The following is a 228,110-nucleotide window of genomic DNA, read 5'->3' on the forward strand; positions in this document are numbered from 1 at the left end:
CCGTCGCCCAGCGCCTTCAGGTGGTCCTGGTAGGAGCCGAGGTTGTGGCTCAGCATGCCGATGGTGCCGCTGTCCCACTGCGCGACCATCTTGGTGAAGTCGTTGTTGACGTCGGCGGACGGGGTGGCCTTCTTGTAGAGGGCGACGTACTTCTCCAGGGCCGCCACGTTCTTCGGGTCGTTGACGGTGGTCCTGTCGCCGTCCCAGAACGAGGTGATGCCGGTCTGGCCGTACGCCGCGTCCAGCGCCGGGGCGATGGATCCCTCGCCGCCGCGGATGGTGAAGCCGAACTCGTTCTTCCCCTTGTCCGTGAGCTTCGCCGCGGCGTCGTAGAACTTCGACCAGGACGTCGGCGCGTCCAGGCCCGCCGCCTCGAACAGGTCGGTGCGGTACCAGAGCGTGCCGTTGTTGGCGGAGGTCGGCACCTGGTACAGCGCCTCGCCGCCGCCCGCGGCCCGGCTGACGTCGAGCAGGTTCCGGCTCAGCTTCCCGTTCAGCGAGCTCTTCTCGATCCGGCTGTCCAGCGGCTCCAGCGCCCCCTGGACGGCGACCTCGGCGAGCATCGCGGTGCCCACGCCTCCGACGTCGGGCAGTCCGCCGCCCTGGATGGCGGTGTCGTACTTGGACTGGGCGCTGGCCGCCGGGACACCGACGTACTTGACCTCGATGTCCGGGTACTTCTTCTCGAAGTCGGCGATGATCTGCTTCCAGATGTCGGTGCGGACACCGCCGTTGTTGTCCCAGAAGGTGATCTCGCCCTTGCCGGACCCCTCGGTCCCCTTGTCCCCCGCGCCGCCGCTGCCGTCGTCACCGCAGGCGGTGGCGGTCAGCGCGAGCACGGAACCGAGGGCGACGGCCACGGCGGCGCGCCGGGCCCGGGGGACGCCGGGCCTTCTCGGGCCGGTTCCCGGCGGGGTGTCCAGCGGGTTGTTCTCGAAGGGGCTGTTCTCGCGTCTGCTGATCTTCATCGACCGGCTCTCTTCTTCGGGGTCCAACGGGGCGGCGGGGTCGGTGCGGTGTTCTCGGAGATCGGCGTCCGGCTGCTTCCGGAAGGGACGTGCCCTTCCCTCCACATCCGGCAAGCGCTTGCTACGGGGGTGTGGCATCGCGGCTCCCAACGGGCGGGCGGACGGCTGACGAACGGCGGGCGGCTGACGAACGGCGGGCGGTGCCCCTCGGGGGGCGCTGTGACCCTCAGGGGGTCGGGGTGATCCGGAAACGCGTGAAGGCGGCGGTCCCCGCGTGCCCCGCGCCCGTCGGCGCGAGCGCGAACAGGCCCAGCAGCGCGCCGACCCAGCCCCGGCCGGTCGCGGCGAAGACCTGCCCCGAGGGCCGCCGGCCGCCGCCGGTGTCGTAGGAGAAGCGGCAGCGGGCCCCCGCGCCGATCTCCACCCACAGCCGGGCCCTGCCCCCGGGCGCCGGGCGGGCGGGGGCGGCGTCGCGCTCGCGCCCGCTCCCGCACCGCCCGGAGCGCGTGACGGGTGCCGCCGGGGCGACCGGCTCGGCGAACCGGTGCACGAGCCGTACCGATCCTCCCGGCTCACGCTCCAGGCCGATCCAGCCGAACGCGTCCCCGAGCACGACGAGTCCGGCCCGCGCGCCCGGCTCCTCGCCGTCGAGGCACAGGTCGACCTGGACGGTGGCGGCCGTGCCCGGCATCCGCTGGGTCAGGACGTGGGGCACCGCGCGCAGGTCGTGCGCGGACGCCGTACGGACGCAGCTCAGCCGGAGTCCGTCGCCGGAGTGCTGGGTGGCCCAGCCGTCCTGGGGATCGGCGGTCCACTGCCACTGGCGCCCGAAGCGGCCGCCGGGGAAGTCGTCGTCGGTGGCGGGCGTGGACGGCGGCTGGGCCGGCAGGTCCGGCTTGCGGTGCACGGACACCGGGGCGCCCCGGTCGCCGATCACCGGCCAGCCTCCCCCACTCTCGGCTTCTCCCCCACTCTCGGCTTCGCTCGAACGGGGGGACCCCCATGAGCGGGAGGTGCCCCCACCGCCCCAGCGCATCGGCTGGAGGTGGACCACCCGTCCGTAGGGCCCGCGCTGCTGGAAGTGCACGAACCAGTCCTCGCCCGCCGCCGTGCGCACCCAGCCGCCCTGGTGGGGGCCGTTGACGGGGGTGTTCCCCTGTTCCAGCACCACCCGCTCCTCGTAGGGTCCGAAGAAACCGCGCGAGCGGAAGGCGCCCTGCCAGCCGGTCCCGACTCCCCCGGCGGGCGCGAGGATCCAGAACCAGCCGTCGTGCCGGTAGGCCTTGGGCCCTTCGAGGGTGAACCAGCCGGGGATCAGATCGGCGTCGACGATCACCTTCCCCTCGTCGAGCAGCCCGGTGCCGTCGGGACGCATCCGGTGTCCGGTGAGCCGGTTCTTCACTCCCGAACGGGACCTGGCCCAGGCGTGCACGAGGTACGCCTCACCGGTCTCCTCGTCCCACAGCGGGCAGGGGTCGATGAGCCCCTTGCCCTCCTTCACCAGGTGCGGCCGGGTCCAAGGGCCTCTGATCCCCGGCGCGTTGACCTGGAAGACGCCGTGGTCGGGGTCGCCCCAGAAGATCCAGAAACGGTCGTCGTGGTGGCGCAGCGCGGGCGCCCACACACCGCCGTCGGGCCGGGGGGTCCTGAACGCGCTTGCCGGTTCCAGGCGTTGGAGCGCGTGTCCGACGAGCGTCCAGTTCACCAGGTCCCGGGAGTGCAGCAGCGGCAGGCCGGGGACGCGGCCGAAGCTGGAGGCGGTGAGGTAGAAGTCGTCGCCGACGCACAGCGGATCGGGGTCGGACCAGTCGGCGTCGAGGACGGGATTGCGGTAGGTGCCGTCACCCAGGTCGGCGGAGGGCAGGGCCATCAGGGGCTCACCGCCTTGCGGACCAGCGCGGCGGCCCCGCTCCGGTCGAGGGTGCCGTCGGCGACGACGGTGACGACCCGGCGGACGAGCGTGCCGCCCGCCTCGACGGTGAGGCGCTCGTCGTGGGCGAGGGAGGAACCGACGCCCGGGTACTCGGCGGCGCGCACGAACCAGGGGTCGCGGCGGGTCGCTCCGGTCGCCCCGGCGAGGACGAGCGTCCAGCCGGCGCCCGCGAGGGCGAGCCAGTCGGCGGGACGCGCGTGCACCGCCTCCTCCCCCTCGGCGTCGGCGGTGAACACGCCCGGGGCGTCCTGTTCCTTGGGGGCCCGCCAGAAGAAGCCGCCGTAGGCCGCGCCCGGCCGTCCGTTGGTGGCCGGACTGCCGATCGACAGACCGCGTGCGGTGACGTTCGTGAGGGAGAAGGTGAGGTCCAGCGCCCAGGCGGTGCCGGTGAGCGGTACGGCGGCGACCGTACGGCGTTCCCGCAGCAGTTCGGTGCCCGCGGCCGTCCAGCGCAGTTCCTCCACGAAGCCGTCGGGGTCCCGCAGCCGGAAGCCGACGTGCCGCTGGGCCCCGTGGTTGTCGAGCTCGGTCGGCCCCCGGTCGCGGACGTAGGTGCGCCCGCCCCAGAAGTTGTGCCCCTCGACGTCGGGTACGGCCACACCGACGCCGAGGTGGTGCGGGTGGTCGGCCGGGCCGAGCTCGGTGACGGCCGTGCCGCCCAGGGTGGTGACGGGGTGCAGGTACGGGCGCGGCGAGAGCCGGTCGGGCAGTGCGGGCCGGGTGACGTAGCGGGCGACGGGACGGCCGCCGATCCGCAGGACCGTCGGGTCGTCGTTCATCGGGTGCTCACCTCTTTCGGGAGCGCCCAGGAGGCGCCCAGCTCGGAGTAGAGGGCGAGGGTGTCGGCGGCCGCCGCGACGAACCCGTCGACGCCGGGCACGACGCGGCGCCGTTCCCCGGGGAGCGTCCTCCAGGCGTCCGGGGGCAGCGCGACCGGGTCGGGCGCCTGCCGGACGGCCTCGACGACCTTCATGAAGGCGCCCGTCGACTCGGGCGGGACCAGCAGTGCGGCGCCGCCGCTCAGATGCCCGGCCAGGTTCTCCAGCAGGTCGGTGCGGCCGTACCGGATCTCCTCGGGGCCGTGTCCGGACCGCTGCAGGAGCACTCGGTCCTGCTTGTACCAGAAGGTGATCCGGCCGCCCGTGCCGTGCACCAGGACGTACGGTTCGCCGGGGCGTTCGGCGCAGAGTGTCGCGGCGACCGTGATCCGGCCCCCGGTGGTCGTCACCCGGACGCACGAGGTGTCGTCGGACTCGATGGCGTTGGCGCGCAGCAGCTCGGTCTCGACGCCGGTGACGTCCTCGGCGCGGGTCGAGCCGTCCAGCGCGAGGGCGGTGGCGACGGCGTGGGCCAGCGGGTTGGTCAGGACCCCGTCGACCACGTCCACGCCGTCGAGCTTCCGCCTGCCCGCCCAGGGCGCGCGCCGGAAGTACGCCTCGTCGCGCGCCCAGGCACCCGCCCCGCCGATGCCGGTCACCCGGCCGATCGCGCCCTCGGTGATCAGTTTCCTGATGGCGGGCACGGCGTGCGAGCCGAGCGACTGGAAGCCGATCTGGCAGACGGCTCCCGCCGCCGCGACCCCGTCGGCCATGCGCCGGAACTCGGCGTGGGAGGGCGCGGGCGGCTTCTCCAGGAGCAGGTGGACGCCCCTCGCCGCGGCGGTCAGCGCGAGGTCGGTGTGCGTGGGGATGGGGGTGCAGATCACCGCGACGGCGGCGCCGGTGGAGTCGAGGAGTGCCCCGAGGTCGGTGGACTGCTCGACACGCCGCCCGCCCAGTTCCTCCTCGGTGAGCGGGTTCAGTTCGCAGACCCCGGCGAGGCGTACCAGGCCCTTGTCCTGGAGGCGGCGGATGTTGTCCAGGTGCCGGCGTCCGTGGCCGCGGGCGCCGGCGAGGACGACGGGCAGCGGGAGACGGAGCGTGCCGGCGGGCGCGGGCCGGTGGCCGGCCGCGCTTCGGTCGCGGCCCTGGTGCGGGGCGGCCGTCATCCCTTCACCGCCCCGGCGCTGAATCCGGTGATCAGCCACTTCTGGATGAAGGCGAAGACGACGACCACGGGGACGGCGGCGACGATGCCGCCGGCGGCGAGCGCGCCCAGGTCGACGCTGTCGGAGCTCATCAGGGTGCTGAGGCCGACCGGGACGGTCTGCTTGCTCTGGTCGCTGAGGAACATGAGGGCGAACAGGAAGTGGTTCCAGGCGTGCACGAAGGCGAAGGAGCCTACGGCGATCAGCCCGGGCCGCAGCAGTGGGAGGACGACGATCCGGAAGGCGTCGAAGCGGTTGCAGCCGTCCACCCAGGCGGCCTCCTCCAGCGTGTACGGCACGTTCCTGATGAAGCCGCTGATGAGGATCATCGACAGCGGCAGCTGGAAGACCGTCTCGGCGACGACCACGCCGGCCAGCGAGTTGATCATCCGGAGTTCGGCGAAGATCTGGAAGAGCGGGACCAGGAGCAGCGCGCCCGGCACGAACTGCGAGCAGAGCAGCGCGAGCATGAAGGCGCGTTTGATCCTGAAGTCGAAGCGGGCGAGCGCGTAGCCGCCGGCGAGGGCGACGAGCGTCGTCATCACCAGGGTGGAGACCGCGATGATCACGCTGTTCTGGAAGTAGGTCCCGAAGCCGCGCTCGGTCCACACCTTGTCGAAGTGGTCCAGCGTCATGGGCCAGGGCACGAGCGAGGTGGACCCGGCGGGGCGCAGCGCGAAGAGCAGGATCCAGTAGAAGGGGACCAGGGTGAAGAGGAGGTAGCCGCCCAGGGGGACGTAGATCTGCCAGCGCGGGACCTCGTCCCAGGCGCGCCGCTTCCTCCCCGCGCGCGGGCGGGGTTCCTCGACGGGCGGGGCGGGGGCGGCCGGGGCGACCGCCTCGGCGTCCTTGGTGATCACTTGTCCCCTCCTCCGAACCTGCTCAGCCGCAGATAGACGATCGAGCAGAACAGCAGGATCACGAACGCGACGGTGGTGAGGGCCGAGGCGTAGCCGAAGTCGTGGGCGTCGACGCTGGTGTTGGCGACGTAGAGCGGGAGGGTCGTCGTCTCGCCCGCGGGTCCGCCGCCGGTCAGGGTGTAGAGCAGGTCGACGTTGTTGAACTCCCACACGGCGCGCAGCAGCGTGGAGAGGACGATCGCGTCCTTGAGGTGCGGCAGCGTGATGTGCAGGAACTGGCGGACGCGGCTCGCTCCGTCGACCTCGGCCGCCTCGTACAGGTCCTTGGAGACGGACTGGAGGTCGGCGAGGATCAGGATCGCGAAGAAGGGGACGCCGCGCCACAGGTCGGCGACCACCGCCGCCGGGAAGACGGTGGAGGTGTCCGAGAGCCAGCTGGTGCCGTACGAGCCGATGCCGGCGTCGGCGAGGTAACGGGTGACGCCCGTCTGGGAGTTGTAGAGCAGTACCCAGATCGCCGAGGTCAGCACTCCGGAGACGGCCCAGGGCGAGAAGACCAGCGCGCGTCCCACCGCCCGGCCGACGAAGGTCTGGTTGACGATCAGCGCGAGCGCCAGGCCGAACAGCAGCTGGAGGCCCACCTCCACGGCGACCCACTTCGCGCTGAAGGCCAGGGTGTCCCAGAACTGGGGGTCGTCGGTGAAGGCGTGCGTGAAGTTGTCGAGGCCCGCGTAGCCGTTGCGCCACGGTTTGGTCGGGTTGTAGTTCTGCAGGCTGTAGTAGAAGACGCTGATGACGGGGTAGGCGATGAAGCCCAGCATCAGCAGCGCCGCCGGGGCGATCAGCAGGTACGGAAGCCCCCGCGGGGTCGTGGAGGCACGGCGCCGCCGGGGTGGCGCGGGCGGTTTCGCCACGGCTGCGGCTTGGGCCATGACTGTTCTCCGTTCGCAGTGGGGCGGGTACGGCGGGTGCAGGAAGCGCTTGCTACGACCGCATGGGTCGAGCCCTTCCACGTGCGGGTGCCGGGGGTCTCAGCCCGCGTACGGGTCCGGCACCTTGCCCGGACGGGCCAGGAACGCGAAGTCGCAGCCGGTGTCGGCCTGGGTGATCTGGTCGTCGTAGAGCGCGCCGTAGCCGCGTTCGTACCGGACGGGCGGCGGGGTCCACGCGGCCCGCCTGCGCTCCAGCTCCGCGTCGTCCACGTGGAGGTGGAGCGACCTCGCCCCGACGTCGAGGGTGATCCGGTCCCCGCTGCGCACGAGGGCGAGCGGGCCGCCGACGTGCGACTCGGGCGCCACGTGCAGCACGCACGCGCCGTAGCTCGTGCCGCTCATCCGGGCGTCGGAGATCCGCACCATGTCCCGGACGCCCTGCTTCAGCAGATGGCCGGGGATGGGCAGCATCCCGTACTCGGGCATGCCCGGTCCGCCCCTGGGGCCGGAGCCCCGCAGCACGAGGACGCTGTCCGCGGTGATGCCGAGCGACGGGTCGTCGATGGTGCGCTGCATCGTGCGGTAGTCGTCGAAGACGACCGCGGGACCGGTGTGCTTGAGCAGGCGCGGCTCGGCGGCGATGTGCTTGATGACGGCGCCGTCGGGGCAGAGGTTGCCGCGCAGGACGGCGACCCCGCCCTCGGCCGCGACCGGGTCGTCCCGGGTGCGGATGACGTCGTCGTCGTGCACCCGGGCGCCCGCGAGCTGCTCGCGCAGGCTGTCGTGGGAGACCGTGGGCCGGTCCAGGTGCAGCAGGTCGGTGATCCGCGACAGGAACCCGGGCAGACCGCCGGCGAAGTGGAAGTCCTCCATGAGGTACGTCCGTCCGCCGGGCCGGACGTTCGCGAGCACCGGGACGGTCCGGGCGATCCGGTCGAAGTCGTCCAGCGTGAGGGTGACACCGGCCCGTCCGGCCATGGCGATCAGATGGATCACGGCGTTCGTCGAACCGCCGATGCCGAGCACCGTCGTGACCGCGTCCGTGAAGGCGTCGGCGGTGAGGATGTCGGACAGCTTCCGGTCCCTGTGGACGAGTTCGACGATCCTGAGCCCCGCCGCGGCCGCCATCCGGTCGTGCCCGGAGTCGACGGCGGGGATGCTGGAGGCGCCGGGGACGGTGACGCCGAGCGCCTCCGCGGCGGCGGTCAGCGTGGACGCGGTGCCCATCGTCATGCAGTGCCCCGGCGACCGGGCGAGCCCGCTCTCCAGCTCGGTCATCTCGCAGTCCCCGATGAGGCCCGCGCGCCGGTCGTCCCAGTACTTCCACATGTCGGTGCCGGAGCCGAGGACCTCGGCGCGCCAGTGCCCCGGGAGCATGGGACCGGCGGGCACGAAGACGGTGGGCAGGTCGACCGAGGCGGCCCCCATGAGCAGCGCGGGCGTGGTCTTGTCGCAGCCGCCCATCAGCACGGCCCCGTCCACCGGGTACGACCGCAGCAGTTCCTCGGTCTCCATCGCGAGGAGGTTGCGGTAGAGCATCGGGGTCGGCTTCTGGAAGGTCTCGCTCAGCGTGGACACCGGGAATTCGAGCGGGAACCCTCCGGCCTGCCACACGCCCCGCTTGACGGCCTGGGCGCGGTCGCGCAGGTGTACGTGGCACGGGTTGATGTCCGACCAGGTGTTGAGGACCGCGACGACCGGCTTGCCCAGGTGTTCCTCGGGGAGGTACCCGAGCTGCCGGGTCCTGGCCCGGTGGCTGAACGAACGCAGCCCCTCGGTCCCGTACCACTGGTGGCTCCTGAGGTCCTCGGGCCGCTTCACAGGGACCATCCGGCGGCTATGGCGGCGACCTCGGACCGCTCGTCGGCGGTCAGCGGCCGGCTCGGCGGGCGCACGTCACGGCGGCACAGTCCGAGCGAGGACAGGGCTTCCTTGACGACGGTGACGTTGTTGGCGGAGGCGTCCGCGGCGCGCAGTTCCTCGAAGCGGCGGATGCGCTCCCAGACCTTCATCGCGGCCGGGTAGTCACCGCAGCGGAGCGCCTCGATCATGTCCAGCGAGACGGCCGGGGCGACGTTCACCAGGCCCGAGGTGAATCCGGTGGCGCCGGCCGAGAAGTACGAGGGGGCGTACGGCTCGGCGAGTCCGGCCACCCACACGAACCGCTCGAGGCCCGCGTCCCGCGCGAAGGACGCGAAGCGCGCCGCGTCGGGCACGGCGTACTTCACGCCGATGACGTTCGGGCAGGCGTCCGCGAGTTCGGCGAGCCGCGAGCCCGCGAGCAGCGGATTGCGGATGTACGGCACGACGCCCAGCTCCGGCACGGCCTCGGCGATCGCCCGGTGGTAGTCGACCCAGCCGCCCTCCGAGACGTACGGGTGCACCGGCTGATGGACCATCACCATCGGTGCGCCGAGGGCACGGGCGTGCCGCGCGGAGGCGACGGCGGTGGGCACGTCGTGCCCGACGCCGACCAGGACGGCGGCGCGGTCGCCGGCCTCCTCGACGGTCGACTCCGTGACGGTGCGGCGCTCTTCGGGGGTGAGCGCGTAGAACTCACCGGTGTTGCCGTTGGGGGTGAGGGTGCGGACGCCGCCGTCGACCAGCCGGCGCAGCAGGGCCCGGTGGGCGTCCCGGTCGATCGTGCCGTCCTCGGCGAACGGGGTCACCGGGATCGCCACGACCTCGGCGAGTGCCGCCCGCTGGGTCTCGAACGTCGCTGTCATTCCTGTCCGCCCTCCTCCTGGCCCCGCGGGAAGGCCCGTCGCACGAACGAGGCGATGTGCGCGTGCAGCGCTCCGGCCGCTCCCTCGGCGTCACCGTCGAGGGCGAGACGCAGGATCTCCCGGTGCTCGCCGGCCTCCCGCTCCCAGGAGGGCTCGGCGGCCCAGGCGACCGCCGAGACGAGGGCGGCCTGGTCGCGCACCTCGTCGAGCATCCGGCCGAGCAGCGGATTTCCGCAGGGCGCGTACAGGGCGCGGTGGAACTCCCGGTTGGCCAGCGACCGTTCGGCGGTGTCGGCGGCGGCGTCGGCCCGGGTGAGCGCGTCCCGGGCGGCGTCGAGGGAGGCTCCCCGGCGCACCACCCGCCGCAGCGCCTCGGGTTCGAGGAGCAGCCGTACGTCGTACACCTCGCGCGCCATGTCCGCGTCCACCATGCGCACCGTGACGCCCTTGTACTGGTTCATCACGACGAGCCCGGTGCCGGCCAGGGTCTTGAGCGCCTCGCGCACCGGGGTCTTCGACACCCCGAACTGCGCGGCGAGGTCGGTCTCGACCAGGGCCTGTCCCGGGGGCAACTGCCCGGTGAGGATGCGGTGTTTGATCCCCTCCAGCACGAACTGCGTGCGGGACGGGATCGGGGTGGGCACAGAGGTCATGCGCGCCTCTCTGGTCTCACGTCTCGGATCACGGGAGCCGGGCACCGGTCACGGACACCGGTCTCGCATATCGCGTCTCATATATGACGTACGAAGTACGACGCGTCGAAGGTAGGAGCGTGACCGTGTTTCGTCAACGCTTCCGACAGAGGCAGTTCCAGAGGGAGTCGAGGGCGAGTCGAAGGGACACGGGTACGGAGCGGGGCACCCGCGGGCCCGGTCCCGCCCGGGGCGGGATGCGTCAGCCGTTCGCTCCCGCGACGCCGGACCGGGGAACGCGTGCGGGCCGCCCGCTCGGCGGGCGGCCCGCGACTCCCCTCGCAACGCCTGCGGTTCAGCAGGTGGACCGGCACGGCGGCCCCTCGGGGGAGGCCGGGCGTCCCGGCCTCCCCCGGACGTCGTGCGACACGTGTGCTTCCGCGACGCGGCCGTGCCGGACCGGGGCCCGCCGCCGGCCGCTCCCCGCTACGGCTTCCAGCCGGGGTCGCGGCCGCTGAGGCCGATCACCCGGTCGAGGAGCGGCGCGCCGTCGGGCACCGGGACGACGGGGCCGAAGATGCCCCCGAGTCGGGTCGGGTCGTCGGCCACGCCGGCGAGGAACCCGCGCGTCACCTCCAGGAGGACGGCGTCGGGGGCGTACTCCTGGCCGGTGGCGCGCGCGAGGTCCCAGCCGTGCACCACCAGTTCGTCGGCGGCGACGGCCGCCGCGGCCCCGGCGGGCAGGGTCACCCCGCCCGCCCTGGTCGTTCCGGTCCAGGCGGCCGGGTCCCGCCAGGCGTCGGCGAGTCCGTCGAGCGCCTTCGGCAGGGCCTCGCGCCAGTCCGGCCCGATGCCGGGCAGGGAAGCGGTCGGGCTGGTGTCGGTCGTGGGGCCCAGGTCCTTGCGCCCGGCGTCACGGAAGGCGACGGCCAGTCCGGTCAGGTGCCCGAGCAGGTTGCGTACCGCGTACTCGGGACAGGGCGTGACCCCGTCGAGCTGCGCGTCCGTGACACCCTCCGCGAGGCGCGCCACGACGAGGGCCTGCGGCCCGAAGTCGAAGGTCTGGCCGGTCATCCGATTCTCCTCAGAACGCGTGTCCATGTCGTATCCACCTCAGGGGGAGACCCGTGCGGCACGGGACTCCCGCGGGGCGGGCCCGCGAGGGCGCTCCCATGGGGTGGACCCCGCCCGCACGGGAAACTCATCGGTTCCCCGGTCCGGCGGTCCCGCACCAGGACGGCCGGAGGACCCGGCCCCGGCGGCCCGCTCCTCCGGATGCAGCAGCGAGGCGGGCGGACCGATCACCCGGGACCGAAGCTGGGCGTGCCCAGGCCCTGCCCCTCAGGAGACCCCCATGCCACTGCCCCGCCGCACCCGGCTGCGTCCGGCCCTCGGCGCCCTGCTGGCCGCCGCCTGCCTGACCGGCGCCGTGACCGGACCGGCCGACGCCGGATCCGGCTCCGCGGACCGCGATCACGACCGCACCCTGCAGAAGCAGCTCGAAGCGCTGGTGCGCAGCCCCGGCGGACCGCCCGGAGTCATCGCCGTCCTGCGCCGCGAGGGGACCTCCCGCGTCGTGCGCGCCGGAGTCGCCGACCTCGACAGCGGACGGCCGATCGAAACGGACGACCACACGCGGATCGCGAGCACGGCCAAGGCGTTCAGCGGAGCCGTGGCGCTGCGCCTGGTGGACCGGCACGCGCTCTCCCTCGACGACACCATCGGCCGCCGGCTGCCGTCCCTGCCCCGGCAGTGGAGCGCCGTGACACTGCGCCAGCTGCTGAACCACACCAGCGGACTGCCCGACTACTCGCGGAGCCCGGGGTTCGTCGAGATCCTCACCGCCGATCCGCGCCACCACTTCGACTCGCGCCGGCTGCTCGACTTCGTGGCCGACCAACCGCTGCTGTTCCCGCCGGGATCGCGGTACCAGTACTCGAACTCGGACAACATCGCGATCGCGCTGATGGCCGAGGCGGCGACCGGCGTGCGCTACGAGCGGCTGCTGCGGGAGCTCGTCCACCGGCCGCTCGGCCTGCGCGACACGAGCCTCCCGCAGGGCTACGAGATGCCCGAGCCGTACATGCACGGTTACGACGTCACCCCGCCGGATCCGCCGGAGGACGTCAGCGAGGTGCTCAGCGCGTCGGGCGTGTGGGCGTCGGGCGGGATCATCTCGACCCCGGCGGACCTGACCCGCTTCATCCGCGGGTACGCGGGCGGGGCCCTGGTCTCCAATGCCACCCTGCGCGAGCAGCGGCGCTGGATCGACGGGGCCTCGGAGCCGGCGGGACCCGGCGCGAACAAGGCGGGACTGGCGATCTTCCGCTACTCCACCCGCTGCGGCGTGGTCCTCGGGCACACGGGCAACTTCCCCGGCTACACACAGCTGATCGCCGCCACGCCGGACGGCCGGCGGTCACTGACCTTCTCGCTCACCACCCAGGTGAACCAGGCGACCAAGCCCGAGCTGCTGAAGCAGCTGCGCGAGGTCGAGGAGGATTTCGTCTGCGCGCTGCTGAAGAACTGAGGGGATCCCGGCGGGGCACCCGGAACGGTCCGGGCGCCCCGCATAGCGTTCACCTTCATTTCATTGCAACGAATTCAATGAAGAACGTTGCATTAGACTCAGCATCATTGCAACAAATTCTCGCCATCCATCTGCAATAACAGCACAGTTGAGCAAGAAGCATGTTGCCCGATCCATGAATGCAACGTAGCGTTTCCACTATCAGAAACCAGCAGGGAACGCACATGACGCAGTCGAAGGAGAGCATCATGCAGAAGTTCGACACCCCCGCCCCCGTCTCCGCGATCATCGACATCCCCGCGGGACGCATCCGGTTCATCGCCGCCGACCGCGCCGACACCACGGTCGAGGTCCTGCCCGCGGACGCCTCCAAGGGCCGCGACGTGAAGGCGGTGGAACAGACCGAGGTCTCCTACGGCGACGGGGTCCTGCGCGTCGGGATACCGGGGGCGCGGAACCGGGTCCTCGGCTCGTCCGGGTCGGTCGAGGTGACCGTGCAGCTGCCGGCCGGCTCCCGCGTCGAGGCGAAGGCGGCCGCCGCCGAGCTGCGGGGCGTGGGACGGCTCGGTGACGTCGTCCTCGAGGGCGGCCACCGCTCGGTGGAGCTCGACGAGGCCGACAGCGTCCGCGTGACCGGCCTCGACGCCGACGTCACGGTCGGCCGTCTGAACGGCTCCGCCGAGATCAGCACGCAGAAGGGTGACCTGGACATCACCCAGGCCGCGCCCGGAACCCTCACCCTGAGCACCCAGGCGGGCGACATCACCGTCGGCCGGGCCGCGCCCGGAACCCTCACGCTCAGCACCCAAAAGGGCGACATCACCGTCGACGCGGCCCCCGGCGTCTCCGCCACGCTGGACGCCGGCACCGCCCTGGGCCGGATCAGCAACACGCTCAAGAACGCCGGTGACACCCCCGCCCTGACCATCCGCGCCACCACCGCCCACGGTGACATCGTCGCGGGCAGCCTGTGACGGGCTGACGCCGTACCCCGCCCTCGCCCCCTCCGCCCCCGTCCCGGGCGGAGGGGGCGAGGGCGGGTCAGCCCCCGGACGGGCCCGAACCCCTCCGGTCCAGCCCCGCCAGCACCCCCCGCACGGCCTCCAGATCGGCGTCCGAGGCCAGCCCCGCGTGGTACAGCCGCAGTTCCGTCGCGCCGAGCGAGGCGGCGCGGGCCACGTCGGCCGCCAGGCCGTCCGGACGGCCCCCCATCCCGGACACCACGGTGAAGTTGGCGGCCAGGACCTTCCCCCGCGCACCCGCCCGCACCGCCTCCGCGAACGGCGTCAGCAAGCCCGCTCCTCCGGTGCACGGCACGACCACACCGTCGGCCACGGACAGGACGTGCCCGGGATCCACCCCGGCGTTGGCGCCGCAGTGAAAGGAGACGGGGTCGGCGTGCAGCAGCACCTGGAAACCGGCCGGCGCGGCGGAACGGACCGCCGAGACCGTCTCCTCCTGGAGCGAGCGGGCCACCTGGTCGCGCCAGAGGCGGGTGGCCGCCGCGGTCCCCGCCCCGAGCAGCTTCTCCACCCCGGCCCAGCCCCCGCCGGACGGCTCCCCCCGCCACACCGGCTCCAGCGCACCGCGCACGGAGGACGCCAGCTCCTCGGCGTCGAGGCCCTGTCCGCCGTATCCGTCCGCGCACACGGCACAGAAGCAGAGGGACATCAGGTACTGCCCGGCGTCGCCGAGCGGCACCCCGCCGGTCTTGTCGTGGGCGTGCAGATGGGCGAGCCCGTACCAGCCGAGCGACTCCAGTTCCGTCCCCGCCGCACCGGGCCGGACCGCGGCCTCCGCCGCGAGGCCGGCCAGATAGGCGCGAGTGGCGGGCTGGGCGACACAGGGGGCCCAGGGATAGCGGTCCCCGTGGGCGTTGACGACCGAGGTGGCCGGATGCTCCTCCCCCATGCGGGAGTTGTGCGCGAGCACGACCCAGGTGTGGACGTCGAGCCCCGCCCCGGCGAGCGCGGCGGCGGCCTCGCCGTAAGCGTCACCGGGCGCCCAGTCCCCGGCCGGGTACGGGCGGAGGGTCCGGCCCCGCCACCGCGCCTCGTCCACCGGATACAGCACGGCGGCGTGCGGGGCCGTGACGATCCGGTGCCGGGGATGGCGGGGCGTCAGCGCGCGCGTGGAGTGGTAGGCGGACGCGAGCGTCACCTGGCGGACGCCGAGACCGGCGGTCCTGGCGGGGGCCTCCGGGTCCCCGTTGACGTCCCAGGGGTAGAGGAACGCGGACGCCCTCACCGTTCCTCCCCGATGAGCGCGTACCCGCGGTCGATCAGCTGCGCGAGCTGCTTGACGTGGTCCTCGGCCGGTTCGTGCAGCGGGGGCCGGACCTCGCCGACGTCCGGTCCGCGCAGTCGGACACCGGCTTTGACGAGGGCTACCGCGTAGCCGCGCCCCCGCGCCCGCAGGTCGGCGAAGGGCCGGTAGAAGCCGTCCAGCAGCCGGTTCACCGTCGTGTCGTCCCCGGCGTTCAGGGCGCGGTGGAAGGCCAGCGCGACCTCGGGGGCGAAGCAGAAGACCGCCGAGGAGTAGAGCGTGATCCCCAGCCCCCGGTAGGCGAGCCCGGTCAGTTCGGCCGTCGGCAGACCGTTGAAGTAGAGGAATTCGCCGGGCGCTTCACTCCGTACGGCGCTGACGATCCGCTGCATCAGGTCCAGGTCGCCGAGCCCGTCCTTGAAGCCGACGACCCCCTCGGTGCGGGCGAGTTCGACCACGCTCGCGGGGGTGAAGACGGCGTTGTCGCGCTGGTAGACGATGACGTCCAGGGAGGTGGCCGCGGCGATCTCCCGGTAGTGCCGCAGCAGCCCCTCCTGCCCGGCCGTCACGAGGTACGGCGGCATGGCGAGCAGTCCGTCGGCCCCGGCGTCCTCCGCGAGGCGCGCGTAGCGCACGGCGAGGGCGGTCCCGTACCCGGTGCCCGCGACCACCGGGACGCGCCCCCCGGCCGCCTCCACCGCCGCCCGTGCCAGCACCTCGAACTCCTCGGGCACGAGCGCGTGGAACTCGCCGGTGCCGCAGCACGCGAAGACCGCCGCCGCTCCGGCCTCGACACCGCGCCGCACGTGCTCCCGGTAGACACCGGGATCGACGCTGCCGTCGGGGCCGTACGCGGTGACGGGGAAGAAGAGCGGACCGCTGGGGATGCCCAGCCGAGCGGCAAGAGGGGCTGACGTCACGGACTCTCCCTGTAAAAGATGTCCACCGAGTGCACGTTTCTGATCCACGTCCATATCCCTGAACGCGCCCACGCTAAGCCGCCGTCTCGGGACCGGTCAAGCACGCAAACCCGCAACACGAAGGCAAATTTCCCGCCCCCGCGCGACACTTGACGCGACACGGCACCGATCCTTAGCGTGTCCACAGATGTGAACCTCATACACGAATACGACCACCCAGAGACCCGTCACCGCCCACCCCGGCACACCGGCCCGCACGAAGGAGATCCCGCATGCCGGCTCCCCGCACCGTCCTGCTCACCGGCGCCGCCGGCGGACTCGGCACCCTGATGCGAGGGCTGCTGCCGGAGTACGGCTACGAGCTGCGCCTGTTCGACGTGCTCCCGGTCGAGGGCGAACCGGGGGCGGTCACCGCGGACCTCGCCGACCGGGCGGCGCTGCGCGAGGCGGTGCGGGGCGTCGACGCGATCGTCCACCTCGCGGGCATCTCCCTGGAAGCCTCCTTCGACAAGATCCTCAAGGCGAACATCGAGGGGACGTACAACCTGTACGAGGCGGCGCGCGAGGAGGGCGTACGGCGCCTCGTCTTCGCCTCCTCCAACCACGCGGTGGGCTTCACCCCGCGCCCGCGGGGGGACGACCCCCTGATCCCCGTCGACACCCCGCGCCGCCCCGACACCTTCTACGGCCTCTCCAAGTCGTTCGGCGAGGACCTGGCGCAGTTCTACTGGGACAAGCACGGCCTGGAGACCGTCTCGGTGCGCATCGGCTCCTGCTTCGCCGAACCCACCAGCGTGCGCATGCTCTCCGTGTGGATGAGCCCCGAGGACGGCGCCCGCCTCTTCCACGCGGCCCTGACCGCCGAGGGCGTGGGGCACTCGGTCGTCTACGGCTCGTCCGCCAACACCCGCCTGTGGTGGGACCTCTCGACGGCACGGGCCCTCGGCTACGAACCGCGCGACGACTCCGAGCCGTACGCCGAGAAGCTCATCGCCGAACAGGGGGAGCTCGACCCCGGCAACCCGGACCACGCCCACCTCGGCGGGCACTTCACGACCCACCCGCCGATCTGGCCGCACTGACGGGGCGAAGGGACACCGGCCACCGCCGCCACATCTCACCCTTGGGTAAGGGAACGGTAAAGCGCCCCCGCTCGTTACCCCAGTCATGACAGCTATGACCCCCGGCTCGAACATCCCTCTCCCCGTCTCCCGCGTGACGGTGGACGTCACCGCCCCGGTGCGGCTCGACGTGTCGAGCCTGCTGCTCACCGCCGACGGCAAGGTGCGCTCCGACGCCGACTTCGTCTTCTACAACCAGCCCACCGGCCCCGGCGTGACCTACCGCTCGGGCGGCGGCACGGCCCCCGACGCGATCACGGTGGACACGGCCGCGGTGCCCCCGGGCATCGAGAAGATCGTCGTCACGGCGAGCCCCGACGCGGCCGGCCAGTCGTTCCAGGGCATCGAGCCCACGGCCACGATCCGCAACGCGGACGACAACACGGTCCTGGCCACCTTCACCCCGCCCCGGCTGGGCCCGGAGACGGCCCTGGTGATCGTCGAGGTCTACCTCCGCAACGGCGCCTGGAAGGCCCGCGCCGTCGGCCAGGGCTACGCGAACGGCCTGGCGGGCATCGCCACCGACTTCGGCGTGAGCGTGGAGGAACCCGCCCAGCCGGCCCCCGTGGCACAGCCCCCGGCCGCGGACCCCCGCCTCGCCGCCCCGCAGCCCCCGGCCGCTCCCCCGATGCCGCCCATGCCCCCCGCGCCCCCCGCCGCCACCGGCAAGATCAACCTGGACAAGGGCCGGGTCAGCCTCCAGAAGAACCAGACGGTGTCCCTGGTCAAGGGTGGCGCCCCGCTCCTGTCCAAGGTCCAGATGGGCCTCGGCTGGGAGCCCGCCTTCCGCGGCAAGGACATCGACCTGGACGCCTCGGTCATCGCGTACGGCCCGCAGCGCAACCACATCGACAGCTGCTACTTCGGCAAGCTCTCCATCGTGAACGGCGCGATCAAGCACTCCGGCGACAACCTCACGGGCGAGGGCGGCGGGGACGACGAGGTGATCACCGTCGACCTCGGCCGCCTCCCCCAGGAGGTCACCGGCCTCGTCTTCACGGTCAACTCCTTCTCCGGCCAGAAGTTCACCGAGGTGGCCAAGGCCTACTGCCGCCTCATCGACGCCGCCAGCGGCGAGGAACTCGTCCGCTTCGACCTCACCAGCGCCGAGGCCCAGACGGGCGTCATGATGGCCAAGCTGATCAAGCAGTTCTCCGGCGAGTGGGAGATGACGGCCATGGGCGCCTTCATCAAGTCCCGCACGGTCCGGGGCATGGTGAAACCAGCAGCAGAGGCCCTCTGAGCCACCAGGAGTCCCCCCACCCGGGGGCGAGGACCCACCCCCCGACCGTTCCTTCGCCCCCTCCGCCCCAGACCCCGCTCCTCAAACGCCGGAGGGGCTGAAATTCACGCCGATGAGGGGCTGCGCCCCAACCACATCGCACCCGCGGCCGGGATCCGGCGGAAGGGGCCGTGCCGGTACATCGATGCCCGTCGCCACCGACGCCCACTCCTCACCCGACAGCGACGGGCTGATGCACCGGCACGGCCCCGACCCACCACCGAACCGGCACCGCACCCGCGACGGCACCAGCACCGGCACCGGCACCGGCACCGGCACCGGCACCGGCACCGAACCTGGTGACCCCCCGGAGGGCTACGCCCGCAACCCCTCCGTCATCAACGCCAGATACCGCCGGATGTGCGCCCCGTCCCCACCGCCCAGCTCCGACGCCGAAGCCACCCCGTGCGCCAGCCGCAGCACCTCGATCGGCTCCAGATCACCGCGCAGGGTCCCCTCCCGCTGAGCCGCCCCGACCAGCCGCTCCGCCGCCGCCTTCACGGAGGAACCGCACCGGGCCAGCACCTCGGAGCTCCCGTCCGCCACGGCCGACCCGAGCAGCGCCTTCAGCCCACGGACCTGGATCATCCCCGCGGCGAGCTCGTTCAGCCATTCCACGAGGGCCTCGCCCGGCGGCAGCTCCGCCGCGAGTTCGTCCGCGCGCACGGCGATCGCCTCGATGGCGTCCACGTAGACGGCCTCCAGCAGCGCCTGCCGGGTGGGGAAGTGCCGGTACAGCGTCCCGGACCCCACACCGGCCCGCTTGGCGATGTCGTCCAGGGACGCGCCTTCCCCGTGTTCGGCGAACGCGACCGCCGCCTCCGCAAGGAGCCGCTCGTAGTTCCGCCGCGCATCCGCCCGCATCGGCTTGACCTGGGCCATTCAGATACTCCTTGCGAACCGGGGACCCTCTCCGTATCTTGGCGAGAGCCAAACGGAGACAGTCCCCGCTTATCTCGGCGGGCAGTCCGCGCTGCCCACCCGCACCGTACCGGGGACGCCAGACCAGGAGCACTCCATGCCCACGCCGTCCACCGGCACATCGTCAACCACCTTACGTCCGGCCCGACTTGACGCGGCCGGCCCGACCACGGCCGCCACCCTGCTCGTCATCGTGACCGCCTACCTGATGGTGGGAGTCGACTCCACCGTCGTCAACGTCGCGCTGCCCGACATCCAGCGCGACCTCGGCTTCACCCCCACCGGCCTGTCCTGGGTCCTCAACACGTACACGCTCGCGTTCGGCGGCCTGCTCCTGCTCGGCGGCCGGATCGGCGACATCGCGGGCCGCCGTCGCACCCTGACCGCGGGAGCCCTCCTCTTCGCCGCCGCCTCCCTGCTCGGCGGCCTCGCCGCCGAGGGCTCCTGGCTGCTCGCGGCCCGCGCGCTCCAGGGCGTGGGCGCCGCGCTCATCGCCCCCAGCACCCTCGCCCTCATCACCACCAGCTTCCCCGAGGGCCCCCGCCGCCACCACGCCCTCGGCGTCTACTCCTCGATGGCCGGGATCGGCGCGTCGGTCGGTCTGGTCCTCGGCGGCATGCTCACGTCGTGGGCGTCCTGGCGCTGGTCCCTGCTGATCAACGTGCCGATCGGCGTCGTGGTCGCCGCCGCCCTCCCCCGCTTCGTCACCGAGACCCCGCGCCACGCGGGCCGTTTCGACGCGACCGGCGCCCTCACCGGCACAGCGGGCACGTCCTCACTGGTCTACGCGTTCATCCGGGTCTCGGAGGAGGGCTGGAGCGACACCCGGGCGATGACGGCCTTCGGCGCGGCCGCCGCCCTGCTCACCGGCTTCGTCCTGGTGGAGGCGCGCGCGGAGCAGCCCGTCATGCCGCTGCGCCTCTTCGCGAGCCGCGACCGGGCGGGGGGCTACGCCGGTGTCCTGCTGCTGCCCGCGGGCATGTTCGGCGTGTTCTACTTCCTCACTCTGGTCGGCCAGCAGGCCCTGGGATACAGCCCGTTGCGCGCCGGTCTCGCCTTCCTCCCGATGACCCTGCTGATGTTCACGACCGTGCGCTTCGTGCCACGGCTGCTCCGGCGGTTCGGCACCAAGCCCGTGCTGCTCACCGGAATGTCCCTGATCACCGTCGCGGGCGGCTGGCTGTGGCGGCTGGAGCCCGGCGACGGCTATCTCTCCGGCCTGCTCGGCCCGCTGCTGGTGATGGGGCTGGGCGTGGGCCTGAGCTTCATGCCGCTGAACGCCACCATCCTCGCGGGTATCGAACCGCGTGAGGCGGGATCCGCCTCCGGACTCCTCCAGACCCTCCAGTGGCTCGGCGGCACCCTCGGGCTCTCCGTCCTGGTCACCGTCTTCGGCACGGCGACCCGGCACGCCCACGGCTCACCCACGGAGATCCTCACCGAGGGCTCGGCCCGCGCGTTCGGCGCCGGCTCCCTGATCGCCCTGTCCGCGCTGGTGCTGTCGGCGTTCGTGATCACGGGCACCGCACGTGACCGCGACGCCTGAAAAGACCTCTCGCCACCCCGGTACACGAAGCGGCGCGGCCCGTACCGAAGTACGGACCGCGCCCAAGCCCTCAACCCTCAACCCTCAACCCTCAACCAGCCTGCGCCCACGGCCAGTCCGCGTCCCGCGCGTTCTCCAGGAGCGGCACCATCCGGAAAGCCGCGTCCGAGAGCCCGCCGAACGTGTGGCGGTTCCCCTTGCCCGACGGGCCGTGGCCCACGCTGTGGCCGGCGAGGTTCCACGTGTAGACCGGGACGTGCGCCGGCACCTGCTCGGTCGGGTCGCCGTACTGGCTGTACGCGGCCTGCTCGTCGGTGACGATGAGGACCCGGTCGTGCTTCCTGTAGTGCTTGCGGACCGCCTCGGTCGTGTTGGTGCCGCCCAGGTCGCCGAACCGTCCGATGACCTTGAGCACGGACTCGCCCGCGCTGAACTCCACCCGCTTGCTGGTGGTGCCGAACTCGACGAGGTCCGCGTCCGCCGCCCGCAGCGCGAGCGCCGTACCGAAGATCGCCGCCGCGTCGGCCCGGTTGAGCTCGGAGCGCTCCGACAGCCGCGAGTAGAACATCGAGCCCGAACGGTCCACGAGCACCAGGGTCCGGCCGGGCAGCGCGGGCACGTTGGCCAGCGAGTGGCCGAGCGCCTGCTCCAGCGGGTACGACCAGCGCAGCGACGGCGCGTGCTGGTAGGCCGCGAGGTAGCGGAACGGGAACTGCCGCGAGCGCGCGACCTCCACCGGGTCGCTGATCTTCGCCGCGACCTGTGCCGCCACCTCGTCGCTGACGCCCGCCTTGTCGAAGTTGCGCAGGTTGCGGACGAGCGCCATGGCTCCCATGGACGGAATGACGGCCTCCCAGGCCTCCTTGTCCATCGGTCCCTGCAGCCAGCCCGCCAGCGTCTCCCAGGTCATCCCCGCGTCCGCCAGGCGCTGCGCGCCCTGCGCCCCGGTCACGACCTTGCGCCGCTTGGCGGGCCGCAGGGCCATCAGGTCGCGGTGGGCGACGAGCACGGGCAGCGACTTGGGCACGACGGCCGTGTCCGGGTTGTGGCGCCGGTCCAGCGCGTACTGGAACAGGTCGCCCTGCCAGGGCTTGTCCGGGTCCGGCGCCGCGTGCACCAGGTTGAGGATGTCGCCGAAGCGGTATCCCTTGGACGCGGTGTCGTACTTCAGCAGCGACTTGCCGTTGTAGAGGCGCCGTACGGCGTCGGCGACGCCCCGCTTGACGGGCTTGGGCAGGGTGCGGCCGTACCGGGAGGTCCAGTAGGCGAGCAGCTCGCCCGGCTCGTCCGGACGGCGCAGCACGGAGGCGATGACCTGCCGGTTGGCCGGACCGTCGGTGGCGCCCGCGTCCAGGCGTGCCTTCACGTACTCGGCGGCGCCCACGAGCGAGGCCGTGCGCAGGTTGCCCTCGCCGCGCAGCCAGCCCAGCAGGCCGGCGGTCCAGACCGGGTCGGTGACGGCGAGTTCGCGCACGAGCGCGGCGAACCGGTCGTCGCGGGCCTCGCCGGACTCGTAGAAGGTCTGCTGCGAGACGAAGTTGGCGACCGCGAGCAGGAAGAGCTCGGAGCGGGCGTCGCGCTCGCGGCCCAGGCCGCCCTGGTGCGTGCGCAGCACACGGCCGGTGGACGTCACGCGGGAGGTGGGCTGTGCCTTCGCCGCCTTGTTGTTGAAGCGCGCCATGGTGAATTCCCCCGAATTCGGATGGGTTTCGGAGGGAGGCACAGCAAATGGAGGGTGCCCGAGATCAGGGGTCGGCTACGGTCGCTTATAAACTGGCGCGTCTTCCGTTTCCGCCACACCGACCCGAGGTCGATGACGGGATTCGAACCCGCACGAGGTCGTGACCCCACCAGTTCCCGAAGTATCCGCTGCCTGCGCACCGGGCACCCACCATGAGCTGCGCCTCCCGAGATCAGTTCGGCTGCGGCGTGGATTCTTTGGGAGAGAAGTAGCCGCGGCCCGCGCACCGGGAGGTGCATGAAGTTGTGGTGTCCAGAGATCGAGATCGGCGGAACCGACGTAGGTGCTCTATCCCCTGAGCTACACCGGCGCGTTGTACCGGTGGCGGGACTCGAACCCGCGACCGCCCCATTAACAGTGGAAGTAGGTCCTGCCTTCGCACCTGGACGTGCACCACTGTAGGAGGGCGGCCGCGAACCCGGCGAGCGATTTAATTCCCGGGGAAGCGGCGGGGATTCCCGGGGAGGCGGCGGGGATTCAGCCGCGCTTCTGCCGCTTCCAGGGGCCGGTGATGGCGAGCATGATGCCCGGGTCCTGGATGTTGGCGAAGAGGGTCCGGCCGTCGGGCGAGAAGGTGACGCCGGTGAACTCGCTGTACTCCGGCGCCTCGGCGGTGCCGATGTTGAGCTCGTTGCGGGCGATCGGGTACGTGCGACCGCTCTCGGTGGCGCCGAACAGGTGCTGGACGCCCTCGCCGTCCTCGGCGATGACGAGGCCGCCGTACGGGGAGACGGTGATGTTGTCCGGCCCGTCGAAGGCGCCGTCGACGGACGGGTCGGGGTTCACGCCGATGAGGACCTTCAGCGTCAGGGTGCGGCGCTTGGGGTCGTAGAACCAGACCGCTCCGTCGTGGGCCTGGCCGGGGCTCTCGGCGCGGGCGTAGGAGGAGACGATGTAGACGCCGCCGTCGCCCCACCACATGCCTTCGAGCTTGCGGGCACGGGTGACCTGGCCGTCGGTGAACTGCTTGCGGACGGAGACGCTCTTGGCGTCGCGGTCGGGGACGTCGACCCAGTCCACGCCGTACACCGTGCCGATCCTGGTGGCCCGGGAGAGGTCGTCGACGAACTTGCCGCCGGAGTCGAAGCACTTGAAGGCCTGGAGCGCTCCGGCGTCGTCGGCCAGGGTGGCGAGCCGTCCGTGGCCGTGCTCGAAGCCCTGCGGGGGCGTCCAGCGGTACAGCAGGCCGTTGGGGCCCGAGGCGTCCTCGGTGAGGTAGAGCCGGCCCCGCTTGGGGTCGACGACGACGGCCTCGTGGGCGTAACGGCCCAGTGCCTTGACGGGCTTGGGGTTCTTGTTGCGGCGGCGGTCCTGGGGGTCGACCTCGAAGACGTAGCCGTGGTCCTTGGTCATGCCGTTCTGGCCGGCCTTGTCCTCGGTCTCCTCGCAGGTGAGCCAGGTGCCCCAAGGAGTTTTGCCGCCCGCGCAGTTGGTGGAGGTGCCGGCGATGCCGACCCACTCGGCGACCTTGTCGCGGCGCACTTCGACGACCGTGCAGCCGCCGGACGCGGCCGGGTCGTAGACGAGTCCCTCGGTGAGCGGCACGGGGTGGGCCCAGCCGGAGCGGGGGCCCTTGAGCTCGTGGTTGTTGACCAGGAGGGTGGCACCGCGCGGGCCCTCGAACGTGGAGGTGCCGTCGTGGTTGGACGGTGTGAACTCGCCCGATTCCAGCTTGGTGCGGCCGCTGTAGGTGATGACGCGGTAGGAGAACCCGGCGGGCAGCGAGAGGAGGCCCTTCGGGTCGGTGACGAGCGGACCGTAGCCGACGCCACCGTGCCGGGCCTCGGCCGACTCCCCGGCCGCGCCCTCGACCTCCGTCTCCGTGGCGGCGAGCGCGTTGGGCGCGGTGGCGAGGGCGCCCACGCTGCCGACGAGGACCACGCCCGCGCCGGTGATCGCGGACTGCCGGGCGAAGTCCCTGCGAGAGAGCGACATGTGTTGTCTCCTGTGACGGTGGACTCGGAGTGCCGTAAGGGGCGGGGGGGGCGGCCTCGGTTTGCGGCCACACCGTCCCGCCCTCTCTTGAACACCAGTTGAACGCGCGCCGTCTTCCGGGGTCCAGCTTGCGTGAATCCACTCGACCGGCCCAGGGGAACGATCCGCTCCGCAAAACAGCCCACCCGACGACCACGACCGGGGCCCCGGCACCCGGGCGGAACACCGGGCCCCCGGGTCACGGCACCTGGGGCACACGGGGCACGAGCGTCACGGAACTCGGGTCACGACGACCCGCGCCGCGAGGCCCAGGTGTCACTGCACCCGGGGCACGGGGACCCGGAACCCGGATCACGGCCGTCCCGGCACCCCCGCACCGGGGCGGGACACCCCCTGGCGTCCCGCCCGGGACCACCGCACCGGACGCGTCACCCGGCGCCCGGGAAACCGCACCGGCCCGGCGCGTTCACACCCCCTGCTGCGACCGGGCCTTGAACGCCGCCTTGCGGGCCTCCTTGGCGACCTTCTTGTCGGGGTGCAGGCGCCCCATGGCCTCCAGGACGTCCGGAGTGGCGGGGTGCCCGACCCGCCAGGCGGTGTCGAAGAAGCCGCTGTGCTGCCGGGCCAGGCCCTCGACCAGGGCCTGGAGCTCCGCGGAGTTCCCTTCGGCGGCGAGCTGCGCCGCCACCGTGTCGATGGTCAGCCAGAAGACCATCGCCTCGGACGGCGGGGGCACGTCGGGCACGTCGTGCTCGGAGAGCCAGACCCGGGCGAGACCGCCCAGCTCGGCGTCGTCGAGCACCTCGCGCAGTGCGGGCTCGGCCTCCGCGCCGACCAGCGCGAGAGCCTGCTGGCAGTGCAGGCGGCGCAGCGGGGCGCCCGCGTCCGCGCCGCGCGCCGCGGAGAGCAACTCCTGCGCCGCGGACAGCGGTTCACGCCGGGCGAGCCACTGTTCGATCTCGGCCTGCGCGGCGGTCGGGGGGAAGCCGGCCGTGCCGTCCAGCAGCGTGTCCGCGCCCTTGTCGGTCAGCTCGCCCACCGCGGGGGCGGAGAAGCCCGCCTCGATCAGCCGGGCGCGCAGTCCGTACAGACCGAGGGGCGTCAGGCGCACCACGCCGTACTTCGACACGTCCATGTCGTCGGCGGGGGCGGGTTCCTCCACCGCGTCCGCCATCAGGGCCTCGTCGACCGGCTGGAAGGCGACGAGGCCGATGGGCTCCAGCAGCCGGAACTGGTCGTCGAGCCGCATCATGGCGTCCGAGACCTGCTCCAGGACGTCGTTGGTGGGCTCTCCCATGCCGTCGGGCAGGATCATCGAGGCGGCGAGCGCGGGCAGCGGCACCGACACCTCGCCGAGCGCGTCCTCGCCGACGGTCAGCAGGTACAGGTTGCCGAGCACCCCGTCGAGGAACTCGGCCTCGGCCTCCGGGTCCCAGTCCAGCGAGGAGAGGTCGATCTCGCCTTCCTCGCCCATGGCGCCGACGAGGTCGCCGAGGTCGGGCGCGCTCGCGTCGGCCAGGACGACGTCGAGCGCGCCGAGCCAGACGCCGAGGACGTCCTGCGGGGCTCCGGAGGTGAGCAGGGCGAGATCCTCGCCCGTGGTGACGGTGCCCTTCTCCTCGTCCACGACCTCGACGAGACCGGTGTCGACGGCCACCCGCCAGGCCTCGTCGGCGAGGGCGGCCGCGTCGTCGCCGGACAGGCCGAGGACGCCGGCCGCCTCGGAAAGCTGTTCCTCGACGAGCTCGCCCCCGGCTCCGACACGGGTGGCGGGGCCTGCCCAGCGGGCCAGCCGTGCGGCGCGGGAGAGCAGTGGCGCGGTGAGCGCGTCCCTCGCCAGCTGCGCCTCGGGGTGCAGCCGCACGGGCGGCAGGGAAGAGCTGTCTGACATCGGCTGGGTTCTCCTCCGGACGACCACGATGAGCGGGACGGGCAGGACGGGCGGGCAAACGGTTCGAACGGCCCGGGCGATCCCTACGACCCGAGTGATCCGTACGGTCCGAACGGTCCGAACGTCTCAAGCGGTTCGAGCGGGACTTCCGCCCGGAGTCGCGCCGGACGGTGACGCGCACCGCCGGTCGCGGCGGGCACCGGAGCCCGCCGGACGCCGACGGGCCCGCGAACCCGGAGGCGGCCCGGGAGATCCGTGCCAACTGCTCAGCCTAGACGGATTTCCACCCATGCCGCCCGGTTCACGTATCCGACAGGTCTCGTACACCGTCGAAACCTTGACAACTCCCCCCGTCACACACGAGATTGACGCGCGTAGAAGTTCAACGGCCGCACGGCCCACACCTTCTACGCGCGTCACTGGCCCGCAAGCAGGTCGCGCTCCCCCCACCAGTCCACCCTCGTCCCGACGCTCACGAACGTCCCCGGAGGGATTCCCTTGCCGAGCAAGAGAACCGCGCGCATCGGCGCGCTGACCGTCGCCGCGGTCTGTTCCACCGTCTCCGCCGTCGTACTGACCACACCGGCCCAGGCGGACACCGTCCACATCCACGACATCCAGGGCACCACCCGGACCTCCCCCCTCGCGGGCACGAAGGTCACCGACGTGCCCGGCATCGTCACCGGCGTGCGGACGTACGGTTCGTCCAAGGGCTTCTGGTACCAGGACCCCACCCCGGACGCCGACCCCGCCACCAGTGAGGGCGTCTTCGTCTTCACCAGCTCCGCCCCCAAGGCCGCCGTCGGCGACTCGGTCACGGTGACGGGCACGGTCTCGGAGTACGTCCCGGGCGGCACCTCCACCGGCAACCAGTCGGTCACCGAGGTCACCAAGCCGACGGTCACCGTCGTCTCCAGCGGCAACCCCGTCCCGGCCGCGACGGTCGTCGACGCCAAGTCCGTGCCGGACGACTACGCCCCGGCCGGCGACACCGCCGCGGGCGGTTCGGTCAACGCCCTCACCCTGCAGCCGGCGCAGTACGCCCTGGACCACTACGAGTCCCTCGAGGGCATGAACGTCCAGGTCGCCGACACCCGCGTGGTCACCGCCACCGACCCCTACACCGAGCTGTGGGTCACGGTGAAGCCGCACGAGAACGCCACCCGCCGCGGCGGCACGGTGTACGGCTCGTACACCTCGCAGAACACGGGACGCATACAGATCCAGTCCCTCGGCGCGACCGCCGACTTCCCGACCGCGAACGTCGGCGACAAGCTCACCGGTGTCACGGCGGGGCCGCTCGACTACAACCAGTTCGGCGGCTACACCCTGGTCGCGAACCAGCTCGGCACCCTCCAGAAGGGCGGCCTGGAGCGCGAGACCACGCGCAAGCAGGCGCGCGGCGAGCTGGCCGTGGCGACGTACAACGTCGAGAACCTGGACCCGGGCGACGCCACGTTCGCCGCGCACGCGTCCGCGATCGTGAACAACCTGAGCTCGCCCGACATCGTGTCCCTGGAGGAGATCCAGGACAACAACGGTGCGACGGACGACGGCACGGTCGCCGCCGACCAGACGGTGAACAAGCTGATCGACGCGATCGTCGCGGCGGGCGGCCCGAAGTACGACTGGCGCTCCATCGACCCGGTCAACGACCAGGACGGCGGCGAGCCCGGCGGCAACATCCGCCAGGTCTTCCTCTTCAACCCCGCGCGGGTCTCGTTCACCGACCGCGCGGGCGGCGACTCGACGACCGCCGTCGGTGTCACGAAGGTGCGCGGCAAGGCGCAGCTCACCGCCTCCCCCGGCCGCATCGACCCGGCGAACACGGCCTGGAAGAGCAGCCGCAAGCCGCTCGCGGGCGAGTTCGTCTTCCGCGGCCACACGGTCTTCGTGATCGCCAACCACCTCAACTCCAAGGGCGGTGACCAGGGGCTGACCTCGCAGTACCAGCCGCCGACGCGCAGCTCCGAGGTCCAGCGGCACGCCCAGGCGACCGTGGTGAACGCGTTCGTCGACGAGATCCTGAAGACGCAGAAGAACGCCGACGTCATCGCGCTCGGCGACATGAACGACTTCGAGTTCTCCGAGACCGCCAAGATCCTGGAGGGCGACGGCGAGCTCTGGTCGGCGATCAAGTCGCTTCCCAAGAGCCAGCGTTACACGTACGACTACCAGGGCAACGCCCAGGTCCTCGACCAGATCCTGGTCAGCCCCTCGATCCGCAAGGGCTGTGACCTGGAGTACGACAGCGTGCACATCAACTCGGAGTTCTCCGACCAGATCAGCGACCACGACCCGCAGGTGCTGCGGTTCCGTCCGTAGTCGCCGCGGTGCGCGAGAGCCCGGCCCCGTCGTCCGGGGGGCCGGGCTCTCCGCCTGCCCGGGAGTCCGCAGCCGCTCGCGGTGCGCGGCTTCCCGGCCGTGTTCGGCTCAGCCCGCGAAGACCTCGTCGAGCCAGTCCTTCCAGGCGGTCTCGTTGCCCTTGGCGTCCGCGCCGGGCGCGAAGTCGTGGACGCTCATGCCGACCGGCGCGCCCCAGCGGCCGCGCCCGAAGAAGCGGATGAGCGCGCTGTCGGTGCGCAGCCCGATGAAGTACGGGTCGCGGTAGTCGAGCACCGCGTCGAAGTGCTCGCCGCCGGGCCCCTCGGCCTTCACCCGTGCCCCCTCGGCGGTGTCGTCCGCGAGGCCGAGGGCCGGTCCGACGGCCGCGAAGGCGTCGGAGGACGCGGACGCGCCGGGCCCGTCGAAGGTGGCGAAGGCCACCGGGCGGCCCGCGAAGTGGGTCACGTACTCGCGCAGGGTGTGCAGATAGAAGTCGGTGTGCTTGTCGGCTCCGTCGTACTGGTTGTCCCAGTCGTCGGTGAAGATGCCGCTGTGCACGTAGCGGACCCAGGAGCCGCGGCCGCCGTCACGCGGCTCGATGGTGTGGTCGATCTGATTGAGGCTCTGCGTCGGGAACCCGACGTCCTCGGTGCGCACGGTCAGCCGGTGCGGCGGGTCCCAGGTGGTGATGACGCTGCCGAAGGGGCCGGCCCCGCCCTCGCGGGGCTCGTACTCCATGGGCCACAGCCAGCCGCCGCTGCCGCTGGTGATCGCGTCCCACACCTGGCCGGGCGGGACGGCGACCTCGTACTCGCGGGCGACCTCGAACTCCTTGGACATGATGGCGACTCCTGGATGATCAGTGGGTGGCTTCGGGGTCCGTGGGAGCTTCCACGGCTTCGGGGTCCGTGGGGACTTCCACGGCTTCGGATCCGGCGTCGGATCTGACCTCGGGGTGGACGGCGACGACGATCCGGTGCGGGCGCCCGCCCTCCGCCTCCCCGTCGTGGTACTTGCGGATGAGCGCGCTCACCCCGGCCGTCAGCTCCTCGACGAACGCGGCCCGGTCGGCCGCCGACGCGAAGGTCACCTCGCCGTCGAGCGCGTACGTCGCCAGCCGCTTGCGGGCCTTCGCGGCCCCGGTGAGGAGGGAGCCGACGTCCCTGACGAGCCGGGCGCCGAGCGCGAGGAGCCAGCGGGCGGACAGCTGGTCCCGGAAGCGGTCGGGATCGGGCTGCACGGCGGCCAGCGCCTGTGGCGAGATGACGTACGACGCCGCGGTCGCGCGCATCAGCCGCTCGGTGACGTTGCCCTTGCGGCGCTCGCCCGCCAGCTCGACCAGGCCGTGCCGCTCCAGCGTCTTGAGGTGGTAGTTCACCTTCTGCCGGGGCAGGCCGACCTTGCCGGCCAGCATGGCGGCCGACGCGGGTCCGGCGGCCAGTTCGGCGAGCAGCCGGGCCCGTACGGGGTCCAGCGACACGGCGGCGGCTTCGGCGTCCTCGATCACGGTCACGTCCAGCATGGCTCCAGCCTCTCACCGAAAACTTTTCTTGTCCAGACGATTCCAGTCTTCGGTGAGTCGCGCGGGCCGGCCGCTCCGGGCGGCCGGGACTCCACCGGGCGGGCGTCCCTGAACGGTCCCGGAGCGGCCCCGGAGCTGTCCCGGAGCGGTCCCGGAGCGGTCCCGGGGCTCCCGACGGGCTTCAGCGGCGCGATCCGGGCAACACGGCGGTCATGGACGAGAAGCGACCGGAATCGAAGCCACGGGCTCTTCCGGACACGGACGCGGGCACGAGCGGCCACGACGGCACCGGGGCAGGGGCGGACGCGGGCGCGACGACGGCGGGGACGGCCGGGGAGGACGGCCCCGTCGGACTGTCCGCGCGAGCGTGGGCGGCCGTGGCCTGGCGCACGGCCAAGGAGTTCCGCGACGACGAACTCGCCGACCGGGCGGCGGCGTTGACCTACTACGGCGTGCTGTCGCTGTTCCCCGCCCTGCTGGTGGTGGTCTCCCTGCTGGGCGTCATGGGGCAGCGCGTCACGAACAGGCTCCTCGACAACGTGGGGGACCTGGCGCCGGGTCCGGCGCGCGACATCCTGCGTGACGCGGTGACGCAACTGGGGCACAGCGGCGGCACGGGCGGGGTGCTGGCGGTCGTCGGACTGTTCGCGGCGCTGTGGTCCGCGTCCGGGTACGTCGGCGCGTTCATCCGGGCGTCCAACGCGGTGTTCGACCTGCCGGAGGGCCGTCCGGTCTGGAAGGTCACACCGCTGAGGCTGACGCTCACCGTGACGCTGATGCTGCTCCTCACCGGCAGCGCGATCATCGTGGTGTTCACCGGGCCGCTGGCCGAACGCGCGGGCACCGCGATCGGGGTGGCCGACGCCGCGATCACGGCGTGGTCGGTCGTCAAGTGGCCCGTCCTGCTGGTGTTCGTCGAGCTGATGATCGCGCTGCTGTACTGGGCGGCCCCCAACGTCTCCGGCCGCGGCTTCCGCTGGTTCAGTCCGGGCAGCGTCGTCGCCACCCTGATCTGGCTGGCCGCGTCCGCGGGATTCGCCGTCTACGTCGCCGGCTACGGCTCGTACAACAAGACGTACGGCACGCTCGCGGGCGTCGTCGTCTTCCTCGTGTGGCTCTGGCTCACCAACCTGGCCATCCTGCTGGGCCTCGAGTTCGACGCGGAGCTGGCCCGCCAGCGCGCCATCGCCCACGGCCGGCTCCCGACCGAGGAGCCCTACGTCGAACCGCGCGACACCCGCAAGTGGCCCCCGCGCCTGCGGGCGTTGCGCGCGGCGCGGGCGAAGGTGGAGGCGGGGATCGCGCCGGCCGGCGGGAGCGCCCGCCGGGACGGCGCCGGGCGGGCGTGACACGAGGGCCGGGACGCCCTGGGCCGGGGTGTCCGGACCACGGCCGCTCCCGGCCCCCTCGCCCACGCGGGCGCGTGCACCCGGGCCGGGCCGCGCTATCCCTGCGCCCCCCGGTCCCGCAACCGGGCCAACTGGCTCTGGAACCAGTCGAGCCGGGCCTGGAGCAGGGCCGCCTCCGCGGCCAGTTCGGGCACCCCGAGACCGTTCGCGGCGAGCACGGGGCCGCTCGCGGCGGCCGCGGACCCGCCGGAGGCCCGGACCCGCAGGCCCTCACCGGCCAGCCGCGCGAAGGAGGCGAGCGAGAGCGACGTACGACCGCGTACGCATTCCGCGCAGGCGGCCGTCAGGGCGCGCCAGCCCGGACGCCCCCAGCCCGCGTCGGCCAGCGCCGCGGCCGCGGTGCCGCAACCGCAGGGGCCGACGGTGGCGACACGCACCCGCTGGCAGGCGTGGCGGAAACCCCGTTCGAAGCGGATGTAGGCGCCGAGGACGGAGACTTCGAGGAGGACGGCGGCCCGGTGTTCGGCGGTGCACAGCATCGCCTCGGCGACGGCCCGCTCGTGCACGCAGTGGAAGCCGCAGTCGCAGCGGCGGTGCGGGGCACGGTGCCGCCGCCCGTAGACACAACGCGCATCGTCCAGCACTCCGTACGGCAGCGCGCCGCCCAGCGATACACCGGTGAACCCGGCCCGGGTGCCGTCCTGGGACAGCACCGGGTGGGCGATCTTGTATCCGGTCGGCGGCTCCGTCGGGCGTTCCTCGGGGAGCCTCAGCCTCATCGGCCGGCCGGAACCTCTTCGGGCACGGACACCTCCGGCTCCTCGATCGTCTCGGGGAGTTCGAGCGTGTCCTCGGGCGCGTGAGCCTGTTCCTCCGCGACTCCGGTGGCGAGTGCCTTGCCGAGCCTCATGACGCCTCCCATGACCTGCGGTCGGTGACCTTCCGTCCCATGGTGACCCATGAGGGGCCGAACGGGACATAGGGCCTCGGACCGATGCCCCGGCAACACGTCTCAGTAACGCTTATCGATATCCCGTAGAAGATTTAAGTGGAGCTGTACGGTCATCGCGTCGAAACTGCTCGTATGACGAACTCCGACCGGTCTCCGGCACCCTTCGGCCGGGCGCTCTGCGCGATGATCACCCCGTTCACCGAGGCCGGCGCGCTCGACCTCGACGGTGCCCTGCGCCTGGCCGGACGCCTGGTGCGCGAGGGCTGCGACGGCCTGGTGCTGAACGGCACCACGGGCGAGTCGCCGACCACCTCGGACGCCGAGAAGTCCGCGCTGGTCCGCGCGGTCCGCGAGGCGGTCGGCGACCGGGTCCACCTGGTCACGGGCGTCGGCTCGTCCGACACCCGGCACACGGTCGACCTCGCCCTGGCGGCCGGGGAGGCGGGCGCGGACGGCGTGCTCGTCGTCACCCCGTACTACTCGAAGCCGCCGCAGGACGCGCTGGAGGCGCACTTCACCGAGGTCGCGGACGCCTCCGGACTGCCGGTCATGCTCTACGACATCCCCGGCCGCACCGGCACCCGCATCGAGCCGGAGACGATGATCCGGCTCGCCGCGCACCCCCGGGTCGTGGCCGTGAAGGACTGCTCCTACGACTTCCTCGGCGCCCAGAAGGTACTGGCGCTGACGGATCTGGCGTACTACGCGGGCTGCGACGAGCACGCGCTCGCCCTGTACGCGGTGGGGGCCGCCGGATACGTCAGCACGGTGGCGAACGTCGTGCCGGGACCGATGCGGGCCGTGCTCGACGCGTTCGACGCGAGCGACACGGCGGGGGCGGCCCTGCTGATGCGACGAACCGTGCCGCTGATCGAGGCGATGATGGCGGCGGGCCTGCCCGGCACGGTCACCGCGAAGGCGCTGCTGACCGCGCTCGGGCTGCCGTCGGGCCCGGTCCGGGCACCGCTGCGGCCCGCCGGCCGGGAGGCGGCCGACGGGCTGCGGGCGGTGCTCGCGCGGGTCACGGACGAATTCGCCGTGGCCTAGCGGACCACCGCGCGGGGGTTCAGCGCTCGGCGAAGACGGGCTCCCAGCGCCCCACCGTGCCGTCGGTGCCCTTGAGGAAGCCGCTGAGCGGCACCTCCTTGTCGCTGCCGACGGTGACCAGCACCAGCCGGTTGTGGAACTCGTTCTTGTCGCCCTCGGCGATGTCCCAGGCGATCAGGGACCTGTCGTCGGCCCAGGCGAGGAGCATCTGGCCACGGACCTCGGCCACGTGCTTGCCGGTACGCCGGTCGAGGACCCACGAGGAGGTGTGCCACTTCTCGCCCGCGAACTCCCCGGCGAACCGGGTGCCGTCCGGCGAAAGGCCGGCCGCGACGCCCCAGGGGCGGTACCGCTCCGCGGCGGGCACGCTCACCTCCCGGCCGGACACGTCGTAGAAGCGATCGCCGGGCGTGATCGGCTGCCGGCCCGTGACGGTCCTCCCGTCGCGGCAGAACTCGAAGTCCTGGCGTGCGTTGATGCTGTTGCCCTGGTCGTCCCGGAGCAGCCCCACGTCGGCCCAGGAGCCCTTGCCCGAGGCCACGTCGAAGACGTAGAAGCCGGTACGGGAGGACTCCACCGACACGGGAATCCGGTCGATGTCGTCCATCTTGATCCGCTTGTCGGGATTCTCGCTGTACGTCGTCGCCACGAGTTTCGTGCCGTCGTGCGAGAACGCCAGCCCGCCCACCGGGTGGTCGACCGGGATCCACCGCTCGACCTTGCCGCTCGCGAGGTCGAGCAGCCCGATCCGGCGCGCGGGCAGGTGCCGCTCCAGTACGGCGGCGGTCCGCAGTCCGGGGGCCACGGCGACCCACGACCATCGGGGGTCCTTCTTGTAGTGGCCGGACTTCGGGTCGAGCAGCCAGTACGTGCGCACCCTGATGCCCCGGTGGACGCCGTCGTGGACGCTCTGCCAGTCGGTCTTGCTGGTGTAGTAGGCGGCCATCGCCGTTCTCCCGGCCGCGACCAGCGAGTGCACCGGTGACTGTGCCGGGTGCGCCGAGGGCGCCGGGTGCGTGGCGGTCGGCTCGTGGTCCACCCCGCCCGAGGGTTGCACATCGTGCCCGCCGGAGTCCAGGCTCGGCACCGCGATCGCGGCGGTGAGCACCGCGGCCACGGCGACCGCCGCGGACGTGATGCGCCGGGTCCACCGGCGCCGGCGGACGGCGAGCACACGGTCGGCGAACCCCGACGGGGTGTGCGGGCCGTCCTCGGCCTGCTCCCGGAGGGTGTCGCGCAGGAGTTCTTCGACGTTCACCGGTGTACCTCCACGGGCGAGAAGTCACGGGACGGCGGCCGCGTCTCGTGACCCGGGCCGAGCGCGGCCAGTTCGGGGGCGAGTGCCCGCAGCCGGGCGAGCGAGCGATGGGCCGTGGAGCGCACGGTTCCGACGGAGCAGCCGAGGAGCCGGGCCACCTCGGCCTCGGGCAGGTCCTCGAAGTAGCGCAGCACGAGCACGGTGCGCTGCCTCGCGGTGAGCCGGGCCAGCGCGCCCCGCATGACGACCCGCAGTTCGGCGGCCGCCGAGGAGTCCGTGCCGGGGACCGCGGGGCCGGACGCCTCGGGCGGTTCGGCGACGCTCAGTTCCCGACGGCGCCACTTCAGCCTCCAGCGGCTCACCTGCTGCCGGTACAGGATCCGACGTACGTACGCCTCGGGTTCGTCGATCCTGTTCCAGCGGCCCGCCGCCCTGACCAACGCGTTCTGCAGCAGGTCCTCGGCGGCGTGCCGGTCTCCCCCGCTGAGCAGCACCGCCGTCCTCAGCAGCGCGGACGACCTGTTCGCCACGAAGTCCCGGAAGGTCTCCTGTGCTTCGGCATCCATCGTCACCTTCTCGTCCCCGGCGGCCCCTTGCGACCCACCCCTGTGCCCCTGGTGACGCGCGCCGCCGCGCCCCGCTATGCCTCCCGGTACGAACCGGGCCGAAAATATTCGCCCGCCCCCGCCACGGGCGTCCTCTACGGTGACCCGATGAGCCGACCGCTGCTGTTCCTCGACGTCGACGGCCCGCTGAATCCGTACGCGGCCCAGAGGGAGCGCCGGCCCGCGGGGTACACCACGATCCGGGTGGCCCTGGAGCCCGGCCGGCCGCTGCGCGTCTGGCTCCACCCCGGCCACGGCCGCGCCCTCCTCGCCCTCGGCTACGACCTGTGCTGGGCCACCACCTGGATGGACTCCGCCAATCGCTGGATCGCGCCCGTGATCGGCCTGCCCGAACTGCCCTGGGTCGACTTCACCGGCGCCTTCTTCGCCGAGCGCCCCGACGGTGTCCACTGGAAGACGGAGCGCATCGTGGCCCACGCCGGCGGCCGCCCGTTCGCCTGGGTGGACGACGAACAGAGCCCGGCCGACGAGGTGTTCGTCGCCGCCCGCCATCCGGCGCCCGCGCTGCTGCGGCACGTCGACCCCCGCCTCGGCCTGCGCGAGCCCGACTTCGAGGCCCTGGCGGAGTTCGCGGCGGACCTGGACGCCTAGCCTAGAGGCGAGGCCGGCCGGTTCCGGCCTCGCGGAGCGTCCGGGCCAGCAGCAGGGCGCCTCCGGCCGCCGCCCCCACCGCTCCCGCGGCCAGGAAGCCGTCGGAGGAACGCCAGGACAGCACCGACCACCGGGACTGCGCGGAGAACAGCGATCCCGTGCTCAGCCACGACCCGGTCGAGATCAGCGACAGGGCGGAACCGATCGAACCGACCGACAGGGCACTTCCGATCGAGCCGACGGACAAGGCCGAACCGACGGACCCCACGGACAGCACCGATCCCACCGAGCCGATCGACAGCACGGAGTCCTGCGACCACAACGACAGCACTGAACCGGAGGAGACACGACGGACCGGCCGCGCGGGCAGTTTTGTCATGAGGCCATCCTGCCCGCGAACGCGCTGTCCCGTGGGGTTGTCGACGGACGACGCGGGTTCCGGGTGAGGACCTTCCGGCACCTGGCTCACCGCACGGCGGAGCGTAGTCGCCCCCTCGGCCAGGGGTGGCCCCGGGAGCACCGCGCTCTTCCACGGCTCCGGGACGGTCCGGAAACACGCGAGCGCCCTCCCGGGCCGTCCTGGGACCGTGGAAGGGCGCTCGGCACCGACCGGCGCCGGAACCTGCCGCCGGTTCGGCGGCAGGTCGAGGCGTCGATCGGGCGGACGGCCGCGATGCACGGCCGCCGGAGGTCAGTTGTGGCTGTGCAGGATCTCGTTCAGGCCGCCCCAGACCGCGTTGTTCGGGCGGGCCTCGACGGTTCCGGTGACCGAGTTGCGGCGGAAGAGGATGTTCGAGGCCCCGGACAGCTCGCGGGCCTTGACGATGTCGCCGTCGGGCATCGTCACGCGCGTGCCCGCGGTGACGTACAGCCCGGCCTCGACCACGCACTCGTCGCCGAGGGCGATGCCGACGCCCGCCTCCGCGCCGACGAGGCAGCGCTCGCCGATGGTGATGCGGACGTTGCCGCCGCCCGAGAGGGTGCCCATGGTGGACGCGCCGCCGCCGATGTCGGAACCGTCGCCGACGACGACACCGGCGGAGATGCGGCCCTCGACCATGGAGGTGCCGAGCGTGCCCGCGTTGAAGTTCACGAAGCCCTCGTGCATGACGGTCGTGCCCTCGGCGAGGTGCGCGCCGAGGCGGACCCGGTCGGCGTCGGCGATGCGGACGCCCTTGGGCGCGACGTAGTCCGTCATGCGCGGGAACTTGTCGACGGAGGTCACCTGGAGGTGCAGGCCGGCGGCGCGCGCGTTCAGCCGGACCTTCTCGACGTCGTCGACGGCGACCGGGCCGAGCGAGGTCCAGGCGACATTGGTGAGCAGCCCGAACAGGCCGTCCAGGTTCTGGCCGTGTGGCTTGACCAGGCGGTGCGAGAGGAGGTGGAGGCGCAGGTACGCGTCGTGCGCGTCGAGCGGCTTGTCGTCCAGCGACGCGATGACCGTACGGACCGCGACCACCTCGACGCCCCGGCGGGCGTCCGGGCCGATGGCCTGCGCGGCTCCCTCGCCGAGCAGTTCGACGGCCCGCTCGGCGGACAGCCGCTCGGTGCCGGACGGGCCGGGGCCCTCGGCGGTCGCGACGGACAGTTCGGGCGCGGGGAACCAGGTGTCGAGAACGGTGCCGTCGGCGGTGAGGGTGGCGAGCCCGGCGGCGACGGCGCCGGTGGTACGAGAAGCAGTCGTGTCGGTCATGGGTGCAACCTAACTTGACGGGGGCCGCGCGGGCGAACCGGTGCGCGGTCCGTCTCGGTGACCGGGCGTCCGGCCGACGGACCGTCTCCCCTCGCCCCGCCGGACCGCCCCGCCGCCTCCGTCTCCGTCTCCGTCTCCGGTCAGCCCGCCGGACCGTCTCCCGTCCTCCCGCCGCACCGGAGGACCCGGTCCAACACCTCCCGCGCGTACCCCTCGTCGTACGACGTCCCCGTCAGCAGCACCTGGAGACAGATCCCGTCCAGCAGGGCGACGAGCGCCCGCGCGGTGACCGGATCCGTGCGGCGGGTCAGCGGCTCGACGAGGCTGTCGATCCACTCCGCGGCCACCGGGCGCAGCGCGGGCCTGCGCAGGGCGGCGAGGTAGAGCTCGTACTCCAGCTCCACGCCCGTACGGTCGCCGGCCATCCATTCGCCCATCAGTCCGGCGAGTTCGGCGGCCAGGTCCGCGCGCGCGTCCTCCAGGGTTCCGCGCGCGGCGAGCACCTCGGCGAAGCCCTCGTTCGTCTGGCGCAGGGCCGCGACCATCAGGTCGTCGAGGGTCTTGAAGTGGTACGTGGTGGAGCCGAGCGGCACATCGGCCTCGGCCGCGACGGAGCGATGGCTGAGCCCGGCGATGCCCTTGGCGCCGACGACGCGGATCGCCGCGTCGATGATCCGCTGCCGCCGCCCGGGGTCGTACCGCCGCGCCATCACGGTCCGCCGTCCGCGGCGCCGGGCCCGGACATCAGTGCGCCCCGCCCAGGTTCAGCAGGACGACCCCGCCGATGATCAGCAGGATCCCGGCGGCCTTCGCCGGCGTGAGTCCCTCCCCGAGGAACAGCGTGCCGATCACGGCGATGGCGGCGGTGCCGACGCCGGCCCAGATCGCGTAGGCCGTGCCGACCGAGACGGTCTTCAGGGTCTGCGCCAGCAGCGCGAAGGCGACGACGTATCCGAGGACGGTCACCAGGGACGGCCAGGGCCTGCTGAAGCCCTCGGTGTACTTCATCGCGGTCGTCGCCCCGACCTCCGCCGCTATGGCGCCGGCGAGCAGCACGTATCCCATGCGTACGACTGTACACATGGAACCCACCGGATGCGTACGGGCGTACGCATCCGGTGTCCGCGGAGTTACGTGCATGGATCCCGTATATGCCGTGGGCATCGTCCGCCCCTGCGGATATCGTTCGCGATCACAAGGGGACGGAATCGAACAGACCCCCGACGACACAGGAGCGCGAGAGGCATGTCGGACAGTTCTGGGTGGGGACCATCGGGGCCGTCGGGACCGTACTGGGGTGCCCCGGGCGGCTGGGGCTGGACGCCGCCGCCCCCGCCCAAGCCGGGCGTGATCCCGCTGGCCCCGCTCGGCGTGGACCACATCCTCGGCGGCGCCTTCGGCACGATGCGCCGTTACGCGAAACCGCTGTTCGGGGTCGCCCTCGCGGGCGTCCTGGCCCTGGCGGCCCTGACGCTCGGTCTGGAAGTACTCGCCTACCTCGCGACGAAGGACCGGTTGCAGCGCATGACCGCGGCGCCCCGGTCCGTCGACGGGGCCGATCTGCGCGCGGTCCTGATCGCGTTCGGCTCCGCGTGGGCCGTGGGCATGCTGGTGGCGCTGGTGGCGGGCTCCTTCATCCAGGCCTCGTCCGCGGCCACCCTGCACGACGCCGTCCTCGGCCGCCGGACGCACTTCGGCGCCGTCTGGAGGCGTGCCTGGTCGCGCACCCCGTCCGTCCTCGGGGTGACCCTGCTGCTGGGCCTGTTCATCGCGGTTCCGATGGCACTGTTCATCTTGATGATCTTCGCGGCGATGCTGGCCCTGGTGCTGAACGGCGAACCCTTCATACCGGCCGCCATCGCCTTCCTGCTCCTGCTGCTCTCGGTGCCGCCGGCGCTCTGGCTTCTCGTCCGCTTCAGCTTCGCCCCGGCCGCCGCGGTGCTGGAGGGAGCGTCCCCCCTGACGGCCCTTCGCCGGTCGGCGCGGCTGGTGCGCGGCGCGTGGTGGCGCACGTTCGGCATCACACTGCTGGGAGGCCTGATCGCGTTCATCGTCTCCCTCGTGACGAACCTGCCGTTCCGGCTGGCCATGCCGACCCCTCAGCCGTACAGCCCCTCGACCGGAACGTCCGTGAGCGTGTCGGAGGCCTACGTCCAGATGCTGCCCCACATGGGACCGACCCTGGTGCTCTCGGTGATCGCCAGTGCCGTCGCCCAGCTCTTCTTCATGGTGTTCATGCCGCTGGTGACCAGCCTCCTCTACATCGACCAGCGCATCCGCCGGGAGGGCCTCGCGGACGTGCTGTTCCGCGCGTCCGCCGTCGGGGGGACGCCCGGTCCGGTCGCGTAGCGGCTCAGTCGAGCAGCGACTTCTTCGGCCGCAGCACGCAGAACTCGTTGCCCTCGGGATCGGCGAGGACGGTCCAGGTGACGTCCTCGCCCTGTCCCACGTCGGCCCGGCGCGCCCCGAGGGCGAGGATCCGCTCGACCTCGGCGGCCTGGTCGTCCGGCGTGAGGTCGATGTGGAGGCGGTTCTTGGCGGTCTTGCGCTCACCCACGGGCACGAAGCAGATTCCGGGCAGTGCGTGCGCGTCCGAGCCGATGACGATCTCGTTCTCGTCCTCGAACAGCACCCGCCAGTCGAGGACCCGGCACCAGAAGCGGGCGAGCGCCGACAGGTCGTGGGCGTCGATGGTCAGTTGATAGAAGGAGACGGCCATGAACGGCAGTCTCCCCCGGCGACAAAGGCTCCGCCAACAGGCACACCGGTACGCGCGCACCGGCGGCGGAAGCACCTCACCCGGGCACACGGGTGCGCGCATCCGGCAGGCGCATCCCTGACGACGGAAGCACCGCCCTCGGGCACACCTGTGCGCCCACACCCCGGCAAGCACGCCCCCCGGGCGACGGAAGCGCCGCTCCCAAGCACACCGGTACGCGCCCCCGTCGACGGAAGCGCCGCTCCCAGACACACCAGCACGCGCGCACCGGCGGCGGAAGCGCGTGCCGCCGGGCGCACAGATCCGCACACCCCTCGTGGGGCCCTCACCCCCGGTCGCCCGCCACCCCTCGCCCGGCCGGGTCTCCACCCCGCCCAACTCCCCCGTCTCTGTGGGCGATTGTCCAAAAAGCGCCGCACGTAAATACCTGCATCGGTGCGGTGAACGACTGCTCAGTAGTCACCGTTTCCACTACTGTTTCACCAGCCGCGCACCGGGCCTCCATGACCGCCCCGCTCCGCGTGCCGCGCACACCCTCCGCTCTCGCTTCACCCCCTCACGCGCTCGACCGTCCCCCGTTTAGGAACGCGCATGCCAGAAGTGACGCCCGGATCCGGTCCCGACGGGTCCATCCCCTCCAGGGAGATCGCGCCCTGGCACCCCACCCCGCACGGCGCGCCCTACCCGGTGTCGACCGACCTCGTTCCGACGTCCCGGCCCTGGGAGCCGATCGGGGCCGACGACGAGGGCAGACTGCCGGGAACGCGACGCCTCTGGCTGGCCGGCGGACTCGCGATCGCCGTCACCGTGGCCGTCGCAGCCGTGCTCTCCGTACAGACGAGCCGTTCTGACGCGTTGTCACGCGAGGCGGGCAACAGGACCGTCTCCGACACGGCGAACCCCTTCCTCCTCGGCGGCCCCGCCGCTCCCGCGGGAACGACCACGGCCCCGGCGGGCAAGAACGCCCTCTCCTCCCCGGGGAGTTCGCTCTCGGCCTCACCGGACGCCACGTCACGGGAGTCCGTGTCACCGGGTCCGTCCGACAAGGCCTCCGAGGGCCCCACCGCCCCCGGGAAGCCGACGCCCACCCCGTCCGCGTCCCGGGAGGCCTCGGGGCTGAAGTCGGTCCAGGCGGTCAACTACCCGGACCGCTACTGGCATGTGAGCGGCGGTCAGGTCCGGCTCGACCCGGTCGGCTCGTCCAGCTCGGCCACGACCCGGCGGGCCGCCAGCTTCAAGGTGGTTCCGGGACTGGCGAAGTCCTCCTGCTACTCCTTCACCACCGTCGACGGCTCCTACCTGCGCCACCGCGACTTCGTGCTGCGCGCCGACCGCGACGACGGCTCCGCCCTCTTCCGGGAGGACGCCACCTTCTGCCCCCGGACCTCCCCCCGCTCGGGCGCCGTCATGCTGGAGGCGGTCAACTACCCCGGCCGCTTCCTGCGCCACCGCAACTTCCAGCTCGTCCTCGGGCGTTACGAGCGCGACAGGCTCTACGGGGAGGACTCGGCGTTCCGCCTGGTGCGGGGCTGGGCCTGAGCCCAGGACGTCCCCAGGGACGACACGACGGGGCGGCACCCGAAGGTGCCGCCCCGTCGTGTCGTCCGGAAGCCGGAGCTCCGGGAATCAGACGTTGAACCCGAGCGCCCGGAGCTGCTCACGGCCGTCGTCCGTGATCTTGTCCGGGCCCCACGGCGGCATCCAGACCCAGTTGATGCGCAGTTCGTTGACGAGGCCGTCCGTGGCGGACTTGGCCTGGTCCTCGATGACGTCGGTGAGCGGACAGGCCGCGGACGTCAGGGTCATGTCGATCGTCGCGATGTTCGCGTCGTCGATGTGGATGCCGTAGATGAGGCCGAGGTTGACGACGTCGATGCCCAGCTCGGGGTCCACGACGTCGTAGAGCGCCTCGCGGACCTCTTCCTCCGAGGCCGGCTTCGACGTCAGGCCCTCGCCCGCCGCGGCGGTGCCGGCCGCCGCGACCACGGACTCGTCCGACGTCACGGCGGTCTCGTCCGATGTCACAGTGTTCTCGCTCATGCCGTCTTCCTCTCGGCGCTCTCGCCCAGAGCCTGGGCCGTCGCGTCCTTCCACGCCATCCAGCTCAGGAGGGCGCACTTGACCCGGGCCGGGTACTTGGAGACACCGGCGAACGCGACCGCGTCCTCCAGCACCTCCTCCATCGCGTCGTCGGGCTCGATCCGGCCCTTGGACTGCATCAGTTCCAGGAAGGTCTCCTGGATCTTCTGCGCGTCGGACACGTCCTTGCCGACCAGGAGGTCGTTCAGTACGGAGGCGGAGGCCTGGCTGATCGAGCAGCCCTGGCCCTCGTACGAGATGTCCTCGATCCGCTCGCCGTCGTACTTCACGCGCAGGGTGATCTCGTCACCGCACGTGGGATTGACGTGGTGCACCTCGGCGTCGCCGTCCCTCAGACCGCGCCCGTGCGGGTGCTTGTAGTGGTCCAGGATGACTTCCTGGTACATCGAATCCAGCTTCACGTTCCCAGCCAGCCCCTCAGCCGAAGAAGTTCCGTACGTGCTCCAGGCCGTCGACCAGAGCGTCGATCTCGGACGGCGTGGAGTACAGGTAGAACGACGCTCGCGTGGTCGCAGGAATTCCGTAGCGGAGGCAGACGGGCCGCGCGCAGTGGTGGCCGACGCGGACCGCGATGCCCTGCTCGTCGAGGACCTGGCCCACGTCGTGCGGGTGGATGTCGCCCAGCGTGAACGAGATCGCCGCGCCGCGGTCCTCGGCCGTGGTGGGGCCGATGATCCTCAGGTCGGGGACCTCCGCGAGCCGCTTCACCGCGTACTCGGTGAGCGCGTGCTCGTGGGCGAGGATCTTGTCCATGCCGATCGAGGACAGGTAGTCGATCGCCGCGCCAAGACCGACCGCCTGCGCGATCGGGGGCGTGCCCGCCTCGAACTTGTGCGGCGCCGGGGCGTAGGTCGACGAGTGCATCGACACGGTCTCGATCATCTCGCCGCCGCCGAGGAACGGCGGGAGGTCCTCCAGGAGTTCCTGGCGGCCCCACAGGACGCCGATGCCCGTCGGGCCGCACATCTTGTGGCCGGTGAAGGCCACGAAGTCGGCCTGGAGGGCCTGCACGTCGAGCGGCATGTGCGGCGCGGCCTGGGACGCGTCGATCAGAACCAGGGCGCCGACCTCCTGGGCGCGGCGCACTATCGCCTCGACCGGGTTCACGGTGCCCAGGATGTTCGACACCAGCACGAAGGAGACGATCTTCGTCTTCTCCGTGATGATCTCGTCGATGTTCGACAGGTCGAGACGGCCGTCGTCGGTGAGGCCGAACCACTTCAGCTTCGCGCCGGTGCGCTGCGAGAGCAGCTGCCACGGAACGATGTTGGAGTGGTGCTCCATCTCGGTGATGACGATCTCGGTCTCGTGGTCGACCCGGTAGGGCTCCTCGGCCCAGCCGAGCATGTTGGCCACGAGGTTGAGCGACTCGGAGGCGTTCTTGGTGAAGATCACCTCGTCGCGGCTCGGAGCGTTGATGAACGCGGCGATCTTGTCACGCGCGCCCTCGTACAGTGCCGTGGCCTCCTCGGCGAGCACATGCACACCGCGGTGGACGTTGGCGTTGTAGCGCTCGTAGTACTCGCTCAGGGCGTCCAGCACCTGGCGCGGCTTCTGCGAGGTCGCCGCGTTGTCCAGGTACACGATCTTCTTGCCGTCGTGGACCTGGCGGTCCAGGATGGGGAAGTCCTTGCGGATCGCCTCGGTGTCGAGGAGGCCCGGCAGCTGCGTCACGCGGATACGCCACCCTTCGTGTAAGCCTCGTAGCCCTCGTTCTCCAGCTTGTCGGCGAGCTCGGCGCCACCGGACTCGACGATGCGGCCGCCCGAGAAGACGTGGACGAAGTCGGGCTTGATGTAGCGCAGGATGCGCGTGTAGTGGGTGATGAGCAGGGTGCCCACCTCACCGGTCTCGCGGACGCGGTTGACACCCTCGGAGACGATGCGCAGGGCGTCGACGTCCAGGCCGGAGTCGGTCTCGTCGAGAATCGCCATCTTCGGCTTGAGCAGCTCCAGCTGGAGGATCTCGTGGCGCTTCTTCTCACCGCCGGAGAAGCCCTCGTTGACGTTGCGCTCGGCGAAGGAGGGGTCCATGGAGAGGCGCTCCATGGTCTCCTTGACCTCCTTCACCCAGGTGCGCAGCTTGGGGGCCTCGCCGCGGACGGCGGTGGCGGAGGTGCGCAGGAAGTTGGAGACCGAGACGCCGGGGATCTCGACCGGGTACTGCATCGCGAGGAACAGGCCCGCGCGGGCGCGCTCGTCGACGGACATCTCCAGGACGTCCTCGCCGTCGAGGGTGACGGTGCCGCCGGTGACCGTGTACTTCGGGTGGCCCGCGAGCGAGTAGGCGAGGGTCGACTTGCCGGAGCCGTTGGGGCCCATGATGGCGTGCGTCTCGCCCTGCTTCACGGTCAGGTCGACGCCCTTGAGGATCTCCTTCGTGGCGTTGTCGGCCTCGACGGTGACGTGCAGGTCGTGGATTTCAAGCGTTGCCATGGGTGCCTCAGGACTCCTGGTTGAGGGAGACGAGCACGTCGTCCCCTTCGATCTGAACGGGGTATACGGGGACGGGGCGCGTCGCGGGAAGACCGGACGGCTTGCCGGTGCGGAGGTCGAACGCGGAGCCGTGCAGCCAGCATTCGATCTGGCAGTCCTCCACCTCGCCCTCGGAGAGCGAGACGTTCGCGTGCGAGCAGATGTCGTTGATCGCGAACACCTCCCCCTCGGTCATCACGACCGAGACCGGCGTGCCGTCGAGTTCCACCCGCTTCGGGGTGTTCTCCTCCAGCTCGCTCAGCCCACAGACGCGCACGAAGGTGCCGGGGGTGTCGGGCATCAGAGCGACGCCTCCAGCTCCTCGTCGATCTTCACGAGAAGGCGCTCTTCGATGTCGTCGACACCGATCTGCTGCACCAGCTCGGCGAAGAAGCCGCGGACCACCAGACGGCGGGCCTCGTCGGCCGGGATGCCGCGGGCCATCAGGTAGAAGAGCTGCTCGTCGTCGAAGCGGCCGGTCGCGGAGGCGTGGCCGGCGCCGACGATCTCGCCGGTCTCGATCTCCAGGTTCGGCACGGAGTCGACGCGGGCGCCGTCGGTCAGAACCAGGTTGCGGTTCATCTCGTAGGTGTCCGTGCCCTCGGCCTTGGCCTCGATGAGGACGTCACCGATCCAGACGGCGTGCGCCCCCTCGCCCTGCAGCGCGCCCTTGTACATGACGTTGGACTTGCAGTGCGGGGTGTTGTGGTCGACCAGGAGACGGTGCTCCTGGTGCTGGCCGGCGTCCGTGAAGTACAGGCCGAACAGCTCGGCCTCGCCGCCGGTGCCCGCGTACGCGACGCGGGGGTGCAGGCGTACGACGTCGCCGCCGAAGGTGACGACGAACGACTTGAAGGTGGCGTCGCGGCCGATCAGGGCGTTGTGCTGGCCGACGTGGACGGCCGTGTCGTCCCAGTCCTGGACGGAGACGACGGTCAGCTTGGCGCCGTCGCCGAGGACGTAGTCGACGTTGGCTGCGAGGACCGCGTCACCGGTGTGGTCGATGACGACGACGGCCTCGGCGAAGGCTCCCAGCTCGATGACCTGGTGGCCGTAGGCGACCCCGCCCTCGCCGTGCACGGCGATCCGGATGGGCTCGGTGAGCACCGCCTCCTTGGGGACGGTGACGACGCCAGCCTTCTCGAACGCCGAGTAGGCCTGGGCGGCGACACGGTCCACCGGCGTGCCGGCCCGGCCGATCCGCGCGTCGTCGCGGGCGACGGTCTCGACGGTGACGCCCTCGGGGGCCTGCACCTCGACCCGCACGCCTCCGCCGGTCGCGACGGCGGTGCCGTCGTGCAGCCCGCGCAGGCGCTCCAGCGGGGTGAACCGCCACTCCTCCTCGCGGCCGTGGGGGACGGGGAAGTCCGCCACGTCGAAGGACGGGGGCGCGCTCATGCGCGTGGCGACGGTCGACTCGGCGGCCACCGCGATCTGGCCGGCGGTCGTGCTGCCCACCGGGATGTTCTGAGCCTCAGCCATGGCTGTCGGTCTGCTCGCTTTCTTGCGTGAGTGGCTTGACGGGGACTGGGGCTCGGGACTAACCGACCGCGCCCTCCATCTGGAGCTCGATCAGCCGGTTGAGCTCGAGGGCGTACTCCATGGGCAGTTCCTTGGCGATCGGCTCGACGAAGCCGCGCACGATCATGGCCATCGCCTCGAACTCGGTCAGACCGCGGCTCATCAGGTAGAAGAGCTGGTCCTCGGAGACCTTGGAGACGGTCGCCTCGTGACCCATGGACACGTCGTCCTCGCGGACGTCCACGTACGGGTACGTGTCCGAGCGGGAGATGGTGTCGACGAGCAGCGCGTCGCACAGGACGTTCGACTTGGAGCCGTGGGCGCCCTCGCCGATCTCGACGAGACCGCGGTAGGACGTGCGGCCGCCGCCGCGCGCCACGGACTTCGACACGATGTTCGAGGAGGTGTTCGGCGCCATGTGGACCATCTTGGAGCCGGCGTCCTGGTGCTGCCCCTCGCCCGCGAAGGCGATGGACAGGGTCTCGCCCTTGGCGTGCTCGCCCATCAGGTAGACGGCCGGGTACTTCATGGTGACCTTGGAGCCGATGTTGCCGTCGATCCACTCCATGGTCGCGCCCTCGTACGCCACGGCGCGCTTGGTGACCAGGTTGTAGACGTTGTTCGACCAGTTCTGGATGGTCGTGTAACGGCAGCGGGCGCCCTTCTTCACGATGATCTCGACGACCGCGGAGTGCAGGGAGTCCGACTTGTAGATCGGGGCGGTGCAGCCCTCGACGTAGTGGACGTAGGCGTCCTCGTCGACGATGATCAGCGTCCGCTCGAACTGGCCCATGTTCTCCGTGTTGATGCGGAAGTAGGCCTGGAGCGGGATCTCGACGTGCACGCCCTTCGGCACGTAGATGAAGGAGCCGCCGGACCACACCGCGGTGTTCAGCGACGCGAACTTGTTGTCGCCGACCGGGATGACCGTGCCGAAGTACTCCTTGAAGAGCTCCGGGTGCTCCTTGAGGGCGGTGTCGGTGTCCAGGAAGATGACGCCCTGCTCCTCCAGGTCCTCACGGATCTGGTGGTAGACGACCTCGGACTCGTACTGGGCCGCGACACCGGCGACGAGGCGCTGCTTCTCCGCCTCGGGGATGCCGAGCTTGTCGTACGTGTTCTTGATGTCCTCGGGCAGGTCCTCCCAGGACTCCGCCTGCTTCTCCGTGGAGCGCACGAAGTACTTGATGTTGTCGAAGTCGATGCCCGACAGGTCGGAACCCCAGTTGGGCATGGGCTTCTTCTCGAAGAGGCGCAGGCCCTTGAGGCGGAGCTTGGTCATCCACTCCGGCTCGCTCTTCTTCGCGGAGATGTCGCGGACGACGTCCTCGTTGATACCGCGCTTCGCAGAGGCGCCGGCGGTGTCGGAGTCGGCCCAGCCGTATTCGTACTTGCCCAGACCCTCGAGTTCGGGGTGGGCAGTCTCCGTGGGGAGCGTCATGCGGGGTTCCTCCCGGCCGTGCTTGCGGATGCGTTGTGAGTGTCGTGAGAAATCTTGGGGATGAACGTCGTGCACACCCCGTCGCCGTGGGCGATGGTGGCCAGTCGCTGGACGTGCGTGCCGAGCAGCTGGGAGAAGAACTCCGTCTCCGCCTCGCAGAGCTGCGGGAACCGCTCGGCGACATGTGCGACCGGGCAGTGGTGCTGGCAGAGCTGCTCGCCGACCGGTGCGCTGCGCGCCGTGGCAGCGTACCCGTCCGCGCTGAGGGCCTTCGCCAGGGCTTCCGTGCGTTCCTCGGGGGTCGCGGCCTCGACGGCCTCGCGGTACGCCCCGGCCTGCTCGGCGATGCGGGCGCGGGCGAAGGACAGGATCGCCTCGTCCCCGCCCTCGCGCTCGGCGATCCAGCGCAGGGCGTCCTCGGCGAGCTTGTCGTACGACTGGTCGAAGGCGTCCCGGCCGCAGTCGGTCAGGGCGAACACCTTGGCGGGACGGCCGCGCGTACGCGCTCCGTAGACCCGCTGCTCACGGGCTTCCACGACGTCGTCGGCGACCAGCGCGTCCAGATGACGGCGCACGGCGGCGTGGGTCAGGCCCAGTCGGCCCGCCAGGTCGGCGACGGTCGACGGGCCGTGGTCCAGGATCGACCGCGCGACCCGGTTGCGCGTCGAACGCTCACCGGTCGCGAGTTCCTCCTGCGGGGTCCCCGCGGGGGTCACCCGAGCCTCGCCGACGTTTTTCACAACACCATTGTTGCGTAATTCCTCAGAGCCTGACAAGCCGCGCCCTCCGGGGCGGTCGGTGTGCTGTGTCACTTAGGCATACCTAAGATGACCTGGGCAAACGATCTTTGATCGATCAATTCGGTGGCGTGCGGACCGCCTCTCGGGAAGACTCCCGGACCATGCCGACACCCCCTCCGACCGGCCCTCTCGTCACCCGGGACGCCCTCGCCGCGGACCTGCGCACGCTCGGCGTACGAGCGGGGGAGACGCTTCTCGTGCACTCCTCGCTCAGCGCACTCGGCTGGGTCAACGGCGGCCCCGTGGCCGTCGTGCAGGCACTGCTCGACGCGCTCGGCCCGGACGGCACGCTGGTGGTCCCGACGCAGTCCGGCGACCTCTCCGACCCCGCGCTGTGGCGCAACCCTCCGGTCCCCGAGGAGTGGTGGCCGGTCATCCGGGCGACCATGCCCGCCTACGACCCCCGGGTGACGCCCTCCCTCGGGGTCGGCGTGATACCCGAGACGGTCCGCACCTGGCCCGGCGCCCTGCGCAGCGCTCACCCGGAGACCTCGTTCGCGGCGGTGGGCCCGGACGCCGCGGCGGTCGTCGGCGGGCACGCGGCCGACTGCCGGCTCGGGGAGCGGAGCCCGCTGGCCCGGCTGGAGGCCGGCGGCGCCCGCGTCCTGCTGCTCGGCGCGGGCTACGACACCTGCACCAGCTTCCACCTGGCCGAGTACCGCGTCCCCTCGCCCGTCGTGGAGGTCGGACGGCCCTCCCCCACGGGCTGGGAGACGGTGCGGGAGGTGTCGATCACCTCCGACATGTTCGAGGAGCTGGGCTCCGACTTCGAACGGGACCGTCCCGTCGTACGGGGCACCGTGGGCGCGGCCCGGGCCCGGCTCTTCCCGGTGGCGGACGCGGTGGCGTACGCCGAGCGGTGGCTGCCGGTGCACCGCCCGCGGGACCTGGACGTCGAGACCGCCGCCGCCCCCGGGGGTCAGGGACCGCGACGGCGTCCCTAGACTTGCTGCCCATGCGAAGCGAGCCCGTGGTCCAGGTCCAGGCCCTGGTGAAGCGGTACGGCACGAAGACCGCGGTGGACGGCCTCGACCTGGTGGCCTCGGCGGGCATCACCGCCGTACTCGGACCCAACGGCGCGGGCAAGACGACCACGGTCGAGACCTGCGAGGGATACCGGAAGCCGGACTCCGGCACGGTGCGCGTCCTGGGCCTCGACCCGGCGAGACAGTCCGGTGAGCTGCACACCCGGATCGGCGTGATGCTCCAGTCCGGCGGCGTCTACTCGGGCGCCCGCGCGGACGAGATGCTCCGCCACGTCGCGAGACTGCACGCCCACCCCCTGGACGTGGACGCGCTCGTCGAGCGGCTCGGCCTGGAGAGCTGCGGCCGCACCACGTACCGGCGGCTGTCGGGCGGCCAGCAGCAGCGCCTCGCGCTCGCCATGGCGGTCGTCGGCCGTCCCGAGCTGGTCTTCCTGGACGAGCCGACCGCCGGCCTCGACCCGCAGGCCCGCCGCGCCACCTGGGACCTGGTCCGCGACCTGCGTTCCGACGGCGTCTCCGTGATCCTCACCACGCACCACATGGACGAGGCCGAGCAGCTCGCCGACGACATCGCGATCATCGACGCGGGCCGGGTCGTCGCCCAGGGCTCCCCCGAGGAACTGTGCCGCGGCGGCGCCGAGAACACCCTCCGCTTCACCGGCCGCCCCGGACTCGACGTGGCCTCGCTGCTGAAGGCCCTGCCCGCGGACTGCACGGCGGCCGAGCTGACGCCCGGGGCCTACCGGGTCGGCGGCAAGGTCGATCCGCAGCTGCTGGCGACCGTGACGTCCTGGTGCGCCCAGCACGGTGTGATGCCGGAGAAGATCTCGGTCGAACGCCACACCCTCGAAGACGTCTTCTTGGAAATGACCGGCAAGGAGCTGCGCTCATGAACCAGGCACAGCTCGGAACCGACCGGCAAGGAGCCGCGTCCGTGACCACCACCGGCACGTACACCCCGAAGCCGGGCGCCGCCCCGCTGTCCCGCATGATCCGCGCGCAGGCCGCGCTGGAGACCAGGATGCTGCTGCGCAACGGCGAGCAGCTGCTGCTGACGGTCGTGATCCCGACGCTGCTGCTGGTCCTGTTCAGCTCGGCCGACATCATCGACACGGGTCCGGGCGAGGCGGTCGACTTCCTGGCACCGGGCATCCTGGCGCTGGCCGTGATGTCGACGGCGTTCACCGGCCAGGCCATCGCCACCGGCTTCGAGCGCCGCTACGGCGTCCTGAAGCGGCTGGCGGCATCACCGCTCCCGCGCTGGGCCCTGATGACCGCGAAGACGGCCTCGGTCCTGGTCACCGAGGTCCTCCAGGTGATCCTGCTCACCGCGATCGCCTTCGCGCTGGGCTGGTCCCCGCACGGCAACCCGCTGGCCGTCCTGCTCCTGCTGCTCCTCGGCACGGCGGCCTTCTCCGGGCTCGGCCTGCTCATGGCGGGCACCCTCAAGGCGGAGGCGACGCTGGCCGCCGCCAACCTCGTCTTCCTGCTGCTCCTGGTCGGCGGCGGGGTGATCGTGCCGATGGACAAGTTCCCCGCGGGCGCCCAGGACGTGCTCGGCCTGCTGCCCATCTCGGCGCTCTCGGACGGACTGCGTGACGTGCTCCAGCACGGCGCCCAGATGCCCTGGGGCGACCTGGGGATCCTCGCGGTCTGGGCGGTCCTCGGTCTCGGCGCGGCCGGCCGGTTCTTCCGCTGGGAGTGACGGAATCGTCCCCTCCAGGGGCCGACCCTCGTGAAAGCGTGCACAAGCGGGCCCCTACGATGGGGCGCGTGCAGAACCTGACCCGAGCCGACGCCCTCAGCGCGGTGCGCAACCCGCTCGCCTTCATCGCCGAACGCTGGACCCCGACCTCCCGGACGGTGCAGCGCGCGGCCCTCGCCGCGCTCGTCATGGCGGTCGTGATCGTGGTCACCGGCGGTGCCGTGCGGCTCACCGGCTCCGGCCTCGGCTGCCCGACCTGGCCCAAGTGCACCGACGACTCGCTCACGGCGACGAGCGCGATGGGCTTCCACGGCGCCATCGAGTTCGGCAACCGCATGCTGACGTACGTGCTGTGCGCCGCCGTCGGCTGGGCGATCGTCGCGGCGCGCTCGCAGAAGCCGTGGCGGCGGGGCCTCACCCGGCTCGGCTGGGCCCAGTTCTGGATCGTCATGAGCAACGCGGTCCTCGGCGGGATCGTCGTCCTGGTCGGCCTCAACCCGTACACGGTCGCCGCCCACTTCCTGCTCTCCACCGCGCTCATCACCGTCGCCGCGCTCATGTGGCAGCGCACCCGCGAGGGCGACGCGGCGCCGCGTCCGCTCGTCGGCAAGTCGGTGCAGCAGCTCGTGTGGTTCCTGGTCGCCGCCTCGGTCCTGCTGATCGCGGTCGGCACGGTCGTCACCGGTGCCGGACCGCACGCGGGTGACTCCAGCGAGGTCGACCGCATCCCCGTGAGCTGGGAGAACGTCGCCAAGCTGCACGCCGTGCTGGCCTGGATCGTCGTCACGCTGACCTTCGCCCTCTGGTTCGTCCTGAAGGCGGTGGACGCCCCCCGGGGTCCCCTGCGGTGCACCCGCGACCTGTTCCTGATCCTGCTGTCCCAGGGCGTCCTCGGCTACGTCCAGTACTTCACCGACCTGCCCGAGGCCCTGGTCGCCCTCCACATGCTCGGCTCCTGCCTGGTGTGGGTCGGGGTGCTGCGGGTCCTGCTGGCCCTGCGCGAGCGCCCGGAGGAGAGCCCGGCGGACCTGCCGGGTCCCGCGACGTCGGCCCTCACGCGCGCGTAGACCCCTCGTACGCGGCCACCAGGCCGTCGATGGCGGGGCCCAGGAAATCCCTCGTCAGTCCGGCCCGGAGCCGCGTCCACCCGGGAGCGGTCGGGGTGCCCTGTCCGTAGCGCCTGCGCCTGATGTCGTCGACGACCTCCGCCGGAGCCCCGAGCCCGGGGAGCAGGTCGAGGGCCTCCCTCTTGGAGATCAGCCGCCCGTCCCGCAGCGTCACCGTCGCGCGGGCGAAGGTGACCGTTCCCAGGTCGACCCAGACGTCCCGCTTCCAGAGCCGGGGCCTGTCCACCGCGGGGCGCCAGAACTCCTTCTGGTCCCGGACGACGAAGGCGCGCAGCTCCCTCTCCGGGACGGCCGGCAGCAGGTCCGCCGGGGGCACGCCGTGCAGAACGCGCCCGAAGGCGTGCAGCTCACGGCGGGTGACCGGGGTGACCGGCCGTCGCATCGGGCCGTCGTGGGCCCAGGTGACGTACGACCGCCCGGCGTCCGCCGCCGTCCTGGGTGTCAGGTAGCTGCAGTGCAGCCGCGCGGCCAGGGGCTCCCCGGCACGCAGCCGCCGGTGCAGCCGGACCAGTTCGCGTACGGCGCCGAGCCGGAGGGGGTCCTTCAGCACCGCGACCAGGTCGAGGTCGCTGCGCCCCTCCTGGTAGTCGCCGCCGGCCAGAGACCCGTGCGCCCACAGCGCGACCGGGGCGAGGGGGCGCAGACCGGCGAGGAAGCGGTCGAGCAGGCGTGCGGTGGCTTCGTCGGGCACCGGGACAGTCTGGTGCCGCCCGGCGCTCCGGTGAAGACGTGCGACGGCGTTCGGCGCGCTCGGTGCCACGCTCGGCAGCGGCGCTCTCACTCCAGGCCGTACACCCGCCGGGCGTTTCCCGCCGCGATCAGGGTGGCGACCCGTTGGGCGTCGGCCGGTGACCAGGCCCCTTCGGCGACCCAGTCGCCGAGCACCCGTGCGAGCGCCTCGCGGAAGAGGCTCGCTCCGATCACGTGGAGTTCGGGAAGGCCCCGCGCTCCGCTGGAGAAGAGGAGCTTGCCGAAGGGGGCCAGCTCCAGCGTCTCAGCGAGGACGGCGGCCGACCGCGCGCCGGTGCGCACCAGGGCGGCGCCCAGATCCGCGTAGACGTGCGGGAAGACCCCGGCGAGGTGGGCCGCGTGCCGCTGGTAGGGGTAACCGTGCAGCAGGACCAGGTCGGTGCCGAGGCCGGCCGTGGCACGGACGAAGTCGGTGAGCAGCACGGGGTCGGTGCGGTCGACGCGCTGCCCTGGTTCACCGAGGCCCGCGTGCAGCTGCAGGGGCAGGCCCGAGGCGACCGCGATCCACAGCAGATGGCGGAGCAGGACGGGGTCGGTGAGCGCTCCGCCGACCCGGCGGCCGGCCAGCCAGCGGCCCGCCGCGCCCCGTACCTCCCCGGGCCCGGGCGGTTCGGGCGCGAGGGCCAGACCGTGCCGCACGCCCGCCACGGAGGTGAAGGCCACGGCGTCCGCGGCGGCTCCGTGGACGGACTCGGCGAGATTGGCGAGAAAGCACTCGACGGTTCCCGAGGTGTCGGCGACCTGTTCGGCGAGCAGCTCCAGACGGACGATCTCGTGTGCCCCGGCGGCTCCCGCGGAGGCCATCTCGCCCGGCCCGGTCAGATCGCCGGGCAGACCGGTGTCGACGAGGTACGTGGTGATGCCGCTGCCGCGCAGCAGCCTCCGGCCCGATTCCAGGACGCCCAGTTCGCGGCGCCGGGCCAGGTAGCGGGCGGGCGTGCAGTGCGGTTCGAGCCCGAGCAGGGGCGGGCACCAGCGCCGTACGGCGAATCCGGTCTGGGTGTCGAAGAAGGTGGTGCCCGCGGCCGGTGGCCCCTCGGTCCTGGCGAGGTGGGCCTCGAACGTGCCGAGGCCCAGCTCCGTCCGCAGTACGCCGTGGCAGTACTGGTCCACCAGGGACGGCGTTTCGATCATCCGGACTCCCCGCGGACGGACCGTTGCTTCTCAGGTCCTAACGGCTGAGCCGGGTGTCAGGTGTTGGTCGCGCACACCCCGTGCGAACGGCCGACGATTGTCGGCCGTCCGTGCGACGGGTGACGGTCCGGCCGTCGCGGGGGCGGCCGCGCCGTCAGCCGTTGGAGGGACCGCCGACCTGGATGCCGGCCATGCGCTTCCACTCGTACGGGCCGGTCTTCACCTTGGCCGCGAACTCGCCGTCGAACGCCTCGTGGACGGTGATCCCGGCCTTCTTCACGGCGCTCTCGGCGATCTCGTGGCTCGTCGCCACGAGGTCGCCCCAGCCGCCGTCCTCGCCGACGAGGACGATGCGGGCGCCGCGCTCCCCGATGTACGCGACCTGGGCCTCGGCCCCGCCGTGCGCCTTGGAGAAGGCGGTGATCCGCCGCGCGAGCTTGGCGGCGGCGCGTTCGGCCTTGGAGTCCTGGGCGGCGCCGGGGGTCTCGTCGATCTGCTGGGTGTCTGCCATGGCCAGGATGCTACCGACGGGTAGATCCAACGGCGACGGGAGGGGTGCGTGGCCTTGGCCACGCACCCTCCCGTCGGTGTTCGCGGGGCGGTCTAGCGGAGGAAGGGGTCCACCGCGACGGCCACGAAGAGGATCGACACGTAGGTGATCGACCAGTGGAACAGCCGCATCTCCTTGAGCTTGGCGCCCGTCACCTCGGCCTTGGCCCGGTTCTGCAGGCCGTGCGCCTCCCACAGCCAGAAGCCGCCCGCGCCGAGCGCGACCGCGGTGTAGAACCAGCCCGTGTAGCCGAGCGGGGTGAGCAGCAGCGAGACCGCGACCATCACCCAGCTGTAGAGGACGATCTGCCGGGCGACCACCTTGTTGCTCGCGACGACCGGCAGCATCGGCACGCCCACGCGCGCGTAGTCGTCCTTCACCTTCATGGACAGCGGCCAGTAGTGCGGCGGCGTCCAGAAGAACATGACGAGGAAGAGGATGACCGGCGCCCACGACATGGAGTTCGTGACCGACGACCAGCCGATGAGCACGGGCAGACAGCCGGCGATGCCGCCCCAGACGATGTTCTGCGAGGTACGCCGTTTGAGGATCATCGTGTAGACGACGACGTAGAAGAGGAGCGCTCCGAGCGACAGCCAGGCGGACAGCCAGTTGACCGTGAGACCGAACAGCAAGGTGGACACGACCGCCAGCGTGATGCCGAAGGCCAGGCACTCACGGGGGCTGACCATGCCGGTGACGAGCGGACGCTGCGAGGTGCGCTCCATGAGGGCGTCGATGTCGCGGTCGATGTACATGTTCAGCGCGTTGGCGCCGCCCGCGGACAGATAACCGCCGAGGCAGGTGAGGAGCACCAGCTTCAGATCGGGCACGCCCTGCTGCGCCAGGAACATCACCGGAACGGTGGTGATCAGCAGCAGCTCGATGATCCGCGGCTTGGTCAGCGCCACGAACGCCTTGAGACGGGCCCCGAACGGCCGCTGGCCCCGGCTGCTGCTCGTCCCGAGCACACCGGCTGGACGGGATTCGACGGCCGTCACGCACACCCCTGACAGAGACATCCCAGCAAGCCCCGGGATGAACTCCCCGTGAAGGCCCGCGCGTACCACGCCACTCTAGACGTTGCCCAGACCCCGGCATTCGCGGGGGTGCGTCCGTGTTGGGGAGTGCGTCCGGAAGAGCTGATCGAGACTCGATTGAGCACTCGGACGAGCGGCTCCGTATTCATGTGCCGAACAGGGAACGACCTAGTCGGGAGGCGGATCCCGATGAGTCCCGGCAGTCTGGAATGAGTCGAAAAAACGCGCGTACTCACGGGGGTAGGCTCGACAACGGCCGGGGCGCCCAGTGCACCGGCATTTCGACATGTGTGACATGTGGAGAGGAGCCCTGACCCAGGGTGAGCACCAAGCCGACCACCACAGACCTCGAGTGGACCGAGCTGGACCAGCGGGCCGTGGACACTGCCCGCGTCCTGGCCGCCGATGCCGTACAGAAGGTCGGCAACGGCCATCCCGGTACGGCCATGAGCCTGGCTCCCGCCGCCTACACCCTCTTCCAGAAGGTGATGCGGCACGACCCGGCGGACACCGACTGGGTCGGGCGTGACCGCTTCGTGCTGTCCGCCGGCCATTCGTCCCTGACCCTCTACACCCAGCTCTACCTGGCCGGCTTCGGCCTGGAGCTGGACGACCTGGAGTCCTTCCGGACCTGGGGCAGCAAGACCCCCGGACACCCCGAGTACGGGCACACCGCGGGCGTGGAGACCACGACCGGTCCCCTCGGCCAGGGTGTCGCCAACGCGGTGGGCATGGCGATGGCCGCCCGCTACGAGCGCGGCCTGTTCGACCCGGACGCGCCGCAGGGCGAGTCCCCGTTCGACCACTTCATCTACGCGATCGCCGGTGACGGCTGCCTCCAGGAGGGCATCTCCGCGGAGGCCTCCTCCATGGCCGGGCACCAGAAGCTCGGCAACCTGATCCTGCTGTGGGACGACAACCACATCTCGATCGAGGGCGACACCGAGACCGCGGTCTCCGAGGACACCGTCAAGCGCTACGAGGCGTACGGCTGGCACGTGCAGCGGATCGCCCCGAAGCCGGACGGCGACCTCGACCCGCACGCCATCTACAACGCGATCGAGGCCGCGAAGAAGGTGACGGACAAGCCGTCGTTCATCGCGATGCGCTCGATCATCGCCTGGCCGGCCCCGAACGCGCAGAACACCGAGGCCGCGCACGGCTCGGCGCTCGGCGACGACGAGGTCGCGGCCACCAAGCGCGTCCTCGGCTTCGACCCGGAGAAGTCCTTCGACGTCGCCGCCGAGGTGCTGGCCCACACCCGCCGGGCGCTCGACCGGGGTGCCCAGGCCAAGGCCGAGTGGGAGAAGGGCTACGCCGCCTGGCGGACCGCCAACCCGGAGCGCGCCGCGGAGTACGACCGCATCGCCGCGACCGAGCTGCCGGCCGGCTGGGAGGAGAAGCTCCCCGTCTTCGAGGCGGGCACGGGTGTGGCCACCCGCGCCGCGTCCGGCAAGGTGCTGCAGGCCCTCGGCGCGGTCATCCCCGAGCTGTGGGGCGGCTCCGCCGACCTCGCCGGCTCGAACAACACCACGATCGACAAGACCAGCTCGTTCCTCCCGGCGGACAACCCGCTGCCGGAGGCGAACCCCTACGGGCGCACGATCCACTTCGGTATCCGCGAGCACTCCATGGCCGCGGAGATGAACGGCATCGCGCTGCACGGCAACACGCGCATCTACGGCGGCACCTTCCTGGTGTTCTCCGACTACATGCGCAACTCGGTCCGTCTGTCGGCGCTGATGCACCTGCCGGTGACGTACGTGTGGACGCACGACTCGATCGGCCTCGGCGAGGACGGCCCCACCCACCAGCCGGTCGAGCACCTCGCCTCGCTGCGCGCCATCCCCGGCCTCAACGTCGTCCGTCCCGCGGACGCCAACGAGACGGCCATCGCCTGGCGCGAGATCCTCAAGCGCTACACCAAGGTGTTCGGCAAGGGCGCCCCGCACGGTCTGGCGCTGACCCGTCAGGGCGTGCCGACGTACGAGGCGAACGAGGACGCCGCCAAGGGCGGTTACGTGCTGTTCGAGGCCGAGGGCGGCTCGCCCGAGGTCATCCTGATCGGCACCGGCTCCGAGGTGCACGTGGCCGTCGAGGCGCGCGAGCGGCTCCAGGCCGCGGGCATCCCCACGCGGGTCGTGTCCATGCCGTGCGTCGAGTGGTTCGACGAGCAGGACCAGGGGTACCGGGACAGCGTCCTGCCGCCGTCGGTCAGGGCCCGCGTCTCGGTCGAGGCCGGGATCGGTCTCACCTGGCACCGGTTCGTCGGGGACGCCGGACGCATTGTTTCGCTGGAGCACTTCGGTGCTTCGGCCGACGGCAAGGTGCTCTTCCGCGAATTCGGTTTCACTGCCGAGAACGTCGCGGAAGCCGCCCGGGAATCGATCGCCGCAGCCCAGCGCTGACGCTGACAAACGACACGTAGGAGATGCAATTTCCATGACAGACGCACTCAAGCGCCTCTCCGAGGAAGGCGTCGCGATCTGGCTGGACGACCTGTCGCGCAAGCGGATCACGTCCGGCAACCTTGCCGAGCTGATCGACCAGCAGCACGTCGTGGGCGTCACCACCAACCCGTCGATCTTCCAGAAGGCGATCAGCAGCGGAGACGGCTACGAGCAGCAGCTCACCGAGCTGGCCGCCCGCAAGGTCACCGTCGAGGAAGCCATCCGCATGATCACCACGGCGGACGTCCGCGACGCCGCCGACATCCTGCGCCCCGTCTTCGACGCGACCGAGGGCCAGGACGGCCGGGTGTCGATCGAGGTCGACCCGCGTCTGGCGCACGACACCCTCGCGACCGTCGCCGAGGCCAAGCAGCTGGCCTGGCTGGTGGACCGCCCGAACACCCTCATCAAGATCCCGGCCACCAGGGCGGGTCTGCCGGCGATCACCGAGGTCATCGGCCTCGGCATCAGCGTCAACGTCACGCTGATCTTCTCGCTGGAGCGCTACCGCGAGGTCATGGACGCCTACCTCGCCGGTCTGGAGAAGGCCAACGAGCGCGGGCTCGACCTCTCGAAGATCCACTCCGTGGCGTCCTTCTTCGTGTCCCGCGTGGACACCGAGATCGACAAGCGGCTCGACGCCCTCGGCACCCCCGAGGCCAAGGCCGCCCGCGGCAAGGCGGGCCTCGCCAACGCCCGGCTCGCCTACCAGGCGTACGAGGAGGTCTTCTCCACCGACCGCTGGGCCGCCCTGGACCGGGCGCAGGCCAACAAGCAGCGCCCGCTGTGGGCCTCGACCGGCGTCAAGGACCCCGCGTACAAGGACACCCTGTACGTCGACGAGCTGGTCGCGCCGAACACCGTGAACACCATGCCGGAGGCCACCCTGGAGGCCACCGAGGACCACGGCTCGATCACCGGCAACACCATCGCCGGCACGTACGAGCAGTCCCGTGCCGAGCTCGACGCGGTCGAGAAGCTCGGGATCTCGTACGACGACGTCGTCCAGCTGCTCGAGGACGAGGGCGTCGAGAAGTTCGAGTCCGCCTGGAACGACCTGCTCAAGTCGACCGAGGCGGAGCTCCAGCGCCTCGCCCCCTCGGAGGGCTGAAATCTTGTCGAGCAGCAATCCGCTGCGTGACCCCGCCGACCGACGGCTCCCGCGTATCGCGGGGCCGTCGGGCCTGGTCATCTTCGGCGTCACGGGCGATTTGTCACGTAAAAAGCTGATGCCCGCGGTGTACGACCTCGCCAACCGCGGCCTGCTCCCGCCGGGCTTCTCGCTCGTCGGCTTCGCCCGCCGTGAGTGGGCCCACGAGGACTTCGCCCAGGAGGTCCACGACGCGGTCAAGGAGCACGCCCGTACGCCCTTCCGCGAGGAGGTCTGGCAGCAGCTGGTCCAGGGCATGCGCTTCGTCCAGGGCACCTTCGACGACGACGACGCCTTCGACCGGCTGCGCTCCACCATCGAGGAACTGGACAAGGCGCAGGGCACGGGCGGCAACTTCGCCTTCTACCTGTCCGTGCCGCCGTCCGCGTTCCCGGTGGTGATCCAGCAGCTCAAGAAGCACAAGCTGGCGGACCAGTCGGGCGGCTCCTGGCGCCGCGCGGTCATCGAGAAGCCCTTCGGCCACGACCTGAAGTCGGCCGAGGAGCTCAACGCGATCGTGCACGAGGTCTTCGCCCCGGACCAGGTCTTCCGCATCGACCACTACCTGGGCAAGGAGACCGTCCAGAACATCCTGGCGCTGCGCTTCGCCAACACGATGTTCGAGCCGATCTGGAACCGGTCGTTCGTCGACCACGTGCAGATCACGATGGCCGAGGACATCGGCATCGGCGGCCGGGCCGGCTACTACGACGGCATCGGCGCCGCCCGTGACGTCATCCAGAACCACCTGCTGCAGCTGATGGCGCTGACCGCCATGGAGGAGCCCTCCTCCTTCGACGCGGACGCGCTCGCCGCGGAGAAGGTCAAGGTGCTGGCCGCGACCAGGCTGCCGAAGGACCTGGGCAAGAGCACGGTCCGCGGCCAGTACGCGGAGGGGTGGCAGGGCGGCGCGAAGGTCGTCGGCTACCTCCAGGAGGAGGGCATCGACCCCAAGTCGAAGACCGACACCTTCGCCGCGATCAAGGTGGAGGTGGACAACCGCCGCTGGGCGGGAGTCCCGTTCTACCTGCGCACCGGAAAGCGCCTGGGCCGCCGCGTCACCGAGATCGCGGTCGTCTTCCAGCGCGCCCCGCACTCCCCCTTCGACCACACGGCGACGGAGGAGCTGGGCCAGAACGCGATCGTCTTCCGCGTCCAGCCCGACGAGGGCGTCACGGTCCGCTTCGGCTCCAAGGTGCCCGGCACCTCCATGGAGATCCGGGACGTCTCGATGGACTTCGCGTACGGCGAGTCCTTCACGGAGTCGAGCCCGGAGGCGTACGAGCGTCTGATCCTCGACGTGCTGCTCGGCGACTCGAACCTCTTCCCGCGCACCGAGGAGGTCGAGCTGTCCTGGAAGATCCTCGACCCGATCGAGCGGTACTGGGACCAGCACGGCAAGCCCGCGCAGTACCCCTCGGGCACCTGGGGACCCGCCGAGGCGGACGAGATGCTGGAGCGAGACGGACGGAGCTGGCGTCGCCCATGAAGACCGATCTCACGGACACCACTGCCAGCAAGATCAACAAGGCGCTCGTCCAGGGCCGCCGCGCCATCGGCACGCCCGCCGTCGGCATGGTGCTCACCCTCGTCATCGTCACCGACGAGGAGAACGCCTACGACGCCCTGAAGGCCGCCACCGAGGCCTCGCGCGAGCACCCCTCGCGCACCCTCGTGGTCATCAAGCGCGTCTCCCGCTCGCCCCGCGACCGCACGACGTCGCGGCTCGACGCCGAGGTACGGCTCGGGGCGGAGGCGGGCACCGGGGAGACGGTGGTGCTGCGCCTGTACGGCGAAGTGATCGACCACGCCCAGTCGGTCGTCCTGCCGCTGCTGCTTCCGGACGCGCCCGTCGTCGTCTGGTGGCCGGTGAACGCCCCGCTCGACCCGGCGAACGACCCGCTCGGCTCGCTCGCGCAGCGCCGGGTGACCGACACCTACTCCGCCGAGGCGCCGGTGCGGGAGCTCAACGCCCGCGCCGAGGCCTACACCCCGGGCGACACGGACCTGTCGTGGACCCGCATCACGCCCTGGCGCTCGATGCTGGCCGCGGCCCTGGACCAGGTCACCTGCGACGTGGACGCGGTCGAGGTGGAGGGCGAGGAGTTCAACCCGAGCTGCGAGCTGCTCGCGATGTGGCTCGCGGACCGGCTGGAGGTCCCCGTCAAGCGGTCGCTGTCCTCGGGGCCCGGCCTCACCGCGGTGCGGCTGGACACGAGCTGCGGCCCGATCGTCCTGGACCGCGCCGACGGCACCCTCGCGACGCTGTCGATCCAGGGGCAGCCCGACCGCGCGGTGGCGCTCAAGCGCCGCGACACGGCCGAGCTGATGGCGGAGGAGCTGCGCCGCCTCGACCCGGACGACACCTACGCCTCGGCGCTGCGCTTCGGGGTGAACCGGCTGAACGCGGTGGCGGACACCGCGGGTGCCGGGTCCCCGGGCGGGACCGCGACCGCCACGAAGGCGGCCCCGGTCGCCAAGGACTCCCCCGCGGGCGTGGCCGAGACGCTCGCCAAGAAGGCGGCGGACAGGGCGGCCGCCGAGTGAACACCCCCCAGCTCGTCGTCCACCGCGACAAGGAACTGATGGCCCAGGCCGCGGCGGCACGGCTGATCACGAAGATCGTGGACGCGCAGGCCTCGCGCGGCTACGCCTCGATCGTGCTCACCGGCGGGCGCAACGGCAACGGGCTCCTCGCGGCGCTCGCGGCCGCGCCCGCCCGGGACGCGGTCGACTGGACGCGCCTCGACCTGTGGTGGGGCGACGAGCGGTACCTCCCCGAGGGCGACCCCGACCGCAACGACACGCAGGCCCGCGCGGCCCTGCTCGACGCGGTGCCGCTGGACCCGGCGCGGGTGCATCCGATGCCCGCGTCCGACGGTCCGCACGGCGCCGACGTGGAGGCGGCGGCGGAGTCGTACGCGGCGGAGCTCGCGAAGGCGGCCGGACCGGAGAACCACGGTCCGGTCCCGGCCTTCGACGTCCTGATGCTGGGCGTCGGCCCGGACACCCACGTGGCCTCGCTCTTCCCGGAGCTGCCCGCGGTGCGGGAGACGGAGCGGACGGTGGTCGGCGTGCACGGCGCGCCCAAGCCGCCGCCGACCCGGATCTCGCTGACCCTGCCCGCGATCCGCTCCGCCCGTGAGGTGTGGCTGCTCGCGGCGGGCGAGGACAAGGCGCAGGCGGCGGCGATCGCGCTGTCCGGGGCGGGCGAGATCCAGGCCCCGGCCGCGGGCGCGTACGGCCGCTCGCGCACGCTGTGGCTCCTGGACGCGGCGGCGGCGTCACAGCTGCCGCGGTCGCTGTATCCGCCGGCGTCCGCCTGAGCGGACCCGCACCCCGGACGCCCGAGGAGCCGAGTTCCGGCTCCTCGGGCGTTCGGGGTCGGACCGGCGCCGGGAGTCAGGGCCCGGCGCCGGGCCACGGGAGACGACCAGGCACGAGGCGGCGGGACCGCGAGGCCCGCCGTCACTTCACCGATCCCGCCATCACCCCCTGGACGAAGTGCCGCTGGAAGGCGAAGAAGACCGCCACCGGGACCACCAGGGACAGGAACGCCCCCGGAGCCAGCACATCAATGTTGCTTCCGAACTGCCGTATCTGTGACTGGAGTTCGACCGTCAGCGGCTGGGCGGAACTGTCGGCGAAGAGCAGGGCGACCAGCATGTCGTTCCAGACCCAGAGGAACTGGAAGATGGCGAGGCTGGCGATGGCCGGCCGGCCCACCGGGAGGACCAGCCGGGTGAAGATGCGCCACTCGCTCCCCCCGTCCATGCGCGCGGCCTCCAGCATCTCCTTCGGCATCTCCGCGAAATAGTTGCGCAGCAGGAAGATCGCGAACGGCAGACCGTACGAGACGTGGAAGAGGACGACGCCGGGGATCGTGCCGAACAGCCCCAGCTGCCCGAAGAGTTTGGCCACCGGCAGCAGGCCGATCTGCACCGGCACCACCAACAGCGCGACGACCAGCAGGAAGATCGCGTCGCGCCCCGGGAAGTCCAGCCAGGCGAAGGCGTATCCGGCGAGCGCGGCGATGACGACGACGAGGACGGTCGCCGGGACCGAGATCAGAACGGTGTTCCAGAACGCCTGGGTCATCCCCGCGTTGCCCAGCAGGGCGGAGTAGTTGTCGAAGGACAGCTGCCCGGGGCTCTTCAGCGCGGTCCACCAGCCGCCCTTCGCGGTGTCCTGGGCCGACCGCAGCGAGGACAGGAACAGGCCCGCGAGCGGGGTGAGCCACACCAGGCCGACGACGACGAGAAACGCCTGCACCAGGCTGCTGCCGAGTCCTCGCCTGAGCGCGTTCATCGTTGACTCCCTCGGAAACGGCGGACGTTGAAGACCATGGCGGGGATCACCAGGAGCAGCAGCAGGACTCCGAGCGCGCTGCCGAGGCCCTGGTTGTTGCCGCCGCCGAACGACACCAGCCACATCTGGGTGGCCAGTACGGTGGCGTCCTCCTGCACCGGGCCCGGCGCGATGATGTAGACGAGGTCGAAGACCTTCATCACGTTGATGACGAGGGTCACGAAGACGACGGTCAGTACCGGTGCGAGCAGCGGCACCGTGATCCGGCGGAAGATCTGCCACTCGTTCGCCCCGTCCATCCGGGCCGCCTCCAGCGCGTCACGCGGCAGCGCGGCGAGCCCGGCACCGATGAGCACCATGGCGAAGCCGGTCCAGATCCACAGGTAGGCGCCGATGACGGCCGGCGTGACGAGCGCGGGTCCCAGCCAGGAGACGCCCTCGTACGGCGGGGCGAAGTTCGACGCGGGCAGCCGCACGGTGTACGAGCCGGGGCCGAGGTCCTGGAAGCGGAAGGAGCCGTCGGCCGCGGTGGTGGCGCTCGCGACCGTGTGGCCGTCCCGCAGCGCCTCGACCGTCATCTCGGGCAGTCCGCTCTCGTTCCGGTCGGTCCTGCCCTGCTCCCCTCCCCCGCCGCGGGTGAAGTCCAGGTAGACGACACCGCGCAGTTCGTCGGACGCCGCCGTGCGCCGGGCGGCGGCGTACGCGGGCCGCGCGCCCTGCGGCAGGTCCTCGGGGAGTACGCCGACCAGTCCGAGGCCGACGGTGTGGCCCGGCGTCGTGGGAGCCGTCGTCCCGTACGAACCGTCGGCTCCCTCGGTGAGGCCCTGGCCGTCGCGGGCGCGGGCGGTCGGGTACGTCGAGGTTCCCGTGAAGGCGTCGTGCACGGAGACGACGGCGGCGTTCAGCACGCCCTTGTCGGGGTCCTCGTCGTAGGCGAGCCGGAAGATGATGCCCGCGGCGAGGAAGGAGACCGCCATCGGCATGAACAGCAGCAGCTTGAACGCCGTTGCCCAGCGCACCTTTTCGACGAGGACGGCGAGGACGAGGCCGAGGCCGGTGAGCAGGGTCGGTGCGACGACGACCCAGATCGCCGTGTTGCGGACGGCCTTGATCGTGGCCGGGTCGCGGAACATCTCGGTGTAGTTGTCACCGCCCACGAACCGTGTGCCGGAGGCGTCGAAGAAGCTGCGGCCCACGGAGAACAGCACGGGATAGACGACGAGCGCGCCGAGCAGGAGCAGGGCGGGGAGGACGAAGGCGAGGGCGACGATCCGGCCCCGGCGCCGGGCCCGCCGTCTGCGGTCGGCCAGGGTGGCCGGAGGCGGGCTCGCCTCTTTCAGGAGCGTGGCGGTCATGCGCGATCAGCCCTTGTACGCCTTGGCCGCCGCGCTCTCCAGCTCGGCCGCGGTCCCCTCGGGGTCGGACGGGTCGCGCAGGAAGTCCTGGAGGATCTTCCATTCACCGGCGCCCTTGGTGCCGCCGAACGCGGCCGGGGCCTGGTCGGACATGTCGAAGCGGACGGAATCTCCGGCCGCGACCAGGGACTTGGCGGTCTCACGGGTGACGTCGTCGCCGTAGGAGGCGAGGTCGAGCTTCTTGTTCGGGGACAGGAAGCCGCCCGCCCCGGCCCAGACCGCGGACGCCTCGGGGGTCGTCAGGTACTCCAGGAACCGCATGGCGGCCTTCCGGTTCTTGCCGTCCTTGAGGACGACGGCCGCGTCGCCGCCGCTGACCACGGGAGCCTTGCCGCCGTCGACCGCCGGGAAGGGGAAGAAGTTCGCGTCCTCGCCGATCTTCCTGCCGAACTGGTCCTTGGCGACCCCGGCCACGAAGTCGCCCTCGTAGACCATGCCGGCCTCGGGCTCGGGCCCGAACACCTTCTCGACGGAGCCCGGGAAGTCCGTGTTCAGGGCCCCCTTCTGGCCCCCGGCCATCAGCTGCTTGTCCTTGAAGAGCTTGCCGAGGGTGGTGAGGGCCTCGACCACCGTCGGGTCCGTCCACTTGATCCTGTGGGTGGCCAGGGCGTCGTACTTCTCGGGCCCGGCCTGGGAGAGGTAGATGTTCTCGAACCAGTCGGTGAGCGTCCAGCCGTCCTGTCCGGCGACGGAGAAGGCGGCGAGACCCGAGTCGGAGACTGTGTGGCCGGCCTTCAGCAGCGCGTCGTAGGTCGTCGGCGGCTCGACGCCCGCCTGGTCGAGAGCGTCGGGGCTGTACCAGACCGTGGACTTGTGGGCGGCCTTGAAGTAGAGCCCGTACAGCGTGCCGTCGACGCTGCCGTAGTTCTTCCACACGCTCGCGTAGTTGGCGTCGACCGCCGCTCCGGCGGTCTTGGACAGCGGCGCGAGCCAGCCCTGCTTCGCGAACTGCTGGAGCACACCGACCTGCGGGACCATCACCACGTCGGGGGCCTTGCCGCCCTCGATCTTGCTGCCGATGACGGTGGAGACGTTGTCACCGGTGGAGACGAACTGTGTCTTGGCGCCGGTCTTCTCGGTGAAGGCGTCCAGCACCTTCTGGAAGTTCTTCTGCTCGCTGCCGGACCAGACACCGGCCACGGTGATCGTCTGGCCGTCGAGCGACTTGTCGCCGCCGCCCGCGGAGACGGGGCCGCCTCCGCAGGCGGTCGCGCCGAGTGCCAGGGCGAGGGCGGTGCAGCTCGCGAGCAGGTTCGTGCGTCGTCGCATCATCGTTGATGTCCCTTCGGGGAATGGGAATTGACGGATCGTCAAGGACTAGTGAGCGGAGAGTGGGGTTCGGGGGAGGGAAGGCCGTGGAGCGAGCTCGGCCGGAGGGCTCAGGGATTGGCCGAGTCGCTGATCCACCAGGCGGCCGTCGAACCGGGCAGGACGCCGGGCGTGCAGGGGCCGCTGGAGAGCAGCGGGGTTCCGGAGACCGGCGCGGGCGTCGGCGCGGAACCGAAGTTGACGGCGCACACCAGGCCGTCGCCGCGGACGAAGCCGAGGACGCCGGGCCGGGTGTCCAGCCAGCGCAGCTCGCCGTCACCCAACTGGGGCAGTCCGGAGCGCAGTTGGAGTCCGTCGCGGTAGAGGTGCCAGAAGGAGCGGGTGTCGGCCAGGGCGCGGTCGGTCGCGTACTCGGCGAAGTAGGCGGGCTGCGGCAGCCACGGCTTGGCGCTCTCCGCACCCGAGGTGAAGCCGAACGGCGACGCGTGCCCCGACCAGGGCAGCGGCACCCGGCAGCCGTCACGGATGCGCGCGCGGCTCCCGGTGCGGCGGAATATCGGATCGGTGAGCACGTCGTCGGGAAGGTCGACGACCTCGGGCAGCCCGAGTTCCTCGCCCTGGTAGATGTACGCGGCTCCGGGCAGCGCCAGCATCAGCAGCGCGGCGGCCCGGGCCCGGGCGGCGCCCAGACCGCTGCCCTCGGTGCCCAGTTCGCCGTAGCGGGTGACGGTGCGGACCTGGTCGTGGTTGTTGAGCACCCAGGTGACCGTGGAGCCGGTGCCGGCGATGTCCTGCATGGCCTCGGAGATGACCTTGCGGAAGGCGTCGGCGTTCCAGGGCGCGCTCAGCAGGTCGAAGAAGAAGGCCTGGTGCAGCTCGTCCTGGCGTACGTACCGGGCGTGCTCGCGCGCGGTCGGCACGGAGACCTCGCCGACGAGCAGCCGTTCCCGGCCGTCCTCGGCGGTGTACTCCTCGCACACCGATCGCCAGTGGCGCCAGACACCGTGCACCTCCGGCTGGTTCCAGGCGAGCGGGTTGACCGAGTCGCGGGTGCGGGCGTCGGCCTCGGGGTCGGGCGAGTCCGGCAGGCCGGGGTGCTTGTAGAGCCCGGCGGCCACGTCGATGCGGAAGCCGTCGACGCCCCGGTCGAGCCAGAAGCGCAGTACGTGGTCGAAGTGATCCCCGACCTCGGGGTTGCGCCAGTTCAGGTCGGGCTGCTCCGGCGTGAACATGTGCAGGTACCACTGACCGGGGGTGCCGTCCCGCTCCGTGACCCTGCTCCAGGAGGGGCCGCCGAACATCGCGTGCCAGTTGTTGGGCGGTTCGGCGCCGTCCGGTCCCCGGCCGTCGGCGAAGTGGAAACGGGCGCGGGCGGCGCTGCCGGGCGCCGAGTCCAGCGCCTCACGGAACCACGGGTGCTCGCTGGAGCAGTGGTTGGGGACGATGTCCAGGAGCACCCGGACGCCGAGGCGCCGGGCGTCCGTCATCAGCAGGTCGAACTCGGCGAGGTCGCCGAAGAGCGGGTCCACGTCGCAGTAGTCGGCCACGTCGTAGCCGTGGTCCTGCTGCGGCGAGGGGTAGAAGGGGCTCAGCCAGATGCCGTCGACCCCGAGCTTCTTCAGATACGGCAGTCCGGCCCGGACGCCGGCGAGATCACCGATGCCGTCCCCGGTGCTGTCCAGAAAGCTCCGGACGTACACCTGGTAGATCACTGCGTCGCGCCACCAGCGGTGCGTGTTGAGCGTCACCCGTTGACCTGTCTGTGCGTGCCTTCGGTTATGCATGCATGTTAGGTAGGCGTGTCGCGGAGATGTCAACGAGTAGACGGCAGTTATCGAGAGGCCGACCCTTTAAATGGGCATTTTTGGGCCCGCTCCGCACGAGATGAGACGGTGGCGTTACCTAACATGTAACTAGGAAGAGGTCGCTGAATGCGACGGAGAAGGGGTGAAGAAGGGGTTCAGCCCCGGCGCGAGACGTCGGCCAGCTCGCGCGCCAGCCGGCGCACGGCGGCCTCGGGCGTCTGGCGCCCGGTCATCGCGTCGTGCACGACGGCCTGCACGACGAGGCTCACCTGGTCGTAGCGGGGACTCTTGGGGCGCGGCGCCGCGGCGCGCACACCGGCACGCAGCGTCGGCAGGTACGGGAACTCGCGGACCAGCTCCGGATCCTCGTAGAGGTCCGCCCGTACGGGCGGCAGCGCGCCCTTGGTGAGGACCTGCCGCTGCACCCGTTCACTCGTGAGGTACGCGATCAGACGCGCGGCGGAATCGGGGTGCCTGGCCAGCGCGTTGACCGCGAGGTTCGAGCCGCCGAGCACGCTCGTCCCCGGTCCGTCGGGCCCGGGCAGCGGAACCGCGCCCACCTTTCCCGCGACGGCCGATCCCGGGGCGGAGGCACTGACGTAGGCGTAGGGCCAGTTGCGCAGGAAGAGGAGACGGCCGTCTTGGAAGGCCTGTTTGGACTCCTGCTCCTTGTACGTCAGCGCCTTCTTCGGTATCCAGCCGTCGCGGACGCCGTCGGCGAGGAAGCCGATGCCCTCACGGGCAGCCGCGGAATCCACCGTGACGCGCTCGCCCTCGTCGCCGAGGATCGTGCCGCCCGCCGAGTAGACCGCCTCGGCGGCGTTCACGGTGAGTCCCTCGTAGGGCAGGAACTGACCCGCGTATCCGTCGAGCCCGTACTTCGGCGCGATGGTCCTCGCCTGTTTCTCCAGCTCCGCCCAGGTACGCGGCGGCGCGACGCCTTCCTTGGCCAGGATGTCCTTGCGGTAGAGGAGCAGTCCGGCGTTGGTGACGTACGGGACGGCGTACAGCCTCCCGTCGTACCTCGCCGTCTCGACCACCGGAGGCAGGAAGCCGTCGAGCCGGAAGCGGTCGCGGGGCAATGGGGAGATCCAGCCGGCGGCGGCGAACTCCGAGGTCCACGCGACGTCGATGTTGAGGACGTCGAAGCGGCTCCGGTCACCGCCGCGCAGGTCGGTGGTCATCTGCGCGTGGGTCTCGTCCGCGGAGTCGGGGAGTTCGACGAGGGTGACCTTCTCGCCGGGGTGCGCGCGGTTCCAGCCGTCGAGCAGCGGCCCGAGATAGTTGGTGAGATCACCGGCGGTGGCCAACGTCAGCGGACCGCGCCCGCCCTCGCGCGCGCCGTCGGCGGGCGAGCCCGAGGCGACGTAACCGGACAGGACCACCGCGGCGATCAGGAGGCCCCTACCGGCGGCACGTATCCACCGCATAGGTTCCTCCCTGTACACCAGCACCGGACACCTTCGCCCGGGGTCAGAGGCCATGTATACCTGTTAGGTATGGGCGATACTAGGGCCTGCGGCACATTGGCCTCCGGCTCATGAGTGTTCGGCACATGGGCCCGCGACACTCGACGAGCATGCCGTAAGCGGCCGGGACGCCCCGAGGGCGAACGAGAAGAAGAGAGAGAAGAGGGGGGAGGAGAGCACGAGTGCGGCTGCCCCTCCTGGCGCTGCTGGCGCGCGGCCCGGCCCATGGCTACGAGCTCAAGCAGGACCTTGAGCAACTGCTGGGCTCCGCGTACCCTCAGCCGAACGTCGGCCAGATCTACGTGACGCTCGGCCGCCTCGAGAAGTCGGGACTGATCGAGGGCGAAGAAGTCGAGCAGTCGAGCCGGCCCAACAAGAAGATCTACCACCTCACCGACGCCGGGCGTGAGGCGCTGCGCGCCTGGTACGAGGAGACGGCGGACGAACCGCGGGTACGGGACGAGTTCTTCATGAAGCTCGCCCTCGCACCGCAGACCGGTCTCGCCGACCAGATCGCCCTGATCAACAAGCAGCGGCGCCGGTATCTGAACACCATGCGCGAATTGTCGAAGCTCGCCACGACCGAGAACCGGGACAACCGCATATCCCAGCTGCTCATCGAGGGCGCCATGCTGCATCTGCAGGCCGATCTCGACTGGCTGGAACGCTGCCAGGAGGAGTTGGAGGAGCAATGAGCCGCACCCCTCCCGCGTCGCACGCCGAGAACCCGTCGACGCGGCCCGAGAGCCCTTCGCCGTGTGCCGGGGAGGCCGCCGTGCTGCGCGCGGAGAACCTGGTCAAGACCCACTACGGCGAAGGGGCTCCCGCACGTGCTGTGCGCGGCGTCGACCTCTCCGTACGGCGGGGCGAGTTCGTGGCCGTCACCGGCCCTTCCGGCGCCGGGAAGTCGACCCTGCTGCATCTGCTCGGCGGGCTCCAGCGGCCGGATTCCGGCAGCATCTGGCTGGACGGCGTCCGCACGGACGGATACGGCGAGGCCCGCTGGGCGGTCGAGCGCCGACGCCGCATCGGCATCGTGTTCCAGTTCTTCAACCTGGTGTCGAACCTGTCGGTCGCCGACAACGTCGAGCTGCCCGCCCTGCTCGCCGGGGTCTCCCCCAAGCAGGCGCGCGCCGAGCGCGAACAGCTCCTCGCCGAGCTGGGCCTCCAGGGCAAGGAGCGCAGCATGCCGGGCGAGCTGTCCGGAGGTGAGCAACAGCGCGTCGCGCTGGCCAGGGCACTGGTCAACCACCCGCCCCTGCTGCTCGCCGACGAGCCCGCGGGCAGCCTGGACAGCAAGGGCACCCGCGAGGTGACCCGGCTGCTGTCCCGCTTCCACCAGCGCGGTCAGACGATCGTGCTGGTCACCCACGACGCGCGGCTCGCGAGCGCCGCGGACCGGGTGATCAGCTTCTTCGACGGCCGGATCGCCGACGACGCGGAACTCGACGGCACGCCCTCACGGAGCCTGGGGATATCCGGCGTGCTGGAACTGAAGGACTGAAGCGACATGCGCCCCCTCTCGACGACCCCCGTCGCCACCTTCACCTCCCCCGCACCCGCACCCCCCGTCGCCCGCACCTCCCCCGCACCCGCGACCTCCGGCGTCCCTTCCCACGGGCCTTCGACGTCCGTGGGCCGTGTCGGTTCCCTCGCGCCCTCGGCCTCCATCGTCCTCTCCGCCCCCTTCGCTGCCATCGCCGCCCGCGAGCCGAGGGGCTGAGCGGGGATGCGTGCCACGTTGCGCTGGGCGCACGCCGATCTGCGCACCCACCGGGGTGAGGCGCTGTTCATCGTGCTCGCCACCGCCGGGATCGTCACCTCGTTGCTGCTGGCCGCCGCGCTCTTCGGCTACGCGACCAACCCCTGGCAGCGGGTCTTCACCCAGTCGCACGGCGCACACGTATGGATCCATACCGGACCGTCCTCGGACGCGCACAGACTCACCGACGTGGACGGCGTGGACTCCGTCGCGGGCCCCTACCCGACTGCCGCGACCGCCGTCGAATCACGGGGGACCCGTGCCGTGGTCGAGCTGCGCGGCACCACCGAGCAGCCCGTCACGGGGCGCCCGCTGCTCGCCTCCGGACGCTGGCTCGACCCCACCCGGGCGGACGGCGTGGTGCTGGAGAGCAGCCTCGCCCGGGCACTGTGGGCCGAACCGGGCGACACCCTCACCGTGCCCGGCACCACCCGGAAGCTGACCGTGTTGGGCGTGGCCGACAGCGCCGAGCCCCGTTACAGCCCGGGAGAGCGGCCGGGCCTGGTGTGGACGCTCCCTTCGGCGGTTCGCGGCACCGCCGGACGCGCCGGGCAGGTGATCGGGCTGCGGCTGGCCGATGCCGGCGACACGGACTACGCGGTCCAGCGGGCCGTCACCCTCCTCGGCGCCGGCGCGGTCACCGAGGTCTCCTCCTGGCAGCAGGCGCGGGCCGAGGCGCAGGGCGACAACCGGCTGCTCGGGCAGGTTCTCGGTCTGTTCGGCCTCGGCGCGCTGGTCGCCGCCGGGCTCGCCGTGCACGGTGCGATCGGCACGCGTATCCGCGGGCATCTGCGGGACATCTCGGTGCTGAAGGCGATCGGTTTCACGCCGGGCCAGGTGGTACGGATCTTCCTGCTGCAGCACGTGGCGTTCGCGCTGCTGGGCGCCGTGCTCGCCGGCGCGCTCACGCAGGCGCTGGGCGGCCGGGTCCCGGGGCGCCTCGGGGACGCGGTCGGTGTGTGGCAGGGACTGCCGGGACACACCGCGGCGCTCTTCTCGGTGCCCGCGGCCGCGGTGCTGTTCATCGCCGCGACGACCGGGCTCGGCGCGTGGCGGGCCGGACGGGTGTCCCCGGTTCCGGGGCTGCGCGCCGCGGCACCGCCCGGTGGCGGGCTGCCGCGTCCGGCACGCGGAGCGCTGGGGCTGCGGCTGCCGTCCGCGTTGGTCCTGGGCTGGCACAAGGCGTTCACCCGTCGGTCGCGCTCGTCGGCCACGGTCGCCCGTCTCGCACTGCCCCTGCTGCTGATCGTGGTGGCCATGAGCGCCTGGACGACCATCGAGCGCTTCCACAGCAGGCCCGAGCAGTTCGGTCTCGCGGCCGCGCTCACCGTCCGGCCGGACGGGAGTCTGAGCGATTCCGGCGTGCGGGCCCTGCTCGACCGGAACCCACGGGTCACCGGTGTCCACCCGGGCATCCAGGTGCCCGCCCTGGTCCCCGGCCAGACCGGCACGATCGCGCTGCGCGGCCTCGGCACGCACCAGGACCCCTACCCGTTCTCGCTGGCCGAGGGCCGTCCCGCGCGCGGAGCCGACGAGGCGGTGGCGGGTCAGGGCCTGCTCGACCTGCTGGACGTGCGGGTCGGCGACTGGGTGCGCGTGACCGTGGGCGCCCAGCCGCAGATCCTGCACATCGTGGGGCGGAGCATCGAGCCGGAGAACGGCGGCCGGGTCATCTCCACCTCGCTCGACACCCTCCGGGAGAACGACCCGGAACTCCGGCCCACCCTCTACCAGCTCCAGCTGCGCCCCGGCGCGGACCCGCATCAGGTGGCCACGGAGCTGGCCACGGCCGCGCGCGGAGCCTTCGACGTGCACGCCGTGACCAACCCGGCCGACGGGCTCTCGCCGCTCCGCGGAGTCGTCGTGGGACTGATCGCCGTACTGGCCCTGATCGGGCTCATCGAACTGCTCACCGCGATCGGCGGCACCGTCCGGGAGGGCGAGCGGGATCTGCTGGCGCTGAAGGCGATCGGACTGACGCCGCGACAGATCACCGCGATCACCGTGACGGCCACGGGGTGCACGGCCTTCGCGGCGGTCCTCGTCGCCACGGCTGTGGGGCTGCCCCTCGCGCACTGGCTGATCGATGCCCAGGGCAGGTCGAGCGGCATCGGCGCGGGCGTCGCACGGGGACCGTCCGCCGTGCTCCTGCTGCTGTTCGGCGGCGCCGCCGTGCTGGGCGCGGCCGCGCTCGCCGCCCTGCCCGCCGCCCGAGCGGCCCGCCGCCGGCCGGCGGACACCCTGAGCGCGGCGGCCTGACCCCGGTCAGGTTCCGTACGGCCCTGACCCGTACCGGTGCTGCCGCGTACCCGGCGCGGGCGGGTTCCCCTGGGGATGGGGGAGGTACGGACCGCCCTGCGGATACGGTCCCGGCGGGCTGCCGTGGAGACGGGGGGCGTACGGGTTCCCGGGCGGGGCCGTGGGGCGCGGTGTCGGCAGGGTCGCGGGGTGTGCGCGCAGCCGGATGCCGTAGTGGCGGCGGAGCCGGTTCATCTCCAGGACGGCGATGGCGGTGACGGTCACCGGTGCGCCCAGGATGAAGACGATGCCCATTCTGAGGCTGAGCCCGTGCAGGTCACCGGTGACCAGGTCGGGGATGGCCATGAGCCAGGTCGTCACCGAGGCCAGCAGCGGCGGCAGACAGCGGTGCACGGCCGCGGAACCGAAGTAGTTCCCGGACAGCTGCACCGCGCCGTAGGCCACGACGGCGATCAGATAGAGCGCCACGAACCCCAGCGGAACCAGCGCGGCACCTCCGACGGCGGTCGCCAGCTGCATGAGGAGCACGGCGACCACGGCCATGCCGATGAACAGCAGCAGCAGTTTGAGCGAGCCGAGGAGCGGACGCCGCAGCTGCCGGACGGTGCCGGTGCGCCGCCACACGCAGAGCATCGCGCCCACGGTCAGCGGTGTGACGAACAGCAGGACGAGGGCCGCCGTCAGGACGTTGCCCAGGATCTCGTCGGTGTCGAACTTGTGCTGCACGAAGGTGTACACGCCGAACGCCGCGACCGCTCCGGCGACGACCCGCACGCGCTTGAGCCGCTCCACCGACGGATCGACGGGCTCCGGGATCCACACCGGGTGGAACAGCGCCCTCGCCATCCGCCTCGGCTGCAGGAAGGTCCGGACCGTCAGTCCGTCCCTCGTCCATCTCTCCCGTGTCCCGGCCAACTCCCGCTCCCCCGAACGATCGTCATCGTGATCGCCAGGGATGTTACGGGAAGCGGGCGGACTCCCGCCGCCCGCTTCCCCTCATTCGGGCTCAACGGCCTCGCAGCGTCCGGTACTTGGCGACCAGGGCCTTGGTCGACCCGTCCAGTCCGGGTACGTCGGCGCCTTCGGTCAGGGCGGGTTCGACGCGCTTGGCGAGTACCTTGCCGAGTTCGACGCCCCACTGGTCGAAGGAGTCGATGTTCCAGATCGCGCCCTGGACGAACACCTTGTGCTCGTAGAGGGCGATGAGCTGGCCGAGGACCGAGGGGGTCAGCTCGGCGGCGAGGATCGTGGTCGTGGGGTGGTTGCCCTCGAACGTCTTGTGCGGCACCAGTTCCTCGGGCACGCCCTCGGCACGGACCTCCTCGGGGGTCTTGCCGAAGGCCAGCGCCTGCGTCTGCGCGAAGAAGTTCGCCATCAGCAGGTCGTGCTGGGCCGCGAGCCGGTCGCTCAGTTCACCGACCGGGTTGACGAAGCCGATGAAGTCGGCGGGGATGAGCTTGGTGCCCTGGTGGATGAGCTGGTAGTAGGCGTGCTGGCCGTTGGTGCCGGGCGTGCCCCACACCACCGGGCCGGTCTGCCACTGGACCGGGTCGCCGTCGCGGTCCACGGACTTGCCGTTGGACTCCATGTCCAGCTGCTGGAGGTAGGCGGTGAACTTCGACAGGTAGTGCGAGTACGGCAGCACCGCGTGCGACTGCGCGTCGTGGAAGTTGTTGTACCAGACACCCAGCAGCCCAAGCAGCAGGGGCGCGTTGGCCTCCGCGGGGGCGGTGCGGAAGTGCTCGTCGACCAAGTGGAACCCGTCGAGCATCTCCCGGAACCGCTCCGGGCCGATCGCGATCATCAGCGCCAGGCCGATCGCCGAGTCGTAGGAGTAGCGCCCGCCGACCCAGTCCCAGAACTCGAACATGTTCGCCGTGTCGATGCCGAAGTCCGACACCTTCTGCGCGTTCGTCGACAGGGCCACGAAGTGCTTGGCGACCGCCTCCTGACCGGCCTTCAGACCGGTCAGCAGCCACTCGCGCGCCGAGGTGGCGTTGGTGATGGTCTCGATGGTGGTGAACGTCTTGGAGGCGATGACGAACAGCGTCTCCGCCGGGTCCAGGTCCCGTACCGCCTCGTGCAGGTCCGCGCCGTCCACGTTCGAGACGAACCGCACGCTCAGCGAGCGGTCGGTGAAGGAACGCAGCACCTCATAAGCCATCGCCGGGCCCAGGTCCGAGCCGCCGATGCCGACGTTGACGACGTTCTTGATGCGCCTGCCGGTGTGCCCGGTCCACTCACCCGAACGGACCCGTCCGGCGAAGTCCGCCATCTTGTCCAGGACCGCGTGCACGGCCGGCACCACGTTCTGCCCGTCGACCTCGACCACCGCCTCCCGCGGCGCCCGCAGCGCGGTGTGCAGCACCGCCCGGTCCTCGGTCACATTGATCTTCTCGCCCCGGAACATCGCGTCCCGCAACCCGAACACATCCGTGGCGACGGCCAGCTCGCGCAGCAGTCGCAGCGTCTCGTCGGTGACCAGGTGCTTGGAGTAGTCGACGTGCAGATCGCCGACCTGGAGCGAGTAGCCGGAGCCGCGCCCGGGGTCGGCCGCGAACAGCTCGCGCAGACGGGTGCCGGCGAGTTCCTCGCGATGCTTGGCCAGAGCGGTCCACTCGGGCGTCTGGTTGAGCCTGGTACGGCTTTCTGCGTTCATCTCGGACTTCCGCCTTCTTTCCTGCCTGTGCTGCTGCGTACCTTGCCCCGCTGCCGGTCCCAACCTAATTGATCAGGGCTGGACACGAGCTGTCGTAGTGCGTCCACCGGCTCAACAACAGATACGTCAGGCCGGCCTCCAGGTGTCAGCCCGGTGACGGCGGGAGGGGCCGGGCGGGGGCGGGAAGGCGCGCGGGGCAGCGGGCCGGCGCGTCCGGTACGCGTTCCGGCCCGCACTGCTGCATCGGTGTGACCCGGCCGCCGTTCCCCGTCCGGGCACGACGAACGAGCCTGTCCGCGACGTGGGCGTCCGGCGGTCGGCGCGCGGTGCGGGCATCCGGGCACGGCAAACCCGGCGGCGGGCGGGATCGCGGCCGTGAAGTCACCGCGAAACGGTTCCGGCCAGGCATCCGTGGATGCCCGGCCGGTTCTCAACTCCTAGATCTCGCCCCGCAGTTTGGCGAGCGCCTCGGCGAGGATCGCCTCGCCGTCCGCGTCGCTGCGCCGCTCCCGCACGTACGCGAGGTGCGTCTTGTAGGGCTCGGTGCGCGGCGGGTCCGGCGGGTTGTCCCGGTCCTGTCCGGCGGGGAAGCCGCAGCGGGGACAGTCCCAGGTGTCGGGAACCTGCGCGTCGCTGGCGAAGCTGGGCTGCGTCTCATGCCCGTTGGAGCACCAGAAGGAGATGCGCAGCCGCGGCGCGGACTCGCCGCGCTCGGCCTCGCCCATCGGCCCCGCCCCGACCCGGCTTCCTCGGATCGCGTTGCCACTTGCCACGGTCGTAACTCCCTGCGTGATGGTGCCGCGAAGCGAGTCGGCGTTTCGCTTCGTTGCGAGCGCCTCAGTCTACGTAAGGCCCAACGCGCGTCCAGTGATTGGAGTTACATCCCCACCCCTAGACGCAAGCCCCATGATAGGCGGCGCTTGGAGGCGCGTACCGGACATGGGGCCTTACGTGCGGAATGTGCTTGCGTGATGTGCAGTTGTGCTGCCGTACCGACGTCGATCGGTGATCAGTTGTTGATCTTCGTCAGGATGCCGAGCACGACGATGCACACGAACCAGAGCAGACCGATCAGGAGAGTGATGCGGTCGAGGTTGCGCTCGGCGACCGAGGAGCCGCCGACGGACGACTGCATGCCGCCACCGAACATGTCGGAGAGGCCGCCGCCCTTCCCCTTGTGCATCAGCACCAGCAGCATCAGCAGCAGGCTGAAGACGATCAGGGCGATCGAGAACCCCAAAACCACGGCTGGACCAACTTCCTCGGAACTGGATGGACGACGGGGGTCCGGCGCGATGGCACCAGACCCCCGCAAGGGTACGACGAATCGCCGCTACCGCATACTTACTGGTCGCGGAACCGGACGATCTTGACGAACTCGTCGGCGTCGAGCGACGCGCCGCCGACCAGAGCGCCGTCGATGTCGGGCTTGGCCATGATCTCGGCGACGTTCCCGGACTTCACCGAGCCGCCGTACTGGATGCGGACCTTGTCGGCCAGCTCCTGGGAGTACAGCTCGGCGAGCTTGACGCGGATCGCGGCGCAGACCTCCTGCGCGTCGTCGGCGCCGCAGACCTTGCCGGTGCCGATGGCCCAGACGGGCTCGTACGCGATCACGACGGACTCGGCCTGCTCGGCCGGGAGGTCCTTCAGACCGCCCTCGACCTGGGCGAGGGTGTGGGAGACGTGGTTGCCCGCCTCGCGGACCTCCAGCTCCTCGCCCACGCACAGGATCGGGGTCAGACCGTGCCGGTAGGCGGCCTTGACCTTGGCGTTCACGATCTCGTCGGTCTCGTTGTGGTACTGGCGGCGCTCGGAGTGGCCGATGGCCACGTACGTGCACTTCAGCTTCGCCAGCATCGAACCGGAGATCTCGCCGGTGTAGGCGCCGGAGTCCTGCGCCGACAGGTCCTGGGCCCCGTACTTGATCTTGAGCTTGTCGCCGTCGACCAGGGTCTGCACGGAGCGCAGGTCGGTGAAGGGCGGCAGGACGGCGACCTCGCAGGCCTCGTAGTCCTTGTCGGCCAGGGCGAAGGCGAGTTTCTGGACGTGCGCGATGGCCTCGAGGTGGTTGAGGTTCATCTTCCAGTTGCCCGCCATCAGCGGCGTGCGCCCAGAGAGATTAGATGCAGCCATTAAGGTCAGTCCTCCAGTGCGGCGAGGCCGGGGAGCGTCTTGCCCTCGAGGTATTCGAGGGAGGCGCCGCCACCGGTCGAGATGTGGCTGAATGCGTTCTCGTCGAAGCCGAGGGTGCGCACCGCGGCGGCGGAGTCTCCGCCGCCGACGACGGTGAAGCCCTTGGAGTCGACCAGGGCCTGGGCGACCGCCTTGGTGCCCTCGGCGTAGTCGGGGTGCTCGAAGACGCCCATGGGACCGTTCCAGAACACGGTCTTGGCGTCGGAGAGCTTGGCTGCGTACAGGGCAGCGGTCTTGGGGCCGATGTCCAGGCCCAGCTGCCCCTCGGGCATCGCGTGCGCCTCGACGGCGCTGTGCTCGGTGGGCGCCTTGGCCTTCAGGTCCGGGAATCCCGGGGCGACCACGACGTCGACCGGGAGCACCAGTTCGACGCCCTGCTTCACGGCGCGTTCCATGTACTCGGTGACGGCCGGGATCTGGTCCTCCTGCAGGAGGGAGGTGCCGACCTCGTAGCCCTTGGCCTTGAGGAAGGTGAAGGCCATGCCGCCGCCGATCAGGATGCGGTCGGCCTTGCCGAGCAGCTGGTCGATGACGGCGAGCTTGTCGGAGACCTTGGAGCCGCCGAGCGCGACGACGTAGGGGCGCGCGACGTCCTCGGTGAGCTTCTTCAGGACGCCGACCTCGGTGGCGATGAGGTAGCCGGCGTAGTGCGGCAGCCGGGCCGGGAGGTCGTACACGGAGGCGTGCTTGCGGTGCACGGCGCCGAAGCCGTCGCCCACGTAGACGTCGGCCAGGGCCGCGAGCCGGTCGGCGAACTCGCCGCGCTCGGTGTCGTCCTTGGACGTCTCGCCGGCGTTGAAGCGGAGGTTCTCGACGACCGCGACCTGGCCGGGCTGCAGGCCGTCCACCGCTTCGTGGGCGGAGGGGCCGACCGTGTCCTGCGCGAACGCGACCGGCGCGCCGAGCAGCTCACCGAGCCGCTCGGCGGCGGGCAGCAGCGAGAAGGCCGGGTCCGGGGCGCCCTTGGGGCGGCCCAGGTGCGAGGCGACGATGACCTTGGCGCCCGCCGCGGCCAGCGCCCTGACGGTGGGCAGGACGGCGCGGATGCGGCCGTCGTCGGTGATGAGGCCGCCCGCCAGCGGCACGTTGAGGTCGGCGCGGACGAAGACCCGCTTGCCGGTCACTCCTTCGGCGAGAAGCTCGTCGATCGTCTTCATGAAGGAACTCCTAGGGAAGGCTCTGGGGATCCGAGAGGGCTGACCGATCACGCCGACCGGTCACCACGTGGCGCAGGGCCCGGACAGCGCGGCGTCGCGCTGCCCGAGCCCTGGCTCACATCGAGGTGCCTGCTCTGGGAATTAGAGCTGGCCGCCGACGAAGACCGTGAGGTCGACGAGGCGGTTGGAGTAACCCCACTCGTTGTCGTACCAGCCGAGGATCTTCACCGTGTTGCCCTCCTGGACCATGGTCAGGGAGGAGTCGAAGGTGCAGGAGGCCGGGTCGCTGACGATGTCCGAGGACACGATCTGGTCCTCGGTGTAGAACAGGATGCCCTTGAGGTCGCCGTCCTCGGAGGCCTTCTTGAACGCGGCGTTGACCTCGTCCTTGGTGACCTCGCGCTGGAGGGTGACGACCAGGTCGGTGGCCGAGCCGGTCGGGACCGGGACGCGCATGGCGATGCCGTCCAGCTTGCCCTTGAGCTGCGGGAGGACCAGGGCGGTGGCCTTCGCGGCACCGGTCGTGGTCGGGATGATGTTCTCGGCGGCGGCGCGGGCGCGGCGCAGGTCCTTGTGCGGGAAGTCCAGGATGCGCTGGTCGTTGGTGTACGCGTGGACCGTCGTCATCAGACCCTTGACGATGCCGAAGTTCTCGTCGAGGACCTTGGCCATCGGCGCCACACAGTTGGTGGTGCAGGAGGCGTTGGAGATGACGTGGTGGTTCGCCGGGTCGTAGTCGCCCTGGTTGACGCCCATCACGATGGTGATGTCCTCGTCCTTGGCCGGAGCCGAGATGAGGACCTTCTTGGCGCCGCCGGCGATGTGCTTCTCGGCGTCGGCCTTCTTCGTGAAGATGCCGGTCGACTCGATGACGATGTCGACGCCCAGCTCGCCCCACGGGATGTCGGCGGGGTTGCGCTCGGACAGGACCTTGATGGTGTGTCCGTCGACGGTGATCGTGTCGGCGGTGTGCGACACCTCGGCCTTGAGGCGGCCCAGAATGGTGTCGTACTTGAGCAGGTGGGCGGTGGTCGCGGTGTCACCCAGGTCGTTGACAGCCACGATCTCGATGTCAGCACCCTGCTCGAGCAGCGCGCGGAAGTAGTTACGACCGATGCGGCCAAAGCCGTTGATGCCTACGCGGATCGTCACGAACCGATCTCCTCGTTAGGTACGCCGACTCAAGTGTCGGCGAGTTGTATGGGATGTCCCCGACCGCCTCCGACCCTACCTCCCCCAAGGCCCCGGAGTGACATCGAGCACGGCCATACACGACAGGGCGATCCGTACCCGTCAGTAGGGGTACGGATCGCCCGTTCTGTTCATGTGATGGTCACGTGCGGTCAGCTGTCGAGTGCCGAAAGCGCCTTTCCGATCAGGGTCGCGCGGTCGGCCGCCGCGGCGACGTGCTCCAGGCCGAAGCCCAGCAGCACCGTGTCGTCCGTGGTGACCGCTCCGTACGTCTTGAAGAGTTCCCCGGTGCGCGTCCAGTCCCGCAGGACGGCCGGACTGCCCGCCGGCGGACCGGCGACGCTCCAGGGACCGAGGGAGGACTCGAAGCCCTCCGTCTCGGTGGCGGTGCCGCCGACCACGAGGGAGGCGTCGTCCACGAGGAGGCCGTGGCCGCCCGAGCCCGGGTCACTGATGTAGCTGAACGAGACCTCGATCGACCTGCCGGCATAGGCGCTCAGGTCGAAGGAGACCTGCTGCCAGCCGCTGGAGGCGCCGGTGAGGCTGTTCCACGCGCCGCTGGAGCCCGTGGCGGTGCAGCCGGCCGCGCTCACGGTCAGGTAGTGCTTGATCCACGGGTGCTCCCGGGCGAGGAAGCCGGCCTCGCACTCGGCCGGGACCGCGGTCGTGGTGGCACCGCCCGCCTCGGGGAGCGTGGTCCAGTCGTCGGCCCCGGTGGTGTGGACCTCGACGACCGCGTGGTCGTAGCCGGGCTCGGTGTCCCACAGCACCTGGGAGCGCAGCGTCGGCTTGTCGGCGGCGGTGACCTTGGTGAGGTCGACGGTGCGGGTGAGTCGCTTGTAGGCGTCGTCGGTGTGCACCGCGGCGGCCATGTACGCGCCCGCGTAGGGCCCGTACGGGTTGACGGTCCCGTCGAACCGGCCCGCTCCCGCGCTGGAGGCGAACTGCGGGTAGCGCGCCCCGGCGAGCGAGTCCGAGGTGACGGCGTAGGTGCCCGCCGCGTTCAGCGGGTTGCCGGGCGCGTCGCCGAGCGCTCCCGTGGCGCCGTCGAGCTTCCCGGAACCGGCGAAGCCCTTCGCGCCGGAGGTGGACGTGCGGGAGTAGGCGCCCAGGTAGTACTGGCTGAAGTCGTTCGAGAGGGTGCCGCCGCCGAGGTCGACGCTGCCGCCGGCCAGCTCGCCCGCCTCGACCAGCTTGCCGCCCTCGTTGAGGAAGGCGCGCAGCTGGAGCTGGGTGGCGTTCCCCGGTCGCAGGGCGCCGGTGTAGTGGACGACCGTGCCGAAGTGGCCGAGCACGCCGAGCGCGTCCGGCGCGCCCTGGGTGGCGACGTCCCAGACCAGGGCCTTCTTCCCGGCGGCCCTCAGCGCGTCGACGTAGGTCCCCGCCTGGGTGGCGGCCGCTCCCTCCTCGGCGACCACGAGCACGTCGGCCCGCGGCCGCTGGGCCACGGTGTACGTGAAGCGGTTGCTGGAGGTGGGCTTCCCGCTCCTGGTCCCGCCGGTGAACCAGACCTCGACCTTGTCGCCCGGAGCGCCGCCCCTGACCTTGGCGCGGTACTCGTCGAAGTAGAGGTTGTCCGTGCCGCCGTAGGTCTCGCCGCCCCGCCAGGGCCTGAGCGACGCCTCGTGCGTCCGGCCGCCGTTCACGCGGTACCTGAGCTTCTTGTCGCGTACCGACTTGCGGACGACGACGGAGACCTCCTGGTCGGCGCCGCGGGCGTACGACGTCGTGAAGGCGGCCGGGGTGAAGTCGGGCGCGTCGATGCCCACCGAGGAGGAGGGCCGGTCGGGGTGGGCCGCGGTCTCGGCGACGGAGAGCGCGAAAGAGACGTTCTTCTCGAACTCCTGCTCGATCAGCTTCTCGTCGTCCGGGAAGGTGAAGACCGAGGCGCAGTCCGCCGCGTTCCAGGCGTCGTTCGGGTCGAGGTCCGACGCGGTCTGGCAGGTCGACATCTCGGGGGTGAACATCGCCATGCCGTTGACGTTGCCCGCGTGGCCGTCCGCCTCGCCGTTGGTGGTGTAGAGCTCCGAGGACACCTGCGGGTGGTAGCCCGGGATCGCGGAGTTCTCGGGGGTTCCGGCGAGCGCCTTGTAGAGCACGTCGTCCGGGGTCGGCGTCGCCACCTGCCAGCCCACGCCGTAGAGCAGGAGTTCGGCGGCCGAGTGGTAGTTGATCCCGTACCTGAAGCCGACGCGCTTCTCGAAGGCGTCGAGCGCCCTGGTCTCGGGCTCGGACCCGGGGCTCGCGCCGCGGTAGGTCTCGCTGGTGGGGTTGGGGGACGAACCCTCGTCGTCGTAGCCCCACTTGTAGGCGAAGTTGCGGTTGAGGTCGACGCCGTCACCGGTGGAGATGACACCGTCGCCGTTCACGTCCCGCAGGTTCTTGCGCCACTGGCGGGTGTCGGCGTCCTTGAAGGTGTAGTCGTAGCCGTCGGGGTTGGCCGACAGGACGAACCACAGTTCGGTGGAGTCGACGATCTTCCTGACGCGTTTGTCCGTGGCGTAGTTGTCCAGGTAGTAGTGCATCAGCCGCCGCGTCATCTCCGGCGTGATCCACTCGCGCGCGTGCTGGTTGGACATGTACAGCACCGACGGCTTGGAGCCGTCCTTGGTCTTCCGCGCACCCTTGGTCAGTTTGAGCGCGAGGATGTCCTGGCCGTTCAGGGTCTTGCCGATGGAGACGACCTTGGTCAGGCCGGGGTTGGCCTGCCCCGTCCTGACGATCTCCTCCTTCAGGTTGCCCTTGCCGCTGTACGGGCGGAACACGCCCTGGGCGGCGTCCGCGACCCGGTCCTCCGCCCTGGCGGAGAGCGTGTGCTCGGTGAGGTCGACGCCCTGCTTCTCCAGCTTCCTGGCCTGCTGGTCGGTGACGTAGACCTCGACCGTGCTCCTGCCGTTCTTCCAGGTCGCGTCGCCGAGCTCGTGACCGTCCTGGCCGGCCGCGAGCAGCAGGGGTACCTGCTGCTTCGTGACCTCGGCGCGGAACACCTTCACGGCGTTCCCGTCGGGCTTGGGTGAACCGCCGTCCTGCGCCCGGGCGACCGGCGCCACGGCCGCACCGCCCAGCAGGAGCGCGCCGGCAGCGAGGATCGCGCTCGCTCTTCGTCTCATGAGCCCCCCTTGCACTGGTCCGCCACAGCAGCGAACAGATGCCAGGCTCATGACACTTCATGGTCAAGTCAAGGGTGCCTCGCGGGCCCGCGTACACCGGTGCCGAACCCCAAGTGGGCTTCGGCACCGGGGCACTGATCTTCCGTCAGATGATCCCGCACGTCTTTCACGTCGCCCCGCGGGTCCGGGTCAGCCCGCGAGGTTGTCCGCCATCTCCTCGGACAGACTCGACTCCGTCCCGGGGATCCCGAGGTCCTGCGCCCGCTTGTCGGCCATCGCCAGCAGCCGCCGGATACGGCCCGCGACGGCGTCCTTGGTCAGCGGCGGGTCGGCGAGCGCGCCCAGCTCCTCCAGGGAGGCCTGCTTGTGCTCCATGCGCAGCCGTCCGGCGGCGGCGAGATGCTCCGGCACCTCGTCGGCGAGAATCTCCAGGGCGCGCTGGACGCGGGCCCCGGCGGCGACGGCGGCGCGCGCCGAGCGGCGCAGGTTGGCGTCGTCGAAGTTGGCGAGCCGGTTCGCCGTGGCGCGGACCTCACGCCGCATCCGCCGCTCCTCCCAGGCCAGCACCGACTCGTGCGCGCCGAGGCGGGTCAGCAGCGCGCCGATCGCGTCGCCGTCGCGGACGACCACCCGGTCCACACCGCGCACCTCGCGGGCCTTCGCCGCGATCGAGAGCCGACGGGCGGCACCGACCAGCGCGAGCGCGGCCTCCGGCCCCGGGCAGGTCACCTCGAGGGACGAGGAGCGGCCGGGCTCGGTGAGCGAGCCGTGGGCCAGGAAGGCCCCGCGCCAGGCCGCCTCGGCGTCACAGGTGGCCCCCGAGACCACCTGCGGCGGCAGTCCGCGGATCGGGCGTCCCCGTCCGTCCACGAGCCCCGTCTGGCGGGCCAGCTGGTCACCGCCCGCGACGACGCGCACCACGTAGCGCGAACCGCGGCGCAGTCCGCCGGGAGCCATCACGATCAGTTCGGAACTGTGGCCGAAGATCTCCAGGATGTCCCGCTTCAGGCGGCGCGCCGCCATCGCGGTGTCCAGCTCCGCCTCGATCACGATCCGGCCGCTCACCAGGTGAAGGCCGCCGGCGAACCGCAGGATGGCGGAGACCTCCGCCTTCCTGCAGCAGGTCCGGGTGACGGGGAGCCGGGAGATCTCGTCCTTCACCGCTGCCGTCATCGCCATGGGCCGATCCTTCCATGCATCCGAAAAATACGGTCGTACGCGGCGGCCAACAGCTCCGGATCGTGCCGCGGAGATCCGTCGGTCCTGGCCACCGGTGCCAGCTCGACCGCGGCACCGAACCGTCTGGCGGCGTCGGCGAGAGATTCGCGGTCGGGCACGGCAGCCTCGTCGGCCAGCACCACGTCCAGGGCGAGTTTAGGGGCGTGTCGCCCCAAAACCTCCAAATGACGCTGCGGGGAGAAGCCTTCGGTTTCTCCGGGCTGCGGTGCGAGGTTCAGGGAGAGTACCCGGCGCGCCCTGGTTCGGCTGAGGGCGTCCAGGAGTTCCGGCACCAGAAGGTGCGGGATCACCGACGAGAACCAGGAGCCGGGGCCGAGGACCACCCAGTCCGCGTCGAGGACCGCGGCCACGGCCTCGGGCACGGCCGGCGGATCGTGCGGTACGACGTGCACGGACTGGACCTCACCGGGTGTGAGCGCCACGTTCGCCTGGCCCCGGACGGTGCCGACCTCGTCCGGCAGGTCGGGGTCGTGTCCCTTGACCAGGGCCTGCAGCTCCAGGGGCACGGCGGACATGGGCAGCACCCGCCCGTGGGCGCCGAGGAGCTTGCCGACCAGGTCCAGGGCCTGTACGTGATCGCCGAGCTGTTCCCACAGGGCGACGATCAGCAGATTGCCGACCGCGTGTTCGTGCAGGTCGCCCTTGGACTCGAAGCGGTGCTGGATGACGCGGGCCCAGGTCTGGCCCCAGTCGTCGTCGCCGCACAGCGCCGCCAGCGCCTTGCGCAGATCACCGGGCGGCAGGACGCCCAGCTCGTCGCGCAGACGGCCGCTGGAACCGCCGTCGTCGGCCACGGTGACGACGGCGGTGAGGTCGCCGGTGATCCGGCGCAGCGCGGCGAGCGAGGCGGACAGCCCCATGCCGCCGCCGAGGGCGACGACCTTGGGCTGGGCGCCGCGGCGGCGCGGTCTGGCGCCGCGCGCCGCGGCCGGCCGGCCGGCCCGGTCGCCGGGGGTCTCCCGGCGCAGCCGGCCCAGCCGCAGGGCAGTACGTCCGGTCACTCGCGCCCCATGTCCCGGTGGACGAGCACGGTCTCCACGCCCTGGGAGGCGAGGCGGGCGGCGAGCTTCTCGGCGGTCGCCACCGAGCGGTGCTTGCCGCCGGTGCAGCCGACCGCGATGGTCACGTAGCGCTTGCCCTCGCGCCGGTATCCGGCGGCGACGAGCTGGAGCAGCTCGGCGTAGCGGTCGAGGAACTCCTTGGCACCGGGCTGGTTGAAGACGTACGCCGACACCTCTTCGTTCAGACCGGTGAAGGGGCGCAGCTCGGGGACCCAGTGCGGGTTGGGCAGGAAGCGCATGTCCACGACCAGGTCGGCGTCGACCGGGAGGCCGTACTTGAAGCCGAAGGACATGACGGTGGCCCGCAGCTCGGGCTCCTCCTCGCCCGCGAACTGGGCGTCCATCTTGGCGCGCAGCTCGTGCACGTTCAGGCTGGAGGTGTCGATGACCAGGTCGGCGTCGCCGCGCAGCTCGCGCAGCAGCTCGCGCTCGGCGTCGATGCCGTCCACGATGCGGCCGTCGCCCTGGAGGGGGTGCGGCCTGCGCACCGACTCGAAGCGGCGCACCAGGGCCTCGTCGGAGGACTCCAGGAAGACGATCCGCCGGGTGACGTTGCGGGTCTCCAGGTCGGCGAGGGATTCGCGGAGGTTGTCGAAGAACCGTCGGCCGCGTACGTCGACGACGACGGCGATCCGTGCCACGTTGCCCTGGGAGCGGGCGCCGAGCTCCACCATGGTGGGGATCAGGGCCGGCGGCAGGTTGTCGACGACGAACCAGCCGAGGTCCTCCAGACACTTGGCGGCCGTGGACCGGCCGGCTCCGGACATGCCGGAAATGATCACCAACTCCGGGATGACGGCGTCCGGGACTCCCGTCCCCGCCGTCTCGATGCCCGTACCCACCTGTGCTCCGTCTTCCCGTGGTGCTTCCCGCCCCGCGTGGTCCTCGCCTGCTTCGCCGTGCGTCCCCCGGCCCTGCACCGGACGTTCCTCTTCACGCGCGTCGTTCTCGGTCATGTCTCCTGCCCCCGTCGCTCGTCCGAGGCGCCCGCGGTCACGGGCTCCTCCGCGGGGCCCGCCGTCGTACCGGGCGCCGCGTCTTCGTCGTCTTCCATGATCTCTCCGGTGGCCGTGTTCACGGCCGGTGCGGCGGGAGCCGCCTGGGCGAGGGCTATGACGATGGTCTCCGCCGTCTTGCGTCCCACGCCGGGGACCTCGCAGATCTGGTCGATCGTCGCGGACCGGAGCTTCTTCACGGAACCGAAGTGTTTGATCAGTGCCTGTCTGCGGGACTCGCCCAGGCCCGGCACGTCGTCCAAAGGGCCCGACCTGAAGCGTTTGGCCCGCTTGGCGCGCTGGTAGGTGATCGCGAAGCGGTGGGCCTCGTCCCGGACCCGCTGGAGCAGGTACAGGCCCTCGCTGGTGCGCGGCAGGACCACGGGGTCGTCCTCGCCGGGCAGCCACACCTCCTCCAGGCGCTTGGCGAGTCCGCATACGGCGATGTCGTCGATGCCGAGCTCGTCGAGGGCCCTCTGCGCGGCGGCGACCTGCGGCCGGCCGCCGTCGACGACGACGAGCTGCGGGGGGTAGGCGAAGCGTTTGGGCCTGCCGTCGTCCTCGGAGAGGGCGCCCGCCGGAAGGCCGCCCCCGGAGGCGGAACCGGCCGTCCCGGAGACATCGGTCCCGGTGCCGGCGATCCCCGGGGCGTCGGTCCCGGCGCCGGCGGTCCCGGCGAACGAGGTGCCGGAGTCGGCGGTCTGCACGGGCGGGATACCGGGAGCGAGGGACTCCGAGGCGTCCGCGGCGGCGTCCTCGCCGTCCGTCTCGCCGTCCGTCCACTCCCCCGTCCTCTCCTTCTCGACGAGGTAGCGCTTGAAGCGCCGGGTGATCACCTCGTGCATGGAGCGGACGTCGTCCTGGCCGGCGAAGCCCTTGATCTGGAAGCGCCGGTACTCGCCCTTGCGCTGGAGCCCGTCCTCGAAGACGACCATCGAGGCCACCACGTCGTCGCCCTGGAGGTGCGAGATGTCGTAGCACTCGATCCGCAGCGGCGCGCTGTCCAGGTCGAGCGCCTCGGCGATCTCCTCCAGGGCGCGTGAGCGCGTGGTCAGGTCGGAGGCGCGCCTGGTCTTGTGCAGGGCGAGCGCCTGGAGCGCGTTGCGCTGCACGGTCTCCATGAGCGCCTTCTTGTCCCCGCGCTGCGGTATGCGGAGCGACACGTTCGATCCGCGGCGCGCGGTGAGCCACTCCTGGACGGGCTCCACCGGCTCGGGCAGCGCCGGGACGAGCACCTCCCGGGGGACGGAGTCGCCCGTCTCCTCGCCGTAGAGCTGCTGGAGCGCGTGTTCGACGAGGTCACCGGTGGTGACCGCCTCGACCTTGTCCGTGACCCAGCCCCGCTGGCCGCGCACGCGTCCGCCGCGTACGTGGAAGATCTGCACCGCGGCTTCCAGCTCGTCCTCGGCGACGGCCATGAGGTCGGCGTCGGTCGCGTCCGCGAGGACGACCGCGCTCTTCTCCATGGCCTTCTTCAGTGCCTCGATGTTGTCGCGCAGCCGGGCCGCGCGCTCGTACTCCATCTCCTCGGCCGCGTCCGCCATCTGCTGTTCCTGCCGGCGGATGTACGTCCCCGTACGGCCCGCCATGAAGTCGCAGAACTCCTCGGCCAGCTCGCGGTGCTCCTCGGGCGAGACCCGGCCCACGCAGGGGGCGGAGCATTTGCCGATGTACCCGAGGAGGCAGGGCCGGCCGGTGCGGGAGGCGTTCTTGAAGACACCGGCGGAACAGGTGCGCACCGGGAAGACGCGCAGCAGCAGGTCGACGGTGTCGCGGATGGCCCACGCGTGCCCGTAGGGGCCGAAGTAGCGCACGCCCTTCTTCTTGGCACCGCGCATCACCTGCACGCGCGGGAACTCCTCGTTCATCGTCACGGCGAGGTGGGGGTAGCTCTTGTCGTCGCGGTACTTGACGTTGAACCGGGGGTCGTACTCCTTGATCCAGGAGTACTCCAGCTGAAGGGCCTCGACCTCCGTGGACACGACCGTCCACTCCACCGACGCGGCCGTGGTGACCATGGTGCGGGTGCGCGGGTGGAGGTTCGCCAGGTCCTGGAAGTAGTTCGCCAGGCGCTGACGCAGGCTCTTCGCCTTTCCGACGTAGATCACCCGGCGGTGCTCGTCGCGGAATCTGTACACCCCGGGGGAGTCCGGGATCTGTCCCGGCTTGGGGCGGTAGCTGGAGGGGTCGGCCATGCCACACACCCTACTGGCGCGGGCCGACGGCGCGGCCGGCTCCCGGCACGCCTGTGGACAGAACCCGGGGCCGCGTCGCCACGGCGTCGGGAGCACCGGCACCGCCCGTGACGACGGCGGCCGTCCCGGCCCGCCCGAGGCGGGGGCTCCGGCCGGGGCGCTCCGGGATGCGCCGTATCCGGCCACCCGGGCCACATCACCATGCTCACGTCACCGCGCCGGACCATGTACCGGACCGCGTGAAGGAGGGGCCCGGAAGCCCGCCCCCCCGTGCGCGGCCGTGCCGCCGTGGCCGCCCGCGCGCCCGCGGGCCGCGGGCTCCGGGACGGCCGGGGCGGCGACGGGGAGCACGAGCCGGCGGCCGCGGCACGTCGTGTCCGCTCCCGGGCGGGGGCCGAGGAGGGACGGAGCGCGTCCGGGGGGCTGCGGTGAGCCATGTTGGGCGTCAGGTGTTGTCGGGGCCTGGTCAACACGCTTCAATGCGGGGGAACTCGGGGCGTGAACGGCGAAACCCGCGCGTGTACAGCCCCCGCGCGCCCACCGGGCGGCGCCGATGAACCGCTCCGACGGTCTGACCAGCCGTCGTGAACATCCACAGAAAGGCCCCTGCATGCGGCACGGCACACAGCACGCGGACGTCGCCACGGCGGAACTGGAAACGGCCCTGCGGGGCGGCCCCTTCCACGTCGCACTGCGCGCGGCGATCACCGCCCGCGGGTTGCCGCTGCAACGCGTCCAGCACCATCTGTCGCGGTACGGCGTCAAAGTCGGTGTGACGAGCCTGAGTTACTGGCAGCAGGGCGCCCGCCGGCCCCAGCGCCCCGAGTCGCTGCGGGCCGTCCGCGCCCTGGAGGAGATACTCCAGCTGCCCGACGAGTCCCTGATCAGACTGCTGGCCGAGGCCGAGGCGCGCTCGGATCCGGAGCGTCCCACGGGGCGTTCGTACCGTTCCCTGGTGGAGGCCTCCGGTGTCCTGGAACGGCTGCTGACCGACCTGGGGTCCCCGCTCGACGGCGGTCTGCACACGCTCGGCCACCACGAACGGGTGCGCATAGGCGCCCGGCGCGAACTGCTGGGCCGCGAGTCGCACCACATAGTGCGCGCACACAAGGACGGCGTGGACCGCTATGTGGCCATCCATCACGGCGACCCCGGGTGCGCGCCGGAGCGGACGACGGTCCGGGCTCTGGAGAACTGCCGTACGGGCCGGGTGCGCTGGCACCGTGACACCGGAGTGCTGGTCGCCGAACTGCTCTTCGACACCCGGCTGCGGGCGGGCGAGACGTTCCTCTTCCGCTACGCCTTCGAGGACGGCACGGCCGGGGCCTCCAGCGAGTACGTCCGCGGGTTCGGCTTCGCGGGCGGACAGTACGCGCTCCAGGTGCACTTCGCGGAGAACGCGCTGCCCGTGCGCTGTCACCGCTTCACGCAGCACTCGGCCGCCGCGCCGCGCAGCGGCCGCCAGGAACTGGCGCTGAGCGGCCGCCACCGCTCGGTGCACCTGGTCGAGCCGCGCGTTCGGTCGGGGATCGTCGGGATCGGATGGGACTGGGAGTGACCGCCCGCCCGGGTGCGGCGCGCCGGTGCCGGCCGGGGAACCGCGCCGGGCTCAGGCGCCCGGCCCCGCGACGATCTTCCCGTCCTTCTCCTCGACGGACAGTCCGTGGAGCGGCACGGTGGCCGGCGCCCGCAGCACCTTGCCGGTCCCGGCGTCGAACTCGCTGCCGTGACACGGGCACACGAGGGTCGTGCCCCGCAGCTTGTTGATGGCGCACCCGGCGTGGGTGCAGATCGAGCTGAACGCCTTGAGCGAACCGTCCTCGGCACGGCTGACCACGACGTTCTGGTCCTGATAGAGCTGGGCACCGCCCTTGGCGACCTCGCCGCCCGCACCGAGGGTGACGGGAGCGGTCGGCGTGGCGGGGGTTCCCCCGCCACCGCTGCCGCCGGAGCACGCCGCGAGGCCGAGTCCGGCGACCGGGGTGAGCGCCGCTCCCCTCAGGACGGTACGACGGCTCGCGGACGGACGGCCGGACATGGCACCTCCACTGGTCGAGGGTGCCGGCGGACACTCCGCCGGACGGGATGGGGCTGGACACGGCACGGCTGACCAGCCCGGGTCCGGGCACGGCGAGGGGTGTCGCGCGTCGACCATACCGGTACAGATCATTCCGTCCGGTGCGGGGCGGATCCGGGGGCCGAGGCGCGAACACCCGCGCGGACGTCTGCGCCGGCCGCCGGGTGATACGTTCGCCCGCGAGCGACCCGGTTCCGTTCAAGGACCGGCATCCGGGTGACAGGTCCGGAACCGGGACACCGAGGAAAGGACCCGCGTCGTGATCGTCGTCGCCGGTGAGGCTCTGATCGATCTGGTGCCGCAGGGCTCCGGCGCCCTGGCGGGGCTGGTGCCCCGCCCCGGCGGGGGCCCCTACAACACGGCGGTGGCACTCGGCCGCCTCGGCTCCCCCACCGCCTTCTGCTCGCGCGTCTCACGCGACGCGTTCGGCGGGGCCCTCCTGGACGGGCTGGCCGGCGCGGGGGTCGACGTGTCGTCCGTGCAGCGTGGCGGCGAACCGACGACGCTGGCCGTCGCCACGATCGGCACGGACGGCTCGGCCGCGTACTCCTTCTACGTGGAGGGAACGGCGGACCGTCTCTTCAGCGCCCCGGACCGGCTCCCGGACGGGACGCGGGCGGTGTCCTTCGGCACCTGTTCGCTCGTCCTGGAACCGGGCGCGAGCGCGTACGAGGAGCTGATGCGGGCCGCCGCCGGGCAGGGTGTGTTCACGGCCCTGGACCCGAACGTCCGCACCGGTCTGATCCCCGACCCGGACGCCTATCGCGCCCGGTTCGAGGGCTGGCTGCCGTCGGTGTCCCTGCTCAAGCTGTCCGAGGAGGACGCCCGCTGGCTCGGCGGCACGCCGCGCGAGTGGCTGGCCGCCGGCCCCTCGGCGGTGGTGATCACCCGGGGCGGCGACGGTCTGACCGCGTTCACCCGGGACGGCTCGGTGCACTCCGTGCCCGGAGAACCGGTGGACGTGGTGGACACCATCGGTGCGGGCGACACCGTGAACGCGGCTCTGCTGCACGGTCTGGCCGCCCGGAACGCCCTGTCCCCGGCCGCACTGGCGGAACTGGGCCCCCGGGACTGGGCCTGGCTTCTGCGCTTCGCGGCCCGCGCGGCGGCCGTCACCTGCTCCCGAGCCGGAGCCGAACCGCCGTACGCCCGCGAACTGGGCGACCTGTAGGGACGCCGGACACGCGTCCTTCGGCCCTCGCACCGCGACGGGCGGGCCCGCCGGATTCCCGACGGACGGCGCCCCGCGGGAAAGTTCCCGCGGGGCGCCGTCGTCTCGGTCGTGTCCGGTCCGGTCAGGCCTTCCGGGTCCGCGTGGTCTTCTTCGCGGGGGTCGCCTTCTTGGCGGCCGACTTCGCCGTGGCCTCCTTCTTGGCTGCCGTGTTGTTGACGGTCCTCGTGGCCGTCCTCCTCGCCGTCGTCCCCGCGGCGACCGTCTTCTTGGCGGCCGTCTTGCGGGGGGCCTTCACGGGAGCGGCGTCGCTGATCCGGTCGGCGCCGAGGATCTCGCGCAGGAACTTGCCGGTGTGGCTGGCCGGAACGCCGGCGACCTCCTCGGGCGTGCCCTCGGCGATCACGAGACCGCCGCCGCTGCCGCCCTCGGGGCCCATGTCGACGACCCAGTCCGCGGTCTTGATGACATCGAGGTTGTGCTCGATGACGATGACCGTGTTGCCCTTGTCGACCAGGCCGGACAGCACCGTGATGAGCTTGCTGATGTCCTCGAAGTGCAGACCGGTGGTCGGCTCGTCGAGGACGTACACGGTGCGGCCGGTGGAACGCTTCTGGAGCTCGCTGGCGAGCTTGACGCGCTGCGCCTCGCCGCCGGACAGCGTCGGCGCGGACTGGCCGAGCCTGACGTAGCCGAGGCCGACGTCGTTGAGCGTCCTGAGGTGGCGGGCGATCGCCGGCACCGCCTCGAAGAAGCCGAGCGCCTCCTCGATGGGCATGTCCAGCACCTCGGAGATGGACTTGCCCTTGTAGTGGACCTCCAGGGTCTCCCGGTTGTAGCGCGCCCCGTGGCAGACCTCGCAGGGGACGTACACGTCCGGCAGGAAGTTCATCTCGATCTTGATCGTGCCGTCGCCCGAGCAGTTCTCGCAGCGGCCGCCCTTGACGTTGAAGGAGAAGCGGCCGGGCAGATAACCCCGCACCTTCGCCTCGGTGGTCTCGGCGAACAGCTTGCGGACGTGGTCGAAGACTCCGGTGTACGTCGCCGGGTTGGAGCGGGGGGTACGGCCGATGGGCGACTGGTCGACGTGCACGACCTTGTCGACGAGGTCGTCGCCGTCCACGCGCGTGTGGCGCCCCGGTACGTTCCTCGCGCCGTTCAGCTCGCGGGCCAGGTGCGTGTACAGGATGTCGTTGACCAGTGTCGACTTCCCGGAACCCGACACTCCGGTGACGGCGGTGAGGACGCCCAGCGGGAAGGACACGTCGATGTCCCGGAGGTTGTTCTCGCGGGCGCCGTGCACCGTGAGCCTCCGGCCGGGGTCGACGGGGCGGCGGACGTCCGGGGTCGGGATCTGCCGCTTGCGCGACAGGTACTGCCCGGTCATCGACTCGGCGTTGTCGAGGAGTTCCTTCAGGGGACCGCTGTGCACGACCTTGCCGCCGTGCTCGCCCGCGCCGGGACCGATGTCGACGACCCAGTCGGCGACCTTGATGGTGTCCTCGTCGTGCTCGACGACGATGAGCGTGTTGCCCATGTCGCGCAGGCGGACGAGGGTCTCGATCAGCCGGTGGTTGTCACGCTGGTGCAGACCGATGGAGGGCTCGTCCAGGACGTACAGGACGCCGACGAGTCCGGAGCCGATCTGGGTGGCCAGGCGGATGCGCTGCGCCTCGCCGCCGGAGAGCGTGCCGGCCGCGCGGTTCAGCGACAGGTAGTCGAGGCCCACGTCGACCAGGAAGCGCAGCCGTTCGTTGACCTCCTTCAGGACGCGCTCGGCGATCTTCTTGTCGCGCGCGTTGAGCTTCAGCTCCCCCAGGAAGTCCGCGCAGTCGCTGATGGACATGGCGGCGACCTCGGCGATGGACTTCTCCATGACCGTGACCGCGAGGACGAGCGGCTTCAGGCGCGTGCCCTGGCAGGTGGGGCAGGGCACCTCGCGCATGTAGCCCTCGAAGCGCTCGCGGCTGGCGTCGCTCTCGGACTCGCTGTGCCGCCGCTTGACGAAGGGGACGGCCCCCTCGAAGGGCGTGGTGTACACACGCTCGCGTCCGTACCGGTTGCGGTAGCGGACCTCGATCTGCGTCTTGTGGCCTTGGAGCAGGGCCTTCCTGGCGCGCTGCGGCAGCCCGGCGAAGGGGATGTCGGTGCGGAAGCCCAGCGCGTCGGCGAGGGCGCCGATCAGCCGGCCGAAGTAGTCCTTGGTGTGTCCGTGCGACCAGGGGTGGATGGCGCCCTCGTCGAGGGACTTGTCCTCGTCCGGGACGATCAGCTCGGGGTCGACCTCCATCCGCGTGCCGATGCCGGTGCACTCGGGGCAGGCGCCGAACGGCGAGTTGAAGGAGAAGGAGCGGGGCTCCAGCTCCTCGAAGGACAGGTCGTCGTACGGGCAGTACAGGTGCTCCGAGTACATGCGCTCGCGCTCGGGGTCGTCCTCGGGGAGGTCGACGAAGTCGAGCACGACCATGCCGCCGGACAGGCCGAGGGCGGTCTCCACGGAGTCGGTGAGCCGGCGCTTGGCGGAGTCCTTCACCGTGAGGCGGTCGATGACCACCTCGATGGTGTGCTTCTCCTGCTTCTTCAGGGCGGGCGGCTCGGTGAGCTGGATCGTCTCGCCGTCGACCCGGGCACGGCTGTACCCCTTGGTCTGGAGGTCGGCGAAGAGGTCGACGAACTCCCCCTTGCGCTCGCGCACCAGCGGCGACAGGACCTGGAAGCGGCTCCCCTCCGGGAGTTCCAGGACCTTGTCGACGATGGCCTGCGGCGACTGGCGCGAAATGGGGCGGCTGCACTCGGGACAGTGCGGCTTGCCGATGCGCGCGAAGAGCAGGCGCAGGTAGTCGTAGACCTCGGTGATGGTGCCGACCGTCGAGCGCGGGTTGCGCGAGGTCGACTTCTGGTCGATGGAGACGGCCGGGGAGAGACCCTCGATGAAGTCCACGTCCGGCTTGTCCATCTGGCCGAGGAACTGCCGGGCGTACGAGGACAGGGACTCCACGTAGCGCCGCTGGCCCTCGGCGAAGATCGTGTCGAAGGCGAGGGAGGACTTGCCCGACCCCGACAGGCCCGTGAAGACGATGAGCGAGTCGCGCGGGAGGTCGAGCGAGACATTCTTCAGGTTGTGCTCGCGCGCTCCACGGACGATGAGACGGTCGGCCACGCCGGTCCGTACCTTTCTTGAGAGAAGTGACAGGGGCCGCGGGCCCCCGTCATCCCAGACTAGGGCGAGCCACTGACAGCGCCGGTTGCTTTCGCTGGTTCACAACAATCCCGGGCCATCCAGCATGCCCGACGCCGCCATCGAGCGTATAGCACGCGCATTCGATTTACGGGGGTGGCCGACCAGCTTCACCCGAACGTGTGGCGGGACTAGGGTCGACCTCATGATGGATCATGTGCGCGACCTGGCGTCTGTACGTGACGCGACGGAACGACTGCTCACCGCGGTCGCCAAACTGGACAACGCGGCCGTGGCCGGACCGTCACGGCTTCCCGGCTGGAGCCGTGGGCACGTGCTCGCCCACCTGTCCCGCAACGCGGACGCTCTGGTGAACGTCCTGGAGGGGCGCCCCATGTACGCCTCCGCGAGCACCCGGGACGCCGACATCGAACGGGACGCGCCGCGTCCCCTGGAGGAGCAGCTGGAGGACCTGCGGGAGAGCGGGGCCCGCTTCCTGGAGACGGGAGCCGCTCCCGCGGACTGGTCCCGCACGGTGGAGCTGCGCAACGGGGTCACCGACTCCGCGGCCCGGGTGCCGTTCCGGCGCTGGGTCGAGGTCGACCTGCACCACGTGGACCTGGGCATCGGGTACGAGCTGGAGGATCTGCCGGAGGAGTTCGTGACCCGGGAGATCGACTTCCTCGCGGAGCGGTTCGCCGGCCACGCGGACGTGCCCGCGACGACGCTGGACGCCGGCGACGGCCGGGTGCGGACCACGGGCGGCGGCGCCGGGAGCGGACCGGTCGAGGTCCAGGGTCCGGCGGCCGATCTGCTGGGCTGGCTCTGCGGCCGCCGCGACGGCACCGCCCTGACGGTTCGCGGCGGCCCGCTTCCGGCGCTTCCTCCGCTATAGGCTGCCGTCATGACGTACAGCGGAGCGGTGACGGTCGGCGGACCTGCCGACGTGCACGAGCTGCAGGACCTGATGATCTCCAAGGTCGCGGTCGGCCCCATGGACAACAACGCGTATCTGCTGCGCTGCCGGGCCACCGACGAGCAGCTCCTGATCGACGCGGCGAACGAGGCCTCGACGCTGCTCACCCTGATCGGTGACGACGGCATCGCGTCCGTCGTGACCACCCACCGGCACGGCGACCACTGGCAGGCGCTCGCCGAGGTCGTGGCCGCCACGGGCGCGCGCACCTACGCCGGCGCGGACGACGCCGAGGGCATCCCGGTGCCGACCGACGTCCCCCTCCGGGACGGCGACACGGTCAAGGTGGGGAACGTGGAGCTCACCGCGCGCCACCTGGTCGGGCACACACCGGGCTCGGTCGCCCTCGTCTACGACGACCCGCACGGTCACCCGCACGTGTTCACGGGCGACTGCCTCTTCCCCGGCGGCGTGGGCAACACGTTCAAGGACCCGGAGGCCTTCGCCCGTCTCATCCACGACGTCGAGACGAGGATCTTCGACGTGCTGCCGGACGAGACGTGGGTGTACCCCGGCCACGGCAAGGACACGACGCTGGGCGCCGAGCGCCCGCATCTGCCGGAGTGGAGAGCACGGGGCTGGTGATCCGCCGGCACAGGAGCGGGGCCGTCCCGAACGGGGCGGCCCCGCTCTTTCGTCGGAGCGCCGCGACCGCGCCCGACCGGGGCGCGGAAAGGGACTTGCCCGGAACACCGCGCCGGTGAGCGGCATCCGCGGCGGCGCGCGAAACGGCTGCGACGCGTGTGTTCACACGGCCGCAACACCCGTTCCCACCATGCGGACAACTGCCGCCGCGACGTGGACAAACGGCTGTTCCGCTGCCACTCTCCCGCCATGTACCGACCCCAACGCGCCCTGCGCCCCGCCGCGTCCGTATGCACCGCCGTCCTGCTCGCCCTCGCCGTGGGCTGTGCCCCGCAGCCGGAGAGCAAGGTGTCCGGCAAAGCCTCCGGGAGCACCGCCGGGAGCTGCGCCAAGGGCTCGTTGGGCACCCGGACCTCCGGCAAGCTCACCGTCGCCACCGACGAGCCGGCGTACGAGCCGTGGTTCAAGGACGACAAGCCCGCCAACGGGAAGGGCTTCGAGTCGGCCGTGGCCTACGCCGTGGCGCGGCGGCTCGGCTACGCCGACGGCGATGTCGTCTGGCAGAGCGTGCCCTTCAACAAGGCCTTCGCCCCCGGCGCGAAGACCTTCGACTTCGACATCAACCAGGTGTCGATCAGCGCCGAGCGCAAGAAGGCCGTGGACTTCTCGTCCGGCTACTACGACGTGCGCCAGGCGGTCATCGCGCTGAAGGACTCCGAGGCCGCGAAGGCGACGAGTCTGGCGGACCTCAAGGGTCTGAAGCTGGGCGCGCAGGTCGGCACGACGAGCCTGGACTACATCGACGACGTGGTGAAGCCGACCGCGCAACCGGCCGCGTACGCCAAGAACGACCAGGCCAAGTCCGCCCTGAAGAACGGTCAGGTCGACGCCGTCGTGACGGATCTGCCGACCGCCTTCTACATCACGGCCGCCGAGGTGACGGACGCGAGGATCGTCGGGCAGTTCGAGAACAGGGGCGGCACACCGGAGCAGTTCGGGCTCGTCCTCGACAAGGGCAGCGCGCTGACCTCCTGCGTGACGAAGGCCGTGGACGCCCTGCGCGCGGACGGCACGCTCGCGAGGATCGAGAAGCAGTGGCTGTCCGAGGCCGTCGACGCCCCGGTGCTCAAGTGACGGAGGTGTACGTCCCGTCGCGGCGCAGGATCGAGCGCGAGCGCCACAAGCGCGGCCGGGCCCGCCGTTCGGCGGCCGTGGCCGCGCTCTCGACGCTCGTCACGGCCGTCGTGCTGTACCTCGTGGTGGTGAACGCGCCGGGCTGGCCGCGCACGAAGGAGACGTTCTTCGACGCGTCGTACGCGCGTGAGGCCTTCCCCAAGGTCCTCGACGGACTCTGGCTCAACCTGCGGCTGTTCGCGGTGTGCGGTGTCGTGGTGCTCCTGCTGGGCACCCTCATCGCCGTGGCGCGCACGCTGAAGGGGCCGGTGTACTGGCCGGTGCGCGCCCTCGCCACCGCGTACACCGACTTCTTCCGCGGTCTGCCGCTGATCATCTGTCTGTCGATCGTCGTGTTCGGCGTACCGGCGCTCCAGTTGCAGGGCGTCACCACCGACCCCGTCCTCCTCGGCGGCGCGGGACTGGTGCTGACGTACGCGGCGTACGTCGCCGAGGTCGTGCGGGCCGGCATCGAGTCGGTGCACCCCTCGCAGCGGGCCGCGGCGCGCTCGCTGGGCCTCACCGCGCGGCAGACGCTTCGTCATGTGGTGCTGCCCCAGGCCGTCCGTCGTCAGGTCCCGCCGCTCCTGAACGACATGGTGTCCCTCCAGAAGGACACCAGCCTCGTCTCGATCGGCGGCGCGGTGGAGGCGATGCGTTCCGCGGACGTCATCGTCGGCCGCAGCCTCAACTACACGGCCTACGTCGTCGCGGCGCTGCTCTTCGTGGCCCTGACCATCCCGATGACGCGCTTCACCGACTGGGTCACGGCCCGCATGGACCGGCGCCGCGGCCAGGGAGGGATCGTATGAGCGAGGCACCCGTACCCGGCGGCCCGTTGCTGCGGATGGAGTCCGTCCGCAAGTCCTTCGGCGACTCGGTCGTCCTGCGGGACGTCGATCTGGAGGTCGCCCCGCACACGGTCACCACGTTGATCGGCGCGTCCGGCTCCGGGAAGTCCACGCTGCTGCGCTGCGCCAACCTCCTGGAGGAGGTGGACGACGGCGCGATCTGGCTGGACGGCGAGGAGATCACCGATCCGCGGACCGACCAGGACGCGGTGCACCGGCGCATCGGCGTCGTCTTCCAGGCGTACAACCTGTTCCCGCACATGACCGTCCTGGAGAACATCACCCTCGCCCCGCGCCGCGTGCACGGGGCGGGCCGCGCGGAGGCCGAGGCACACGCGCGTGAACTGCTCGAACGGCTCGGGCTCGGCGCCAAGGCGGACGAGTACCCGGACCGGTTGAGCGGTGGCCAGCAGCAACGGGCGGCGATCGTGCGCGCCTTGGCCGTGCGCCCGAGGCTGCTCCTCCTCGACGAGATCACCGCGGCCCTGGACCCCGAGCTCGTGGGCGAGGTCCTGGACGTCGTCCGCGATGTGAAGGCGGACGGCATGACCATGGTCCTGGCCACCCACGAGATGGGCTTCGCACGCGAGGTATCGGACCAGGTCTGCTTCCTGGAGGACGGTGTGATCCTGGAGCGCGGTACGCCCGAGCAGGTCTTCGGCGACCCGCGGCAGGAGCGCACGCGGCGCTTCCTCGGACGGATCGTGGAGGCGGGACGCCTGTGAGCCCCCGGGGCGGACGCGCGCGGCCGGGCGTCCCCGACTTCACGCGTCCGCCCGCTTCGCCCCGGTCGGGTCGTCGGCCGGGACCCCGTGCTCAGGTGTCCGCCCGTCCCTCTCCCGCGAGGGCCGCCACCCGCTCCACCGCGAACGCGTACCCCTGCACACCGCAGCCCGCGATGACCCCGTCGGCCCGCAGCGACACGTACGAATGGTGCCGGAACTCCTCGCGCTGGTGGATGTTGGAGATGTGGACCTCCACCACCGGAAGTCCGTCACAGGTGTTGAGCGCATCGAGGATGGCGACGGAGGTGTGCGAGTAGGCGGCCGGGTTGATCACGATCCCGGCGTGGTTCAGGCGGGCCTCGTGGATCCAGTCCACCAGTTCGCCCTCGTGGTTGGACTGCCGGAAGTCCACCGTGCCGCCGTGCGCGGCCGCCGCCTTGGCGCACAGCGCCTCGACGTCCGCCAGCGTGTCGGAACCGTAGATCTCCGGCTGCCGCTGCCCGAGGAGGTTCAGGTTGGGGCCGTTGAGAACCATGATCGGGGCGTTGGCGAGGGTGCGGGGCACGTTTCCTCCGGTCCTTCGGGTCTGCCGGCCCGTCGAGGACCGCTGCTCGGACCCGGTTTATCACGGTGCGTCGAAAGGATGACGAATCGTAGGCTCCCGTCATGACGACGCCCGCGTACCCTCCCAAGCCCGTGCCCGGTGACCGGATAGCCGTGATCTCGCCGTCCAGCGGTCTGCCCGGCCTCCTGCCGCTCCCGTACGAACTGGGCCTGGAGCGGCTGCGGAAGGAGTTCGGCCTGGAACCGGTCGAGTACCCGGCGACCCGGAGGATGGGATCGACCCCGCGGGAACGGGCCGACGACATCCACGCGGCGTTCGCCGACCCGACGGTCAGGGCGGTCATCGCGTCCATCGGCGGCGACGACCAGATCACCGTACTGCCACTGCTGGACCGTGAACTGATCCGGGCGAACCCGAAGCCGTTCTTCGGGTACAGCGACAACACGAACCTCCTCGCCCTCCTGTGGAACGCCGGGATCGTCGGCTACCACGGCGCGACGGTGATGTGCGAGCTCGGCCGGCCGGGTGCCATGGACCCGCTGACCGCGGAGTCGCTGCGGGCCGCCCTGTTCACCTCGGGCCCCCACGAGCTGCGTCCCGCGAGCCGTTTCCGCGAGGTCGACATGCCCTGGGAGGCGCCTGAGAGCTTCCTCGCCGAACCGCCGACCGAGCCGGGCTCGGGCTGGACCTGGGTCCGTCCCGACCGGGTGGCCGAGGGCCGTTCCTGGGGCGGCAACATCGAGATCCTGTCGTGGCTGCTGATGGCCGACCGCGAGATCGCCCGCGATCCTTCCGTGTACGACGGCCACGTGCTGTTCCTGGAGACCTCGGAGGACATGCCCCGGGCCGACGACGTCTTCCGGATCCTGCGCAGCATGGGCGAGCGCGGCCTGCTGCGACGCTTTCCGGCACTCCTCATGGGCCGGCCGAAGGCGTGGTCGTTCGAGCAGCCCCTCGAACCCGAGGCCAGGATCCGATACGCCCGCGACCAGCGCGAAGCGGTCCTCCGGGCCGTCGGCGCATACGCCCGAGACATGATGGTCGTCTTCGATGTGGACCTCGGCCACACCGATCCGCAGATCGTCATCCCCTACGGAGGGACCGTCCGGGTCGACGGCCCGGCCAGGCGCATCACCGTCACCTACTGACACACGCCGCGCTCCCGCACGCCCCCGTAACTGATGGTCACTGTGGGTAGTTGATCCGGCATGCACGACGTACGCACCGTAAGGGCGCCTTCCATGCTGCGACTCGCGGCCGCCTCGCTCACCGGAACGGCCATCGAGTTCTACGACTTCTTCGTCTACGGGACCGCGGCGGCGCTGGTTCTCGGACCTCTGTTCTTCCCGACGTTCTCCCCGCTGGCGGGGACGCTGGCGGCCTTCGGGACGTTCGGCGTCGGCTTCGTCGCCCGTCCGCTGGGCTCGGTGCTGTTCGGGCACATCGGGGACCGGCGCGGGCGGCGGCCGGTCCTGCTGGCCTCGCTGCTGCTGACCGGCGCGGCGACCGTCGCCGTCGGCTGCGTTCCGACGTACGACCGCATCGGTGCCGCGGCTCCCGTGCTGCTTCTGGTGCTGCGCTTCCTGCAGGGACTCGGGCTCGGCGGCGAGTGGGGCGGGGCGGTGCTGCTGACGGCCGAGCACGCGCCCGCCGAGCGGCGCGGGCTGTGGTCGGCCTTCCCCCAGATCGGTCCGTCCCTGGGGTTCGTGCTGGCCAACGGCGTGATGCTGGCGCTGTCGTCGGCGCTGTCCGACGCGCAGTTCGCGCAGTGGGGCTGGCGGGTGCCGTTCTGGGCGGCGGGGCTCCTCGCGGTGGCGGGGCTGTGGCTGCGCGGTTCGCTCAAGGAGACCCCGCGGTTCCTCGAGATGGGGGACCACGCGCGTGTGCCGCTCGCCGAGGTGGTGCGCGACCACTGGCGGCTCGTCCTGCTGACGGCCGGCGGACTCGCCGTCGGGTACGCCGTCTTCTACGCGGTGACGACCTGGGCGCTCGCCTACGGCGTCGAACGGCTCGGCGTGAGCCGTGCCGTCATGCTGACCTGCATCATGGCCGCGGTGGTGGTGAAGGGGGCACTGACACCCCTGGTGGCTCTGCTGGGAGACCGCTACGGACGGCGGCCGCTGTGCATGGCGGGCTGCGCCGGCGCGGCGCTGTGGATGTTCCCGATGATCGGGCTGCTGTCGACCGGTGAACCCCTGTTGATGTTCCTCGGCTTCCTGGTGGCGCTCATCGCGTTCATCACCATGTTCGCGGTGATCGCCGCGTATCTGCCGGAGCTGTACGAACCGCGGGTGCGCTGCACGGGAGCGGCCGTCGGATACAACCTGGGCGGGGTCCTCGGGGGCGCGCTCACGCCGATCGTGGCGACGGCGGTGGCGAGCGGGGAACGCGTGCCGTGGGGCGTGGCCGCCTATCTGACGGGGATCGCGCTGCTGAGCCTCGGGTGCTTCGCGCTGCTGCCGGAGACCCGGCCGGTGCCCAGGCTGGCGGTCGCACCCGTCGCGGACTGATGGCCGGTCAGGGGTTGATGGCCAGTTCCAGGTAGGCGGCGAACACGACCAGATGGACACCTCCCTGAAGCGGAGTGGCACGCCCGGGCACGACCGTCAGCGAGCTCACGACCACGGTCAGCGCGAGCAGCACCATCTCCGTGGCGTTGAGGCCGAGGACGAGCGGTCCGGAGAGCCAGACCGAGGCCAGGGCGACGGCCGGGATGGTCAGTCCGATGCTGGCCATCGCGGAGCCGAGGGCGAGGTTCAGGCTGGTCTGCACCCGGTCCCGGCAGGCGGATCGCAGTGCCGCGATGGTCTCGGGGAGGAGCACGAGCAGCGCGATGATCACACCGACCACGGAGTGCGGCATGCCGGCCGCCTCGACCCCGGACTCGATGGTGGGCGACACCCCCTTGGCGAGGCCAACCACACCGACCAGGGCCAGGCCGAGGAGCCCCAGGCTGAACCCGGCCTCGCGGGCCGACGGGGCGTCGGCGTGGTCGTCCATGTCGATGACCTTTCCCTGCTGGGTGATCGGCAGGAAGTAGTCACGGTGCCGGACGGTCTGGGTCGCCACGAACAGGCCGTACAGCACCAGGGAGGCGACCGCGGCGAAGGTGAGTTGCGCGGCGGAGAACTCCGGGCCCGGCTTGCTGGTGGTGAAGGTCGGGAAGACGAGACTGAGGGTGGCGAGCGTGGCGACGGTCGCCAGGGCGGCTCCGGTTCCTTCGGCGTTGAACACGGCGATCCCGTGGCGCAGTGACGCGACGAGCAGGCACACGCCGACGATCCCGTTGCAGGTGATCATGACGGCCGCGAACACCGTGTCGCGGGCCAGCGTCGAACTCTTGGCGCCGCCGTCCGCCATCAGGGTCACGATGAGGGCGACTTCGATGATCGTGACCGCGACGGCGAGCACGAGGGATCCGAAGGGTTCCCCCACCCGGTGGGCGACCACCTCGGCGTGATGCACCGCGGCGAGCACGGAACCCGCGAGAACCAGCGTCACCAGCGCGACGACCGCACCCGGCAGGTCGCGCCCCCAGGTGAAGGTCAGCAGCACCACCGCGAGCACGGGCACCACGACGGTCCACCGCGCCACGAGTGACCTGAGCCGAACGATCATGCCGCGATCGTCGCAGTCGTGGGCACGCACCGCACTCCGGCGGCCCGGGGCGCCCGCCGGGATCGCGGCGGACGGACCGGGGCGGGTGCCGGGAGCGATGGCCGGTGGTGCCGCGCACACCGCTCCCGGGCGTGCCTGTCGCCGCGTTCGACGCGGTCAGACGTCAACGCTCTCCTTCGAAGAGCTCTCGGTCCGCTCACGTGCCGCCTGCTTCCTGGTGGCGGTCAGACTGGTGACCGTGGTGACCACCAGGACCGCGCAGATCACGCCGAGCGACACCGGAATGGATATCTCGGGAACGTGGAGGCCGGACTCGTGCAGCGCGTGCAGGACGAGCTTGACTCCGATGAATCCGAGGATGACCGACAGACCGTAGCTGAGGTGGACCAGCTTCTTGAGCAGGCCGCCGATGAGGAAGTACAGCTGCCGCAGCCCCATCAGCGCGAAGGCGTTGGCCGTGAAGACGATGTACGGGTCCTGGGTCAGGCCGAAGATCGCGGGGATCGAGTCGAGCGCGAAGAGCACGTCGGTGGTGCCGATCGCCAGCATCACGACCAGCATCGGCGTCATGACGCGCTTGCCGTTCTGACGGATCCACAGCTTGGTGCCGTGATAGCGGTCGGCCACACCGAACCGCCGCTCGGCGGCCTTGAGCAGTCTGTTCTCCTCGAACTCCTCGTCGTCCTCGTCGGCCCGGGCCTCCTGGATCAGTTTCCAGGCGGTGTAGATGAGGAACGCGCCGAAGATGTAGAAGACCCACGCGAAGTTCGCGATGATCGCGGCGCCGGCGGCGATGAACACCGCGCGCAGGACGAGGGCTATCAGGACGCCCACGAGGAGTACGCGCTGCTGGTACTTCGAGGGCACCGCGAACTTCGCCATGATCAGGACGAAGACGAAGAGGTTGTCGACGCTCAGCGACTTCTCGGTGATGAAGCCGGCGAAGAACTCTCCGGCCGGCTCCCCGCCGGCGAAGAGGAGCAGTCCGAGTCCGAACAGCCCGGCGAGGGCGATCCAGACGACGGTCCAGATTCCGGCTTCCTTGATCGATACGTCGTGCGGCTTGCGGCCGATGAAGAAGTCGGCCGCGATCAGTGCGGCCAGCCCCACGATGGTCAGGACCCACAGGGTCAGGGAAACATCCACTGCGCCTCCGGCAGTACGTAACGGCAGTTTTCAGCGTCGTTCGCCACCGGAGGTCTCTTCCACCCGACGCCACTCGGGGCGCTGGATGCGCCCCGAAGCCTGCGGGCCGACGCCCCGGGATCCGAATCGATCCGTACTGACGGGTGCGTCGCAATAGATAGGGAGTACTCCCCTCCGTAGGAAAAAGAGTACCCGAATCACCAAGGAAAGGTAAAGGGATTGGTAAAAGAAGAGCCAAGTTTGCTGGTCAGGGCACTTTACGGTTGCTTGGTGGAGTCGTTCGGCCTCTTGGATCGACAGGTTCACGAAGGTCAGGACGGACCGGGGCGGGGCGGCCGGCGCGGGGTCAGCGGTTCCACGACCGGCGGGCCTCCGCCACCTGGGCGAGGACCTGCTGGAGCACCTGGCTGTTCGCGGGGACGAGCGAGGGTTCGTACGTCCACGCGTGCCCGACCCACGGATCGGCGAGATGGTCGTCGGGCACCGGAGTGATCCGCAGCAGCGACCGCCACAGGGGGTCGAGCAGCGGTCCGTACGCCGCCGCGTCCTCCCGGTCGGCCACCATCATCAGATGGACGCCGACGGCAGGCCCCTCGTCCGCCAGATAGCGGAGCTGGGTGACGGCACGGTCGTCGAAACCGTGCGGGAAGTCATTGACGATCAGCAGTTGTTCGGCGGTGTCGAACCCCGGCGGCAGCGAGTCGGCCGCTCCTCCGCGCATCGCCATCTGCACCAGGTCGACGCGCTGGGTGAGACGGCTCAGTACGTCCGCCACGCCCGCGGCACCCGCGGCCGGAGGGCCGGCGAGCGCCCCGGATCGCGTCAGGGGCGCCAAGGACGAGGCCCCGGTGCCGGCCGGGTCGATGACATGCACGCTGAACTCGCCCGCCGGATACACGGCGAGCAGCCGGGCGGCGTGCGCCACGGCGGTGTCCACGGCGAGACGGCGCAGCTGGTCGGAGTCGGCGAGCGTGCCCTCGAGAGAGGTGCGCCCGCCGTCGATCCACAGACCGCGCTCCAGCGGCAGACGCACCAGCATGGGGATGCTCAGGTTCTCGGTCTCGGGCAGACGGAGGTCGCCGAGCCGCACCGCCATGGGTATTTCCATGGGGGCGCGGTAGCCGTGCCAGACCGGGTTGTCCCAGCGTGCGTAGGCCATCGGCAGCGCGGGCTCCACGACCTCGGCCTCGGCGGTGAGCTGGGCGAGGTCCCGGTCGAGAGCGGCCCGGGCCTGGTCGACCAGCTGCGCGTGCTTGGCGCGGGCGGCCTCCCGGGCGGCGTCGCCCTGCCCTCCGATCCTGCTGCGCGGGTCGGACAGGACCTGGTCGAGCTCCTTCTCCATGCGGGAGTCGGCGAAGTCGACGGCGCTGCGGTACGCGGCGACGGTCCGGGCCAGGTCCTCGAACATCCCCCATACCTGGTTGTACAGCCGCTCCTCCATGGACCAGCCTGTCGCGTCTCCCGCGACGGGCTGCGCCGGCTGCCCGGGCTGGGCGGGGGGCGCGGTCGGCGGGGGCGGCGGCGGAGCGGCGGTCTGCCGGCCGGGGTGGCTGTAGTTGATCGTGCCACCGCTGGTGGGCGACGGCGGCTGGGTGACGGAGGACGGGTCGGACTGCGCGGGGCCCCCTGGAAGACCGGTCTGCGAGGCCGTGGCGCTCCCCGGACCGGGAGGGTACGGGGTCTGCTGGGGCGGCACGGCCCCGGCAGCGGTCCCCGGTCCGGATCCGGCGTAGGGCTGATCCGGTCCGGGCGCCGAGGCGGCGGCCTGTCGTGACCGGTCCCCGTCCGGGGTCCGGGGCGGGGGCGCCGCCACCGACCGCGCCAGTCCCCGGGCCACCGCTTCGTTGATGCTGCCCGCGAGCTGCCGGGCCTCGGGGAGCCCCTGGTCGGTGAGGAGTTCGGCGAGACCGCCCGCGTAGCCCTGGCCGACCGCGCGCACCTTCCAGGCACCCTGCCTGCGGTAGAGCTCCAGGGCCACGACGGCGGACTCGGTGTCGAGACCGGTGAGGGTGTAGCTGGCCACCTCGAGACCGTCGAGGCCGGTGACCGCGACGAAGGGGGCGGCGACAGCGCCGAACTGGACCGGGCCGCCGACACCGGTGGGCAGCGCGAGCAGCACGCTGACCCGGTGCACGTCCTCCGGCAGGGCGTCCAGGTCGAAGGCCAGCCGGTGGTCGGCCGCCGCCTGCTTGGAGACCTCGAGCCCGGGGAGCGTGGGCGCGCCCGGGTGGGCCACCCATTCGACGCCTCGGACTCTCCCCTGCTCGTCGCTGAGCGTGGCTCCTGCCACGATCGGCTTCCCGGCCGAGATCCGGACCTCGAGACGGACCTCCGGGAGCGGGTGGTTCTGCCCCCTGACCAGCTCGGCCGTCATCGTCTTGTCCCCCTATGTCGCTGTGTGGGTGTGCGTCGGCCGCTCAGAGGTGCGGCAGGATGGCGGGCATCAGGTCCTGGAACGTGCGGCCGTTGGCCGGCGTACCGAGGGCCGTCATCTGCCAGCCGCTTCCGGAGCGGTGCACCTTCGCCATGATCTGCGCCGTGTACTGGCCGCCACCGGCCAGGGTGTAGCGGGCGAGCTCCTGGCCGTTGGTCTCGTCGACCAGACGGCAGAACGCGTTCTGCACCTCCTGGAAGGTCTGGCCCGTGAAGGAGTTCACGGTGAAGACGATCTGGTCGATGTGGACCGGGACGCGCTGCAGGTCGACGAGGATGGACTCGTCGTCACCGCCCTGGCCCGCGCCGCCCACGAGGTTGTCACCGGTGTGCCGCACCGAGCCGTCGTCGCTGACGAGGTGACGGAAGAACACCACGTCGACGGGCTGCTTGTCCGCGAAGAGCACGGCGGAAGCGTCGAGGTCGATCTCCCGGGTGCGCGAGCCGAACAGGCCGCGCCGGGGGGCCGCCTGCCAGCCGAGACCCATACGGACCGCGGTCAGCGTGCCCCCGTCGTTCTTCTGCAGACTGATGGCCTGACCCTTGGTCATGTTGACCGTCACGCGCTGTTCCCCTCTCGAACTGTCCCCTGTTGCCGCGGGATCCGCGGATGAACAGAACCCTACGCAGCGGCACTGACAGCGCCGAACCCTGGGGCGGACTTTGTGTCGGTCTTGCAACACACCGCGCGTCGTCCGAGGTCCGGCGCCATCGGACGGCCTCAGGCGATTCCCGCCTCTTTCATCTGCCGCAGTTCCTTCTTCATCTCGGACACCTCGTCGCGCAGACGGGCCGCGATCTCGAACTGGAGGTCCGCCGCCGCCGCGCGCATCCGTTCCGTCAGGTCCTCGATCTGCTGGGCGAGTTCGGCCGCGGGACGGTCGGTCGGCGTGGCGTCCTTGCCCTTGGCGGACTTGGCGGCACGGGTCGCCTTGCCGCCCAGCGCGGGCACGGGAGCCTTGGCGCCCTTGCCGTCCTTCGTCTTGCGGTAGCCGGAGCCGAGCAGCTGCTCGGTGTCGACGTCCTCACGGGCGATCTGCGCCACGATGTCGTTGATCTTCTTGCGGAGGGGCTGCGGGTCGATGCCCCGCTCCTTGTTGTAGGCGATCTGCTTCTCCCGGCGGCGGTTGGTCTCCTCGATGGCCTTCTCCATCGCCGGGGTGATCTTGTCCGCGTACATGTGGACCTGGCCGGAGACATTGCGCGCCGCGCGGCCGATGGTCTGGATCAGGGAGGTCCCTGAGCGCAGGAAGCCCTCCTTGTCGGCGTCGAGGATCGCCACCAGGGAGACCTCGGGGAGGTCGAGCCCCTCGCGCAGCAGGTTGATGCCGACCAGGACGTCGAACTCGCCGGCACGCAGTTCGCGCAGCAGCTCGACGCGGCGCAGCGTGTCGACGTCGCTGTGCAGGTAGCGCACCTGGATGCCCAGTTCCAGGAAGTAGTCGGTGAGGTCCTCGGCCATCTTCTTGGTGAGCGTGGTGACCAGGACGCGCTCGTCCTTCTCGGTGCGCTGCCGGATCTCGTGCACAAGGTCGTCGATCTGGCCCTCGGTGGACTTGACGATCACCTGGGGGTCGATCAGGCCGGTGGGCCGGATGATCTGCTCGACGTGGCCGTCCGAGCGGGACAGCTCGTAGTTCCCCGGGGTCGCCGAGAGGTAGACGGTCTGGCCGATGCGCTGCTGGAACTCCTCCCACTTCAAGGGACGGTTGTCCAGGGCCGAGGGCAGTCGGAAGCCGTGGTCGACGAGGGTGCGCTTGCGGGAGGCGTCACCCTCGTACATCGCGCCGATCTGCGGAACGGTGACGTGCGACTCGTCGATGACGAGCAGGAAGTCGTCCGGGAAGTAGTCGATCAGCGTGTTCGGCGGAGAGCCGGGTTCACGGCCGTCGAAGTGCATCGAGTAGTTCTCGACACCGGAGCAGGAGCCGATCTGGCGGAGCATCTCGATGTCGTACGTCGTCCGCATGCGCAGGCGCTGGGCCTCCAGGAGCTTGTTCTGCTTCTCCAGCTCGGCGAGGCGTTCCCCCAGCTCCTTCTCGATGTCGTTGACGGCGCGCTCCATGCGCTCGGGGCCCGCCACGTAGTGGGACGCGGGAAAGACGTAAACCTGGTTGTCGTCGCTGATGACCTCGCCGGTCAGCGGGTGCAGCGTGGACAGTGCCTCGATCTCGTCGCCGAACATCTCGATGCGGACCGCGAGCTCCTCGTACACCGGGAAGATCTCGATGGTGTCGCCGCGGACCCGGAAGGTGCCGCGCGCGAAGGCCACGTCGTTGCGGGTGTACTGGATGTCGACGAAGCGGCGCAGCAGGTCGTCACGGTCGATCTCGTCGCCGACCTTGAGGCTGACCATCCGGTCCACGTACTCCTGCGGCGTGCCGAGGCCGTAAATGCAGGACACCGAGGCGACCACGACGACATCGCGGCGGGTCAGCAGCGAGTTGGTCGCGGAGTGGCGCAGGCGCTCCACCTCCTCGTTGATGGAGGAGTCCTTCTCGATGTAGGTGTCCGACTGCGGGACGTAGGCCTCGGGCTGGTAGTAGTCGTAGTACGAGACGAAGTATTCGACCGCGTTGTTCGGCAGCAGCTCGCGGAACTCGTTGGCCAGCTGGGCGGCCAGCGTCTTGTTCGGCGCCATGACGAGCGTGGGCCGCTGGAGCTTCTCGATCATCCAGGCGGTGGTGGCGGACTTGCCGGTGCCGGTCGCGCCCAGCAGGACGACGTCCTTCTCGCCTGCGCGGATGCGCTTCTCCAGGTCGGCGATGGCCGTGGGCTGGTCACCGCTCGGCTGGAAGTGGCTGACGACCTCGAAGGGCGCCACCGAACGTTCGATCTTGGATACGGGCCGCATGGATCCACCGTACGACCCCGCACCGACAACCGGGCCCGGTCACCTGTTCTGCGGGGTCCGCGAGCGGCGGTACGCGCGCTCCCGCACGGGATGGACGGCCGGACGGCGGCCGGCGTGCGCGAAGCCGGGACGGGCCGGGACGCCCGGCCGTCCGATCTCCGCGGGGCGCCGGTCGGGCTTGCCCGCGACCATCCGCGGATCGAACATCACGACGACGCCCGCCAGGCAGAGCAGGGCCAGGGGGCCGATCATCATGGGCGCGAGCAGCGCGGCCGCCGAGTCCCCGGCGGGGGTGCCGTCGGCCGGGCCGTGCAGATGCACGCTGAGCGCCGCCATGCCCGTGTAGTGCATGCCGCTGACGGCCAGCCCCATGACGAGACTCGCCCCCACGCTCCAGAGGAATCCACGCACTTGCCCGGCGGCCCAGAGGGCGGCGATGGCGGCCACGACGGCGATGACGACCGAGGCGGAGACGGTGAGGGTGTTGTAGGCGAGCTTCCCGTTGAGCCGCATCCCGGCCATGCCGAGGTAGTGCATCGAGGCGATGCCCAGGCCGGTGACGGTCCCCCCGGTGAAGAGCGCCGTCCCGGTGGCGCCCCGGTGGCCGACGATGAAGATCCCCGCGCCGACCATCAGGACGGCGACGCCCAGGCTCGCGAACGTCGTCGGCCTGTCGTAGTGGACGGGGCTCTCCTCGACGGTGAACCCCATCATCGCGATGAAGTGCATCGTCCAGATGCCGGAGGCGATCGCGACCGAGCCGAGCACGAGCCAGCCGGCCCGCCAGGGGCCGGCGACGAGCATGGACCTGGTGGTGCAGCGAAGGCCCAGCGCTCCGCCCAGGCAGGCCATGAAATACGCCACCAGCGGTGTGACGAGTCCGTAGGTGAAGCCGTCGACCGTGCCTTGCATGCGCGGCTGCCTTTCCCGCCCTGTTGCTCCCGAACCACCCGAAATGCCCCCGCGGCCCGAACCGCCGGAGCGGACCGGGTTGAGGCAGAGAGTATGGCCCCCACCGGAATGGTCGAACGATAATCCTGCAAACAATCACGACCTCTCCCCAGTTGTGCGGTGCCGGCGAACGGACTTGAGCAACTTCATTCAATCCACGGCCATCCAGCCTCCCCCCTCCGTCGACCCTCTGCTGTCAGTCTTGTACTTTCAGTGACCGCCGATGCGAGGAGAACGCATGCACGCGCGCGTTGCCGCCGCCACGACCGCCGCGCTTCTCGGGGGAGCCGTTCTGATAGTGCCCAGCCCTCACGCCAAGGCCGGCAACCGGATCACGACACCGCTGGTCGTCGCCCACCGCGGTGCCTCGGCCTACGCTCCGGAGAACACCCTGGCCGCCGTCGACCGCGCGGCCAGGCTGGGGTTCGACTGGGTCGAGAACGACGTCCAGCGCACCCGTGACGGTCGGCTGGTCGTCCTCCACGACGCCTCGCTGGCGCGCACGACCGACGTCGAGACGGTCTATCCCGGCCGAAGCCCTTGGAAGGTCAAGGACTTCACCGCGGCCGAGATCGCCCGCCTGGACGCCGGGAGCTGGTTCGGCCCGCGGTTCGCGGGCGCGAAGGTTCCGACGCTGCGGGAGTACATGGAACGCGTCTCGCGCAACCACCAGAAGCTCGTCCTGGAGATCAAGAACCCCGAGCTGTACCCGGGCATCGAACGGCAGACGCTCAGGCTCCTGGGCGACGAGGGCTGGCTCGACCCGACGCATCTGCGGGACAGGCTGATCGTCCAGAGCTTCAGCGCGGACAGTGTCCGCACCGTGCACCGGCTGCGGCCCGGCATCACGACGGCCTTTCTGGGGACGCCTCCGGTCACGCGGCTGCCCCGATACGCGGAGTTCACCGACCAGATCAACGCCGATCACCGGTCGCTGTCCTCCGGCTACGTCTCGGCGGTCCACGCGCTCCGCGGTCCGCACGGCCGGATGAAGGTCTTCGCCTGGACCGTGGACGACGCGGCCACCGCGCGGCGCCTGGCGGGCATCGGCACGGACGGCATCATCACGAACAGGCCCGACGTGATCCGCGCGGCCCTGCGTTAGCGTGCCCTCGTCCGGGGCGTGGACGGATTCCGGATTCGCCCCGGGCGTTGTCGGTGGCGGGCCGTACGGTGGATCGCATGGACAGCCACGGGCGGTACGAACAGCGGATCGTGTGGTCCGTCGTCGGCACGGACATCGGTCCGCTGCTCCTCGCCGCGACGCCCCACGGCCTGGTCAATGTCGTCTTCCACGCTTCGGACACGGTGCGCGACAGGGCGCTCGGCCGGCTCACGTCCCGTCTGGGCGGCGAGCCGGTCGAAGCGCCCGGCTCGCCGCTGCTGGCCGAGGCGATACGCCAGGTCGAGGCGTACTTCGCGGGAGAGCGGCACGCTTTCGACCTGCCGCTCGACTGGTCGCTGATCTCGGGGTTCAACCGCCAGGTGCTGCGTGAGCTGAACTCGGGCGTGCCGTTCGGTTCCGTCGTCGCCTACGGCGACCTGGCCGGACGGGTCGGCGCGCCCGGGGCGGCCCAGGCCGTGGGGGTGGCCATGGGCTCGAATCCGCTGCCGGTCGTGGTGCCCTGCCACCGGGTGGTCGAGAGCGACGGCGGCATCGGCGGCTTCGGGGGCGGTCTGGAGACCAAGCGGAAGCTGCTGGCGCTCGAAGGTGTGCTCCCCAAGCCGCTGTTCTGAGGTCGCGGCAGGGACCGACGGTCCGTGCGTGCGGTGGAGCGTCCGCTCCACGGGTCCGTCAGAGGCTGATGTGGTACGCCTTGCGCAGGGTCTCGTGGACGGTCCAGGTCGTGCGGTCGCCCTCGCGCAGGAACGCCGCGTCGCCGGGGCCCACCTCGATGACGTCGCCGCCCTCCACCTCGATGGTGGCGCGGCCGCTGACGACGACGAAGAGTTCGTCGGCCTCGGTGTCGGTCACCACGCCGGGCGTGGTCTGCCAGATGCCCCGCACCTGCTTGCCGTCGGCCGACTCCCACAGGACCTTGCCCGTCACGACGGGTTCGCCGGAGACGATCTGAGCCGGGTCCAGAGGCTCGGGATCGAGCTCGGCGTCGGGGATGTGCACGGCGAATGACGGCGCGGGCCGGGGGTACACGGTCATGAACGGACACCTTAAGGGCTCGTCCTCCGCCAGGGGCGCCGAGGGTCGCTCCCGTGGCCCTGCCGGAGCCACTTCGAGGTAAGTCCCCCTGCGGAGGGTGGCCGTGCCGCGCGGTCGGCAGCGGACTCCACCGTGCGAACAGCCGCCGGCATCCGAATCACGGGGCCGAAGGGACGGCGATCACGCGTGAGCGGAAACGGAAACAGGGCAGTCGCGTATCTCAAGCCGGGTACGGTCGAGGTGAGGGCCATCGACTACCCGACGCTCGAACTGAAGGACGGGCCGGGTGTGGCTCGCGAGAACGTCGGCCGGAAGTGCCGGCACGGAGTCGTCCTCAAAGTGCTCGCCAGCAATATCTGCGGCAGTGACCAGCACATGGTGCGGGGCCGTACGACCGCGCCCGAGGGTCTGATCCTCGGACACGAGATCACCGGAGAGGTACTGGAACGCGGTCCGGACGTCGAGTTCATCGAGGTCGGGGACATCGTCTCGGTGCCGTTCAACATCGCCTGCGGGCGGTGCCGGAACTGCAAGGAGCGCGACACCGGCATCTGCCTGAACGTGAACCCGGCGCGTCCGGGGGCGGCGTACGGCTATGTCGACATGGGTGGCTGGGTCGGCGGCCAGGCCGCGTACGCCATGGTCCCGTACGCGGACTTCAACCTGCTGAAGTTCCCGGACCGCGACCAGGCGCGCGAGAAGCTCCTGGACCTGACCATGCTGTCGGACATCTTCCCGACCGGATTCCACGGCGCGGTCACCGCCGGCGCCGGGGTCGGCTCGACGGTGTACGTCGCCGGGGCGGGCCCGGTCGGCCTGGCCGCGGCGGCGTCGGCGCAGCTGCTGGGCGCCGCCGTCGTCATCGTCGGGGACCTCAACGCCGAACGCCTCGCCCAGGCGCGGAGTTTCGGCTGCGAGACCGTCGACGTCTCCGAGGGCGGTGTGGAGGACCAGATCGCGCAGATCCTCGGCGAGCCCGAGGTCGACGCCGCCGTCGACGCGGTGGGCTTCGAGGCGCGGGCGCACGGCCGGGACGCCCAGGAGGCGCCCGCGACCGTCCTCAACTCGCTGATGGGGCTCACGCGCGCGGGCGGCGCCCTGGGTATCCCCGGGCTCTACGTCACGGACGACCCCGGAGGGATCGACCAGGACGCGAGGACGGGGACGCTGAAGGTGCGTCTGGGCCTGGGATGGGCCAAGAGCCACCGGTTCACCACGGGGCAGTGCCCGGTGATGCGGTACCACCGGGGGCTGATGAAGGCGATCCTGCACGGCCGGGTCCACATCGCCGAGGCGGTCAACGCGACCGTGATCGGCCTGGACGACGCACCGCGCGGATACGCGGACTTCGACCAGGGCGCCAGCCGCAAGTACGTCCTCGATCCCCACGGGGTGCTGGCCGACGTACGGCCTGTCTGAACCGGTCTGTCCGACCCGGTCTGTCCGACCCGGACACCGTCGAAGGGGTGCTCCCGCGCGCGTGGAGCGCCCCTTCTCCCCGCGGAGGAGGACATCTCCGCCCGGCCGTTCGCGGAGGCGCCGACCCGGGCGGCCGGAACGCCGGACCGCGCGAGGACATAGCCGGGTCGTGGCGGGTTGTCCGTCATGCCCCGGGCCGCTGTCGTACGCCGCGGGCCGCGAGGGTTTGGCCGGGTGCGCCGCTCGCCAGAGATCCAGGGACGGCAGACGTCGACCGGCGACAGGAGGCAGGCGCGTGATCGTGACGTCCGAAGAGGTGCGGGAGGCGCTCGACGCGCGCCGGCCGGTGGTGGCCCTGGAATCCACGATCATCGCCCATGGGCTGCCCCGCCCGGACAATCTGCAGGTCGCCCTCGAACTGGAGGAGACCGTCCGGGAGGAGGGTGCCGTACCCGCGACGATCGCCGTGCTCGACGGCCGGCCTCACGTCGGCCTGGACAAGGGCGGGCTGGAGCGGATCGCGAACAAGGACGGCATCCGCAAACTGGGCCACCGCGACCTGCCGCTCGCGGTGGCCGCGGGGGCGAGCGGGGCGACGACCGTGTCCGCGACCGCCCTGCTCGCGGCCCGCGCCGGGGTGCGGGTGTTCGCCACGGGAGGGCTCGGCGGGGTGCACCGCGAGTGGACGGTGACCCAGGACGAGTCCGCCGATCTGGGCCTGCTGGCGCGTACCCGGATCACGGTGGTGTGCGCCGGCGTCAAGTCGATCCTGGACGTGCCCGCGACGCTGCAGCGCCTGGAGACGCTGGGCGTGGCGGTGGCCGGGTACGGCACGGACCGGTTCCCCGGCTTCTACCTGTCCGACTCGGGACACCCCGTGGACTGGACCCTCGACTCCCCCGAACAGGTGGCGGAGGTGATGCGTGCCCAGGACGCTCTGCACGTCCCCGACGCGTCGCTCGTCGTCGCGAACCCGGTCCCCGAGGAGGAGCAGCTCGATCCGGCGCTGCACGCGCGCGTGCTCGCCGAGGCGCTGCGCGCGTGCGAGTCGGAGGGGGTGACCGGACAGGCGGTGACACCGTTCCTGCTCGCCTATCTGGTCCGGCACACGGACGGTGCCTCGCTCGCCGCCAATCTGGCGGCGGTACGCGGCAACGTGCGCCTCGCGGGACGGATCGCGGCCGCCTGGACGGGGGCGTGAGCGACTCCGACCGGGGCGCCCGGGCCGGCGGGGCCGGAGCGGCGGGTGCCGTCGGCCCCGCCGAAGGCGCTCTGCTCGTCGTCGGGGACGTGGTCACGGATGTCGTCGCCCGGCACCGCGGACCGCTGGCGGCCGGCACCGACACGGTCGCCGCCGTCCGGACCGTGCCGGGCGGCGCGGGCGCCAATGTCGCGTGCTGGGCCGCGCACGAGGGCTGCGCCGACGTACGGCTGCTCGGCCGGGTGGGACGCGACACTGCGGCATGGCACGAGGACGAACTCACGGCGAGCGGCGTACGGCCCCTCCTGGTGACCGACCCGCGGGCACCGACCGGGACGGTGATCTGCCTGGTGGACAGCGGCGCGTCGGCGGAGCGTACGTTCCTCACCGACAGCGGGGCCTCACTGCGGCTGGCACCGGACGACTGGTCGCCCGCGCTGCTCGACGGGGTCGCGCGGCTGCACCTGTCGGGCTACCTGTTCTTCTCCGGGCCGAGCCGGGCGCTGGTGTCGGTGGTGCTCGAGTCGACGCGCGCGCGGGGGGTCCCGGTGAGCCTCGATCCGGCCTCGGCGGGATTCCTCACCGCGCTGGGCGTGGACCGCTTCCTCGGACTCTGCGCGGGCGTGGACGTCCTGCTGCCCAGCCGTGACGAGGCGTGCCTGCTGACCGGGCTGCCCGATCCGGCCGCCGCGGCCGCCGAGCTGAGCCGGCGTTTCCCCCTGGTCGTCACCAAGCTGGGGGGTGACGGAGCCCTGATCGCCCGTTCCGGATCCGTCCGGGCCCGTGTCCCGGCGCTGCGGGCGGCTCCACGCGACACGACGGGCGCCGGTGACGCGTTCACCGGCGCGTTCCTCGCCGCGCTGCTCGGAGGAGCCGGGCCCGAGAAGGCGGCGAGGGCGGGGTGCGCGGCCGGGGCGAAGGCGGTGGAGCGGGTCGGCGGAAGACCGCCCGCGAGAGATCCGCGGGGAGGCGGAGAAGAGACGCGGGACCGCTGAACGCCTCGGCCGCGTGAGGACGTGCCCGTGGTTCCCGGCTCCGCGCCCTCGCCGTCGCTCAGTTCTTGCGCCCCCAGGCCGAGATCATCGGCGCGGTCGCCAGGTCCATGGACCCCTCGGCGACGTTCGCGAGGTGCTGGTCGATCTCCTCCTGGGTGGCCAGGCCTGCGGTGACGAGCTGGTCGCGGATCTGACGGACCGTGGCGGATTCCAGTGCCGCGCAGGCGGGTGAGGTGACGGGGAAGTACGCGTCGGCCTCCACGCCCCGCAGTCCCGCCTCCCGGAGCAGCCGCGGGAGTTTGCGTCCGTAGGCGAGGTCGGCGCCGCGCTCGGCGAGCAGTGCGCGAAAGCCCTGGCGCAGCCGGTTCGCGAGCCGCTGCTCGGGACCGTGCTCCTCGGGGCAGAGCAGCGGCTGCAGGGCGGGGTCGGCATCCTCCACGAGGAGCCTGCCGCCGGGCCTCAGAGCCTTGATCATCGACTGCAGCGCACGCTCCCGGTCCGGTACGTGGACCAGTACGAGCCGGGCGTGCACGAGGTCGAAGCTCTCCCCCGGCGGCTCCTCGGCACCCACGTCATGGACACGGACCTCGACCGGTGAGCGTGCCACGGAAGCCGCCCACGATGTGTCGATGTCGGTCGCGACGACCTTCCCCGTCGGACCCACCTTCTTGGCGAGCCAGGACACGACCGACGTGCCGCCCGCCCCGACCTCCCAGCAGCGCCAGCCGGACCCGACGCCGAAGCGCTCAATGTGCCGGAACGTCGTGGGGTCGAAGAGAGCGGCGAGTGCCTCGAAGCGCCGGCCCGCCTCCGTCTGCTGGTTGTCGAGGAGATATCCGTCGGCTCGCGTCATGGGGAGATCATCCCAGTCGGGCGGTTCGCCGCGAATCGCCGACGCTCCTGTTGGCGCACCCGGGTCATGTGAGGATCCGCGCCAGCAGCGCCGGACGCCGCCGCCCGGGAGGCCGGGTGGCGCCGAGGCGTCCAGTCCCTCCGGACCACCCGGGCAGCCCCGGCCGTCCGAGTCGTCCGGTCGCTCGCACGGCGGAACGGAATCTTCCGTTCCCACAGTCTTTTCCGGTGTCCGATCAGGCCTGGCAGACTGGCGCGCCAGGCGCAAAGTGCGGCCCGGGGAGATCCACGCGAGGAGATCCAGATGTCCATGGCAGGGAATTTGCGGAAGGTGACGGCTCTCGGCGCGGTCGACGGCCTCCGCAGAGTGGCACGGCTGACACGGCGGAGCCGCCGTGTCGACCTGAGTCACCCCGCCCGGTCGCCGCTGGGCTCCGCGGTGGTGAACTGTGTGGCGTACCGGGACGGCGTGCGGATCCCCGAAGGCCGTGATCTGGTCGACACCGTGCGGCGGATCCGCAAGCGCGACGAGGGATTCGTCTGGCTCGGTCTGCACGAACCGACCGACGTGGAGTTCGCGGACATCGCGGAACTCTTCGACCTGCACCCGCTGGCCGTCGAGGACGCGGTGGAGGCGCATCAGCGTCCGAAGCTGGAGTGGTACGGCGACACGCTGTTCGCCGTGTTCAAGACGGTCTGCTACGTGGAGCACAAGGAGTTGACGTCGACCAGCGAGGTGGTGAACACCGGCGAGATCATGGTGTTCGTCGGCCCGGACTTCGTCATCACCGTGCGCCACGGACGGCACGGCTCCCTGGGGCCGCTGCGCGAGGAACTGGAGTCCGACAAGCAGCAGTTGTCCAAGGGGCCGGCCGCGGTCCTGCACGCGATCGCGGACCACGTGGTCGACGAGTTCGTGAGCGTCGCGGACTCCGTCCAGGCGGACATCGACCAGGTCGAGGCCGACGTGTTCGCCGAGAACGGCGCTCGCGCCGACGCGGGCCGCATCTACCAGCTCAAGCGTGAACTCCTCGAACTGAAGCGGGCCGTGGTCCCGCTCGCACGGCCCGTCCAGGAGCTGACGACCCGGCCGACCCGTGTGATCGACCCGGAGATACAGGCCTACTTCCGTGATGTCTCCGACCATCTGCTGCGCGTCACCGAGCAGATAGCCGCCTTCGACGAACTGCTCAACTCGATCCTGCAGGCGCATCTCGCGCAGGTGACGGTGGCCCAGAACGAGGACATGCGGAAGATCACGGCATGGGCGGCGGTCATCGCCGTCCCCACGATGGTCTGCGGTGTGTACGGCATGAACTTCGACAACATGCCCGAACTGCACTGGAGGTTCGGCTACCCCATCGTCATCGGCGTCATATCCGTCGGCTGCCTCGTCCTCTACCGAGGATTCCGGCGCAACGGCTGGCTCTGACACAGCTCTCGTCCCGCGCGTCCGGCCAGGCGGCTGGGCGGGGAATCGGCCTGGTCAGCCCGTCGCGCTGCTCCCGCCCCTCGCGTAGACGCTCTCGACCCAGGCGGCGAGCTGTTCGTCGCTGAGGTGCCGGGCGAGGTCGGCCTCGCTGATCATGCCGACCAGCCGCTTGTCCTCGATCACCGGAAGCCGGCGGATCTGGTGCCCCTTCATCTCCTGGAGCACTTCGCCGACATCGGCGCCGGCGTCGATCCAACGCGGCGTGCCCTGGGCCATCTCTCCCGCGGTGACCCGTGCGGGGTCGCGGCCCATGGCCACGCAGCCGACGACGATGTCGCGGTCCGTGAGGATGCCGCAGAGGCGTTCGTTCTGGTCGCTGATGGGCAGTGCGCCCACGTTGAGCTCACGCATCAGCTGGGCGGCGCGGTCCAGGGTCTCGTGGGCGGGGATCCACTGGGCACCACGGTGCATGATGTCTCCGGCGGTGGTCATGGAGTACCTCCCGGTGCCGGACGGCCGGCGCGGCGCGGAACACACCGCTGGTACCGGCGCCCTAATATTCTCGCCGCGCACTGGAGGCCGCGCACCTGGAGATCCGCGGATCCGGGCGGCCCGCGGACCGTGGCGAGAGCGGGCGGGCCGAGGCAGGGCCACAGGAGATCGGCGTGAGGACCGGGAGGGCGGGGACGGCCGCCCCGCCCCGCCGTTTCATGCCGCGGGTCAGCCGTTCCACGCCGGGTGGCGGGGGTCGTCGGCCCGCACCAGCACGTCGGCGGTGGTGTCCGGACCCGTCTCGCTCCCGTAGCGGGCGAACGCGGGGAGGGTCCAGTGCTCCGCCTCGGGCGTACGACGGCGGAGGGCACCCGGGGAGAGGAGCACGTGGACGCTGAGGTCGAACGGGAACCAGTGGCGCAGGAGGAGGGGGCCGTGGAGCAACAGGACTCCGCCGGGCGGAAGTTGGACGTACGGGCTGCGGGTGGCCCGGTCGGTGGCGGGATCCCGGAGGTCGGGCAGGACCCTGCCGTCGCCGCCGGGTTCGAGCGGGCCGAAGACCTCGCGCCACAGGGCGCCGGTGTCGAACCAGCCGTCGTAATAGGCCTCGACGTCCTGGTGGCCGTGTTCGAGCCGGAGCGAGGCGGGGCGCAGGAAGCCCTCCGTGCCGACGACCAGCGAGGGACGGCCGCGTACGCGCAGCGCCTCGAAGACCCGGTGCGCGAGTTCGCCGGGGCGGGCAGCCGGTGCTCCGTCGAAGGCGACGCGCGGCCAGGGGCTGCCGTCCTGCGGCTTCAGGTCGAGCAGACGATCGGCGAGGAGGTCGCCGAGCCGTTCCCAGGTGATCGCTTCGAGTCGCACAGGACCCATGATGCCGCGCGCGCGAAGGGACCCGGGCGGCACGGCGGGCCGCGGACGGGCGCGACGGACACCGGCCCGCCGGAGGGCGGATCGTGCGGGGGCGCCGCCCGACCACGTAGATGTGGCGCCGCTCCGGGGAATGAACCGCTTATGGCACCGATCGCTGAACCCCCGCACCGGAACGGCCTCCTCGTCGTCCAGCCGCTCAAGAAGCGGCACTGCGTCGAGTGCCGGAACGGGCCGCTCCCGCTGCTGGTGCTGGAGGAGGGAGCGCCTCGATGCCTGGACTGCGCGGATCTCGGACACCTGGTGTTCCTGCCGCGCGGCGACACGGCGCTGACGCGCAGATCGCGGGAGGGCAGCGCGCTGTCGGCCGTGGTGGTGCGGTTCAACCGGCGACGGGGGCGCTACGAGCGGCAGGGCGTCATGGTCGAGGAGACGGCACTCGCCCTGGCCGAGGAACGCTGTCTGGCCGACGCGGAGGCCCGGCGGCGGCGCAGGGCACGGGACGCGCGACGCCGGGAGGCGGAGGACGTCCGCTTCACCGAGGCGTTCGCGCGGGAGATATCCCGGCTGTTCCCGCACTGTCCAGCCGATCGGGCACGAGAGATCGCCGCACACGCCTCGGTGCGCGGCAGCGGGCGGGTCGGGCGGAGCCCGGCGGGCCGCGCGCTGTCCGAGACGGCGGTGACCGCGGCGGTCCGTGCGTCGGTACGGCACACGGAGACCCCGTACGACCAGCTGCTGATGAGCGGTGTCTCGCGGTACGAGGCGCGCCGCCGGATCGCGGCCGCGGTGGACACGAGGCTCTGGGAGTGGCGTGACGGCGTCACCGCGCAGGCGTGAGCGAAGGAGCACGCCGGTGCGGGCGCTCGGCCGGGGCCGCTGTCGGCACAGCGGATTTCGCTTGTGGTGGCGGTCGGCGCTGTGCAGGATCCTGGGTCCGGTCGGTTCGACACGGGAGTGGACATGATCGATGGACCGTATTTCGTGCTGACTCTGCTGGGGGTGCTCGGCTGCGGTCTGGTGGCCGGGGTGTTCTGCGGGTTCTCGACCTTCGTGATGAGAGCGCTCGCCCTGCTGCCCCCGGCGCAGGGAGTCGCCGCGATGAACGCGATCAACGTCGCCGCGGTCCGCCCGCCGTTCATGCTGGTGTTCATCGGGTCCGCGGTGCTGTGCTCGGTGCTGGCGGTGGTCACGTTCGTGCTGCTGCCGGCCGACGGAACGGTGGAGTTGCTGCTCGGCAGCGCGCTGTACCTGTTCGGGGCGTTCGGGGTGACCATCGCGGCGAACGTCCCGCGCAACGACGCGCTGCTGAAGCTGGACCCCGAGACACCGGAGGCCGCCGCCTACTGGCCCGTGTTCGTGCGCCAGTGGACGATGTGGAATCACGTCCGCACCGTCGCGTCGGCCGCGGCGGCGGTGTCGTACGCTCTCGCCCTCACCTGAGCCGTAGGGCGCCCTTCCCTCTTGCCCCATGCGTCCGGGGCGGCGGCGTGTGCGCGGGCGACGTATCGTGGCGGGAGAGGAGTGCCGCCCGGTTTCCGCGGCCGACGAGGGCCTGTAGTCGTGCGGCTCCGCCCCCTGTACGCGTACATGAGGGAGACGGCCATGGCCGATCCCAAGGGTTTCATGACCACACCGCGCCAGGAGTACCCGCGCCGGCCCGTCCAGGAGCGGGTACGGGACTGGAACGAGGTGTACGTTCCCGGAGCACTGCTGCCGATCATCGAGAAACAGGCCGACCGCTGCATGGACTGCGGTATCCCCTTCTGCCACGACGCGTGTCCCCTGGGCAATCTGATCCCCGAGTGGAACGACCTCGTCTCGCGCGACGACTGGCGGGCGGCGAGCGACCGGCTGCATGCCACGAACAACTTCCCCGAGTTCACCGGGCGCTTGTGCCCCGCGCCGTGCGAGGCGGGCTGTGTGCTGGCGATCAACCAGCCGGCGGTCACCATCAAGAACGTCGAGGTCGCCATCGCCGACCGCGCCTGGGAGGACGGGTTCGCGCCGCCGCGTCCGCCGGACCGCCTCTCGGGAAGGACGGTCGCGATCGTCGGGTCGGGGCCCACCGGTCTCGCCGCGGCACAGCAGCTGACCCGGGCCGGTCACACGGTGGCCGTGTACGAACGGGCCGACCGGATCGGCGGTCTGCTGCGGTACGGAATCCCCGCCTTCAAGATGGAGAAACGGCATCTGGACCGCAGACTGGACCAGATGCGCGCGGAGGGAACCAAGTTCCGCACGTCGACGGCGATCGGCACCGACATCGGGGCCGCTGAGCTCAAAGCCCGCTACGACGCCGTGATTCTGGCGCTCGGCGCCACCGCCTGGCGCGAACTGGACGTGCCGGGAAGACAGTTGTCCGGCATCCATCAGGCGATGGAGTACCTTCCGCTGGCCGACCGGGTGTGCGAGGGGGACCTGGAGGTCTCCCCGTTGTCCGCGGCGGGCCGGCACGTGGTGATCGTCGGCGGTGGTGACACCGGTGCCGACTGTCTGGGGACGGCGGTGCGCGAGGGTGCCGCTTCCGTGACCCAGCTCGACATCTACGCGCAGCCGGGGACCGAGCGCGACGAGGACACCGAGCCGTGGCCCACGTACCCGAAGATCTACCGCCTCTCCGCCGCGCACGAGGAGGCAGGCACGCTGGGCACGGCGCCCGCCGCGGACGCGGACGCCCGGCTCTTCGCCGCGTCCACGCTCCGGTTCGACGGTGACGCGGACGGCCGGGTGCGCTCGCTGAGTCTCGTCGAGGTCGACGAGCGGCGCCGCCCGGTCCCCGGTTCCGGGCGGACCCTGCCCGCCGACCTCGTCCTGCTCGCCCTCGGCTTCTCGGGCCCCGACCTGCGCGACGGCCTGATCGACCAGCTGGAGCTGGAACTCGAGCCGCGCGGCACGATCGCCCGTGGCGCCGACTTCGGCACGAACGTTCCCGGGGTGTACGCCGCCGGGGACGCCGCGCGCGGACAGTCGCTCGTCGTGTGGGCGATCGCCGAGGGCCGGGCGGTCGCCGCGGCGGTGGACCGGGCGCTCAGCGGGGCGGCCCGCTCGCGCCTGCCGGCACCGATCGGACCGTACGACCGCCCCATGACCGCGTAGGTCACCGCCCCGCATCCGGGATGCCCCCGTCGCCCTGTCCCCGGACGGGTTCGCCGGGCTCCGGGGGCCACTCGTGGACCACCGCGACGCCCGGCTCGACCAGGTCGAGGCCGCCGAAGAAGCGGCTGAACTCCGCGCGGGATGCGGTCTGCTCGTGTCGATTCCGGTCGAGGGCTGTCAGGTCATGACGGTCTCCGTAAGTCCGCGCCGCAATAAGTGATCAAATCAGAACCAAATTCAGGAAAGTCGAAAAAGGAGAAAGCAAGTCGTTCAGGAGAGAAGGAAGTCCGCCTCTCCCGCTTTCGCGCCCTGGATGAACGCGGTCATCTCACCGGGCGTGTAGATGAGGGCCGGACCGTCCGGATCCGCCGACTGACGCACGGCGATACGGCCGTCGGCGAGTTTCATCGCCTCCAGGCAGTTGCCGCCGTTGCCGCCGCTCCACGGTTTGTGCCAGCCCTCGCTGCCCAGTTCACGGGCGGGCATTCCGTTGTAGATGCGCACGTCGCCTATTCGCGGGTTGATGCGTTCCGGCGTGATGCGTTCCATTCACAGCTCCTTGCGGAGATCCCGGAGGATCTCCTTCGTGCGATGTGCCGTGGCGGCTTGGGCCGCCATGCGGTCCATGACCTCCAGGTGGGTCGCCACCTCGGAGCGCGCGTCCAGGTAGACGGCGCCGGTCAGGTACTCGCTGTAGACCATGTCCGGGAGTTCCGGCATGGCAAATCGGAACAGCACGAAGGGCCCGTACGTGCCGGGGTGCGGACCCGAGGAGTACGGGATCACCTGCAACGTCACATGGGGCAGCTTCGTGGCCTGGAGCAACTTGTCGATCTGGGCACGCATCACCTCGGGGCCGCCGATGGTGCGGCGCAGCACCGTCTCGTCCATCACGGCCCAGATCCGGGGCGCGTCCTCGCGCGTGAGCAGCTCCTGGCGCTGCATGCGCAGTGCCACATGGCGCTCGATGTCCTCGGGCCTGGTCTGCCCGATGGCCCCCGCCTCCAGGACGCCGCGGGCGTAGTCCTCGGTCTGCAGCAGGCCGGGAACGAAGTGCGGTTCATAGGACCGCAGCAGGGAGGCGGCGCCCTCCAGACTGACGTGCATGGAGAACCAGTCGGGCAGGATGTCGTGGAACCGCTGCCACCAGCCGGGCTTGTTGGCGTCCTCGGCGAGCTGGACGAAGGCCTCGGCCTCCTGATCGCCGACGCCGTACGACTTCAACAGGAGCTGGAGGTAAGGGATCTTGAGGGAGACCTCGGCCATCTCCATCCGGCGGACCGTCGCGGGGGCGACCCGCAGGATCCGCGCGGCCTCCTCACGCTTGAGACCCGCACGTTCCCGCAGGTCCAGCAGTCGCCGTCCGAGAACGACCTGACCGACCGTCGGCGCGGACCGCGGTTCGCTCACGTCCCACCTCCACTGAGTCCGGGCAGCCCGGTCGGCGCCGTCCGGGGTCTTCCTCGTCCGCCTCGACGATCCCAACTGGCGCCGCTCGGCTTGCTGTTGTCAGCAGTGTGCCACGCACCCCCACGGCGTCACACGGCACTCTGCATTTTTCAGAGTGAGTCTTGCCAAGTGTTCACGGCGGCGCGATAGTGGCAAACGTGATTCCGTCCGCGCCGTTAGGAACAGACGCCGCCGAAGACCGGTCCGGTCTCCGCGCCACCATGGGGCAGCACCCCGGTGCGGCCGCCGAGCGCCGGTTCCGCTTCGAGCTGGCCGCACATCCGGGCTCCGTGGCCCAGGCGAGACGCCTGACCCGGTCCCGCCTGTCCGGCTGGGCGGTGTGCGAGGAGGCCTGCGACGCGGCGACCCTCGTGGTGTCGGAACTGGTCACCAACGCGATCGTGCATGCCGCCGGGCAACGCGTCGTCTGCGAACTGCAGGACGTCGGCGACCTGGTGCGCATAGCCGTGTGTGACGAGGGGTGCGCTCCTGGCGAGCCGCGCCCCTCCCCGCGGCGGCCCGACGAGGAGCACGGGAGGGGATTGCTTCTCGTCGCGGCAGTGTCCAGGGCCTGGGGGGCCCAGGACACCGGGCCCGGCCTGCTGGTGTGGGCGGAGATCGCACGCTCGGCGGGCCGGGCCGAAAACACCGCCGACACCGTCCGGGAGACCTGGCCGGACCTGGACGGCCGGCGCGACCCGGCCGCCCCGGAGGACCGGTACGGCCGACACGACCGGTACGAACTGAACGCGCTCGACGCCGGGTTCGAGGCCGGGCCGAAGCCGTCACCTCACGGCCGGCTCCGTGAGGCCCGGAACGCCCCGGACTCTCCCCACGCGGACACCGGCCCTCGGGCGGACCTCGGCTGGAGCGCGAAGAAGCCCCCGAACGACGGTCGGGGCACGGGGGCGGAGGGATCCTGGGGGGCGGGAACCGTGGGGAACCCCCAGCCTCCCTCCGCCCGGGGCGGGAGCCAGGCCCGGGTCCCTGGTCCACGCCTGGACGGGGACCGGGGCCAGGATCACGGTCCGCGTCGGGACCGGGAACAGGAACGGATTCGGGATCGGGATCGGGAGAGCCTGTGAGCCGTACGCCTGCGGCGGGTCCTGCGGCGCAGGTCCTGAGCCTGGACACGCTGGTCCGCATCAGCCGCGGCCGGCAACGGCCCGGGCCGCCGAGGCGTCTCCCCCTCCCCGAGGGAATGAAAGTGCCACTGGGCTGCGACGCGGTGTCGGTGCCCGCCCGGTTCGGACCGCTGCTGCTGGCGCGGCTGCCTCGCGTGGGCTGCGTCTACGCCGGACCGGCGCACTGGTGGTGGATCGTCCCCTCCGACTCCGACGTCGCCCTGGAGTGGCCGGCGCCCGCCCACTACGTCACGGGAGCGGTCGTCGCGGACTCACCTCGGTTTCCCGGGCTCATCCACAAACCGGACGGCATGCTTCCGTACACTCCGCCGATCCCCCTGTATCTGGCCCTGTGCCGGATCACGGGGACGACCCCCGCCTGGTCACGCCCGGTCAGCGCCTGAGGCCCGTTCCCCGGCCGGTCCCGGGCGGCCTCACTCGACGCCGTCGACGCCGCCCACGACGACCAGGAACGCGTCGGAGGCGAGGTCCATGACGACCTCCGCCGCCTGGCCCTCCTGGCGGCGTGCCTGCGCGAACTCCTCCGCGGGCCACGACCCGCGGGGTCCGCCGGCGGGAAACCTCTCCAGCACCGTTCGCCCGTTCACCCTGTACCTCCAAGTCACGCCGCTGTGGAGAGTTAAACGCCCGTCACGGGGTGAACGGCTCTGGCAGTAACGGTACTGAGACGAAGCCGACACGAGGCGGTGCCACGGCGGACCCGGTTCCGCGAGGCCACGGACGGGCGAGGAACCCGTTCCCGGCAGCTCCGTGGGGGGCTTGTTCCCGGCAGCTCCGTGGGGGCGCGTTCCTGGGGGCGTTCCGGGCGTCGTACGGGTGCCGCCTGCTCCCGGTGTCACACCGCGGCGGGATGCGTGGGTGCCGTCCCGAGTCCCGCCCGCTCGCGCCGCTCGGCCAGTTCGCCGAGGAGCTCGGCGATCCGCTCGGTGTGCCGGGGCGTGAGCCGGCCGGTGTCGTCGAGCTGCACGGCGCACGCCGTGGTCGTGTCGACGAGCCGTTCCAGCGTGGCCGCGACCGCGGCCGTGCCCTCGGAGTGGCGTGCCAGGGCGGGGAGCTCGGCCGCGGCGACGTCGATCGCGGCACGGGCCTCGGCGAGCGCGCGATACGCCTCCCGGCGCAGGACCCAGCGGCCCGTACGGTCACGGGCCGTACCGTCGCCCAGCACATGGGCGAGATAGGCGTCCGCGGCCTCGCCGGCCCGGGTGAGCCTCGCCCGCACGGTCCCGCCCCGCTGTCCGAGTGTCGGCAGATGTCCGACGAGCAGCACGATCGCGCAGGCCAGCAGGGTTTCCACGATCCGGTTCCCGGAGGCCTGTGGCTCACCGCCGACCATCACGAGGGCGAGGACGAGGACCGTGACGACGGCGGTCTGCGCGGCGAAGTGCCGGGTGGCGACGGGGATGAGTGCGCCGCTGACCGCGACCAGGGCGACGAACCCCTCCGGCCGTGGCAGCAGAAGGGCGAGTCCCGCGAAGACGACCGCGCCGAGGACCGTCCCCGCCGCCCGGCACAGCACGCGTGAGGCGAGCGGCCCGAGATCGGGCTTGACGAGGAAGACGGCGGTCGCGGGGAGCCAGTACCAGTGCGGGTGGTCGCCGTACCAGCGCGCCTGGTGCAGGGCCTGGGCCACGGCGACGCTCGCGCCGAAGCAGAGAGCGACCCGGACGCCGTACTCGCGCCCGGCGGAACCGAGCGCGGTGCGGACGAGGGAGACGGCGGTGCGCCGCCGGTTGTGCAGGGCGTTCCCGGAGCCCCGGTCGAAGGTCTCGGCGGCGTGCAGCAGGGCGTCGTGGAGGGCGCGCAGCGCGGGCACGACGGAGGTGCTCCCGGACGGGCCGGACCGGCTGCCGGGGACGGCGGGCGCCGGCAGCGGCCCGGTGGGGGCACCGGTGCGGACGGCGGCCGCGAGCCGCCGGGGGCCTTCCGCCGCCCGTGCGGGCACGGCCTCGCCCGCCCAGGCGAGCGCCGTCGCGGCCTCGGCGAGCGGCAGGGCGGCGGCGTACTGCGCGTGCAGGCGCCGCTCGGCCGCGGAACTGGCGTACCGCCGCAGCCGGGGCCCGTCGAGCGCGTCCTGCGCGTGGTCGAGGGCCGCGGTCAGCGCGACGCGCCGCCGGGCTGCGTCGGGTCCGCCCACGGCGAGCAGCAGCCGGGCGACGGCGTCGTACACACCGCCGACGGCCTCCCGCTCCCCGTCGAAGCGGTAGTCACCGGTGTTCACCGCGGCCGTCGGCAGGGCCAGCCGCAGTGCGAGCAGCCAGCCGGCCCCGCCCAGGAAGAACAGTGCGCGCGCCCATCCCGGTTCGGGCGACGGCATCCCGGCCCCGATCGCCGAGGCGACCAGCAGCTGGGTCCCGGCCCCGGAGGCCACGGGTCCGACGGCGCTGACGGCTCCGGCGAGCAGTCCGAGCCCGGTGAGGACGGCGGTGAGAGCCACGGCGCCGGTGTGCCGCCCGGCGTACGACCCGATGAGCAGACCGGCGGCCCCGGCGAGGGCCGGTGCCCCGAGCCGTGCGACGGCGGCCCTGCGGCTGCCCGGCCGGTCGTTGATCCCCGCCAGCATGGCGCCGAGGGCCGCGATCACCCCGAGTGAGGTACGGCCGCTCAGTACGGCCACGAGCAGCAGCGGTCCGGCGGCCAGCGCACCCCGTACGACCGCGTTCCAGGGGACCGGTCCGCGCTGGGCGCGCAGGGCGTGGGCGAGCCAGGGTGGTGCGGCGGGGCGGGGGAGGCGCACGGGGCTCCTGTCGGGCGAGGGCGGGGTGCCTTCGGGCGACGTCGGCCGGGCTCGTGTCGTTGCCAGGGTAGTGCGCGGTGCCCGCGGAGAACGAACGCGATGATTTCCGCGATGTGACATCTCACGGGAGACGGGCGTGACGTTCCGCGGGAGACGGACGAGGAGCGCTTCGCGCGAGACGGGCCGGGCGGGCCAGGTCAGGCCAGGAGAGGTACGCGCGGGAACGGCTCGGGAGAGGAGACGAGGACCGCCGCTCCGAAAGATGGAGACGGGGACCGCCGCTCCGGGAGGGAGGAGGAGCGGGTCCGAGGGCGTAGCCGGCCCCCGGACCCTGGGATGCCGCCATGTCGCACGCCGGCACGCTTGAGAGTCCAGGTCAGTCGTTATGTCGCCGCGTCCTGCCTTTGGACCACCACGCATCGAGCTGCGCGGGCTGGACTTGAACCAGCATCTCGACGTACTGGGGCCTGGGCCCGGTCGATCCGGCGATCGGCGGCGAATACTGAGTCTGGAGCAATAGTCTGAGATTGATCACGGCCTGCCTCTTCCGATTGGGCTACCGCGGCGCGTGAACACTCCCTCGGCCGAGGCTCCGGCCGGAGTGTTCTGTGGTGCCGCGGGGAGGACTCGAACCTCCACTGGAACCGTGCATTCACGACAAGCCTCAGCTTCAGCTTGCGCTCCTCGCGCACCCCGGCCACGGTATGTCGTGGCCGGGGAGTTCAGAGGCTACCCCTGTGCGAACAGGTAGCCGAAAACAGCGTCGCCGACGCGCTGGTCGACGACGTCCACGCCGTTGGCCTCCTCGCGGGCGAACTTGACCGCCTGCTGCAACTTCTCCACGCGGTCGAGGAGTTCGTTCACGCGCCGCGCGGGCAGGGCACCGGAGAACTTGACGGTCGTCCAGTAACCGACGGGGACGTCCTCGTAGTACACCTCGACCTGGGCCGGGTGCTTCTCGGTGGCCTCGGCCTTGACGTGGTTCCGGGGGACCTTCTTCGTACGAAGGGTCCGCACCGGCTCGGTCTTCCAGGCGTCGGTGGACGGATCCCGCACCCAGGACTCGGAGGCGTCGAGGACGGGCAGCTTCCGTACGAAGGTGTTGAGATCGGTGAGCTGCTTCTCGAGGAAGAGCAGATAGGACACCGGCACCTCGGCGACGAGCACGCGCCCGTCGACCACCACGTCGGCCCTCGCCGTGCAGTTGGCCCAGTCCTTGGTGGCGGTCACGTCGAACAGTCGCGTCAGGGTCGCCGCCGTGTCCCTCAACACGTCCTCGGCCTGCACCTGGACCCGGGTCGACTCGGGCGGCAGCTGCTCGCCCTCCTCGTCCTTCGGCTGGTACGTCCGCGAGATGCCCGCGAGCAACGCAGGCTTCTGCAGGCCGTGATGAGCGGCCGTCAGGTCCTGATGGGACTTGGACTTGACGCCCTTCTCCACTGCGATGATCTGATTGAGTTTCGCCACGTCGGTGACCGTAGCAGCATCGGCGGAAATCGTTCGAAGGATTATTCGCCCGGAACGAGGACGGCGTCCCGCGTGTCCGTCCGTCACGCCCCGCGTGCCGTCGGCGGTAATCGGGGTGCGGGAACCCGCGTCGGACCCGCATCATCGGCAGGTTGTCCGTCATCCCGTCAACGATCCCACCCACAGGGAGCCCCCATGATCCGGCGCGTCACCGTTCCCGGTCTCTTCACCCCGCCCGTCTACGCGCACGCGTCCGTCGTCGAGGCGGGAACGAAACTGGCCTTCCTCGCCGGATCCGTGCCGCTCGACGCCGACGGGAAGCTGGTCGGCCCGGACGATCCCGTACGCCAGGCCGAGCAGGTGCTGGCCAACCTCGACGAACAGTTGCGTGCCGTGGGGAGCGACATGGCCCATGTCGTGTCGACCGACGTGTACGTCGTCAGTGGTGAGACCGCCGTGCTGTCCGCGGTCTGGGACGTCGTCGAGGCCTCGGGGCTGAGCATCGGCCCGCACTCCTCGACCCTGCTCGGCGTGGCCTGTCTCGGATACACCGGGCAGCTCGTGGAGATCACGGCGACCGCGGTCGTCCCCGAGGCGTGACCGGCGGTCGCCCCGAGGTGTGATCCGCAGCCGGGACCGGTACCGCCCGGCACCCGCATGACGCCTACGGGGAGCGCGGCCTACGGGGAGCGCGTCGGCAGGCCCGCGGACTCCGCCGCCGTGGTCAGGACCTGCCTCAGCATCGCGGGGGTGAGCCGCCCGGTGAAGGTGTTCCGCTGGCTGACGTGGAAGCACCCGAAGAGTTCGGCGGAGGCGGGGCCGGTACCGGGGGCGTCCGGTTCCGGCCGCCGTACGAGCGTCACCCGTGCCCCGTGCGCGAACGCCGGACGCGGCCGGGGCACCGCCCACCCCGCCTCCGTGAGGGCGGGCAGGGCGGCCTGCCAGCCGAAGGCCCCGAGGACGACCACCGCGCGCAGCGCGGGCCGCAGCAGCTCCAGCTCCCTGACCAGCCAGGGCCGGCAGGTGTCCCGCTCGCCGGGCGTCGGCTTGTTGGCGGGCGGCGCGCAGTGCACGGGAGAGGTGACGCGCACCCCGTACAGCTCCAGTCCGTCGTCGGCGCTCACCGAGGTACCGCGCGAGGCGAGCCCGATGTCGTGCAGCGCCGCGTACAGCACGTCACCCGACCGGTCCCCGGTGAACATCCGCCCGGTCCGGTTGCCGCCGTGCGCGGCGGGTGCGAGCCCGACGACGAGGAGGGAGGCGTCGGGCGGCCCGAAGCCGGGCACCGGACGCCCCCAGTACGTCTGGCCGGCGAAGGCGGCACGTCTGGTGGCGGCCACCTCTTCGCGCCACGCGACGAGCCGCGGACAGGCCCGGCAGCCGGCGATCCGCACGTCGAGCGCGGTGAGGTCGGCGGAGCGGGCCGCGTCTTCCGCCGGAAAGCTGCTGTCCATATCACCACCGTACGACCGGCCCGCCCGCCCCCGATCTCCGCTCCCCGCCCCTCCTCACCGCCCGATGCCTGCCGCCCGCTCCTCACCGGCCGCCGGGTCGTCTCCGCCCCGGCCGCCACCGTCCGGTCGTGGCCGGGCACCGGGAACACCGGCACGATGCCCGCGGTGAGCAACGCGCCGCGCGCCCGGGGACGACGCGTCCGGTGTGGTCCGTGCGCCGGAAAAGGCGTGCGGTGTGCCGCCCCGCCGGCGTTAGAGTCGGGTCATGGCTTCTCAGGGTGCTGACGGGGAGATGAAGGGCTCGGGTATCGGAGGCGGGCGCGGCTCGGACGACGGGAAGGCCGCCGCGGCCGACTCCGGGGCCAACGCCAGGACCGGCTCCGGAACCGGCTCCGAGGCCGCTTCCACGGCGGCTTCGGCGACCGCTGCCGCCGTCAAGGCCGCCGTCGCCGCCGGGCCTCCCAACGGCGAGAGCGTGCGGGTCGACGCCTGGATCTGGTCCGTCCGTCTCGTCAAGACCCGCTCGATCGGTGCCACGGCCTGCAAGGGCGGCCATGTTCGGGTCAACGGGGAACGCGTCAAGCCCGCGTACTCGGTCCGCGTGGGCGACGAGGTGCGTGTGTGGCACGAGGGCCGTGAACGGGTCGTCGTCGTGAAGCGCGTGATCCGCAAGCGGGTCGGCGCCCCCGTCGCCGCCGAGTGCTACGTCGACAACAGCCCACCGCCCCCGCCGCGCGAGGCCTTCGCTCCGGCGGGCGTCCGGGACCGGGGCGCGGGACGCCCGACCAAGCGGGACCGCCGCGAGTTGGAACGCCTGCGGGGCATGCAGACGGGTTCGTCCGGCCCCGTCCGGTCCTCGGGTCCCTCCACGGGGCCGACCGGCTCGACCGGTTCCCCGGGCACGACCGGGTCCGGGGGCTCCCCCCGCCGCTGAGCCGCTCCCCGCTGCCCGTTCCCTCTCCCCCGCTCCCCCCTCCCGTTCCTCAGCCCTGCTCGTCCGGTTCGCCGGACCGCTCCGGTGGTGTCCCGGCTTCCCGGTCGTCCGGAACGCGGCGTACGGGCATAACGACGGACGCACGACCGTACGCCGTCGAGGGCTCCCCCGTTCCCGGAGGAGCCCCGCGTCCTTGCTCCGTCGTCGCACCAGGCGTCACCCCCGGCGCCCCGCCCACCGTCGCACCAGACGGAACAGTTCGGTCGTGTGGCCGCGCCTGGCCCAGGCGATCAGGCCGAGCGGCAGCATCAGGACGAGCGGGGTCGCCACGTACGGGCCGTGGACGACGGTGACGTTGACGATGAACGCGCCGACCATCAGCGCGCCGAGCGCCACCGCGGCCACCCCGTCCAGCAGCGGGACCAACAGGGCGAGACCTCCGGCGAGTTCGAGCGCGCCGATGATGTACATGCCGGTGTGCCCCCAGCCCAGCTTGTCGAACGACTCCGTCGCCGAGGGGTGGGCGATCAGCTTGGGAAGGGCGCTCGCGAACGCGTAGAACAGACCGAGGACGATCTGCAGGGCGGTCAGGGAGACACGGGCGGCGCGGGAGCGGGGGGTGACGGCGGCCCGGGTGGCGGTGAGGGGGAGGGCGGTCTCGGACATGAGGTCTCCTGTGGGAAGCGGTGGCTGCTTTCACAGGGGTAGACCTGGGTACCGCCGGGAACTCATCGGTGCCGAAAGGGATTTGTTCCGCCCGGCGACCACGGCTCGCCGCTTTCGGCGCCGGACGGGGTGGTTCCCGTCCGGCGGACGCCGCTCACGCCTTCACAGCCCTCACCCACATTCCGTCGTCCGTCAGATACCGGTCCACCTTGAGCCCCGCCTCCGCCAGCGCCTCCTCGAAGGCCTCCTCCGTCAAAGGGCGGGACAGAAACGTCTGGGTCCAGGTGGCGTCCGGGAACACGTACTCCGCGCGCACCGAGGAGGTCCCGTCCCCGAGGGGTTCGGCGGACAGGATCCGTACGACGAAGCCGGACGGGTCGGTGCGCTCGCGGGGCACGTCGGTGTGGTGGTTCTCGCCCTCGCGCTGGATCAGGACACAACCGTCGTCCGCGACATGGCGAGCGCAGGTGTCCAGGAGCGCCCGCCGCACCCGGACGTCCCCGGCGTGCACGAGGAACGAAGCCAGCAGCACGACGTCGAACGTCTCGCCGAGGTCGAGGTCCTCGATGCTGCTGCGTATCCGGCGCGCCCCTCGGACGTGTTCCAGCATGTCGGCGGACTCGTCCACCGCCGTGACCGCGAAACCGAGGTCCAGGAGCGGGTGGGTCATCCGGCCGGCCCCGCTGCCCAGTTCCAGGATGTGCGCGGCGGCGGGCACCGCCGCGGTGATGATGTCCGGTTCGGTTCCGACGGGCAGACGGGTGTAGAGCTCGACCGCGCAGCCGTCCGGTGTGATGGCACCGGGTCCCGTGCCCTCGTACCCCTGACGCATTTCGATTCTCATACCCGCCCAACGAACGGCTTTCGTAAGCCCGTTCCCCTCCTCTTGTCGCCCGTTCGAGTGAGGTGTTCGGGGGGCGTCGGTCCGAGCCCGGAGTCCGGCGGGACGTACTACAGCGGGAACCATCCCCGTCCGCCGTACCAGTGTCCGCCCCCGCGCAGGTGGTCGGCCACCGCGCGCTCGACACTGTTGCGCCGCGGAAGTCCGTCGAGCGGGAGGTCCGGATCGCCGAAGACGAAGCCGATGGGAGCCGTGTCGTCCGGGGTCTTCTCCTCGTGCACCGGGCGGAAGCGGTCCTGGAAGCGAATGATGTTGGAGTCGGCCGGCAGATACCGCTTGAGCTGCGGGTCGAGCAGCCAGGAGTCGCAGAGGGCTATCCCGTGGCGCTCCTCGGGGTAGTGGCGGGCGAAGAACTCCCGGGCCAGGGCGAGCGAACGGTCGCACGCGGCCGGGGAGAGAGGGCCGCGGAAGTCGGTGATGTGCAGGCTCAGGCAGGGGGCGCCGGGATCCAGGTCCAGCCCCGCCGCCTCGACGGCGTCGGCCGTGCGCCGCCCCGGCAGGACCCGCTGGAACTGGAGCCGGCCCAGCTGGAACAGCTCGCCGTGGAAGTGCAGGGCGATCCACCAGGGGAACAGCAGTCCGGGGCCGCCGGCTCTTCTGTGGTGCACGGACACATGTCGGCCGAGGTCGGCGAGCGTGCGCCGGGAGACGTCCTCCGGCACCCCGCGCTCCCGGTGGTGGGCGCGGACGTACGGAAGCGCCGCTATGAAGACGTACAGGTGGAAGCAGCGCCCGAGTCGTCCCGCCGTCTCGGGGAAGGCGGGCGGCTCCCAGCCCTTCCCTATGCCGCCCATGTCCCGCACGAAGCGGGTGACGCAGCGCGCGAGAAGGGCCATCGCCTCCGGATCGGCGGCCAGCCGGGCGCGCAGTGCGACGAGTTCGTTGATGTGTTCATGGGGCACGGACAGGTCGAGCAGGATGTCGGGCAACGCGTCGGTGTCCGGGAGCGGCACGTCCCGCGGGCCGGGGCTCTCGCTCTCCAGGTCCCTCAGCCACTCGGCGGTCCTCGCGTCCGCCCGCAGAGCCTTCAGCAGCACCGTCGCCTCCCCCGGCGGCCGTCGCGCGACCGCTCTCCCTTGGTGAACGTGCACCACGAAGAGTACGTTTCCCCGTAGGAGTGGTGATCCTGATGCGTACGGGCAGTGAACCGGTGACAGCGCGCAGCGCTCTGCGGATGCGCTTCTGGCTGAGCGTCTGGGGCCTGGTCTGGGCCGTCTTCGGAACGGTCGCGTTCATCCTGGTGGGGCGGCCGGGGTGGGCGGCCGCGTGCGCCGCGCTGTGGGTGATCGTCACGGTCGACATGACCATGATCCTTCGGCACATCAGACAGGGCCCGCACTACCAGCCGGGCCGTGACGTCCCGCCGTACGAGCCCGTGGACGACCGGCGCGCGTACCGGCCGCCCGAGCGGCGCAGGCCGTCGCACCCCTGAGACGGCCGGGCGGTCACGGAAGCCGCCGGGCAGTCACGGAAGCGGCCGGGCGGTCGGACCGCCCTGCGCGGACGCGTTACGAGTCGAAGCGCGCGGCCCGCAGGTACTGCGGCTTCGGGTCGAGCGCGGCCGCCAGTCTGAAGTGCCGCTTCGCCTGCTCGGGGCGCCGCTGGCGCTCGTAGGTCCGGGCGAGCGCGAAGTGCGCGAACGCGTTGTCCGGCTCGCGCTCCAGGACGATCGTGAACTCCAGCTCGGCGGGCCGCAGTTGCGCGGCGGCGAAGAAGGCACGCGCGCGCAGCAGCCGGGCCGCGGTGTTCTCCGGGTGGGCGGCGATGACGGGGTCGAGCAGCTTCACCGCGCCCCGGGGGTCGCGCGCGGCGAGCAGTTGCTCGGCGGCGCGGAAGTCGATGACGTGCGTCTCGGGAGTTCGTCCGATCGATCCGCTGGTCTCGGGCACGGCAGAGTCCTTCCCTCGTTGCAAGGGTTCAACGCCCCTTCCGAGGGGCGCTATTCCTGGGGCGTGCGGGCCCTGCGCACGAGATCGGCCCATACCTCCCGTACGCGCCGCTCCAGTTCGTCCAGGGGCACGTCGTTGTCGATGACGATGTCCGCGATCTCCAGGCGCTTGTCGCGCGAGGCCTGTGCGGCCATGCGCGCACGGGCGTTTTTCTCGGTCATACCGCGCAGGCGGACGAGGCGGTCGAGCTGGGTCTCGGGGCGGGCGTCCACGACGATCACGAGGTCGTACAGCGCGGCCAGGCCGTTCTCCGCGAGCAGGGGCACGTCGTGGACGACGACGGCGTCCTCGGGCGCGGCCTCTTCGAGGGTGCGCGAGCGGTCGCCGACCAAGGGGTGGACGATCGAGTTCAGGACGGCGAGTTTCCCCGGGTCGGCGAAGACGATCGAGCCGAGCTTCGGCCGGTCCAGGCCTCCGTCGGGAGCGAGGACGCCCTCGCCGAAGGCGTCGACGACCGCCGCCAGCCCGGGAGTTCCGGGTGCGACGACCTCCCGCGCGATCCTGTCCGCGTCGATCAGCACCGCGCCGTGCTCGACGAGCAGCCGTGACACTTCGCTCTTGCCGGCGCCGATACCGCCGGTCAGGCCCACCTTCAGCATGCCTGGCAGCTTAGGCCCTGCCAGTGACGGACTCTCCGTCCGGGAGCCCGGGAGTCCCGGGACCCGGGAGGAGAGGTCAGGCGTCGCCTTCGCGTTCCGCCAGGAACCGCTCGAACTCCTGGCCGATCTCGTCCGCCGAGGGGATGTCGACCGGTTCCGCGAGCATGTTGCCACGGGTCTCGGCGCCCGCGGCGGCGTCGTACTGGTGCTCAAGCCCCTGGACGAGGGCGACGAGTTCCTCGTCCCCCTCCTGGATCTGGCGGTCGATCTCGGTCTGGGTGCGGTGCGCCTCGGTCCGCAGGGCGTGCGCTATCCCGGGAAGCACCAGTCCGGTCGCCGCCGTGATGGACTCCAGGACGGTCAGCGCCGCGTCCGGGTACGGGGAGCGCGCGATGTAGTGGGGCACGTGCGCGGCGACACCGAGAACGTCGTGGCCGGCCTCCATGAGGCGGTACTCGATGAGGGACTCGGCGCTTCCGGGGACCTGTGCCTCGTCGAAGGGGCTGCGGTGTCCGGGCACCAGGTCGGTGCGGTTGCCGTGCGGGGTGAGGCCCACGGGGCGGGTGTGCGGAACGCCCATCGGGATCCCGTGGAAGTTCACGCAGAGGCGGACCCCGAGCCGTTCCACGATCTGCTGGACGGCGGCGGCGAAGCGCTCCCACTCGGTGTCCGGTTCGGGTCCCGACAGCAGCAGGAAGGGCGCTCCGGTCGCGTCCTGCACGAGCCGGACGTCGAGGGTCGGCTCCTCGTACTCGGCCCAGCGGTCGCGCTTGAACGTCAGCAGCGGACGGCGGGCGCGGTAGTCCACGAGCCGGTCGTGGTCGAAACGGGCCACGACCTGGTGGGGCAGCGAGTCGAGCACCCGGTCGACGATCTGCTCGCCGGTCTCGCCCGCGTCGATGTATCCGTCGAAGTGGTAGAGCATGACAAGACCGGCCGACTCCTGGGCGAGCGCCATGTCGACCACGGCCAGGCCCTTCGGCTCCCATGCGTACAAACCCTGCGGATCAAGCACTGTGACCGCTCCTCCTCGTGTTCGTAGTCCACAACGTGGCATGGAGCACGGACATTCCCGTCCCGGGCTGGGACCGCACGGCGGCCCGGGAGCGCACGCTGGCCCGGGAGCGCACGCCGGACCCGCGACCGCGCAGCGAAGCGGACCCGCACAGCAAAGCGGGCCCGCACCGATTCGGTGCGGGCCCGCTTCTCTCAGCTACTTGCTAGCGGTGAGCTTTCAGCTCTGGCCGCCGGCGAGCTTCTCGCGGAGGGCGGCGAGCGCCTCGTCCGACGCCAGGGCGCCGGAGTTGTCGTCCGACTCCGAGGAGTAGGAACCGCCGCCGGAGGCGGCCGGAGCCGCGCTCGCGGAGGTGGCACCCTCGGCCTCGGCCTGCGCGTCGGCCTCGCGGGACTTGATGACCTGGGCCTGGTGCTGCTCGAAGCGCTGCTGCGCCTCGGCGTACTGGTTCTCCCACACCTCGCGCTGAGCCTCGAAGCCCTCGAGCCAGTCGTTGGTCTCGGGGTCGAAGCCCTCGGGGTAGATGTAGTTGCCCTGGTCGTCGTACGACGCGGCCATGCCGTACAGGGTCGGGTCGAACTCGACCGAGGCCGGGTCGGCACCGAAGGACTCGTTGGCCTGCTTCAGCGAGAGGCTGATGCGGCGACGCTCGAGGTCGATGTCGATGACCTTGACGAAGATCTCGTCGTTGACCTGGACGACCTGCTCCGGGATCTCCACGTGGCGCTCGGCCAGCTCGGAGATGTGGACCAGACCCTCGATGCCCTCGTCCACGCGGACGAACGCACCGAACGGAACGAGCTTGGTGACCTTACCCGGGACGACCTGACCGATCTGGTGCGTACGGGCGAACTGCTGCCACGGGTCTTCCTGCGTCGCCTTGAGCGACAGGGAGACGCGCTCGCGGTCCATGTCGACGTCGAGGACCTCGACGGTGACTTCCTGGCCGACCTCGACAACCTCGGAGGGGTGGTCGATGTGCTTCCAGGAGAGCTCGGAGACGTGCACCAGACCGTCGACGCCACCCAGGTCCACGAAGGCACCGAAGTTGACGATCGAGGAGACGACGCCGGAGCGGACCTGACCCTTCTGGAGGGTGGTGAGGAACGTCTGGCGAACCTCGGACTGGGTCTGCTCCAGCCAGGCGCGGCGGGACAGGACCACGTTGTTGCGGTTCTTGTCCAGCTCGATGATCTTGGCCTCGAGCTCCTTGCCCACGTAGGGCTGGAGGTCGCGGACACGGCGCATCTCGACGAGAGAGGCCGGCAGGAAGCCACGGAGGCCGATGTCGAGGATGAGACCACCCTTGACGACCTCGATGACGGTGCCGGTGACGATGCCGTCCTCTTCCTTGATCTTCTCGATGGTGCCCCAGGCGCGCTCGTACTGGGCGCGCTTCTTCGAGAGGATCAGGCGGCCTTCCTTGTCCTCCTTCTGGAGGACCAGGGCCTCGATCTCGTCGCCGACCTTGACGACCTCGTTCGGGTCGACGTCGTGCTTGATCGAGAGCTCGCGGCTCGGGATGACACCTTCGGTCTTGTAACCGATGTCGAGCAGGACCTCGTCCCGGTCGACCTTCACGATGACGCCGTCGACGATGTCGCCGTCGTTGAAGTACTTGATCGTCTCGTCGATCGCGGCGAGGAAGGCTTCCTCGTTACCGATGTCGTTGACCGCAACCTGCGGGGTGGTGGCGGTGGTCTCGGTGCTGCTCGTCATGTGGGAAAGGGCTCCGGTACGGACAGTGAGTCGTAGGTACTGCTTGCGCCGGGAGCCCGTTTCGCCCTGTAGAAGCCGGACAGCCAAGGAAGCGCCGACCCGGCACAGCCGGAAGGCGCCTCGAGAACCGAGGGGACATACATACAGATGCGAGCACAGCCTGCTACGTCTGAGGAGCGCAGGCCCGCAGCGCAACTTGTAGCATACGGGGGCAGCCGGGCAGGGTCAATGCGCGAAGGCGCACACCCGGGGCGGATCGCCGCAATCCCGGCACAAGACCTGTCTCACAAGGCCACGCGGGCAGTAGGACGCCTCTGTCGTGACACGCCCGAGACGGGTTGGACGGAAGAGTACGACGAGGGAGCCGATCATCCAAGAGCCCGAACCGTTCGAACCGGAAGCCACCCGGCGTGATGCGGATCTCATCGAGAGTTCCCGGGCGAATCGGGGCTGGTGGGACCGGAACGCGGACGACTACCAGATCGAGCACGGCACGTTCCTGGGCGACGACCGGTTTGTATGGTGCCCCGAGGGTCTCGACGAGGTGGAGGCCGAGCTGCTGGGCCCCGCGGAGGACCTCAAGGACAAGGACGTCCTGGAGATCGGCGCCGGCGCGGCGCAGTGCTCGCGCTGGCTGGCGGGGCAGGGCGCGCGCCCGGTCGCCCTGGACCTCTCCCACCGCCAGCTCCAGCACGCGCTGCGCATCGGGGGTCCCGTGCCCCTCGTGGAGGCGGACGCGAGCGCGCTGCCGTTCGCGGACGGCTCCTTCGACCTCGCGTGCTCGGCGTACGGCGCGCTGCCCTTCGTCGCCGACCCGGTGCTGGTGCTCAGGGAGGTCCACCGCGTCCTGCGCCCCGGCGGCCGTTTCGTCTTCTCCGTCACGCACCCGGTCCGCTGGGCGTTCCCGGACGAGCCGGGTCCCGAGGGTCTGTCGGTGGCCGCGTCCTACTTCGACCGCACCCCGTACGTGGAGCAGGACGAGGAGGGCCGCGCGGTCTACGTCGAGCACCACAGGACGCTCGGCGACCGGGTGCGTGACGTGGTGGCCGGCGGCTTCCGCCTGGTCGACGTCGTCGAGCCCGAGTGGCCCGCCTGGAACACCCAGGAGTGGGGCGGCTGGTCCCCGCTGCGCGGGAACCTCATCCCGGGCACGGCGATCTTCGTCTGCGACCGCGACTGACGACAGGACGGAACCGGCCCGAGGACGGGACGGACGGGAGGGCCCCCACGCGTGCGTGGGGGCCCTCCCGCTGTTCGTGCCCACCGGTCCGGCGCTCGTACGAGACTGGGGGCGTGATCCGTTACGAAGCCCTGGACGCGCTGCCCGTGCGCGGTGCCCTGCCCGCCGTGGACGACGCCCTGGAGGGGCACGGCGGCGCGGTGCTGGTCGCGCCGCCCGGCACCGGCAAGACGACGCTGGTGCCGCTGGCCCTGGCGGGCCTCCTGAATGACGGGCGCCCGGCACGGCGGGTGGTGGTGGCCGAGCCGCGGCGGATCGCGGCGCGGGCCGCCGCCCGGCGGATGGCGTGGCTGCTGGGCGAGGAGGTCGGCCGGAGCGTCGGCTTCACGGTGCGCGGGGAACGGGTGGTGGGCCCCCACGCACGCGTGGAGGTCGTCACGACCGGGGTCCTGCTCCAGCGGCTGCAGCGTGACCAGGAGCTCGCGGGCGTCGACGTGGTCGTGCTCGACGAGTGTCACGAACGGCATCTGGACGCCGACACGGTGGCCGCGTTCCTGCTGGACGTGCGGGCCGCGCTCCGTCCCGAACTGCGGCTGGTGGCCGCGTCCGCCACGACGGACGCCGGGGGCTGGGCCCGGCTGCTGGGCGACGCGCCGGTCGTCGCGGCGGAGGGCGTCTCGCACCCGGTCGAGACGGTGTGGGCGCCGCCCGCGCGCCCCGTACGGCCTCCGCACGGGATGCGGGTGGACCCGGCGCTGCTGACGCACGTGGCGTCCACGGTGCGGCGGGCGCTGGCCGAGCGCCAGGGTGACGTCCTGTGCTTCCTTCCCGGGGTCGGGGAGATCTCGCGGGTCGCCGGGCAGCTGGGCGGTGTCGGGGACGTCGACGTCCTCCAGGTGCACGGGCGGGCTCCGGCGGCGGTGCAGGACGCGGTGCTCACGGCCGGTGCCCGGCGCCGGGTGGTCCTCGCGACCTCGGTGGCCGAGTCGTCGCTGACGGTTCCGGGGGTGCGGGTGGTCGTGGACTCGGGGCTCGCGCGGGAGCCGCGGGTGGACCACGCGCGGGGGCTGAGCGCGCTGGCGACCGTACGGGCCTCGCAGGCGGCCGGGCGGCAGCGGGCGGGACGGGCCGGGCGGGAGGCCCCGGGCACGGTCTACCGGTGCTGGGCGGAGGCCGAGGACGGCCGTCTGACGCGGTTCCCGGCTCCCGAGATCAAGGTGGCCGACCTGACGGCGTTCGCGCTCCAGGCGGCCTGCTGGGGCGATCCCGGGGCGACGGGTCTCGCCCTGCTGGATCCGCCGCCGGGCGGGGCGATGGCGGCGGCGCGGGCCGTCCTGTCGGCCGTGGGCGCGGTCGACGCCGCGGGGCGGGCCACGGAACGCGGTGTGCGCATGTCCCGCCTGGGCCTGCACCCCCGGCTGGCGCGGGCGTTGCTGGACGCGGCCCCGCTGGTGGGCGCGGCGCGGGCCGCCGACGTGGTCGCCCTGCTGAGCGAGGAACCCCCGCGCGAGTACGGCGACGACCTGGCCGCGGCCTGGCGCGCCGCCCGGCGTGGCGGTGACGCCTACACGGCCCGCTGGCGCGCCGAGTCCCGCCGCCTCCGCTCCGCGGCGGCCGACCTCGTTCCCGCCGCCGTGCCTGCCCAGGCGTCCCCCTCGGACTCCCCTTCTCCTCAGGGCGTGCGCGCCGGAGAGTCTTCCCGGGATGTGCGCGCCGGGGCGCCGGAGCCCGGGGACGACCGGGTCGCCGGGCTCGTCGCCGCGCTGGCGTTCCCCGAACGGATCGCGCGTCTGCGGGGCGGCTCCCACCTCATGACCGGCGGGACCCGCGCCGACACCGGTGAGGGATCCGCCCTGCGCGGTGCTCCCTGGCTCGCGGTCGCCGTCGCCGACCGCCCCGTCGGCAGGGGGCACGCGCGCGTGCGGCTCGCGGCGGTGATCGACGAGCCGACGGCACGGCGGGCCGCCGCCGGCCTGTACGGCGAGGGCGACGAGGTCCACTGGGACGGGGGCGATGTCGTCGCCCGGCGGGTGGAGCGGCTGGGGGCGGTGGAGCTGGCCGTACGGCCGTTGCGGGACGCGGACCCGGCTCTCGTGCGGGAGGCGCTCGTCGAGGGGCTGCGGGAGGAGGGGTTCGGGCTGCTGCGGTGGTCGCCGGACGCCGGGGTGCTGCGGCAGCGGCTCGCGTTCCTGCGCCGACGGCTCGGCGACCCGTGGCCGGACGTCTCCGACGAGGCCCTTCACGCGCGCGTGGCGGAGTGGCTGGAGCCGGAGCTGGGCCGTGCCCGGCGACGGGCGGACCTGGCGCGGATCGACGCCGGGCAGGCGCTGAACCGGCTGCTGCCCTGGGCGACGGGTGAGGCGGCCCGGCTCGACGAACTCGCGCCCGAGCGGATCGAGGTGCCGAGCGGGTCGAGGATCCGCGTCGACTACGCCGACCCGGCGCGGCCGGTGCTGGCCGTGAAGCTGCAGGAGATGTTCGGGCTGCAGGAGTCGCCCGCCGTCGTCGGCGTGCCCGTGCTCGTGCATCTCCTCTCCCCCGCGGGCCGGCCGGCCGCGGTGACCGCCGATCTCGCGTCCTTCTGGAGGGACGGCTACAAGGGCGTACGCGCGGAGCTGCGCGGCCGCTATCCCAAGCACCCGTGGCCCGAGGACCCGGCGACCGCCGAGGCGACGCGGTACACGAACGCGCGGCTCAGACGCTGACGGGCTCGGGATCGGCCGCCGGGGCGGGCGCGGGTCCGCCCGGCCTGCGGCCGCGGGCCTCCAGGTACAGGGAGAGGGACAGCAGGGCCGCGCCCAGGAGCAGGAAGCCCCGGGGGAGGTAGGAGGTCATCATCAGGACGAGGGTGCGGTTGGACTTGACGAGGTCGACGGTGTGCCGGATGTAGTCCTCGCGCATCCTCACGTCCCCGGAGAAGGCGGTTACCTTGTCCCGGCCGCCCAGGAGCGTTCCGCCGCGCAGTTCTTCCTTGTGGCTCTCCTCGCCGTAGACGGGCGCGCCGGTGACCGGCTCCACCCAGAATCTGCGGACGGTGGTGTACCAGCGGGTGGTGCCGGTCTCGGCGAGGGACTCGGGGGTGATGCCCTGGACGGGCATGGTCCTGGGGAACTTCACCTTCGTCCAGGGGACGGTCTGCTCGAAGTAGTAGACCTCGACCCCCCGGAAGTTCCTGGTGCCCTTGTAGTGGATGGGCGCCGAGGTGCGGGTCTGGGCGTCGAAGTACTCGTAGTCCCGCTTCTCGGTCCCGAAGGGCCATTTGAACTCGATGCCCCGGCGGGTGACGGGGTCGCCGTCGACGGACTCGCCGGTGGCGTGGACGGGTTCCTGGCTGTGCGCGTCGAAGATGTAGCGCTCGGGGAGCTTGGAGACCATCTTCCCGTCGGGGCCCTGGACGTAGGACAGGGAGTCCCAGACGACGACGTCGCGGCCCGCGGTCCGCTCGATCCTCTCGGAGGCCTCGACGTCGCCCTTGAGGGTCTGGACGACGGTGACCTTGGAGACCTTCTTCGCCTTCATGGTGCCGTAGTCGAGGAGGGTCGCGTCCTTCGCCTCCAGCACCATGTCCTGGTACTGGCCGGCGGGGATCTTGGCCAGGCGCGGGAAGGCGTACCAGCGCAGCAGCGGGGACAGCGCCGCGAAGAACACGGCGAGCGCGAGCAGGATCAGGCTTGCCTTGCGGCGCATCTCGACGGCCCTCCCGGTGCGTGCGTCAGGGGTGCTTGGGGACGGTGGTGAGCAGCGGCTCCGGCGAGGTGTGACCGGCCGGCGAACCCATGGCCGTGACGGTCAGGACCAGCGCGAGGGCCGCGGCGAGACCGGTCGCGGCGGCGATGAGGGCACGCATGCGGGCCTCCCGAGGCCAGGAGCTGATACGTCGTCAGGTCCGGCACCGTAGCAACGGCGGGGCGAGATGAGAACACGTCGCGCACACGACGGATCAGGGCGCCCTCGCGGCGTGAGCCGGGAGGGCGCCCTGGAGACGAGCCGGGGCCGCGCGGTGGCGGCGCGGTTCTAGGAGGCGGCGGTGGGAGTCGTGGTGGGGGTGGGGGCGGGGGTCACGGTGAGTTCGACGGTGAGGGTGGCGCCGCCGGTGGTGGCGATGCGGAGCAGGAAGGTGCCGGTGGCGTCGTCGGCGTACAGCTTGGGCAGCTTGATCAGGCCGTCGGCGTCGGTGGTCAGGGCGGCCAGGGCGCGGACGGGCTTGCCTGCGGCGTCCTTGAAGTAGGGGCCCTTGTCGCTCTCGCCCGTGTCGGTGGCGGACTTGACCAGGGTCGCGGTGGCGGCGACCTTGCCCGCGGCGGCGCCCTTGTAGGTGGCCTTGACCTCGACCTGGTCGGCGAACTCGCCGCCGGCCGGGCAGGTCAGCGCGGCGGTGGTGGTGCGGGCCAGGGCGTCGGCCTGCCGCGCGGTGACCGTGCCCGTGTAGTCGAGGCCGGCCATGACGCGGCCCACGACGGTGACGCGGACGGTGAAGTCGCCCGTCTTCTCCCCGGCCACCAGCGTCGGCGCGGTGGCGATGCCGAGCCCGTTGGTGACCTGGGTGGCGACGGACTCGCCGCCGGCGAAGGCGGCGTCGGTGTCACCGACGATGGTGAACCGCACCCGGACCTTGCCCACCGCCTTGCCGGCCTTGTCGTCGGTGCGCACCGCGATCTTCTGCGCGAACGTGTCCCCGGCCGTCGCCGCGAGCTTCCCGGCGCCCATGTTCGTCAGGTGGTCCACTGTCTGGGTGGGCGTCGGCGTCGGCGTGGGGGTGCCCGGCGGAGTCGGCGTGGCGGGCGGGGTTGGCGTGGCCGGCGGCGTCGGGGTGGCGGGCGGGGTCGGCGTGGCGGGCGGGGTCGGGGTGGCGGGCGGCTTCGGGCTGCTCGGCGGCGACGGCTGCACGGGCGGCGTGGGCGTCGGGGTGGAGGTCGCCGGCTCGTCGCTGTGGTGCGAGGGCAGCGTGCCCGTGCCGTCCGGCACCTCGTGCGTGCCCTTGCGGTAGTACTCCAGCCACGACAGGACGGTGTTGAGGTACTCCGTCGACTTGTTGTAGCTGAGGATCGCCGCGTTCATCTCCGCCTGGACGGCCATGTCGTGGTCGAAGCGGCACAGGTAGTGCCCGGCGGCCAGCGCCGCGTCGAAGATGTTGTTGGGGTCCTTCTTGCCGTCGCCGTTGCCGTCCCGGCCCGCCCACGCCCAGGTGGAGGGGATGAACTGCATGGGCCCCACCGCCCGGTCGAACGTGCTGTCACCGTCGAACGCGCCGTGGTCGGTGTCCTTGATGTTGGCGAACCCGTAGCCGTTCAGGACCGGCCCCAGGATGGGCGACAGGGTGGTGCCGTTCGCGTCGACCCGGCCGCCGCGGGCCTGGCCCGACTCGACCTTGCCGATCGCGGCCAGCAGCTGCCAGGGCAGGTTGCAGGTCGGCTTGGACTCCCGCAGCGACGCCTCGGCCTGCTTGTAGGCGGCCAGCACCGTCGCCGGGATACCCGCCTCGGCCGCACCCGTGGCCGCCGGCGGCTGGCTCCCGGTGGTGGGCGCGGGGTTCGGGCTCTGCAACGGCGGAAGGTCCGTGTAGTAACGCGAGTTGCCCGTCGCGGTGCCGTCACCCTCCGGGTTGTTGGCGCCCAGGCCGAGGTCGACGCCCGCCGACTGCCTGCCGTGGTCGTCGCTGACCGCTCCCGGCCCCTGGGAGGCAGACAGAGCCGCGACCGCGAGCGCGGCCGCGGCGGTGGTCGCCGCGCCCTTGCGCAGCCTCCTGCCGAATTGCGCCGCCATCGACTGAACCCCTCCCACGAACGACCGACGTGACCTGTCGTCTCTCAGACCTGTGCGGTACCGCTGTTCCCCGCCGCGCGCCCCGCACGGCAACCCAAGTGACCCTACGGCAACTTCCGACGCCCGGGGACCCGTTCACGTCCGGTATTCACCAGTTGGCCATGTACCGCCGTCCCGCATACTGGCTTCCGGTGATCAACCGGCCGGACGCGCCTGCCCAACAGGGGACACAGGGGGACGATTTGCCCTTCACTCTCAGCCACGCGGCCGCCGTGCTGCCCGCGATCCGCGGGAACGGAAACGGTCGCGGCCGACTGGTTCCCGCCGTTCTCGTGGCGGGTTCCTTCGCCCCCGACATGACCTACTACGCGGCGAGCGTGGTGCCCGGGGCGATGGAGTTCGGCACGTTCACCCACGCGTTCACCGGTGTCCTCACCGTCGATGTGCTGATCGCATGGATACTCGTGGGCGCCTGGCTGATGCTGCGCGAGCCGCTGGTGGCGCTGATGCCCGCGGCACGGCAGGGGCGCACGGCACAGCTCCTGCGCTGTGGAGCCTCGCGCGAGCCGGTGCGCGCGGCGACCGCTCTGTGGTGGTACGTCTCCGCGGTGCTCGGCGCGCTGACGCATGTCGTGTGGGACGCGTTCACCCATCACGACCGGTGGGGGGTACGGCTCTTCCCCGTCCTCGGGCGAAGCCTCGCCGGCTCGCCGCTCTACTGGTACGTCCAGTACGGCAGTTCGGCCCTCGCGGCCGTCGTGATCGCGGCCTTCGTGGTGCGCGCGCTGCGCCGCACGCCGCCCGGCCCCGCCGTCGGGGTGCCCGCACTGTCCACCGCCGACCGCCGGCTGGCCGCCGCGGTGATCGGCGGCCTCGCACTGGCCGCCGCGGTGCAGCGGGCGGTGCGCTGGTGGGCGTACTGGAAGTCCGTCGCGAAGCCGTGGGAACTCATTCCGGCGCTGTGCTTCGGCGGGGGCGCCGGTCTGGCCCTCGGCCTCTGCCTGTACGTCACGGCGGTCAGGATCTGGCGTCCCGCTCCGGCTCGTCCCGGCCCCGTGGCGGCGCGTACCGAGCCGAGCCGTCCCGCCCCTCGCTGACCGCCCCGTCGGCGGCGAGGCTCCGGAGCAGGCCGCGTCCCCGGCCGAGGCCCCGGTGCAGGGCCCGGGCGACCCGCTCGACGACGCGGGCACGGTACGGCATCGTCGGATGGTCGTACGACAGGACGATGACACGGTAGCTACGGGCCGGGCCGGTGAAGGAGCCGATGCCGTGGACGCGCCCGCCGTTGGCGGCCCGGGGCAGCCGGCCGGTCGAGATGTGTGCCCCCAGCCCGCGCGGCAGACCGGGGAACGCGTTCCGGCGCCCGCCGCCGCGGAGCCGGGTGAGCGCCCGGAGGCGGTGCGCGCCCGCCCTCAGGAACGCGCGGGTGCCGGTGACCACCGCCGTCGACCGCGCCCGGCCTCCGGCCCCGGCGCGGTCCCGGCCGTCCCTCGCGCCGTCGGGCACCGACACCAGGACCGTGCCCGGGCGCGCCGACAGGGCCGCCTGGAGGTCGCGGGACAACCGGGCTCCGAAGTCCTCGTCGCGAAAGGAACCGCCGGGCTCCGGCCGCTGGACGGTGTCCGCTCCGGCCGCGACCGCGGACGGCGGCGCGCGCAGCACCGGGACGACGACCACGGCCACCGTCGCGGTCGCGACCACCACGGTCGTGGCCATGGCCGTACGGCGGTGGAGCGTGCGTATACCCATGCCCGCATCCTTACGTCACCCTCCGGCCCGGGGCCCCTTCGCGAGAGCCACGCGGGTGACGGCCCCACGGACACGCGCCCCGGGCCGCCCGGCGCACGACCGGGGCCGGGAACGCCCGGGGGCCGCGGGTCCGGCACCTGGTGCTGCCGGCCCCACGGCCCCCGCCGAAGGCGTCGCGTCGTGTCGCCCGATGCCTAGTGCCGTGGCAGGCAATGTTTGCCCGTGAAGGAGCGGCGTCTGGTACGTGCTCTCGGCGTGCCGGCCGGAAGTCCTCGTACTGGATGTACTTGGGCTTTCGGCCGGTGCGGCGAGAGTGCGTGCCGGGCGTCGCGACGGGGCGAACGTTGCCTGTCGCGGCACTAGTGCGCCGCCGACTCCCAGTCCCGGCCCGCGCCGACGGAGACGTCCAGCGGGACGTCGAGCCGGACGGCGGACGCCATCTCGTGACGCAGCAGTTCCTCGGTCCGCTCCCGTTCCCCGGGAGCGATCTCCAGGACGATTTCGTCATGGACCTGGAGCAGCATGCGGGAGTCGAGCTTCGCCTCGCGCAGCGCCCGGTCCACGTTCAGCATCGCGATCTTGACGATGTCGGCCGCCGTGCCCTGGATGGGCGCGTTCAGAGCCATCCGCTCGGCCGCCTCGCGGCGCTGGCGGTTGTCGCTGTTGAGGTCCGGCAGATAGCGGCGGCGCCCGAAGAGCGTCGCGGTGTAGCCCGTGGCCCGGGCCTCGTCGACCGCACGGCGCAGATAGTCCCGCACCCCGCCGAAGCGCTCGAAGTACGTGTCCATCAGCGCACGGGCCTCGCCCGCCTCGATGTTCAGCTGCTGCGACAGGCCGAAGGCCGACAGTCCGTACGCGAGGCCGTACGACATCGCCTTGATCTTGCGGCGCATCTCGGCGTCGACCGCGGACCGCTCCACCGAGAACACCTGGGAGGCGACGGTGGTGTGCAGGTCCTCACCGGAGGTGAACGCCTCCAGCAGCCCCTCGTCCTCGGACAGATGGGCCATCACCCGCAGCTCGATCTGGCTGTAGTCCGCGGTCATCAGGCACTCGAAGCCCTCACCGACGACGAAGCCGCGGCGGATCGCGCGGCCCTCGTCCGTACGCACCGGGATGTTCTGCAGGTTCGGATCGGTCGACGACAGCCGGCCGGTCGCGGCCACCGTCTGGTTGAACGTCGTGTGGATACGGCCGTCCGGCGTGATCGTCTTGATCAGGCCCTCGACCGTGGAGCGCAGCTTGGCCTGCTCACGGTGACGGAGCATGATCACGGGCAGTTCGTTCTCGGTCTGCGTCGCCAGCCACGCCAGCGCGTCCGCGTCCGTCGTGTAGCCCGTCTTCGTCTTCTTCGTCTTCGGCAGGGCCAGTTCACCGAAGAGGACTTCCTGCAGCTGCTTGGGCGAACCGAGGTTGAACTCGTGTCCGGCCGCCGCGTGCGCCTCCTTCACCGCCTGCTGCACCGCGCCGGCGAACATCTGCTCCATGGCCTCCAGATGCGCCCGGTCCGCCGCGATGCCGTGCCGCTCCAGGCGGGCCAGCAGACTGGACGTGGGCAGCTCCATGTCACGCAGCAGATCCGCCGCGCCGACCTCCTGGAGCTTCTCCTCGAACGCCTCCCCCAGATCGAGGATCGTCCGGGCCTGCACCATCAGCGCGTCGGCTTCGGCCTGCTCGTCCGTACCGAACGCGAGCTGCCCGTCCGCCGCGGCGGCGGGCCCGAGCTCCCGGCCCAGGTACTCCAGGGACAGCGCGTCCAGCGCGAAGGAACGGCGGCCCGGCTTGACCAGATAGGCGGCGAGCGCCGTGTCCATGGTCACGCCCTCGATGCTCCAGCCGTGCTCGGCGAAGACCCGCATCGCGCCCTTGGCGTTGTGCATGACCTTGTGCCGCGCCGGGTCGGCGAGCCACGCGGCGAACGCGTTCTCGTCCGGCTCGTCCAGCCGCGACGGGTCGAACCAGACCGCCGGCCCCTCACCCGCCGCGAGCGCCACCTCGGTGACCGAACCCGAACCCAGCGACCACGAGTCCACCGTGGACACGCCCAGCACCCCGGCACCGTGCTCGGCGAGCCACGGCTCCAGCTCGCCCGCGCCCAGCACCGTCCCGTCGATCTCGACGCCCTCGGCCACCGGCCGCGTCTCCTCGGCCTCGCCCTCCCCCGGGTCCACGGCCAGAAGCCGCTCGCGCAGCGAGGGGTTACGGATCTCCAGCGTGTCCAGGACCATCGCCAGGGCCGTGCGGTCGTAAGCGGCCCGCTCCAGGTCCGCCACCGTCCGGGGCAGCTCGACGTCCTTGACCATCTCCGTGAGACGGCGGTTGAGCTTCACCGCCTCCAGATGGTCCCGCAGGTTCTGCCCCGCCTTGCCCTTGACCTCGTCGACCCGCTCGACCAGCTCGGCGAACGAACCGAACTGGTTGATCCACTTCGCGGCCGTCTTCTCACCCACGCCCGGGATGCCCGGCAGGTTGTCCGACGGGTCACCGCGCAGCGCCGCGAAGTCCGGATACTGCGCCGGCGTCAATCCGTACTTCTCGAAGACCTTCTCCGGAGTGAACCGGGTCAGCTCGGAGACACCCTTCGTCGGGTACAGCACCGTCGTGTGCTCCGACACCAGCTGGAAGGAGTCGCGGTCGCCCGTGACGATCAGCACCTCGAAGCCCTCGGCCTCCGCCTGCGTCGCCAGCGTCGCGATGATGTCGTCGGCCTCGAACCCGTCCACCGCGAACCGCTGCGCGCGCATCGCGTCCAGCACCTCGCCGATCAGCTCGACCTGCCCCTTGAACTCGTCCGGGGTCTTCGACCTGTTCGCCTTGTACTCGGGGAACTCCTCGGAACGCCAGGTCTTGCGCGAGACGTCGAACGCCACCGCGAAATGCGTGGGCGCCTCGTCGCGCAGCGTGTTCGCCAGCATCGACGCGAAACCATAGATGGCGTTCGTCGGCTGACCCGTCGCGGTGGTGAAGTTCTCCGCGGGCAGCGCGAAGAACGCGCGGTAGGCCAGCGAGTGCCCGTCCATGAGCATCAGGCGCGGACGGCCCGTACCTGCGGTCTTCTCGGTCTTCTTCGATGCTGTCTCTGCCACACCCCCGATCCTGCCACGGCCCGCTGACAACGCGGGCCCTCCCGGCCCGCCGCGCCCCCTCCCGCCCCGGATTCCCACAACCCACGACCACCGCCGTCGGCCACGCGTGCGAGGATCGAAGGGGTACGAACACACGCACACCGACGTGCGCACGCGAAGGGGTTCAGCGATGGCCAGCAAGCCGCCGAAAAGCGATCCGGTCCAGGACGCGCCGCAGGTAGCCGGACCCAAGCACGCCGCGGCCGGGCTGCCCGCCATCGGACACACCCTGCGCATCGCCCAGCAGCAGATGGGCGTCCGCCGCACCGCGCTCACCCTCCTGCGCGTCAACCAGAAGGACGGCTTCGACTGCCCGGGCTGCGCCTGGCCCGAACCCGAGCACCGGCACACCGCGGAGTTCTGCGAGAACGGCGCCAAGGCCGTCGCCGAGGAAGCCACCCTGCGCCGGGTGACCCCGGACTTCTTCGCCGCGCACCCCGTCTCCGACCTCGCCGGCCGCAGCGGCTACTGGCTCGGCCAGCAGGGCCGCCTCACCCACCCCATGTACCTCCCCGAGGGCGCCGACCACTACCAGCCCATCGGCTGGGACCGCGCCTTCGACATCGTCGCCGAGGAACTCGCCGCGCTCGGCTCCCCCGACGAGGCCCTCTTCTACACCTCGGGCCGCACCAGCAACGAGGCCGCGTTCCTCTACCAGCTCTTCGCCCGCGAACTCGGCACGAACAACCTCCCCGACTGCTCGAACATGTGCCACGAGTCGTCCGGCTCCGCGCTCAACGAGACCATCGGCATCGGCAAGGGCAGCGTCCTGCTGGAGGACCTCTACAAGGCGGATCTGATCATCGTCGCCGGGCAGAACCCCGGCACGAACCACCCGCGCATGCTCTCCGCCCTGGAGAAGGCCAAGGCCGGCGGCGCGAGGATCATCACCGTCAACCCGCTGCCCGAAGCGGGCATGGAACGCTTCAAGAACCCGCAGACCCCCCAGGGCATGGTCAAGGGCGCCGCCCTCACCGACCTCTTCCTCCAGATCCGCATCGGCGGCGACCAGGCCCTCTTCCGCCTGCTGAACAAGCTGATCCTCGACACCGAGGGCGCCGTCGACGAGGCGTTCGTCGCCGAACACACCCACGGATACGAGGCCTTCGCCGAAGCCGCCCGCGCCGCCGACTGGGACGAGACCCTCACCGCGACCGGCCTCACCCGCGACAGCATCGACGAGGCCCTGAGGATGGTCCTCGCCTCGAAGCGCACCATCGTGTGCTGGGCCATGGGCCTCACCCAGCACAAGCACTCCGTCCCCACCATCCGCGAAGTCGTCAACTTCCTGCTGCTGCGCGGCAACATCGGCCGCCCCGGTGCCGGTGTCTGCCCCGTCCGCGGCCACTCCAATGTCCAGGGCGACCGCACCATGGGCATCTTCGAACGCCCCGCCCCCGCCTTCCTCGACGCCCTGGAGAAGGAGTTCGGCTTCAAACCGCCCCGCGAACACGGCTACGACGTCGTCCAGGCCATCCGCGCCCTGCGCGACGGCGACGCCAAGGTCTTCTTCGCCATGGGCGGCAACTTCGTCTCCGCCTCCCCCGACACCGACGTCACCGAGGCGGCCATGCGGCGCGCCCGGCTCACCGTGCACGTCTCCACCAAGCTCAACCGCTCGCACGCCGTCACCGGCGCACGCGCCCTCATCCTGCCCACCCTCGGACGCACCGAACGCGACCTCCAGGACAGCGGCGAACAGTTCGTCACCGTCGAGGACTCCATGGGCATGGTGCACGCCTCACGCGGCCGCCTGGAACCCGCGAGCCCCCACCTGCTGTCCGAACCCGCCATCGTCGCCCGCCTCGCCCGCGCGGTCCTCGGCGAGGCCAGCACCACCCCCTGGGAAGAGTTCGAGAAGGACTACGCGACCATCCGCGACCGCATCGCCCGCGTGATCCCCGGCTTCCACGACTTCAACGCGCGCGTGGCCGACCCCGCCGGCTTCACCCTCCCCCACGCCCCCCGCGACGAACGCCGCTTCCCGACGGCCACCGGCAAGGCCAACTTCACCGCCGCGCCCGTCGAACACCCCGAACTCCCCGAAGGCCGCCTGCTCCTGCAGACCCTGCGCTCCCACGACCAGTACAACACCACCATCTACGGACTCGACGACCGATACCGGGGCATCAGGAACGGCCGCCGCGTCGTCCTCGTCAACCCCGACGACGCCCGCGAACTGAAGATCGCCGACGGCTCCTACGTCGACCTCGTCGGCGAGTGGAAGGACGGCGTCGAACGGCGCGCGCCCGGCTTCCGCGTCGTGCACTACCCCACCGCCCGCGGCTGCGCCGCCGCCTACTACCCCGAGACCAACGTCCTGGTCCCCCTCGACTCGACCGCCGACACCAGCAACACCCCCGCCAGCAAATCCGTGGTCGTCCGTCTGGAACAATCGGCAGCCGACTGAGCGTTCGCTCAGCAGGGGGAATCCACGACGAAGTGGTCCACGACGAACGGAGCCGGGCCCGATGGGCGAACAGCACACCCCGAAGTTCCCGCAAGGGGTCATCGACGAGTACGCCGCACTCGGCGTCGACCTGCCCGCGCTCTTCTCCGCGGGCCACCTCGGCAACCGCATGGGCGTCCAGATCATCGAGGCCTCCGCGGACCGCGTCGTGGGCACCATGCCCGTCGAGGGCAACACCCAGCCCTACGGCCTGCTGCACGGAGGGGCCTCCGCCGTCCTCGCCGAGACCATCGGCTCCGTCGGCGCCATGCTCCACGGCGGCAGCACCAAGATCGCCGTCGGCGTCGACCTGAACTGCACCCACCACCGCGGCGTCCGCTCCGGCCTCGTCACCGGCGTCGCCACCCCCGTCCACCGCGGACGCACCTCGGCGACGTACGAGATCGCCATCACCGGCGAGGACGGCAAGCGCGTCTGCAGCGCCCGCCTCACCTGCATCCTCAAGGACGCGCCCCAGAGCTGACACCGGGGAGCGCCCCGGAGCCCCCGGGCGCTCCGGGCTTCCGGGGCGCGCTCCGGGACCCCCAGGGGCTCCGGAGCGGCCGGGAGCCTCGAGCCGGCCGGGAGCTTCGGGGCGGCCCGGGACGCCCAGGACGCACGGATCGCCCGGGGCCCGCGGATCCCCGTGGCTCTCCGGGGCTCTCCGGGACGGGCGGGTCACGCCGGACCCGCCGGGGCGCACGAGCGATCGCCCCCTGATCCACCGGGCCCTCCCGGACGCCCGCACCGCGAAAGTGCTCGCCGGACCGCCGGAGCCCACCGGCGCCCGCACCCGCGCCGGGCACACCGAGGGGCCGCTCCCGCCCCCAAGGACCTCCGCGCCCTCCTCCGCTCCTCCTGGCGTTCCCTGGCGGGAAAGGTGCCTCCCGGACCCCCTCCCCGGGTTCGCCCGAGGGTTCCGCACGGCCCTCGCGGACCGGGAAGCCCCGGCCGACAGGGAGCCGCGCCGGGCGGCGACGGGCGCGGGCGCCTTCCGGGCACCAGGCCCTCCGGAGGCCCGAACTCCCGCTCCGTACAGATCTGTTGGCGGGCACACTCCCCGGACCGGGCCGAGACACCCGGGCCACCGACGCCCGGCCCCGCGCTCCCGGTACCCACCGGACCGCGCCCCCGGCCGCACCCGCCCCCGGCCCTCGTCGCGATCGCAACCGGCGTCCCCGCCACCCCGCGCCCCGCTCCGCCCCAGGCACCGCCCGCCATCGGCGGCACCACCACAGCCCGTACCAACAGTCCCGGACACGCGGCCACTTGCTTCCGCTTCACGGTCGGCGCGGCCACCCGCGGGGCCGCCACCGCCCGCCAAGTAGGCTCCGGGACGCCCGAGTTGAGCGCGGCACCCGACCTCCGCTGCCACTGTCAGTGAAGGCCGGACACCCCCGCCTCATCGCCTTGCGCGACACCGTATACAACCGCGCCGCCCCACCCCCCGCCGCCGAGGCCCCCCACCCCGGCCCGCTCCTCCGCGGTGACGACGCACAGCAACCGCAAAGCCTCACTTCGGCGGCCCCGGGCCGCACGTCCCCGGGCCCCGTCCGCACGCACCCGGCTTCCCCAACAGGCCCGTCCCCACACCCACTTCGCCCGGCCGGCACACCGGCGACCGCCTCATACGGCGGTAACGGTGGGTTACCTCTGCCGCAATAAAGCAATCCCCGCGCCACGGGCCGCACCGCACCACGCCCCCGACGGCGTCCCGGACCACCACCGGGCGCCCGGGTTCCGGTATCCGCCATCAACCCGGATCAGCGCGTTCTCACCATGCGAACACACAACCGTCCGCGGACCGCACGTCGAAATGCTCCGATCGTCCGCCCCGCGCCCCGCGAGGAGCCCCCCGGATAACAAGAGCGTCACAGCCTTCCCCGCGCTCCTCCCCACCCCCCCGACCTGCGCCTATAGTCACGGCCAGTCACCGCGCCGCCGGGCGCGTAACTGCACGGCCCTGCTTCATCCAGTACGGCCCGGCGAGAAACACGGCCCCCACCCTGGGGTGCCGCGCCAGGGAGAGGATTCAACGTGCGACAGCGTTCCATGGTCATACTCACCGCCGTGCTCACGACAGGAGCACTCACGCTGACCGCCTGCGGCTCGCGCGACGACAGCGGCGACAGCAAGGACAGCGGCAAGAAGACCGAGATCATCATCGGCGTTGACGCCCCGCTGACCGGCCAGAACTCGGCCACCGGCCTCGGCATCCAGGGCGGCGTCCAGATCGCCGTCGACGACGCCAACAAGAACAACACCGTTCCCGGTGTGACCTTCAAGGTCAAGGCGCTCGACGACAAGGCCATCCCGGCCTCCGGCCAGGCCAACGCCACCCAGTTCGTCCAGGACGACAAGGTCCTCGGCGTCGTCGGCCCGCTGAACTCCGGCGTCGCCACCCAGATGCAGCAGGTCTTCGCCACCGCCGGTCTCGTCGAGATCTCCCCCTCCAACACCGCCCCCGAGCTCACCCAGGGCAAGAACTGGCAGACCTCCAAGTCCCGCCCGTTCAAGACCTACTTCCGCACCGCCACCACCGACGCCCTCCAGGGCGGCTTCGCGGCCGACTACGCGTACAACACGCTGAAGAAGCGCAAGGTGTACGTCGTCGACGACAAGCAGACCTACGGCGCCGGCCTGGCCAAGCTCTTCAAGGCCGGCTTCACCAAGGCCGGCGGCAAGCTCGCGGGCGAGGACCACGTCAACACCGGCGACACGGACTTCAACGCCCTCGTCACCAAGATCAAGAACTCCAAGGCCGACCTCGTCTACTACGGCGGCCAGTACGACGAGTCCGAGAAGCTCACCAAGCAGCTCAAGGACGGCGGCGTCAAGGTCCCGCTGTTCGGCGGTGACGGCATGTTCTCCGACACCTACATCCAGACCGCCGGCGACGCCTCGAAGGGTGACCTGGTCACCTCGGTCGGCCAGCCCGTCGACTCCCTGCCCTCCGCCGCCGACTTCATCAAGAAGTACAAGGCCTCCGGCCTCAAGGGCGACTACGGCACCTACGGCGGTTACTCCTACGACGCCGCCACGGCCATCATCAAGGCCATCGGCAACGTCGTGAAGGACGGCAAGATCCCGGACGGCGCCCGCGCCAAGATCGTCGACGAGGTCCAGAAGACCAAGTTCGACGGCATCGCCGGCCCCGTCTCCTTCGACGAGTACGGCGACACCACCAACAAGCAGCTCACCGTCTACCAGGTCGTCGACGGCAAGTGGAAGGCCGTCAAGAGCGGCACGTTCACCGGCTGACCAGCAACACCCGGGCCACTCCGGTGGATCGGTCCACAACCAGGCGACGGCGCCCCGAGCGGCGCCGTGCGCCCGGTCCGATCCACCGGTCAGGCCCTCTGCACAACCTCAGGGCCGCGCGGCCACGACCACACGTCACCGCGCGGCCCGATCCATACGCCCTGCTCAACTCTCCCCACCACATGGAGGCCACGCGGTGAACACCCTGCCGCAGCAGCTGGCCAACGGGCTGTTCCTCGGCTCGATGTACGGGCTGATCGCCATCGGCTACACGATGGTGTACGGCATCGTCCAGCTCATCAACTTCGCCCACGGCGAGATCTTCATGACCGGCGGCTTCGGCGCACTCTCGGTCTACCTTTACGTTCTGCCAAACGGCACATCCATGTGGATCGCCCTCCCGGCGATGCTGATCGGCGGCGGAATCGTCTCCGTCCTCATCGCCGTCGGGGCCGAACGCTTCGCCTACCGCCCCCTGCGCGGAGCGCCACGCCTCGCCCCCCTCATCACCGCCATCGGTCTGTCCCTGGCCCTCCAGCAGATCGTCTTCAACACCTACCCCGACGCCAAGACCGACCTGAAGTTCCCCCAGCTTCCCTTCGGCCCCTGGCACATCGGCTCCGTCAGCATCCAGAGCGGCTCGGTCTTCGTCATCGTCGCCGCCCCCCTGTGCATGGCGGCCCTCGCCCTCTTCGTCAGCCTCTCCCGCACCGGCCGCGCCATGCAGGCCACCGCGCAGGACCCTGACACCGCGCAGCTCATGGGCATCGACACCAACCGCATCATCGTCATCGCCTTCGCCATCGGCGGCTTCTTCGCCGCCGTCGCGGCCGTCGCCTACGGCCTGCGCTACGGCACCGTCAAGTACGACATGGGCTTCCAGATGGGCCTCAAGGCCTTCACCGCGGCCGTCCTCGGCGGCATCGGCAACATCTACGGCGCCATGATCGGCGGCCTCGTCCTCGGCCTCGCCGAGACCCTGGCCACCAGCTACATCGACGGCATCCCCGGCATGGAGCAGCTCGGCGGCGGCGGCTGGTCCTCCGTCTGGGCCTTCGTACTCCTCATCCTCGTACTGCTGTTCAGGCCGCAGGGCCTCGTCGGCGAACGCGTCGCGGACAGGGCGTGAGCACCATGGCAACCACCGAGACCACCACCCCCGAGCGCGGCCTGATCGCGCTCCCCGAGAGCGCGGCCCGCGTCCTCATCGCGATCGGCGCCGTCGCCACCATCGCCAGCACCTTCATGTCCTGGACCTACACGTCCGAGTTCCCCGGGGACCTCACCTACTACGGCTCCCCGGCCGGACTCCAGGTCCTCGACATCGTCGCCGGCGCCCTCACCCTCCTCTTCGCCCTGACCCTCTGGAACGTCCGCGGCCTCGGCTGGCTCAACCCGGCGGGCGCCACCCAGCCCGTCGTCCTCGCCGCCACCTCCGCGTTCGCCGTCAGCTGGTTCAGCGCCATCGCCATCGCCGTCGACCTCAAGGGCATCATCGCGCTCGACCCCGGCGCCTACCTCGCCGCCGTCGGCTCCCTCGTCGCCCTCCTCGGCACCCTGGCGCTCCCCAAGCCCGGTGACACCCTCAAGGACTACGTCACCAAGCCCGAACTCATCCCGCCGGCCGCCAAGCTGCCCGGCTGGGGCGAGCGTCTCGTCGTCACCGGCGCCACCGCCGTGGCACTGATCGTCTTCAACTACGGCATCGGCGTCGACCCCGACGCAAGCGAAACGTTCCTGGGCTACCTGCTCCTCGTCGTCTTCGGCGCCTGGGCCCTGCTCACCGCCGGACTCTTCGACCGCTTCGCGCAGCTCAACGCCCGCCACAAGGGCTTCGCCACCAGCATGGCCTTCCTCGCCGCGGCGGCCTTCCCGTTCCTCGCGAACAACGAACACAACTCCAACCTCGGCGTCAACATCCTCGTCGTCGCCACCGTCGCCCTCGGCCTCAACATCGTCGTCGGCCTCACCGGACTCCTCGACCTCGGATACGTCGCCTTCCTCGGCGTCGGCGCCTACGCCGCCGCCCTCGTCTCCGGCTCCGAGTTCTCCCGCTTCGCCGGCGTCCAGTTCCCCTTCTGGGCCGCCATGCTCACCGGTATGGCCGCGTCGCTCGTCTTCGGCGTCCTCATCGGTGCCCCGACCCTGCGACTGCGCGGCGACTACCTCGCCATCGTGACCCTGGGCTTCGGAGAGATCTTCCGCATCGCCGTCAACAACATGGACGGCACCTCCGGCCCCAACCTCACCAACGGCCCCAACGGCATCTCCATGATCCCGGACCTCGACATCTTCGGGTTCAACTTCGGAGCCGAGCACAACATCCTCGGCTTCCCCCTCGGCCGGTTCGCGAACTACTTCCTGCTGATGCTCCTCATCACCGCAGTCGTGGTCGTGGTCTTCAACCGCGCCGCCGACTCCCGCATCGGCCGCTCCTGGATCGCCATCCGCGAGGACGAGACCGCCGCCACCGCCATGGGCATCAACGGCTTCCGCGTCAAGCTCATCGCCTTCGCCCTGGGCGCCTCCCTCGCCGGCCTCGCCGGCACCGTCAGCGCCCACGTCGGCTACAGCGTCAACCCGGCGCCGTACCAGTTCGCCGGCTCCGTGCCCCCGAACTCCGCCTTCCTCCTCGCGGCGGTCGTCCTCGGCGGCATGGGCACCGTCAACGGACCCATCCTCGGCGCCACCCTGCTCTACCTCCTCCCCGAGAAGCTCAGCTTCCTCAAGGAGTACGAGCTCCTCGCCTTCGGCGTCGCGCTCATCATCCTCATGCGCTTCCGCCCCGAAGGCATCATCGCCAACCGCCGCCGCCAGCTCGAGTTCCACGAGAGCGACGACAGCGACAAGGCCGTCCACATCCCCGAACAAGGCCTGCCCGACTCCACCGTCGGCGTCACCAAGGCAGGGGCGTAACCAACATGACCACCACCACAGCCCCCAGCCCCGTCCTCGAAGCCACCGGCGTCACCATGCGCTTCGGCGGCCTCACCGCGGTCCGCAACGTCGACCTCACCGTCAACGCCGGAGAGATCGTCGGCCTCATCGGCCCCAACGGCGCGGGCAAGACCACCTTCTTCAACTGCCTCACCGGCCTCTACGTCCCCACCGAGGGCAAAGTCGCCTACAAGGGCACCGTGCTGCCGCCCAAGCCGCACCTCGTCACCAGCGCCGGCATCGCCCGCACCTTCCAGAACATCCGGCTCTTCGCCAACATGACCGTCCTGGAGAACGTGCTCGTCGGACGCCACACCCGCACCAAGGAAGGCCTCTGGTCGGCCCTCCTGCGCGGCCCCGGCTTCCGCAAGGCCGAAGCCGAGTCCCGCGAACGCGCCATGGAACTGCTGGAGTTCATCGGCCTCGACCACAAGGCCGACCACCTCTCCCGCAACCTCCCCTACGGCGAGCAGCGCAAGCTGGAGATCGCCCGCGCCATGGCCAGCGAGCCGGGCCTGCTCCTCCTGGACGAGCCCACCGCCGGCATGAACCCGCAGGAAACCCGCGCGACCGAAGAACTCGTCTTCGCCATCCGCGACCGCGGCATCGCCGTGCTCGTCATCGAGCACGACATGCGCTTCATCTTCAACCTGTCCGACCGCGTGGCCTGCCTCGTCCAGGGCGAGAAGCTCGTCGAAGGCACCTCCGACGTCGTCCAGGGCGACGAGCGCGTCATCGCCGCCTACCTCGGCACCCCGTTCGAGGGCGCCCCCGGCACGGAGGAACTCGCCGAGGTCGAGGCCGCCGAGGCGGCTGGAACCACGGCGGCCCCGGCCGAGACCGAGGAAGCCGCCGACACCCCGGCCGACGACGCGGCGGAAGCCCCCGCGGCCGAGGAAGCCGAGGAGACGTCCGCCGCCCCCGAGGCGAGCGACGACTCCGACGCCCCGGAAGCCTCCGAGGCCGCCGAGGAGACCGAGGACGCCACCCCGTCGGACGACTCCGACGCACCCGCCGCGTCCGACGACTCCGACGCGCAGGGCAGCACCACCAAGGAAGGAACCGCCCAGTGACCGCACTGCTCGAGGTCGAAGACCTCAAGGTCGCCTACGGCAAGATCGAAGCCGTCAAGGGCATCTCCTTCACCGTCGAAGCCGGCCAGATCGTCACCCTCATCGGCACCAACGGCGCCGGCAAGACGACGACCCTGCGCACCCTCTCCGGGCTCCTCAAGCCCAGCGGAGGCCGCATCCTCTTCGACGGCCAGCCCCTCGCCAACATCCCCGCCCACAAGATCGTCTCCCTCGGACTCGCGCACTCCCCCGAGGGACGCCACATCTTCCCGCGCCTCACCATCGCGGAGAACCTCCAGCTCGGAGCGTTCCTCCGCAGCGACAAGGCGGGCATCGAGAAGGACATCCAGCGCGCCTACGACCTCTTCCCCATCCTGGGAGAGCGCCGTAAGCAGGCCGCCGGCACCCTCTCGGGCGGCGAGCAGCAGATGCTCGCCATGGGACGCGCCCTCATGTCCCAGCCCAAACTGCTCATGCTCGACGAACCCTCCATGGGCCTCTCGCCGATCATGATGCAGAAGATCCTCGCCACCGTCGCCGAACTCAAGGCGGACGGCATGACCATCCTGCTCGTCGAGCAGAACGCCCAGGCGGCGCTCTCGCTGGCCGACCAGGCCCACGTCATGGAGGTCGGCAGCATCGTCCTCTCCGGCACCGGCCAGGACCTCCTCCACGACGAGTCCGTCCGCAAGGCCTACCTCGGCGAGGACTGATCCTCCCGCGACCCCGGTCGCACGAAGAGGCCCGCACCTCCGTCAGGGGTGCGGGCCTCTTCCGTCCGCCGCGACCACGCGCGGACCAAGCTCTTCGGCGGCGTCCTCCAGGGCTGCGGCCCAGCCGGACTAGCCCTTCGCCGCCTTCTTCTCCGCGGCGTCCTCAATGACCGCCTCGGCCACCTGCTGCATCGACATACGACGGTCCATCGACGTCTTCTGGATCCACCGGAAGGCCGCCGGCTCCGTCAGCCCGTACTCCGTCTGCAGCACCGACTTGGCGCGGTCCACCAGCTTCCGCGTCTCCAGGCGCTGCGTGAGGTCCGCGATCTCACCCTCCAGCGCCTTCAGCTCCGCGAACCGCGACACCGCCATCTCGATCGCCGGCACCACGTCGCTCTTGCTGAACGGCTTCACCAGGTACGCCATCGCACCCGCGTCACGCGCGCGCTCGACGAGGTCGCGCTGCGAGAACGCGGTCAGCATCAGCACCGGGGCGATCGACTCCTCGGCGATCTTCTCCGCCGCCGAGATGCCGTCCAGCTTCGGCATCTTCACGTCGAGGATCACCAGGTCGGGCTTGTGCTCCCGGGCCAGCTCGACGGCCTGCTCACCGTCGCCGGCCTCGCCCACGACGCTGTAGCCCTCCTCCTCCAGCATCTCTTTGAGGTCGAGGCGGATCAGCGCCTCGTCCTCGGCGATGACGACACGGGTCGTCAGCGGAGGCACGTGCGACTTGTCGTCGTCGGGCGCGTCTACGGGCTGGGGCGACTCGGGGGCGGTCACGGGGGCTCCTCGTTGCGGGCCGGGCAGGTAGTGCTGCTTAAGAAGACTACCTAGCGGCGGCGGGCAGCGATGACCCGGTATGCTTCCGCAGAGTCGGTCACGCCGGGTTGGCGCAACTGGTTGACGCGGAGGTCTCAAACACCTCTGTCCGCAAGGACGTGTGGGTTCGAATCCCATACCCGGCACAGTTCACCGCAAAGCGGAGGTTCACGTTCTCGTGAACCTCCGCTTTTTGCTGCACACGGCGACGATCAGTGACGCACGGTGTTCACATGAACACGCATGGAACTGAAGTACGACAGAAGGTCCTCACCCTGCTCCGCGACGGAGCCAAGAACACCGACGTGGCGCGACGATTCGGCGTCCCACCAGGAACGGTCAGCTACTGGAAGCACGTGGACCGAGTGAAGCGCGGCGAGCCGGTCACCGTTCGTCCGTCGCTTCTCTGCCCGCGGTGCGACGACCGCGACCTCGACCAGGCCTCGTACAGCTATCTCCTCGGTCTGTATCTGGGCGACGGGCACATCAGCCACTACGCGAAGCACAAAGTGCCCAGCCTCATGATCACCCTTGACGACACCTGGCCAGGAATTCAGGACAGCGCGGAGCACGCCCTGCGAACCGTGTTCCCCCACAACAACACGTGCCGCGTGCGGAGCAAGGGCGCGCACAACATCAAGGTGTACTTCAAGCACCTCACCTGCCTGTTCCCCCAGCACGGCCCCGGCAAGAAGCACGAGCGCCTGATCGCACTCGAATCCTGGCAGCAGGAGATCGTCGACGCCCACCCCTGGGACTTCGTCCGGGGGCTGATCCACTCCGACGGGTGTCGCATCACCAACTGGACCACCCGCGTCGTCGGCGGGGAGCGCAAGCGCTACGAGTACCCCCGGTACTTCTTCACCAACGTCTCCGACGACATCAGGCAATTGTTCACCGACACCCTGGACGGACTCGGCATCGGATGGACGCACTGCACTCGCCACGGGAACCCGTACAACATCTCGGTCGCCAAGAAGGCCTCCGTGGCCCTCCTGGACGCCCATGTGGGCCCCAAGTACTGACCGGCGGCCGGAGTGGGCCGCCGGCCCGGCAGGGGCCCGTCAGGAGGCGCGGCTACCTGGGGCTGTCGTCCTCGCCGATGCGGTGGACGCGGACCAGGTTCGTCGAGCCGGAGACCCCGGGCGGGGAGCCGGCGGTGATCACGACGATGTCGCCCTTGGCGCAGCGGCCGTACTGGAGGAGGAGTTCGTCGACCTGGTCGACCATGGCGTCGGTGGAGTCGACGTGGGGGCCGAGGAAGGTCTCGACGCCCCAGGTGAGGTTGAGCTGGGAGCGGGTGGCGGGGGTGGGGGTGAAGGCGAGGAGGGGGATGGGTGAGCGGTAGCGGGAGAGGCGGCGGACGGTGTCGCCGGACTGGGTGAAGGCGACGAGGAACTTGGCGCCGAGGAAGTCGCCCATTTCGGCGGCGGCCCGGGCGACGGCGCCGCCCTGGGTGCGGGGTTTGTTGCGTTCGGTCAGCGGGGGCAGCCCCTTGGCGAGGATGTCCTCTTCGGCGGCTTCGACGATCTTCGCCATCGTCCTGACCGTCTCGATGGGGTATTTGCCGACGCTGGTCTCGCCGGAGAGCATGACGGCGTCGGTGCCGTCGATGACGGCGTTGGCGACGTCGGAGGCCTCGGCTCGGGTGGGGCGGGAGTTGTCGATCATCGAGTCGAGCATCTGGGTGGCGACGATGACGGGTTTGGCGTTGCGTTTGGCGAGTTTGATGGCGCGCTTCTGAACGATGGGGACTTGTTCGAGGGGCATTTCGACGCCGAGGTCTCCGCGGGCGACCATGATGCCGTCGAAGGCGGCGACGATGTCGTCGATGTTGTCGACGGCCTGGGGCTTTTCGACTTTGGCGATGACGGGGAGGCGGCGGCCTTCTTCGTCCATGATGCGGTGGACGTCGTGGATGTCTTTTCCGCTGCGGACGAAGGAGAGGGCGATGACGTCGAAGCCGGTGCGCAGGGCCCAGCGGAGGTCGTCCTCGTCCTTGTCGGAGAGGGCGGGGACGGAGACGGCGACGCCGGGGAGGTTGAGGCCTTTGTGGTCGGAGACCATGCCGCCTTCGATGACGGTGGTGCGGACGCGGGGGCCGTCGACGGAGGTGACTTCGAGGCAGACCTTTCCGTCGTCGACGAGGATGCGTTCACCGGGAGTGACGTCGGTGGCGAGTCCGTCGTAGGTGGTTCCGCAGGATTCGCGGTCTCCTCGGGCGCCTTCTTCGACGGTGATGGTGAAGGTGTCTCCGCGTTCGAGGAGTACGGGTCCTTCGGTGAAGCGGCCGAGGCGGATCTTCGGGCCTTGAAGGTCGCCGAGGATTCCGACGCTGCGGCCGGTTTCGTCGGAGGCTTTCCGGACGTGTCGGTAGCGCTCTTCGTGGTCGGCGTGGGTGCCGTGGCTGAGATTGAAGCGGGCTACGTCCATTCCGGCTTCGACCAGGGCTTTGATCTGGTCGTACGAGTCGGTGGCGGGGCCCAGTGTGCAGACGATTTTCGCTCGGCGCATGATGTGAGCCTAGGCCTTACCGGTCGGTAGAGAATTGGTCGCGCATGACTACTCAACAACCTTTGCGTGAAGGGTTATTGACAACTGTTGAATTGTGCGCCGCGGCGCTCCGATGAGCAGGACGTTGTTCTTCGTGCGGTCAGCGCGTTCTTCTGCCGGTGTCCGTCCGGTGTGCGCCGGACTGTGGAGTGGGTGCGCGGGAGAGTCTCGTGTTGACTTTCCGTGATGCTGGCAGGTGCGGCTAGAGCCGTGGCGGGGCCATGGTGAAGCGGGCGTCGACCTGGGCATGGACGTGCTGGCGCCGGGGTTCGAGGTCGAGGGGCGCTGGTTCGTCCTCGGTGGGGCCGGCGCCGTAGGCGGCCCGGCTGAGCGCGCGGGTGTTCCGGGGTGCTCGGGGGTGGGCGTCCTCGGTGCCGGTGTCGGCGAGCTCGACGAGTGCGGTGAGGGTGGTGCCGAGGGCTTCGGCGTATTCGCGGGCGCGCTGGACGGCTTCGCGGACGGCTTGCCGGCGTGCCGTGCGGTGGGTGGGCGAGTCGGGCCGGAGGGTCCACCAGGGGCCGTCGACGCGGGTGAGGTCGAGGTCGGCGAGGGCGGTGACGAGTTCGCCGAGGGCGGTGAAGTCGCTCAGTTCGGCGGTGATCTGGACGTGGCCGTGGTGGGTGCGGGTGCGTTCCGCGCGGCCGCGCGGGCCGAGTTCGGGGGTGATGGTGAGGGCGCTGGTCTCGAGGTGTTCGACGGCGTCGCCGTGGGTTCTGACGAGGTCGAGGGCTCGGGTGTTGCGGCGGGTGAGGTCGGCGAGGGTCTGGCGGCGGTCTTTGCCGCGGGCGGTGACGGTGATGGTGATGCGTGCGAGTTCGGGGTCGACCTCGAGGTGGGCTTCGCCGCGGACGGTGAGGCGGGGTGTGCCGGGGGTGCCGTAGGGGACGTCGGGTGGGGTGGGGGTGGTGACGGGAGTGCGTCCGTCGGCGGGTGCGGTGGCCGGGGTGTGCCGGTCGGCGGGGTCGGCGTCGGGGGTCATACGTCCCACTCTGTCACCGGGTGGGGGGTCCGTGGTGCCGTCCGGCCACCAGATGGAAACCTCCAGGGTCTTTTGCGGGAGCGGGTGTTGGGCCAGAATCTACGCGCGTTGTTGGCCTATTCCCGAGGAGTTCGAGCAATGCCGTTGAATCGCCGGAAGTTTCTGAAAGAGTCCGCCGTGACGGGTGCGGGGGTGGCGCTCGCGGGTGCGGGCGCGGCTCCGGTGGCGCAGGCCGCGGAGGGGGCGAAGGGGGGCCGGCCGGTGAAGCGGTACCAGCTGACGGTGATGGGGACGACCGATCTGCACGGTCATGTCTTCAACTGGGACTACTTCAAGGACGCGGAGTACGCGGACAAGGCGGGCAACGCGCAGGGGCTGGCGCGGATCTCGACGCTGGTGAACCAGATCCGCGAGGAGAAGGGGCGTTGCAACACGCTGCTGCTGGACGCCGGTGACACGATCCAGGGCACGCCGTTGACGTACTACTACGCGAAGGTGGACCCGATCACCGCCAAGGGCGGTCCGGTGCATCCGATGGCGCAGGCGATGAACGCGATCGGGTACGACGCGGTGGCGCTCGGGAACCACGAGTTCAACTACGGGATCGAGACGCTGCGGAAGTTCGAGTCGCAGTGCCGTTTCCCGTTGCTGGGCGCGAACGCGCTGGACGCGAAGACGCTGAAGCCGGCGTTCCCCCCGTACCTCATGAAGGAGTTCCGGGTTCACGGGGCTCCGCCGGTGAAAGTGGCGGTGCTGGGGCTGACGAATCCTGGTATCGCGATCTGGGACAAGGCGTACGTGCAGGGGAAGCTGACGTTCCCGGGGCTTGAGGAGCAGGCGGCGAAGTGGGTGCCGAAGCTGCGGTCGATGGGCGCGGACGTGGTGGTCGTGTCGGCGCATTCGGGTGCGTCGGGGACGTCGTCGTACGGTGACCAGCTGCCGTACGTGGAGAATTCGGCGGCGTTGGTGGCCCAGCAGGTGCCGGGGATCGACGCGATCCTGGTGGGTCACGCGCATCTGGAGATCCCGGAGCTGAAGGTCACGAACACGGCGACGGGGAAGACGGTGGTGCTGTCGGAGCCGCTGGCGTACGCGGAGCGGCTGTCGGTGTTCGACTTCGGGCTGGTCTTCGAGAAGGGGCGCTGGCACGTCGAGTCGGTGGCGGCTTCGGTGCGCAACGCGAACTCGGTGGCGGACGATCCGAGGATCACGCGGCTGCTGAAGGACGAGCACGAGGCCGTGGTGACGTACGTCAACCAGGTGGTCGGGCGGGCGACGGACACGTTGACGACGGTGGAGGCGCGGTACAAGGACGCTCCGATCATCGATCTGATCACGAAGGTGCAGGAGGACGTGGTGCGGGCGGCGCTGGTGGGGACGCAGTACGCGTCGTTGCCGGTGATCGCGCAGGCGTCGCCGTTCTCGCGGACGTCGGAGATCCCGGCGGGTGACGTGACGATCCGGGATCTGTCGAGCCTGTACGTGTACGACAACACGCTGGTGGCGAAGGTGCTGACGGGCGCGCAGGTACGGGCGTACCTGGAGTACTCGGCGAACTATTTCGTGCAGACGCCGGTGGGTGCGGTGGTCGACACGGAGAAGCTGACGAACGCGAACGGCCGCCCGGACTACAACTACGACTATGTGTCGGGTCTGCGGTACGACATCGACATCGCGCAGGCGGAGGGTTCGCGGATCAAGAACCTGACGTACGGCGGTGCGCCGTTGGACGACGCGCAGCAGTTCGTGTTCGCGGTGAACAACTACCGTGCCAATGGTGGCGGTGCGTTCCCGCACGTCGCTTCGGCGACCGAGGTGTGGTCGGAGTCGACGGAGATCCGGACGCGGATCTCGGAGTGGGTCACGGCGAAGGGTGTGCTGGACCCGAAGGAGTTCGCTTCGGTGGACTGGAAGCTGACGCGTGAGGGTGTGCCCGTGTTCTAGGGCGGTCGTGGTTCAGGTCGGCGGCGTCGGCGCGGTTTCTCGCGTCGGCGCCGTTACGTTTTTGGCGGGTGAGTGAGGGGATCGGAGGGTTCCAGCCGATATGTGAACCGATCGGCGTGGCTGATCCGATGAGGGGATGCGGGGGTGGTTCTCATCGTCCGTCGACGAGCGGGATGAGAGGGACGAGGGGGGTGAGGGTCCGGGGTTCTCGGCGGGCGGCGGGGACGCGGGGGGTGTGGTCGAGGCCGAAGGTGGTGAAGGCGGTGCGGCCGGGGAGAGGGTAGGGGTCCTTTCCGGTGAGGGAGTTGAGGATGGTGGCGCTGCGCCAGGCGGCGAGGCCGAGGTCGGGGGTGCCGACACCGTGGGTGTGGAGTTCGGCGTTCTGGACGTAGACGCGGCCGGTGACGGTGGGGGCGAGGACGAGGCGGAACTGGTCGTCGATGTCGGGGCGTTCGGCGTTGTCGCGGCGCAGGTAGGGGTCGAGTCCGGCGAGGAGGGGGGCGATGGGGCGTTCGCGGTAGCCGGTGGCGAGGACGACGGCGTTGGTGGTGAGGCGGGAGCGGGTGCCTTGCTGGACGTGTTCGAGGTGGAGTTCGATCTGGGTGGTGGCGATGCGTCCGGCGGTGCGGACGGTGACGGCGGGGGTGAGGACGGCGTCGGGCCAGCCGCCGTGGAGGGTGCGGCGGTAGAGCTCGTCGTGGATGGCGGCGATGGTGTCGGCGTCGATGCCTTTGTGGAGTTGCCATTGGGCGGCGAGGAGGCGGTCGCGGACGGGTTCGGTGAGGGCGTGGAAGTAGCGGGTGTAGTCGGGGGTGAAGTGTTCGAGGCCGAGTTTGGAGTACTCCATGGGGGCGAAGGCCTCGGTGCGGGCCAGCCAGTGGATCTTTTCTTTTCCGGTGGGGCGGTTGCGGAGGAGGTCGAGGAAGACCTCGGCTCCTGACTGGCCGGCGCCGATGACGGTGATGTGGTCGGCGGTGAGGAACCGGTCGCGGTGCTTGAGGTAGTCGGCCGCGTGGATGACGGGGGCGTCGGGGGCGTCGACGAGGGGTTTGAGGGGTTCGGGGATGTGGGGGGCGGTGCCGACGCCGAGGACGATGTTGCGGGTGTGGGTGCGGCCGAGGGCCTGGGCCCGGCCGTCGGTGTCGAGTTGGGTGAAGTCGACTTCGAAGAGTTCGTGCTCGGGGTTCCAGCGGACGGTGTCGACCTGGTGGGCGAAGCGGAGTCCGGGGAGGTGGTCGGCGACCCAGCGGCAGTAGGCGTCGTACTCGGCCCGTTGGATGTGGAAACGCTCGGCGAAGTAGAAGGGAAAGAGGCGGTCGCGGGCCTTGAGGTAGTTGAGGAAGGACCAGGGGCTGGTGGGGTGGGCGAGGGTGACGAGGTCAGCGAGGAAGGGGACTTGGAGGGTGGCGCCGTCGATGAGGAGACCGGGGTGCCAGTCGAAACCGGGGCGTTGTTCGTAGAAGACGGTGTCGAGTTCGGTGAGGGGGTGGGCGAGGGCGGCGAGGGAGAGGTTGAAGGGGCCGATGCCGATGCCGACGAGGTCGCGGGGCGTATCGGCGGTGGGGTGCTGGAGGTGGGAGTGGGGGTGGGGTGTCGGTCTCATCGGGGGGTGTGTCCTTCCACCAGTTTCAGGAGCGTGGCCAGGTCGCCGGGCCGGGTGTGGGGGTTGAGGAGGGTGGCCTTGAGCCAGCGGCGGCCGTCGAGGGTGGCGCGGCCGAGGACGGCGAGGCCTTGGTCGAGGAGGGTGCGGCGTACGGCGGCGACGGTGTCGTCGGTGGCGCCGTGGGGCCGGAAGAGGACGGTGCTGATGGCGGGGCGGTCGTAGAGCTCGAAGGCGGGGTGTGCGGCGATGAGGTCGGCGAGTTCGTGGGCGTGGGCGCAGACCTGGTCGACGAGCCGGCCGATGCCGTGGCGTCCGAGGGTTTTGAGGGTGACGGCGATCTTGAGGATGTCGGGGCGGCGGGTGGTGCGCAGGGAGCGGCCGAGGAGGTCGGGGTGGCCCGCTTCGGTGTCGTCGTCGGCGTTGAGGTAGTCGGCCCGGTGGGCGAGGGGGGTGAGGTCGGTGGGGTCGCGTACGGCGAGGAGTCCGGCGGCGACGGGCTGCCATCCGAGTTTGTGCAGGTCGAGGGTGACGGTGTCGGCGTGGGCGAGTCCGTCGAGTCTGGCGCGGTGCCGGTCGCTGAAGAGGAGGCCCCCGCCGTAGGCGGCGTCGATGTGGAGGCGGGCGCCGTGGGTGGCGCAGAGGCCGGCGATGTCGGGCAGTGGGTCGATGAGTCCGGCGTCGGTGGTTCCGGCGGTGGCGGCGACGAGGAGGGGGCCGCGCAGGTCGGTGAGGGCGCTGTCGAGGGCGGCGGGGTCGAGGATGCCGGCGGGGGCGGGGACGACGACGGGTTCGGGGAGACCGAGGAGCCAGGCGGCGCGGTGCAGGGAGTGGTGGGCGCCCGCTCCGCAGACGAGTTGGACACCGTGGTGTTTTTCGCGGGCGAGGAGGAGGGCGAGTTGGTTGGACTCGGTGCCACCGGTGGTGACGACGGCGTCGGCCCGGGTGCCCGGCGCTCCCTGGGTGTCCTGCGCGCCCCGGGTGTCCTGCGTGCCCGTGGCGTCTGTGGCGTCCGGGGTGTCCGTGGCGCCGTAGACGAGGTGGGCGAGGGCCCGGGCGACGAGTGCTTCGAGTTCGGAGGCCGCGGGGGCCTGGTCCCAGGAGTCGAGGGAGGGGTTGAGTGCGGAGGCGGCGAGGTCGGCGGCGGTGGCGACGGCCAGGGGCGGGCAGTGCAGGTGGGCCGTGCACAGGGGGTCGGCGGGGTCGGCGGCGCCTTCGGCGAGGGCGCGTACGAGGGTGTGGAGGGCGTCGGGGCTGCCGTGCTGGGGCAGGGGGTCACCGAGGGCCGTGCGCAGGCGCTGGGCGACCTGTCCGGGTCCCCCGGCGGGGAGGGGGCCTCCGCGGGCGGCGGCGCCCTCGGTGAGGGCGCCCAGGACGGTGTCGAGCAACGGCCGCAGTGCGTCGGGGCCTTCGGGGCCTGAGGCGAGGGGCGGCGTGCTCATGGGTGTCCTCCGGTGGACGTGCGGCGGGGTCCTTCCCGGCGTGTACGTGTTTTGGGCAGGCGCGCCCGCCAAGGACAACGATTCGGCCCCGGCGGGGGTACTGCCGTACGGAGGATTTGTGCGCGTGTGGCCGGACGCGCCGGACGCCGGACGGCTGCGGGTCAGCCGTCCGGCGTCCGGGTCCGTGCCGGTGTCCGGTGTCCGGACTCAGGTGCAGAAAGCCTGTGTCCGTACCGGTGCCCGGATGTCCGGGCGGTGTCTAGCCCTGCCTCACCCGCAGCGCGCGTGCGAGGTCGTCGAGCTGGTCGGTGAGTTTGCGGCGCAGGGCCGGGATGGGTCCGGCGTCGCGCAGACAGGTCTCGCCGAGGGCGAGGGTCTCGGGGGTGACGGCGCTGGCGGGGAAGGCGAAGCGGCCGGCGGCCTCGGCGATGGCGGGGCCGCGGCGTTCGGCGACGGCCACGGCGTCGGGCCAGTAGCGCTCGACGTACTCGTGGAGGAGGTCGGCCTGTTCGGGCTGCCAGAAGCCCTGGGCGGTGGCGGTGAACAGGTAGTTGGAGAGGCCGTCGTCGGCGAACATCGCGTCCCAGGCGGCGCGTTTGGCCTCGGGGTCGGGCAGTGCGGCGCGGCAGCGGGCGGCGCCTTCCTGGCCGGTGGCGCTGGGGTCCTGGACGAGTTCGGCTTCGATGACGGCGTCGTCGACGGCGCCGAGGACGCTGAGCCGGCCGAGGATGCGCCAGCGCAGTTCGGGGTCGAGTTCGGGGCCGCCGGGGACGGTGCCCTCGGAGAACCAGGCGCTGATGGTGTCGGGGTGGACGGCGACGGCGATGAGGTGGCGTACGGCGGTCAGGCGCAGGCCGGGGTGGGAGCCGTCCTCGGTGCGGCGGATGAGGTCGCGGCACAGGCCGGTGAGGGCGGCGAGGGCGGCGGGCCGCTGTTCGGGGGTCAGGTACCGGTCGGCGACGTGGACGGTGGCGAAGGTCAGGACGCCCTGGACGACGGCGAGGTCGGTCTCGTGCGGCAGATGGGCGCGGGCGGTCTCGATGTAGTCCGTGGCGGGCAGTTCGCCGTCGCGCACGGCGTCGCGCAGGGCGTTCCAGACGACGGCCCGGGTGAGGGGGTCGGGAAGGCCTCCGAGGGCGGCCCGTACGGTCTGGAAGGACTTGGTGTCGAAGCGGACCTTGGCGTAGGTGAGGTCGCCGTCGTTGAGGAGGACCAGGTCGGGGCGGCGGCCGGGCCTGTGGGTGGGCTCGCCCTGGGGGACGTCGATCTCGAAGCGCTCGCGCAGGGTGAGCCGGTCGCCCTCGCCGGGGACGGTGTCGTAGGCGCCGACGGCGACGCGGTGGGGCCGGCTGCCCCGGTGGCCGACGGTGAGGTGCCACTGGCCGTCGGCTTCGGTGATCTCGGGGGTGAGGGTGTCGACGCCGGTGGTGCGCAGCCAGGCGTCGGCCCAGGCGTGGACGTCGCGTTCGGTGGCGGAGGCGAGGTTGTCGATGAAGTCGGCGAGGGTGGCGTTGGCGAACTTGTGGCGGGCGAAGTGGGTGTTGATGCCGGCCAGGAAGTCCTTCTCGCCGAGCCAGGCGACGAGCTGGCGCAGGGCGGAGGCGCCCTTGGCGTAGGAGATGCCGTCGAAGTTGAGCATGGCGGACGCGGTGTCGGGGACGGCGTCCGGGTCGGGGGCGACGGGGTGGGTGGAGGGGCGCTGGTCGGCGTCGTAGCCCCAGGACTTGCGGGCGACGCCGAAGTCGACCCAGGTGTCCGTGAAGCGGGTGGCCTCGGTGAGGGTCTGGTAGCCCATGTACTCGGCGAAGGACTCGTTGAGCCAGATGTCGTCCCACCAGCGCAGGGTGACGAGGTCGCCGAACCACATGTGGGCCATCTCGTGGGCGATGACCATGGCGCGGGTCTGGCGCTCGGTGTCGGTGACGGCGGAGCGGTAGACGAATTCGTCGCGGAAGGTGACGAGTCCGGGGTTCTCCATGGCGCCGGCGTTGAATTCGGGGACGAACGCCTGGTCGTAGGAGTCGAAGGGGTAGGGCTCGTCGAACTTCTCGTGGTAGCGGTCGAAGCAGGCGCGGGTGACCTCGAGGATCTCGTCGGCGTCGGCGTCGAGGTAGGGGGCCAGGGAGCGGCGGCAGTGCAGGCCGAAGGGCAGGCCGGCGTGTTCGGTGCGCACCGAGTGCCAGGGGCCCGCGGCGACGGCGACGAGGTAGGTGGAGATCAGGGGGGTGGGGGCGGCCTTCCAGCGGCCGTCTCCGAGGTGTTCGGTGACGCCGTTGGCGAGGACGGTCCAGCCTTCGGGGGCGGTGACGGTCAGCTCGAAGACGGACTTGAGGTCGGGCTGGTCGAAGGCGGCGAAGACGCGCTGGACGTCTTCCATGAACAGCTGGGTGTAGAGGTAGGTCTCGCCGTCGGTGGGGTCGGTGAAGCGGTGCATGCCCTCCCCGGTGCGGGAGTAGCGCATGGAGGCGTCGACGCGCAGTTCGTGCTCGCCGGCGGTGAGTCCCTCGAGGGGCAGCCGGTTCTCGTCCAGGGTCTCCGGGTCGAGGGGCCGGCCGTCGAGGGTGACGGAGCGCAGTTCGGCGGGCTTCAGCTCGACGAAGGTGTCCGCGTCGGCACGGGCGGTGAACCGGATGACGGTCAGGGAGTCGAAGGTCTCGTCCCCTCCGGTCAGGTCGAGTTCGATCCCGTAGTGGTGGACGTCGAGGAGCTTGGCACGGGTCTGCGCTTCGTCGCGCGTCAGTACGGACATGAGGCCATGCTGCCCGATGGTGAGGTCACGACACAGGGGTGGTCCGGTATGTACGCTTTGACGCCGTCCGGTCACGGGCTGCGGCCGAGGGGTGCGTTCGGGGGGATGTGCCGGGTGTGCGGCGTCCCGCCGCGGTCACTCGGACGTGCCGGCCGCGGTGGTGCCCGCGTCGTCCGCGATGCGCTCGTGGTGGCGGATGACTTCGGCGATGATGAAGTTCAGCAGCTTCTCGGCGAAGGCCGGGTCGAGTTTGGCGCTCTCGGCGAGGCTGCGCAGCCGGGCGATCTGGTGGGCCTCGCGGGAGGGGTCGGCGGGCGGCAGGTGGTGGGCGGCCTTGAGGTGGCCGACCTGCTGGGTGCACTTGAAGCGTTCGGCGAGCATGTGGACGACGGCGGCGTCGATGTTGTCGATGCTGTCGCGCAGCCGGGCGAGTTCCGCTCTGACGTCGGGGCCGGCTTCCTGGGGCTTGCTGGTGGTCATGACAGCCAACCCTACGCGGCTCGCGGGGGGTCGATCTTGACGGGACGGTGCCCGGTGGCGCCCGCGACCGGAGTCGCGGGCGCCGTGTGCGCGGGTCGTACGGGTCTCGCGTGCCGTGCACGCGGGGGGGTACGGGCCTCGCGTGCCGTTCGTACGGGTGCCCCGGCTCGCCGGGCGGGGGATCAGAGGCCGGCGGCCGCTCTGGCTATGTCGGCGGCGAAGGTCGAGACCTCGCTGTAGACGCCGGGGTATCCGGGCCGGGCGCAGCCTTCGCCCCAGCTGACGATGCCGACCTGGATGTAGGCGCCGGTGTCGTCCTTGCGGAACATGGGTCCGCCGGAGTCGCCCTGACAGGTGTCGACGCCGCCCTGGGCGACGAATCCGGCGCAGATCTCGTCACCGGGGACGAGGTCGCTGCCGTACGCCTGCTTGCAGGTGGCGTCGTCGACGAAGGGGACGGTGGCCTTGAGCAGGTAGCGCTGCTGTCCGCCGCCCTCGCGGGCGGCGCCCCAGCCGGCGACGGTGAAGTTGCCGTTGTTGTAGGCGGTGTTGGTGGCGATCTTCAGGGTGGGCAGCGCGATGGGTGAGGCGAGCTTGATGAGGGCCCAGTCCTTGCCCTTGCCGTTGTAGCCGGGGGCCTGGAGCACCTTGGTGGACCTGACCTTGACGGCGCTGCTGCTCTGGAGGTCGACGACGCCGGCGGTGGCGGTGATGGAGGTGTTGGTGCCGGAGCCGTTCACGCAGTGGGCGGCGGTCAGGACGATGTTCTGGGTGTAGAGGGCTCCGCCGCAGCCCATGGAGAGGCGGACCATGAAGGGGAATTCGCCCTGGGCGGCGCGTGTGCCGCCGACGACGGGCGCGGGAGCGGCGTGCGCGGACAGCGGCTGGAGGGACACGGCGGCGAGCGCGACCGCGCCGACGGCGAGCAGTCTTCTGATGACGCCGTACTTCCTGGGAGACTTCAACGTGGTTCCTTTCGTGGGGGGTTGTCCGCAGGGCGGGCGCACGGGGAATTGCGAATGGCATGCACCTGCCAAGCTGGTGGGGATTATGGGGACCGGCCGCCGCGCCGGGCAAGAGCCGCATTCCGGCCAGTCGCCGTCCCGCCCGCCCCGCTCCCCCGTCACCGGGCGGGACCCCGCTTACAGTGGAGAGGAGTTCCGGCGTCTTCTGGGGGTGCGGGCGTGGCGAACGGCGGACCCGTCGAGCACGGCTACCCGCATCTGGACACGGTGCGGGCGTCGGTCACCGCGCTCTACAAGCGGCTCTCGTACGACACCGTCCACACCTTCGCGGCCAGCGTGGCCCCCGCCGACGTGGCCTTCGCCGACGCCGACGACCTGCACCTGGGCGCCCAGCGCGTCGCCCGTGAGATGGTGCGGCACTACCGGCTGCCCGACGCCCGGATGATCGTCGGTTTCCGCGAGATGACCCACGCGGCGCACGTCGAACTCGCCGCGGGGCCCGAGTACTTCATCGAGCTCAACGACCGTTTCCGCACCCACCGCAGGGACATCGGCGCCGCCCTCGCCCACGAGGTGATGCACGTCTATCTGCACCGCCTGGACCTCTCGTTCCCCGGCACCCGCGACACCGAGATCCTCACCGACACGGCCGCGGCCTACCTCGGCGCGGGCTGGCTCCTGCTCGACGCCTACCGCGAGGACGGCGCGTCCTCGCAGAAGCTCGGCTATCTGACCCCCGAGGAGTTCGGGTACGTCCTCGCCAAGCGCGCCCTGGTCTTCGGCGAGGACCCCTCGGTGTGGTTCACCAGCCCGCAGGCGTACACCGCGTACGCCAAGGGCATGGAGCTGGCCCTGCGGGACGGGCGGCAGCCTCCGCTGACCGCGGCGGGCTGGGCGGGCCGCCGCCGCTACGCCCGCGACCGGCGCCACGCGCAGGACCACCGCGCGCCCGACAGCTCCGGCGTCTCCTACGCCTTCGCGTCCGACGACCGCGGGCCGCTGCGCGTCTCCTTCCCCTGCCCGACCTGCCACCAGCGCATCAGGGTGCCGGTCCGGGGCCGGGTACGGGCCCGCTGCGCGCTGTGCCGGACGGTGCTGGAGTGCGACACCTAGGACCTGTCCGGTCGGTCATGGCGGAGACGCCGGGTGAGGCAGAACACCCCGAAAGTCTTTGCCTCGCGCGTCCGTGTCGAGCGAGGGTCGAAGGATGAGCACGAACGACCCCGCCGCACTCCTCTTCCCCGCCGTGTACGAGGGGGACGAGGACGCGGTCGTGCGGCTGCTGCGTGCCGGAGCGAGCCCCGAGGCGGTCGACGAGGAGGGCGAGAGCGCCCTGTACCTGGCGGCGGTGAGCGACCGGGCCGCCGTCGTACGGCTGCTGCTGGCCGCCGGAGCCGAGCCCGACCGGCTCAGCCGGGGCACGGACGCCCCGCTGTGCGGCGCCGCCTGCGGCGGTCACACGGAGGTGGTCCGCGCCCTGCTCGCGGCGGGGGCGCACCCGGACATCGTGGAGGAGTTCGGCTTCACCGCGCTGACCTGGGCCCTGCGCCGGGGTCACACCGCCGTGGCGGAGGCGCTCCTGGAGGCGGGCGCGGACCCCGGCCGGCCCGGACCGGCGGGCGAACCCCCACTGGTGACGGCCGCACACCGGGGCTCGGTCGGCTGTGTACGGGCCCTGCTGGCACACGGCGCGGGCGCGCGGGGCGAGGCGCTGGCGGAGGCCCGCCGGCTGCTCGGCGTCGGCGCCGAGGCCGAGCTGCGGGAGGGCCTGGCCCGCACGCACGGCGCCGGGCACGCCTCGGCCACCCACCGGCACACGTCGCCCGAGGGCGTCACCGTCGAGGTCCGGCTCCTGGACGAGCGGGGCAGGCCGTTCGCGGGCGACGACCTGGAGACCGGCCACGCGGAGATCGTCGCCCTGCTGAAGGCGAGCACGACCCGCCCCGGACACTGAGTCCCGGCGCCTCCGGGAGCGGTGCGGCCGCACGCGCACCGGTCTCCCGGTCCCACGCCCGGAACCGTCCCGGGACCGCCGCCCCGGAAGTCCCCGCTCCCCCGCGGTCGTGTCACCGGCGGGGTGCGCCGCCCCCGCCTCCCCGGCAGCGGCGGAACACGTCGGCCCCTCCGCCCCGGCAGCGACACCGACGACGGGCCGCGCCCGGACGGTCGTGGCTCCTACCGCGCCCCGTACACCGCCCCCGGGGTGTCGGCCCGCGCCAGGAGTCCGCGGGCCGTCTCTCCGGCCTCCGCCGGGGTCCAGCGGGCTCCCTTGTCGGCGCTCGGGCCCGGCCGCCAGCCCTCCATCACCGTGATCCGGCCGCCCTCGGTCTCGAAGACGCGGCCGGTGACCCCGGCGCTGGCGGCCGATCCGAGCCAGACGACCAGCGGCGAGACGTTGCCGGGGTCCATGGCGTCGAATCCGTCGGCGGGGGCCGCCATGGCGTCGGCGAAGGCGCGCTCGGTCATCCGGGTGCGGGCGGCCGGGGCGATGGCGTTGACCTGGACGCCGTAGCGTGCCGTCTCGGCCGCCGCGACCAGGGTCAGAGCGACGATGCCGGCCTTGGCGGCGCTGTAGTTGCCCTGCCCGACCGACCCCAGCAGGCCCGCCCCACTGCTGGTGTTGACGACCCTGGCGTCGGGCACGCGGCCCGCCCCGGCCTCCGCGCGCCAGTGCGCCGCCGCCTGCCGGAACGGCAGGAAGTGCCCCTTCAGGTGGACCCGCATCACGGCGTCCCAGTCGTCCTCGCCGAGGTTGACGAGCATCCGGTCGCGCAGGAACCCGGCGTTGTTGACGAGGGTGTCGAGCCGCCCGTACGTCTCCAGCGCGGTGCGGACGAGGGACGCGGCGCCCTCGGTCGTCGCGATGTCGCCGCCGTGGGCCACCGCCTCACCGCCCGCCGCGCGGATCTCCTCGGCCACCTGCCGGGCCGGGCTGTCGGCGGCGGGGGTGCCGTCGAGGCCGACACCGAGGTCGTTGACCACGAGGCGGGCTCCCTCGGCGGCGTACGCCAGCGCGTGCGCCCGGCCGAGTCCGCGGCCCGCGCCCGTGACGATCACGACCCGTCCCTCGCACAGCCGTGGTGCGCTCATCGGGTTCCTCCCTGCTGGTGCCGGCCGGCGGTGGCCTGCCGGTCCCGGTCGGCGGTGGCGGCGTCGAGGAAGGCGGGGCGCTCCCCGCCTCCGTGGACGAGGAGAGAGGCGCCGCTGATGTAGGCGGCGGCGTCGGAGGCGAGGAAGACGGCGGCGTCGCCGACGTCGGAGGGCCGGGCGAGGCGGCCCAGCGGGACGGTGCGGGCGACGGCGGCGAGGCCGTCCTCGTCGCCGTAGTGCAGATGGGCCAGTTCGGTGCGGACCATGCCGACGACCAGGGTGTTGACCCGGATCTCCGGCGCCCACTCGACGGCCATCGAGCGGGCCAGGCTCTCCAGTCCCGCCTTGGCCGCGCCGTAGGCGGCGGTGCCGGGCGAGGGGCGCGAGCCGCTCACGCTGCCGATCATCACGATCGAGCCCCGGGCCCGCCTGAGGTGTTCGCGGGCCGCGATCGACGCGGTGAGCGGGGCGGTGAGGTTGAGCTCGATCACCCGGGCGTGCCGCTCGGCGTCCGCCTCGGCCAGCGGGCGGTAGGGGGCGCCACCGGCGTTGTTGACCAGGACGTCGAGCCGTGGCAGGGAGTCGAAGAAGGCCCGTACCGCGGCCGGGTCGCGCAGGTCGAGGGGGACGAAGTCGGCCTTGCCGAGGGGGGTTTCGGGCGGCCGTCGGGCGCAGACGACGACCTGGGCGCCGGCCCGCTCGAAGGCTCTGCCGATGCCCGCCCCGACGCCCCGGGTGCCGCCGGTGACGACGACGGTCCGGCCGCCGAGGTCCCCGGCGGCGCCCGGCCGGTCCATGGTGTCCGCGTTGTCCACAGGGCCTCCCGCGCGGCCGCGATCGCTGCTAGCTTCGCATCACACCTAACAAACGTTTGGTGGAAAGGTAGCTGATGTGCCCATGGGTGTCTCCACCTCGTCCCCGGAAAAGGGGATTTCCGTCGTCACGGTCGACTTCCCGCCGGTGAACGCGCTGCCGGTGCGGGGCTGGTTCGACCTCGCCGGTGCCGTGCGCGCGGCGGGCGAGGACCCCGGGATCCGCTGCGTCGTCCTGAGAGCGGAGGGCCGCGGGTTCAACGCGGGCGTCGACATCAAGGAACTGCAGCGCGACGCCACCGGCCACGGCGCGCTGATCGGCGCGAACCGCGGCTGCGCCGAGGCCTTCGCCGCGGTGTACGAGTGCGAGGTGCCCGTCGTGGCGGCGGTGCACGGCTTCTGCCTGGGCGGCGGTATCGGGCTCGTGGGGAACGCGGACGCGATCGTGGCGAGCGAGGACGCCGTGTTCGGGCTGCCCGAGCTGGACCGGGGCGCGCTCGGCGCGGCCACGCATCTGGCCCGTCTCGTCCCCCCGCACCTGATGCGCGTCCTGTACTACACCTCGCGCACGGCGACCGCCGCCGAGCTGCACGCCCACGGCTCGGTGTGGCGGGTCGTGCCACGGGAGGAGCTGCGGTCGGCGGCACTGGAGCTGGCGCGGGAGATGGCGGCGAAGGACGGGCGGCTCGTGCGGCTCGCCAAGGCCGCGATCAACGGCATCGATCCCGTCGACGTACGCCGCAGCTACCGCTTCGAGCAGGGCTTCACCTTCGAGGCAGCGCTCGCCGGAGTGGCGTCCCGCGTCCGCGACACCTTCGGCAAGGAGGCCCCCCGATGAGCGACAAGACCATGTCGGCGCAGGACGTCGTCGGCCGGCTGGAGAGCGGGATGACGCTCGGCATCGGCGGCTGGGGCTCGCGCCGCAAGCCGATGGCCCTGGTGAGAGCGCTGCTCCGCAGCGAGGTCACCGATCTGACGGTCGTGTCGTACGGCGGCCCGGACGTCGGGCTGCTGGCCGCAGCCGGCCGGATCCGCACCCTGGTCACCGCGTTCGTGACGCTCGACTCCGTCCCGCTCGAACCGCACTACCGCGCGGCCCGCGAGCGCGGCGCGTTCGAGCTGAGGGAGGTGGACGAGGCGATGTTCATGTGGGGGCTGCACGCGGCGGCGAACCGGCTGCCGTTCCTGCCGGTGCGGGCGGGGCTCGGCTCGGACGTGATGCGCGACCCGGGCCTCAGGACGGTCACCTCTCCGTATCCGGACGCGGTCTCGGGGATACGGGAGGAGTTCGTCGCGATGCCCGCGCTGCGCCTGGACGCGGCCCTGGTCCACGTGAACCGGGCGGACCGGGCGGGCAACGGCCAGTACCTGGGCCCCGATCCGTACTTCGACGACCTGTTCTGCGAGGCGGCGGACGCGGCGTACGTCTCCTGCGAGCGGATCGTCGACACGGCGAAGCTGACGAAGGAGGCGGCACCGCAGACACTGCTGCTCCAGCGGTCGTCCGTGACCGGTGTGGTGGAGACGCCGAACGGCGCGCACTTCACCTCGTGCGTCCCGGACTACGGCCGGGACGAGGCCTTCCAGAGGCTGTACGCGACCACGCCGTACGCCGAGTTCGCCGAGCGGTTCCTCGGCGGCGGCGAACACGCCTATCAGAGCGCCGTGCACACCTGGCGGAAGGAGCGGGAGCGGTGAACACGGAAGGAACGGCGACGGGAGCGGTGAGCGGGGAGGGAGCGGGGCCGGTGGGCGTCACCCGTGCCGAGTACTGCGTGATCGCGTGCGCCGAGGCCTGGCGGGGCGCCGGCGAGGTGCTCGCCAGCCCGATGGGCCTGATCCCGTCCGTCGGCGCCCGGCTGGCCCGGCACACCTTCTCGCCGGATCTGCTGCTGACCGACGGGGAGGCGCTGCTCGTCGGCCCCGACGGCACTCCGGAGGGGTGGCTGCCGTACCGCAGGCATCTGACTGCGGTGACCGGCGGGCGGCGGCACGTGATGATGGGCGCGAGCCAGATCGACCGGTTCGGCAACCAGAACATCGCGTGCGTCGGTGACTGGTCCCGGCCCCGGCGCCAGCTCCTCGGCGTGCGCGGGGCGCCGGTCAACACGCTCAACAATCCGACCAGTTACTGGATCCCCAGGCACTCGCCACGGGTGTTCGTGGAGCGGGTCGACCTGGTGTGCGGGGTGGGGTACGACCGGGCCGGCGCCGCGGGCCCCGGCGCCGCCCGCTTCCATCGTCTGCCCCGCGTGGTGACCGACCTCGCCGTCCTCGACTTCGCGACGCCCGACCACTCGATGCGGCTGGTGTCCGTGCACCCGGGTGTCACCGTCGAGCAGGTCGAGGGGGCGACGGGTTTCGCGCTGGCGGTCCCGGACGAGGTGCCGTTCACCCGCGAACCGACCGCGGAGGAGCTGGAGCTGATCCGCACGGTGATCGACCCGGACGGTCTGCGCGAGCGCGAGGTGCCCGATCCGCGGGGCGGCGCACGGGAGAAGGGCGCCCCCCGGGCGGACGGCGGGGCACGGGGCGGGGAGAGACCCCCGGGCCGGGGCGGGGGCGGGCGCTGATGGAGACCGCGCTGACCCGGCTCGTCGGGGTCCGGCATCCCCTCGTGCAGACCGGCATGGGCTGGGTGGCGGGACCCCGGCTGGTCTCGGCGACGGCGAACGCGGGGGCGCTAGGCATCCTGGCCTCGGCGACGATGACGCTCGACCAGCTCCGTGACGCCGTAAGGGAGGTCAAGTCCCGTACGGACCGGCCCTTCGGTGTGAACCTGCGCGCCGACGCCGGGGACGCGGGCGACCGGGTGCGGATCATCGTCGACGAGGGCGTGCGCGTCGCGTCGTTCGCGCTCGCTCCCTCGCGCGAGCTGATCGCCGAGCTGAAGGGGGCGGGTGTGATCGTCATGCCGTCCGTCGGTGCCCGGCGGCACGCCGAGAAGGTGGCCGGCTGGGGCGCCGACGCGGTGGTCGTGCAGGGCGGCGAGGGCGGCGGTCACACCGGGGAGGTGGCCACGAGCGTGCTGCTGCCCCAGGTGGTGGACGCCGTGGACATCCCGGTGGTGGCGGCGGGCGGCTTCCACGACGGGCGGGGGCTGGTGGCGGCGCTGGCCTACGGGGCGGCGGGCGTGGCGATGGGCACGCGTTTCCTGCTGACCTCCGACTCGACGGTCCCCGACGCGGTGAAGGCGAGATACCTGGCGGCGACGGTGAAGGACGTCACCGTGACGACGGCCGTCGACGGGCTGCCGCACCGCATGCTGCGCAGTGAGCTCGTCGACGCCCTGGAGCGGGCTGGGCGCGCCGGGGCGCTCGTCCAGGCGGTGCGGCGGGCCGCCGGGTTCCGGCGGATCTCCGGTCTCTCCTGGTCCCGGATGATCCGCGACGGGCTCGCCATGAGACACGGCCGGGACCTGACCTGGAGCCAGGTGCTGCTCGCCGCCAACACCCCGATGCTGCTGAGGGCGTCGATGGTGGACGGCCGGACGGATCTGGGGGTGATGGCGGCGGGGCAGGTGGCGGGGGTGATCGAGGATCTCCCGTCGTGCGCGGACCTGGTCGAACGGGTGATGACGCAGGCCCACGCGGTCCTGGACGCCCTTCCCGGGCCGGACGGGGCGGAGCTCCGGTGGACCGAGGCCTGCGGCGGGCCGGACGGCTGAGTTCCCGCGCGGCCCCCGGACCCGGCCTCGTCCGGCCCCGGGGGCCGTGCGGGAGGTGGTGACTCAGAGGCGTTCGATGATCGTCACGTTCGCCTGGCCGCCGCCCTCGCACATCGTCTGGAGTCCGAACCGGCCGCCGGTGCGCTCCAGTTCGTGCAGGAGGGTGGTCATGAGGCGGACGCCGGTGGCGCCGAGGGGGTGGCCGAGGGCGATGGCGCCGCCGTTGACGTTGACCTTCTCCGGGTCAGCGCCGGTCTCCTTGAGCCAGGCGAGGACGACCGGGGCGAACGCCTCGTTGATCTCGACGAGGTCGATGGCGCCGATGGACATGCCCGCCTTCTTCAGGGCGTACGCGGTGGCGGGGATGGGGGCCGAGAGCATGCGGACGGGGTCCTCGCCGCGTACGGAGAGGTGGTGGACGCGGGCTCGGGGGGTCAGTCCGTGTTCGCGCAGCGCCCGTTCGGAGGCGAGCAGCATCGCGGCGGCGCCGTCGGAGACCTGGGAGGAGCAGGCGGCGGTGATGGTGCCGCCCTCGGCGACCGGCTTCAGGGCCGCCATCTTCTCCAGGGTGGTGTCGCGGCGCGGTCCCTCGTCGGCGGTGACGTCGCCGAGGGGGACGGTCTCGCGGGCGAAGCGGCCCTCGTCGGCGGCGCGGACCGCCCGCCGGTGCGAGCGGAGGGCGAACTCCTCCTGGTCGCGGCGGCTGATGCCCCATTTGGCGGCGATGAGTTCGGCGCCGTGGAACTGGTTGACGGGGCGGTCGCCGTAGCGCGCCCGCCAGCCCTCGCTGCCCGCGAAGGGGCCTTCGGTGAGACCGAGCGGTGCGGCGGCCTGGCGGGAGGCGAAGGCGATGGGGATCTGGCTCATGTTCTGCACGCCGCCGGCGACGACGAGGTCCTGGGTGCCGGACATCACGCCCTGGGCGGCGAAGTGCACGGCCTGCTGGGAGGAGCCGCACTGCCGGTCGACGGTGACCCCGGGCACCTCCTCGGGCAGTCCGGCCGCCAGCCAGCTGGTGCGGGCGATGTCCCCGGCCTGCGGTCCGACGGTGTCCAGGCAGCCGAGGACGACGTCCTCGACGGCCGCCGGGTCGACACCGGAGCGTTCGACGAGGGCCTTGAGCACGTGCGCGCCGAGGTCGGCGGGGTGGACCGCGCTCAGTCCTCCCCCGCGTCGCCCGACGGGGGTGCGGACCGCTTCGACGATGTAGGCCTCGGCCATGAGGGCTCCTCGGGGTGTGGGTGGTTCGCTTACGTCTCCTCGCGCACGGAGATGCCGTCGAGCACCATCGACAGGTACTGCCGGGCGATCTCCTCGGGGCTGTGCCGGCCGCCGGGCCGGTACCAGGAGGCGGCGACCCAGACGGTGTCGCGGACGAAGCGGTAGGTGAGGCGGATGTCGAGGTCGGCCCGGAAGACCTCGGCGTCGACTCCGCGTTCCAGGGTGCTCAGCCAGGCCTTCTCGAAGTTGCGCTGGGACTCGGCGAGGAAGGCGAAGCGCTGCTGCGCGACGAGGTGGCGGGACTCCTTCTGGTAGATCGCGACGGCCGCGCGGTGCCGGTCGATCTCCCGGAAGGACTCGGTGACCAGGGCCTCCAGGGTCTCGCGGGGGCCGAGTCCGGCGCCGAGGACGGTGTCGTAGCCGTCCCAGAGCTCGTCGAGGAAGGTCCGCAGGATCTCCTCCAGCATCGATTCCTTGGAGTCGAAGTGGTAGTAGAGACTGCCGGCGAGCATTCCGGCCTCGTCCGCGATCCTGCGGACGGTGGTGGCGTTGTAGCCCTGCTCGGCGAACACCTCGGCGGCGGTGCCGAGCAGTTCGCGGCGGCGCTCGGGGGTGGCGGTCACCTGGGGCTTCTTCTTGGTAGGCACCGGGTCATTCTCGTCCTATGCGTGCTGGCTGCTCACGGACACGACCTCGCCGGTGAGGTACGAGGAGTAGCCGGAGGCGAGGAACACGATCACGTTGGCCACCTCCCAGGGTTCGGCGTACCGGCCGAAGGCCTCGCGGGCGGTCAGTTCCTCCAGCAGTTCGGGGGTGGTGACCTTCACCAGGTGGGGGTGCATGGCGAGGCTGGGCGAGACGGCGTTGACGCGGACGCCGTAGGCGGCGGCCTCGACGGCGGCGCAGCGGGTGAGGGCCATGACGCCCGCCTTCGCGGCGGCGTAGTGGGCCTGTCCGGACTGGGCGCGCCAGCCGACGACGGAGGCGTTGTTGACGACGACTCCGCCGGCGCCGTGTTCCCCGAACCGTCGCAGGGCGGCCCGGGTGCAGCGGAAGGTGCCGTTCAACGTCACGTCGAGGACGGTGGACCACTGGTCGTCGGTCATGTCGACGAGGGGTGAGGTGCCGCCGAGGCCCGCGTTGTTGACGACGATGTCCAGTCGGCCGTGGAGGTCGGTGGCGGTGTCGAAGAGGGCCTGGACCTGGTCCTCCGAGGTGACGTCGCAGGGCAGTGCGGCGACCTGGGCGGGACCGAATTCCGCGGCCAGGGTCTCGGCGGTCTCCTCGAGCCGGCGGGTGTGGGCGTCGCTGATCAGGACCCGGGCGCCCTCCTCCAGGAACCGTCGCGCCGTGGCTCCGCCGATGCCGGCGCCCGCGGCGGCGGTGATGACGGCGCCGCGGCCCTTCAGCAGTCCGTGGCCGGGTACGTACGCCGGGCTCTCGACGTCACTCATACCTCCAAGCTAACCTACCAAACACTTGTTAGGGAAGGTTGCCGGAAGGTGCCGCCGATGGATCTCACCCCCTCCCCCGCCGACGAGGCGTTCCGCGCCGAGGCCCGTGCCTGGCTGGAGGTCCATGTGCCGGAGGTGCCGCTGCCCTCCCTGGAGACCGCGGAGGGCTTCGCGGCGCATCGCGCGTGGGAGGCCGAACTGGCGGCGGACCGCTGGTCGGTGGTGTCGTGGCCCGCGGAGTACGGCGGCCGGGACGCGGACCTCGTGCGCTGGCTGGCGTTCGAGGAGGAGTACCACGCGGCGGGCGCGCCGGGCCGGGTCGGACAGAACGGCGTCAGCCTCCTCGCGCCGACCCTCTTCGAACACGGCACCGCGGAGCAGCGCGCGCGGGTGCTGCCTTCGATGGCCACGGGCGAGGTGGTCTGGGCGCAGGCCTGGTCCGAGCCCGAGGCGGGGTCGGACCTGGCCTCGCTGAGGTCGCGGGCGGTGCGGACGGACGGCGGCTGGCTGCTGCGGGGGCACAAGACGTGGTCGTCGCGGGCCGCGTTCGCCGACCGCGCCTTCGGCCTGTTCCGCAGCGAGGCGGGCCTGGCGAAACCCCACCAGGGCCTGACGTACCTGATGTTCGACCTGCGCGCGCCGGGGGTGACGGTCCGCCCGATCGGGCGGCTGGACGGCAGACCGGCGTTCGCGGAGCTGTTCCTGGACGACGTGTTCGTGCCGGACGAGGACGTGATCGGCGAGCCGGGGCGGGGCTGGCGGGTGGCGATGTCGACGGCGGGCGACGAACGGGGACTGACGCTGCGCTCACCGGGCCGTTTCCTGGCCGCCGCGGACCGGCTGGCCGCGCTGTGGCACGAGCGGGGCGACCCGTCCGACACGGCCCTGCGCGAGCGGGTGGCCGACGCGGTGATCGGGGCGCGCGCCTACCAGCTGTTCGCGTACGCCCACGCCTCGCGGCTGCTCGAAGGGGAGAACATCGGACCGGAGTCCAGCCTGAACAAGGTGTTCTGGTCGGAGCTCGACCTCGCGCTGCACGAGACGGCTCTCGATCTGCTGGGCGCCGAGGGCGAGTCGGCGGACACCGCGTGGTGCGAGGGGTACGTGTTCGCGCTCGCGGGTCCGATCTACGCGGGCACCAACGAGATCCAGCGCGACATCATCGCCGAGCGGCTGCTCGGCCTTCCGAAGGGCCGCCGCTGATGCGCTTCCTCCTCGACGCCGAACAGCGCGCCTTCGCCGCCTCCCTGGACGCGATGCTGGCGGCCGCGGACACGCCGTCGGCGGTACGGGCGTGGGCGGACGGCGACCACGCTCCGGGACGGGCCCTGTGGTCGCGGCTGGCCGAGGCGGGCGTGTTCACGCTGGCGGTCCCGGAGGAGTACGAGGGGGTGGGACCGCTGCCGGTGGACCTGGCGGCGGCGTTCGTGGAGCTGGGGCGGCACGCGGTTCCGGGTCCGGTGGTGGAGACGGTCGCCGCGGCCGCCCTGCTGGGCGAGCTGAGCGCACTGGGCGAGCCGGGTCCGGCCGAACGGCTGCTGCCGGGACTGGCCTCGGGCAAGAGCCTCGCCACCCTGGTCCTGCCCGACGACCGTACGCCCGCACCGAACGCTCCGGCACCGACCGACGCCCACACACCCGACACGACACCGCCACCACCCGACAGGCACACGCCCGACACGACGGCGGCACCATCCGGCGGTCACGCGCTCGACGCGGACGCGGCGGCGGTGTCGCTCGTGGTGGACGGTGACCGGCTGCGGCTCGCGTCCGGTCACGGCCCGGTGCGGGCGTCCGTGGACCGGGCCCGCCGGCTCGCCCGTCCGGAGAACGGCGGTGAGCTCCTGGCCGCCGGACCGCAGGTCGCCCGCGCCGCGCTCCGGGCGCTGGCCTGGGCCCGGCTGGCCACCGCCGCCCAGGCCCTCGGGGTGGGGCTCGCGCTGCTCGGCCGGACCGTCACGTACGTCGGGCAGCGGACCCAGTTCGGTGTTCCCGTCGCCTCGTTCCAGGCGGTCAAGCACCGGCTCGCGGACGCGACGATCGCCCTGGAGTTCGCGCGCCCGCTGCTGCTGGGGGCCGCGCTGTCGATGGCGCCGGCGGACGTGGCCGCCGCGAAGGTCAGGGCGTGCGAGGCCGCGTACGCCACGGCCAGGACCGCGTTGCAGCTGCACGGCGCGATCGGCTACACGGCCGAGTACGACCTGTCCCTGTGGTTCACCAAGGCCCGCGCCCTGAGGACGGCCTGGGGCACCCCGGCCGAGTGCAGGGCCGAGGCGCTGGCCGGGCTCAGTGGTGGTGGTCGTCCCCGCTCGTGAGGGCCCGGTACTCCTCGGCCGTCGGCTTCGGGATCCGGGTGCCGGGCCCGTAGAGGGCGCGCGCCAGCCGGGCGCGCAGCCGCCGACCGGGTCCTGCGCGGCGGGTCACGCCGTTCGCGTCGACGAGCGGGCCCAGCTCGTAGGGCGGCGCCTGTTCGTGCTGGGTGAGGGTGAACCGCTGGGCCGGGGTGAGGGGTTCGTGGACCTCGACGTACTCGCCGTGCGGCAGCATCTTGATCGTGCCGGACTCACGGCCGTGCAGCACCTTGTCGCGGTCGGCGCGCTGGAGTCCGAGGCAGATCCGTTTGGTGAGGACGTAGGCGAGAACGGGCCCGGCGAAGACGGCGACGCGGACGAACCAGGTGATCGCGTTGATCGACAGATGGAAGTGGGTGGCCCACAGGTCGTTGCCGCCGCCGACCAGCAGGACGGCGTACAGCGTCAGCCAGGCGACGCCGAGCGCGGTACGGGTGGGCACGTTGCGCGGCCGGTCCAGGACGTGGTGCTCGCGCTTGTCGCCGGTGACCCAGGCCTCGACGAAGGGGTAGACGGCGATGGCGGCCATGACGAGCGGGAACAGCGCGAAGGGGATGAAGACGCCGAGCTGGAGCGTGTGGCCGAAGGCGTTGATCTCCCATCCCGGCATCACGCGGATGAGCCCTTCGGAGAAGCCGAGGTACCAGTCGGGCTGGGCGCCGGTGGTCACCAGGTCGGGGCGGTAGGGCCCGAACGCCCACACGGGGTTGATGGTGGCGACCGCGCCCATGACCGCCAGGACTCCGAAGACGAGGAAGAAGAAACCGCCGGCCTTGGCCATGTAGACGGGCATGAAGGGCATGCCCACGACCGACTTCTGGTCCTTTCCGGGCCCGGGGTACTGCGTGTGCTTGTGGTGGAAGACCAGGATCAGGTGGGCGACCACGAGTCCCAGCATGATGCCCGGCAGCAGCAGGACGTGGATGGGGAAGAACCTGGAGATGATGTCGTGCCCCGGGAACTCCCCGCCGAAGAGGAAGAAGGAGAGGTACGTGCCCACGACGGGGACCGACAGGATGGCGCCGTCGGCGAAGCGGACGCCGGTGCCGGAGAGCAGGTCGTCGGGGAGCGAGTAGCCGGTCAGCCCGGTGATGAGGCCGAGCATCAGCAGGGTCCAGCCGAAGAGCCAGTTGACCTCGCGCGGCTTGCGGAAGGCGCCGGTGAAGAACACCCGCATCATGTGCACGAGCATCCCGGCGAGGAAGACGAGCGCGGCCCAGTGGTGGATCTGGCGGATGAGCAGTCCGCCGCGCACGTCGAAGCTGATGTCGAGCGTGGACTCGTAGGCCCGTGTCATGACGACGCCGTTCAGCGGCCCGTAGGAGCCGTGGTAGACGACCTCGACGCCGCTCGGCTCGAAGAACAGGGTGAGGTAGACGCCGGTGAGGATCAGGACGATGAAGCTGTAGAGGCAGACCTCGCCCAGCATGAACGACCAGTGGTCCGGGAAGACCTTGCGCATGTTGGCCTTGGCCAGCGCGTAGAGGCCGAGGCGTCCGTCGGCCCAGTCGGCGAGCCGCTCCCCTTTGCCCGTCTCCGGTGCGCGCCGGGCCCGTAAGGTTCCTTCGGGGCCGGTGTCCCCCGAAGTCCCGCTCCCGGGCGCTCCGTTCACCGAGGGCCGCGCGGCCCTGCCCGAGTCGGTCTCTTGTGCGCCCATTCGCCGCCCCCTCGGTCCACCAGGGTGGCACGCCGGACGGCTGAAGCCAACGGGGCGTCGTGGGCGAGGTGTCGGGGGACGGATGGTGTGTCCGCGCCCCGGTCGTGGCGGGGGCCGGGGCGCGGGGCCGGAGGGATCAGGCCAGGATTCCCCGGGCCCGTGCCGCCGCCAGCCACTGCGGGAACTCCGCCACCATCCGGTCGTACAGTTCTCCGTCGCCGACCTGGCGCGGGTCCGAACCGGCGTGGAAGAAGCCCGCGTTGTCGACGACCCGCTTGTGCGGCACGGCCAGTTCGTCGAGTCTGCGCAGGAAGTCGAACTGCTTGCTGCCGCGGTCGCCGAACCCTATGAACTGCCAGAACATCGGCAGCTTGGCGGCCTTGCACAGATACCGTTCGGCGGCGAGCTTGTTGATCGGCCCCCCGTCGGTCTGGAAGACGACGAGGGCCGGGGCGTCGGAGCCGCTGTCGAGGTAGTGGTCGATGACGGCGTCCATGGCGAGGTGGTAGCTGGTCCTGCCCATGTGCCCGAGCCCGGCCACGATCCGTCCGATCCGCCCCCGGTGGTCGTCGAGCGCGATGTCGGTGACCGCGTCGACGTCCGTGGAGAAGAAGACGACCGGGACGGTGCCGTCGTCGTCGAGGTGGGCGGACAGGCCGAGCACCCGGTCGGCCAGGGCCTGCACACTGCCGTCGTCGTAGTACGGCTTCATCGACCCGGAGTAGTCCACGACCAGGTACACGGCGGCGCGTTGCCCGCTCAGGCCGTGCTTGGTGAGGCTGACCCCGGCGCTCTTGTAGGGGCCCACCAGCGCGGGCGCGGTCTCCTCGATCTTCGTGAGGCTGATTCCGGCCATGCGGGGCTCCCGTCGCGCGAGGACTGCGGAGCGACGAGATTACGTCACGGCGTCGTCCCGTCCGGAGCCCGGGCACCGGCGTCCCTTCTCGGCGGCCACGGATCACGGCCCTGCCGTTCCCCGTTGTCGGAGGCGTTGGATAGTTTGATCACCGCCGTCCCCACCGGCTCATCTTCCCCCCCTTTCCCGCGCGTTCCTAGGAGCCGGCCGTGGAGTCCGAGTCCGCCGTCACCACCTGCTACCGCCACCCCAAGGTGGAGTCGCATGTCCGCTGCACCCGATGCGACCGCTACATATGTCCGAACTGCATGCGCGAGGCGGCCGTCGGCCACCAGTGCGTGGAGTGCGTGAAGGAGGGCGCGAGGTCGATCCGGCAGGCCCGCACGGCCTTCGGCGGCCGGATATCGACGGTGCCGGCGGTGACGTACGTCCTCATCGGTCTGAACGTGCTGGCCTATCTGGCCGAACTGCTGCGCTCCTCGTTCGTGGACCGGTTCGCGATGCTCGGCGCGGGCCTGACGGACTCGCAGGGGGGCCACTACCTCTGGGACTTCCCGTACCCCTCGTCCTTCCACGCGGAGGGTCTGGTCGACGGGGAGTGGTACCGGCTGCTGACCGGCGCGTTCCTGCACCTGCCGCCCACCGAGGGCACGTTCGGGATCGCCCACATCGTGATGAACATGTTCGCGCTGTGGAACATCGGGCGGATCGTCGAGGCCCAGCTCGGCCGGGTCCGCTACCTCGCGCTGTACCTGCTGTCGGCGCTCGGCGGCTCCGTCCTCGTGCTGCTGATCGCGCCGGACGAGCAGACGATCGGCGCGTCGGGCGCGATCTTCGGCATCGGCGCCGCGTACTACGTGATGGCCCGCCGCCTCGGCGTGGACATGAGCGGCGTCAACCGGTTCATGGCGGGGCTGCTGATCTGGCTCCTGATCTCGGCGGGGCTCACCTCCTGGCAGGGTCACCTGGGCGGACTGCTGGCGGGCGGGCTCGTGACGGCGGCCTACGCGTACGCTCCCCGCGGCCCCCGTCGGTCGCTGGTCCAGGCGGCCGTCTGCGGGGGGCTTCTCGCGCTGCTGGTGGTCCTCGCGGTGCTGAAGGTGTCGGCGCTGAGGACCGGCGCGGTGTAGCACGGGGCGGTGCCCCGGCCGGCACACCGGCGCGGAGCGCGTGAGCCGGGTCCCGGCCGGGACCCGGCTCACGCGCTCCGGTGGCCGGGCGGTGCCCGCGCCCGGTGGCACATCTGTGCGTCTGCCCGCGCGGCCGCGCGCTCCCCCGACGGTGCGCCGGGTCTGCGTACCCTGTGCGGCATGAAACGCGCGGGTCGTCTGTCCTTCGCCCTCGCCCCCGTGCTGATCACGGCGGCCGTCTGGCTCGCCGCGCCCGGCCACGCCCCGGCCGACGGCAAGGGCGGCACGACGTCCGCGGCACGGTCCCGTGCCGCGGAGGGGGCCGGGGCCGAACGGGCGGCCGACGACAGGGCCGTCGCCGCGCTGCCGGCGGGCCTCGCCGCCCCGGACAAGAAGGAACTCGCCCAGAAGATCCTGGCGAGCGCCGAGAACTCCACGCTGAACTGGCGCGAGGCGTACGGCTACATCGAGGACATCGGTGACGGCCGGGGCTACACGGCGGGTGTCGTCGGCTTCTGCACCGGCACCCACGACCTGCTCGCCCTCGTCGAGCGCTACACGAAGGCGCACCCGGGCAACGGGCTCGCCCGCTATCTCCCGGCCCTGCGCGAGGTGGACGGCACGGACTCCCACGAGGGCCTGGATCCGGGATTCGTCGCGGCCTGGCGGCACGAGGCCGGTGTCGCCGCGTTCCGCGCGGCCCAGGACTCCGAGCGCGACCGGGTCTACTTCGGCCCGGCGGTCCGGCTCGCCAAGCTCGACGGTCTCGGCACGCTCGGCCAGTTCGTCTACTACGACGCCATGGTGCTGCACGGTCCGGGGACCGGTGGCGACGGCTTCTACGTCCTGCGCGAGCGCGCCGTGCGCGAGGCGGCCCCGCCCTCCGAGGGCGGTGACGAGAAGACGTACCTCGGCGCCTTCCTGGACGTCCGCCGCGCGGCCATGAGGTCCGCGGACCCCGACCGCGACACCACCCGCATCGACACCGCCCAGCGCGCGTTCCTCGACGAGGGCAACCTCGGTCTGGACACACCGCTGCGGTGGAAGGTGTACGGCGAGACGTACCACGTGCCGTAGGGGTAGGGGCCGGCCCTCGTTCCCCGTGCCCGTGGAGGGCCCGGCCCCGGAGAGCCCGGCTCCCGACTGTGCGCGGGCATGCGGCGGCGCCTGCCAGGGCGTCCGGTCGGGGACAGTGAGGCAGGCGCCGTCTCGTGTTCCGCACGCCTTTGTGCGGGACGTTCTCGAGTGACCGTTGTCCGGTCACGCATCCATGGGTCAGACCGTCAGCGAACGGTCCGTCGGGCGGATCGGGGCCGGCAGGTCGCTCGCTCCGGTGAGGAAGCGGTCGACACCGCGGGCGGCCGAGCGGCCCTCCGCGATGGCCCAGACGATGAGGGACTGGCCGCGGCCCGCGTCACCGGCGACGAACACGCCGGGGACGTTGGTCGCGAAGTCGGCGTCGCGGGCGATGTTGCCGCGCTCGTCGAGCTCCAGACCGAACTGGGAGACCACGCCGTTCTCGACGTCCGTGCCGGTGAACCCCATCGCCAGCGTCACCAGCTGGGCGGGGATCTTGCGCTCCGTGCCCGGCTTCTGGTTCAGCTTGCCGCCGGTGAACTCTACCTCCACCAGGTGCAGCCACTGGACGTTGCCGTCCTCGTCGCCCTCGAAGTGGGTGGTGGAGACCGCGTAGACGCGCTCGCCGCCCTCCTCGTGCGCGGAGGTGACCTTGTAGAGCATCGGGAAAGTCGGCCAGGGCTGGTTCGCGTTCCGCTCCTCGCCCGGCCGCGGCATGATCTCCAGCTGCGTGACCGAGGCCGCGCCCTGGCGGTGGGCGGTGCCCACGCAGTCCGCGCCCGTGTCACCGCCGCCGATGACCACGACGTGCTTGCCCTCGGCGGTGATCGGGGGCGCCACGTAGTCGCCCTCCTGCACCTTGTTGGCCAGCGGCAGGTACTCCATGGCCTGGTGGATGCCGTTCAGCTCCCGCCCGGGGACGGGCAGGTCGCGGGCGGTCGTGGCGCCGGCGGCGATGACCACGGCGTCGTACCGCTTGCGCAGGTCCGTCGCCTTGAGGTCGCGGCCGATCTCGATGCCCGTGCGGAAGCGGGTGCCCTCCGCGCGCATCTGCTCGATGCGGCGGTTGATGTGCCGCTTCTCCATCTTGAACTCGGGGATGCCGTAGCGGAGCAGACCGCCGATGCGGTCGGCGCGCTCGTACACCGCGACCGTGTGACCGGCCCGCGTGAGCTGCTGGGCGGCGGCGAGACCGGCGGGACCGGAACCGATGACCGCGACCGTCTTGCCGGAGAGGCGCTCGGGGGCCTGGGCCGCGACGGAGCCGCTGTCCCACGCCTTGTCGATGATCGAGACCTCGACGTTCTTGATGGTCACGGCGGGCTGGTTGATGCCCAGCACGCACGCGGACTCGCACGGAGCGGGGCACAGCCGGCCCGTGAACTCCGGGAAGTTGTTCGTGGCGTGCAGCCGCTCGGAGGCCGCCTGCCAGTCCTCGCGGTACGCGTAGTCGTTCCACTCGGGGATCAGGTTGCCCAGCGGACAGCCGTTGTGGCAGAACGGGATGCCGCAGTCCATGCAGCGCGAGGCCTGCTTGGAGATGATCGGGAGCAGCGAGCCCGGAACGTAGACCTCGTTCCAGTCCTTGAGTCGCTCCTCGACCGGGCGGGACCTGGCGACCTCACGGCCGTGGTTCAGAAAGCCCTTGGGATCAGCCATTGGTCGCCGCCTCCATCATCTTCTCGGTGATCGCGGACTCGTCGAGTCCGGCTCGCTCGGCGGCGTCCTTGGCGGCGAGCACTGCCTTGTAGGTGCTGGGAATGATCTTGCTGAAGCGCTCCACGGCGGCGGGCCACTCGGCGAGCAGCTTCTCGGCGACCGTCGAGCCGGTCTCCTCCGCGTGCCGCTGCACGACGTCGTGCAGCCACTGCTTGTCGGCGTCGTCGAGCGCCTCGACGGCGTCCACGCTGGCGACGTTCACGTTGTCGCGGTCGAGGTCGATCACGTAGGCGATGCCGCCGGACATGCCGGCCGCGAAGTTGCGGCCGGTCTCGCCGAGGACGACCGCGTGACCGCCGGTCATGTACTCGCAGCCGTGGTCGCCCACGCCCTCGGAGACCACCAGCGCGCCGGAGTTGCGGACGCAGAAGCGCTCGCCGGTGCGGCCGCGCAGGAACAGCTCGCCGCCGGTCGCGCCGTAGGCGATGGTGTTGCCCGCGATCGTCGAGTACTCGGCGAGGTGGTCGGCGCCCCGGTCGGGACGGACGATCACACGGCCGCCGGACAGGCCCTTGCCGACGTAGTCGTTGGCGTCGCCCTCCAGGCGCAGCGTGACGCCGCGGGGGAGGAAGGCGCCGAAGGACTGGCCCGCCGAGCCGGTGAAGGTGATGTCGACGGTGTCGTCGGGCAGGCCCGCGCCACCGAACTTCTTGGTCACCTCGTGGCCGAGCATGGTGCCGACCGTGCGGTTGATGTTGCGGATCGCGACCTGGGCGCGGACCGGCTGGGCGTCGGTCGCGGAGTCCGCGGCCAGGGCGTCGGCGGCGAGCTTGATCAGCTCGTTGTCGAGCGCCTTCTCCAGGCCGTGGTCCTGCGCGACGACCTGGTGGCGCACCGCGCCCTCGGGCAGTTCGGGCACGTGGAAGAGCGGGGTCAGGTCCAGGCCCTGCGCCTTCCAGTGGGTGACGGCGCGCTCCACGTCGAGGTTCTCGGCGTGGCCGACGGCCTCCTCGATGCTGCGGAAGCCGAGCTCGGCGAGGATCTCGCGGACTTCCTCGGCGATGAACTTGAAGAAGTTCACGACGTACTCGGCCTTGCCGGCGAACCGGTCGCGCAGCACCGGGTTCTGGGTGGCGATGCCGACCGGGCAGGTGTCCAGGTGGCAGACGCGCATCATGACGCAGCCGGAGACGACGAGCGGCGCGGTCGCGAAACCGAACTCCTCGGCGCCGAGCAGCGCGGCGATGACGACGTCGCGGCCGGTCTTGAGCTGGCCGTCGGTCTGCACGACGATGCGGTCGCGCAGGCCGTTGAGCAGCAGGGTCTGCTGGGTCTCGGCGAGGCCGAGCTCCCAGGGGCCGCCCGCGTGCTTGAGCGAGGTCAGCGGGGAGGCACCGGTGCCGCCGTCGTGACCCGAGATGAGGACGACGTCCGCGTGCGCCTTCGACACACCGGCCGCGACCGTGCCGACGCCGACCTCCGACACCAGCTTCACGTGGATGCGCGCGGCAGGGTTGGCGTTCTTGAGGTCGTGGATCAGCTGAGCCAGGTCCTCGATGGAGTAGATGTCGTGGTGCGGCGGCGGGGAGATCAGGCCGACACCGGGGGTGCTGTGCCGGGTCTTGGCCACCCACGGGTAGACCTTGTGGCCGGGCAGCTGGCCGCCCTCGCCGGGCTTGGCGCCCTGGGCCATCTTGATCTGGATGTCGTCGGCGTTGACCAGGTACTCGGAGGTGACGCCGAAGCGGCCGGAGGCGACCTGCTTGATCGACGAGCGGCGCGCCGGGTCGTACAGGCGCTCCGGGTCCTCGCCGCCCTCACCGGTGTTGGACTTGCCGCCCAGCTGGTTCATGGCGATGGCGAGGGTCTCGTGCGCCTCCTTGGAGATGGAGCCGTACGACATGGCGCCGGTGGAGAAGCGCTTGACGATCTCGGAGACCGGCTCGACCTCGTCGACGGAGATCGACGGGCGGTCGGACGTGAAGCCGAACAGGCCGCGCAGCGTCATGAGGCGCTCGGACTGCTCGTTGACGCGGTCGGTGTACTTCTTGAAGATCTCGTAGCTGCCGGAGCGCGTCGAGTGCTGGAGGCGGAAGACCGTCTCCGGGTCGAACAGGTGCGGCTCGCCCTCGCGGCGCCACTGGTACTCGCCGCCGATCTCCAGGGCGCGGTGCGCCGGGGCGATGCCGGAGGCGGGGTAGGCCTTGGCGTGCCGGGCGGCGACCTCCTTGGCGACGACGTCGAGGCCGGCGCCGCCGATCTTGGTGGCCGTGCCGTTGAAGTACTTCTCGACGAAGGCCTGCTCCAGGCCGACGGCCTCGAAGACCTGGGCGCCGCGGTAGGAGGCGACGGTCGAGATGCCCATCTTGGACATGACCTTCAGGACGCCCTTGCCGAGCGCGTAGATCAGGTTGCGGATGGCCTGCTCGGCCTCGATGCCGGACAGGAAGGTGCCCGCGCGGACGAGGTCCTCGACGGACTCCATCGCCAGGTAGGGGTTGACCGCCGCGGCGCCGTAGCCGATGAGCAGGGCGACGTGGTGGACCTCGCGGACGTCTCCGGCCTCGACCAGCAGGCCCACGTGGGTGCGCTGCTTGGTGCGGATGAGGTGGTGGTGGACGGCCGCGGTGAGCAGCAGCGAGGGGATCGGCGCGTGCTCGGCGTCGGAGTGACGGTCCGACAGGACGATCAGGCGGGCGCCGTTCTCGATGGCGGCGTCGGCCTCGGCGCAGATCTCCTCGATGCGGGCGGCGAGGGAGTCGCCACCGCCGGAGACCCGGTACAGGCCGGAGAGCGTCGCGGCCTTCATGCCGGGCATGTCGCCGTCGGCGTTGATGTGGATGAGCTTGGCCAGCTCGTCGTTGTCGATCACCGGGAAGGGCAGGGTGACGCTGCGACAGGAGGCGGCCGTCGGGTCCAGCAGGTTGCCCTGGGGGCCCAGCGAGGAGCGCAGGGAGGTGACCAGCTCTTCGCGGATCGCGTCCAGCGGCGGGTTGGTGACCTGGGCGAACAGCTGGGTGAAGTAGTCGAAGAGCAGCCGCGGACGCTGCGAGAGCGCGGCGATCGGCGAGTCGGTGCCCATCGAACCGATCGGCTCGGCGGCGGCCTTGGCCATCGGCGCGAGGATGATCCGCAGCTCCTCCTCCGTGTAACCGAAGGTCTGCTGGCGGCGGGTGACCGAGGCGTGGGTGTGCACGATGTGCTCGCGCTCGGGCAGGTCGGAGAGCTCGATCTCGCCGGCTTCCAGCCACTCCGCGTAGGGCTTCTCGGCGGCGAGGGCGGCCTTGATCTCGTCGTCCTCGATGATGCGGTGCTCGACGGTGTCGACGAGGAACATCTTGCCGGGCTGGAGGCGGCCCTTGCGGACGACCTTGGCGGGGTCGATGTCGAGGACGCCGACCTCGGAGCCGAGGACGACGAGGCCCTCGTCGGTGACCCAGTAGCGGCCGGGGCGCAGGCCGTTGCGGTCGAGGACCGCGCCGACCTGGGTGCCGTCGGTGAAGGTGACGCAGGCCGGGCCGTCCCAGGGCTCCATCATCGTGGAGTGGAACTGGTAGAAGGCGCGCCGGGCCGGGTCCATCGAGTCGTGGTTCTCCCACGCCTCCGGGATCATCATCAGCACGGAGTGCGGCAGCGAACGGCCGCCGAGGTGCAGGAGTTCGAGCACCTCGTCGAAGGAGGCCGAGTCGGAGGCGTCCGGGGTGCAGACGGGGAAGATCCGCTCCAGGCCCTTGTCCGAGCCGAACAGGTCCGAGGCGAGCTGGGACTCGCGGGCGACCATCCAGTTGCGGTTGCCCTTGACCGTGTTGATCTCGCCGTTGTGCGCGACGAAGCGGTACGGGTGGGCGAGCGGCCAGCTCGGGAAGGTGTTGGTGGAGAACCGGGAGTGCACGAGCGCGATCGCGGAGGCGAAGCGGCGGTCGGACAGGTCCGGGAAGAAGGGCTCCAGCTGGCCGGTGGTCAGCATGCCCTTGTAGACGATGGTCCGCGCGGACAGCGAGGGGAAGTAGACGCCCACCTCGCGCTCGGCGCGCTTGCGCAGCACGAAGGCGCTGCGGTCCAGGGCGATGCCCTCGTTCTCGCCGTCGGTGACGAAGATCTGGCGGAAGGCCGGCATCGTCGAGCGGGCGGTGGCGCCGAGGAGTTCGGGGGCGACCGGGACCTCGCGCCAGCCGAGGACGGTGAGGCCCTCCTCGGCGGCGATCGTCTCGATCCGCGCGACGGCGTCGGCCGTGCCGTCCTCGGGGAGGAAGGCGATGCCTACCGCGTACGCACCGGCTGCGGGAAGTTCGAATCCGGCCACCTCGCGCAGGAAGGCGTCCGGGACCTGGGACAGGATGCCGGCGCCGTCACCCGAGTCGGGCTCGGAGCCGGTGGCACCACGGTGTTCCAGGTTGCGCAGAACGGTGAGCGCCTGCTCGACCAGCGCATGGCTCGCCTCGCCGGTGAGGGTGGCCACGAAGCCGACGCCACAGGCGTCCTTTTCGTTGCGGGGGTCGTACATACCCTGCGCAGCAGGGCGAGCATCCATGAAGGACCACTTCCGGTCGTTCGTGGAGTGCTGGGACGGCTGGCGCGGCGTACGCATCGGCTCTCCCGTCGTCGTCGGGGCGGGGAGTCTCCCGGGCTCTTGAGGCACTGGGGAGACGGCTGCCGAGGGACGACGTTGGCCCTCTGCTGGGTGCAAAATTTCGTGCAGGTTACATGATGGGGTGGTTCCCGAGAACCGGATACTACGTTCCAACATGCGGACACCACGGGGGTGCGGCGGGGTATCGCGCCCAGCGGTGGAGAAGTAATGGGACCCAATCGGACAGATCGATGACCATCGGCCCGGTTCGCGGTGGAGGTCGTGATCCGCCGCGAGAGATGCGCGCGGGCGTCATTGCCCGCGGCGCTTACGGCTCATTCCCAGCGGCCACGGAATCGAAACCGCCGGGTAACAACTACTTATGCGGTCCCTCGCATAAGTGATCGAGCCTTATCCTACGGCCGCGCCGAACAAACTGCCCAGGGCGTACGTCACACCCGCCGCGGCGCCACCGAGAGCGAGCTGCCTCAGCCCGCTGAACCACCAGGACCGCGCGGTCACCTTGGCCACGACGGCACCGCAGGCGAAGAGCCCGGCCATGGCGAGGAGCAGGGCGGGCCACAGCGCGGTCGCGCCCAGCAGGTACGGCAGTACGGGCAGCAGGGCGCCGAGCGCGAAGGAGCCGAAGCTGGACACGGCGGCGACGGCCGGGGAGGGCAGGTCGCCGGGGTCGATGCCGAGTTCCTCGCGCGCGTGGATCTCCAGGGCCTGCTCGGGATCGCGGGAGAGCTGCCGGGCGACCTCGCGGGCCAGGCCGGGCTCGACGCCCCGGGCCTCGTACAGCGCGGCCAGCTCGCGCTCCTCGTCCTTGGGGTGCTTGCGCAGCTCGCGCCGCTCGACGTCGAGTTCCGCCTCGACGAGTTCGCGCTGCGAGGCGACGGAGGTGTACTCGCCGGCGGCCATGGAGAAGGCTCCGGCGGCGAGGCCCGCGAGTCCGGTGATGACGATCGTCTGCTGGGACACGGCCCCGCCGGCGACGCCGGTCATCAGGGCGAGGTTGGAGACCAGGCCGTCCATGGCGCCGAACACGGCCGGGCGCAGCCATCCGCCGTTGACATCGCGGTGGGTGTGGTTGTCGCGGTGCGCCACATGCAGCGTCGCCTCGGTCTCGATGATCGCCATACCGGTCCCCCAGAGTGCTTGATTGGACTGCTTCCACTTTTCGACAACACCGAAAGTACGCCGCGAAATTCCTCGCCGCCAGCAAGGAAAGGCTGGGCTAACCTGCGGTTTTACCCCCTGGCGCTCATCCGTGACATGTCATGCACACATGTCGACCGGGTGACAGAGGAGCCCGCGAGGCTCCTGTCAACCGCCAACGTGGCACAGATCCGCAAAGGGCTCCGCGCGCCGCATTCCGCGCGCCGGCGGAGCCCTGAGAGGAGAGGCACGTATGGCTTCCACCGTCTGCATTCCCTCGGCCCCGGCACCCGGGAACGCCGCAGGTCCGCGCGACCGGGCACGCGGCGCACTGCTCGGACTCGCCGTGGGGGACGCGCTGGGCGCACCCGCCGAGAACATGAAGCCGTCGGAGATCCGCGCCAGATGGGGCCGGATCACCGGGTACGTCGCCGAGCATCCGGCCGGGACGGACGACACCGAGTACGCGATCTTCTCGGGGCTGCTGCTGGCCCGGCACGGCTCGGCGCTGACCGTGGCGCACGTCGAATCGGCCTGGCACCAGTGGATCGCGGACCGCGACGAGGGGCCGTTCCGGGGCGCCGGATTCAGCGAGCGCGGCACGCTGGAGAACCTCCGCCGGGGGCTCGCGGCGCCCATCTCCGCCCAGCACCGGCACGCCTGGAGCGACGGTCTCGCCATGCGCGCGGCGCCCTTCGGCGTCTTCGCGGCCGGCCGGCCCGCCGAGGCGGCCCGGCTGGTGGCGATCGACGGCTCGGTGAGCCACGAGGGCGAGGGCCTCTACGGCGGCCAGGCGGTCGCGGCCGGGGTCGCCGCCGCGATGGCGGGCGCCTCCACCTCCACGGTCGTCGCCTCCGCCCTGGCCGTCGTCCCGGACGACTCCTGGACGGCCCGTTCGCTGCGCCGCGCGGTCGCGGTGGCGCACCGGGGCGAACGCGCGGTGCGCACCGCGGTCGTGATCGGCGGCTACCCGTGGACCGACCTGGCCCCCGAGGCCGTGGCCCTCGCCTTCGGCGCGTACGCGGCGGCGGACGGGGCGTTCACCGAGTCGGTCCTCACCGCGGTGAACATGGGGCGCGACGCCGACACGACGGCCGCGGTGGCCGGAGCGCTGGCGGGCGCCACCCGGGGCGTGTCCGCGATCCCCGCCGCGTGGGCGGCGGGGATCGGACCGGCCCGCGGCAGCTGCCTCCCCTCGATGGAGGGCCACCACATCCTGGACGTGGCGGACCTCCTGACCCCGGAGCACGAGGAGAAGTGGGGCGCCGGGGGGCGTGTACCGCCCGCCGACGAGACACGCGCGGCCCGTCCTCCGGACGCCTGCGGGAACACGGATCCGCCCGGGAACGCGTACGGGATCACGGAACCGCCTCCGGAGGCGCCCGGGACACCCGCCGTCGACGCCGGGGCACTCCGGTGAGCCCCGGACTGGCCGGCGACGACGAGCCCGGCGAGCGCACGGGCGAGGGCGCCGCCTCCGCGCCGCCCCGCCCCGGGACGGGAACGGCCCCGGCACACCCCGGCCCGGCCACCGGACCGGTTCCCTCCACCGACGGGAGGGGGCCGGGGACTCCGGACACGGGAGTCGGGCCCGGGACATCCGGCACGGGAACGAGCCCCGCAACACCCGGCACGGAAGTGCGGCCGGAGGCACCCGGCACGAGAACGAGCCCTGCACCACCCGGCACGGGAGTACGGCCGGAGGCACCCGGCACGGAGGCCGGGCTCGCAACACCCGGCACGAGAACAAGCTCCGCAACACCCGGCACGGAAGTGCGGCCGGAGGCACCCGGCACGGAGGCCGGGCCCGCAACACCCGGCACGAGAACAAGCTCCGCAAGATCCAGCACAGGAACAAGGGCCGGAACGCTCGGCACGGGAGCAGGGGCCGGAGTGCTCGGCACGGGAACAAGGGCCGGAACGCTCGGCACAGGAGCAGGGGCCGGAACGCTCGGTACGGGAGCAGGGGCCGGAGTGGTCGTGTCGGCGGTGGAGCCGGAGGGGGCGCGCGGGGCCTCTCTGCGGGTCGGTCCCGAGCCGGGAACCGGGGACCCCGCACGACGGGCGGCGCCCCCCGGGACGGGCGTGCGGCGGATCGAGGGGCTGTTGCTCGGGCTGGCCTCGGGGGACGCTGCGGGGTGGCCCGCCGCACGGCACCGGGCCGCGCGGATGCCCGAGTGGACCCGGCGGCTGACCCGTGAGCTGGACACCTTCGCGGAACAGAACGCGACGACGACCCTGCCCGTGCCGATCGCGCTGAACCAGCCGCCCGAACCACTGCGGCTCGGCCCCTCGGACGACGCCGAGTGGGCGGCGTTCGCGGCGGAGGCCGTGCTGCGGGGCGGGGAGACCTCGGCGCTCGGCGACCTGAGCCTCGACCGCCGGATGCGCGCGTCCATCGACCTGTCCTGGAACGCCGTCGCCAGCGAGGTCGCCGCCGCCGCGGACCGCGCCCCCGAGGTCGAGTCCGCCCTGCTGCCGCTGCGCGCCCGGATCTCGGTGCGGGCCGGACTCGGCAACCTCGCCACCGGTCTGCGCCCGCCCGCCACCGGCCACGACAACCCCCACTACTTCGACGACGCGGCCTGCGTACGGGCCTGCGTGCTCGCCGTGGCGTACCCGGGAGACCCCCGACTCGCCGCGGAACTCGCCGAGTTCGACGCCCGCTACACCCAGGACGGCGACGGCGTGCACGGCGCCCGCGCCATGGCCGCCGCCGTGGCCCTCGCCCTCTCCGGGCACGACGTCGGCACGTGTGTGGACGTGGCCCTCACCGAACTGCCCGCCGCCACGGAGATCGGCCGCAACGCCCGGCACGCCCTCTCGCTGGCCCGGGCCGGCGAGAGCGCCTTCGCCCTGGTCCCGCCCCTGGAGCACCAGATCGTCGACCACGTCTACAGCTACGGGGTCGCGGCCGCCGAGACCGTCCCCGTCGCCCTGGCCCTGGCGCTGGCCGCGCGCGGCCGGATCGCCGAGGCCGTCCCCGCCGCCGCCTGCCTGTCCCGGGTCGCCGACTCGGCCCCCGCCCTGGCCGGAGCGCTCACCGGCGCGCTCGGCGGCGCCGCCGCCGTCCCCGCCTCCTGGCGCGAGGCCTGCCGCACCTTGTCCGGCTGCGCGCTGCCCCGGCTGACCGGCACGGACCTCGTCGGGCTCGCCGAACTCCTGGAGGCGACGGGACTCGCCGACCCGCTCGATTCCCCGGGACCGGCCACCCCGGGGGGATGATTCGGGCATGACGCCCAAAGGAGAAGGAACGGGAACCCTCGACGAACGGATCACCGGAGCCCTCGTCGGAGCCGCCGTCGGCGACGCCCTCGGCGGCCCCGTCGAGGGGTACTCCCCCGAGCAGATCACCGAACGCCACGGCGGACGCGTGCACGGCGTCGTCGGCCCCTGGAACGGCGCCGACTGGCCCACCGCCCGCCTCGTCGCCCCGTACCACAAGGGCGACGGACACGTCACCGACGACACCCTCATGACCCACGCGCTGGTACGGGTGTACGCGACCGTCCGCGACCACCTCGACGCCTACGCGGTCGCCGAGCACCTCGTCCCCGACCTGATGACGACCCCCCGCTGGATCCCGGAACTGGAGGCCGAGGCCCTCCCCCTCCAGCGGATCTTCCTCGCCGAGAAGTGGCTGGTCACCCGCCTCCACTACGGCCACGTGGACCCCCGGGAGGCCGGCAGCGGCAACATCGTCAACTGCGGTGCCGCGATGTACATGGCCCCGGTCGGCCTCGTCAACGCGGCGAACCCGGCGGGCGCGTACGCCGAGGCGCTCGACGTCGCGGGCGCCCACCAGTCCTCGTACGGGCGCGAGGCCGCGGGTGTCTTCGCGGCGGCCGTGGCGGCGGCCTGCACCCCCGGCGCGACCCCCGCCTCGGTCGTCGCCGCGTGCCTGTCCCTGGCCAAGGACGGCACCCGCGCCGCCGTCGAGGCGGTCTGCGAAGTCGCCGCGCGGCACACGGACTTCGAGTCGGCGCTCGCCCCGCTGCGCCGGGCGGTGGCCCCCTTCGACACGGTCGGCCCCGACTACCGCTCCCCCTCCCTCGGCGCCCGGCGCCCCTCACGGCTCCACTCCATCGAGGAACTCCCCGTCGCGCTGGGCATGTTGCTGGTGTCCGGCGGCGACTTCCGGCACGCGGTCCTCGGTTCGGTCAACTACGGCCGTGACTGCGACTCCATCGCCACCATGGCCGGAGCCCTCGCGGGCGCGCTGGGCTCCGAGGTCCCGCACGACTGGGCCAAGACCGTGGCCGAGTCCAGCCGCCTCGACCTGGACGCCCCGGCGCGTACGCTGGCCGAAGTGACCCGGGAGATCTTCGACCGTGACGTCCGCCGCCGCCGGGCCCACGAGGCGGCGTACGCCGCGCTGACGGGAGCGCCGTGCTCCGGCTGACCTGGGTCCAGCCCGAGGACCTCCTCGGCCACGAGCTCCACCAGGCCGTGCAGGACGGCCGGGACCCGTCCCGCGTCGCCGCCCGCTGGTACGCGGCGGGCGGCGGGACCGCCCCGCCGCGCGCGGGCGCGTCGGCGACGGCAGCCCCGCCGTCGCTGCGCCGGCTGGCGTCCGCGCTCCTCGACGAACTCGCCGCCCTGCCCCGCGGGACGGAGGACGACGAACCGACGGACCTGGCGCCGATCAAGGCCCGGTGCCCCGACTGGCCGCCCCCGCGGAACGCGCCCGTGCCCGCTCCCGGCCCGGCCCGTCTGGAAGCGGCCTGGCTCGGGCGGGCCGTGGGCTGTCTGCTCGGCAAACCCGTGGAGAAGCTCCCCCTCGAAGCGATCCGGGCCCTCGCGCGGGCCTCCGGCAACTGGCCCCTGCGCACCTGGTTCACCGCGCGGGGCGTCCCCCGGGACCTGCTGGACGCCCACCCCTGGAACCGGCGCTCCGCCGCCACCTCCCTGGCCGAGAACATCGACGGCATGCCGGAGGACGACGACCTCAACTACCCGCTCCTGAACCTGCTGCTGCTCCAGCGGTACGGCCGGGACTTCACCACCGCGGACGTGGCCCGCCTCTGGCTCGACGAACTCCCCGCCGGCCGCACCTTCACCGCGGAACGCGTCGCCTACCGCAACCTCCTCGACGGCGTCGAGCCCCCGGACACCGCCCGCCGACGCAACCCGTTCCGCGAGTGGATCGGCGCCCTCATCCGCGCGGACGTGCACGGCTGGACCAACCCGGGCGACCCGGCCCGGGCCGCGGAACAGGCGTACCGCGACGCCGCCCTCACCCACACGGCCAACGGTGTCTACGCGGCGATGTTCACGGCCGCCGCCATCGCCGGGGCGGCCGGCCCTGCCACCGACGTCCACGCCTGCCTGCGCACCGGACTGAGGGTCGTCCCGCCCGGCTCCCGGCTGGCCCGGGCGGTCCGCCACGCCGTCCACCTGGCCCGTACGACACCGGACTTCGACACGGTCGTCGACGAACTGCACGCCGTCCACCGCGGCTGCCACTGGGTCCACGCCGTCCCCAACACCGCGCTGATCGCCGCCGCCCTCACCCACGCGGACGGCGACTTCGGCGGCTCCGTCTGCCGGGCGGTGTCCGGCGGTCTGGACACCGACTCGAACGGCGCGACGGCCGGAAGCATCGCCGGCCTGCTCACGGGCGACCCCGCCGCCCTGCCCGACCGCTTCACGGACCCCCTCAAGAACCGGCTCGCCACCTCCGTCGCCGCCTTCGACGGCATCGGCTTCGACGCCCTCGCCCACCTCACACACCGGGAGACCGTTCGCCCATGACCCACATCGCCGTGCTCGGCAGCACGAACATGGACCTCGTCGCGTATGTCGCCAAGGCCCCGCAGCGCGGAGAGACCGTGACGGGACGGGAGTTCCGCACGGTCCCCGGCGGCAAGGGCGCGAACCAGGCGGTGGCCGCCGCCCACGCGGGCGCCGACGTCTCCCTGATCGGCGCGGTGGGCGCCGACTCCTTCGGCAGCCAGCTCCGTTCCACGCTGGAGCACTTCGGCGTGAACACCGACCACCTGCGCACCACCGAGGGGCCGTCCGGCACCGCCCACATCGTGGTGGACGACGAGGGCGGCAACGCGATCGTCGTCATCCCCGGCGCCAACGGCACCGTCACCTCCCTGGCCCCCGGCGACGAGGGACTCATCGCCAGCGCCGACGCGCTCCTCCTGCAGCTCGAGATCCCGCTGGAGGCCGTGCTCGCCGGCGCGGAGGCCGCCCGCAGACACGGCGTCCGGACGATCCTGACCCCGGCCCCCGCGCAGTTCCTGTCGTCCCAGCTGCTGTCCGCCGTCGACCTGCTGGTGCCCAACCAGCACGAGGCCGCCGCGCTCACCGGCTTCACCGACCCGCGCGGAGCCGCCGCCGCGCTGCTCGAACAGGTCCCGGAGGTCGTCGTCACCCTGGGCGCCGAGGGCAGCCTGTACGCGGCCCGGGGCGCCGACCCCATCACGGTGCCCGCGCCCAAGGTGACCGCCGTCGACTCCACCGCGGCGGGCGACACCTTCGTCGGCACCCTGGCGGTGGCGCTCGCCGAGGGCCGGGAGATGTCGGAGGCCATGGTGTGGGCCTCGGCGGCCGCCTCGGTGTCGGTGCAGCGGCACGGGGCGACGTCCTCGATGCCGTACCGCTCCGAGATCGACACCCAGGCCGGCGCATGAGCGGGCCCGGCGGGAGCGGCCCCCTCGACGGGCTGCGCGTCCTCGACCTCGCGACCCTGTTCGCCGGGCCGCTCGCCGCCACCATGCTCGGCGACTTCGGCGCGGAGGTCGTCAAGGTCGAACACCCCTCCCAGCCGGACCCGTCCCGGGGGCACGGCCCCTCGAAGGACGGCGTCGGCCTGTGGTGGAAGCTCCTCGGCCGCAACAAGCGCACGATCACGCTGAACCTGTCCAGGCCCGGCGGCCGCGAGACCCTGCTCCGGCTCGCCGCGGACGCCGACGTGATCATCGAGAACTTCCGTCCGGGCACCCTGGAGAAGTGGGACCTGGGCTGGGCCGAGCTGTCCGCGGCCAACCCCCGGCTGATCCTCGCCCGGGTCACCGCCTTCGGCCAGTTCGGCCCGTACGCGCACCGCCCCGGCTTCGGCACGCTCGCGGAGGCGATGAGCGGCTTCGCCGCGGTCACCGGCGAACCCGATGCGCCGCCGACCCTCCCGCCGTTCGGCCTGGCCGACTCGATCGCGGGCCTCACGACCGCGTACGCCGTGATGACCGCGCTGCGGGCACGCGAGCGCACCGGCGAGGGCCAGGTGGTCGACATGGCGATCATCGAACCGATCCTGACCGTCCTCGGCCCGCAGCCGATCTGGTACGACCAGCTCGGCCATGTCCAGCCGCGCACCGGCAACCGCTCGGCGAACAACGCGCCCCGCAACACCTACCGCACGGCGGACGGCTCCTGGGTCGCGGTCTCGACGTCGGCGCAGTCGATCGCCGAGCGGGTGATGCGGCTGGTCGGCCGCCCCGACGTGATCGACGAGCCGTGGTTCGCGACCGGCGCGGACCGGGCGCGCCACGCGGACGTCCTGGACGGGGCGGTCGGCGCGTGGATCGCCGGGCGCACCCGGGAGGAGGTCCTCGCCGCCTTCGAGAAGGCGGAGGCGGCGATCGCGCCCGTCCAGGACGTCCGGGACATCATGAGCGACCCGCAGTACCAGGCCCTGGACACGCTCACCCGCGTCGAGGACCCCGAGCTGGGGCCGCTGCGCATGCAGAACGTCCTCTTCCGGCTCTCCGCCACACCCGGCGCGATCCACTGGGCGGGCCGCCCGCACGGCGCGGACACCGACGCCGTGCTCGGCGAACTCGGCCTGACGCCGGACGACATCGGGGAACTGAGGGCGGAGGGGGCGCTGTGACCTCCGACCTCCTGCCCCTGACCTGGCTGTACGTGCCGGGGGACCGTCCCGAGGTGGTGGCCAAGGCCCTGGTCTCCGGCGCGGACGTCGTCCTCGTCGACCTGGAGGACGCGGTCGCGCCGCACCGCAAGGAGTACGCCCGCTCCGCCACCGCGGACCTGCTCGCCGAGGCGCCGCCCGTCCCGGTGCACGTCCGGGTCAACGCCCTCGACGGCCCCTTCTGCGACGCCGACCTGAAGACGCTCTCCCCGCTGCGCGGACTGTCCGGTCTGCGGCTGCCGAAGGTGACCTCGCGCCACGACGTCGTGCGGGTGGCGGAAAGCGCGACCCCCGCGGAGGGCGGCACGATCCCGCTCTACGCCCTGCTGGAGTCGGCCCTCGGCATCGAGCGGGCGTACTCCATCGCCTCGGCCCATCGCGCGCTGTGCGGCATCTCGCTCGGCGAGAGCGATCTGAGGGCCGATCTCGGCGTACGCGACGAGACGGGCCTCGACTGGTCCCGGGCCCGCCTGGTCGTGGCCGCCCGGGCCGCGGGCCTGCCCCCGCCGGCCCAGTCGGTCTACCCCGACATCCGCGACGTGGAGGGCCTGGCCTCGTCCTGTGCGCGCGGCCGCGCCCTCGGCTTCCTCGGGCGTGCGGCGATCCACCCCCGCCAGCTCCCCATCATCGAGCGGGCCTACCTCCCCACCCCGGCCGAGGTCGACTCCGCCGAGGCCGTGATCCGGGCGGCCGCCGGAGATCCCGGCGCACAGGCCCTCCCGGACGGCCGTTTCGTCGACGCCGCGGTGGTCACGGGCGCCCGCCGCACCCTCGCCCTCGCCCGGCGCCTGGCCTGAGACCACGGGCGCGTACGCACGAAGGGGCGCCGCGTCCCGGACGCGGCGCCCCTTCGTGCGTACGGCGACGGCTCAGCTCTTCTTGGCCGACCCGGCCTCGTCCCGCGCCACGGACTCCGTCTCGGGCTCGGTCTTCTTCCCGGACTCCGTCACGGAAGCGGACGCGGTGGTCTCCGAGGACTTCGCGGACTCGGGCTTCGCGGACTCGGTGGCGGTCTCCTTGCCGAGGTCGACGGACTCGCCGTCGGTACCGGCCTCACCCGCGTCCTCGCCCGTGCCGCCCTCGGTCTTGCCCTCGGTCTTGCCCTCGGTCTTGCCCTCGGACGTGCCTTCGGTCTTGCCCTCGGACGTGTCGTCGCTCTTGTCGTCGGCCGCGTCCTCGGCCGACGCGTCCTCGGCGGCACCCGGCTCCACGATCTCCTCGCGGCCCGGACGCGTCCGGGCCGAGATCACGATGTAGAGCACCGCGAGGAGGAAGACCACCAGCGCGGTCCAGTCGTTCAGACGCAGGCCCAGGATGTGGTGGGCGTCGTCGACGCGCATGTACTCGATCCAGCCCCGGCCGACGCAGTAGGCGGCGACGTACAGGGCGAAGGCGCGACCGTGGCCGAGCTTGAAGCGGCGGTCGGCCCAGATGACCAGGAATCCGACGCCGACGCACCACAGGGACTCGTACAGGAAGGTCGGGTGGTAGTAACCGGGGACGCGTCCGTCCGTGGAGGACGTGATGTGCAGCGCCCACGGAAGGTCCGTGGGCTTGCCGTACAGCTCCTGGTTGAACCAGTTGCCCCAGCGTCCGCAGGCCTGCGCGAAGGCGATGCCGGGTGCCACGGCGTCGGCCCAGGCGGGCAGCGGGATGCCGCGGCGGCGGCAGCCGATCCAGGCGCCCAGCGCACCGAGGGCGATGGCGCCCCAGATGCCGAGCCCGCCCTGCCAGATCTTGAAGGCGTCCACCCAGTCACGGCCCTCGCTGAAGTACAGCTCGTAGTCCGTGATCACGTGGTAGAGCCGGCCGCCGACGAGACCGAAGGGCACGGCCCAGACCGCGATGTCGGCCACCGTGCCGGCCCGCCCTCCCCGGGCGATCCAGCGCTTGTTGCCGAGCCAGACGGCCAGAAAGACGCCGATGATGATGCAGAACGCGTAAGCACGCAGCGGAATGGGGCCGAGGTGCAGCACACCGTGCGACGGGCTGGGAATGTAGGCAAGTTCCATGGCAGGGTCGACGCTACCGTGCCGGACGCCGCCCATGGCGGGCAGCCCCGCAACAGGTCCATAACGTGCGGCGCCCCCGGCCCGTGGAGGCGGGGGCGCCGGAGCGTGCGGGAGCGGCTCAGCCCTTGTTGGCCTCTTCCACCATCTGCTTGAGCTTGGCGGGGGTCATCGACTGGTCCGCGTAGATGTTCTTGCCGCCCAGGAGCACGGTCGGGGTGCCCGTGAAGTTGCCGGCCTGGAACGCGGCGTGCGACTTCCGGACCCAGCTGTCGTGGGTGCCGTCGTTGACACAGGCGCGGAAGGCCGGGGTGTCCAGGCCCTCCACCTTGCCGGCGAGCTCGATGAGCTTGGCGTTGTCGGCGAAGGCGTCGTCGGTCTCCTTGGGCTGGTTCTCGTACAGCACGTCGTGGTAGTCGCGGAACTTCCCGGCGTCCTGGGCGCACGCCGCGGCGTTGGCGGCCTTGCGGGAACCGCTGCCGCCCATGTTCCCGTCGATCAGCGTGACGAGGTGGTACTCGACCTTCAGCTTCCCGGAGTCGGTCAGTTCGCGGATCGTCGGGCGGTAGGCCGCCTCGAAGGCCTGACAGGCCGGACAGCGGAAGTCCTCCCACACCGTGAGGGTCGACCCGGCGCCTTCCTTGCCGACGGGGATCGCGAGACTGTCCTTGCCGGTGGCGCCCGAGGGCGACACGACCGGGCCCGAGGCGCCGCTCTTCTTGTCCTTGCCCGAGTTGGCGGCCACCACGCCGATCACGGCGGCCAGGCCGAGGACGCAGATCACCGACGCCCCCACGATCAGCGCGCGGCGGCGCTTCTCCGAGGCCTTCTGCTTCTCTCGCTCGACCGCCAGCCGCTCGCGGGCGTTGCGCTTTCCGTCACGGTTCTTCTCGCTCACATCCGGCAGAACGAACCGGGGAGGCGCAGCGCGCCTCCCCGGCCCGAGGTCCACCCGTTCGGGTGAGCGGATCGTCCGTTACGCGCGGATCGGCCCGGTCACGTCATCCGGTGGTGCGCACGCCCTTCGCGAGGTCGGCCGCGAGTTCCCGTACGGCCTCGAGACCGGCCGCCTCGTCCGGCGCGTCCAGCATCCGCTTCACGAACGCCGAGCCGACGATCACTCCGTCGGCGAAGCCGGCCACCTCGGCGGCCTGCTCGGCGTTGGAGACGCCGAGGCCGACGCAGACGGGCAGACCGGTGGTGGCCTTGGTACGTGCCACCAGGTCCTGGGCCTGGTTCCCGACCGACTCCCGGGTTCCGGTGACCCCCATCAGCGAGGCCGCGTACACGAAGCCGCTGCCGGCCGCGGTGATCTCGGCGAGCCGGGCGTCCTTGCTGCTGGGCGCGACGACGAAGACGGTCGCGAGGCCGTGCTTCTCCGCGTGCTCCCTCCACAGCGCCGACTCCTGGACGGGCAGGTCGGGCAGGATGCAGCCCGCGCCGCCCGCCGCGGCGAGCTCGGCGGTGAAGCGCTCGACGCCGTAGCGGTCGATCGGGTTCCAGTACGTCATCACGAGGACGGGCTTGCCGGTGGCCTCGAAGGCCTCCCGGACGGTGCGCATGACGTCCGCGATCCTGACGCCGCCGCGCAGGGCGATGTCGTCGGCGGTCTGGATGACGGGACCGTCGAGGACGGGGTCGCTGTGCGGCAGCCCGACCTCGACGACGTCGGCGCCGCCGTCGAAGACGGCCTTGACCGCCGCGATGCCGCCGTCGACGGTCGGGAAGCCGGCCGGCAGGTACGCGATGAGGGCGGACCGCCCCTCCGCCTTCGCACCCGCGAGGGTGTCGCTCAACAGCTGGATGTTGCCGCTCACTTGACGTCCCCCTCGATCTCGGCGTTCTCGCTGTCGGCGTCCGCGGGCACGACCGCGTCGGCGCCCTCGTCGTAGAGGCCGAAGTAACGGGCGGCCGTGTCCATGTCCTTGTCGCCGCGTCCGGACAGGTTGACGACGATCAGCCCGTCCTTGCCCAGCTCCTTGCCGACCTCCAGGGCCCCGGCGAGCGCGTGGGCGCTCTCGATGGCCGGGATGATGCCCTCGGTGCGGGAGAGCAGCCGCAGGGCCTGCATCGCCGCGTCGTCGGTGACCGCGCGGTACTCGCCCCGGCCGCTGTCCTTGAGGTAGGAGTGCTCCGGCCCGATGCCGGGGTAGTCGAGTCCGGCCGAGATCGAGTAGGGCTCGGTGATCTGGCCCTCCTCGTCCTGGAGGACGTAGGACCGCGACCCGTGCAGGATGCCGGGCTCGCCCGCGGTCAGGGTCGCCGCGTGCTCGCCGGTCTCCACGCCGTGCCCGGCGGGCTCGCAGCCGATCAGGCGGACGCCGTCGTCGGGGATGAAGGCGTGGAAGAGGCCGATGGCGTTGGAGCCGCCGCCGACGCAGGCGATCGCCGCGTCGGGCAGCCGTCCGGCCCGCTCCAGGATCTGCCGGCGGGCCTCCACGCCGATGACGCGGTGGAAGTCGCGGACCATGGCGGGGAAGGGGTGCGGGCCGGCGACGGTGCCGAAGAGGTAGTGGGTGTGGTCGACGTTGGCGACCCAGTCGCGGAACGCCTCGTTGATGGCGTCCTTGAGGGTGCGGGAACCGGACTTCACGGCGATGACCTCGGCGCCGAGCATGCGCATCCGGGCCACGTTCAGCGCCTGGCGCTGGGTGTCGATCTCGCCCATGTAGATGGTGCAGTCGAGGCCGAAGAGCGCGCAGGCGGTGGCGGTGGCGACGCCGTGCTGGCCGGCGCCGGTCTCCGCGATGACGCGGGTCTTGCCCATGCGCCGGGTCAGCAGGGCCTGGCCGAGCACGTTGTTGATCTTGTGCGAGCCGGTGTGGTTGAGGTCCTCGCGCTTGAGGAAGACCCGCGCTCCACCGGCGTGTTCGGCGAAGCGGGGCACCTCGGTGAGGGAGCTCGGGCGTCCGGTGTAGTGGACGAGCAGGTCGTCGAGCTCACGGGCGAACTCGGGGTCCGCCTTCGCCTTGTCGTACTCGACGGCGACCTCGTCCACGGCGGCGACCAGCGCCTCCGGGATGAACTTGCCGCCGAACGCGCCGAAGTAGCCTTCGGCGCTGGGAACTCGACCGTCGGGGTCGGGAATGAAGAACTCGCTGGGCATGCGGATACCTCGCAGGGGCGACAGCCCCGGTTACGGGATCGGACAGGGGTCACGGAAACCGGACGCACCCACGCTCCACCGGCCACCGGCGAGTCCGCCGGTGACACCGCCCGTCCTGCCGCGGATCCGCCCGGTCCCCGCGCGGCGGTGGACCAGGGCGCGGCCCGGTTCACCCGTGCGGGTCACCTGGCCGGGGAGGACGTGAGCGCGCGTACGCGCCCGGGCCATCGCATGCCGTTGACCTGGCCCGGCTCGTCGCCGATGACGTAACGGACCCGGCGCCCGTGCACACGGCGCGCGGGTGCCCGGCAGCCGCGCGGACGGCAGCCGCGGGCGAGGCGGGCGTAGGGGTCACGGGCCGCCGAGGCGACCGGGAGCGCGGCGCCGAAGGGCAGGCCGACGCGTTCGGCGTGCGGATCGCCGGGGAGGTGCCCGGCGGAGGGCGGCGGGTTCCCGCCGTCCGTCCCCGGCACGGGTGATCCGGCCCGCGCCCGCGGGAGCGCGTCGGCCGGGACCGGTGCGTCCGACCCGGCGCGCGCCGGTACGCCGTCGGGGCACGGGCCCGGACGGGGTACGGCGGGGGCGAGGGTCGGGGCGGGCACCGGCGGGTCAGTCCCGTCCGTGCCGCAGGGCCGGGTGGGCGCCCGCCGCCACCAGGTCGGAGACGGCGGTCCTCGGGTCGCGGCCGGTGACGAGGGACTCGCCGACCAGGACCGCGTCGGCACCCGCGTTGGCGTACGCGATGAGGTCGTGCGGGCCGCGGACACCGGACTCGGCGATCTTGACGATGCCGTCGGGGATCTCGGGGGCGACCCGCTCGAAGGTCGAGCGGTCGACCTTGAGCGTCTTCAGGTTGCGCGCGTTGACACCGATGATCTTCGCGCCGGCGTCCACCGCACGCTCGACCTCGTCCTCGTCGTGCACCTCGACCAGCGGCGTGAGCCCGATGGACTCGGCGCGCTCGATGAGGGACTCCAGGGCGGGCTGTTCGAGGGCCGCGACGATGAGCAGCGCCAGGTCGGCGCCGTAGGCGCGGGCCTCCCACAGCTGGTACGACGTGACGATGAAGTCCTTGCGCAGCACCGGGATGTCCACGCGGGCGCGGACGGCCTCCAGGTCGGCGAGCGAACCGCCGAAGCGGCGCTGCTCGGTGAGGACGGAGATGACGGCCGCGCCGCCCGCCTCGTAGTCGGCGGCCAGGGCGGCGGGGTCGGCGATCGCGGCGAGCGCGCCCTTGGAGGGGCTGGACCGCTTGACCTCACAGATGACCTTGACGCCGTCACCGCGCAGGGCGGCCACGCCGTCCTTGGCCGCCGGAGCCTTCGCCGCGCGCTCCTTGAGCTCGTCGAGGCTGACGCGCGCCTGCCGCTCCGCGAGGTCGGCACGGACTCCGTCGATGATCTCGTCGAGCACACTCACGCGAGCGGCCCCCTTCCCTGCGGTGGACGGTTGAAGCGGTCGAGCGGCTGACCCGGGTTCACCGTCTCTGACGGAAAAGTCGGGTCACTGCGATGGTATCCGGAGGAAGGCGTAGCCCTCGCATCCGGTTGACGCCGGTCCCACTACCTGGACGTTTGCCATGTCATCAAGGGTGCAGCCAGCCGCCGGAGGGCAGGTTCCGGACAACGGTGAAGACCAGCGTCAACGCGCCCAGACCCCACAGATGGACCGGTCCGGGATCGAGCCGGGCCGGTCGTCCGCGCACCACGCGGATCACCCAGACGGCCCACAGCACCGCGAAGGCCAGGTAGCCGCCGACGGCGAGCGCGTTGTCCGTGAGCGCCGTGGCGAGGTCCCCGTGCACGAAGGCGTGCGCGCTGCGCAGACCGCCGCAGCCGGGGCAGTACAGGCCGGTGAGGCGGAACAGCGGGCAGACGGGGTAGTGACCGGGCTCGCCGGGGTCGACGGCCCCGACGTACGCGAAGGCCCCGGCGACGGCCGCGAGCAGCCCGCCGGGAACGGCGAGCCGCCGCAGGACGCCCGCGTCCGGCCCGGTTCCCGCAACCCTCGGGTTTTCGGCGTTCACGCGACGCATTCTGCCCCTCGCGCGGGGCGGACGCCCGCCCGCGTACGCGGAAGGCGGCCCCGGCGGGTGTGCCGGGGCCGCCTTCCGTACAGCCTCAGGGGATCAGGCGTCGGCGCCCAGGGCCGCGCGGGCCGCGGCGTTCGCGGGGTGCTCGACGGCCTTCGGCTGGCCGAGGCCCATGCTGCGCATGATCAGGCCCACGACACCGCCGAGGGCGACGACGACCATGCCGGCCCAGAAGCCCAGCGGTTCGGCCTTGACCATGAAGGCGCCCGCGACGCAGAAACCGATGAAGGCGATGATGACACCGGTCCAGGCGGCCGGGGTGTGACCGTGGCTGCTGCCCGCCATGACTTGCTCCTCGTTGCTGTATGCGTGTGTGAGTCGGACGCTCACCGTCCATTGTCCCGTACGCGCGGGTCCGCCGTGATCGCGGGGTCACTCCTCGGGCGCCGGTCCCCCGGGTCACGACGACGGGGGCGGGCACGGGACCTTCGCGCGGGAAGGGCTAGGGCCTGTCTGACAATTCCCGTCGTTGCCCGAAGGGCGGCCCGGCGGCGTCAGGTGCGTGCTCTGGGGGTACCCCCTGCTCGAAGAGCTTGGGGGAGTGCCGGCCCCAGGCCTGCGTACTGGACGTACTCGGGTCTGGGGCCGGTGCGGCGAGTGGGGGTGCCCCCTGCTCGAAGAGCTCGGGGGAGCGTGCATGGCGTCGCCGGGCAGACGGGAATTGTCAGACAGGCCCTAGGTCCCGGCCGGGTCGGGGCCGGTGGGGTCCTCGCCGCGGTCGAGCGCCTTCCAGAGGTCCTCGGGGCGGTCCGGGTCGACCGGCTTGGCCTTGCGGGGCCGGGGCCTGCCGTCCCGCTCGTAGCGGCCGGACATGGCGGGCCACGAACGGCCGTGGCGCAGCGCGAGCAGGCCGGCCAGCAGGATGAGCGCGCCGCCCGCCACGGCCACGTACGGCCACAGGGTGTGGCCGATCCCGGACGCGGTGGCGGCGGTGTTGCCGGAGGCGGCGGCGGCCCGCTCGTCGAGGGCGGAGCCGTCGCTCGCGCCGAGGACGGCGGCGACGGCGATGCCCGCGCCGGAGAGCGAGAGCAGCGCGGAGACCAGGAGGCGGCCGGAGCGGCGGACGGCGAAGACGGCGACGAGCGCGGCGAGGCCGACTATGGCGAGCGCCGCGGGCACACCCGTGACGTCGCTGCCCTTGGCGGTCAGCGGGAAGTCGCCGCCGGCCACGGTCGCGGTCCCCCGCGCCCAGCTCTGCCGGGTGGCGAGCAGGGTGACGGCCGCGCCGAGCGCGCCGCTCAGCAGGGTCACGGCAAGGCTGCGGCGGTGGGACCGGGCGGGTCCCGCGGCTTCGGATCGGGGGTGAGGTACAGCAGTCACAGACCCCACTATCGCCTGAACCCCGGGCGAACCGTCATCCGGGGCCGCGTGACCCTCGTCCTATCGGCGGGCGTCCGCCGGTGCCGCCGGGCCCCGGGCGAGGCCCGGACGGAGCCCGGACCCGGCCCGGGGGCGGCCGTCGCACGGCCCGGGACGGCCGGGGCGCACGACGGCCGCCCGCCGGAGCGTCGCCCTACCGTCCGAGCCGGTTCGCCGTGTGCACCGCGCGCAGGACCGCCGCCGCCTTGTTGCGGCACTCGTCGTCCTCCGCCTGCGGGACCGAGTCGGCGACGATGCCGGCGCCGGCCTGGACGTAGGCCGTGCCGTCGCGCAGCAGGGCCGTGCGGATGGCGATGGCGGTGTCGGAGTCGCCCGCGAAGTCGAGGTAGCCGACGCAGCCGCCGTACAACCCGCGCCGGGACGGCTCCAGTTCGTCGATGATCTGCATCGCGCGCGGCTTGGGCGCACCGGAGAGGGTGCCGGCGGGGAAGCAGGCGGTGAGCACGTCGAAGGCCGTACGGCCGGCGGCGACCTTGCCGGTCACCGTGGAGACGATGTGCATCACGTGCGAGTACCGCTCGATGGACATGAAGTCGACGACCTCGACGGAGCCGGGCTCGCAGACCCGTCCGAGGTCGTTGCGCCCCAGGTCGACGAGCATGAGGTGCTCGGCGCGCTCCTTGGGGTCGGCGAGCAGTTCGTCGGCGAGGGCCTGGTCGTCCTGGACGGTCGTGCCGCGGGGCCGGGTGCCCGCGATGGGGTGCACCATGGCCTGCCCGCCCTCGACCTTGACCAGGGCTTCCGGGGAGGAGCCGACGACGTCGAAGCCGTCGAAGCGGAACAGGTACATGTACGGCGAGGGGTTGGTCGCCCGCAGGACGCGGTAGACGTCCAAGGCACTGGCCGTGCACGGGGTTTCGAAGCGCTGGGAGGGGACGACCTGGAAGGCCTCGCCGGCCCTGATGCGCTCCTTGATGTCCTCGACGGCGTCCTGGAAGTCGGGGCCGCCCCAGAGCGCGGTGTACTCGGGGAGTTCGGAGGGCGGGAGCGCCGCGGGCGGCTGGGACACCGCGCGCGAGAGGTCGGCCTCCATCGCGTCGAGGCGGGCGACGGCGTCCGCGTACGCCTCGTCGACGCCGGTGTCCAGGTCGTTGTGGTTGATCGCGTTGGCGATCAGCTGGACCGAGCCGTCCCAGTGGTCCAGGACGGCGAGGTCGCTGGTGAGCAGCATGGTCAGCTCGGGCAGCTTCAGGTCGTCCCGCTCGCCGGGGCCGATCTTCTCCAGGCGGCGCACGATGTCGTAGCCGAGATAGCCGACCATGCCGCCGGTGAACGGGGGCAGTCCCTCGCCCTGGGGGGTGTGCAGCGCCTCGATGGTGGCGCGCAGGGCCGCGAGCGGGTCACCGTCCACGGGGACGCCCACGGGCGGGGTGCCGAGCCAGTGCGCCTGCCCGTCCCGCTCGGTGAGGGTCGCGGCGGAACGGACGCCCACGAAGGAGTAGCGGGACCAGGACAGGGAGGTGCGGCCGTTCTCGGCGGATTCGAGCAGGAACGTGCCGGGGCGCTCGGCGGCCAGTTTGCGGTAGAGCGCGACCGGCGTGTCGCCGTCCGCGAGCAGTTTGCGGCTGACGGGGATGACGCGGCGGTCGGTGGCCAGCTTGCGGAACGTCTCGAGGTCCATGGCGGCTGACCTTACTGATTCCGGGCCGGTGCACCGGAATCGGCGCCCTCGGCCCCGCCGCCGGTGTCCTTCAGCAGCACGTCGGCGTCGAAGCAGGTGCGGGCGCCGGTGTGGCAGGCCGCGCCCACCTGGTCGACGCGCACCAGGAGGGTGTCGGCGTCGCAGTCCAGGGCCACGGACCTGACGTGCTGGAAGTGGCCCGAGGTGTCGCCCTTGACCCAGTACTCCTGGCGGCTGCGCGACCAGTAGGTGCAGCGGCCCGTGGTGAGGGTGCGGTGCAGTGCCTCGTCGTCCATCCAGCCGAGCATCAGCACCTCACCGGTGTCGTACTGCTGGGCGATGGCGGGGACGAGTCCGTCGGCGCTGCGCTTGAGGCGGGCGGCGATCTCGGGGTCCAGGCTGCTGGCGGGAGGCGTGCTGGTCATGGGTGCCATTGTGCCGCGCCGGGCCGTCGCTCCCGGCCGTTGTCCACAGGCCGGACCGACGCCGTCGCCCACGGGCCCGACGCGGCCCGACCCGCCGCGCTCTCCACTGGGCGGAGCGGGCGCCCGGCCGTAGGCTGGCTGGCATGTCGACCCATGCGAAGCGCGAACGGCTCCTCCTGGCCGATCTGTTGGAAGCCGTGGGACCGGACGCCCCCACCCTGTGCGAGGGCTGGAACAGCCGGGACCTCGCCGCGCACGTGGTGGTGCGCGAGCGCCGCCCCGACGCCGCGGGCGGTCTCGTCGTCAGGCAGCTCGCGCCCCGTCTGGAGCGGGTGATGACGGAGTTCGCCGACAAGCCGTACGAGGAGCTGATCCAGCTGCTCCGTACGGGGCCGCCGCGGTTCTCCCCGTTCGCCCTGAAGCAGTTGGACGAGGCGTCGAACGTGGTGGAGTTCTACGTCCACACCGAGGACGTTCGGCGCGCGCAGCCGGACTGGACGCGGCGCGAGCTGGACGCGGTGTTCCAGGAGGCCCTGTGGACGCGTCTGGACCGCACGGCCCGGCTGATGGGCCGTGGCGCTCCGACGGGTGTGGTGCTGCGCCGCCCGAACGGCCAGACGACGGTGCTGAACAAGGGGACGCCGGTGGTGACGGTGACCGGCGAGCCCTCGGAGCTGCTGCTGTTCGCGTTCGGCCGGCAGGCCGTGGCGGACGTCGAGCTGGACGGCGACAAGGACGCGATCGCCAGACTCCACGAGGCGAAGCAGCTGGGGATCTAGGGGGCGTCGCCGGGAGGGGGCCGGACCGCGCCTCCCCGGAGCGGCACGCACCGGGCCGCCGGGCGTGCGCCGCGAGGTCCGCTCCGCCGTCGGCGGTCAGCGGGGCAGTTCGGCGCGCCGCAGGTCCCGCACGCACAGGATGAGGACCCCGCCGAGGCCGCACACGGCGGCGCTGGCGGTGAAGACCGGTCCGGTGCCCCACCAGCCGATGGCGGCGGCGGTCAGCGGCATGCTCAGCGGCGCGAACCCCAGGCTGACGATGCCGGCGACGGCGGTGACCCGGCCCAGGTAGGCGGGGTCGGACTGCGTCTGGAGCAGTGCCCCGCACAGGGCGCCGCTGAGTCCGGCGAGCAGTCCGACGACGAGGGCCGTGCCGACGGCTCCGGCGACGCTCGGCACGAAGGCGAGCGAGCCGATCGCCACGGAACCGCCGAGGATGGCCGCGCCGGCGACGGTGCCCGCGCGCGGCAGCCGTCCGCGCAGGGTCAGCAGCAGTGCGGCGGCTCCCGCGCCGGTGCCGAACGCGGCGACCACCCAGCCCATCCCGGACGCGCCCCAGCCGCGCCGGTCCGCGAGCAGGGTCAGTCCGACGTTGAGCGGACCCACGAAGCCGAGGTCGCCGAGGGCGATGGCGGCGATGAGCGGGGCGAGGACGCGGTGGCCCCGGATGTGGCGCAGGCCGTCGCGGAGGTCGCGCCAGGCGGTGCGGCCCGCCGGGTCCCCCGCTTCGTCCGGGGCCGGTTCCCGCACGCGTACGGAGATCAGCAGCGGTACCGACACGGCGATGAGCGCGCCCGCCGCCGCGAACGCCGTGGCCGCACCGCCGAGGGCCACCGCGAGACCGCCGAGCGGAGCGCCCAGCACGTTGGCGGAGCGGATGGCGAGCCCCCGCATGCCCTGCACCCGGGCGAGCTGGTCCCGGCCCGTGATCCGGGCGGGAAGGGCTCCCACCGCGGGCATGAACACGGCGTCGACGGTGCCGAAGACGAGGGCGGCCAGGACCAGCAGCCACAGCCCCGGACCCGTCGCGAAGAGCAGCGCGGCGAGCGCCAGCACGCTCGCGCAGCGCACCGCGTCGCTGCCGATGACGACCTTCCGCGGTCCGAACCGGTCGGCGACCACTCCCCCGCCCAGCATCAGCAGGGCCCGCGGGACGGCGCTGACGGCCATCACGAACCCGGCCTGGGAGGGGCTGCCGGCCTGGACGGCGGCCCAGGACAGCGCGATGTAGTAGACGTTGTCGCCGATCATCGACGAGGTGTAGGCGCCGAGCCAGCGCAGGACGTTGCCGTCGCGGTGGGCGGGCTTGCCGGGGGCCTGCCCGGCGGCCGGGGCGGGGGCCGGTATGACGGTCGCGGTCACGGTGCCGGGTCCTTTCGGGGCGGAGGTGCCTCTCGGGGCGGACGTGCTCTCGGGGTCAGACACGGAACGGGAATCCGTAGAGGTGCACCGCGACGTTCTCGCGCCCTTCGGTGGCACCGGCCGCCTCGTCCGCGCGGCCCTTCTCGTCGTACTTCCGGATGACGGCGAGCAACTCGTTCCGCAGGGAGGCCAGTTCGGCCGCGGTCAGCCGCAGGTTGCCCTCCGCGTCGACGACGGCGTCGTTCCACTCGGCCGGCCAGGCGGCCCGTTCGTCGAGGTAGCGCCGGTAGAGCTCGGTGCGCTGGTCGACGTAGAGCCGGGTGAAGGCGAGATGGGCGGTCTCCTTCTCCGGCGCGTCCCGGAAGTCGGCGCCCCGGATGCTGACGCCGTCCGACGCCGGCTGCCACCAGCGCTCGCGCCCGTCCCCGCTGCGCGGCTCCGCTTCCTCGATCAGCCCGTGATCGGCGAGTCTGCGCAGGTGGTAGCTGACGAGCGAGGGCGCCTCGTCGACCTGCTCACCCAGCTGGGAGGCGGTGGCGGCGCCCGCGACGAGCAGCGCCCGGTACAGCTTCATCCGCAGCGGGTGTCCCAGGGCCTTGAGGGTGCCCACATCGGTGATCCGGCGGTTCTCCTTGTCTGCCATGCGGTCCACGGTAGATACGAAAGAAAAGTTGCGCAACCAATATTGCGCAACTTTCCTTTCGCATCTGCCGAGGAGGCCGGGAACCCTCACGGATCCAGCAGCGAGTGCGCCGCGAGGGCCAGGGACAGCTCCACGAGGTCCGCGGGCCGGGTCAGGGAACGGCCGGTGAGCTGTTCGCAGCGGCGCAGCCGGTTCAGGACGGTGTTGCGGTGGCAGTAGAGGCGGCCCGCGGCCCGCTGGGCGGAGCCGTCGCAGTCGAGCCAGACCGTCAGCGTGTCCAGCATGACGTCCCGGTCGGACAGGTCCAGTCGCAGCAGCGGTCCGAGAACCCGCTCGGAGAGCGCCGCGCCGAGGGCCGGCGCGGAGACGACTAGGGCCGCGGGCAGGTGCTCCTCCAGCACGACGGTTCCGCCGGAACGCGGACAGGCCCGCAGCGCCGTGTCGGCCAGACGGCGGGCGTCGCCGATCGCCGCCAGCCCCTCCACCACCGGGCTCACTCCGACCCGGGCCGTCGGCGGGGCGGTCAGCCTGCGGGCGATCTCCCCGGCGCCCGCGTCGGGCCCGTGCGTCCCTGTGCGCCCGCCGCCCCGGCCGTCCGTGCCGTCCGGACCTCCCTCACCCGCCGCGGCGGGCACCGGCCCGGGGGGCGCGCCGAGGAGGCCGCCCTCGTGGCCGCGGCCGGACCGGTCCCCGTCACGGGGGCGGTCGCCGAGCAGGACGATGCCGTAGCCGCTCTCGCCGTCGCGGTCGCGGTGCCACAGGATCCGCAGACCGGAAAGGCACACCCGGCCGTGCGCGTCCACGGACGCCCGGCCGGCGGACGGACGGACCAGCACCACCGCGTACCGGCCCTGTTCTGGGAGTTCCAGGGCGGCGGCGGTGGCCGGCAGATCGGCGATCCGGGCGGTGCCATCGAGGAGCGCGGCCGTCATCAGCCGCAGCCGGTTCTCCCTGCGCCACATCAGCTCGCGCTCGGTCTGGCGGTAGGCGTCGGCGACCACGGCGCAGTGGTCGTCGACGAAGTTCCAGACGTCGGCGGCCACGTGCACGAGCAGGCGCGCGTCGGAGGGGCGGCGCCGGGTCGTCTCGTCGACGAGTTCCTGCCAGACCATGCCGCCGCCCAGCCGGAAGGCGCGCAGCAGGGCGTCCAGCGGAAGGCCGCCTTCGGCGCGGGCCTTGCCGATGGCCCAGGAACAGCGGTGGGCGGCCTCGCGCAGTTCACCCGGCTGGATCAGGGATCCGACATTGAGCCGCAGCGAACGCCGCACTTCGTCGCGGACGCCCTCCGCGTCGGTCTCCATGGCCGCGCGGTACGCGGGTTCGCGCTCCGCCAGGAGGTCCAGGAGCCGTTCGGTGAGTTCGGGCAGCTCCTCCATCAGCGTCCGGGCGGCGCGGTGCAGCACCGCGAGCGCCTCCGCGTCGACGGCCGGACGGGCCCCCGGCACCGGGGGCCGTGGTCCGGGCCGGTACCGGACGCGGGCGGGTACGAGGTGCTGCATCGCTGTCCTCCACCGGAGTCGGCTCGGTCCGGGCCGCCCGGTCGGCCGACGCGCGGCACACGGGTGCTCCGGAACCTCCTGATCCCGCAGGATGACATACCGCCCGGTCGGTACCTAGGGGTGTGCGGTGGTCTTCTCGGACCGGTCCACCAGCCGGGACAGCTCGACGCGGGAGCGGACCCCCAGGGCGGCGAAGACATTGCGCAGGTGGTGGTCCACGGTGCGGGGGCTCACGGACAGCCGCAGCGCCACTTCACGGTTGGTGGCCCCTTCCGCGACGCAGCGGGCGATCCGCAGCTGCTGGGGCGTCAGAAGCGTGAGGGGACCGGCCGGTTCGCCCGGGGCGGCGTCCCCGGTGGCCCGCAGTTCGGCCCTCGCCTGGGCGGCCCAGCCGAGGGCCCCGCCCCGCTCGAAGGACACCAGCGCGTCCCGCAGCCGGCCGCGGGCCTCGCCGGGCCTGCGCCGCCGCCGCAGCCAGGCGCCATAGAGGAACTGGGTGCGGCCGCGCTCGAAGTCCCCCGCCACCTCCTCGTGCCGGGCCAGCGCGGCGGCGAACAGCGCCTCGCGTTCCTCGGGTCCGCTCAGCAGCGCTCGGCAACGAACCAGTTGGGCTCCGGCCTGGGGATCGGAGCCCTGCGCGGACCAGCGGGCGAACTCGGCCACCGCCGAGCGGGCGGCCTCCGTCCGTCCCGTGCGGGCCGCCGCTTCCACGAAGCAGGGGACGGCGAGCATCCGTACCGCGAAGTGGCCGCGGCGCGGACCGGCGCCGACCAGGGGGCCGAGCCGCGCCGCGGCCTCGTCGAGCCGGCCGCGTGCCAGGTCGGCGCGGGCCCGTGCCCACTGCGCCAGCGTGGCCGCCTGCGCGAGGCCGTGCGCCGCGGCGACGCGTTCGGCCGCCGCGGCGTGCTCCGCGACGGCTTCCGGGGAACCCTCCACGGACGCCACGAGCGCGAGGATCGCGTGGTGGTGCGCCGCGAGGTTGTCCTGACCGGCGCCGAGGGCCGTGCGCAGACCGTCCTCGGCGTGGGCACGGGCGCGGGCGTGGCGGCCGGCGCGCAGCTCTCCGTAGGCCAGCCGTTCCAGCGCCTGGGCGACCAGGACGTACGGGCCCCGAGCTCTGGCGACGGCGAGGGCCCGGGAGTTGGCGCGGGCGGCGGCGGCCAGGTCACCGACGACGAGGGCGGCGCTCCCGGCCCGCAGCAGGGTCTCCGGACCGTCGGGGACTCCGGGCGCGCCCGCTTCGGCCACCACCTCCCGCAGTGGCTGCCGCCCGCTGTCCGGACGGCCGTGCATCACCGCGGACATCCCCGTCCGGTACGCCGTGAGCAGCCGGTCGGACTCCGGCCGGTCCGGACCCTGGTCCAGGGCCTCCGCGCACGCCGTCGCGTCGCCCATCGCCCAGGACGCCTCGACGGCGGCGAGCCGGGCGGCCTGGGCGCGGTGCGCGTCGACGGGGGCCAGCAACTCGGCGGCCAGCAGCAGCGCTTCGCGGGCGTCGGCGACCGGACCGTCCTGGAGCGCGAGCCGCCCGTGCACCAGCTGGGCCGCTCCGCGCACGGCGCCGTGCGGACCCTCGCACCCGGCCCGCGCGAGCAACTCCCGCGCACGGCGCGGCAGTCCCGCCAGCCGGGCCTGGTCGGCGGCTTCCACCAGACGGACGGCGCGCGCTCCCGCGCCGACGGCGAGTTCGGCCGACCGCGCCCAGGCCGCCGAGCGCTCCGCGTGCGCCGGTCCGCCGTCCGGCAGCCCCGCGGCCGCGGCGAGCGCGTCACCGAGGTCCGGTGCGGGGGCGACGGCCGCCGAGGCCCGGTGGAAGAGGACGGGCAGGGTGCCCGGACTCCCGGCGTGGGCATCGGCCAGCAGCCGGTGCGCCGCGCGCCGACGGGCCGGTTCGACGCCGGCGTGGAGGGTGCGGGCCGAGCGGGGATCGACGAGGTCGACGCGACCTCCGGCGAGGCGGAGGAGTCCGGCGGCCTCGGCGGCCTCAAGGGCGGCGCCCGCGTCGAGTCCGGCGGCCCCGGCCGCCCCGAGGATCACCGCGGCGTCCGCCCCGCCGCCGCTCGCGTCCCGCTCCCGCTCCGCCGCCACGAGCAGCAGCAACAGCTCCGCCGGGGTCCCGCCCGACGGATCCGGCCCCGCTCCCCCGTCGCCGGCCGCGCCGGGTGAGCCCCGCTCCCCGGTTTCCGGCACCGGCGTCCCGGCCCCGGCGACCGGAAGGAGCGCACCCGACGGGAGGGACGCGTCCGGCCGCCGGGACGCCTCCCGGGGTAAGGACGCTTCCGGCCGGGGCCCGGGTTCGGGGGCGGGCGCGGGGCCGGGGGCGCGGCCCCGCTCCGGCTCGTCCGGCGTGGCGCGGACGGGCGACGGCGATGAACTCCGGGCCGCCGTCCGAGGGGCACTTCGCGCAGTCGCGTTTCCCGTCACGACCGTCACGTTACTTCCGCGTAAACGACGGCGGAAGCCCCGCGTTCGCTTGCCCGGCCGGACCCGGAAACACCTTCTGACCTGGTCGGACGAGGTCCTCGCGAGGACAGCGGCTGGGCCGGCTCCCAGGCCCGGCGGACAAGGCTTGTGCGCCCGCACAACGGCGTCGGCCGACGGCGTCGGCACGGGCCCCGGACACGCACGCGCGTGACGGCCGCCGGAAGCCGGCGGCCGTCACCCTCGCACGGACCGGACCGGACCGTGCGGGACGGGTCAGGAGGTGTGCGGGCAGTTGCCCCGGTACTCGGCGATCGTCAGGGAGGCCTGCGGCAGCGGGCAGAGGAACTGCTCGTAGCGGGTGTCGTCGTCGATGAACCGCTTCAGCCACGAAATGCTGTACTTCGCGATCGTCGTGTTCGAGCTGTTGGGCGTGAAGTGGGTGGCGCCCCTGAGTTCCAGGTACGCCTTGTCGAGCGTGCTCGGCAGACTCGCGTAGAAGGGCTGGGAGTGCGTGGCGACCGGTGCGATCGTGTCGCCGTCGGCGCCCACGATCAGGGTCGGCGTCTTGATCTCCGGCCAGGTGGTGTCCAGGTTCCAGCCGGTGAGCGGGATCGCCGCCTGGAGCGAGGGACGGCTCTTCGCGGCCTCCAGCGTGCCGCCGCCGCCCATCGAGTGGCCCATCACACCGAGCCGGCCGCTGTCGATCCTGGTGCGCACGGAACTGCTCCGGGTCAGGTAGTCGAGCGCGGCCAGCAGCTGCCGGCCGCGGCTGTCGGGCTGGTCGAGGGTGGTGAGGGTGTCGATGGTGAACACCACGAAGCCCTGGGAGGCGAGCCGGGGCCCGAGCCAGGAGATGGACGACTGGTAGGCGGTGTACCCGGGTGAGACGGCGACCGCGCCGAAGGTGCCGTCGGCGGTCGAGGTCGGGTAGTAGATCGTGCCGCCGCCGAAGCCGCTCACGGACAGGGCGGAGACGGTGGTGGTGGAGACGGCGTACGGACCACGGGACGCCTCGATGGAGGCGTTCGTGGGGGCGGGACCGCGCTCGTACGGGTTCGCGGCGGCCTGCGCCGGGACGGTCTGCGCTCCGACGACGGCCTGTGCCCCGGTGGCCTGCGCGGCGACGAGGCCGCCCGCGGCCAGGAGCACCGCGAGGCCGGCCCGCGCCAGACGGCTCGTGAGGCGGTGCGGTCGACGGGGGGACGGTCCTGGTCCGGCGGGTACGGCGGGGAGTGAGCGGTTCGGCTGCTGCACGGCGGGTGCGTCCTCTCGGTGGGGAGGACGGACCCGCGCCGTGGTCGGGGCGCCGCCCTGGCATGGGGTACCGGAAGACGCGCGCCACGGGACGGCGGGGGTCCGTCGCGGTGGTTGCGGTGGCAACTGTCCGCCCCGGACCGGCCCCGTACATCGGCAGAATCACCGGCCGTGCGCGCCGCCCACGGCGCCCTCGCCGCCCCGCACCCCGCCTCCGCCTCCCCGCCTCCCGGACGAAGCCCCGACGGCGAACGACCGTGTTTCCGAGAACGCGCCTTCCGGGAACACGGCCACGCCACCCCCGGGACGGGGCTTCACCCCCGACGGCGAACGCCCCTTTCCCGCGAACAGGCCTCCCCGGAACACGAGCGCGCCCGCCCCACGGACCACGACCGTGCCCGCCCCGCCGCATGACCGCGCGGCCGACGAAACACAGCCCCGACTGCCCCACCGGCCCCCGGAGAACGGCTGTGGCCCGCACCCGGCGGCGAAGGCCGCCGGGTGCGGGCCATGACGTGAGCCGTACCCCCCCCCGTGGCGGCCACCGGCGGGGAGTCCAGCCGGCAGGAAGGCCCCGCTGAAGGCCCCGGCCAGGATCGTCAGCGGACGGGGTGTCCCGCCTCCCTCAAGGTCTCCTTGACCTGGCCGATCCTCAGGTCGCCG

Annotated in this window: 200 protein-coding genes and 1 tRNA gene (2 of these 201 running past the window's edge); 78 read left to right on the forward strand and 123 right to left on the reverse strand. The window is 71.9% G+C overall.

The genetic code is table 11. The annotated features are described in order from the left end of the window. The 10 genes from ACICHK_RS10955 to ACICHK_RS11000 form a co-directional block, all read right to left on the reverse strand. On the reverse strand, window positions 1-968 hold the 5' portion of the coding sequence (locus tag ACICHK_RS10955) for an ABC transporter substrate-binding protein (protein WP_406836740.1). The gene continues 442 nt to the left of window position 1, outside the view; only the first 968 of its 1,410 coding nucleotides appear in the window; the start codon lies at window positions 966-968; the stop codon falls past the left edge of the window. A gap of 226 nt (window positions 969-1,194) precedes the next feature. Beyond that, window positions 1,195-2,838 carry a family 43 glycosylhydrolase gene (locus ACICHK_RS10960; RefSeq protein WP_406836741.1) on the reverse strand — a complete coding sequence of 548 codons (1,644 nt, stop codon included), beginning with the start codon at window positions 2,836-2,838 and terminating at the stop codon, window positions 1,195-1,197. Then, window positions 2,838-3,680: a PmoA family protein gene (locus tag ACICHK_RS10965; RefSeq protein WP_406836742.1), complete on the reverse strand. Its 843-nt coding sequence runs from the start codon at window positions 3,678-3,680 to the stop codon at window positions 2,838-2,840. The genes ACICHK_RS10960 and ACICHK_RS10965 overlap by 1 nt, the downstream gene beginning before the upstream one ends. Further along, complete coding sequence (locus ACICHK_RS10970; RefSeq protein ID WP_406836743.1) at window positions 3,677-4,888, reverse strand: Gfo/Idh/MocA family protein; 1,212 nt, start codon at window positions 4,886-4,888, stop codon at window positions 3,677-3,679. The genes ACICHK_RS10965 and ACICHK_RS10970 overlap by 4 nt, the downstream gene beginning before the upstream one ends. Next, window positions 4,885-5,787 (reverse strand): carbohydrate ABC transporter permease, encoded by a 903-nt coding sequence (locus ACICHK_RS10975; RefSeq protein WP_406836744.1) that lies wholly within the window; start codon window positions 5,785-5,787, stop codon window positions 4,885-4,887. The genes ACICHK_RS10970 and ACICHK_RS10975 overlap by 4 nt, the downstream gene beginning before the upstream one ends. Continuing rightward, a complete protein-coding gene (locus tag ACICHK_RS10980) occupies window positions 5,784-6,719 on the reverse strand; it encodes a carbohydrate ABC transporter permease (RefSeq protein WP_406836745.1) in 936 nt (311 codons plus the stop codon). Before ACICHK_RS10980 ends, ACICHK_RS10975 begins: the two co-directional genes overlap by 4 nt. Before the next feature lie 99 nt (window positions 6,720-6,818). After that, window positions 6,819-8,549, reverse strand: a complete 1,731-nt coding sequence (araD, locus tag ACICHK_RS10985) for an L-arabinonate dehydratase (protein WP_406836746.1) — start codon at window positions 8,547-8,549, stop codon at window positions 6,819-6,821. After that, on the reverse strand, window positions 8,537-9,445 hold the full coding sequence (locus tag ACICHK_RS10990; protein WP_406836747.1) for a dihydrodipicolinate synthase family protein: 909 nt from the start codon (window positions 9,443-9,445) through the stop codon (window positions 8,537-8,539). The genes araD and ACICHK_RS10990 overlap by 13 nt, the downstream gene beginning before the upstream one ends. Next, complete coding sequence (locus tag ACICHK_RS10995) at window positions 9,442-10,098, reverse strand: GntR family transcriptional regulator (RefSeq protein ID WP_406836748.1); 657 nt, start codon at window positions 10,096-10,098, stop codon at window positions 9,442-9,444. The genes ACICHK_RS10990 and ACICHK_RS10995 overlap by 4 nt, the downstream gene beginning before the upstream one ends. Before the next feature lie 465 nt (window positions 10,099-10,563). After that, entirely contained in the window at window positions 10,564-11,151 is a 588-nt protein-coding gene (locus tag ACICHK_RS11000; protein WP_406836749.1) for a TIGR03086 family metal-binding protein, read from the reverse strand. A 280-nt stretch (window positions 11,152-11,431) separates the two neighbouring features. Between ACICHK_RS11000 and ACICHK_RS11005 the strand changes: the two genes are divergently transcribed. Further along, window positions 11,432-12,607 (forward strand): serine hydrolase domain-containing protein, encoded by a 1,176-nt coding sequence (locus tag ACICHK_RS11005; RefSeq protein WP_406836750.1) that lies wholly within the window; start codon window positions 11,432-11,434, stop codon window positions 12,605-12,607. Between the two features lie 248 nt (window positions 12,608-12,855). Further along, on the forward strand, window positions 12,856-13,581 hold the full coding sequence (locus ACICHK_RS11010) for a DUF4097 family beta strand repeat-containing protein (RefSeq protein ID WP_406841195.1): 726 nt from the start codon (window positions 12,856-12,858) through the stop codon (window positions 13,579-13,581). A gap of 67 nt (window positions 13,582-13,648) precedes the next feature. Here ACICHK_RS11010 and ACICHK_RS11015 read toward each other — a convergent pair whose 3' ends face one another. Together ACICHK_RS11015 and ACICHK_RS11020 are read right to left on the reverse strand one after the other, a co-directional pair. Then, entirely contained in the window at window positions 13,649-14,854 is a 1,206-nt protein-coding gene (locus ACICHK_RS11015) for a hypothetical protein (RefSeq protein WP_406836751.1), read from the reverse strand. After that, window positions 14,851-15,792 carry a 5-dehydro-4-deoxyglucarate dehydratase gene (locus tag ACICHK_RS11020; RefSeq protein ID WP_406836752.1) on the reverse strand — a complete coding sequence of 314 codons (942 nt, stop codon included), beginning with the start codon at window positions 15,790-15,792 and terminating at the stop codon, window positions 14,851-14,853. The genes ACICHK_RS11015 and ACICHK_RS11020 overlap by 4 nt, the downstream gene beginning before the upstream one ends. 272 nt (window positions 15,793-16,064) lie before the next feature. On the opposite strand from ACICHK_RS11020, the gene ACICHK_RS11025 reads away from it, so the two are divergent. Further along, window positions 16,065-16,874, forward strand: coding sequence for an NAD-dependent epimerase/dehydratase family protein (locus tag ACICHK_RS11025; RefSeq protein WP_406836753.1), 810 nt, complete (start codon window positions 16,065-16,067; stop codon window positions 16,872-16,874). A gap of 94 nt (window positions 16,875-16,968) precedes the next feature. Next, the gene (locus ACICHK_RS11030; protein ID WP_406841196.1) at window positions 16,969-18,156 is read left to right on the forward strand and encodes a TerD family protein; all 1,188 of its coding nucleotides are present in this window, start codon (window positions 16,969-16,971) and stop codon (window positions 18,154-18,156) included. Window positions 18,157-18,510: 354 nt separating this feature from the next. Here ACICHK_RS11030 and ACICHK_RS11035 read toward each other — a convergent pair whose 3' ends face one another. Continuing rightward, on the reverse strand, window positions 18,511-19,077 hold the full coding sequence (locus ACICHK_RS11035; protein WP_406836754.1) for a TetR/AcrR family transcriptional regulator: 567 nt from the start codon (window positions 19,075-19,077) through the stop codon (window positions 18,511-18,513). 136 nt (window positions 19,078-19,213) lie between these two features. Between ACICHK_RS11035 and ACICHK_RS11040 the strand changes: the two genes are divergently transcribed. After that, a complete protein-coding gene (locus tag ACICHK_RS11040; RefSeq protein WP_406836755.1) occupies window positions 19,214-20,662 on the forward strand; it encodes an MFS transporter in 1,449 nt (482 codons plus the stop codon). A gap of 91 nt (window positions 20,663-20,753) precedes the next feature. On the opposite strand, the gene ACICHK_RS11045 is transcribed toward ACICHK_RS11040, so the two are convergent. From ACICHK_RS11045 to ACICHK_RS11055, 3 genes are all read right to left on the reverse strand, one after another. Next, window positions 20,754-22,343, reverse strand: a complete 1,590-nt coding sequence (locus ACICHK_RS11045; protein ID WP_406836756.1) for a TROVE domain-containing protein — start codon at window positions 22,341-22,343, stop codon at window positions 20,754-20,756. 537 nt (window positions 22,344-22,880) lie between these two features. Beyond that, entirely contained in the window at window positions 22,881-24,338 is a 1,458-nt protein-coding gene (locus tag ACICHK_RS11050; RefSeq protein WP_406836757.1) for an alkaline phosphatase PhoX, read from the reverse strand. Between the two features lie 466 nt (window positions 24,339-24,804). Next, complete coding sequence (locus ACICHK_RS11055) at window positions 24,805-26,229, reverse strand: hypothetical protein (RefSeq protein ID WP_406836758.1); 1,425 nt, start codon at window positions 26,227-26,229, stop codon at window positions 24,805-24,807. 498 nt (window positions 26,230-26,727) lie between these two features. On the opposite strand from ACICHK_RS11055, the gene ACICHK_RS11060 reads away from it, so the two are divergent. Next, complete coding sequence (locus ACICHK_RS11060; RefSeq protein ID WP_406836759.1) at window positions 26,728-28,554, forward strand: endonuclease/exonuclease/phosphatase family protein; 1,827 nt, start codon at window positions 26,728-26,730, stop codon at window positions 28,552-28,554. Between the two features lie 108 nt (window positions 28,555-28,662). Here the strand turns inward: ACICHK_RS11060 and ACICHK_RS11065 are convergent, their stop codons facing one another. Together ACICHK_RS11065 and ACICHK_RS11070 are read right to left on the reverse strand one after the other, a co-directional pair. Further along, window positions 28,663-29,394: an SRPBCC domain-containing protein gene (locus tag ACICHK_RS11065; protein WP_406836760.1), complete on the reverse strand. Its 732-nt coding sequence runs from the start codon at window positions 29,392-29,394 to the stop codon at window positions 28,663-28,665. Window positions 29,395-29,413: 19 nt separating this feature from the next. Further along, window positions 29,414-30,076, reverse strand: coding sequence for an ArsR/SmtB family transcription factor (locus ACICHK_RS11070; RefSeq protein ID WP_406836761.1), 663 nt, complete (start codon window positions 30,074-30,076; stop codon window positions 29,414-29,416). A gap of 212 nt (window positions 30,077-30,288) precedes the next feature. On the opposite strand from ACICHK_RS11070, the gene ACICHK_RS11075 reads away from it, so the two are divergent. After that, window positions 30,289-31,425: a YihY/virulence factor BrkB family protein gene (locus tag ACICHK_RS11075; protein WP_406836762.1), complete on the forward strand. Its 1,137-nt coding sequence runs from the start codon at window positions 30,289-30,291 to the stop codon at window positions 31,423-31,425. Between the two features lie 95 nt (window positions 31,426-31,520). On the opposite strand, the gene ACICHK_RS11080 is transcribed toward ACICHK_RS11075, so the two are convergent. Both ACICHK_RS11080 and ACICHK_RS11085 read right to left on the reverse strand, forming a co-directional pair. Next, on the reverse strand, window positions 31,521-32,204 hold the full coding sequence (locus ACICHK_RS11080; protein WP_406836763.1) for a hypothetical protein: 684 nt from the start codon (window positions 32,202-32,204) through the stop codon (window positions 31,521-31,523). Next, entirely contained in the window at window positions 32,201-32,335 is a 135-nt protein-coding gene (locus ACICHK_RS11085; RefSeq protein ID WP_263974369.1) for a hypothetical protein, read from the reverse strand. Before ACICHK_RS11085 ends, ACICHK_RS11080 begins: the two co-directional genes overlap by 4 nt. Before the next feature lie 174 nt (window positions 32,336-32,509). Between ACICHK_RS11085 and dapA the strand changes: the two genes are divergently transcribed. Further along, a complete protein-coding gene (gene dapA, locus ACICHK_RS11090) occupies window positions 32,510-33,424 on the forward strand; it encodes a 4-hydroxy-tetrahydrodipicolinate synthase (RefSeq protein WP_406836764.1) in 915 nt (304 codons plus the stop codon). Between the two features lie 19 nt (window positions 33,425-33,443). Here dapA and ACICHK_RS11095 read toward each other — a convergent pair whose 3' ends face one another. Both ACICHK_RS11095 and ACICHK_RS11100 read right to left on the reverse strand, forming a co-directional pair. Continuing rightward, entirely contained in the window at window positions 33,444-34,682 is a 1,239-nt protein-coding gene (locus tag ACICHK_RS11095; RefSeq protein ID WP_406836765.1) for a WD40 repeat domain-containing protein, read from the reverse strand. Further along, window positions 34,679-35,248, reverse strand: a complete 570-nt coding sequence (locus ACICHK_RS11100) for a SigE family RNA polymerase sigma factor (RefSeq protein ID WP_151470354.1) — start codon at window positions 35,246-35,248, stop codon at window positions 34,679-34,681. Before ACICHK_RS11100 ends, ACICHK_RS11095 begins: the two co-directional genes overlap by 4 nt. Before the next feature lie 147 nt (window positions 35,249-35,395). Here ACICHK_RS11100 and ACICHK_RS11105 point away from each other — a divergent pair, with 147 nt between their 5' ends. Beyond that, entirely contained in the window at window positions 35,396-35,899 is a 504-nt protein-coding gene (locus ACICHK_RS11105; RefSeq protein ID WP_406836766.1) for a hypothetical protein, read from the forward strand. Window position 35,900: 1 nt separating this feature from the next. On the opposite strand, the gene ACICHK_RS11110 is transcribed toward ACICHK_RS11105, so the two are convergent. The 4 genes from ACICHK_RS11110 to ACICHK_RS11125 form a co-directional block, all read right to left on the reverse strand. Continuing rightward, window positions 35,901-36,278, reverse strand: coding sequence for a hypothetical protein (locus ACICHK_RS11110; protein WP_406836767.1), 378 nt, complete (start codon window positions 36,276-36,278; stop codon window positions 35,901-35,903). Between the two features lie 312 nt (window positions 36,279-36,590). Beyond that, on the reverse strand, window positions 36,591-37,592 hold the full coding sequence (dapD, locus tag ACICHK_RS11115; protein WP_151470351.1) for a 2,3,4,5-tetrahydropyridine-2,6-dicarboxylate N-succinyltransferase: 1,002 nt from the start codon (window positions 37,590-37,592) through the stop codon (window positions 36,591-36,593). Between the two features lie 140 nt (window positions 37,593-37,732). Continuing rightward, window positions 37,733-38,302 carry a TetR/AcrR family transcriptional regulator gene (locus ACICHK_RS11120; RefSeq protein ID WP_151470350.1) on the reverse strand — a complete coding sequence of 190 codons (570 nt, stop codon included), beginning with the start codon at window positions 38,300-38,302 and terminating at the stop codon, window positions 37,733-37,735. A 34-nt stretch (window positions 38,303-38,336) separates the two neighbouring features. After that, window positions 38,337-38,657 (reverse strand): DMT family transporter, encoded by a 321-nt coding sequence (locus ACICHK_RS11125; RefSeq protein ID WP_406836768.1) that lies wholly within the window; start codon window positions 38,655-38,657, stop codon window positions 38,337-38,339. Between the two features lie 180 nt (window positions 38,658-38,837). On the opposite strand from ACICHK_RS11125, the gene ACICHK_RS11130 reads away from it, so the two are divergent. After that, the gene (locus tag ACICHK_RS11130) at window positions 38,838-39,941 is read left to right on the forward strand and encodes a hypothetical protein (RefSeq protein WP_406836769.1); all 1,104 of its coding nucleotides are present in this window, start codon (window positions 38,838-38,840) and stop codon (window positions 39,939-39,941) included. Between the two features lie 4 nt (window positions 39,942-39,945). Here the strand turns inward: ACICHK_RS11130 and ACICHK_RS11135 are convergent, their stop codons facing one another. After that, window positions 39,946-40,311, reverse strand: coding sequence for a VOC family protein (locus ACICHK_RS11135; protein WP_406836770.1), 366 nt, complete (start codon window positions 40,309-40,311; stop codon window positions 39,946-39,948). Window positions 40,312-40,902: 591 nt separating this feature from the next. On the opposite strand from ACICHK_RS11135, the gene ACICHK_RS11140 reads away from it, so the two are divergent. Beyond that, window positions 40,903-41,850, forward strand: a complete 948-nt coding sequence (locus ACICHK_RS11140; RefSeq protein ID WP_406836771.1) for an AbfB domain-containing protein — start codon at window positions 40,903-40,905, stop codon at window positions 41,848-41,850. A gap of 87 nt (window positions 41,851-41,937) precedes the next feature. Here the strand turns inward: ACICHK_RS11140 and ACICHK_RS11145 are convergent, their stop codons facing one another. Genes ACICHK_RS11145 through ACICHK_RS11180 form a run of 8 tightly spaced genes read right to left on the reverse strand, consistent with a single transcriptional unit; the run spans window position 41,938 to window position 48,587 of the window. Continuing rightward, the gene (locus tag ACICHK_RS11145; protein ID WP_404818536.1) at window positions 41,938-42,297 is read right to left on the reverse strand and encodes a metal-sulfur cluster assembly factor; all 360 of its coding nucleotides are present in this window, start codon (window positions 42,295-42,297) and stop codon (window positions 41,938-41,940) included. A 50-nt stretch (window positions 42,298-42,347) separates the two neighbouring features. Further along, a complete protein-coding gene (gene sufU, locus ACICHK_RS11150; protein ID WP_151470345.1) occupies window positions 42,348-42,812 on the reverse strand; it encodes a Fe-S cluster assembly sulfur transfer protein SufU in 465 nt (154 codons plus the stop codon). 16 nt (window positions 42,813-42,828) lie between these two features. After that, window positions 42,829-44,085 carry a cysteine desulfurase gene (locus ACICHK_RS11155; RefSeq protein ID WP_359020701.1) on the reverse strand — a complete coding sequence of 419 codons (1,257 nt, stop codon included), beginning with the start codon at window positions 44,083-44,085 and terminating at the stop codon, window positions 42,829-42,831. Next, the gene (sufC, locus tag ACICHK_RS11160; RefSeq protein WP_103551912.1) at window positions 44,082-44,846 is read right to left on the reverse strand and encodes a Fe-S cluster assembly ATPase SufC; all 765 of its coding nucleotides are present in this window, start codon (window positions 44,844-44,846) and stop codon (window positions 44,082-44,084) included. Before sufC ends, ACICHK_RS11155 begins: the two co-directional genes overlap by 4 nt. Window positions 44,847-44,853: 7 nt before the next feature. Beyond that, window positions 44,854-45,186 carry a non-heme iron oxygenase ferredoxin subunit gene (locus ACICHK_RS11165; RefSeq protein ID WP_406836772.1) on the reverse strand — a complete coding sequence of 111 codons (333 nt, stop codon included), beginning with the start codon at window positions 45,184-45,186 and terminating at the stop codon, window positions 44,854-44,856. Then, window positions 45,186-46,367, reverse strand: coding sequence for a Fe-S cluster assembly protein SufD (gene sufD / locus ACICHK_RS11170; protein WP_103551910.1), 1,182 nt, complete (start codon window positions 46,365-46,367; stop codon window positions 45,186-45,188). Before sufD ends, ACICHK_RS11165 begins: the two co-directional genes overlap by 1 nt. A gap of 58 nt (window positions 46,368-46,425) precedes the next feature. Continuing rightward, a complete protein-coding gene (gene sufB / locus ACICHK_RS11175) occupies window positions 46,426-47,847 on the reverse strand; it encodes a Fe-S cluster assembly protein SufB (RefSeq protein WP_037625848.1) in 1,422 nt (473 codons plus the stop codon). After that, the gene (locus tag ACICHK_RS11180) at window positions 47,844-48,587 is read right to left on the reverse strand and encodes a helix-turn-helix transcriptional regulator (protein WP_406836773.1); all 744 of its coding nucleotides are present in this window, start codon (window positions 48,585-48,587) and stop codon (window positions 47,844-47,846) included. Before ACICHK_RS11180 ends, sufB begins: the two co-directional genes overlap by 4 nt. 161 nt (window positions 48,588-48,748) lie before the next feature. Here ACICHK_RS11180 and ACICHK_RS11185 point away from each other — a divergent pair, with 161 nt between their 5' ends. The 4 genes from ACICHK_RS11185 to ACICHK_RS11200 are packed head-to-tail and all read left to right on the forward strand — an operon-like array spanning window position 48,749 to window position 52,405. Beyond that, window positions 48,749-49,591 (forward strand): aminoglycoside N(3)-acetyltransferase, encoded by an 843-nt coding sequence (locus ACICHK_RS11185; protein WP_406836774.1) that lies wholly within the window; start codon window positions 48,749-48,751, stop codon window positions 49,589-49,591. An 11-nt stretch (window positions 49,592-49,602) separates the two neighbouring features. Beyond that, window positions 49,603-50,526: an ABC transporter ATP-binding protein gene (locus ACICHK_RS11190; RefSeq protein WP_406836775.1), complete on the forward strand. Its 924-nt coding sequence runs from the start codon at window positions 49,603-49,605 to the stop codon at window positions 50,524-50,526. After that, on the forward strand, window positions 50,523-51,338 hold the full coding sequence (locus ACICHK_RS11195) for an ABC transporter permease (RefSeq protein WP_406836776.1): 816 nt from the start codon (window positions 50,523-50,525) through the stop codon (window positions 51,336-51,338). Before ACICHK_RS11190 ends, ACICHK_RS11195 begins: the two co-directional genes overlap by 4 nt. Before the next feature lie 59 nt (window positions 51,339-51,397). Then, window positions 51,398-52,405 (forward strand): COX15/CtaA family protein, encoded by a 1,008-nt coding sequence (locus ACICHK_RS11200; protein ID WP_406836777.1) that lies wholly within the window; start codon window positions 51,398-51,400, stop codon window positions 52,403-52,405. Here the strand turns inward: ACICHK_RS11200 and ACICHK_RS11205 are convergent. The 4 genes from ACICHK_RS11205 to ACICHK_RS11220 all read right to left on the reverse strand — a co-directional run bounded on the left by ACICHK_RS11205 (window position 52,392) and on the right by ACICHK_RS11220 (window position 55,906). After that, entirely contained in the window at window positions 52,392-53,156 is a 765-nt protein-coding gene (locus tag ACICHK_RS11205) for a nucleotidyltransferase (protein ID WP_406836778.1), read from the reverse strand. The two genes, ACICHK_RS11200 and ACICHK_RS11205, sit on opposite strands and share 14 nt — an antisense overlap. Window positions 53,157-53,242: 86 nt before the next feature. After that, entirely contained in the window at window positions 53,243-54,349 is a 1,107-nt protein-coding gene (locus tag ACICHK_RS11210; protein ID WP_406836779.1) for an amidohydrolase family protein, read from the reverse strand. A gap of 154 nt (window positions 54,350-54,503) precedes the next feature. Continuing rightward, window positions 54,504-54,860, reverse strand: coding sequence for a hypothetical protein (locus ACICHK_RS11215; protein ID WP_151470334.1), 357 nt, complete (start codon window positions 54,858-54,860; stop codon window positions 54,504-54,506). 92 nt (window positions 54,861-54,952) lie between these two features. Then, a complete protein-coding gene (locus ACICHK_RS11220) occupies window positions 54,953-55,906 on the reverse strand; it encodes a heme o synthase (RefSeq protein ID WP_151470470.1) in 954 nt (317 codons plus the stop codon). 353 nt (window positions 55,907-56,259) lie between these two features. On the opposite strand from ACICHK_RS11220, the gene tkt reads away from it, so the two are divergent. From tkt to pgl, 5 genes are read left to right on the forward strand one after another with little or no spacing between them, the layout of a single operon-like run. Beyond that, a complete protein-coding gene (gene tkt, locus ACICHK_RS11225; protein ID WP_406836780.1) occupies window positions 56,260-58,347 on the forward strand; it encodes a transketolase in 2,088 nt (695 codons plus the stop codon). 34 nt (window positions 58,348-58,381) lie between these two features. After that, a complete protein-coding gene (gene tal / locus ACICHK_RS11230; protein ID WP_406836781.1) occupies window positions 58,382-59,500 on the forward strand; it encodes a transaldolase in 1,119 nt (372 codons plus the stop codon). A gap of 1 nt (window position 59,501) precedes the next feature. After that, window positions 59,502-61,028, forward strand: a complete 1,527-nt coding sequence (gene zwf, locus ACICHK_RS11235) for a glucose-6-phosphate dehydrogenase (protein ID WP_404818535.1) — start codon at window positions 59,502-59,504, stop codon at window positions 61,026-61,028. Then, the gene (opcA, locus tag ACICHK_RS11240) at window positions 61,025-62,086 is read left to right on the forward strand and encodes a glucose-6-phosphate dehydrogenase assembly protein OpcA (protein WP_151470330.1); all 1,062 of its coding nucleotides are present in this window, start codon (window positions 61,025-61,027) and stop codon (window positions 62,084-62,086) included. The genes zwf and opcA overlap by 4 nt, the downstream gene beginning before the upstream one ends. Further along, on the forward strand, window positions 62,083-62,865 hold the full coding sequence (gene pgl, locus ACICHK_RS11245; protein WP_406836782.1) for a 6-phosphogluconolactonase: 783 nt from the start codon (window positions 62,083-62,085) through the stop codon (window positions 62,863-62,865). The genes opcA and pgl overlap by 4 nt, the downstream gene beginning before the upstream one ends. Before the next feature lie 142 nt (window positions 62,866-63,007). Here the strand turns inward: pgl and ACICHK_RS11250 are convergent, their stop codons facing one another. From ACICHK_RS11250 to ACICHK_RS11270, 5 genes are all read right to left on the reverse strand, one after another. Further along, window positions 63,008-63,847 carry a carbohydrate ABC transporter permease gene (locus ACICHK_RS11250; RefSeq protein WP_151470328.1) on the reverse strand — a complete coding sequence of 280 codons (840 nt, stop codon included), beginning with the start codon at window positions 63,845-63,847 and terminating at the stop codon, window positions 63,008-63,010. After that, complete coding sequence (locus ACICHK_RS11255; protein ID WP_406836783.1) at window positions 63,844-65,202, reverse strand: ABC transporter permease subunit; 1,359 nt, start codon at window positions 65,200-65,202, stop codon at window positions 63,844-63,846. The genes ACICHK_RS11250 and ACICHK_RS11255 overlap by 4 nt, the downstream gene beginning before the upstream one ends. Before the next feature lie 6 nt (window positions 65,203-65,208). Then, window positions 65,209-66,534, reverse strand: a complete 1,326-nt coding sequence (locus tag ACICHK_RS11260; protein ID WP_406836784.1) for an ABC transporter substrate-binding protein — start codon at window positions 66,532-66,534, stop codon at window positions 65,209-65,211. Window positions 66,535-66,641: 107 nt separating this feature from the next. Then, window positions 66,642-68,315 (reverse strand): glycoside hydrolase family 13 protein, encoded by a 1,674-nt coding sequence (locus tag ACICHK_RS11265; protein ID WP_406836785.1) that lies wholly within the window; start codon window positions 68,313-68,315, stop codon window positions 66,642-66,644. Between the two features lie 176 nt (window positions 68,316-68,491). Continuing rightward, window positions 68,492-69,766 carry an ABC transporter substrate-binding protein gene (locus tag ACICHK_RS11270; RefSeq protein ID WP_406836786.1) on the reverse strand — a complete coding sequence of 425 codons (1,275 nt, stop codon included), beginning with the start codon at window positions 69,764-69,766 and terminating at the stop codon, window positions 68,492-68,494. 221 nt (window positions 69,767-69,987) lie between these two features. On the opposite strand from ACICHK_RS11270, the gene ACICHK_RS11275 reads away from it, so the two are divergent. Genes ACICHK_RS11275 through ACICHK_RS11290 form a run of 4 tightly spaced genes read left to right on the forward strand, consistent with a single transcriptional unit; the run spans window position 69,988 to window position 73,826 of the window. Next, complete coding sequence (locus tag ACICHK_RS11275; RefSeq protein WP_151470323.1) at window positions 69,988-70,500, forward strand: PadR family transcriptional regulator; 513 nt, start codon at window positions 69,988-69,990, stop codon at window positions 70,498-70,500. Next, window positions 70,497-71,309, forward strand: coding sequence for an ABC transporter ATP-binding protein (locus ACICHK_RS11280; RefSeq protein WP_225860592.1), 813 nt, complete (start codon window positions 70,497-70,499; stop codon window positions 71,307-71,309). Before ACICHK_RS11275 ends, ACICHK_RS11280 begins: the two co-directional genes overlap by 4 nt. 6 nt (window positions 71,310-71,315) lie before the next feature. Continuing rightward, window positions 71,316-71,528, forward strand: a complete 213-nt coding sequence (locus tag ACICHK_RS11285) for a hypothetical protein (protein ID WP_406836787.1) — start codon at window positions 71,316-71,318, stop codon at window positions 71,526-71,528. A gap of 6 nt (window positions 71,529-71,534) precedes the next feature. After that, window positions 71,535-73,826: an ABC transporter permease gene (locus ACICHK_RS11290; RefSeq protein WP_406836788.1), complete on the forward strand. Its 2,292-nt coding sequence runs from the start codon at window positions 71,535-71,537 to the stop codon at window positions 73,824-73,826. Between the two features lie 6 nt (window positions 73,827-73,832). On the opposite strand, the gene ACICHK_RS11295 is transcribed toward ACICHK_RS11290, so the two are convergent. The 12 genes from ACICHK_RS11295 to uvrC all read right to left on the reverse strand — a co-directional run bounded on the left by ACICHK_RS11295 (window position 73,833) and on the right by uvrC (window position 89,629). Next, complete coding sequence (locus tag ACICHK_RS11295; protein WP_406836789.1) at window positions 73,833-74,741, reverse strand: hypothetical protein; 909 nt, start codon at window positions 74,739-74,741, stop codon at window positions 73,833-73,835. Window positions 74,742-74,832: 91 nt separating this feature from the next. Beyond that, a complete protein-coding gene (pgi, locus tag ACICHK_RS11300) occupies window positions 74,833-76,485 on the reverse strand; it encodes a glucose-6-phosphate isomerase (protein WP_406836790.1) in 1,653 nt (550 codons plus the stop codon). A 437-nt stretch (window positions 76,486-76,922) separates the two neighbouring features. Next, window positions 76,923-77,258: an RNA polymerase-binding protein RbpA gene (locus ACICHK_RS11305; RefSeq protein ID WP_003957010.1), complete on the reverse strand. Its 336-nt coding sequence runs from the start codon at window positions 77,256-77,258 to the stop codon at window positions 76,923-76,925. A 236-nt stretch (window positions 77,259-77,494) separates the two neighbouring features. Beyond that, a complete protein-coding gene (gene secG / locus ACICHK_RS11310; protein WP_192582856.1) occupies window positions 77,495-77,731 on the reverse strand; it encodes a preprotein translocase subunit SecG in 237 nt (78 codons plus the stop codon). Between the two features lie 98 nt (window positions 77,732-77,829). Next, on the reverse strand, window positions 77,830-78,585 hold the full coding sequence (gene tpiA, locus ACICHK_RS11315) for a triose-phosphate isomerase (protein ID WP_406841197.1): 756 nt from the start codon (window positions 78,583-78,585) through the stop codon (window positions 77,830-77,832). Between the two features lie 41 nt (window positions 78,586-78,626). Further along, window positions 78,627-79,838: a phosphoglycerate kinase gene (locus ACICHK_RS11320; RefSeq protein ID WP_406836791.1), complete on the reverse strand. Its 1,212-nt coding sequence runs from the start codon at window positions 79,836-79,838 to the stop codon at window positions 78,627-78,629. Window positions 79,839-79,979: 141 nt separating this feature from the next. Next, a complete protein-coding gene (gene gap, locus ACICHK_RS11325; protein ID WP_406836792.1) occupies window positions 79,980-80,990 on the reverse strand; it encodes a type I glyceraldehyde-3-phosphate dehydrogenase in 1,011 nt (336 codons plus the stop codon). Between the two features lie 191 nt (window positions 80,991-81,181). After that, a complete protein-coding gene (locus ACICHK_RS11330) occupies window positions 81,182-84,139 on the reverse strand; it encodes a M14 family zinc carboxypeptidase (protein WP_406836793.1) in 2,958 nt (985 codons plus the stop codon). Window positions 84,140-84,328: 189 nt separating this feature from the next. Beyond that, on the reverse strand, window positions 84,329-85,318 hold the full coding sequence (gene whiA, locus ACICHK_RS11335) for a DNA-binding protein WhiA (RefSeq protein WP_037624822.1): 990 nt from the start codon (window positions 85,316-85,318) through the stop codon (window positions 84,329-84,331). Beyond that, the gene (yvcK, locus tag ACICHK_RS11340) at window positions 85,309-86,379 is read right to left on the reverse strand and encodes a uridine diphosphate-N-acetylglucosamine-binding protein YvcK (protein WP_406836794.1); all 1,071 of its coding nucleotides are present in this window, start codon (window positions 86,377-86,379) and stop codon (window positions 85,309-85,311) included. Before yvcK ends, whiA begins: the two co-directional genes overlap by 10 nt. Further along, window positions 86,376-87,395 (reverse strand): RNase adapter RapZ, encoded by a 1,020-nt coding sequence (rapZ, locus tag ACICHK_RS11345; protein ID WP_151474934.1) that lies wholly within the window; start codon window positions 87,393-87,395, stop codon window positions 86,376-86,378. Before rapZ ends, yvcK begins: the two co-directional genes overlap by 4 nt. Next, window positions 87,392-89,629 (reverse strand): excinuclease ABC subunit UvrC, encoded by a 2,238-nt coding sequence (gene uvrC, locus ACICHK_RS11350; protein WP_406836795.1) that lies wholly within the window; start codon window positions 89,627-89,629, stop codon window positions 87,392-87,394. Before uvrC ends, rapZ begins: the two co-directional genes overlap by 4 nt. A 610-nt stretch (window positions 89,630-90,239) precedes the next feature. Between uvrC and ACICHK_RS11355 the strand changes: the two genes are divergently transcribed. Further along, window positions 90,240-91,187, forward strand: a complete 948-nt coding sequence (locus ACICHK_RS11355) for a hypothetical protein (protein WP_151474024.1) — start codon at window positions 90,240-90,242, stop codon at window positions 91,185-91,187. Between the two features lie 51 nt (window positions 91,188-91,238). Here ACICHK_RS11355 and ACICHK_RS11360 read toward each other — a convergent pair whose 3' ends face one another. Then, window positions 91,239-91,667: a Rieske (2Fe-2S) protein gene (locus tag ACICHK_RS11360; RefSeq protein WP_406836796.1), complete on the reverse strand. Its 429-nt coding sequence runs from the start codon at window positions 91,665-91,667 to the stop codon at window positions 91,239-91,241. 298 nt (window positions 91,668-91,965) lie between these two features. Between ACICHK_RS11360 and ACICHK_RS11365 the strand changes: the two genes are divergently transcribed. After that, window positions 91,966-92,877 carry a carbohydrate kinase family protein gene (locus ACICHK_RS11365; protein ID WP_406836797.1) on the forward strand — a complete coding sequence of 304 codons (912 nt, stop codon included), beginning with the start codon at window positions 91,966-91,968 and terminating at the stop codon, window positions 92,875-92,877. Window positions 92,878-93,001: 124 nt separating this feature from the next. On the opposite strand, the gene uvrA is transcribed toward ACICHK_RS11365, so the two are convergent. Next, on the reverse strand, window positions 93,002-96,037 hold the full coding sequence (gene uvrA / locus ACICHK_RS11370; protein WP_406836798.1) for an excinuclease ABC subunit UvrA: 3,036 nt from the start codon (window positions 96,035-96,037) through the stop codon (window positions 93,002-93,004). 223 nt (window positions 96,038-96,260) lie between these two features. On the opposite strand from uvrA, the gene ACICHK_RS11375 reads away from it, so the two are divergent. The 5 genes from ACICHK_RS11375 (at window position 96,261) to ACICHK_RS11395 (ending at window position 100,365) form a co-directional block, all read left to right on the forward strand. Then, window positions 96,261-96,950, forward strand: coding sequence for a maleylpyruvate isomerase family mycothiol-dependent enzyme (locus ACICHK_RS11375; protein WP_406836799.1), 690 nt, complete (start codon window positions 96,261-96,263; stop codon window positions 96,948-96,950). 9 nt (window positions 96,951-96,959) lie between these two features. Further along, window positions 96,960-97,616, forward strand: a complete 657-nt coding sequence (locus ACICHK_RS11380; protein ID WP_406836800.1) for an MBL fold metallo-hydrolase — start codon at window positions 96,960-96,962, stop codon at window positions 97,614-97,616. Window positions 97,617-97,865: 249 nt separating this feature from the next. Beyond that, entirely contained in the window at window positions 97,866-98,750 is an 885-nt protein-coding gene (locus ACICHK_RS11385) for an ABC transporter substrate-binding protein (protein ID WP_406836801.1), read from the forward strand. Further along, window positions 98,711-99,601 carry an amino acid ABC transporter permease gene (locus ACICHK_RS11390; protein WP_406836802.1) on the forward strand — a complete coding sequence of 297 codons (891 nt, stop codon included), beginning with the start codon at window positions 98,711-98,713 and terminating at the stop codon, window positions 99,599-99,601. Before ACICHK_RS11385 ends, ACICHK_RS11390 begins: the two co-directional genes overlap by 40 nt. Next, window positions 99,598-100,365, forward strand: a complete 768-nt coding sequence (locus ACICHK_RS11395) for an amino acid ABC transporter ATP-binding protein (RefSeq protein ID WP_406836803.1) — start codon at window positions 99,598-99,600, stop codon at window positions 100,363-100,365. The genes ACICHK_RS11390 and ACICHK_RS11395 overlap by 4 nt, the downstream gene beginning before the upstream one ends. A 91-nt stretch (window positions 100,366-100,456) precedes the next feature. On the opposite strand, the gene aroQ is transcribed toward ACICHK_RS11395, so the two are convergent. After that, on the reverse strand, window positions 100,457-100,930 hold the full coding sequence (aroQ, locus tag ACICHK_RS11400; RefSeq protein ID WP_151474033.1) for a type II 3-dehydroquinate dehydratase: 474 nt from the start codon (window positions 100,928-100,930) through the stop codon (window positions 100,457-100,459). Window positions 100,931-101,031: 101 nt separating this feature from the next. On the opposite strand from aroQ, the gene ACICHK_RS11405 reads away from it, so the two are divergent. Next, on the forward strand, window positions 101,032-102,078 hold the full coding sequence (locus ACICHK_RS11405; protein WP_406836804.1) for a S66 peptidase family protein: 1,047 nt from the start codon (window positions 101,032-101,034) through the stop codon (window positions 102,076-102,078). 60 nt (window positions 102,079-102,138) lie between these two features. Next, window positions 102,139-103,440, forward strand: coding sequence for an MFS transporter (locus ACICHK_RS11410; RefSeq protein WP_406836805.1), 1,302 nt, complete (start codon window positions 102,139-102,141; stop codon window positions 103,438-103,440). A gap of 7 nt (window positions 103,441-103,447) precedes the next feature. Here the strand turns inward: ACICHK_RS11410 and ACICHK_RS11415 are convergent, their stop codons facing one another. The 6 genes from ACICHK_RS11415 to ACICHK_RS11440 all read right to left on the reverse strand — a co-directional run bounded on the left by ACICHK_RS11415 (window position 103,448) and on the right by ACICHK_RS11440 (window position 111,893). Next, the gene (locus ACICHK_RS11415) at window positions 103,448-104,548 is read right to left on the reverse strand and encodes a calcium:proton antiporter (RefSeq protein WP_406836806.1); all 1,101 of its coding nucleotides are present in this window, start codon (window positions 104,546-104,548) and stop codon (window positions 103,448-103,450) included. A gap of 156 nt (window positions 104,549-104,704) precedes the next feature. After that, the gene (locus ACICHK_RS11420; RefSeq protein WP_406836807.1) at window positions 104,705-105,694 is read right to left on the reverse strand and encodes a TerC/Alx family metal homeostasis membrane protein; all 990 of its coding nucleotides are present in this window, start codon (window positions 105,692-105,694) and stop codon (window positions 104,705-104,707) included. A 346-nt stretch (window positions 105,695-106,040) separates the two neighbouring features. Next, complete coding sequence (locus tag ACICHK_RS11425) at window positions 106,041-108,068, reverse strand: TerD family protein (RefSeq protein WP_406836808.1); 2,028 nt, start codon at window positions 108,066-108,068, stop codon at window positions 106,041-106,043. A 43-nt stretch (window positions 108,069-108,111) separates the two neighbouring features. Further along, window positions 108,112-108,690 (reverse strand): TerD family protein, encoded by a 579-nt coding sequence (locus ACICHK_RS11430; protein WP_103553382.1) that lies wholly within the window; start codon window positions 108,688-108,690, stop codon window positions 108,112-108,114. A gap of 158 nt (window positions 108,691-108,848) precedes the next feature. Continuing rightward, window positions 108,849-110,981 (reverse strand): excinuclease ABC subunit UvrB, encoded by a 2,133-nt coding sequence (gene uvrB, locus ACICHK_RS11435; RefSeq protein ID WP_406836809.1) that lies wholly within the window; start codon window positions 110,979-110,981, stop codon window positions 108,849-108,851. A gap of 39 nt (window positions 110,982-111,020) precedes the next feature. After that, window positions 111,021-111,893 carry an MHYT domain-containing protein gene (locus ACICHK_RS11440; RefSeq protein WP_406836810.1) on the reverse strand — a complete coding sequence of 291 codons (873 nt, stop codon included), beginning with the start codon at window positions 111,891-111,893 and terminating at the stop codon, window positions 111,021-111,023. Between the two features lie 277 nt (window positions 111,894-112,170). Between ACICHK_RS11440 and ACICHK_RS11445 the strand changes: the two genes are divergently transcribed. Then, entirely contained in the window at window positions 112,171-113,037 is an 867-nt protein-coding gene (locus ACICHK_RS11445; RefSeq protein WP_406836811.1) for a glycerophosphodiester phosphodiesterase, read from the forward strand. A gap of 77 nt (window positions 113,038-113,114) precedes the next feature. Next, entirely contained in the window at window positions 113,115-113,669 is a 555-nt protein-coding gene (locus ACICHK_RS11450; protein ID WP_406836812.1) for a methylated-DNA--[protein]-cysteine S-methyltransferase, read from the forward strand. Window positions 113,670-113,727: 58 nt separating this feature from the next. On the opposite strand, the gene ACICHK_RS11455 is transcribed toward ACICHK_RS11450, so the two are convergent. After that, window positions 113,728-114,090 carry a cupin domain-containing protein gene (locus ACICHK_RS11455; RefSeq protein WP_406836813.1) on the reverse strand — a complete coding sequence of 121 codons (363 nt, stop codon included), beginning with the start codon at window positions 114,088-114,090 and terminating at the stop codon, window positions 113,728-113,730. Window positions 114,091-114,276: 186 nt separating this feature from the next. Between ACICHK_RS11455 and fdhA the strand changes: the two genes are divergently transcribed. The 3 genes from fdhA to ACICHK_RS11470 all read left to right on the forward strand — a co-directional run bounded on the left by fdhA (window position 114,277) and on the right by ACICHK_RS11470 (window position 117,705). Continuing rightward, entirely contained in the window at window positions 114,277-115,509 is a 1,233-nt protein-coding gene (fdhA, locus tag ACICHK_RS11460) for a formaldehyde dehydrogenase, glutathione-independent (protein WP_406836814.1), read from the forward strand. A 295-nt stretch (window positions 115,510-115,804) separates the two neighbouring features. Further along, the gene (locus tag ACICHK_RS11465) at window positions 115,805-116,710 is read left to right on the forward strand and encodes a pseudouridine-5'-phosphate glycosidase (protein WP_406836815.1); all 906 of its coding nucleotides are present in this window, start codon (window positions 115,805-115,807) and stop codon (window positions 116,708-116,710) included. Further along, a complete protein-coding gene (locus ACICHK_RS11470) occupies window positions 116,707-117,705 on the forward strand; it encodes a carbohydrate kinase family protein (RefSeq protein ID WP_406836816.1) in 999 nt (332 codons plus the stop codon). The genes ACICHK_RS11465 and ACICHK_RS11470 overlap by 4 nt, the downstream gene beginning before the upstream one ends. A 58-nt stretch (window positions 117,706-117,763) precedes the next feature. Here ACICHK_RS11470 and ACICHK_RS11475 read toward each other — a convergent pair whose 3' ends face one another. Then, window positions 117,764-118,558 (reverse strand): methyltransferase domain-containing protein, encoded by a 795-nt coding sequence (locus tag ACICHK_RS11475; protein WP_406836817.1) that lies wholly within the window; start codon window positions 118,556-118,558, stop codon window positions 117,764-117,766. Between the two features lie 303 nt (window positions 118,559-118,861). On the opposite strand from ACICHK_RS11475, the gene corA reads away from it, so the two are divergent. Then, window positions 118,862-119,989: a magnesium/cobalt transporter CorA gene (gene corA, locus ACICHK_RS11480; protein ID WP_406836818.1), complete on the forward strand. Its 1,128-nt coding sequence runs from the start codon at window positions 118,862-118,864 to the stop codon at window positions 119,987-119,989. A gap of 54 nt (window positions 119,990-120,043) precedes the next feature. Here the strand turns inward: corA and ACICHK_RS11485 are convergent, their stop codons facing one another. Next, window positions 120,044-120,481 (reverse strand): CBS domain-containing protein, encoded by a 438-nt coding sequence (locus ACICHK_RS11485; protein WP_406836819.1) that lies wholly within the window; start codon window positions 120,479-120,481, stop codon window positions 120,044-120,046. A gap of 228 nt (window positions 120,482-120,709) precedes the next feature. Beyond that, a complete protein-coding gene (locus ACICHK_RS11490; protein ID WP_192582780.1) occupies window positions 120,710-121,351 on the reverse strand; it encodes a uridine kinase in 642 nt (213 codons plus the stop codon). A gap of 141 nt (window positions 121,352-121,492) precedes the next feature. Here ACICHK_RS11490 and ACICHK_RS11495 point away from each other — a divergent pair, with 141 nt between their 5' ends. From ACICHK_RS11495 to ACICHK_RS11505, 3 genes are all read left to right on the forward strand, one after another. Further along, window positions 121,493-122,188 carry a DUF2293 domain-containing protein gene (locus tag ACICHK_RS11495; protein ID WP_406836820.1) on the forward strand — a complete coding sequence of 232 codons (696 nt, stop codon included), beginning with the start codon at window positions 121,493-121,495 and terminating at the stop codon, window positions 122,186-122,188. Window positions 122,189-122,311: 123 nt separating this feature from the next. Continuing rightward, complete coding sequence (locus ACICHK_RS11500) at window positions 122,312-122,791, forward strand: DUF1772 domain-containing protein (RefSeq protein ID WP_151474052.1); 480 nt, start codon at window positions 122,312-122,314, stop codon at window positions 122,789-122,791. Between the two features lie 162 nt (window positions 122,792-122,953). Further along, window positions 122,954-124,447, forward strand: coding sequence for a glutamate synthase subunit beta (locus tag ACICHK_RS11505; RefSeq protein ID WP_406836821.1), 1,494 nt, complete (start codon window positions 122,954-122,956; stop codon window positions 124,445-124,447). Window position 124,448: 1 nt separating this feature from the next. On the opposite strand, the gene ACICHK_RS11510 is transcribed toward ACICHK_RS11505, so the two are convergent. The 3 genes from ACICHK_RS11510 to ACICHK_RS11520 are packed head-to-tail and all read right to left on the reverse strand — an operon-like array spanning window position 124,449 to window position 125,857. Continuing rightward, the gene (locus tag ACICHK_RS11510) at window positions 124,449-124,661 is read right to left on the reverse strand and encodes an SAM-dependent methyltransferase (RefSeq protein WP_406841198.1); all 213 of its coding nucleotides are present in this window, start codon (window positions 124,659-124,661) and stop codon (window positions 124,449-124,451) included. 56 nt (window positions 124,662-124,717) lie between these two features. After that, on the reverse strand, window positions 124,718-124,996 hold the full coding sequence (locus ACICHK_RS11515; RefSeq protein WP_037624764.1) for a DUF397 domain-containing protein: 279 nt from the start codon (window positions 124,994-124,996) through the stop codon (window positions 124,718-124,720). Next, complete coding sequence (locus ACICHK_RS11520) at window positions 124,997-125,857, reverse strand: helix-turn-helix transcriptional regulator (RefSeq protein WP_406836822.1); 861 nt, start codon at window positions 125,855-125,857, stop codon at window positions 124,997-124,999. It abuts the gene before it with no gap. A gap of 260 nt (window positions 125,858-126,117) precedes the next feature. Between ACICHK_RS11520 and ACICHK_RS11525 the strand changes: the two genes are divergently transcribed. Further along, window positions 126,118-126,981 (forward strand): ATP-binding protein, encoded by an 864-nt coding sequence (locus ACICHK_RS11525; protein WP_406836823.1) that lies wholly within the window; start codon window positions 126,118-126,120, stop codon window positions 126,979-126,981. After that, on the forward strand, window positions 126,978-127,424 hold the full coding sequence (locus tag ACICHK_RS11530; RefSeq protein WP_406836824.1) for a hypothetical protein: 447 nt from the start codon (window positions 126,978-126,980) through the stop codon (window positions 127,422-127,424). The genes ACICHK_RS11525 and ACICHK_RS11530 overlap by 4 nt, the downstream gene beginning before the upstream one ends. A 30-nt stretch (window positions 127,425-127,454) precedes the next feature. On the opposite strand, the gene ACICHK_RS11535 is transcribed toward ACICHK_RS11530, so the two are convergent. The 3 genes from ACICHK_RS11535 to ACICHK_RS11545 all read right to left on the reverse strand — a co-directional run bounded on the left by ACICHK_RS11535 (window position 127,455) and on the right by ACICHK_RS11545 (window position 131,242). Then, complete coding sequence (locus ACICHK_RS11535; protein WP_192582781.1) at window positions 127,455-127,628, reverse strand: hypothetical protein; 174 nt, start codon at window positions 127,626-127,628, stop codon at window positions 127,455-127,457. A 248-nt stretch (window positions 127,629-127,876) separates the two neighbouring features. Continuing rightward, the gene (locus ACICHK_RS11540) at window positions 127,877-129,775 is read right to left on the reverse strand and encodes an FUSC family protein (RefSeq protein ID WP_406836825.1); all 1,899 of its coding nucleotides are present in this window, start codon (window positions 129,773-129,775) and stop codon (window positions 127,877-127,879) included. A 729-nt stretch (window positions 129,776-130,504) separates the two neighbouring features. Then, window positions 130,505-131,242, reverse strand: a complete 738-nt coding sequence (locus ACICHK_RS11545) for a hypothetical protein (protein ID WP_151474058.1) — start codon at window positions 131,240-131,242, stop codon at window positions 130,505-130,507. Window positions 131,243-131,437: 195 nt separating this feature from the next. Here ACICHK_RS11545 and ACICHK_RS11550 point away from each other — a divergent pair, with 195 nt between their 5' ends. After that, complete coding sequence (locus ACICHK_RS11550; protein ID WP_406836826.1) at window positions 131,438-131,842, forward strand: RidA family protein; 405 nt, start codon at window positions 131,438-131,440, stop codon at window positions 131,840-131,842. 80 nt (window positions 131,843-131,922) lie between these two features. Here ACICHK_RS11550 and ACICHK_RS11555 read toward each other — a convergent pair whose 3' ends face one another. Then, a complete protein-coding gene (locus tag ACICHK_RS11555) occupies window positions 131,923-132,696 on the reverse strand; it encodes a uracil-DNA glycosylase (RefSeq protein ID WP_406836827.1) in 774 nt (257 codons plus the stop codon). A gap of 265 nt (window positions 132,697-132,961) precedes the next feature. Between ACICHK_RS11555 and ACICHK_RS11560 the strand changes: the two genes are divergently transcribed. After that, window positions 132,962-133,630, forward strand: a complete 669-nt coding sequence (locus ACICHK_RS11560) for an RNA-binding S4 domain-containing protein (RefSeq protein WP_406836828.1) — start codon at window positions 132,962-132,964, stop codon at window positions 133,628-133,630. Between the two features lie 216 nt (window positions 133,631-133,846). Here ACICHK_RS11560 and ACICHK_RS11565 read toward each other — a convergent pair whose 3' ends face one another. The 3 genes from ACICHK_RS11565 to ACICHK_RS11575 all read right to left on the reverse strand — a co-directional run bounded on the left by ACICHK_RS11565 (window position 133,847) and on the right by ACICHK_RS11575 (window position 136,234). Next, a complete protein-coding gene (locus ACICHK_RS11565) occupies window positions 133,847-134,296 on the reverse strand; it encodes a DoxX family protein (protein WP_406836829.1) in 450 nt (149 codons plus the stop codon). Window positions 134,297-134,450: 154 nt separating this feature from the next. After that, complete coding sequence (locus ACICHK_RS11570; RefSeq protein ID WP_406841199.1) at window positions 134,451-135,128, reverse strand: class I SAM-dependent methyltransferase; 678 nt, start codon at window positions 135,126-135,128, stop codon at window positions 134,451-134,453. 119 nt (window positions 135,129-135,247) lie between these two features. Beyond that, complete coding sequence (locus ACICHK_RS11575; protein WP_406836830.1) at window positions 135,248-136,234, reverse strand: acyltransferase domain-containing protein; 987 nt, start codon at window positions 136,232-136,234, stop codon at window positions 135,248-135,250. Between the two features lie 92 nt (window positions 136,235-136,326). On the opposite strand from ACICHK_RS11575, the gene ACICHK_RS11580 reads away from it, so the two are divergent. Further along, the gene (locus ACICHK_RS11580) at window positions 136,327-136,629 is read left to right on the forward strand and encodes a DUF6343 family protein (RefSeq protein ID WP_406836831.1); all 303 of its coding nucleotides are present in this window, start codon (window positions 136,327-136,329) and stop codon (window positions 136,627-136,629) included. 76 nt (window positions 136,630-136,705) lie between these two features. On the opposite strand, the gene ACICHK_RS11585 is transcribed toward ACICHK_RS11580, so the two are convergent. The 4 genes from ACICHK_RS11585 to rpsA form a co-directional block, all read right to left on the reverse strand. Further along, window positions 136,706-137,086, reverse strand: coding sequence for a tetratricopeptide repeat protein (locus ACICHK_RS11585; RefSeq protein WP_103553408.1), 381 nt, complete (start codon window positions 137,084-137,086; stop codon window positions 136,706-136,708). Between the two features lie 50 nt (window positions 137,087-137,136). Further along, on the reverse strand, window positions 137,137-137,745 hold the full coding sequence (gene coaE, locus ACICHK_RS11590) for a dephospho-CoA kinase (protein WP_406836832.1): 609 nt from the start codon (window positions 137,743-137,745) through the stop codon (window positions 137,137-137,139). 76 nt (window positions 137,746-137,821) lie between these two features. Then, window positions 137,822-138,760 (reverse strand): PAC2 family protein, encoded by a 939-nt coding sequence (locus tag ACICHK_RS11595; protein ID WP_151474066.1) that lies wholly within the window; start codon window positions 138,758-138,760, stop codon window positions 137,822-137,824. Window positions 138,761-138,979: 219 nt separating this feature from the next. Further along, on the reverse strand, window positions 138,980-140,479 hold the full coding sequence (gene rpsA, locus ACICHK_RS11600; RefSeq protein WP_103549901.1) for a 30S ribosomal protein S1: 1,500 nt from the start codon (window positions 140,477-140,479) through the stop codon (window positions 138,980-138,982). 319 nt (window positions 140,480-140,798) lie between these two features. Here rpsA and ACICHK_RS11605 point away from each other — a divergent pair, with 319 nt between their 5' ends. Together ACICHK_RS11605 and hrpB are read left to right on the forward strand one after the other, a co-directional pair. Beyond that, the gene (locus ACICHK_RS11605) at window positions 140,799-141,659 is read left to right on the forward strand and encodes a class I SAM-dependent methyltransferase (RefSeq protein ID WP_406836833.1); all 861 of its coding nucleotides are present in this window, start codon (window positions 140,799-140,801) and stop codon (window positions 141,657-141,659) included. A gap of 113 nt (window positions 141,660-141,772) precedes the next feature. After that, the gene (hrpB, locus tag ACICHK_RS11610) at window positions 141,773-144,364 is read left to right on the forward strand and encodes an ATP-dependent helicase HrpB (protein WP_406836834.1); all 2,592 of its coding nucleotides are present in this window, start codon (window positions 141,773-141,775) and stop codon (window positions 144,362-144,364) included. Here the strand turns inward: hrpB and ACICHK_RS11615 are convergent. The 3 genes from ACICHK_RS11615 to ACICHK_RS11625 all read right to left on the reverse strand — a co-directional run bounded on the left by ACICHK_RS11615 (window position 144,354) and on the right by ACICHK_RS11625 (window position 147,422). Further along, window positions 144,354-145,346, reverse strand: coding sequence for a DUF3068 domain-containing protein (locus ACICHK_RS11615; protein WP_406836835.1), 993 nt, complete (start codon window positions 145,344-145,346; stop codon window positions 144,354-144,356). The two genes, hrpB and ACICHK_RS11615, sit on opposite strands and share 11 nt — an antisense overlap. Before the next feature lie 25 nt (window positions 145,347-145,371). Further along, window positions 145,372-145,506, reverse strand: a complete 135-nt coding sequence (locus ACICHK_RS11620; RefSeq protein ID WP_406836836.1) for an SPW_0924 family protein — start codon at window positions 145,504-145,506, stop codon at window positions 145,372-145,374. A gap of 167 nt (window positions 145,507-145,673) precedes the next feature. Beyond that, window positions 145,674-147,422, reverse strand: coding sequence for a lytic transglycosylase domain-containing protein (locus ACICHK_RS11625; protein WP_406836837.1), 1,749 nt, complete (start codon window positions 147,420-147,422; stop codon window positions 145,674-145,676). 242 nt (window positions 147,423-147,664) lie between these two features. Here ACICHK_RS11625 and ACICHK_RS11630 point away from each other — a divergent pair, with 242 nt between their 5' ends. After that, complete coding sequence (locus tag ACICHK_RS11630; RefSeq protein ID WP_406836838.1) at window positions 147,665-148,519, forward strand: DUF4184 family protein; 855 nt, start codon at window positions 147,665-147,667, stop codon at window positions 148,517-148,519. Here the strand turns inward: ACICHK_RS11630 and ACICHK_RS11635 are convergent. Further along, window positions 148,440-149,171: a hypothetical protein gene (locus ACICHK_RS11635; RefSeq protein ID WP_406836839.1), complete on the reverse strand. Its 732-nt coding sequence runs from the start codon at window positions 149,169-149,171 to the stop codon at window positions 148,440-148,442. The genes ACICHK_RS11630 and ACICHK_RS11635 overlap by 80 nt on opposite strands. A 359-nt stretch (window positions 149,172-149,530) precedes the next feature. After that, a complete protein-coding gene (gene polA, locus ACICHK_RS11640) occupies window positions 149,531-152,257 on the reverse strand; it encodes a DNA polymerase I (protein ID WP_406836840.1) in 2,727 nt (908 codons plus the stop codon). Between the two features lie 169 nt (window positions 152,258-152,426). Here polA and ACICHK_RS11645 point away from each other — a divergent pair, with 169 nt between their 5' ends. From ACICHK_RS11645 to ACICHK_RS11675, 7 genes are all read left to right on the forward strand, one after another. Beyond that, window positions 152,427-154,706 (forward strand): FdhF/YdeP family oxidoreductase, encoded by a 2,280-nt coding sequence (locus ACICHK_RS11645; protein WP_406836841.1) that lies wholly within the window; start codon window positions 152,427-152,429, stop codon window positions 154,704-154,706. 61 nt (window positions 154,707-154,767) lie between these two features. Continuing rightward, a complete protein-coding gene (locus ACICHK_RS11650; protein ID WP_103549911.1) occupies window positions 154,768-155,229 on the forward strand; it encodes a PaaI family thioesterase in 462 nt (153 codons plus the stop codon). Window positions 155,230-156,797: 1,568 nt separating this feature from the next. Next, the gene (locus ACICHK_RS11655; RefSeq protein WP_151474081.1) at window positions 156,798-158,006 is read left to right on the forward strand and encodes a branched-chain amino acid ABC transporter substrate-binding protein; all 1,209 of its coding nucleotides are present in this window, start codon (window positions 156,798-156,800) and stop codon (window positions 158,004-158,006) included. 196 nt (window positions 158,007-158,202) lie between these two features. Then, window positions 158,203-159,135: a branched-chain amino acid ABC transporter permease gene (locus ACICHK_RS11660; protein WP_103549913.1), complete on the forward strand. Its 933-nt coding sequence runs from the start codon at window positions 158,203-158,205 to the stop codon at window positions 159,133-159,135. A gap of 5 nt (window positions 159,136-159,140) precedes the next feature. Beyond that, window positions 159,141-160,922 (forward strand): branched-chain amino acid ABC transporter permease, encoded by a 1,782-nt coding sequence (locus ACICHK_RS11665; RefSeq protein WP_151474082.1) that lies wholly within the window; start codon window positions 159,141-159,143, stop codon window positions 160,920-160,922. A gap of 5 nt (window positions 160,923-160,927) precedes the next feature. Beyond that, window positions 160,928-162,016 carry an ABC transporter ATP-binding protein gene (locus tag ACICHK_RS11670; RefSeq protein ID WP_406836842.1) on the forward strand — a complete coding sequence of 363 codons (1,089 nt, stop codon included), beginning with the start codon at window positions 160,928-160,930 and terminating at the stop codon, window positions 162,014-162,016. Beyond that, complete coding sequence (locus tag ACICHK_RS11675; RefSeq protein ID WP_151474078.1) at window positions 162,013-162,729, forward strand: ABC transporter ATP-binding protein; 717 nt, start codon at window positions 162,013-162,015, stop codon at window positions 162,727-162,729. Before ACICHK_RS11670 ends, ACICHK_RS11675 begins: the two co-directional genes overlap by 4 nt. A 129-nt stretch (window positions 162,730-162,858) precedes the next feature. Here ACICHK_RS11675 and ACICHK_RS11680 read toward each other — a convergent pair whose 3' ends face one another. Continuing rightward, on the reverse strand, window positions 162,859-163,515 hold the full coding sequence (locus ACICHK_RS11680; protein ID WP_103549916.1) for an ANTAR domain-containing response regulator: 657 nt from the start codon (window positions 163,513-163,515) through the stop codon (window positions 162,859-162,861). Window positions 163,516-163,616: 101 nt separating this feature from the next. On the opposite strand from ACICHK_RS11680, the gene ACICHK_RS11685 reads away from it, so the two are divergent. Together ACICHK_RS11685 and ACICHK_RS11690 are read left to right on the forward strand one after the other, a co-directional pair. Next, window positions 163,617-163,700 (forward strand) — tRNA-Leu (locus ACICHK_RS11685). An 87-nt stretch (window positions 163,701-163,787) separates the two neighbouring features. Next, a complete protein-coding gene (locus ACICHK_RS11690) occupies window positions 163,788-164,579 on the forward strand; it encodes a helix-turn-helix domain-containing protein (RefSeq protein ID WP_406836843.1) in 792 nt (263 codons plus the stop codon). Window positions 164,580-164,631: 52 nt separating this feature from the next. Here ACICHK_RS11690 and pyk read toward each other — a convergent pair whose 3' ends face one another. Beyond that, complete coding sequence (gene pyk, locus ACICHK_RS11695) at window positions 164,632-166,068, reverse strand: pyruvate kinase (RefSeq protein ID WP_406836844.1); 1,437 nt, start codon at window positions 166,066-166,068, stop codon at window positions 164,632-164,634. Window positions 166,069-166,309: 241 nt separating this feature from the next. Beyond that, a complete protein-coding gene (locus tag ACICHK_RS11700; protein ID WP_406836845.1) occupies window positions 166,310-167,086 on the reverse strand; it encodes an SIMPL domain-containing protein in 777 nt (258 codons plus the stop codon). Between the two features lie 138 nt (window positions 167,087-167,224). Between ACICHK_RS11700 and ACICHK_RS11705 the strand changes: the two genes are divergently transcribed. After that, entirely contained in the window at window positions 167,225-169,030 is a 1,806-nt protein-coding gene (locus ACICHK_RS11705; RefSeq protein WP_406836846.1) for a bifunctional metallophosphatase/5'-nucleotidase, read from the forward strand. Between the two features lie 151 nt (window positions 169,031-169,181). Here the strand turns inward: ACICHK_RS11705 and ACICHK_RS11710 are convergent, their stop codons facing one another. The 5 genes from ACICHK_RS11710 to ACICHK_RS11730 form a co-directional block, all read right to left on the reverse strand. Beyond that, complete coding sequence (locus ACICHK_RS11710; RefSeq protein WP_406836847.1) at window positions 169,182-170,633, reverse strand: lysine N(6)-hydroxylase/L-ornithine N(5)-oxygenase family protein; 1,452 nt, start codon at window positions 170,631-170,633, stop codon at window positions 169,182-169,184. Continuing rightward, window positions 170,630-172,072: a pyridoxal phosphate-dependent decarboxylase family protein gene (locus tag ACICHK_RS11715; RefSeq protein ID WP_406836848.1), complete on the reverse strand. Its 1,443-nt coding sequence runs from the start codon at window positions 172,070-172,072 to the stop codon at window positions 170,630-170,632. Before ACICHK_RS11715 ends, ACICHK_RS11710 begins: the two co-directional genes overlap by 4 nt. A gap of 259 nt (window positions 172,073-172,331) precedes the next feature. Then, window positions 172,332-174,821 (reverse strand): aminopeptidase N, encoded by a 2,490-nt coding sequence (gene pepN / locus ACICHK_RS11720; RefSeq protein ID WP_406836849.1) that lies wholly within the window; start codon window positions 174,819-174,821, stop codon window positions 172,332-172,334. A 135-nt stretch (window positions 174,822-174,956) separates the two neighbouring features. Next, a complete protein-coding gene (locus ACICHK_RS11725; RefSeq protein ID WP_406836850.1) occupies window positions 174,957-175,301 on the reverse strand; it encodes a chorismate mutase in 345 nt (114 codons plus the stop codon). A gap of 182 nt (window positions 175,302-175,483) precedes the next feature. Next, window positions 175,484-176,266 carry a serine protease gene (locus ACICHK_RS11730; protein WP_151469806.1) on the reverse strand — a complete coding sequence of 261 codons (783 nt, stop codon included), beginning with the start codon at window positions 176,264-176,266 and terminating at the stop codon, window positions 175,484-175,486. 219 nt (window positions 176,267-176,485) lie between these two features. On the opposite strand from ACICHK_RS11730, the gene ACICHK_RS11735 reads away from it, so the two are divergent. After that, window positions 176,486-177,379, forward strand: a complete 894-nt coding sequence (locus ACICHK_RS11735) for a hypothetical protein (protein WP_406836851.1) — start codon at window positions 176,486-176,488, stop codon at window positions 177,377-177,379. A gap of 94 nt (window positions 177,380-177,473) precedes the next feature. Next, the gene (locus ACICHK_RS11740) at window positions 177,474-178,220 is read left to right on the forward strand and encodes an ankyrin repeat domain-containing protein (protein WP_406836852.1); all 747 of its coding nucleotides are present in this window, start codon (window positions 177,474-177,476) and stop codon (window positions 178,218-178,220) included. A gap of 221 nt (window positions 178,221-178,441) precedes the next feature. Here ACICHK_RS11740 and ACICHK_RS11745 read toward each other — a convergent pair whose 3' ends face one another. Continuing rightward, a complete protein-coding gene (locus ACICHK_RS11745) occupies window positions 178,442-179,356 on the reverse strand; it encodes an SDR family oxidoreductase (RefSeq protein ID WP_406836853.1) in 915 nt (304 codons plus the stop codon). Then, the gene (locus ACICHK_RS11750) at window positions 179,353-180,153 is read right to left on the reverse strand and encodes an SDR family oxidoreductase (protein WP_406841200.1); all 801 of its coding nucleotides are present in this window, start codon (window positions 180,151-180,153) and stop codon (window positions 179,353-179,355) included. Before ACICHK_RS11750 ends, ACICHK_RS11745 begins: the two co-directional genes overlap by 4 nt. A gap of 100 nt (window positions 180,154-180,253) precedes the next feature. Between ACICHK_RS11750 and ACICHK_RS11755 the strand changes: the two genes are divergently transcribed. From ACICHK_RS11755 to ACICHK_RS11770, 4 genes are read left to right on the forward strand one after another with little or no spacing between them, the layout of a single operon-like run. Then, window positions 180,254-181,006: an enoyl-CoA hydratase family protein gene (locus ACICHK_RS11755; protein ID WP_151469802.1), complete on the forward strand. Its 753-nt coding sequence runs from the start codon at window positions 180,254-180,256 to the stop codon at window positions 181,004-181,006. After that, window positions 181,003-181,866: a CoA transferase subunit A gene (locus ACICHK_RS11760; protein WP_406836854.1), complete on the forward strand. Its 864-nt coding sequence runs from the start codon at window positions 181,003-181,005 to the stop codon at window positions 181,864-181,866. Before ACICHK_RS11755 ends, ACICHK_RS11760 begins: the two co-directional genes overlap by 4 nt. Window positions 181,867-181,892: 26 nt before the next feature. After that, window positions 181,893-182,741: a CoA-transferase subunit beta gene (locus tag ACICHK_RS11765; protein ID WP_406841201.1), complete on the forward strand. Its 849-nt coding sequence runs from the start codon at window positions 181,893-181,895 to the stop codon at window positions 182,739-182,741. Then, window positions 182,741-183,835, forward strand: a complete 1,095-nt coding sequence (locus ACICHK_RS11770; protein WP_406836855.1) for an NAD(P)H-dependent flavin oxidoreductase — start codon at window positions 182,741-182,743, stop codon at window positions 183,833-183,835. The genes ACICHK_RS11765 and ACICHK_RS11770 overlap by 1 nt, the downstream gene beginning before the upstream one ends. Before the next feature lie 63 nt (window positions 183,836-183,898). Here ACICHK_RS11770 and ACICHK_RS11775 read toward each other — a convergent pair whose 3' ends face one another. From ACICHK_RS11775 to ACICHK_RS11785, 3 genes are read right to left on the reverse strand one after another with little or no spacing between them, the layout of a single operon-like run. Beyond that, entirely contained in the window at window positions 183,899-185,056 is a 1,158-nt protein-coding gene (locus ACICHK_RS11775) for an acetyl-CoA C-acetyltransferase (protein ID WP_406836856.1), read from the reverse strand. A 29-nt stretch (window positions 185,057-185,085) separates the two neighbouring features. Next, on the reverse strand, window positions 185,086-185,703 hold the full coding sequence (locus ACICHK_RS11780) for a TetR/AcrR family transcriptional regulator (RefSeq protein ID WP_151469798.1): 618 nt from the start codon (window positions 185,701-185,703) through the stop codon (window positions 185,086-185,088). A gap of 15 nt (window positions 185,704-185,718) precedes the next feature. Further along, window positions 185,719-186,510 (reverse strand): SDR family oxidoreductase, encoded by a 792-nt coding sequence (locus tag ACICHK_RS11785; protein ID WP_151469797.1) that lies wholly within the window; start codon window positions 186,508-186,510, stop codon window positions 185,719-185,721. Between the two features lie 57 nt (window positions 186,511-186,567). Between ACICHK_RS11785 and ACICHK_RS11790 the strand changes: the two genes are divergently transcribed. Together ACICHK_RS11790 and ACICHK_RS11795 are read left to right on the forward strand one after the other, a co-directional pair. Next, window positions 186,568-187,713, forward strand: a complete 1,146-nt coding sequence (locus ACICHK_RS11790; RefSeq protein ID WP_406836857.1) for an acyl-CoA dehydrogenase family protein — start codon at window positions 186,568-186,570, stop codon at window positions 187,711-187,713. Further along, entirely contained in the window at window positions 187,713-188,825 is a 1,113-nt protein-coding gene (locus tag ACICHK_RS11795) for an acyl-CoA dehydrogenase family protein (protein ID WP_406836858.1), read from the forward strand. The genes ACICHK_RS11790 and ACICHK_RS11795 overlap by 1 nt, the downstream gene beginning before the upstream one ends. Here the strand turns inward: ACICHK_RS11795 and ACICHK_RS11800 are convergent. Then, window positions 188,797-190,518: a cytochrome bc complex cytochrome b subunit gene (locus tag ACICHK_RS11800; protein ID WP_406836859.1), complete on the reverse strand. Its 1,722-nt coding sequence runs from the start codon at window positions 190,516-190,518 to the stop codon at window positions 188,797-188,799. The genes ACICHK_RS11795 and ACICHK_RS11800 overlap by 29 nt on opposite strands. 136 nt (window positions 190,519-190,654) lie before the next feature. Continuing rightward, window positions 190,655-191,374, reverse strand: coding sequence for a VWA domain-containing protein (locus tag ACICHK_RS11805; protein ID WP_151469793.1), 720 nt, complete (start codon window positions 191,372-191,374; stop codon window positions 190,655-190,657). A gap of 209 nt (window positions 191,375-191,583) precedes the next feature. On the opposite strand from ACICHK_RS11805, the gene ACICHK_RS11810 reads away from it, so the two are divergent. Further along, complete coding sequence (locus ACICHK_RS11810; RefSeq protein ID WP_151469792.1) at window positions 191,584-192,504, forward strand: rhomboid family intramembrane serine protease; 921 nt, start codon at window positions 191,584-191,586, stop codon at window positions 192,502-192,504. 180 nt (window positions 192,505-192,684) lie between these two features. After that, the gene (locus tag ACICHK_RS11815) at window positions 192,685-193,581 is read left to right on the forward strand and encodes a chitosanase (RefSeq protein WP_406836860.1); all 897 of its coding nucleotides are present in this window, start codon (window positions 192,685-192,687) and stop codon (window positions 193,579-193,581) included. Window positions 193,582-193,779: 198 nt separating this feature from the next. On the opposite strand, the gene ACICHK_RS11820 is transcribed toward ACICHK_RS11815, so the two are convergent. From ACICHK_RS11820 to ACICHK_RS11830, 3 genes are all read right to left on the reverse strand, one after another. Beyond that, the gene (locus ACICHK_RS11820) at window positions 193,780-195,240 is read right to left on the reverse strand and encodes a glutamate synthase subunit beta (protein ID WP_406836861.1); all 1,461 of its coding nucleotides are present in this window, start codon (window positions 195,238-195,240) and stop codon (window positions 193,780-193,782) included. Next, window positions 195,233-199,828 (reverse strand): glutamate synthase large subunit, encoded by a 4,596-nt coding sequence (gene gltB, locus ACICHK_RS11825; protein WP_406836862.1) that lies wholly within the window; start codon window positions 199,826-199,828, stop codon window positions 195,233-195,235. Before gltB ends, ACICHK_RS11820 begins: the two co-directional genes overlap by 8 nt. 393 nt (window positions 199,829-200,221) lie before the next feature. Next, entirely contained in the window at window positions 200,222-200,953 is a 732-nt protein-coding gene (locus ACICHK_RS11830) for a VIT1/CCC1 transporter family protein (RefSeq protein WP_103549944.1), read from the reverse strand. A gap of 271 nt (window positions 200,954-201,224) precedes the next feature. Between ACICHK_RS11830 and ACICHK_RS11835 the strand changes: the two genes are divergently transcribed. From ACICHK_RS11835 to ACICHK_RS11865, 7 genes are all read left to right on the forward strand, one after another. Continuing rightward, window positions 201,225-202,391 (forward strand): ADP-ribosylglycohydrolase family protein, encoded by a 1,167-nt coding sequence (locus tag ACICHK_RS11835; protein WP_406836863.1) that lies wholly within the window; start codon window positions 201,225-201,227, stop codon window positions 202,389-202,391. Window positions 202,392-202,864: 473 nt separating this feature from the next. Then, a complete protein-coding gene (locus ACICHK_RS11840; protein WP_406836864.1) occupies window positions 202,865-204,196 on the forward strand; it encodes an ADP-ribosylglycohydrolase family protein in 1,332 nt (443 codons plus the stop codon). A gap of 7 nt (window positions 204,197-204,203) precedes the next feature. Continuing rightward, the gene (locus tag ACICHK_RS11845; protein WP_406836865.1) at window positions 204,204-205,373 is read left to right on the forward strand and encodes an ADP-ribosylglycohydrolase family protein; all 1,170 of its coding nucleotides are present in this window, start codon (window positions 204,204-204,206) and stop codon (window positions 205,371-205,373) included. After that, window positions 205,361-206,725 carry an ADP-ribosylglycohydrolase family protein gene (locus tag ACICHK_RS11850; protein ID WP_406836866.1) on the forward strand — a complete coding sequence of 455 codons (1,365 nt, stop codon included), beginning with the start codon at window positions 205,361-205,363 and terminating at the stop codon, window positions 206,723-206,725. Before ACICHK_RS11845 ends, ACICHK_RS11850 begins: the two co-directional genes overlap by 13 nt. Further along, complete coding sequence (gene rbsK / locus ACICHK_RS11855; RefSeq protein ID WP_151469783.1) at window positions 206,722-207,615, forward strand: ribokinase; 894 nt, start codon at window positions 206,722-206,724, stop codon at window positions 207,613-207,615. Before ACICHK_RS11850 ends, rbsK begins: the two co-directional genes overlap by 4 nt. Next, window positions 207,612-208,814 carry a CaiB/BaiF CoA transferase family protein gene (locus ACICHK_RS11860; protein WP_406836867.1) on the forward strand — a complete coding sequence of 401 codons (1,203 nt, stop codon included), beginning with the start codon at window positions 207,612-207,614 and terminating at the stop codon, window positions 208,812-208,814. Before rbsK ends, ACICHK_RS11860 begins: the two co-directional genes overlap by 4 nt. Further along, window positions 208,811-209,650 (forward strand): CoA ester lyase, encoded by an 840-nt coding sequence (locus ACICHK_RS11865; RefSeq protein ID WP_151469781.1) that lies wholly within the window; start codon window positions 208,811-208,813, stop codon window positions 209,648-209,650. The genes ACICHK_RS11860 and ACICHK_RS11865 overlap by 4 nt, the downstream gene beginning before the upstream one ends. A 72-nt stretch (window positions 209,651-209,722) precedes the next feature. Here the strand turns inward: ACICHK_RS11865 and lgt are convergent, their stop codons facing one another. From lgt to hisI, 11 genes are all read right to left on the reverse strand, one after another. After that, complete coding sequence (gene lgt, locus ACICHK_RS11870) at window positions 209,723-210,865, reverse strand: prolipoprotein diacylglyceryl transferase (RefSeq protein ID WP_406836868.1); 1,143 nt, start codon at window positions 210,863-210,865, stop codon at window positions 209,723-209,725. Window positions 210,866-210,983: 118 nt separating this feature from the next. Then, window positions 210,984-211,760 (reverse strand): DsbA family protein, encoded by a 777-nt coding sequence (locus ACICHK_RS11875; protein ID WP_406836869.1) that lies wholly within the window; start codon window positions 211,758-211,760, stop codon window positions 210,984-210,986. 103 nt (window positions 211,761-211,863) lie between these two features. Beyond that, window positions 211,864-212,679, reverse strand: a complete 816-nt coding sequence (gene trpA / locus ACICHK_RS11880; RefSeq protein ID WP_151469778.1) for a tryptophan synthase subunit alpha — start codon at window positions 212,677-212,679, stop codon at window positions 211,864-211,866. After that, window positions 212,676-213,968: a tryptophan synthase subunit beta gene (gene trpB / locus ACICHK_RS11885; RefSeq protein WP_151469777.1), complete on the reverse strand. Its 1,293-nt coding sequence runs from the start codon at window positions 213,966-213,968 to the stop codon at window positions 212,676-212,678. Before trpB ends, trpA begins: the two co-directional genes overlap by 4 nt. A 182-nt stretch (window positions 213,969-214,150) precedes the next feature. Then, window positions 214,151-214,570 carry a tryptophan biosynthesis modulator TrpM gene (trpM, locus tag ACICHK_RS11890; protein ID WP_406836870.1) on the reverse strand — a complete coding sequence of 140 codons (420 nt, stop codon included), beginning with the start codon at window positions 214,568-214,570 and terminating at the stop codon, window positions 214,151-214,153. A gap of 7 nt (window positions 214,571-214,577) precedes the next feature. Then, window positions 214,578-215,387 carry an indole-3-glycerol phosphate synthase TrpC gene (gene trpC / locus ACICHK_RS11895; RefSeq protein ID WP_151469776.1) on the reverse strand — a complete coding sequence of 270 codons (810 nt, stop codon included), beginning with the start codon at window positions 215,385-215,387 and terminating at the stop codon, window positions 214,578-214,580. A 166-nt stretch (window positions 215,388-215,553) separates the two neighbouring features. Further along, window positions 215,554-216,003 carry a DUF2752 domain-containing protein gene (locus tag ACICHK_RS11900; RefSeq protein WP_406836871.1) on the reverse strand — a complete coding sequence of 150 codons (450 nt, stop codon included), beginning with the start codon at window positions 216,001-216,003 and terminating at the stop codon, window positions 215,554-215,556. A gap of 93 nt (window positions 216,004-216,096) precedes the next feature. Further along, window positions 216,097-216,345: an HGxxPAAW family protein gene (locus ACICHK_RS11905; RefSeq protein WP_406836872.1), complete on the reverse strand. Its 249-nt coding sequence runs from the start codon at window positions 216,343-216,345 to the stop codon at window positions 216,097-216,099. Window positions 216,346-216,735: 390 nt separating this feature from the next. Continuing rightward, the gene (locus ACICHK_RS11910) at window positions 216,736-217,389 is read right to left on the reverse strand and encodes a TIGR02234 family membrane protein (RefSeq protein WP_406836873.1); all 654 of its coding nucleotides are present in this window, start codon (window positions 217,387-217,389) and stop codon (window positions 216,736-216,738) included. A 184-nt stretch (window positions 217,390-217,573) separates the two neighbouring features. Continuing rightward, on the reverse strand, window positions 217,574-219,061 hold the full coding sequence (locus tag ACICHK_RS11915) for an anthranilate synthase component I (protein ID WP_406836874.1): 1,488 nt from the start codon (window positions 219,059-219,061) through the stop codon (window positions 217,574-217,576). Window positions 219,062-219,072: 11 nt separating this feature from the next. Further along, entirely contained in the window at window positions 219,073-219,486 is a 414-nt protein-coding gene (gene hisI, locus ACICHK_RS11920; protein ID WP_103549977.1) for a phosphoribosyl-AMP cyclohydrolase, read from the reverse strand. A gap of 143 nt (window positions 219,487-219,629) precedes the next feature. Here hisI and ACICHK_RS11925 point away from each other — a divergent pair, with 143 nt between their 5' ends. Next, window positions 219,630-220,265: a TIGR03085 family metal-binding protein gene (locus ACICHK_RS11925; protein ID WP_151469771.1), complete on the forward strand. Its 636-nt coding sequence runs from the start codon at window positions 219,630-219,632 to the stop codon at window positions 220,263-220,265. Between the two features lie 96 nt (window positions 220,266-220,361). Here ACICHK_RS11925 and ACICHK_RS11930 read toward each other — a convergent pair whose 3' ends face one another. From ACICHK_RS11930 to hisF, 6 genes are all read right to left on the reverse strand, one after another. Continuing rightward, window positions 220,362-221,627 (reverse strand): MFS transporter, encoded by a 1,266-nt coding sequence (locus tag ACICHK_RS11930; protein ID WP_406836875.1) that lies wholly within the window; start codon window positions 221,625-221,627, stop codon window positions 220,362-220,364. Between the two features lie 55 nt (window positions 221,628-221,682). Further along, on the reverse strand, window positions 221,683-222,270 hold the full coding sequence (locus ACICHK_RS11935) for an ArsR/SmtB family transcription factor (RefSeq protein ID WP_406836876.1): 588 nt from the start codon (window positions 222,268-222,270) through the stop codon (window positions 221,683-221,685). Window positions 222,271-222,356: 86 nt separating this feature from the next. Continuing rightward, window positions 222,357-223,769, reverse strand: coding sequence for a PucR family transcriptional regulator (locus tag ACICHK_RS11940; protein WP_406836877.1), 1,413 nt, complete (start codon window positions 223,767-223,769; stop codon window positions 222,357-222,359). 114 nt (window positions 223,770-223,883) lie between these two features. Further along, window positions 223,884-225,959, reverse strand: a complete 2,076-nt coding sequence (locus tag ACICHK_RS11945; RefSeq protein ID WP_406836878.1) for a LuxR C-terminal-related transcriptional regulator — start codon at window positions 225,957-225,959, stop codon at window positions 223,884-223,886. A 507-nt stretch (window positions 225,960-226,466) separates the two neighbouring features. Continuing rightward, a complete protein-coding gene (locus tag ACICHK_RS11950) occupies window positions 226,467-227,342 on the reverse strand; it encodes an alpha/beta hydrolase family protein (RefSeq protein WP_406841202.1) in 876 nt (291 codons plus the stop codon). 704 nt (window positions 227,343-228,046) lie between these two features. After that, a protein-coding gene (gene hisF, locus ACICHK_RS11955) for an imidazole glycerol phosphate synthase subunit HisF (RefSeq protein ID WP_151469767.1) crosses the window boundary here: on the reverse strand, window positions 228,047-228,110 show its 3' portion. The gene runs 692 nt beyond the window's last position; only the last 64 of its 756 coding nucleotides appear in the window; its start codon lies off the right edge, out of view; the stop codon is at window positions 228,047-228,049.

The organism is Streptomyces sp. AHU1 (assembly GCF_045343905.1).
In the GTDB taxonomy this organism is placed as follows: domain Bacteria; phylum Actinomycetota; class Actinomycetes; order Streptomycetales; family Streptomycetaceae; genus Streptomyces; species Streptomyces triticiradicis.

Excerpts from the sequence above, each read along its gene's own strand:
- ACICHK_RS10960 (WP_406836741.1), bottom strand. The coding sequence starts at position 2,838 with ATGGCCCTGCCCTCCGCCGACCTGGGTGACGGCACCTACCGCAATCCC.
- ACICHK_RS10965 (WP_406836742.1), bottom strand. The coding sequence starts at position 3,680 with ATGAACGACGACCCGACGGTCCTGCGGATCGGCGGCCGTCCCGTCGCC.
- ACICHK_RS10970 (WP_406836743.1), bottom strand. The coding sequence starts at position 4,888 with ATGACGGCCGCCCCGCACCAGGGCCGCGACCGAAGCGCGGCCGGCCAC.
- ACICHK_RS10980 (WP_406836745.1), bottom strand. The coding sequence starts at position 6,719 with ATGGCCCAAGCCGCAGCCGTGGCGAAACCGCCCGCGCCACCCCGGCGG.
- araD (WP_406836746.1), bottom strand. The coding sequence starts at position 8,549 with ATGGTCCCTGTGAAGCGGCCCGAGGACCTCAGGAGCCACCAGTGGTAC.
- ACICHK_RS10990 (WP_406836747.1), bottom strand. The coding sequence starts at position 9,445 with ATGACAGCGACGTTCGAGACCCAGCGGGCGGCACTCGCCGAGGTCGTG.
- ACICHK_RS10995 (WP_406836748.1), bottom strand. The coding sequence starts at position 10,098 with ATGACCTCTGTGCCCACCCCGATCCCGTCCCGCACGCAGTTCGTGCTG.
- ACICHK_RS11000 (WP_406836749.1), bottom strand. The coding sequence starts at position 11,151 with ATGACCGGCCAGACCTTCGACTTCGGGCCGCAGGCCCTCGTCGTGGCG.
- ACICHK_RS11005 (WP_406836750.1), top strand. The coding sequence starts at position 11,432 with ATGCCACTGCCCCGCCGCACCCGGCTGCGTCCGGCCCTCGGCGCCCTG.
- ACICHK_RS11010 (WP_406841195.1), top strand. The coding sequence starts at position 12,856 with ATGCAGAAGTTCGACACCCCCGCCCCCGTCTCCGCGATCATCGACATC.
- ACICHK_RS11025 (WP_406836753.1), top strand. The coding sequence starts at position 16,065 with ATGCCGGCTCCCCGCACCGTCCTGCTCACCGGCGCCGCCGGCGGACTC.
- ACICHK_RS11030 (WP_406841196.1), top strand. The coding sequence starts at position 16,969 with ATGACCCCCGGCTCGAACATCCCTCTCCCCGTCTCCCGCGTGACGGTG.
- ACICHK_RS11035 (WP_406836754.1), bottom strand. The coding sequence starts at position 19,077 with ATGGCCCAGGTCAAGCCGATGCGGGCGGATGCGCGGCGGAACTACGAG.
- ACICHK_RS11040 (WP_406836755.1), top strand. The coding sequence starts at position 19,214 with ATGCCCACGCCGTCCACCGGCACATCGTCAACCACCTTACGTCCGGCC.
- ACICHK_RS11045 (WP_406836756.1), bottom strand. The coding sequence starts at position 22,343 with ATGGCGCGCTTCAACAACAAGGCGGCGAAGGCACAGCCCACCTCCCGC.
- ACICHK_RS11050 (WP_406836757.1), bottom strand. The coding sequence starts at position 24,338 with ATGTCGCTCTCTCGCAGGGACTTCGCCCGGCAGTCCGCGATCACCGGC.
- ACICHK_RS11055 (WP_406836758.1), bottom strand. The coding sequence starts at position 26,229 with ATGTCAGACAGCTCTTCCCTGCCGCCCGTGCGGCTGCACCCCGAGGCG.
- ACICHK_RS11065 (WP_406836760.1), bottom strand. The coding sequence starts at position 29,394 with ATGTCCAAGGAGTTCGAGGTCGCCCGCGAGTACGAGGTCGCCGTCCCG.
- ACICHK_RS11070 (WP_406836761.1), bottom strand. The coding sequence starts at position 30,076 with ATGCTGGACGTGACCGTGATCGAGGACGCCGAAGCCGCCGCCGTGTCG.
- ACICHK_RS11075 (WP_406836762.1), top strand. The coding sequence starts at position 30,289 with ATGGACGAGAAGCGACCGGAATCGAAGCCACGGGCTCTTCCGGACACG.
- ACICHK_RS11080 (WP_406836763.1), bottom strand. The coding sequence starts at position 32,204 with ATGAGGCTGAGGCTCCCCGAGGAACGCCCGACGGAGCCGCCGACCGGA.
- ACICHK_RS11085 (WP_263974369.1), bottom strand. The coding sequence starts at position 32,335 with ATGAGGCTCGGCAAGGCACTCGCCACCGGAGTCGCGGAGGAACAGGCT.
- dapA (WP_406836764.1), top strand. The coding sequence starts at position 32,510 with ATGACGAACTCCGACCGGTCTCCGGCACCCTTCGGCCGGGCGCTCTGC.
- ACICHK_RS11100 (WP_151470354.1), bottom strand. The coding sequence starts at position 35,248 with ATGGATGCCGAAGCACAGGAGACCTTCCGGGACTTCGTGGCGAACAGG.
- ACICHK_RS11105 (WP_406836766.1), top strand. The coding sequence starts at position 35,396 with ATGAGCCGACCGCTGCTGTTCCTCGACGTCGACGGCCCGCTGAATCCG.
- ACICHK_RS11110 (WP_406836767.1), bottom strand. The coding sequence starts at position 36,278 with ATGACAAAACTGCCCGCGCGGCCGGTCCGTCGTGTCTCCTCCGGTTCA.
- dapD (WP_151470351.1), bottom strand. The coding sequence starts at position 37,592 with ATGACCGACACGACTGCTTCTCGTACCACCGGCGCCGTCGCCGCCGGG.
- ACICHK_RS11120 (WP_151470350.1), bottom strand. The coding sequence starts at position 38,302 with ATGGCGCGGCGGTACGACCCCGGGCGGCGGCAGCGGATCATCGACGCG.
- ACICHK_RS11125 (WP_406836768.1), bottom strand. The coding sequence starts at position 38,657 with ATGGGATACGTGCTGCTCGCCGGCGCCATAGCGGCGGAGGTCGGGGCG.
- ACICHK_RS11130 (WP_406836769.1), top strand. The coding sequence starts at position 38,838 with ATGTCGGACAGTTCTGGGTGGGGACCATCGGGGCCGTCGGGACCGTAC.
- ACICHK_RS11135 (WP_406836770.1), bottom strand. The coding sequence starts at position 40,311 with ATGGCCGTCTCCTTCTATCAACTGACCATCGACGCCCACGACCTGTCG.
- ACICHK_RS11140 (WP_406836771.1), top strand. The coding sequence starts at position 40,903 with ATGCCAGAAGTGACGCCCGGATCCGGTCCCGACGGGTCCATCCCCTCC.
- sufC (WP_103551912.1), bottom strand. The coding sequence starts at position 44,846 with ATGGCAACGCTTGAAATCCACGACCTGCACGTCACCGTCGAGGCCGAC.
- ACICHK_RS11165 (WP_406836772.1), bottom strand. The coding sequence starts at position 45,186 with ATGCCCGACACCCCCGGCACCTTCGTGCGCGTCTGTGGGCTGAGCGAG.
- sufD (WP_103551910.1), bottom strand. The coding sequence starts at position 46,367 with ATGGCTGAGGCTCAGAACATCCCGGTGGGCAGCACGACCGCCGGCCAG.
- sufB (WP_037625848.1), bottom strand. The coding sequence starts at position 47,847 with ATGACGCTCCCCACGGAGACTGCCCACCCCGAACTCGAGGGTCTGGGC.
- ACICHK_RS11185 (WP_406836774.1), top strand. The coding sequence starts at position 48,749 with ATGCCGACACCCCCTCCGACCGGCCCTCTCGTCACCCGGGACGCCCTC.
- ACICHK_RS11190 (WP_406836775.1), top strand. The coding sequence starts at position 49,603 with ATGCGAAGCGAGCCCGTGGTCCAGGTCCAGGCCCTGGTGAAGCGGTAC.
- ACICHK_RS11195 (WP_406836776.1), top strand. The coding sequence starts at position 50,523 with ATGAACCAGGCACAGCTCGGAACCGACCGGCAAGGAGCCGCGTCCGTG.
- ACICHK_RS11200 (WP_406836777.1), top strand. The coding sequence starts at position 51,398 with ATGGGGCGCGTGCAGAACCTGACCCGAGCCGACGCCCTCAGCGCGGTG.
- ACICHK_RS11210 (WP_406836779.1), bottom strand. The coding sequence starts at position 54,349 with ATGATCGAAACGCCGTCCCTGGTGGACCAGTACTGCCACGGCGTACTG.
- ACICHK_RS11215 (WP_151470334.1), bottom strand. The coding sequence starts at position 54,860 with ATGGCAGACACCCAGCAGATCGACGAGACCCCCGGCGCCGCCCAGGAC.
- tal (WP_406836781.1), top strand. The coding sequence starts at position 58,382 with ATGACAGACGCACTCAAGCGCCTCTCCGAGGAAGGCGTCGCGATCTGG.
- opcA (WP_151470330.1), top strand. The coding sequence starts at position 61,025 with ATGAAGACCGATCTCACGGACACCACTGCCAGCAAGATCAACAAGGCG.
- ACICHK_RS11250 (WP_151470328.1), bottom strand. The coding sequence starts at position 63,847 with ATGAACGCGCTCAGGCGAGGACTCGGCAGCAGCCTGGTGCAGGCGTTT.
- ACICHK_RS11255 (WP_406836783.1), bottom strand. The coding sequence starts at position 65,202 with ATGACCGCCACGCTCCTGAAAGAGGCGAGCCCGCCTCCGGCCACCCTG.
- ACICHK_RS11260 (WP_406836784.1), bottom strand. The coding sequence starts at position 66,534 with ATGATGCGACGACGCACGAACCTGCTCGCGAGCTGCACCGCCCTCGCC.
- ACICHK_RS11265 (WP_406836785.1), bottom strand. The coding sequence starts at position 68,315 with ATGCATAACCGAAGGCACGCACAGACAGGTCAACGGGTGACGCTCAAC.
- ACICHK_RS11270 (WP_406836786.1), bottom strand. The coding sequence starts at position 69,766 with ATGCGGTGGATACGTGCCGCCGGTAGGGGCCTCCTGATCGCCGCGGTG.
- ACICHK_RS11280 (WP_225860592.1), top strand. The coding sequence starts at position 70,497 with ATGAGCCGCACCCCTCCCGCGTCGCACGCCGAGAACCCGTCGACGCGG.
- ACICHK_RS11285 (WP_406836787.1), top strand. The coding sequence starts at position 71,316 with ATGCGCCCCCTCTCGACGACCCCCGTCGCCACCTTCACCTCCCCCGCA.
- ACICHK_RS11290 (WP_406836788.1), top strand. The coding sequence starts at position 71,535 with ATGCGTGCCACGTTGCGCTGGGCGCACGCCGATCTGCGCACCCACCGG.
- pgi (WP_406836790.1), bottom strand. The coding sequence starts at position 76,485 with ATGAACGCAGAAAGCCGTACCAGGCTCAACCAGACGCCCGAGTGGACC.
- tpiA (WP_406841197.1), bottom strand. The coding sequence starts at position 78,585 with ATGGCGGGCAACTGGAAGATGAACCTCAACCACCTCGAGGCCATCGCG.
- ACICHK_RS11320 (WP_406836791.1), bottom strand. The coding sequence starts at position 79,838 with ATGAAGACGATCGACGAGCTTCTCGCCGAAGGAGTGACCGGCAAGCGG.
- ACICHK_RS11330 (WP_406836793.1), bottom strand. The coding sequence starts at position 84,139 with ATGAGACGAAGAGCGAGCGCGATCCTCGCTGCCGGCGCGCTCCTGCTG.
- whiA (WP_037624822.1), bottom strand. The coding sequence starts at position 85,318 with ATGGCGATGACGGCAGCGGTGAAGGACGAGATCTCCCGGCTCCCCGTC.
- rapZ (WP_151474934.1), bottom strand. The coding sequence starts at position 87,395 with ATGACCGAGAACGACGCGCGTGAAGAGGAACGTCCGGTGCAGGGCCGG.
- uvrC (WP_406836795.1), bottom strand. The coding sequence starts at position 89,629 with ATGGCCGACCCCTCCAGCTACCGCCCCAAGCCGGGACAGATCCCGGAC.
- ACICHK_RS11355 (WP_151474024.1), top strand. The coding sequence starts at position 90,240 with ATGCGGCACGGCACACAGCACGCGGACGTCGCCACGGCGGAACTGGAA.
- ACICHK_RS11360 (WP_406836796.1), bottom strand. The coding sequence starts at position 91,667 with ATGTCCGGCCGTCCGTCCGCGAGCCGTCGTACCGTCCTGAGGGGAGCG.
- ACICHK_RS11375 (WP_406836799.1), top strand. The coding sequence starts at position 96,261 with ATGATGGATCATGTGCGCGACCTGGCGTCTGTACGTGACGCGACGGAA.
- ACICHK_RS11380 (WP_406836800.1), top strand. The coding sequence starts at position 96,960 with ATGACGTACAGCGGAGCGGTGACGGTCGGCGGACCTGCCGACGTGCAC.
- ACICHK_RS11385 (WP_406836801.1), top strand. The coding sequence starts at position 97,866 with ATGTACCGACCCCAACGCGCCCTGCGCCCCGCCGCGTCCGTATGCACC.
- ACICHK_RS11395 (WP_406836803.1), top strand. The coding sequence starts at position 99,598 with ATGAGCGAGGCACCCGTACCCGGCGGCCCGTTGCTGCGGATGGAGTCC.
- ACICHK_RS11405 (WP_406836804.1), top strand. The coding sequence starts at position 101,032 with ATGACGACGCCCGCGTACCCTCCCAAGCCCGTGCCCGGTGACCGGATA.
- ACICHK_RS11410 (WP_406836805.1), top strand. The coding sequence starts at position 102,139 with ATGCACGACGTACGCACCGTAAGGGCGCCTTCCATGCTGCGACTCGCG.
- ACICHK_RS11415 (WP_406836806.1), bottom strand. The coding sequence starts at position 104,548 with ATGATCGTTCGGCTCAGGTCACTCGTGGCGCGGTGGACCGTCGTGGTG.
- ACICHK_RS11425 (WP_406836808.1), bottom strand. The coding sequence starts at position 108,068 with ATGACGGCCGAGCTGGTCAGGGGGCAGAACCACCCGCTCCCGGAGGTC.
- uvrB (WP_406836809.1), bottom strand. The coding sequence starts at position 110,981 with ATGCGGCCCGTATCCAAGATCGAACGTTCGGTGGCGCCCTTCGAGGTC.
- ACICHK_RS11440 (WP_406836810.1), bottom strand. The coding sequence starts at position 111,893 with ATGCAAGGCACGGTCGACGGCTTCACCTACGGACTCGTCACACCGCTG.
- ACICHK_RS11445 (WP_406836811.1), top strand. The coding sequence starts at position 112,171 with ATGCACGCGCGCGTTGCCGCCGCCACGACCGCCGCGCTTCTCGGGGGA.
- ACICHK_RS11450 (WP_406836812.1), top strand. The coding sequence starts at position 113,115 with ATGGACAGCCACGGGCGGTACGAACAGCGGATCGTGTGGTCCGTCGTC.
- ACICHK_RS11455 (WP_406836813.1), bottom strand. The coding sequence starts at position 114,090 with ATGACCGTGTACCCCCGGCCCGCGCCGTCATTCGCCGTGCACATCCCC.
- ACICHK_RS11475 (WP_406836817.1), bottom strand. The coding sequence starts at position 118,558 with ATGACGCGAGCCGACGGATATCTCCTCGACAACCAGCAGACGGAGGCG.
- corA (WP_406836818.1), top strand. The coding sequence starts at position 118,862 with ATGTCCATGGCAGGGAATTTGCGGAAGGTGACGGCTCTCGGCGCGGTC.
- ACICHK_RS11485 (WP_406836819.1), bottom strand. The coding sequence starts at position 120,481 with ATGACCACCGCCGGAGACATCATGCACCGTGGTGCCCAGTGGATCCCC.
- ACICHK_RS11490 (WP_192582780.1), bottom strand. The coding sequence starts at position 121,351 with ATGGGTCCTGTGCGACTCGAAGCGATCACCTGGGAACGGCTCGGCGAC.
- ACICHK_RS11495 (WP_406836820.1), top strand. The coding sequence starts at position 121,493 with ATGGCACCGATCGCTGAACCCCCGCACCGGAACGGCCTCCTCGTCGTC.
- ACICHK_RS11500 (WP_151474052.1), top strand. The coding sequence starts at position 122,312 with ATGATCGATGGACCGTATTTCGTGCTGACTCTGCTGGGGGTGCTCGGC.
- ACICHK_RS11505 (WP_406836821.1), top strand. The coding sequence starts at position 122,954 with ATGGCCGATCCCAAGGGTTTCATGACCACACCGCGCCAGGAGTACCCG.
- ACICHK_RS11515 (WP_037624764.1), bottom strand. The coding sequence starts at position 124,996 with ATGGAACGCATCACGCCGGAACGCATCAACCCGCGAATAGGCGACGTG.
- ACICHK_RS11525 (WP_406836823.1), top strand. The coding sequence starts at position 126,118 with ATGGGGCAGCACCCCGGTGCGGCCGCCGAGCGCCGGTTCCGCTTCGAG.
- ACICHK_RS11550 (WP_406836826.1), top strand. The coding sequence starts at position 131,438 with ATGATCCGGCGCGTCACCGTTCCCGGTCTCTTCACCCCGCCCGTCTAC.
- ACICHK_RS11555 (WP_406836827.1), bottom strand. The coding sequence starts at position 132,696 with ATGGACAGCAGCTTTCCGGCGGAAGACGCGGCCCGCTCCGCCGACCTC.
- ACICHK_RS11560 (WP_406836828.1), top strand. The coding sequence starts at position 132,962 with ATGGCTTCTCAGGGTGCTGACGGGGAGATGAAGGGCTCGGGTATCGGA.
- ACICHK_RS11565 (WP_406836829.1), bottom strand. The coding sequence starts at position 134,296 with ATGTCCGAGACCGCCCTCCCCCTCACCGCCACCCGGGCCGCCGTCACC.
- ACICHK_RS11570 (WP_406841199.1), bottom strand. The coding sequence starts at position 135,128 with ATGCGTCAGGGGTACGAGGGCACGGGACCCGGTGCCATCACACCGGAC.
- ACICHK_RS11580 (WP_406836831.1), top strand. The coding sequence starts at position 136,327 with ATGCGTACGGGCAGTGAACCGGTGACAGCGCGCAGCGCTCTGCGGATG.
- coaE (WP_406836832.1), bottom strand. The coding sequence starts at position 137,745 with ATGCTGAAGGTGGGCCTGACCGGCGGTATCGGCGCCGGCAAGAGCGAA.
- rpsA (WP_103549901.1), bottom strand. The coding sequence starts at position 140,479 with ATGACGAGCAGCACCGAGACCACCGCCACCACCCCGCAGGTTGCGGTC.
- ACICHK_RS11615 (WP_406836835.1), bottom strand. The coding sequence starts at position 145,346 with ATGCGCCGCAAGGCAAGCCTGATCCTGCTCGCGCTCGCCGTGTTCTTC.
- ACICHK_RS11620 (WP_406836836.1), bottom strand. The coding sequence starts at position 145,506 with ATGCGTGCCCTCATCGCCGCCGCGACCGGTCTCGCCGCGGCCCTCGCG.
- ACICHK_RS11625 (WP_406836837.1), bottom strand. The coding sequence starts at position 147,422 with ATGGCGGCGCAATTCGGCAGGAGGCTGCGCAAGGGCGCGGCGACCACC.
- ACICHK_RS11635 (WP_406836839.1), bottom strand. The coding sequence starts at position 149,171 with ATGGGTATACGCACGCTCCACCGCCGTACGGCCATGGCCACGACCGTG.
- ACICHK_RS11645 (WP_406836841.1), top strand. The coding sequence starts at position 152,427 with ATGGCCAGCAAGCCGCCGAAAAGCGATCCGGTCCAGGACGCGCCGCAG.
- ACICHK_RS11650 (WP_103549911.1), top strand. The coding sequence starts at position 154,768 with ATGGGCGAACAGCACACCCCGAAGTTCCCGCAAGGGGTCATCGACGAG.
- ACICHK_RS11655 (WP_151474081.1), top strand. The coding sequence starts at position 156,798 with ATGGTCATACTCACCGCCGTGCTCACGACAGGAGCACTCACGCTGACC.
- ACICHK_RS11665 (WP_151474082.1), top strand. The coding sequence starts at position 159,141 with ATGGCAACCACCGAGACCACCACCCCCGAGCGCGGCCTGATCGCGCTC.
- ACICHK_RS11670 (WP_406836842.1), top strand. The coding sequence starts at position 160,928 with ATGACCACCACCACAGCCCCCAGCCCCGTCCTCGAAGCCACCGGCGTC.
- ACICHK_RS11690 (WP_406836843.1), top strand. The coding sequence starts at position 163,788 with ATGAACACGCATGGAACTGAAGTACGACAGAAGGTCCTCACCCTGCTC.
- pyk (WP_406836844.1), bottom strand. The coding sequence starts at position 166,068 with ATGCGCCGAGCGAAAATCGTCTGCACACTGGGCCCCGCCACCGACTCG.
- ACICHK_RS11700 (WP_406836845.1), bottom strand. The coding sequence starts at position 167,086 with ATGACCCCCGACGCCGACCCCGCCGACCGGCACACCCCGGCCACCGCA.
- ACICHK_RS11705 (WP_406836846.1), top strand. The coding sequence starts at position 167,225 with ATGCCGTTGAATCGCCGGAAGTTTCTGAAAGAGTCCGCCGTGACGGGT.
- ACICHK_RS11710 (WP_406836847.1), bottom strand. The coding sequence starts at position 170,633 with ATGAGACCGACACCCCACCCCCACTCCCACCTCCAGCACCCCACCGCC.
- ACICHK_RS11715 (WP_406836848.1), bottom strand. The coding sequence starts at position 172,072 with ATGAGCACGCCGCCCCTCGCCTCAGGCCCCGAAGGCCCCGACGCACTG.
- pepN (WP_406836849.1), bottom strand. The coding sequence starts at position 174,821 with ATGTCCGTACTGACGCGCGACGAAGCGCAGACCCGTGCCAAGCTCCTC.
- ACICHK_RS11725 (WP_406836850.1), bottom strand. The coding sequence starts at position 175,301 with ATGACCACCAGCAAGCCCCAGGAAGCCGGCCCCGACGTCAGAGCGGAA.
- ACICHK_RS11740 (WP_406836852.1), top strand. The coding sequence starts at position 177,474 with ATGAGCACGAACGACCCCGCCGCACTCCTCTTCCCCGCCGTGTACGAG.
- ACICHK_RS11745 (WP_406836853.1), bottom strand. The coding sequence starts at position 179,356 with ATGAGCGCACCACGGCTGTGCGAGGGACGGGTCGTGATCGTCACGGGC.
- ACICHK_RS11750 (WP_406841200.1), bottom strand. The coding sequence starts at position 180,153 with ATGGACCGGCCGGGCGCCGCCGGGGACCTCGGCGGCCGGACCGTCGTC.
- ACICHK_RS11755 (WP_151469802.1), top strand. The coding sequence starts at position 180,254 with ATGGGTGTCTCCACCTCGTCCCCGGAAAAGGGGATTTCCGTCGTCACG.
- ACICHK_RS11760 (WP_406836854.1), top strand. The coding sequence starts at position 181,003 with ATGAGCGACAAGACCATGTCGGCGCAGGACGTCGTCGGCCGGCTGGAG.
- ACICHK_RS11770 (WP_406836855.1), top strand. The coding sequence starts at position 182,741 with ATGGAGACCGCGCTGACCCGGCTCGTCGGGGTCCGGCATCCCCTCGTG.
- ACICHK_RS11775 (WP_406836856.1), bottom strand. The coding sequence starts at position 185,056 with ATGGCCGAGGCCTACATCGTCGAAGCGGTCCGCACCCCCGTCGGGCGA.
- ACICHK_RS11785 (WP_151469797.1), bottom strand. The coding sequence starts at position 186,510 with ATGAGTGACGTCGAGAGCCCGGCGTACGTACCCGGCCACGGACTGCTG.
- ACICHK_RS11790 (WP_406836857.1), top strand. The coding sequence starts at position 186,568 with ATGGATCTCACCCCCTCCCCCGCCGACGAGGCGTTCCGCGCCGAGGCC.
- ACICHK_RS11795 (WP_406836858.1), top strand. The coding sequence starts at position 187,713 with ATGCGCTTCCTCCTCGACGCCGAACAGCGCGCCTTCGCCGCCTCCCTG.
- ACICHK_RS11800 (WP_406836859.1), bottom strand. The coding sequence starts at position 190,518 with ATGGGCGCACAAGAGACCGACTCGGGCAGGGCCGCGCGGCCCTCGGTG.
- ACICHK_RS11805 (WP_151469793.1), bottom strand. The coding sequence starts at position 191,374 with ATGGCCGGAATCAGCCTCACGAAGATCGAGGAGACCGCGCCCGCGCTG.
- ACICHK_RS11815 (WP_406836860.1), top strand. The coding sequence starts at position 192,685 with ATGAAACGCGCGGGTCGTCTGTCCTTCGCCCTCGCCCCCGTGCTGATC.
- ACICHK_RS11820 (WP_406836861.1), bottom strand. The coding sequence starts at position 195,240 with ATGGCTGATCCCAAGGGCTTTCTGAACCACGGCCGTGAGGTCGCCAGG.
- gltB (WP_406836862.1), bottom strand. The coding sequence starts at position 199,828 with ATGCGTACGCCGCGCCAGCCGTCCCAGCACTCCACGAACGACCGGAAG.
- ACICHK_RS11830 (WP_103549944.1), bottom strand. The coding sequence starts at position 200,953 with ATGGCGATCATCGAGACCGAGGCGACGCTGCATGTGGCGCACCGCGAC.
- ACICHK_RS11835 (WP_406836863.1), top strand. The coding sequence starts at position 201,225 with ATGGCTTCCACCGTCTGCATTCCCTCGGCCCCGGCACCCGGGAACGCC.
- ACICHK_RS11845 (WP_406836865.1), top strand. The coding sequence starts at position 204,204 with ATGACGCCCAAAGGAGAAGGAACGGGAACCCTCGACGAACGGATCACC.
- rbsK (WP_151469783.1), top strand. The coding sequence starts at position 206,722 with ATGACCCACATCGCCGTGCTCGGCAGCACGAACATGGACCTCGTCGCG.
- ACICHK_RS11860 (WP_406836867.1), top strand. The coding sequence starts at position 207,612 with ATGAGCGGGCCCGGCGGGAGCGGCCCCCTCGACGGGCTGCGCGTCCTC.
- lgt (WP_406836868.1), bottom strand. The coding sequence starts at position 210,865 with ATGGAACTTGCCTACATTCCCAGCCCGTCGCACGGTGTGCTGCACCTC.
- trpB (WP_151469777.1), bottom strand. The coding sequence starts at position 213,968 with ATGCCCAGCGAGTTCTTCATTCCCGACCCCGACGGTCGAGTTCCCAGC.
- ACICHK_RS11900 (WP_406836871.1), bottom strand. The coding sequence starts at position 216,003 with ATGCGTCGCGTGAACGCCGAAAACCCGAGGGTTGCGGGAACCGGGCCG.
- ACICHK_RS11905 (WP_406836872.1), bottom strand. The coding sequence starts at position 216,345 with ATGGCGGGCAGCAGCCACGGTCACACCCCGGCCGCCTGGACCGGTGTC.
- ACICHK_RS11915 (WP_406836874.1), bottom strand. The coding sequence starts at position 219,061 with ATGGACCTCGAGACGTTCCGCAAGCTGGCCACCGACCGCCGCGTCATC.
- hisI (WP_103549977.1), bottom strand. The coding sequence starts at position 219,486 with ATGACCAGCACGCCTCCCGCCAGCAGCCTGGACCCCGAGATCGCCGCC.
- ACICHK_RS11925 (WP_151469771.1), top strand. The coding sequence starts at position 219,630 with ATGTCGACCCATGCGAAGCGCGAACGGCTCCTCCTGGCCGATCTGTTG.
- ACICHK_RS11935 (WP_406836876.1), bottom strand. The coding sequence starts at position 222,270 with ATGGCAGACAAGGAGAACCGCCGGATCACCGATGTGGGCACCCTCAAG.
- ACICHK_RS11940 (WP_406836877.1), bottom strand. The coding sequence starts at position 223,769 with ATGCAGCACCTCGTACCCGCCCGCGTCCGGTACCGGCCCGGACCACGG.